The 226,655-nt window shown below is 61.6% G+C and carries 225 protein-coding genes and 3 tRNA genes (1 of these 228 only partly in view); 67 read left to right on the forward strand and 161 right to left on the reverse strand.

Annotation, left to right across the window (positions count from 1 at the left end; genetic code table 11):
* Positions 1-383: 383 nt before the first annotated feature.
* Positions 384-1,685, forward strand: coding sequence for a hemolysin family protein (locus AB8B02_RS13205; RefSeq protein ID WP_120292132.1), 1,302 nt, complete (start codon positions 384-386; stop codon positions 1,683-1,685).
* Positions 1,686-1,715: 30 nt separating this feature from the next.
* Here the strand turns inward: AB8B02_RS13205 and AB8B02_RS13210 are convergent, their stop codons facing one another.
* Positions 1,716-3,176, reverse strand: coding sequence for an MmgE/PrpD family protein (locus AB8B02_RS13210; protein ID WP_439064136.1), 1,461 nt, complete (start codon positions 3,174-3,176; stop codon positions 1,716-1,718).
* A gap of 142 nt (positions 3,177-3,318) precedes the next feature.
* Positions 3,319-4,797, reverse strand: coding sequence for an MmgE/PrpD family protein (locus tag AB8B02_RS13215; protein WP_439064137.1), 1,479 nt, complete (start codon positions 4,795-4,797; stop codon positions 3,319-3,321).
* Positions 4,798-5,221: 424 nt separating this feature from the next.
* Between AB8B02_RS13215 and AB8B02_RS13220 the strand changes: the two genes are divergently transcribed.
* Positions 5,222-6,190: an amidohydrolase family protein gene (locus AB8B02_RS13220; protein ID WP_439064138.1), complete on the forward strand. Its 969-nt coding sequence runs from the start codon at positions 5,222-5,224 to the stop codon at positions 6,188-6,190.
* A 175-nt stretch (positions 6,191-6,365) separates the two neighbouring features.
* Here the strand turns inward: AB8B02_RS13220 and arsC are convergent, their stop codons facing one another.
* The 17 genes from arsC to rpoZ all read right to left on the reverse strand — a co-directional run bounded on the left by arsC (position 6,366) and on the right by rpoZ (position 21,937).
* Entirely contained in the window at positions 6,366-6,713 is a 348-nt protein-coding gene (gene arsC / locus AB8B02_RS13225) for an arsenate reductase (glutaredoxin) (protein ID WP_439064139.1), read from the reverse strand.
* 11 nt (positions 6,714-6,724) lie between these two features.
* Entirely contained in the window at positions 6,725-8,983 is a 2,259-nt protein-coding gene (gene parC, locus AB8B02_RS13230) for a DNA topoisomerase IV subunit A (RefSeq protein WP_439064140.1), read from the reverse strand.
* Between the two features lie 181 nt (positions 8,984-9,164).
* Positions 9,165-9,419: a copper-binding protein gene (locus AB8B02_RS13235; RefSeq protein WP_244528470.1), complete on the reverse strand. Its 255-nt coding sequence runs from the start codon at positions 9,417-9,419 to the stop codon at positions 9,165-9,167.
* Positions 9,420-9,507: 88 nt separating this feature from the next.
* On the reverse strand, positions 9,508-9,969 hold the full coding sequence (locus AB8B02_RS13240) for a cupredoxin domain-containing protein (RefSeq protein WP_439064141.1): 462 nt from the start codon (positions 9,967-9,969) through the stop codon (positions 9,508-9,510).
* Between the two features lie 52 nt (positions 9,970-10,021).
* Positions 10,022-11,407, reverse strand: coding sequence for a multicopper oxidase family protein (locus AB8B02_RS13245; RefSeq protein WP_439064142.1), 1,386 nt, complete (start codon positions 11,405-11,407; stop codon positions 10,022-10,024).
* A gap of 13 nt (positions 11,408-11,420) precedes the next feature.
* Positions 11,421-12,881, reverse strand: a complete 1,461-nt coding sequence (locus AB8B02_RS13250) for a TolC family protein (RefSeq protein ID WP_439064143.1) — start codon at positions 12,879-12,881, stop codon at positions 11,421-11,423.
* Between the two features lie 9 nt (positions 12,882-12,890).
* On the reverse strand, positions 12,891-13,184 hold the full coding sequence (locus tag AB8B02_RS13255; protein WP_439064144.1) for a hypothetical protein: 294 nt from the start codon (positions 13,182-13,184) through the stop codon (positions 12,891-12,893).
* A gap of 77 nt (positions 13,185-13,261) precedes the next feature.
* Positions 13,262-13,750: a hypothetical protein gene (locus AB8B02_RS13260; protein ID WP_439061703.1), complete on the reverse strand. Its 489-nt coding sequence runs from the start codon at positions 13,748-13,750 to the stop codon at positions 13,262-13,264.
* Positions 13,751-13,831: 81 nt separating this feature from the next.
* Positions 13,832-14,581, reverse strand: a complete 750-nt coding sequence (gene recO / locus AB8B02_RS13265; RefSeq protein ID WP_089263820.1) for a DNA repair protein RecO — start codon at positions 14,579-14,581, stop codon at positions 13,832-13,834.
* A 44-nt stretch (positions 14,582-14,625) separates the two neighbouring features.
* The gene (locus AB8B02_RS13270) at positions 14,626-15,018 is read right to left on the reverse strand and encodes a hypothetical protein (RefSeq protein ID WP_089263819.1); all 393 of its coding nucleotides are present in this window, start codon (positions 15,016-15,018) and stop codon (positions 14,626-14,628) included.
* Between the two features lie 33 nt (positions 15,019-15,051).
* Positions 15,052-16,005: a GTPase Era gene (era, locus tag AB8B02_RS13275; protein WP_184517685.1), complete on the reverse strand. Its 954-nt coding sequence runs from the start codon at positions 16,003-16,005 to the stop codon at positions 15,052-15,054.
* The gene (rnc, locus tag AB8B02_RS13280; RefSeq protein ID WP_089263817.1) at positions 15,995-16,816 is read right to left on the reverse strand and encodes a ribonuclease III; all 822 of its coding nucleotides are present in this window, start codon (positions 16,814-16,816) and stop codon (positions 15,995-15,997) included. The genes era and rnc overlap by 11 nt, the downstream gene beginning before the upstream one ends.
* A complete protein-coding gene (gene lepB, locus AB8B02_RS13285) occupies positions 16,813-17,571 on the reverse strand; it encodes a signal peptidase I (RefSeq protein WP_089264616.1) in 759 nt (252 codons plus the stop codon). Before lepB ends, rnc begins: the two co-directional genes overlap by 4 nt.
* A gap of 285 nt (positions 17,572-17,856) precedes the next feature.
* Positions 17,857-18,276: a holo-ACP synthase gene (gene acpS, locus AB8B02_RS13290; protein ID WP_175368494.1), complete on the reverse strand. Its 420-nt coding sequence runs from the start codon at positions 18,274-18,276 to the stop codon at positions 17,857-17,859.
* A complete protein-coding gene (locus tag AB8B02_RS13295; RefSeq protein WP_439064145.1) occupies positions 18,273-19,037 on the reverse strand; it encodes a pyridoxine 5'-phosphate synthase in 765 nt (254 codons plus the stop codon). The genes acpS and AB8B02_RS13295 overlap by 4 nt, the downstream gene beginning before the upstream one ends.
* Before the next feature lie 32 nt (positions 19,038-19,069).
* A complete protein-coding gene (locus AB8B02_RS13300; RefSeq protein ID WP_093761398.1) occupies positions 19,070-21,391 on the reverse strand; it encodes a RelA/SpoT family protein in 2,322 nt (773 codons plus the stop codon).
* A gap of 153 nt (positions 21,392-21,544) precedes the next feature.
* The gene (rpoZ, locus tag AB8B02_RS13305; protein WP_068732476.1) at positions 21,545-21,937 is read right to left on the reverse strand and encodes a DNA-directed RNA polymerase subunit omega; all 393 of its coding nucleotides are present in this window, start codon (positions 21,935-21,937) and stop codon (positions 21,545-21,547) included.
* 369 nt (positions 21,938-22,306) lie between these two features.
* On the opposite strand from rpoZ, the gene AB8B02_RS13310 reads away from it, so the two are divergent.
* Both AB8B02_RS13310 and AB8B02_RS13315 read left to right on the forward strand, forming a co-directional pair.
* Positions 22,307-22,933 (forward strand): LabA-like NYN domain-containing protein, encoded by a 627-nt coding sequence (locus AB8B02_RS13310; RefSeq protein ID WP_068732474.1) that lies wholly within the window; start codon positions 22,307-22,309, stop codon positions 22,931-22,933.
* Positions 22,914-23,624, forward strand: a complete 711-nt coding sequence (locus tag AB8B02_RS13315; protein ID WP_120292105.1) for a uracil-DNA glycosylase — start codon at positions 22,914-22,916, stop codon at positions 23,622-23,624. Before AB8B02_RS13310 ends, AB8B02_RS13315 begins: the two co-directional genes overlap by 20 nt.
* A 53-nt stretch (positions 23,625-23,677) precedes the next feature.
* Here AB8B02_RS13315 and AB8B02_RS13320 read toward each other — a convergent pair whose 3' ends face one another.
* From AB8B02_RS13320 to dapA, 4 genes are all read right to left on the reverse strand, one after another.
* Positions 23,678-24,253, reverse strand: coding sequence for a peroxiredoxin (locus tag AB8B02_RS13320; protein WP_120292103.1), 576 nt, complete (start codon positions 24,251-24,253; stop codon positions 23,678-23,680).
* Between the two features lie 38 nt (positions 24,254-24,291).
* Entirely contained in the window at positions 24,292-24,765 is a 474-nt protein-coding gene (smpB, locus tag AB8B02_RS13325) for an SsrA-binding protein SmpB (RefSeq protein ID WP_068732465.1), read from the reverse strand.
* A gap of 65 nt (positions 24,766-24,830) precedes the next feature.
* Positions 24,831-25,247, reverse strand: a complete 417-nt coding sequence (gene mscL, locus AB8B02_RS13330; RefSeq protein ID WP_089263809.1) for a large conductance mechanosensitive channel protein MscL — start codon at positions 25,245-25,247, stop codon at positions 24,831-24,833.
* A 99-nt stretch (positions 25,248-25,346) separates the two neighbouring features.
* Positions 25,347-26,240 carry a 4-hydroxy-tetrahydrodipicolinate synthase gene (gene dapA, locus AB8B02_RS13335; RefSeq protein WP_120292101.1) on the reverse strand — a complete coding sequence of 298 codons (894 nt, stop codon included), beginning with the start codon at positions 26,238-26,240 and terminating at the stop codon, positions 25,347-25,349.
* A 336-nt stretch (positions 26,241-26,576) separates the two neighbouring features.
* On the opposite strand from dapA, the gene AB8B02_RS13340 reads away from it, so the two are divergent.
* Positions 26,577-28,736: a lytic transglycosylase domain-containing protein gene (locus AB8B02_RS13340; protein WP_439064642.1), complete on the forward strand. Its 2,160-nt coding sequence runs from the start codon at positions 26,577-26,579 to the stop codon at positions 28,734-28,736.
* A 173-nt stretch (positions 28,737-28,909) separates the two neighbouring features.
* Here the strand turns inward: AB8B02_RS13340 and AB8B02_RS13345 are convergent, their stop codons facing one another.
* Positions 28,910-30,442, reverse strand: a complete 1,533-nt coding sequence (locus AB8B02_RS13345) for a porin (RefSeq protein ID WP_439064146.1) — start codon at positions 30,440-30,442, stop codon at positions 28,910-28,912.
* A gap of 672 nt (positions 30,443-31,114) precedes the next feature.
* On the opposite strand from AB8B02_RS13345, the gene AB8B02_RS13350 reads away from it, so the two are divergent.
* Positions 31,115-31,205: transfer RNA gene (locus AB8B02_RS13350), tRNA-Ser, on the forward strand.
* Between the two features lie 1,013 nt (positions 31,206-32,218).
* Here AB8B02_RS13350 and AB8B02_RS13355 read toward each other — a convergent pair.
* The 8 genes from AB8B02_RS13355 to AB8B02_RS13390 form a co-directional block, all read right to left on the reverse strand.
* On the reverse strand, positions 32,219-32,962 hold the full coding sequence (locus AB8B02_RS13355) for an SDR family NAD(P)-dependent oxidoreductase (protein WP_439064147.1): 744 nt from the start codon (positions 32,960-32,962) through the stop codon (positions 32,219-32,221).
* Positions 32,963-33,032: 70 nt separating this feature from the next.
* Positions 33,033-33,818, reverse strand: a complete 786-nt coding sequence (locus AB8B02_RS13360; RefSeq protein WP_439064148.1) for an SDR family NAD(P)-dependent oxidoreductase — start codon at positions 33,816-33,818, stop codon at positions 33,033-33,035.
* Between the two features lie 62 nt (positions 33,819-33,880).
* Positions 33,881-34,594 carry an ABC transporter ATP-binding protein gene (locus AB8B02_RS13365; RefSeq protein ID WP_439064149.1) on the reverse strand — a complete coding sequence of 238 codons (714 nt, stop codon included), beginning with the start codon at positions 34,592-34,594 and terminating at the stop codon, positions 33,881-33,883.
* Complete coding sequence (locus tag AB8B02_RS13370; RefSeq protein ID WP_439064150.1) at positions 34,594-35,361, reverse strand: ABC transporter ATP-binding protein; 768 nt, start codon at positions 35,359-35,361, stop codon at positions 34,594-34,596. Before AB8B02_RS13370 ends, AB8B02_RS13365 begins: the two co-directional genes overlap by 1 nt.
* A complete protein-coding gene (locus tag AB8B02_RS13375; RefSeq protein WP_439064151.1) occupies positions 35,361-36,365 on the reverse strand; it encodes a branched-chain amino acid ABC transporter permease in 1,005 nt (334 codons plus the stop codon). Before AB8B02_RS13375 ends, AB8B02_RS13370 begins: the two co-directional genes overlap by 1 nt.
* The gene (locus AB8B02_RS13380; protein ID WP_439064152.1) at positions 36,362-37,267 is read right to left on the reverse strand and encodes a branched-chain amino acid ABC transporter permease; all 906 of its coding nucleotides are present in this window, start codon (positions 37,265-37,267) and stop codon (positions 36,362-36,364) included. The genes AB8B02_RS13375 and AB8B02_RS13380 overlap by 4 nt, the downstream gene beginning before the upstream one ends.
* Before the next feature lie 147 nt (positions 37,268-37,414).
* A complete protein-coding gene (locus AB8B02_RS13385) occupies positions 37,415-38,677 on the reverse strand; it encodes an ABC transporter substrate-binding protein (RefSeq protein WP_439064153.1) in 1,263 nt (420 codons plus the stop codon).
* Positions 38,678-38,944: 267 nt separating this feature from the next.
* Complete coding sequence (locus tag AB8B02_RS13390; protein WP_439064154.1) at positions 38,945-40,585, reverse strand: flavin-containing monooxygenase; 1,641 nt, start codon at positions 40,583-40,585, stop codon at positions 38,945-38,947.
* Positions 40,586-40,718: 133 nt separating this feature from the next.
* Between AB8B02_RS13390 and AB8B02_RS13395 the strand changes: the two genes are divergently transcribed.
* Positions 40,719-41,636, forward strand: coding sequence for a LysR family transcriptional regulator (locus AB8B02_RS13395; protein WP_089263791.1), 918 nt, complete (start codon positions 40,719-40,721; stop codon positions 41,634-41,636).
* 204 nt (positions 41,637-41,840) lie between these two features.
* Here the strand turns inward: AB8B02_RS13395 and AB8B02_RS13400 are convergent, their stop codons facing one another.
* Positions 41,841-42,803: a Bug family tripartite tricarboxylate transporter substrate binding protein gene (locus tag AB8B02_RS13400; protein ID WP_439064155.1), complete on the reverse strand. Its 963-nt coding sequence runs from the start codon at positions 42,801-42,803 to the stop codon at positions 41,841-41,843.
* A gap of 141 nt (positions 42,804-42,944) precedes the next feature.
* Here AB8B02_RS13400 and AB8B02_RS13405 point away from each other — a divergent pair, with 141 nt between their 5' ends.
* From AB8B02_RS13405 to AB8B02_RS13415, 3 genes are all read left to right on the forward strand, one after another.
* Complete coding sequence (locus tag AB8B02_RS13405; protein ID WP_439064156.1) at positions 42,945-43,922, forward strand: LysR substrate-binding domain-containing protein; 978 nt, start codon at positions 42,945-42,947, stop codon at positions 43,920-43,922.
* A 101-nt stretch (positions 43,923-44,023) separates the two neighbouring features.
* Positions 44,024-45,190, forward strand: coding sequence for a CaiB/BaiF CoA transferase family protein (locus AB8B02_RS13410; protein WP_439064157.1), 1,167 nt, complete (start codon positions 44,024-44,026; stop codon positions 45,188-45,190).
* The gene (locus tag AB8B02_RS13415; protein WP_439064158.1) at positions 45,187-46,110 is read left to right on the forward strand and encodes an HpcH/HpaI aldolase/citrate lyase family protein; all 924 of its coding nucleotides are present in this window, start codon (positions 45,187-45,189) and stop codon (positions 46,108-46,110) included. The genes AB8B02_RS13410 and AB8B02_RS13415 overlap by 4 nt, the downstream gene beginning before the upstream one ends.
* A 174-nt stretch (positions 46,111-46,284) precedes the next feature.
* Here AB8B02_RS13415 and AB8B02_RS13420 read toward each other — a convergent pair whose 3' ends face one another.
* Positions 46,285-46,593 carry a hypothetical protein gene (locus AB8B02_RS13420; RefSeq protein ID WP_439064159.1) on the reverse strand — a complete coding sequence of 103 codons (309 nt, stop codon included), beginning with the start codon at positions 46,591-46,593 and terminating at the stop codon, positions 46,285-46,287.
* A gap of 151 nt (positions 46,594-46,744) precedes the next feature.
* Here AB8B02_RS13420 and AB8B02_RS13425 point away from each other — a divergent pair, with 151 nt between their 5' ends.
* Positions 46,745-47,137 carry an AprI/Inh family metalloprotease inhibitor gene (locus AB8B02_RS13425; protein ID WP_439064160.1) on the forward strand — a complete coding sequence of 131 codons (393 nt, stop codon included), beginning with the start codon at positions 46,745-46,747 and terminating at the stop codon, positions 47,135-47,137.
* 155 nt (positions 47,138-47,292) lie between these two features.
* Here AB8B02_RS13425 and AB8B02_RS13430 read toward each other — a convergent pair whose 3' ends face one another.
* The 9 genes from AB8B02_RS13430 to AB8B02_RS13470 all read right to left on the reverse strand — a co-directional run bounded on the left by AB8B02_RS13430 (position 47,293) and on the right by AB8B02_RS13470 (position 56,933).
* Positions 47,293-47,562 carry a hypothetical protein gene (locus AB8B02_RS13430; protein WP_068732448.1) on the reverse strand — a complete coding sequence of 90 codons (270 nt, stop codon included), beginning with the start codon at positions 47,560-47,562 and terminating at the stop codon, positions 47,293-47,295.
* 1,392 nt (positions 47,563-48,954) lie between these two features.
* Positions 48,955-50,439 carry an Asp-tRNA(Asn)/Glu-tRNA(Gln) amidotransferase subunit GatB gene (gene gatB, locus AB8B02_RS13435; protein ID WP_439064161.1) on the reverse strand — a complete coding sequence of 495 codons (1,485 nt, stop codon included), beginning with the start codon at positions 50,437-50,439 and terminating at the stop codon, positions 48,955-48,957.
* 87 nt (positions 50,440-50,526) lie between these two features.
* Positions 50,527-51,915: a patatin-like phospholipase family protein gene (locus AB8B02_RS13440; protein WP_439064162.1), complete on the reverse strand. Its 1,389-nt coding sequence runs from the start codon at positions 51,913-51,915 to the stop codon at positions 50,527-50,529.
* A gap of 201 nt (positions 51,916-52,116) precedes the next feature.
* Positions 52,117-53,214 carry a sensor histidine kinase gene (locus AB8B02_RS13445; RefSeq protein ID WP_439064163.1) on the reverse strand — a complete coding sequence of 366 codons (1,098 nt, stop codon included), beginning with the start codon at positions 53,212-53,214 and terminating at the stop codon, positions 52,117-52,119.
* A gap of 147 nt (positions 53,215-53,361) precedes the next feature.
* Positions 53,362-54,840, reverse strand: a complete 1,479-nt coding sequence (gatA, locus tag AB8B02_RS13450; RefSeq protein ID WP_439064164.1) for an Asp-tRNA(Asn)/Glu-tRNA(Gln) amidotransferase subunit GatA — start codon at positions 54,838-54,840, stop codon at positions 53,362-53,364.
* On the reverse strand, positions 54,841-55,074 hold the full coding sequence (locus tag AB8B02_RS13455; RefSeq protein WP_439058739.1) for a hypothetical protein: 234 nt from the start codon (positions 55,072-55,074) through the stop codon (positions 54,841-54,843). It lies immediately after the preceding gene.
* Between the two features lie 31 nt (positions 55,075-55,105).
* Positions 55,106-55,393: an Asp-tRNA(Asn)/Glu-tRNA(Gln) amidotransferase subunit GatC gene (gene gatC / locus AB8B02_RS13460; RefSeq protein WP_093761362.1), complete on the reverse strand. Its 288-nt coding sequence runs from the start codon at positions 55,391-55,393 to the stop codon at positions 55,106-55,108.
* A 90-nt stretch (positions 55,394-55,483) separates the two neighbouring features.
* On the reverse strand, positions 55,484-56,560 hold the full coding sequence (locus AB8B02_RS13465) for an NAD(P)H-dependent flavin oxidoreductase (protein WP_439064165.1): 1,077 nt from the start codon (positions 56,558-56,560) through the stop codon (positions 55,484-55,486).
* 148 nt (positions 56,561-56,708) lie between these two features.
* Positions 56,709-56,933, reverse strand: coding sequence for a hypothetical protein (locus AB8B02_RS13470; protein ID WP_093761358.1), 225 nt, complete (start codon positions 56,931-56,933; stop codon positions 56,709-56,711).
* 80 nt (positions 56,934-57,013) lie between these two features.
* Here AB8B02_RS13470 and AB8B02_RS13475 point away from each other — a divergent pair, with 80 nt between their 5' ends.
* From AB8B02_RS13475 to AB8B02_RS13485, 3 genes are read left to right on the forward strand one after another with little or no spacing between them, the layout of a single operon-like run.
* Positions 57,014-57,571, forward strand: a complete 558-nt coding sequence (locus AB8B02_RS13475; RefSeq protein WP_439064166.1) for a GNAT family N-acetyltransferase — start codon at positions 57,014-57,016, stop codon at positions 57,569-57,571.
* A gap of 47 nt (positions 57,572-57,618) precedes the next feature.
* Positions 57,619-58,110 carry a Holliday junction resolvase RuvX gene (ruvX, locus tag AB8B02_RS13480; RefSeq protein WP_089263773.1) on the forward strand — a complete coding sequence of 164 codons (492 nt, stop codon included), beginning with the start codon at positions 57,619-57,621 and terminating at the stop codon, positions 58,108-58,110.
* 4 nt (positions 58,111-58,114) lie between these two features.
* Entirely contained in the window at positions 58,115-59,041 is a 927-nt protein-coding gene (locus AB8B02_RS13485; protein WP_439064167.1) for an AEC family transporter, read from the forward strand.
* A gap of 62 nt (positions 59,042-59,103) precedes the next feature.
* Here AB8B02_RS13485 and AB8B02_RS13490 read toward each other — a convergent pair whose 3' ends face one another.
* The 3 genes from AB8B02_RS13490 to AB8B02_RS13500 form a co-directional block, all read right to left on the reverse strand.
* Entirely contained in the window at positions 59,104-59,898 is a 795-nt protein-coding gene (locus tag AB8B02_RS13490) for a lysostaphin resistance A-like protein (RefSeq protein WP_439064168.1), read from the reverse strand.
* Positions 59,895-61,541, reverse strand: a complete 1,647-nt coding sequence (locus AB8B02_RS13495; protein WP_439064169.1) for an acyl-CoA dehydrogenase family protein — start codon at positions 61,539-61,541, stop codon at positions 59,895-59,897. The genes AB8B02_RS13490 and AB8B02_RS13495 overlap by 4 nt, the downstream gene beginning before the upstream one ends.
* A gap of 67 nt (positions 61,542-61,608) precedes the next feature.
* Positions 61,609-62,352, reverse strand: coding sequence for a M15 family metallopeptidase (locus AB8B02_RS13500; RefSeq protein ID WP_439062669.1), 744 nt, complete (start codon positions 62,350-62,352; stop codon positions 61,609-61,611).
* A 331-nt stretch (positions 62,353-62,683) separates the two neighbouring features.
* Between AB8B02_RS13500 and AB8B02_RS13505 the strand changes: the two genes are divergently transcribed.
* The 7 genes from AB8B02_RS13505 to AB8B02_RS13535 all read left to right on the forward strand — a co-directional run bounded on the left by AB8B02_RS13505 (position 62,684) and on the right by AB8B02_RS13535 (position 69,609).
* Complete coding sequence (locus tag AB8B02_RS13505; protein WP_120292071.1) at positions 62,684-63,241, forward strand: TetR/AcrR family transcriptional regulator; 558 nt, start codon at positions 62,684-62,686, stop codon at positions 63,239-63,241.
* A gap of 100 nt (positions 63,242-63,341) precedes the next feature.
* Positions 63,342-64,481, forward strand: coding sequence for an MFS transporter (locus tag AB8B02_RS13510; RefSeq protein WP_120292069.1), 1,140 nt, complete (start codon positions 63,342-63,344; stop codon positions 64,479-64,481).
* 226 nt (positions 64,482-64,707) lie between these two features.
* Entirely contained in the window at positions 64,708-65,661 is a 954-nt protein-coding gene (locus tag AB8B02_RS13515) for an aspartate carbamoyltransferase catalytic subunit (RefSeq protein ID WP_089263769.1), read from the forward strand.
* A 4-nt stretch (positions 65,662-65,665) separates the two neighbouring features.
* Positions 65,666-66,967, forward strand: coding sequence for a dihydroorotase (locus AB8B02_RS13520; protein ID WP_320444539.1), 1,302 nt, complete (start codon positions 65,666-65,668; stop codon positions 66,965-66,967).
* Between the two features lie 58 nt (positions 66,968-67,025).
* A complete protein-coding gene (gene plsY, locus AB8B02_RS13525) occupies positions 67,026-67,616 on the forward strand; it encodes a glycerol-3-phosphate 1-O-acyltransferase PlsY (protein WP_120292067.1) in 591 nt (196 codons plus the stop codon).
* A gap of 213 nt (positions 67,617-67,829) precedes the next feature.
* The gene (locus tag AB8B02_RS13530; RefSeq protein ID WP_120292065.1) at positions 67,830-68,261 is read left to right on the forward strand and encodes a MerR family transcriptional regulator; all 432 of its coding nucleotides are present in this window, start codon (positions 67,830-67,832) and stop codon (positions 68,259-68,261) included.
* A 151-nt stretch (positions 68,262-68,412) separates the two neighbouring features.
* On the forward strand, positions 68,413-69,609 hold the full coding sequence (locus AB8B02_RS13535) for a carboxymuconolactone decarboxylase family protein (RefSeq protein WP_158596846.1): 1,197 nt from the start codon (positions 68,413-68,415) through the stop codon (positions 69,607-69,609).
* Between the two features lie 28 nt (positions 69,610-69,637).
* Here AB8B02_RS13535 and AB8B02_RS13540 read toward each other — a convergent pair whose 3' ends face one another.
* Positions 69,638-70,102, reverse strand: coding sequence for a hypothetical protein (locus AB8B02_RS13540; protein WP_081421847.1), 465 nt, complete (start codon positions 70,100-70,102; stop codon positions 69,638-69,640).
* Positions 70,103-70,210: 108 nt separating this feature from the next.
* Here AB8B02_RS13540 and dprA point away from each other — a divergent pair, with 108 nt between their 5' ends.
* Positions 70,211-71,329, forward strand: a complete 1,119-nt coding sequence (gene dprA, locus AB8B02_RS13545) for a DNA-processing protein DprA (protein ID WP_439064170.1) — start codon at positions 70,211-70,213, stop codon at positions 71,327-71,329.
* Positions 71,330-71,333: 4 nt separating this feature from the next.
* On the opposite strand, the gene AB8B02_RS13550 is transcribed toward dprA, so the two are convergent.
* Positions 71,334-71,714 carry a winged helix-turn-helix transcriptional regulator gene (locus AB8B02_RS13550; RefSeq protein WP_439064171.1) on the reverse strand — a complete coding sequence of 127 codons (381 nt, stop codon included), beginning with the start codon at positions 71,712-71,714 and terminating at the stop codon, positions 71,334-71,336.
* A gap of 97 nt (positions 71,715-71,811) precedes the next feature.
* Between AB8B02_RS13550 and AB8B02_RS13555 the strand changes: the two genes are divergently transcribed.
* Positions 71,812-72,420: an FMN-dependent NADH-azoreductase gene (locus AB8B02_RS13555; RefSeq protein ID WP_120292059.1), complete on the forward strand. Its 609-nt coding sequence runs from the start codon at positions 71,812-71,814 to the stop codon at positions 72,418-72,420.
* Positions 72,421-72,491: 71 nt separating this feature from the next.
* Here the strand turns inward: AB8B02_RS13555 and AB8B02_RS13560 are convergent, their stop codons facing one another.
* The gene (locus tag AB8B02_RS13560) at positions 72,492-72,647 is read right to left on the reverse strand and encodes a hypothetical protein (protein WP_170849816.1); all 156 of its coding nucleotides are present in this window, start codon (positions 72,645-72,647) and stop codon (positions 72,492-72,494) included.
* Between the two features lie 150 nt (positions 72,648-72,797).
* The gene (locus tag AB8B02_RS13565) at positions 72,798-73,571 is read right to left on the reverse strand and encodes a glucose 1-dehydrogenase (protein ID WP_089263762.1); all 774 of its coding nucleotides are present in this window, start codon (positions 73,569-73,571) and stop codon (positions 72,798-72,800) included.
* A gap of 126 nt (positions 73,572-73,697) precedes the next feature.
* Between AB8B02_RS13565 and AB8B02_RS13570 the strand changes: the two genes are divergently transcribed.
* Entirely contained in the window at positions 73,698-74,147 is a 450-nt protein-coding gene (locus tag AB8B02_RS13570; RefSeq protein ID WP_439058756.1) for a winged helix-turn-helix transcriptional regulator, read from the forward strand.
* Here the strand turns inward: AB8B02_RS13570 and AB8B02_RS13575 are convergent.
* The gene (locus AB8B02_RS13575) at positions 74,136-74,339 is read right to left on the reverse strand and encodes a hypothetical protein (protein WP_439064172.1); all 204 of its coding nucleotides are present in this window, start codon (positions 74,337-74,339) and stop codon (positions 74,136-74,138) included. The genes AB8B02_RS13570 and AB8B02_RS13575 overlap by 12 nt on opposite strands.
* A 232-nt stretch (positions 74,340-74,571) precedes the next feature.
* Here AB8B02_RS13575 and topA point away from each other — a divergent pair, with 232 nt between their 5' ends.
* The 5 genes from topA to AB8B02_RS13600 all read left to right on the forward strand — a co-directional run bounded on the left by topA (position 74,572) and on the right by AB8B02_RS13600 (position 81,288).
* Positions 74,572-77,316 (forward strand): type I DNA topoisomerase, encoded by a 2,745-nt coding sequence (gene topA, locus AB8B02_RS13580; RefSeq protein ID WP_089263759.1) that lies wholly within the window; start codon positions 74,572-74,574, stop codon positions 77,314-77,316.
* A gap of 11 nt (positions 77,317-77,327) precedes the next feature.
* On the forward strand, positions 77,328-79,724 hold the full coding sequence (gene rnr, locus AB8B02_RS13585) for a ribonuclease R (RefSeq protein WP_439064173.1): 2,397 nt from the start codon (positions 77,328-77,330) through the stop codon (positions 79,722-79,724).
* Between the two features lie 4 nt (positions 79,725-79,728).
* Positions 79,729-80,151 (forward strand): DUF983 domain-containing protein, encoded by a 423-nt coding sequence (locus AB8B02_RS13590; RefSeq protein ID WP_089263757.1) that lies wholly within the window; start codon positions 79,729-79,731, stop codon positions 80,149-80,151.
* A gap of 54 nt (positions 80,152-80,205) precedes the next feature.
* Positions 80,206-80,943, forward strand: a complete 738-nt coding sequence (locus AB8B02_RS13595) for an NUDIX hydrolase (protein ID WP_184517759.1) — start codon at positions 80,206-80,208, stop codon at positions 80,941-80,943.
* A gap of 117 nt (positions 80,944-81,060) precedes the next feature.
* On the forward strand, positions 81,061-81,288 hold the full coding sequence (locus AB8B02_RS13600; RefSeq protein WP_092144352.1) for a hypothetical protein: 228 nt from the start codon (positions 81,061-81,063) through the stop codon (positions 81,286-81,288).
* Between the two features lie 51 nt (positions 81,289-81,339).
* Here AB8B02_RS13600 and AB8B02_RS13605 read toward each other — a convergent pair whose 3' ends face one another.
* Positions 81,340-82,077, reverse strand: coding sequence for an SDR family oxidoreductase (locus AB8B02_RS13605; protein ID WP_089264610.1), 738 nt, complete (start codon positions 82,075-82,077; stop codon positions 81,340-81,342).
* A 117-nt stretch (positions 82,078-82,194) separates the two neighbouring features.
* Between AB8B02_RS13605 and AB8B02_RS13610 the strand changes: the two genes are divergently transcribed.
* From AB8B02_RS13610 to AB8B02_RS13625, 4 genes are all read left to right on the forward strand, one after another.
* Positions 82,195-83,109: a LysR substrate-binding domain-containing protein gene (locus AB8B02_RS13610; RefSeq protein WP_439064174.1), complete on the forward strand. Its 915-nt coding sequence runs from the start codon at positions 82,195-82,197 to the stop codon at positions 83,107-83,109.
* Between the two features lie 211 nt (positions 83,110-83,320).
* On the forward strand, positions 83,321-84,646 hold the full coding sequence (locus AB8B02_RS13615) for an LLM class flavin-dependent oxidoreductase (protein ID WP_439064643.1): 1,326 nt from the start codon (positions 83,321-83,323) through the stop codon (positions 84,644-84,646).
* A 126-nt stretch (positions 84,647-84,772) separates the two neighbouring features.
* A complete protein-coding gene (gene rpmG / locus AB8B02_RS13620) occupies positions 84,773-84,940 on the forward strand; it encodes a 50S ribosomal protein L33 (protein WP_068732385.1) in 168 nt (55 codons plus the stop codon).
* 262 nt (positions 84,941-85,202) lie between these two features.
* Positions 85,203-85,976, forward strand: a complete 774-nt coding sequence (locus AB8B02_RS13625; protein ID WP_439064175.1) for a hypothetical protein — start codon at positions 85,203-85,205, stop codon at positions 85,974-85,976.
* Positions 85,977-85,983: 7 nt separating this feature from the next.
* Here AB8B02_RS13625 and AB8B02_RS13630 read toward each other — a convergent pair whose 3' ends face one another.
* Both AB8B02_RS13630 and AB8B02_RS13635 read right to left on the reverse strand, forming a co-directional pair.
* Positions 85,984-87,357 (reverse strand): PleD family two-component system response regulator, encoded by a 1,374-nt coding sequence (locus AB8B02_RS13630; RefSeq protein ID WP_089263751.1) that lies wholly within the window; start codon positions 87,355-87,357, stop codon positions 85,984-85,986.
* Positions 87,358-87,367: 10 nt separating this feature from the next.
* Complete coding sequence (locus AB8B02_RS13635) at positions 87,368-87,733, reverse strand: response regulator (protein ID WP_068732379.1); 366 nt, start codon at positions 87,731-87,733, stop codon at positions 87,368-87,370.
* A gap of 221 nt (positions 87,734-87,954) precedes the next feature.
* Here AB8B02_RS13635 and AB8B02_RS13640 point away from each other — a divergent pair, with 221 nt between their 5' ends.
* The 5 genes from AB8B02_RS13640 (at position 87,955) to AB8B02_RS13660 (ending at position 95,022) form a co-directional block, all read left to right on the forward strand.
* A complete protein-coding gene (locus tag AB8B02_RS13640) occupies positions 87,955-88,248 on the forward strand; it encodes a DUF3572 domain-containing protein (protein WP_089263750.1) in 294 nt (97 codons plus the stop codon).
* Complete coding sequence (locus tag AB8B02_RS13645; RefSeq protein WP_439064176.1) at positions 88,245-89,540, forward strand: DNA polymerase IV; 1,296 nt, start codon at positions 88,245-88,247, stop codon at positions 89,538-89,540. Before AB8B02_RS13640 ends, AB8B02_RS13645 begins: the two co-directional genes overlap by 4 nt.
* Before the next feature lie 519 nt (positions 89,541-90,059).
* Positions 90,060-90,467, forward strand: coding sequence for a FixH family protein (locus AB8B02_RS13650; protein ID WP_439064177.1), 408 nt, complete (start codon positions 90,060-90,062; stop codon positions 90,465-90,467).
* Positions 90,464-91,870: an efflux RND transporter periplasmic adaptor subunit gene (locus tag AB8B02_RS13655; RefSeq protein WP_439064178.1), complete on the forward strand. Its 1,407-nt coding sequence runs from the start codon at positions 90,464-90,466 to the stop codon at positions 91,868-91,870. Before AB8B02_RS13650 ends, AB8B02_RS13655 begins: the two co-directional genes overlap by 4 nt.
* Positions 91,867-95,022 (forward strand): efflux RND transporter permease subunit, encoded by a 3,156-nt coding sequence (locus AB8B02_RS13660; RefSeq protein ID WP_439064179.1) that lies wholly within the window; start codon positions 91,867-91,869, stop codon positions 95,020-95,022. Before AB8B02_RS13655 ends, AB8B02_RS13660 begins: the two co-directional genes overlap by 4 nt.
* Positions 95,023-95,050: 28 nt before the next feature.
* Here AB8B02_RS13660 and AB8B02_RS13665 read toward each other — a convergent pair whose 3' ends face one another.
* Entirely contained in the window at positions 95,051-96,097 is a 1,047-nt protein-coding gene (locus AB8B02_RS13665) for a peptidase M29 (protein WP_439064180.1), read from the reverse strand.
* A 140-nt stretch (positions 96,098-96,237) separates the two neighbouring features.
* On the opposite strand from AB8B02_RS13665, the gene AB8B02_RS13670 reads away from it, so the two are divergent.
* A complete protein-coding gene (locus tag AB8B02_RS13670; RefSeq protein ID WP_439064181.1) occupies positions 96,238-97,239 on the forward strand; it encodes a flavin reductase in 1,002 nt (333 codons plus the stop codon).
* A 201-nt stretch (positions 97,240-97,440) separates the two neighbouring features.
* Here AB8B02_RS13670 and AB8B02_RS13675 read toward each other — a convergent pair whose 3' ends face one another.
* Positions 97,441-98,427, reverse strand: a complete 987-nt coding sequence (locus tag AB8B02_RS13675) for an ABC transporter substrate-binding protein (RefSeq protein ID WP_120292027.1) — start codon at positions 98,425-98,427, stop codon at positions 97,441-97,443.
* A gap of 174 nt (positions 98,428-98,601) precedes the next feature.
* On the opposite strand from AB8B02_RS13675, the gene AB8B02_RS13680 reads away from it, so the two are divergent.
* Positions 98,602-99,981: a malonyl-CoA decarboxylase gene (locus tag AB8B02_RS13680; protein WP_439064182.1), complete on the forward strand. Its 1,380-nt coding sequence runs from the start codon at positions 98,602-98,604 to the stop codon at positions 99,979-99,981.
* Between the two features lie 175 nt (positions 99,982-100,156).
* Here the strand turns inward: AB8B02_RS13680 and AB8B02_RS13685 are convergent, their stop codons facing one another.
* A complete protein-coding gene (locus AB8B02_RS13685) occupies positions 100,157-101,032 on the reverse strand; it encodes a cell envelope integrity EipB family protein (protein ID WP_439064183.1) in 876 nt (291 codons plus the stop codon).
* Between the two features lie 251 nt (positions 101,033-101,283).
* Here AB8B02_RS13685 and AB8B02_RS13690 point away from each other — a divergent pair, with 251 nt between their 5' ends.
* From AB8B02_RS13690 to AB8B02_RS13705, 4 genes are all read left to right on the forward strand, one after another.
* A complete protein-coding gene (locus tag AB8B02_RS13690) occupies positions 101,284-101,751 on the forward strand; it encodes a RidA family protein (RefSeq protein WP_120292021.1) in 468 nt (155 codons plus the stop codon).
* A gap of 78 nt (positions 101,752-101,829) precedes the next feature.
* Positions 101,830-102,576: a glycerophosphodiester phosphodiesterase gene (locus AB8B02_RS13695; protein WP_439064184.1), complete on the forward strand. Its 747-nt coding sequence runs from the start codon at positions 101,830-101,832 to the stop codon at positions 102,574-102,576.
* Positions 102,577-102,678: 102 nt separating this feature from the next.
* Complete coding sequence (locus tag AB8B02_RS13700) at positions 102,679-103,914, forward strand: GNAT family N-acetyltransferase (protein ID WP_439064185.1); 1,236 nt, start codon at positions 102,679-102,681, stop codon at positions 103,912-103,914.
* A gap of 71 nt (positions 103,915-103,985) precedes the next feature.
* Positions 103,986-104,417 (forward strand): HIT family protein, encoded by a 432-nt coding sequence (locus AB8B02_RS13705; protein WP_320444560.1) that lies wholly within the window; start codon positions 103,986-103,988, stop codon positions 104,415-104,417.
* Positions 104,418-104,461: 44 nt separating this feature from the next.
* Here AB8B02_RS13705 and tsaA read toward each other — a convergent pair whose 3' ends face one another.
* The 5 genes from tsaA to AB8B02_RS13730 form a co-directional block, all read right to left on the reverse strand.
* Complete coding sequence (gene tsaA / locus AB8B02_RS13710; RefSeq protein WP_092144388.1) at positions 104,462-104,953, reverse strand: tRNA (N6-threonylcarbamoyladenosine(37)-N6)-methyltransferase TrmO; 492 nt, start codon at positions 104,951-104,953, stop codon at positions 104,462-104,464.
* 26 nt (positions 104,954-104,979) lie between these two features.
* Positions 104,980-105,966, reverse strand: coding sequence for a Bug family tripartite tricarboxylate transporter substrate binding protein (locus AB8B02_RS13715; RefSeq protein ID WP_439064186.1), 987 nt, complete (start codon positions 105,964-105,966; stop codon positions 104,980-104,982).
* A 90-nt stretch (positions 105,967-106,056) separates the two neighbouring features.
* A complete protein-coding gene (locus tag AB8B02_RS13720; protein ID WP_439064187.1) occupies positions 106,057-106,401 on the reverse strand; it encodes an AzlD domain-containing protein in 345 nt (114 codons plus the stop codon).
* Positions 106,398-107,132, reverse strand: coding sequence for an AzlC family ABC transporter permease (locus tag AB8B02_RS13725; RefSeq protein ID WP_439064188.1), 735 nt, complete (start codon positions 107,130-107,132; stop codon positions 106,398-106,400). The genes AB8B02_RS13720 and AB8B02_RS13725 overlap by 4 nt, the downstream gene beginning before the upstream one ends.
* Before the next feature lie 91 nt (positions 107,133-107,223).
* Positions 107,224-108,195 carry a transglycosylase SLT domain-containing protein gene (locus AB8B02_RS13730; protein WP_439064189.1) on the reverse strand — a complete coding sequence of 324 codons (972 nt, stop codon included), beginning with the start codon at positions 108,193-108,195 and terminating at the stop codon, positions 107,224-107,226.
* 90 nt (positions 108,196-108,285) lie between these two features.
* On the opposite strand from AB8B02_RS13730, the gene AB8B02_RS13735 reads away from it, so the two are divergent.
* Together AB8B02_RS13735 and AB8B02_RS13740 are read left to right on the forward strand one after the other, a co-directional pair.
* Entirely contained in the window at positions 108,286-109,221 is a 936-nt protein-coding gene (locus tag AB8B02_RS13735; protein ID WP_231080319.1) for a glycine/sarcosine/betaine reductase selenoprotein B family protein, read from the forward strand.
* A gap of 145 nt (positions 109,222-109,366) precedes the next feature.
* Positions 109,367-109,717 carry a PilZ domain-containing protein gene (locus tag AB8B02_RS13740; protein WP_068734400.1) on the forward strand — a complete coding sequence of 117 codons (351 nt, stop codon included), beginning with the start codon at positions 109,367-109,369 and terminating at the stop codon, positions 109,715-109,717.
* Between the two features lie 213 nt (positions 109,718-109,930).
* Here AB8B02_RS13740 and clpA read toward each other — a convergent pair whose 3' ends face one another.
* Together clpA and clpS are read right to left on the reverse strand one after the other, a co-directional pair.
* Positions 109,931-112,330: an ATP-dependent Clp protease ATP-binding subunit ClpA gene (clpA, locus tag AB8B02_RS13745; protein ID WP_089263729.1), complete on the reverse strand. Its 2,400-nt coding sequence runs from the start codon at positions 112,328-112,330 to the stop codon at positions 109,931-109,933.
* Between the two features lie 252 nt (positions 112,331-112,582).
* On the reverse strand, positions 112,583-112,915 hold the full coding sequence (gene clpS, locus AB8B02_RS13750; protein WP_068734422.1) for an ATP-dependent Clp protease adapter ClpS: 333 nt from the start codon (positions 112,913-112,915) through the stop codon (positions 112,583-112,585).
* Between the two features lie 523 nt (positions 112,916-113,438).
* On the opposite strand from clpS, the gene AB8B02_RS13755 reads away from it, so the two are divergent.
* Complete coding sequence (locus AB8B02_RS13755) at positions 113,439-114,785, forward strand: pilus assembly protein TadG-related protein (protein ID WP_439064190.1); 1,347 nt, start codon at positions 113,439-113,441, stop codon at positions 114,783-114,785.
* 70 nt (positions 114,786-114,855) lie between these two features.
* Here AB8B02_RS13755 and AB8B02_RS13760 read toward each other — a convergent pair whose 3' ends face one another.
* Positions 114,856-115,191, reverse strand: coding sequence for a phasin family protein (locus tag AB8B02_RS13760; protein WP_439064191.1), 336 nt, complete (start codon positions 115,189-115,191; stop codon positions 114,856-114,858).
* Positions 115,192-115,589: 398 nt separating this feature from the next.
* On the opposite strand from AB8B02_RS13760, the gene AB8B02_RS13765 reads away from it, so the two are divergent.
* The gene (locus AB8B02_RS13765) at positions 115,590-117,413 is read left to right on the forward strand and encodes a serine hydrolase (protein WP_439064192.1); all 1,824 of its coding nucleotides are present in this window, start codon (positions 115,590-115,592) and stop codon (positions 117,411-117,413) included.
* A 217-nt stretch (positions 117,414-117,630) separates the two neighbouring features.
* Here the strand turns inward: AB8B02_RS13765 and AB8B02_RS13770 are convergent, their stop codons facing one another.
* The 4 genes from AB8B02_RS13770 to AB8B02_RS13785 all read right to left on the reverse strand — a co-directional run bounded on the left by AB8B02_RS13770 (position 117,631) and on the right by AB8B02_RS13785 (position 121,396).
* Positions 117,631-118,356, reverse strand: coding sequence for a DnaJ domain-containing protein (locus AB8B02_RS13770; protein WP_439064193.1), 726 nt, complete (start codon positions 118,354-118,356; stop codon positions 117,631-117,633).
* 51 nt (positions 118,357-118,407) lie between these two features.
* On the reverse strand, positions 118,408-119,130 hold the full coding sequence (locus tag AB8B02_RS13775; RefSeq protein ID WP_439064194.1) for a VWA domain-containing protein: 723 nt from the start codon (positions 119,128-119,130) through the stop codon (positions 118,408-118,410).
* 70 nt (positions 119,131-119,200) lie between these two features.
* Positions 119,201-120,076, reverse strand: a complete 876-nt coding sequence (locus tag AB8B02_RS13780; protein ID WP_093761275.1) for an alpha/beta fold hydrolase — start codon at positions 120,074-120,076, stop codon at positions 119,201-119,203.
* A gap of 396 nt (positions 120,077-120,472) precedes the next feature.
* Positions 120,473-121,396 carry a division plane positioning ATPase MipZ gene (locus tag AB8B02_RS13785; RefSeq protein ID WP_089263721.1) on the reverse strand — a complete coding sequence of 308 codons (924 nt, stop codon included), beginning with the start codon at positions 121,394-121,396 and terminating at the stop codon, positions 120,473-120,475.
* A gap of 234 nt (positions 121,397-121,630) precedes the next feature.
* On the opposite strand from AB8B02_RS13785, the gene panC reads away from it, so the two are divergent.
* Positions 121,631-122,482, forward strand: coding sequence for a pantoate--beta-alanine ligase (panC, locus tag AB8B02_RS13790; RefSeq protein WP_093761271.1), 852 nt, complete (start codon positions 121,631-121,633; stop codon positions 122,480-122,482).
* 881 nt (positions 122,483-123,363) lie between these two features.
* On the opposite strand, the gene AB8B02_RS13795 is transcribed toward panC, so the two are convergent.
* The 3 genes from AB8B02_RS13795 to AB8B02_RS13805 all read right to left on the reverse strand — a co-directional run bounded on the left by AB8B02_RS13795 (position 123,364) and on the right by AB8B02_RS13805 (position 129,008).
* On the reverse strand, positions 123,364-126,852 hold the full coding sequence (locus AB8B02_RS13795; protein WP_439064195.1) for an indolepyruvate ferredoxin oxidoreductase family protein: 3,489 nt from the start codon (positions 126,850-126,852) through the stop codon (positions 123,364-123,366).
* Between the two features lie 300 nt (positions 126,853-127,152).
* On the reverse strand, positions 127,153-127,518 hold the full coding sequence (locus tag AB8B02_RS13800) for a response regulator (RefSeq protein ID WP_068731403.1): 366 nt from the start codon (positions 127,516-127,518) through the stop codon (positions 127,153-127,155).
* A gap of 2 nt (positions 127,519-127,520) precedes the next feature.
* Complete coding sequence (locus AB8B02_RS13805) at positions 127,521-129,008, reverse strand: ATPase domain-containing protein (protein WP_120291987.1); 1,488 nt, start codon at positions 129,006-129,008, stop codon at positions 127,521-127,523.
* Positions 129,009-129,218: 210 nt separating this feature from the next.
* On the opposite strand from AB8B02_RS13805, the gene AB8B02_RS13810 reads away from it, so the two are divergent.
* On the forward strand, positions 129,219-129,470 hold the full coding sequence (locus AB8B02_RS13810; RefSeq protein WP_184517809.1) for a hypothetical protein: 252 nt from the start codon (positions 129,219-129,221) through the stop codon (positions 129,468-129,470).
* Here AB8B02_RS13810 and AB8B02_RS13815 read toward each other — a convergent pair.
* On the reverse strand, positions 129,467-130,255 hold the full coding sequence (locus tag AB8B02_RS13815) for a formyltransferase family protein (protein ID WP_439064196.1): 789 nt from the start codon (positions 130,253-130,255) through the stop codon (positions 129,467-129,469). The two genes, AB8B02_RS13810 and AB8B02_RS13815, sit on opposite strands and share 4 nt — an antisense overlap.
* Positions 130,256-130,350: 95 nt before the next feature.
* On the opposite strand from AB8B02_RS13815, the gene AB8B02_RS13820 reads away from it, so the two are divergent.
* Positions 130,351-130,812: a hypothetical protein gene (locus AB8B02_RS13820; RefSeq protein WP_439064197.1), complete on the forward strand. Its 462-nt coding sequence runs from the start codon at positions 130,351-130,353 to the stop codon at positions 130,810-130,812.
* A 60-nt stretch (positions 130,813-130,872) separates the two neighbouring features.
* Here AB8B02_RS13820 and AB8B02_RS13825 read toward each other — a convergent pair whose 3' ends face one another.
* The gene (locus tag AB8B02_RS13825) at positions 130,873-131,181 is read right to left on the reverse strand and encodes an NIPSNAP family protein (RefSeq protein ID WP_309945212.1); all 309 of its coding nucleotides are present in this window, start codon (positions 131,179-131,181) and stop codon (positions 130,873-130,875) included.
* Positions 131,182-131,251: 70 nt separating this feature from the next.
* Here AB8B02_RS13825 and AB8B02_RS13830 point away from each other — a divergent pair, with 70 nt between their 5' ends.
* The 4 genes from AB8B02_RS13830 (at position 131,252) to AB8B02_RS13845 (ending at position 134,860) form a co-directional block, all read left to right on the forward strand.
* Entirely contained in the window at positions 131,252-131,965 is a 714-nt protein-coding gene (locus tag AB8B02_RS13830) for an ArsR/SmtB family transcription factor (protein WP_439058814.1), read from the forward strand.
* Between the two features lie 73 nt (positions 131,966-132,038).
* Positions 132,039-133,046 (forward strand): alpha/beta fold hydrolase, encoded by a 1,008-nt coding sequence (locus tag AB8B02_RS13835; RefSeq protein WP_439064198.1) that lies wholly within the window; start codon positions 132,039-132,041, stop codon positions 133,044-133,046.
* A gap of 188 nt (positions 133,047-133,234) precedes the next feature.
* Complete coding sequence (locus AB8B02_RS13840; RefSeq protein WP_320444581.1) at positions 133,235-133,495, forward strand: GCG_CRPN prefix-to-repeats domain-containing protein; 261 nt, start codon at positions 133,235-133,237, stop codon at positions 133,493-133,495.
* A 120-nt stretch (positions 133,496-133,615) separates the two neighbouring features.
* Complete coding sequence (locus AB8B02_RS13845; RefSeq protein WP_439064199.1) at positions 133,616-134,860, forward strand: glycerophosphodiester phosphodiesterase family protein; 1,245 nt, start codon at positions 133,616-133,618, stop codon at positions 134,858-134,860.
* A 9-nt stretch (positions 134,861-134,869) separates the two neighbouring features.
* On the opposite strand, the gene AB8B02_RS13850 is transcribed toward AB8B02_RS13845, so the two are convergent.
* A complete protein-coding gene (locus AB8B02_RS13850; protein WP_439064200.1) occupies positions 134,870-135,502 on the reverse strand; it encodes a trimeric intracellular cation channel family protein in 633 nt (210 codons plus the stop codon).
* Between the two features lie 122 nt (positions 135,503-135,624).
* On the opposite strand from AB8B02_RS13850, the gene AB8B02_RS13855 reads away from it, so the two are divergent.
* Positions 135,625-135,894, forward strand: a complete 270-nt coding sequence (locus AB8B02_RS13855) for a hypothetical protein (protein ID WP_139212566.1) — start codon at positions 135,625-135,627, stop codon at positions 135,892-135,894.
* A 23-nt stretch (positions 135,895-135,917) separates the two neighbouring features.
* Here the strand turns inward: AB8B02_RS13855 and AB8B02_RS13860 are convergent, their stop codons facing one another.
* The 5 genes from AB8B02_RS13860 to AB8B02_RS13880 all read right to left on the reverse strand — a co-directional run bounded on the left by AB8B02_RS13860 (position 135,918) and on the right by AB8B02_RS13880 (position 139,593).
* On the reverse strand, positions 135,918-136,229 hold the full coding sequence (locus AB8B02_RS13860) for a twin-arginine translocation (Tat) (RefSeq protein WP_439064201.1): 312 nt from the start codon (positions 136,227-136,229) through the stop codon (positions 135,918-135,920).
* 99 nt (positions 136,230-136,328) lie between these two features.
* Positions 136,329-136,976 carry an alpha/beta hydrolase gene (locus AB8B02_RS13865; RefSeq protein WP_439064202.1) on the reverse strand — a complete coding sequence of 216 codons (648 nt, stop codon included), beginning with the start codon at positions 136,974-136,976 and terminating at the stop codon, positions 136,329-136,331.
* Positions 136,977-137,114: 138 nt separating this feature from the next.
* Positions 137,115-137,462 (reverse strand): hypothetical protein, encoded by a 348-nt coding sequence (locus AB8B02_RS13870; protein WP_439064203.1) that lies wholly within the window; start codon positions 137,460-137,462, stop codon positions 137,115-137,117.
* A 101-nt stretch (positions 137,463-137,563) separates the two neighbouring features.
* Entirely contained in the window at positions 137,564-138,064 is a 501-nt protein-coding gene (locus AB8B02_RS13875) for a hypothetical protein (RefSeq protein ID WP_439064204.1), read from the reverse strand.
* Entirely contained in the window at positions 138,061-139,593 is a 1,533-nt protein-coding gene (locus AB8B02_RS13880) for an acyl-CoA carboxylase subunit beta (protein WP_309945196.1), read from the reverse strand. Before AB8B02_RS13880 ends, AB8B02_RS13875 begins: the two co-directional genes overlap by 4 nt.
* A gap of 178 nt (positions 139,594-139,771) precedes the next feature.
* Here AB8B02_RS13880 and AB8B02_RS13885 point away from each other — a divergent pair, with 178 nt between their 5' ends.
* Complete coding sequence (locus AB8B02_RS13885; RefSeq protein WP_093761539.1) at positions 139,772-140,230, forward strand: DUF4260 domain-containing protein; 459 nt, start codon at positions 139,772-139,774, stop codon at positions 140,228-140,230.
* A gap of 9 nt (positions 140,231-140,239) precedes the next feature.
* Here the strand turns inward: AB8B02_RS13885 and AB8B02_RS13890 are convergent, their stop codons facing one another.
* The 12 genes from AB8B02_RS13890 to AB8B02_RS13945 all read right to left on the reverse strand — a co-directional run bounded on the left by AB8B02_RS13890 (position 140,240) and on the right by AB8B02_RS13945 (position 151,551).
* A complete protein-coding gene (locus AB8B02_RS13890; RefSeq protein WP_231080301.1) occupies positions 140,240-140,911 on the reverse strand; it encodes a carboxymuconolactone decarboxylase family protein in 672 nt (223 codons plus the stop codon).
* A 112-nt stretch (positions 140,912-141,023) separates the two neighbouring features.
* Positions 141,024-142,253, reverse strand: a complete 1,230-nt coding sequence (locus AB8B02_RS13895) for an HlyD family secretion protein (protein WP_439064205.1) — start codon at positions 142,251-142,253, stop codon at positions 141,024-141,026.
* Entirely contained in the window at positions 142,246-142,695 is a 450-nt protein-coding gene (locus tag AB8B02_RS13900) for a hypothetical protein (RefSeq protein ID WP_320444588.1), read from the reverse strand. Before AB8B02_RS13900 ends, AB8B02_RS13895 begins: the two co-directional genes overlap by 8 nt.
* Before the next feature lie 238 nt (positions 142,696-142,933).
* On the reverse strand, positions 142,934-143,200 hold the full coding sequence (locus AB8B02_RS13905; RefSeq protein ID WP_093761235.1) for an EscU/YscU/HrcU family type III secretion system export apparatus switch protein: 267 nt from the start codon (positions 143,198-143,200) through the stop codon (positions 142,934-142,936).
* A complete protein-coding gene (gene fliK, locus AB8B02_RS13910; RefSeq protein WP_439064206.1) occupies positions 143,197-144,921 on the reverse strand; it encodes a flagellar hook-length control protein FliK in 1,725 nt (574 codons plus the stop codon). Before fliK ends, AB8B02_RS13905 begins: the two co-directional genes overlap by 4 nt.
* 57 nt (positions 144,922-144,978) lie before the next feature.
* On the reverse strand, positions 144,979-145,770 hold the full coding sequence (locus tag AB8B02_RS13915) for an ATP12 family chaperone protein (protein ID WP_439064207.1): 792 nt from the start codon (positions 145,768-145,770) through the stop codon (positions 144,979-144,981).
* A 75-nt stretch (positions 145,771-145,845) separates the two neighbouring features.
* On the reverse strand, positions 145,846-146,169 hold the full coding sequence (locus AB8B02_RS13920; protein ID WP_439064208.1) for a hypothetical protein: 324 nt from the start codon (positions 146,167-146,169) through the stop codon (positions 145,846-145,848).
* Positions 146,170-146,198: 29 nt separating this feature from the next.
* Positions 146,199-146,831 carry a 5,6-dimethylbenzimidazole synthase gene (gene bluB, locus AB8B02_RS13925; protein ID WP_439064644.1) on the reverse strand — a complete coding sequence of 211 codons (633 nt, stop codon included), beginning with the start codon at positions 146,829-146,831 and terminating at the stop codon, positions 146,199-146,201.
* A gap of 52 nt (positions 146,832-146,883) precedes the next feature.
* Positions 146,884-148,344, reverse strand: a complete 1,461-nt coding sequence (locus AB8B02_RS13930; protein ID WP_439064209.1) for an RluA family pseudouridine synthase — start codon at positions 148,342-148,344, stop codon at positions 146,884-146,886.
* Positions 148,341-149,672 (reverse strand): replication-associated recombination protein A, encoded by a 1,332-nt coding sequence (locus AB8B02_RS13935; protein WP_439064210.1) that lies wholly within the window; start codon positions 149,670-149,672, stop codon positions 148,341-148,343. The genes AB8B02_RS13930 and AB8B02_RS13935 overlap by 4 nt, the downstream gene beginning before the upstream one ends.
* Entirely contained in the window at positions 149,669-151,081 is a 1,413-nt protein-coding gene (locus AB8B02_RS13940) for a DegQ family serine endoprotease (protein ID WP_120292498.1), read from the reverse strand. Before AB8B02_RS13940 ends, AB8B02_RS13935 begins: the two co-directional genes overlap by 4 nt.
* A gap of 65 nt (positions 151,082-151,146) precedes the next feature.
* Positions 151,147-151,551 (reverse strand): winged helix-turn-helix transcriptional regulator, encoded by a 405-nt coding sequence (locus AB8B02_RS13945; RefSeq protein ID WP_439064211.1) that lies wholly within the window; start codon positions 151,549-151,551, stop codon positions 151,147-151,149.
* 119 nt (positions 151,552-151,670) lie between these two features.
* Between AB8B02_RS13945 and AB8B02_RS13950 the strand changes: the two genes are divergently transcribed.
* Positions 151,671-152,684 (forward strand): zinc-binding alcohol dehydrogenase family protein, encoded by a 1,014-nt coding sequence (locus tag AB8B02_RS13950; RefSeq protein WP_439064212.1) that lies wholly within the window; start codon positions 151,671-151,673, stop codon positions 152,682-152,684.
* A 365-nt stretch (positions 152,685-153,049) separates the two neighbouring features.
* Positions 153,050-154,495 carry a porin gene (locus AB8B02_RS13955; protein WP_439064213.1) on the forward strand — a complete coding sequence of 482 codons (1,446 nt, stop codon included), beginning with the start codon at positions 153,050-153,052 and terminating at the stop codon, positions 154,493-154,495.
* A gap of 94 nt (positions 154,496-154,589) precedes the next feature.
* Here the strand turns inward: AB8B02_RS13955 and AB8B02_RS13960 are convergent, their stop codons facing one another.
* The 33 genes from AB8B02_RS13960 to AB8B02_RS14120 form a co-directional block, all read right to left on the reverse strand.
* Positions 154,590-155,384 (reverse strand): SDR family NAD(P)-dependent oxidoreductase, encoded by a 795-nt coding sequence (locus AB8B02_RS13960; RefSeq protein WP_175368421.1) that lies wholly within the window; start codon positions 155,382-155,384, stop codon positions 154,590-154,592.
* 136 nt (positions 155,385-155,520) lie between these two features.
* Positions 155,521-155,934, reverse strand: a complete 414-nt coding sequence (gene rplQ, locus AB8B02_RS13965; RefSeq protein WP_089268182.1) for a 50S ribosomal protein L17 — start codon at positions 155,932-155,934, stop codon at positions 155,521-155,523.
* Positions 155,935-156,056: 122 nt separating this feature from the next.
* Entirely contained in the window at positions 156,057-157,088 is a 1,032-nt protein-coding gene (locus AB8B02_RS13970) for a DNA-directed RNA polymerase subunit alpha (protein WP_089268181.1), read from the reverse strand.
* Positions 157,089-157,187: 99 nt separating this feature from the next.
* Entirely contained in the window at positions 157,188-157,577 is a 390-nt protein-coding gene (gene rpsK, locus AB8B02_RS13975) for a 30S ribosomal protein S11 (RefSeq protein ID WP_068731453.1), read from the reverse strand.
* Between the two features lie 108 nt (positions 157,578-157,685).
* Positions 157,686-158,054, reverse strand: a complete 369-nt coding sequence (rpsM, locus tag AB8B02_RS13980; protein WP_439064214.1) for a 30S ribosomal protein S13 — start codon at positions 158,052-158,054, stop codon at positions 157,686-157,688.
* A 179-nt stretch (positions 158,055-158,233) separates the two neighbouring features.
* A complete protein-coding gene (locus tag AB8B02_RS13985; RefSeq protein ID WP_439064215.1) occupies positions 158,234-159,163 on the reverse strand; it encodes an adenylate kinase in 930 nt (309 codons plus the stop codon).
* A complete protein-coding gene (secY, locus tag AB8B02_RS13990; RefSeq protein ID WP_089268179.1) occupies positions 159,160-160,491 on the reverse strand; it encodes a preprotein translocase subunit SecY in 1,332 nt (443 codons plus the stop codon). Before secY ends, AB8B02_RS13985 begins: the two co-directional genes overlap by 4 nt.
* A gap of 150 nt (positions 160,492-160,641) precedes the next feature.
* Positions 160,642-161,127 carry a 50S ribosomal protein L15 gene (gene rplO / locus AB8B02_RS13995; RefSeq protein WP_068731461.1) on the reverse strand — a complete coding sequence of 162 codons (486 nt, stop codon included), beginning with the start codon at positions 161,125-161,127 and terminating at the stop codon, positions 160,642-160,644.
* A 115-nt stretch (positions 161,128-161,242) separates the two neighbouring features.
* Positions 161,243-161,437 carry a 50S ribosomal protein L30 gene (gene rpmD, locus AB8B02_RS14000; protein WP_068731463.1) on the reverse strand — a complete coding sequence of 65 codons (195 nt, stop codon included), beginning with the start codon at positions 161,435-161,437 and terminating at the stop codon, positions 161,243-161,245.
* Between the two features lie 80 nt (positions 161,438-161,517).
* A complete protein-coding gene (gene rpsE, locus AB8B02_RS14005) occupies positions 161,518-162,090 on the reverse strand; it encodes a 30S ribosomal protein S5 (RefSeq protein WP_068731465.1) in 573 nt (190 codons plus the stop codon).
* Between the two features lie 87 nt (positions 162,091-162,177).
* Positions 162,178-162,540 (reverse strand): 50S ribosomal protein L18, encoded by a 363-nt coding sequence (rplR, locus tag AB8B02_RS14010; protein WP_068731467.1) that lies wholly within the window; start codon positions 162,538-162,540, stop codon positions 162,178-162,180.
* 11 nt (positions 162,541-162,551) lie between these two features.
* Positions 162,552-163,085 (reverse strand): 50S ribosomal protein L6, encoded by a 534-nt coding sequence (gene rplF, locus AB8B02_RS14015; RefSeq protein WP_089268177.1) that lies wholly within the window; start codon positions 163,083-163,085, stop codon positions 162,552-162,554.
* 13 nt (positions 163,086-163,098) lie between these two features.
* Positions 163,099-163,497: a 30S ribosomal protein S8 gene (rpsH, locus tag AB8B02_RS14020; protein WP_089268176.1), complete on the reverse strand. Its 399-nt coding sequence runs from the start codon at positions 163,495-163,497 to the stop codon at positions 163,099-163,101.
* A gap of 12 nt (positions 163,498-163,509) precedes the next feature.
* Positions 163,510-163,815 carry a 30S ribosomal protein S14 gene (gene rpsN / locus AB8B02_RS14025; protein WP_089268175.1) on the reverse strand — a complete coding sequence of 102 codons (306 nt, stop codon included), beginning with the start codon at positions 163,813-163,815 and terminating at the stop codon, positions 163,510-163,512.
* Between the two features lie 43 nt (positions 163,816-163,858).
* Complete coding sequence (gene rplE / locus AB8B02_RS14030; protein WP_089268174.1) at positions 163,859-164,419, reverse strand: 50S ribosomal protein L5; 561 nt, start codon at positions 164,417-164,419, stop codon at positions 163,859-163,861.
* A complete protein-coding gene (rplX, locus tag AB8B02_RS14035; RefSeq protein WP_068731477.1) occupies positions 164,412-164,726 on the reverse strand; it encodes a 50S ribosomal protein L24 in 315 nt (104 codons plus the stop codon). The genes rplE and rplX overlap by 8 nt, the downstream gene beginning before the upstream one ends.
* Positions 164,726-165,094, reverse strand: a complete 369-nt coding sequence (gene rplN, locus AB8B02_RS14040; protein ID WP_068731479.1) for a 50S ribosomal protein L14 — start codon at positions 165,092-165,094, stop codon at positions 164,726-164,728. Before rplN ends, rplX begins: the two co-directional genes overlap by 1 nt.
* Positions 165,095-165,135: 41 nt before the next feature.
* Positions 165,136-165,384, reverse strand: a complete 249-nt coding sequence (gene rpsQ, locus AB8B02_RS14045; protein WP_089268173.1) for a 30S ribosomal protein S17 — start codon at positions 165,382-165,384, stop codon at positions 165,136-165,138.
* Positions 165,385-165,394: 10 nt separating this feature from the next.
* Positions 165,395-165,604 carry a 50S ribosomal protein L29 gene (gene rpmC, locus AB8B02_RS14050; protein ID WP_089268172.1) on the reverse strand — a complete coding sequence of 70 codons (210 nt, stop codon included), beginning with the start codon at positions 165,602-165,604 and terminating at the stop codon, positions 165,395-165,397.
* Between the two features lie 4 nt (positions 165,605-165,608).
* Complete coding sequence (rplP, locus tag AB8B02_RS14055) at positions 165,609-166,022, reverse strand: 50S ribosomal protein L16 (protein ID WP_089268171.1); 414 nt, start codon at positions 166,020-166,022, stop codon at positions 165,609-165,611.
* A gap of 32 nt (positions 166,023-166,054) precedes the next feature.
* The gene (gene rpsC / locus AB8B02_RS14060) at positions 166,055-166,753 is read right to left on the reverse strand and encodes a 30S ribosomal protein S3 (protein ID WP_068731624.1); all 699 of its coding nucleotides are present in this window, start codon (positions 166,751-166,753) and stop codon (positions 166,055-166,057) included.
* Positions 166,754-166,772: 19 nt separating this feature from the next.
* A complete protein-coding gene (rplV, locus tag AB8B02_RS14065; RefSeq protein ID WP_068731486.1) occupies positions 166,773-167,159 on the reverse strand; it encodes a 50S ribosomal protein L22 in 387 nt (128 codons plus the stop codon).
* A gap of 10 nt (positions 167,160-167,169) precedes the next feature.
* A complete protein-coding gene (gene rpsS / locus AB8B02_RS14070) occupies positions 167,170-167,448 on the reverse strand; it encodes a 30S ribosomal protein S19 (RefSeq protein ID WP_089268170.1) in 279 nt (92 codons plus the stop codon).
* Between the two features lie 12 nt (positions 167,449-167,460).
* Positions 167,461-168,294 (reverse strand): 50S ribosomal protein L2, encoded by an 834-nt coding sequence (gene rplB, locus AB8B02_RS14075; RefSeq protein ID WP_068731490.1) that lies wholly within the window; start codon positions 168,292-168,294, stop codon positions 167,461-167,463.
* Between the two features lie 12 nt (positions 168,295-168,306).
* On the reverse strand, positions 168,307-168,606 hold the full coding sequence (locus AB8B02_RS14080; RefSeq protein WP_068731492.1) for a 50S ribosomal protein L23: 300 nt from the start codon (positions 168,604-168,606) through the stop codon (positions 168,307-168,309).
* Positions 168,603-169,223 (reverse strand): 50S ribosomal protein L4, encoded by a 621-nt coding sequence (gene rplD, locus AB8B02_RS14085; RefSeq protein ID WP_120291944.1) that lies wholly within the window; start codon positions 169,221-169,223, stop codon positions 168,603-168,605. Before rplD ends, AB8B02_RS14080 begins: the two co-directional genes overlap by 4 nt.
* 1 nt (position 169,224) lies before the next feature.
* Positions 169,225-169,950: a 50S ribosomal protein L3 gene (gene rplC / locus AB8B02_RS14090; RefSeq protein ID WP_068731496.1), complete on the reverse strand. Its 726-nt coding sequence runs from the start codon at positions 169,948-169,950 to the stop codon at positions 169,225-169,227.
* Between the two features lie 51 nt (positions 169,951-170,001).
* Entirely contained in the window at positions 170,002-170,310 is a 309-nt protein-coding gene (rpsJ, locus tag AB8B02_RS14095) for a 30S ribosomal protein S10 (protein ID WP_013166261.1), read from the reverse strand.
* 83 nt (positions 170,311-170,393) lie between these two features.
* Complete coding sequence (tuf, locus tag AB8B02_RS14100; RefSeq protein WP_184517871.1) at positions 170,394-171,584, reverse strand: elongation factor Tu; 1,191 nt, start codon at positions 171,582-171,584, stop codon at positions 170,394-170,396.
* Positions 171,585-171,623: 39 nt separating this feature from the next.
* Positions 171,624-173,696, reverse strand: coding sequence for an elongation factor G (fusA, locus tag AB8B02_RS14105; protein WP_089268268.1), 2,073 nt, complete (start codon positions 173,694-173,696; stop codon positions 171,624-171,626).
* A 31-nt stretch (positions 173,697-173,727) separates the two neighbouring features.
* The gene (gene rpsG / locus AB8B02_RS14110; RefSeq protein ID WP_068731502.1) at positions 173,728-174,198 is read right to left on the reverse strand and encodes a 30S ribosomal protein S7; all 471 of its coding nucleotides are present in this window, start codon (positions 174,196-174,198) and stop codon (positions 173,728-173,730) included.
* A gap of 15 nt (positions 174,199-174,213) precedes the next feature.
* A complete protein-coding gene (gene rpsL / locus AB8B02_RS14115; protein ID WP_068731626.1) occupies positions 174,214-174,585 on the reverse strand; it encodes a 30S ribosomal protein S12 in 372 nt (123 codons plus the stop codon).
* A gap of 736 nt (positions 174,586-175,321) precedes the next feature.
* The gene (locus tag AB8B02_RS14120; protein WP_439064216.1) at positions 175,322-175,720 is read right to left on the reverse strand and encodes a RidA family protein; all 399 of its coding nucleotides are present in this window, start codon (positions 175,718-175,720) and stop codon (positions 175,322-175,324) included.
* 110 nt (positions 175,721-175,830) lie between these two features.
* Here AB8B02_RS14120 and AB8B02_RS14125 point away from each other — a divergent pair, with 110 nt between their 5' ends.
* Complete coding sequence (locus AB8B02_RS14125) at positions 175,831-176,427, forward strand: TetR/AcrR family transcriptional regulator (RefSeq protein WP_439064217.1); 597 nt, start codon at positions 175,831-175,833, stop codon at positions 176,425-176,427.
* A gap of 25 nt (positions 176,428-176,452) precedes the next feature.
* Here AB8B02_RS14125 and AB8B02_RS14130 read toward each other — a convergent pair whose 3' ends face one another.
* The 7 genes from AB8B02_RS14130 to rplJ all read right to left on the reverse strand — a co-directional run bounded on the left by AB8B02_RS14130 (position 176,453) and on the right by rplJ (position 191,310).
* Positions 176,453-178,483: an ABC transporter ATP-binding protein gene (locus tag AB8B02_RS14130; RefSeq protein ID WP_089268284.1), complete on the reverse strand. Its 2,031-nt coding sequence runs from the start codon at positions 178,481-178,483 to the stop codon at positions 176,453-176,455.
* Positions 178,484-178,608: 125 nt separating this feature from the next.
* The gene (locus AB8B02_RS14135; RefSeq protein WP_175365589.1) at positions 178,609-180,663 is read right to left on the reverse strand and encodes an FAD-dependent oxidoreductase; all 2,055 of its coding nucleotides are present in this window, start codon (positions 180,661-180,663) and stop codon (positions 178,609-178,611) included.
* 267 nt (positions 180,664-180,930) lie between these two features.
* Positions 180,931-181,392: a GNAT family N-acetyltransferase gene (locus tag AB8B02_RS14140; protein WP_439064218.1), complete on the reverse strand. Its 462-nt coding sequence runs from the start codon at positions 181,390-181,392 to the stop codon at positions 180,931-180,933.
* Between the two features lie 95 nt (positions 181,393-181,487).
* Positions 181,488-185,687, reverse strand: a complete 4,200-nt coding sequence (rpoC, locus tag AB8B02_RS14145; protein WP_093762211.1) for a DNA-directed RNA polymerase subunit beta' — start codon at positions 185,685-185,687, stop codon at positions 181,488-181,490.
* Positions 185,688-185,812: 125 nt separating this feature from the next.
* A complete protein-coding gene (gene rpoB, locus AB8B02_RS14150; protein ID WP_120286934.1) occupies positions 185,813-189,928 on the reverse strand; it encodes a DNA-directed RNA polymerase subunit beta in 4,116 nt (1,371 codons plus the stop codon).
* A gap of 431 nt (positions 189,929-190,359) precedes the next feature.
* Positions 190,360-190,737 (reverse strand): 50S ribosomal protein L7/L12, encoded by a 378-nt coding sequence (gene rplL, locus AB8B02_RS14155; RefSeq protein ID WP_089268274.1) that lies wholly within the window; start codon positions 190,735-190,737, stop codon positions 190,360-190,362.
* 54 nt (positions 190,738-190,791) lie between these two features.
* A complete protein-coding gene (gene rplJ, locus AB8B02_RS14160) occupies positions 190,792-191,310 on the reverse strand; it encodes a 50S ribosomal protein L10 (RefSeq protein WP_089268275.1) in 519 nt (172 codons plus the stop codon).
* A gap of 784 nt (positions 191,311-192,094) precedes the next feature.
* Here rplJ and AB8B02_RS14165 point away from each other — a divergent pair.
* Positions 192,095-193,096 carry a hypothetical protein gene (locus tag AB8B02_RS14165; protein ID WP_141137218.1) on the forward strand — a complete coding sequence of 334 codons (1,002 nt, stop codon included), beginning with the start codon at positions 192,095-192,097 and terminating at the stop codon, positions 193,094-193,096.
* A gap of 58 nt (positions 193,097-193,154) precedes the next feature.
* On the opposite strand, the gene AB8B02_RS14170 is transcribed toward AB8B02_RS14165, so the two are convergent.
* The 11 genes from AB8B02_RS14170 to AB8B02_RS14220 all read right to left on the reverse strand — a co-directional run bounded on the left by AB8B02_RS14170 (position 193,155) and on the right by AB8B02_RS14220 (position 203,465).
* Positions 193,155-193,796: an Isoquinoline 1-oxidoreductase subunit gene (locus tag AB8B02_RS14170; RefSeq protein WP_068731517.1), complete on the reverse strand. Its 642-nt coding sequence runs from the start codon at positions 193,794-193,796 to the stop codon at positions 193,155-193,157.
* Positions 193,793-195,958, reverse strand: coding sequence for a molybdopterin cofactor-binding domain-containing protein (locus tag AB8B02_RS14175; protein WP_439064219.1), 2,166 nt, complete (start codon positions 195,956-195,958; stop codon positions 193,793-193,795). Before AB8B02_RS14175 ends, AB8B02_RS14170 begins: the two co-directional genes overlap by 4 nt.
* Positions 195,959-195,961: 3 nt before the next feature.
* A complete protein-coding gene (locus AB8B02_RS14180; protein ID WP_439064220.1) occupies positions 195,962-196,426 on the reverse strand; it encodes a (2Fe-2S)-binding protein in 465 nt (154 codons plus the stop codon).
* 184 nt (positions 196,427-196,610) lie between these two features.
* Positions 196,611-197,357: a type I methionyl aminopeptidase gene (map, locus tag AB8B02_RS14185; RefSeq protein WP_439064221.1), complete on the reverse strand. Its 747-nt coding sequence runs from the start codon at positions 197,355-197,357 to the stop codon at positions 196,611-196,613.
* A 53-nt stretch (positions 197,358-197,410) separates the two neighbouring features.
* Positions 197,411-197,938, reverse strand: a complete 528-nt coding sequence (locus tag AB8B02_RS14190) for a hypothetical protein (RefSeq protein WP_439064222.1) — start codon at positions 197,936-197,938, stop codon at positions 197,411-197,413.
* A gap of 73 nt (positions 197,939-198,011) precedes the next feature.
* Entirely contained in the window at positions 198,012-198,959 is a 948-nt protein-coding gene (locus AB8B02_RS14195; protein ID WP_439064223.1) for a 2-hydroxyacid dehydrogenase, read from the reverse strand.
* Positions 198,960-199,070: 111 nt separating this feature from the next.
* A complete protein-coding gene (gene rplA, locus AB8B02_RS14200) occupies positions 199,071-199,763 on the reverse strand; it encodes a 50S ribosomal protein L1 (protein WP_089268281.1) in 693 nt (230 codons plus the stop codon).
* A gap of 6 nt (positions 199,764-199,769) precedes the next feature.
* Complete coding sequence (gene rplK / locus AB8B02_RS14205; RefSeq protein WP_068731528.1) at positions 199,770-200,198, reverse strand: 50S ribosomal protein L11; 429 nt, start codon at positions 200,196-200,198, stop codon at positions 199,770-199,772.
* A gap of 128 nt (positions 200,199-200,326) precedes the next feature.
* A complete protein-coding gene (gene nusG / locus AB8B02_RS14210) occupies positions 200,327-200,857 on the reverse strand; it encodes a transcription termination/antitermination protein NusG (protein ID WP_068731530.1) in 531 nt (176 codons plus the stop codon).
* A 12-nt stretch (positions 200,858-200,869) separates the two neighbouring features.
* Positions 200,870-201,061, reverse strand: a complete 192-nt coding sequence (secE, locus tag AB8B02_RS14215; RefSeq protein ID WP_068731532.1) for a preprotein translocase subunit SecE — start codon at positions 201,059-201,061, stop codon at positions 200,870-200,872.
* A gap of 247 nt (positions 201,062-201,308) precedes the next feature.
* On the reverse strand, positions 201,309-203,465 hold the full coding sequence (locus AB8B02_RS14220; RefSeq protein WP_439064224.1) for a hypothetical protein: 2,157 nt from the start codon (positions 203,463-203,465) through the stop codon (positions 201,309-201,311).
* Positions 203,466-203,789: 324 nt separating this feature from the next.
* Here AB8B02_RS14220 and AB8B02_RS14225 point away from each other — a divergent pair, with 324 nt between their 5' ends.
* A complete protein-coding gene (locus tag AB8B02_RS14225; RefSeq protein ID WP_439064225.1) occupies positions 203,790-204,941 on the forward strand; it encodes a GGDEF domain-containing protein in 1,152 nt (383 codons plus the stop codon).
* A 70-nt stretch (positions 204,942-205,011) separates the two neighbouring features.
* Here the strand turns inward: AB8B02_RS14225 and AB8B02_RS14230 are convergent.
* A tRNA-Trp gene (locus tag AB8B02_RS14230) sits at positions 205,012-205,087 on the reverse strand.
* 382 nt (positions 205,088-205,469) lie between these two features.
* Complete coding sequence (tuf, locus tag AB8B02_RS14235; RefSeq protein WP_184517871.1) at positions 205,470-206,660, reverse strand: elongation factor Tu; 1,191 nt, start codon at positions 206,658-206,660, stop codon at positions 205,470-205,472.
* Positions 206,661-206,834: 174 nt separating this feature from the next.
* Between tuf (AB8B02_RS14235) and AB8B02_RS14240 the strand changes: the two genes are divergently transcribed.
* Entirely contained in the window at positions 206,835-208,058 is a 1,224-nt protein-coding gene (locus tag AB8B02_RS14240; protein WP_439064226.1) for a serine hydrolase domain-containing protein, read from the forward strand.
* Between the two features lie 157 nt (positions 208,059-208,215).
* Here AB8B02_RS14240 and AB8B02_RS14245 read toward each other — a convergent pair whose 3' ends face one another.
* On the reverse strand, positions 208,216-208,983 hold the full coding sequence (locus AB8B02_RS14245; protein ID WP_439064227.1) for an SDR family NAD(P)-dependent oxidoreductase: 768 nt from the start codon (positions 208,981-208,983) through the stop codon (positions 208,216-208,218).
* A gap of 143 nt (positions 208,984-209,126) precedes the next feature.
* Positions 209,127-209,864, reverse strand: a complete 738-nt coding sequence (locus AB8B02_RS14250) for a histidine phosphatase family protein (protein WP_120293136.1) — start codon at positions 209,862-209,864, stop codon at positions 209,127-209,129.
* Between the two features lie 135 nt (positions 209,865-209,999).
* Between AB8B02_RS14250 and AB8B02_RS14255 the strand changes: the two genes are divergently transcribed.
* On the forward strand, positions 210,000-210,785 hold the full coding sequence (locus AB8B02_RS14255) for an SDR family NAD(P)-dependent oxidoreductase (RefSeq protein ID WP_120293134.1): 786 nt from the start codon (positions 210,000-210,002) through the stop codon (positions 210,783-210,785).
* A 32-nt stretch (positions 210,786-210,817) separates the two neighbouring features.
* On the opposite strand, the gene AB8B02_RS14260 is transcribed toward AB8B02_RS14255, so the two are convergent.
* The 4 genes from AB8B02_RS14260 to AB8B02_RS14275 form a co-directional block, all read right to left on the reverse strand.
* Positions 210,818-211,780, reverse strand: a complete 963-nt coding sequence (locus AB8B02_RS14260) for a DMT family transporter (protein ID WP_439064228.1) — start codon at positions 211,778-211,780, stop codon at positions 210,818-210,820.
* A 111-nt stretch (positions 211,781-211,891) separates the two neighbouring features.
* The gene (locus AB8B02_RS14265) at positions 211,892-212,803 is read right to left on the reverse strand and encodes a DMT family transporter (protein WP_320444609.1); all 912 of its coding nucleotides are present in this window, start codon (positions 212,801-212,803) and stop codon (positions 211,892-211,894) included.
* Positions 212,804-212,922: 119 nt separating this feature from the next.
* Entirely contained in the window at positions 212,923-213,984 is a 1,062-nt protein-coding gene (locus AB8B02_RS14270) for a phosphotransferase family protein (RefSeq protein WP_116661769.1), read from the reverse strand.
* A gap of 22 nt (positions 213,985-214,006) precedes the next feature.
* A complete protein-coding gene (locus tag AB8B02_RS14275; RefSeq protein ID WP_068731553.1) occupies positions 214,007-215,242 on the reverse strand; it encodes an acyl-CoA dehydrogenase family protein in 1,236 nt (411 codons plus the stop codon).
* A 269-nt stretch (positions 215,243-215,511) separates the two neighbouring features.
* Between AB8B02_RS14275 and AB8B02_RS14280 the strand changes: the two genes are divergently transcribed.
* Both AB8B02_RS14280 and AB8B02_RS14285 read left to right on the forward strand, forming a co-directional pair.
* Positions 215,512-216,183, forward strand: a complete 672-nt coding sequence (locus tag AB8B02_RS14280; RefSeq protein ID WP_089265633.1) for a TetR/AcrR family transcriptional regulator — start codon at positions 215,512-215,514, stop codon at positions 216,181-216,183.
* Between the two features lie 85 nt (positions 216,184-216,268).
* Positions 216,269-216,997 (forward strand): YkgJ family cysteine cluster protein, encoded by a 729-nt coding sequence (locus tag AB8B02_RS14285; protein ID WP_439064229.1) that lies wholly within the window; start codon positions 216,269-216,271, stop codon positions 216,995-216,997.
* A gap of 117 nt (positions 216,998-217,114) precedes the next feature.
* Here the strand turns inward: AB8B02_RS14285 and AB8B02_RS14290 are convergent, their stop codons facing one another.
* Positions 217,115-217,348, reverse strand: coding sequence for a hypothetical protein (locus AB8B02_RS14290; RefSeq protein ID WP_175368029.1), 234 nt, complete (start codon positions 217,346-217,348; stop codon positions 217,115-217,117).
* Positions 217,349-217,544: 196 nt separating this feature from the next.
* On the opposite strand from AB8B02_RS14290, the gene AB8B02_RS14295 reads away from it, so the two are divergent.
* Positions 217,545-218,159 (forward strand): hypothetical protein, encoded by a 615-nt coding sequence (locus tag AB8B02_RS14295; protein WP_439064230.1) that lies wholly within the window; start codon positions 217,545-217,547, stop codon positions 218,157-218,159.
* 28 nt (positions 218,160-218,187) lie between these two features.
* Here the strand turns inward: AB8B02_RS14295 and AB8B02_RS14300 are convergent, their stop codons facing one another.
* The 9 genes from AB8B02_RS14300 to AB8B02_RS14340 form a co-directional block, all read right to left on the reverse strand.
* Positions 218,188-218,355 carry a hypothetical protein gene (locus AB8B02_RS14300; protein WP_439064231.1) on the reverse strand — a complete coding sequence of 56 codons (168 nt, stop codon included), beginning with the start codon at positions 218,353-218,355 and terminating at the stop codon, positions 218,188-218,190.
* Positions 218,356-218,865: 510 nt separating this feature from the next.
* Positions 218,866-219,993, reverse strand: a complete 1,128-nt coding sequence (locus AB8B02_RS14305) for a serine hydrolase domain-containing protein (protein WP_439064232.1) — start codon at positions 219,991-219,993, stop codon at positions 218,866-218,868.
* 152 nt (positions 219,994-220,145) lie between these two features.
* Positions 220,146-221,120 (reverse strand): hypothetical protein, encoded by a 975-nt coding sequence (locus AB8B02_RS14310; protein WP_439064233.1) that lies wholly within the window; start codon positions 221,118-221,120, stop codon positions 220,146-220,148.
* Between the two features lie 298 nt (positions 221,121-221,418).
* Complete coding sequence (locus AB8B02_RS14315) at positions 221,419-222,183, reverse strand: FRG domain-containing protein (protein WP_439064234.1); 765 nt, start codon at positions 222,181-222,183, stop codon at positions 221,419-221,421.
* A gap of 167 nt (positions 222,184-222,350) precedes the next feature.
* Positions 222,351-222,424: transfer RNA gene (locus AB8B02_RS14320), tRNA-Gly, on the reverse strand.
* 901 nt (positions 222,425-223,325) lie between these two features.
* Positions 223,326-224,120, reverse strand: coding sequence for a MetQ/NlpA family ABC transporter substrate-binding protein (locus tag AB8B02_RS14325; RefSeq protein WP_439064235.1), 795 nt, complete (start codon positions 224,118-224,120; stop codon positions 223,326-223,328).
* A gap of 46 nt (positions 224,121-224,166) precedes the next feature.
* Positions 224,167-224,832: a methionine ABC transporter permease gene (locus AB8B02_RS14330; protein ID WP_068732062.1), complete on the reverse strand. Its 666-nt coding sequence runs from the start codon at positions 224,830-224,832 to the stop codon at positions 224,167-224,169.
* Positions 224,822-225,943 (reverse strand): methionine ABC transporter ATP-binding protein, encoded by a 1,122-nt coding sequence (locus AB8B02_RS14335; protein ID WP_439064236.1) that lies wholly within the window; start codon positions 225,941-225,943, stop codon positions 224,822-224,824. The genes AB8B02_RS14330 and AB8B02_RS14335 overlap by 11 nt, the downstream gene beginning before the upstream one ends.
* 207 nt (positions 225,944-226,150) lie before the next feature.
* Positions 226,151-226,655 carry the 3' portion of an aliphatic sulfonate ABC transporter substrate-binding protein gene (locus AB8B02_RS14340; protein WP_439064237.1) on the reverse strand. 458 nt of this gene lie beyond the right edge of the window, so the window shows 505 of its 963 coding nt (coding positions 459-963); its start codon lies off the right edge, out of view; its stop codon occupies positions 226,151-226,153.

A 226,655-nucleotide genomic window follows, 5' to 3' on the forward strand; every position in this document is an offset into this window, starting at 1 on the left:
ACGCAAAGGCATTTCCAACGTCATATAATCGCGACAAACTGATTGAATGTTTCAAAACCAGACCCCCGCCACGACACGCGATATGGCGGTCATCATGCGCTATATCAATTCGACATCAAGCGAAATAATTGATGCCCGAATAGGCTGCTATCCTGCGGCCATTGTCTTGCCACATCCACGCGACGCCTCGCGTCATACCGACGTTATAATAACGTCCTGCTGCGGGACGTGCGCCTGCGCAAGGCGTCGGTTCGGGGGGAGCGACCTATGGGCGCACCGAGGAATTCAACCCGCCCGGCGGAGTGTCGCAACGCCACTTGCCACCATGGCGCGAGATAAGCGGATCGACTATAATACCTGCCCATCATCCAAAAGGATTGAGCGTGTTATCTCTCGAACTCGGGATCGTTGCGGTCCTGATCGTCGTCAACGGCCTGCTCGCAATGTCTGAGCTGGCGATCGTATCCTCCCGCCCTGCCCGCCTCGCCGCCTTGGTTGAAAAAGGTGTGACAGGCTCTCGCCGCGCTCTGGCGCTGGCCTCCGATCCCGGCAAGTTCCTCTCCACCGTGCAGATCGGCATCACGCTGATCGGCGTATTGTCGGGCGCCTTCTCCGGTGCGACGCTGGGCCAGCGTCTCACGATATTGTTGCTTGACCTTGGCGTATCGAAAGGCCTCGCCGATACGCTCGGCGTCGGCATCGTCGTATCGGTCATTACTTACGCTTCGCTGATCATCGGCGAACTCGTGCCGAAGCAGATTGCGCTGCGCGATCCCGAAGCGGTGGCCGTGCGCGTTGCGCCGGCCATGGTGCTGCTCGCAAAAATCTCGCTGCCGCTGGTATGGCTACTTGACCGCTCCGGCAAGGCGATCCTGTTTCTCCTTGGGCAGCGCGGTGAAGCCGAGGAGAAGGTCAGCGAAGACGAAATCCGCACGCTCGTGACTGAAGCGGAAACCGCCGGCGTATTGGAGCCCGGCGAAAAGGAAATGATCGCAGGCGTGATGCGCCTCGGCGACCTGCCCGTCGGCGCCGTGATGACACCACGCCATGAAGTGGCGATGATCGATCTTGCCGATCCCATCGAGACCATCCAGGCCGAACTCGCGGGCAGCTCGCATTCGCGCTTTGCGGTGTTCGATGGCGACGGCGATTCCGCCATCGGCATCGTTCAGGCCAAGGATCTGCTCGATGTGTATTTGAGCGGCAAGACGCCGGACATCCGCGCGCTGGTGCGCGAGGCTCCGGTCATTCCCGACACGGTGGACGCGCGCGACGTGGTGGCGATCCTGCGTGACTCGCCATTCCATATCGGCCTCGTGCATGACGAATACGGCGTGTTCCAGGGGGTGGTGACATCGGCGGATATTCTGGAGTCGATCGTCGGCGCCTTTCACACCGAGGAAGGCCCGGCCGAGGTCGCCTTCCACAAACGCGAGGACGGCTCCTACCTCATCTCCGGCTGGATGCCTGCGGTGGAGTTCGCCGCCCTGCTCGGCATCGACCTGCCCGCGCAGTCGCGCCCCTATCAGACCTTTGCAGGATTTCTGTTGCAGGAGTTCGGCAAGATTCCCGAGGTCGGCGACGAGATCGTCTCGCATGCCTGGCGGTTCGAGGTCATGGACCTCGACGGCCGTCGCATCGACAAGGTATTGGCGAGCCGCGTCAAGGAAGAAGCGCTAGGGTAAATTCACCCCAGCGCTCCATGTATCGGGACATCAGGCCGTAAAGAGCGGCCGCAGCGAGCGGATATCCTTGACCTTCTCCAGATTGTTGATCTGATCGATCAGCTTCTTCGCCTTTTCGGCCCCGAGAACCGGCGCGATCAAGTCACGGGTCTTCGCACTGACTGCTTCGGTACTCAGCGGATTCTCCTTGGTGCCGGGCGGGAACTTGGTGAAGTGCTCCACCTTCTTGCCATCCATCATCTCCACTTCGACGATGGCGCCGCGCGGCGCGGCAGGGTCCATCAGAGCCTTGTCGCCGACCACGGTTACCTTGGCGCGTTGCTCAAGGATCTTGGAATCCTTCATCAGTGCCTGGTCATGGCTGTCCACGAACGACACGGCACCCTTGACGAGCGCGACCGCCACCAGATGCGGGCAGTTGACGTCGGGCATCGCGCTGGTGCCGACGATCCCCGTCGCATCGGTCGGAATCTTGACAAGGATGCTCTTCACATTGCCCGGCGTCAGGCCGTTCTGCTTGCGCAGGGTTAGTATGGCGTCGAGCGGCGACTGGATCGGATAGCCGACGGAGAATGTCTTGATCGCCGTTTCAGTGACGTAGAAGCGGCTGCCGAGACCGGCGAGCATCTCTTCCGGCTTCGGATCCGTGGACAGCGCAATGAACAGGTTATGCGTGCCATCGAGGACGTCATGAACGCCGGTCAAATCGGCCTGAACCATGGTCACGGCGGTCAGGCCGTTGCGGGCGCCCATGCCCGCGAAGTCGAAAGCCTTCTCGACGTGATCCTCGTCCTTCACCCAGCTCCACAGACCAGCCACCTGTTGCGAGGAATAGGAGATCGCATAACGCATGCCCTTCTCGTCCAGCCGGGCCAGCGACGCCGCTGCACCAAGAGAACCGAAGGTGGAGCTGGTCCCCTCCGCACTGCGGTGCGAACCACGGACGAGATCCGGTCCAAGCGCCATCAGCAGCCGGCAAGTGAGATCATATCCGAGCGTCACGGCCCGAATGAATTCGATGCCCGACCGGCCACCTTCCTTTTCCGCCATCGCCAGCGCGGACGGCACGACAGCGCTTCCCGGATGCGCCTTGGTGACCGGCTCGAAATCATCGGTCTCGTCCGCATGCGCGCACATGGCATTGGCCAGCGCGGCGTTGACGGCGGTAGTGCGGAAACTGGATCCGATCACCGACGCCTGCTGTTCGCCGCCGAGCCCGCGAACATATTTCAGGGCCATCTCGCCCGGATGCATCCGCGCACCGGAGACCATCGCGCCGAACGTATCGAGGATGCGGTGTTTGCATTCCGTCATCACCACATCAGGAAGCGCCTTGTCGCGCGCCGAGACCATGTAGCGCGCAAGACGCCCGGTGACATCCGCATCCGCTGCTGCAGCCTTGCGAATGATGGACGGCGAAAGCGTTAATGCGGCGAGAGCACTGGCAGACTGGAGAACGCGACGGCGTGAAGGCGTACGACGCTGGGACATGTCATCCTTTAAGGAGTGTTGGCCGCAAGGCTCCCTGGAGGGATGCGGCGAGGTTTCTGCTCACAATACTGACGGCGTGACGATTGACGTACGTTCAGGCCACCTCGCGAAGGCCTCAATGCCTCATCGCGGGCAACGGCTGTCAGGCAGTGGATCGCGCGCCTGCCCTTGCAATATCTCCGGCGCTCGCCAAGCCCTCCACCTTCCAGCACAGCTCCATCACCTTTGCCGCCTGCTTGTGCGGCAGGATTCCTTCAGCGAGATCCTTGAACTTGCGTTCGAGATCGGCATCGCTCATGGGCTTCTCGAGGCTGCCGATGGCGTGCTCGATCCGCTTCTTGAGCACGCGCCCGTCATTCAACTCGACGGACATCTCGACCTGTTCCGGCTTGATCGATTGATCGACAGTCGGAACGACTTTGCCGCGCAATTCGATCGTCTTCGCGTCGCGCACCGCCCCATCGCTGAACTGCTTCTCGCCACCGGCGCCTTCGATAAAGGCGATGGCAACCGCATGGTAGACGCTGAATTTTCCTTCGAGCCCCTCCCTGGGGGTCTTCTTCCCGGTAAGCTCGAGCACCAGCGGATGAACGTTCACGTCGACCTGCTTGATCACATCCGGCGTCAGCTTGTTCTCATTCCTGAGTTGGATCGCCGCGTCGATCAGCGGATGCAGGACGATGCCGCAGGCAAACGGCTTGTAGGTGTTGAGCGCTGACTCGTAACGCTTGCCGAGCCCCTCGGTGACCTCGGCATAGTCCTGCTTGGTGCTGATGGCATTGGCCCAGCCGCGCTTGGCCTCGATCATGCCATCGGAGCTGGTGTAATTCTTTGACGCAAGGATAGCGGCAAAGATGCCGTTGCTGGCAGCACGGCCAGGATTGAAGCTCTTGTTCATCGAACCGAAGGACTCCCGCAGGCCGACAGGCTGCGAGGCCGCGAGCCCCAGCGCCCAGATCATCTGCTGTTCGTTAAGACCGAGCAGCTTGCCAGCCGCGGCGGCCGAGCCAAATACGCCGGCGGTGCCGGTGATGTGCCAGCCGACGTCATAGTGGTCCGGATAAACAGCATTGCCGATCCGGCATTCGGTCTCGATACCGAGCACCAGCGCATTGAGGAAATCCTTGCCGGACACCGGCTTCATTTCCGCAATCGCCAGAATCGCAGATGCGACTGGACCAGCCGGATGAATGATCGTCTTCAGATGGGTGTCGTCATAATCGAAGATGTGACTCGAGACACCATTGATGAAAGCGGCGTTCATGATGTCGAAGCGTTCGTTGCGCCCGAACAGCGAGGCCTTCGCCGGACCGGAGAATGGCGCCAGCGCCGACGCCGCGATGTCCACCGTCTGATGATGCGAACCGCCAATGGCGACACCGACCCAGTTCAACAGCGTGCGCACGCCTTCCTTACGGACACTTGCCGGAAGGTCATCGTATTTGGCGTTGACGATGTAGTGCGCGAGAATCTGCGTCACATGCGGCGGAGCAACCGATGCGACTTTCTTCGGCGCCTCACTGGCAGCTGGCTCCGCAGCCAAGGCACCACGCCCCGCTGCAGCCAGAGCCGGGAGCGCAGCAGCTGCCTGCAAGATGGTCCTGCGATTGGTATACGCCATGGGATTTCCTCCGAACTATCATTCTTCGCGCGATCGACGCGCCGCTTCGTCGGGCTGCGGCGATACGCCTATTACAATTAGATAGCAAGCTGTTCGAATTCAGGCGACCTTACGGATTTGCAATATATGCACGAGATAGCGCTATTATCCCGAATTTCTCATTTGTTTCATAAATTCACCCCCACTAGTTTTTATGCGGTCTGTTTCCGTTGCACGTCATGCGCGCTCTGGATTCCAACAAATAGCTTTCAGGGTGAAACGCTGCAGAGATTCATCATCCGGCCATGAGCGCTGCTCGCATTCCCGCAGAGACATATGTCGTTTCGACAGCCAACAAATTTGCAGGTGCCGCTCTACGGCGACACATACACCGATGATTCACGTCTGGTGCATGCCACAGCGCATGCAGACGCAAGGAGATTAAATGCACCGACGTGACGTTCTGGCCGCGATGGCATCACTTGGCCTCACAAATGTGATTGGAAGCCGAATAGCGCAGGCTGCCGACGAACCCGCAATCCCGGCCATTGCAGGCCCCGATCTCAATACAATTCCTCCAAAATTCCGCGCGCCCGCCGGAAGCGTCGATACGCATACACACATCTTTGGCCCTGCCGCGGTGTATCCTTTCTCGCCCAAGCGCCCCTACTCGCCGCCTGATGCTCCGCTTGAGATGTTTCGCAAGCTGCATGAAGCGATCGGCGTCGAACGCGCCGTCATCGTTAATGCGACCGTCCATGGGTTTGACAACCGCGTGGTGATCGACGCGATCGCGCAGAGCGGCGGCAGGTACAGGGGCGTCGCCAATGTGAACAACAGCATGTCGGAAGCCGATCTCATGGCGCTCGACACAGGCGGCATCCGCGCCTGCCGCTTCGCCTTCCTCAAACGACTTGGCGGCGTCGGCGACATGAAGGTCTTCCGTACGCTGGTCGACCGCGTCGCCGCCATCGGCTGGCATGTGGACATTTATCTCGAAGCCGGCACAGTCCGTGAGTTCGTGCCGATCCTGAAAGCGCTCCCGGTGACTTACGTGATCGATCACATGGGGACGATCAGCGCCGCCAAGGGCCTCGACGATCCCGAATTCAAGGCACTGCTCGATCTGCAGGCCAGCGACGATAAGTGCTGGATGAAAATTACAGGTCTCGAACGCGCCTCGGCTGGCGCAGCGCCATTCCATGACTCCGTGCCGTTCGCGAAGCAGTTGATCGACAATGCGCCGGACCGCGTGTTGTGGGGCACCGACTGGCCGCATCCGAATGTCAAGATCATGCCCAATGACGGCACGCTGGTGGATCTGATCCCGCTTTACGCGCCGGATCCTGCGGTTCAACGCAAACTGCTGGTGACCAACCCAGAGAAGCTGTTCAAGTTCGCGCCGGTGACGTAGTTGCCGCGGCCCATCTGGCGCCGAGATCTGCAGCCCTCATGGTGAGGAGCGCGCCTTTTGCACTCGTCTCGAACCATGGGCTCGTTGACACCAACTTTGCCGCCATCCTTCGAGACGCCGCACAAGAGCGCGGCTCCTCAGGATGAGGCCGTCGTTTGATCGGCGAGTTGGACCCCTAGAGCAGCTCCAGCACCACATCTGCCGGCCGGCACAATCGCGTGCCCTTCGACGTCTCGACGATGGGTCGGTTCATCAGGATCGGATGCGCGATGATCGCGTCGATCAGTGCGTCATCGCCGAGCGAGGGATCAGCAAGCCCAAGCTCGCCATAGACACTTTCCTTCTCACGTAACAGCGCCCGAACGCCTCCGCCCATGGCGCCGATGAGCGCGACCAGCCGGGCGCGATCCGGCGGCATCTTGAGATAGTCGATCACCACCGGCTCAATCCCACTCTGTCGGATCATCGCGAGCGTATTGCGCGATGTCCCGCAGGAGGGATGGTGGAAGATGGTGACCGTCATAACGCGCGAGGTTACTCGATCACCCGGCCGAACTTGTTCGACTTCGGCAGCCCGGCCGCGAGACGGCCGGCGTCCGCACGGTTGCCGCGCCAGTCGGCCAATTCTTTCCAGGTCAGACGATGTTCGCGGTCCGACGAATCCTTCCAGGTCAGGCCTTCCTTGGCCACGAAAGTGGCGACATCCGACAGGCCTGCGCTGGTGTACTTCTGCAAACGCACGCCGCGGCCACGCGCCATCTCCGGCACCTGATCGAGCGGGAAGATCACCATCTTGTGGTTGGTGCCGATAACCGCGACCTGATCGCTGCCTTCGCCGACCACCGTCAGCGCCCGCGCCTCGTTCGGCATCTCGACATTCAGCACCTGCTTGCCCTTACGGGTGGTGCCGACGCAGTCGTCCTCATTGACGAGGAAGCCTTGGCCGTCATGGCTGGCGATCAGGAACTTGCGGCCGCCCTTGTGTACGAACATCGAAACGATGGCGGCATCGCCTTCCATGTCGATGAATAGGCGGATCGGCTCGCCATGGCCACGACCGCCCGGCAGCTTCGACACGTCGAGCGAATAGAACCGTCCATTGGTGGCCAGCAGCATCAGCTTCGAGGTGGTCTCGGCAAAGAACGCCTTGTCGAGCTTGTCGTCGGTCTTGAACGTCAGATTGGAGAGATCTGCGACCTGGCCCTTCAGCGTGCGGACCCAGCCCTTCTCGGAAATCACGACCGTGACGGGCTCGCGCTCGACCAGCGACTCTTCGAGGGCAGCGAGATCGTGCTCCGGCGCGTCGGCAAACACCGTGCGGCGCTTGCCGAGCGGCGTCTTCGGCCCGAAGATGTCGCGCACCTTGCGGACCTGCTCGCCGACCTTGGCCCACTGCTCGGTTTCGGACTTCAGGATCGCGTTGATGCCCTTGAGCTCCGCGCGGAGCTCCTTGTCTTCTTTCCTGATCTCGAACTCTTCGAGCTTGCGCAAGCTGCGCAGCCGCATGTTCAGGATCGACTCGGCCTGCAATTCGGTGAGGCTGAACGCCTTCATCAAAGCCGGCTTCGGCTCATCCTCGGTGCGGATGATCCGGATGACTTCATCGATATTGAGATAGGCGATCAGGTAACCGCCGAGCACTTCCAGCCGATGTTCGATCTGGTTCTTGCGGAAGTTGGAGCGGCGCAGCAGCACGTCACGCAGATGATCGAGCCATTCGCGCAGACATTCGGCGAGACCGAGCACCTTGGGGATGCGGCCCTTGACCAGCACGTTGAGGTTCAGCGGAATCTTGCTTTCGAGCTCGGTGAGCTTGAACAGCGACTCCATCACCAGACCGGCATCGACATTGCGCGTCTTCGGCTCGATGACGACGCGGATGTCTTCGGCGGACTCGTCGCGGATGTCACCGATCAGCGGCAGCTTCTTGTCGTTCAAGAGCTCGGCGATCTTCTCGATCAGCCGCGACTTCTGCACCAGCCATGGAATCTCGGTGACGACGACATTCCAGGCGCCGCGGGCGCCCTCTTCTACATGCCACTTGGCGCGAGTGCGGAACGAACCGCGCCCGGTCATATAGGCCTCGGCGATGCTTTCCTTGGAATCGACGATGATGCCGCCGGTCGGGAAGTCCGGCCCCTTCACCCAGCGCATCAGCGATTTCGATTTGGCGTCGGGCTTGTCGATCAGATGCAGCGCGGCGTCGCAGAGTTCGGCGACATTGTGCGGCGGGATCGAGGTGGCCATGCCGACCGCGATGCCCTGCGCGCCATTGGCCAACAGGTTCGGGAAACCGCCCGGCAGCACGGCCGGCTCCTTGGTCTGGCCGTCGTAGTTCGGGCGCAGCTCGACCGCGTCTTCGTCGATCCCCTCGAGCAGCAACCGCGCGACATCGGTCATGCGCGCTTCGGTGTAACGATAGGCCGCCGCGCTATCGCCGTCGATATTGCCGAAATTGCCCTGGCCGTCGACCAGCGGATAGCGTGACGAGAAGTCCTGCGCGAGGCGCACCAACGCGTCATAGATCGACTGGTCGCCATGCGGATGGAACGAGCCCATCACGTCGCCGACGATCTTGGCGGATTTCTTGAACGGCGTACCCGGGTCGAGCCGCAGCAGGCGCATGCCATAGAGGATGCGGCGGTGAACCGGCTTCAAGCCGTCCCGCGCATCCGGCAGCGCCCGATGCATGATCGTTGACAGCGCATAAGCGAGATAGCGCTCCTCGAGCGCGTCCCGCAGTTGCACTTCGTGAATTTCAGCCGGCTCCGGCGGAATCAGTCTTTTTCCCATGGCGAGGGGTTAGCGCCTCCCGGCGAATCGGGCAAGAAATGAATCACGCGCCACCGATCAAGTTCCATCGATATCGGGGCGCCCTCGCCCCGGGGAGAGGCCGCCCACGTCATTTCGTCAGCCATTAGGCGATGGGATAGATGGCGGTTCCAGGCTCAGCCTAGACGCCATCTTCCCGCGGCTATTTGGATTTCTGGATGGAGGTCACGACGATCTGACCATCGACGCGACCGGCATCGAACTTCACCTTGTCGCCCACCTTGACCGATTTCAGCATCGCCGGGTCTTTCACGCGAAACACCATGGTCATGCCCTCGTCCATATCGAGGCTCTTGATCGGACCGTGCTTCAGAGTGATCTTGCCTGCCGCTTCATCGATCTTCTTCACTTCTCCGCGCACCGCAGCATCCTGCGCGTAACCCGCGACGCAGAACATTGAGAGCGCAACAAACGCGACAAGCGCGACAGATCCATTGGTCTTCATAGTGCAGTCCTTTGCGTGAACTTGAGCTGTTTGCATCGCGCTATTTCACGATGACCTTGCCGGTCATCCCCAATTCACGATGCGTCGGGATCAGGCATGAATATTCGAACGTCCCTGCCTTCGAGAACTTCCACAGGACTTCCCCGGACTTTTTGGCGGCAAGACGCAGGCCATTGGGCTCGTCATGCTCCATGTCGGGATTTTTCTTCATCGCTTCGCCATGCTTCAGATTTTCTGCCGTGGTCGCCAGCAGGAACTCATGTGCTTCGGTCCCCACGTTACGTATGACGAAGCGAATCTGCTCGCCGCGCTTCACCTCAATGACCGCAGGCGAATAATCCATCTCGTTCATGCTGACGACGATCTCGCGCGCCGGCTTCTTGGGATCGCCGGGTTCGCCAGCCGAATATCCTCCATGCTTGTCGTGGGCCACAGCAGCAGCCGCGTAAGCCATCGCGGCCAGTATGACGCCGCGACCAATGTATTTTCGAGTCTCGTTCATTTCAGTTTTCCGTGTTGATTGTTGTCTGCGATGACGATGTGCAGTCCTGGCCCTACATTCCCTTCATTTTCATACCCTTCTTCATGTCCATCGGCTTCGATCCCTGGCCTTTGATGGTTTTGTCCTTCACGCTCGTCTGTCGTGGCGCTTCGCTCTGCGGCGCCTCGATCTCATAGGCCACCGTACCCTTCGGGAAATCGTAAGGACCCGGATCGCGGTAATCGTCGCGCGCGAGTCCGTCCCGCACCTTCATGATGCTGAACATGCCGCCCATCTCGATCGGACCGAACTGACCTGATCCCGTCATCATCGGCAGAGTGTTGTCAGGCATCGGCATCTCCATCTCGCCCATGGCACCGCCGGTGGATCCCATCACCATCGCGTCCGGCGCCAGCTTGCCGACTGCCTTCGCCAGATCCTTTTTGGAGACGCCGATCAGGTTTCTGACGTCGTGACCCATCGCATTCATGGTGTGATGCGACTTGTGGCAGTGGAACGCCCAATCGCCGGGATTGTCGGCGACAAAATCGAATGCGCGGATCGCACCCACCGGCACGTCAGTGGTGACTTCCGGCCATTGCGCGCTGTCAGGCACCCATCCTCCATCGGTACAGCTGACCGCAAACTTGTGCCCATGCAGATGGATCGGATGGTTGGTCATCGTGAGATTGCCCACCCGTATCCGCACACGGTCGCCGAGACGCACCGGCAACGGATCGATGCCGGGAAAGACGCGACTGTTCCACGCCCACATATTGAAGTCGGTCATCTCGTTGACCTTCGGCAGATAGGTGCCGGGATCGATGAGATAGCTGCTCATGATGAAGACGAAATCGCGATCGGCGGGCCGGAAGCTGTTGTCGCGGGGATGCACGACCATCATCCCCATCATGCCCATCGCCATCTGGACCATCTCGTCCGAATGCGGGTGGTACATGAACGTGCCGCTGTGCTTCATCTCGAATTCGTAGACGAAGGTCTTGCCGGGCTTGATGTGCGGCTGGCTCAGCCCGCCGACGCCATCCATGCCACTTGGCAGGATCACACCGTGCCAATGCACGGTGGTGTGCTCCGGCAGTTTGTTGGTAACGAAGATGCGAACCTTGTCGCCTTCGACAGTTTCGATCGTCGGCCCCGGCGACTGGCCGTTGTAGCCCCAGAGATATGCTTTCATGCCGTCCGCGAATTCGCGCTCGACGGGCTCGGCGACCAGATGGAATTCCTTCCAGTCGCCATTCATACGCCACGGCAATGTCCAGCCGTTGAGCGTAACCACCGGATTGTAGTCGGGCCCGCTCGGCGGATGCAGCGGTGGCTGCATCGTTACTTTGTCCATCATGGGCGCTTCGGGAATACTCGCCGCCTGGGCGCGGCCGGTCACCGCAGCCGCACTGGCAAGCACCGTGGCTGTGCCGAGAAAGTTTCGCCGGGACAACATGGTTTTCTCCATTTCAGTGCCCTCCTCCACTGGACGCCTGCGCGGCCGGCGCGGATCTTGTTTCGGATGATGGTTCGCTGCGGCCGCCGCCATTGATCGCGGTCTGCAGTTCCGACTGCGCGAGCCAGAAATTGCGTTTGGCTTCAATGGCTGCGCGCAAAGCTGCGATGCGTTGGCGGGCCTCGGTCAACAGCGCGAATACATCGACCTGCATGCTGCTGAAGCGCAATTGCATCTCGTCCGAGATGATCTTGCGCAGCGGCAACACCTCGCGCTGGTAGTGACCGGCGATATCGTAGGTCGAGCGATACACCCTGAAGGCATAGCGCGCTTCGGAGCGGATATTCACGGCCTTCTCGATCAACAGGTTGAAGGCCTGGTTATAGGTCTCCGCCGCCTGTCGGACGCGCACTTCACCGCCGTCAAAGATCGGAATCTGAAATTGCACGTCGAAGCCGCGTTCGCGGAACGGCGTCCCCTCCGGATCACGCGTCTTACGGTCGATGCCGGCGACGTCGAGCAACGTCACGAACCGACTTGCTTCGGTGAGGTTCAGCGACTTGGCGAGAGCGGCGAGTTCAATGCGGGCGATCTGCAGGTCAATGCGGTGTGCAACGGCATCGACCTCGATGCGCGGCAACGACAGCGGCTGACGCGGCAGCACCGGCAACTTCTGGGGCAATCTGATGTCGGTGTCCCAGAGTCCGAGCAGACGGATCAAACGCTCGCGCGAACTCGTGGCCTCCTGACGGAGCGTTGCGAGATCGGCGGTCGTCTCCGCGTAGAATACCTGCTCGCGGGCTTGGTCGAGCTTGTTCAGCGATCCGGTCTCGCCCAGCTTCTGTGCGAGTTGCGCCGTGGTTTCCGCCGTCGACTTGGCATCCGTCAGCAGGCCGACAAGTTCGTTGGCAGCGACGGCGCGGTAGTAGGCGCGTCTGACGTCAGCGGCCAGCCGCAGCGTCTCCTCCGCAGCGCGCAATTGCGCCTTCTGGAATCGCTGACGGGCGATCTCGGAGCGGAACGGCAGTGTCGCCAGCGCGAGAATATCGCCGACGACCTGTCGCTCGATTTCCAACGCACCGTTGCCGGAAATGCGCGAGATCGAGAATGTCGGATTAGGCGGCAGGCTGTCGCCGACGAGATCCGTTTCCGCAAGCGCCAATTCATTATACGCAGCCTGCAGGCCGCGATTGCTGAGCAATGCGATCTGCACCGAGCTGTCGACTGTCAATGCCCGCCGCAGCAGGGCTTTGACGGTTGCATCGGCACGTTGTGCGTCATCCGGCGTCCGGATCGCAATCACGTCCTTGTTGATGGTCTCGCTTGCGACCCCGGCGACGACGCCCATACCGCCATCAGGCGAGAACGATGCACATCCCGCCAGCAACAGCGTCGATAGCAGCGTAATGCCGGCTGCAGACCTTGAACCGAACTGGCGCGCATGCGTGCGCGACTTGTGATGCTTGTTGAACATGACGTGCCCCTACCGGCCAGATTTCGGCACAGGAGCGACACGGTCGTTCTGCTCGCGCCATGACGACGGGGCAACCGGCCGAAGGCTGCTGTAAGGAGCCACGGTGGAGCGATAGCCGACACCAGCGACCTTGGTGCCGGGATCTGCCGGGTCGGCGCCAGCCAACGATGCGGTCACTGGCATGCAGCCACCGAGCGCCATACTGGCAGCGGTCATCGCTGCGAGGATTCCAAATCTGATATCGAATAGCTTCCCGACCACCGAACAAACGGCGGCGAGCTTCGCCCCAAGCTGCGCAAGCATGTTATTTTCCTGAAATGACGATGGATCACAGGTGCGCGTGCCCTTAACGGGCGCGGCACCGCGTCGATACGATCAGATCAGGAAATGGGAGGGCGGTAGAGCCGGGCGGGCGCACTGTCGGTGACCGCGCGATAGCCTTCGGTGACACGAAGAACCGTCGGCACCGAAGGGGTCACGATGTCAGTCAGCGGTGCCGGCAGTGCGGAAATACACATCAGGCCGCAGCATGGACCGTTCGGCGAATGCGGCACTTTGTGCGAACCGGAGGCATCGTCGATCGCCGTCAATGCGTGGTCGCCATCAGCATGTGCGGCTGCAGAGTGTGCGGCTGATGAGTGCGCGACAGAATGATCGTGCGCGTGACCATCCCCATGCATGTGCGCAGACGCGCTGCTATTAACATGAACCATGCCGGCCATATGACTTTCGCCAGTCAGGCACGGCGCGACCGGGTGCTGTCCCGGCAAGGCAAAGGAGATTGTCGGCGCCAGCACGCACAACAGATATGCCAGGGCGACGAACCACCCTGCTCTTAGTCGCTGCACTCTGGTCAGACGAACCAGCATCTGGATGCGATATCTTCCTATCAACCCGTCAATGAACGGAACATAGACGCGAATCCGGCATTCGCCAATGTCGAACTTGCCTCAGGACGATGAGATTCGCGCGAGGTGCCGCGTCACCGCGTTGATGAACCCTTCGCGGGCGTCGGAATGGCCCTGCCCGCGCGGTTCCAGCACGTTGCGGAGCAGAAAGCGGCCGGTCAGGTCGAAGCCGTCCTGCAGGTCGCGGTCGGAGATGCTGTTTTGGCCGTCTTCACTCTCGCGCAGGAATGACGGCAGCCGCATCAGCCGGTCGCGATACGGTTCACCCGCGGTCCGGGACACTGCGTTGCCAGATTTGGGTGACACGTAAATCAGGTCAGAGGTCACGCCGGTGGCGGCGCAATTCTCCAGATCGAGGCCGAAGCCGAGTTCGGTCAGCATCGCCAGCTCAAACCGGATCACATGGAGCGCGGCTTCGCCGACATCATCGAAGTCATCCAGGATGCGCTCCAGCGTCTCGTAGATGTCTTCATGCGGATCGCGCTCCGGCAGCAACCGCGCCAGCGAGGCGAGATGGGTGATGCCGTAGACCGCATGGGACGAACCCAGCAGCGTCGCAGCACGCATCAACGTGCCTTCCATCAGGTAATAGCCGAGCTGTTCGTCCAGCCGCGCCCGCCATATCGCCTGCACGCTATTGCCGGGTTGCAGCAGCGGTCGCATCTTTGACCCCGCACCACCGCGCACCAGGCCGAGATGACGACCATGGCTACGCGTCAGCAATTCGACGATGGCACTGGATTCGCCATGCCGCCGCACGCCCAGGATGATGCCTTCATCGGTCCATTCCATGGGGGCAGTTTACAGGAATTCGGCAGCCGCCGCAGTAAATGCGATCAGGCCTTGAACCAGGTTTTCGCGTCGCCAGTGAAAGCGCAATACAGTCCGAGCCCGGTCAGGATGCATGACACGATCTCGATCGCACTGTCGAACTGCAGTCCGTACAGGCCAAGCACCTGAAACAGAGACAATACCGAGAAGGCCAGCGACACCACCAGCACCCAGCGCGGCCAGCCCTTGCGGCGATAGGCGGCGAGCCACACGAGCCAGACGAAGAACAACAGCATGCAAGCGGCGACCAGATTCGCCGCCATGATGGTGCTCTCGGACATCGCAAGGTCAGGCGTGCGGTCCTGGAACGCGATCGACAGCGCGTCGAGGATCAGCGACATGTAGAGCAGGACTTCGAAATAGAAGACGTTCTTCGGAAGGTTGGCGGGAGCGGTCATCTTGTCGGCTGCACTTCCATCATCGCTCCTCGATCACTCGTGAGGAAATTCGAGGCCCATTTCGCGATAACGATTGGGATCGTCGCCCCAGTTCTCGCGCACCTTCACGAACAGGAATAGATGCACGGGCGCGCCCACGATCTCGGTCAGCTCCCTGCGCGAGTCCGCACCGATCTGCTTGATCGTCGCACCGCCCTTGCCGAGCACGATCTTGCGCTGGCTTTCGCGCTCGACGAAAATCGTCTGCTCGATCCGTACCGACTTGTCCTTGCGCTCGGTCCAGCTATCGGTCTCCACCGTCGACTGGTACGGCAGTTCCTGATGCAACTGACGAAAGATCTTCTCGCGGGTGATTTCCGCCGCGAGATGCCGCATCGGCGCATCCGACATCTGGTCTTCGGGATAATGATACGGGCCGGCGGGAACGTCGGCTGCGAGCCTGCGGCGCAGGTCGTCGACGCCGTCACCGGTCATCGCCGAGATCATGAAGGTCTCTTCGAACTTCAACCGCTCATTGGCCATCTGCGCCAGCTTCAGCAGCTTTTCCTTGGAGACGATGTCGACCTTGTTGATCACGAGGATCTTCGGGTGATTGACGCTCGCAAGCTGCGCGAAGATCGCCTCGGCTTCCTCGTTGATGCCCGCTTTGGCATCAAGCAGCACGCAAACGACGTCGGCATCATGCGCACCGCTCCATGCCGTCTTGACCATCGCCCGATCGAGGCGCCGCTTCGGCAGGAAGATGCCGGGCGTATCGACCAGAATGATCTGAGCGTGGTTCTCGATCACGATGCCGCGGATCAGCGCGCGGGTGGTCTGCACCTTGCGCGAGACGATGGTGACCTTGGAGCCGACCAGCGCATTGACCAGCGTCGACTTGCCGACATTGGGCGCACCGATCAGCGCGACAAAGCCGCAGCGGGTTTCAACGGGTGTCCCTTCGGACTCATGGTCTGGTTCAGCATCGCTCACGACATTATCCTTCATTGCCGCCACTGCTGACGCCTTCACGCGCAATCATCGCCTGCGCCGCGGCTTTCTCGGCGGCGCGCTTGCTGCCACCCTCGCCTTCGGCCGGCGCAAACCCCTTCACATCCACCTCGATCTTGAAATGCGGATCGTGGTGCGGACCGGAGCGTTCGACCTCCCGATAGGCCGGTGTCGGCAGACCGCGGCCCTGGGCCCATTCCTGCAGCACCGTCTTGGGATCGCGCAACGGACGCACCGGCTTGCGCATGCGCTCGGTCCAGTTGCGCTGCACGAAGCTTTCCGCAGCCGGATAGCCGCCATCGAGGAAGATCGCGCCGATCACGGCTTCGCAGATATCGCCGAGGACCGACTTGCGCAACCGCTGACCGGCGCCGGCGCCGACCGTGCCTAGCTTGATACCCTCGAGGAGACCCAACAGCCGTGCGACGTCGGCGCATGCTTCCTTGCGGACGAGGTCGGCGAGCCGCTTCGACAACTCGCCTTCATCCGCATTCGGGAAAGCGCGAAACAACATGTCGGAGACCACGAGGCCGAGTACGTGGTCGCCGAGAAACTCAAGACGCTGGTAGCTCTCGGTCCGGCTGCGCTGCGACTTCAGGGCCGACACATGGGTGAAGGCTGTCGCCAGCAGCAGAGGATCCTTGAAGCTGTGGCCGATGCGCGTTTCGATCTCGGCTGCGGCGACCTTCGCCGCTGCGCGTGCCTTCTTCTTGCGGGCAGCAGCCGTCTCCGGCGTAGCCTCGGTCGTCGAGCTAACTTCGTCGGTCTTCGGCGCGGTCTCGATGGGATTGTTGGAGTCGTCGGTCATCGCACGATAGAGAAAATTCGATTCCAGCGTACGGCGGTCGGCCAGCGCCAGATCTGCCAAGCATGTTCGCCTTCGGCGATCGAGAAGAAGATCATTTGCGCGCGACCGACTAGATTCTCGAACGGCACATAGCCGACGGCCGACAGCACCCGGCTGTCCGTCGAATTGTCGCGGTTGTCGCCCATCATGAAGAAGTTGCCGGGCGGCACGGTGTAGACATTGGTGTTGTCGTAGAAACCGTTGTCGACGCAATCGAGCGTCTCATAGGTGACGTTATTGGGCAGCGTTTCCTTCCAGCGCTTGACGCGCGCCGTTGCGTCGGAACCGCACGGATCTTCGCCGACGAAGTCGCTCATACGCTCGCGCTGCACGGGCTTCTCGTTGATGTAGAGCAGCCCCTCTTTCATCTGGACGCGGTCACCGGGCAGACCGATCACGCGCTTGATGTAGTCGGTGGAGTCGTCCTTCGGCAGACGGAACACCACGACGTCACCGCGTGACGGCTCGGAACCGAAGACGCGGCCGGAGAAGATATTCGGCGACAGCGGGATCGAATAGTGGCTGTAGCCGTAGGAATATTTCGAGACGAAGAGGTAATCGCCGACCAGAAGCGTGGCCTTCATCGAGCCCGACGGGATATTGAAGGGCTGGAACAGGAAGGTCCGGATCACCAGCGCGATCAGCAGTGCGTTGATGACAACACGGATGGTCTCGCCGACGCCGCTTTCAGTCTTGGTCCCGGATGTCACACTCATCGCTTTCCCGATTCCCGCAGCGTCGCCGCGCGGCTGGCAGCGCATTTTGGGGCAAGGCGGCGTCGCGCCTCGCACGAAAAATGCATTAGATTCATATAATTACGGCAAAGTCCTGCAAATGCCATGAGCGGCGTCAGCGAGAATTGGCGTCGGTTCGGTGTCCTCGCAGGTTTAAACGGTTGTTGGTAACGGTGCAATGAACCGCCCCGAAAAGCCGCTATTTCCCGCCAGTTTGACGTGCCGGCTTGTGATCGCACCGCTTCAGGTGCGGCTCCCGGCCAGCCCTCAGGGCTTGGGCGACGGGACGGCCGAAATTATGACGAAAGCCTGCGCCAGCGGCCAATCGTCCGTGATCGACAGATCGATCTGGGCATCATGCCCCGGCGGTATCAGGGCCTGCAGCCGCACCAGCGCACCGCCGGTGAGCTTCATGGAGGGCTTCCCCCCGGGTAGGTTGACGACGCCCATATCCCGCCACCAGACCCCCTGGCGGATGCCGGTGCCCAGCGCCTTGGACATGGCCTCCTTGGCAGCGAAACGCTTGGCATATGTCGCCACCACCATCCTCTCGCTCTTCACGCGGCGCTGTGCCCGCGCCCGTTCGGCCTCGGTGAAGATGCGATCGAGAAAGCGGTCGCCATGGCGTTCGATCACCTTGGCGACGCGCGTAATGTCGATCAGATCGGAACCGATGCCGATGATCATGAGGCGCTCTTGGACTGCATCCGCCCGCGATCCATCGCCGCGCGCATCAGACGCACCGTATCGGACAGACCGATGAACAGTGCCTCGCCAATCATATAGTAGCCGATGTTCAGCTCCATGATTTCGGGCAGCGCTGAGATCGTCTCGGCGGTGGCATAGTCGAGACCATGGCCGGCATGTACTTCCAGGCCTGCGGATTTCGCCAGCCTCGCGCCGGCGGCAATGCGCTGCCATTCATGAGCGGCCTTCGCGGTATCGCCATCGGTGATCGCGTCGCACCAGGCGCCCGTGTGGAGTTCGATCACGGGGGCCTTTAGTTTAGCGGCCATTTCGATCTGCTTGGGATCTGCCGCTATGAACAGCGACACCCGTATGCCGGCTTCAGTGAAGCGCGCGATCGACGGCTCCAGCGATTCACGCTGGCCGACCACGTCGAGGCCGCCCTCGGTCGTCAATTCTTCGCGCCGCTCCGGCACCAGACAGACGGCATGAGGCTTCACCGCCAGCGCGATCCGCACCATGTCAGGCGTCGCCGCCATTTCGAAATTCAGCGGCTTGGAGATCTCCGCCTTCAGTCGTTCCATATCGGCGTCACGGATGTGGCGACGATCCTCCCGCAGATGCGCGGTGATGCCGTCGGCACCGGCCGAAATGGCTTCCAGCGCAGCACGAACGGGATCCGGGTGCTTGCCGCCCCGCGCGTTGCGCAGGGTCGCGACGTGATCGATGTTGACGCCGAGGCGCAGCGAGGATGAGGACATGACGAAATTCCAGAAAACCTTAAGGGAAGACGCTACCCATTGACCCGCTCGACCTTGGCGACAACGGCCTTGGCGCGCAACTGATTGATGATCGCGCTGAGATGCTTGAGGTCGTAGACCCCGAGATCGATGGTCTGTTCGGTGAAATCGGGCGAGCGGCGGTGCATGCTGATATTGTCGATATTGCCGTCATGGTCGGCGATGACCTGAGCGATCTGCGCCAGGCTGCCGGGCTCGTTGACATTCTGCAGGAACAGCCGCGCCGGAAAACGCTGCGGCGAGGATTCATCGATATCCCAGCGCACGTCGACCCAGCGCTCCGGCTCTTCCTCGAAGTCTTTCAACGCCGGTGACTGGATCGGATAGATCGTGATGCCCTCGCCCGGCGTAACGATGCCGACGATGCGGTCGCCCGGCACGGCGCCACCGTTCGGAGCGAATTTAATTGGCAGATCGGAATCGACGCCACCGATCGAGATGATCGAGGTGAAGCGTGCCGCGCCATCCGGCGTTCTGACCTTGTCCGCCGTCGACTTCTTGTTGTTGGCCGAAAAGCGGCCGATGCGCTCTTCCTTGTAGTCGGGATACATCGCACGCGCGACGTCCGCGGCGCGCAATTCGCCGCGGCCGACCGAGGCCATCACGTCGTCGATAGACGTGCGCGCCAGACGCGGCAGCGCGCCCTTCAACTGGTCGTCCGAATATTCCATCTTGGCGCGCACGAACAGGCGCTCGACGATCCGGCGGCCAAGGCTGGCATATTGATCACGGACCGCCGTTCGCGTCGCACGGCGAATGGCGGCGCGCGCTTTGCCAGTGACCGCCAGGCCTTCCCATGCGGATGGCGGCGCCTGCTGTGCGGCCGAAGTCAGCACCTCGACTTCGTCGCCATTCTGCAATTCGGACGACAGCGGCGCGAATTTGCCGTTGATCTTGCAACCCACCGCACTGTTGCCGACGTCGGTATGCACGGCATAAGCGAAGTCGACGACATTGGCATTGCGCGGCAGCGCGATCAGCTTGCCCTTCGGGGTGAAGCAGAACACCTGGTCGTGGAACAGTTCGAGCTTGGTATGCTCGAGGAATTCTTCCGGATTGGTGCTCTCCGAGAGAATGCCGATGGTATGGCGCAGCCACGAGAACGCGTTGGATTCGCGCTTGAGCATTTCGGTCGGCGAGCCAATGCCATCCTTGTAGAACGCATGCGCCGCGATGCCGTATTCGGCGATGCTGTTCATGTCCTCGGTGCGGATCTGCAGTTCGACGCGCTGGTTGCCGGGGCCGATCACCGTGGTGTGGATCGAGCGATAGTCGTTCTGCTTCGGCGTCGAGATGTAATCCTTGAAGCGGCCCGGCACCACCGGCCAGGTCGTGTGCACCACGCCGAGTGCGCGGTAGCACGCCTCCATGTCCTGCAGCACGACGCGGAAGCCGTAAATGTCCGACAGCTGCTCGAACCCCACCGACTTGCGCTTCATCTTGGTCCAGATCGAAAACGGCTTCTTGCGTCGGCCGGTGACGCGCGCCGTGATGCCGTTCTTCTCCAGCTTCGTGGAGAGATGACTCTCGATCATGTCGATGAGGTTGCGATTGCGTTCGGTCAGTGAGTCCAGGCGCTGCATCACCACCAGATAGGCGTCGGGATCGAGCACCTTGAACGACAGTTCCTCAAGCTCCTCGCGCATCGCCTGCATACCCATGCGTCCGGCGAGCGGCGCATAGATGTCGAGGGTCTCCTCGGCGATGCGGCGGCGCGAGGCTGGCGGCATGAACTCCATCGTCCGCATATTGTGCAGACGGTCGGCGAGCTTGATCAGCAGGACCCGGACGTCGTCGGCGATCGCCAGCAGCAGCTTGCGCAGGTTCTCCGCCTGCTTGGCTTCGCGCGACACCAGTTCGAGCCGCTTCAGCTTGGTCAGGCCCTCGACCAGCGCGCCGATTTCGGCGCCGAACAGCTTGTCGATTTCGGTCCGGGTGGCCTCAGTATCCTCGATCGTGTCGTGCAGCAGCGCCGCCACGATGGTGGCGTCGTCGAGCTTGAGGTCGGTGAGGATCGCTGCCACTTCCAGCGGGTGGGAGAAATACGGGTCGCCGGAGGCCCGTGTCTGCTCGCCATGGGCGACCATGGCATAGACATAGGCGCGGTTGAGCAGATCCTCATCGGTGTTCGGGTTATAGGCCCGGACGCGGTCCACCAGATCGTATTGCCGCATCATCCGGACACGGGACGTCCGCGGCACCTTGGCCGGAATTGGCGTCTCTGCAGACAGCGCTTCAGGCGAAACTGGCGAGACCGCGGCGACCGTGTCGTTCGCAGCCTGCATCTGCCGTTTATTACGGCGCGAAGTCGCCATCCTAGCCTCGTTCGATCCGGTCAGCAGCGACCTGGATTCTTCGTCTCAAGTTTGCCCCGAAACGGACTGCAAAAGCAAAGGCCCGGACGCATGTCCGGGCCTTTGTGATGACTGATAATCAAAACGGTTAAGCAAAAGACCGTGTGTATCGCTTTACTCGTCTTCTTCGGGCTGCTCTTCCGGCGGAGCGAGGCCTTCGAGACCCTTGAGGAGCTCTTCTTCGGTCATGCGCTCGACAGCCACTTCGGTATCGTCGGCATCGACGCTGGCGCCGGCGGAGCCGATCAGCGGAATCGTATCCGGCTCTGGCTCGTCCACTTCCACGAACTTCTGCAGCGAATGGACCAGTTCCTCACGGAGATCTTCCGGGGAAATGGTCTGATCAGCGATTTCGCGCAGCGAAACAACGGGATTCTTGTCGTTGTCGCGATCAATCGTAAGTTGTGAACCGGACGAGATCATTCGTGCCCGGTGTGCTGCCAGCAACACCAGGTCGAACCGGTTGTCGACCTTATCGATGCAATCTTCGACGGTTACGCGCGCCATAAAATGTCGCTCCGTTTGTTGTGGGACCGAATATGATGATTAAGTCCCGTAGGTATAGGGGCTTTGCAGCATTCGCAAGGACCAATTTGGAATTGCGTCCTTCTTGGCTTGGTTTTCTGCCGCACTATGGTACCCTCAAAAAGACCGCAGAAGCGGTGGCACCATCTGGCCAGAAGCGGATATCTCGACACCAAAAGGCTTCATTGCAAGGGAAGATGGATCGGCATATTCGGGCAGTTCCAGACCAGCTGATTGCGTGGCGTCAATAAAGCCGATCCGACGAAGAGCGGACGACAAATGTGATTCAAATGCGCAACGACGAAGTCGCGCCAAAAACGCTAACAACAACAAACCACATGAGAAAACTTGATGTCCCTCACATCTAACAAGATCGCACTCTTCATCGACGGCGCCAACCTGTACGCCACCGCCAAGACCCTCGGCTTCGACATCGACTACAAGCGCCTCCTCAAGGAATTTCAGAGCCGCGGGACCCTCGTCCGGGCCTTCTATTACACCGCGATTATCGAGGATCAGGAATACTCGTCGATTCGCCCGCTGATCGATTGGCTCGATTACAACGGGTATACGGTGGTAACCAAGGCCACCAAGGAATTCATCGATGCGTCCGGCCGACGCAAGGTGAAGGGCAATATGGACATCGAGCTCGCCGTCGATGCCATGGAACTGGCCGAACATGTCGACCAGATCGTGCTGTTCTCGGGCGACGGCGACTTCCGCTCCCTGGTCGAAGCCGTGCAGCGCCGCGGCGTCCGCGTCACCGTGGTGTCCACCATCTCGAGCCAGCCCCCCATGATCGCCGACGAGTTGCGCCGGCAGGCAGACGTGTTTACCGATCTCATGGAACTGCAGAGCAAGCTTGGCCGCGATCCGGCAGAGCGCCCTGCTCCGCGCGAGCCGCGTCACCAGACGCCGCAATTCCTGCAGCGCGCGACCACCATGGCGCCACGAGGCGATGAAGATTTCGAAGACTAAGACGCAACTCAGCAGACAACAGCCGGCGGTGGTCGCAACCGCGATTTCCGCTGGCACTTCCACCGATCCCGGGCGCGATTGTCCCCTGTGCCCCCGCCTCGTCGAGTACCGGCTGGAGGTGCGCGAGCGCGACCCCGACGGCTACAACGGACCCGTGCCGTCGTTCGGCATGTCCGATGCTGCCCTCCTGATCGTGGGCCTCGCCCCCGGCGTGCAGGGCGCCAATCGTACCGGGCGTCCCTTTACCGGCGACTATGCCGGCGATCTGCTCTACGAGACCTTGCTCGATTTCGGCTTTGCCTCCGGCACCTATGAAGCACGCCCTGATGACGGGCTAATGCTGCAGGATTGCCGGATCACCAATGCCGTGCGCTGCGTACCACCACAGAACAAGCCGCTGCCCGTCGAGATCACCACCTGCCGGCCGTTTCTGATTGCCACGATGGACACCATGCCGCGATTGCGCGCTATCGTGCTGCTGGGCCGCGTCGCCCACGACACGATGCTGAGGACGCTCGGCATTCGCGCCGTGACAGCGCCCTTTGCGCACGGCGCCGTTCACGATGTCGGCCGCTTCAAGCTCTACGACAGCTATCACTGCTCGCGCTACAACACGAACACGCGCGTACTGACGCCCGAGATGTTCCGTGCGGTGTTTGCGCGGGTAAAGGCGGATCTGAGTGATGCCTAACCTGTAGCCCGGACGAGCGAAGCGCTATCCGGGCTAGGACCGCGACAACGCGATCAAACCGGGTTCGCCTTCATCCATTCCAGCACATCGCCCGCGTTCCGGTCCGGTGGAAACACCGGATAGAACACATGGGTGATCTTGCCGTCGTCGATGATCATGGCCATGCGCTTGATCATCGTGAGATCGGCAACCTCCATAGTCGGCAGGCTGAGTGCGTCACTCAGCTCAAGGTGCTTGTCGGACAACACCGGAAACGGCAGATGCAGCCGCCCGGCCATTTCGGTCTGATATTCGTTGCTCTGCGTCGACAGGCCAAACACATGCTTGGCGCCAGCGGCCTTCAGCTCCGCGAACAGATCCCGGAACGAACAGGTTTGCGGCGTGCAGCCACGCGCGCCCGGAATCATGTCCCAGTCATCGACCAGCCCAATTTTACCGGGCTCGCCTGTACGCGGATAGCCGAACACCACGGTGCGGCCGGTGAGTTCGGACAGCGTGACCGCCGTATCGTTCGTTGCGCGCAGGCTGACCGGAGGGATCGTCATGCCGGTCAGATGATTGGCGGCACCGTCGTCTTCCGGCGCCGGAATCTTGCTCCAGTCGACTTCGAGCAGGTTGCCTTGCGTCATCTCATCCTCTTGTTTGAAAGAATGGGCGACGCCCAGCCTTATCCCCGCGCGCGTAACAGACGGCCCTTCTCGCGGCCCCAGTCACGGTCCTTCTCGCTCGCGCGCTTGTCGTGGAGCTGCTTGCCCTTTGCCAGCGCGAGCTGCAGCTTAACGCGGCCGCGTTCGTTGAAGTACATCTTCAACGGCACAAGGGTCATGCCCTGGCGTTCTACCGCACCCATCAGCTTGTTGATCTGCTTGCGATGCAGCAGCAGCTTCCGCGGCCGCTTCGGCTCGTGGTTGAAGCGGTTGGCCTGCAGATATTCAGGGATGTTGCAGTTGATCAGCCAGATCTCACCGTCCTTCGGATCGGCGTAGGATTCCGCAATGGTGCTCTTGCCGTTGCGGATCGACTTCACCTCGGTCCCGGTCAAGGCGATGCCCGCCTCGACCGTATCCTCGACGGCGTAGTTGAACCGCGCCTTGCGGTTCTCGGCGATCACCTTGATCGGGCGTTCGTTCTTTTCGGCCATCGTTCAATACTTTCAGCATGCTGACCGAATATAGGTGCGGCGAATGCCCGACCCAAGCCTTGGGCTCAGGCCTTCTTGAGCAGGTCGCGGATCTCGGTCAGCAGTTCTTCTTCACGGGTCGGCTTCGGCGGTTCAACCGGCTTGGCGGCATCATTGCGCTTCAGCTGGTTCATGAAGCGGATCACCAAGAACAGGACAAAGGCGACAATGATGAAGTTCAGCGTCAGGGTCAGGAAGCTGCCCCAGGCGAGCACGGCGCCCTGCTTCTTGGCGTCGGCCAGATTGGTTGCCGTAACGGATTTCGAGAGACCCGTGAAGTAATTCGAGAAATCGAGACCGCCGGTGATCGCACCGATGATCGGCATGATGACATCGGCCACCATCGACGAGACGATGGCACCAAAGGCTGCGCCGATGATCACGCCGACGGCGAGATCGACCACATTGCCCTTCATCGCGAAATCGCGAAATTCCTTCAGCATCTGCAATTCCTTTTTGTTTTCAACGAACGACGCGTACGCGCTTACAAACAAGGAGAGATGACGCAGCCAAGTCACTCAACATCTGGTTGATGCAGATGCCTAGTTGATAAGGCCCGCGAAGACCATGGCATCGCGGATCACCTTGCCGGTGGGCGGCGTCACCGTCATCAGCGGCAGACGTACTTCTTCCTTGATGCGGCCCAACAGTGCGAGGCCGTGCTTGGCGCCGGCAAGGCCCGGCTCCTTGAAGATCGTGTCATGCAGCGGCGTCAGGCGATCCTGGACCTTGAGCGCCCCGGCATAGTCGCCCTTGAGCACCAGCGACATCAGTTCGGCACAGAGCTTCGGCGCAACATTCGCCGTCACCGAAATGCAGCCATGGCCACCCGCCGCCATATAGGCCAGCGCAGTCATGTCTTCGCCGGACATCTGGATGAAATCCGGCCCCATGGCATGGCGCTGCTGCGACACGCGCGCGAGATTGGCAGTGGCATCCTTGACGCCGGCGATGTTCTTCAATTCGAACAGCCGGGTCATGGTCTCGACGGACATGTCCACCACCGAACGCGGCGGAATGTTATAGATCAGGATCGGAATGCCGATCGCGTCGTTCACCGCCTTGAAGTGCTGATACATGCCCTCTTGCGTGGGCTTGTTGTAATACGGCGTCACCACCAGCACCGCATCCGCACCGGCCTTCTCGGCGTGCTTCGCCAAAGCTACCGCTTCCTTGGTGGAGTTGGACCCGGCGCCAGCGATCACCGGCACACGGCCCTTGGCTTCGTCAATGCACCATTCGACGACCTTGTAGTGCTCTTCGTGGCTCAGCGTCGGGCTCTCGCCCGTGGTGCCGACCGGAACGAGGCCGTTGCTGCCCTCGGCGATCTGCCAGCTGACGAGCGCACGAAAGCCTGCCTCGTCCAGCGCGCCATCTTTGAACGGCGTGACCAGCGCGGTGTAAGACCCCCGGAAATTCGTCTTGGTGGCTGCCATGGTCTGCTCCGAACGCGATGCGGCTTTAGCCGTCTGCTTGAACCGATTGATTGAACAGCAAGTCTTATCGAGTCTATGGCTGCGGCGAAAGACCGCCCGAAGCGGTTTCAGCGCGGTTTACCGGCTGTTTGGCCGTGATTTCGCCGCCGTAGCCGGGCAGAGAGGAGCAAGCGGTTACAGAAATTGACGATTTGGTCACCGTTTCAATCAAATACATCATGGGAATGCGTGCGATTGCCTGATTCGCCGCGAGGGAATGCCGTGAAGCACCTGTTCCTCACCACGACTGCGCGGCGGACGGCCTTGCAACGGACAGCCTTGGGCTCCGGTCTGGCGCTGGCGGTCGGAGTATCGGTGCTGGCCGTCGAGGCCTGGGCGGCCACCAAAGTTCCATTGCCGAAAGCGCGCCCCATTGCGCGTAGCGCCGCACAGGCCGCCACGGCCGTGGCGGCCCCGGCGAAGCCGCTCGCGCCAGATGCTGCGAGCCCGGCTCCGGTAATCCAGCCCGCCACACGCCAGCATGCGGCGATTCCCCCTGCTGCCAAGAAGCCAGTCGCCCGCGCCGCGGTGGCGGCAACAACATCCACCCCACAGGCGGATGCCGAAACGCTCGAAAGCGTCATCGAGCTGATCCGCAAGCGCAAGGGTTCGGAAGCCGCGCAGGTCGTGCAAACGATTGGCGATCCGGTGGCGCGCAAGCTCGGCGAATGGATCTATCTGCGCAGCGATGACAATGGCGCTTCGGTCGAGCGCTACCGCGCTTTCGTCGCCGCCAATCCGAGCTGGCCATCGCAGACCTTCCTGCGACGCCGCATCGAAGCGGCGCTGTGGGACGACAAGCGCGACGACTCCGCGATCCAGTCTTATTTCGAGAGCGAGAAGCCGATTTCCGCCAAGGGCAAATTCGCTCTGGCCAAGTCGCTCCTCGCGCGCGGCGACCGCGCCGGCGCGGAGCGGCTGATCCGTGATGCATGGCGCAGCGATCCGTTATCGGGCGATACCGAGAACATGGCCATCGACATGTTCGGTCCGCTGATCACACCCGGCGATCACAAGGCGCGCATGGACATGCTGCTCTATGGCAGCGATTCAGATGCCGCGCTGCGCTCTGCCAAACGCCTCGGCGGCGCGCAGATGGCTCTGGCCCGGGCGCGCATCGGCGTCACCAAGAAGGCATCGAACGCCAACGCGCTGCTCGCTGCAGTGCCGTCCGAGCTGCATAGCGACCCCGGCTACATCTTCAGCCACATTCAGCAGCTGCGCCGCGAGGAGAAATTCGGCGAAGCAGCGCGGCTGATGATTGCAGCGCCGCGCGAACCGCAGCGCCTGCACAATCTCGACGAATGGTGGATCGAGCGACGTCTCACGGCGCGCAAGTTACTCGACGTCGGCGAACATCGCTCGGCCTATCTCGTGGCACGCGATGCTGCCCTGCCCGCGCGCGACATCTACAAGACCGAGCAGGAGTTCACTGCCGGCTGGATCGCGCTCCGCTTCCTGAAAGATCCCGCAACCGCCGCACAGCACTTCGCACGTATCGGCGTCGGCAGCGTCAATCCGACAGCTCTCGCCCGCGCCGGTTACTGGCAGGGCCGTGCTGCAGAAGCCGCAGGCCGCAGCCAGGAAGCGCGCGCCGCCTACACGCGCGCAGCAGAGCAATCCACCAGCTATTACGGCCAGCTCGCGCGCGCCAAGCTTGGCCTGCAGCAGCTTGATATCAGCGGTGCATTGACCGCCCGCGCGCGTGGGCTCGATCGACTGGAAATCGTTCGCGCGGTGCAACTGCTCTACGCCATCGACGAGCGCGAAGTCGCCATCCCGATCTTCGCCGATGTCGGCGAGAACGGCGATCCGGAAGCCGTGCTCGGCCTTGCCGAGCTCGCGCAACAGAACAAGGATGCCCGCGGCACATTGCTGGTCGGCAAGGCGGCCCTCAATCGCGGCCTGCCCTTCGATCACTATGCCTATCCGACGACGGGCATTCCGAGCTACCGCCCGATCGGGCCCGAGGTCGAGTCTGCCGTGGTCTATGCGATCGCACGGCAGGAAAGCGCCTTCAACCCGGCCGTCGTGTCACCGGCCCAAGCCTATGGTCTGATGCAGGTGACGCCGAGCGCGGCGCAATACGTCACCAAGCGGCACGGCGGCACCTATGACCTTGCGCGCCTCAAGGGCGATTCGGTCTACAACGCCACGCTGGGCGCCGCCGAACTCGGTGGCCTCCTTGAGGACTATCGCGGCTCCTACATCATGACCTTCGCCGGCTACAACGCCGGGCGCGGTAGCGTGCGCAAATGGATCGAACGCTACGGTGATCCACGTGACCCCAAGGTCGATCCGGTCGACTGGGTCGAGTCGATTCCGTTCTCGGAAACGCGCAACTACGTCCAGCGCATCATGGAGAACCTGCAGGTCTATCGCGCCCGCTTCGGCGGTGGCTCACGGCTGCAGATCGAGGCCGACCTGCATCGCGGTGCCAGCAGCAGCGTCGAGTAGCATCAACCAGGACAGTGCGAATACGTCGAATGGGGTAGACCGCAGACGCGTAAGCGTCGAGCGAAACCCATCCTACGCCTTGGCACAGCGATCGATCACGCAAGCAAAAACCCCCGGCAGTTTCCTGCCGGGGGTCTTTGTTTCAGATAGCGATTGCCGTGAGGCAGTCGATATTAGAACGAGCGCAGGATCTGAACCGAACCGTTGTAGAGGTTCTGGTTCTGGAGCGCGTAGCCGCCGACCGGGGTCGGCTTGCCAGTCACAGCACCGGTCCAGGCGCCACCGAGGTTCTGCTCCAGACGGGAGTAGGTAAATTCGGCCGACAGGGTCAGGTTCTTGACCGGGGTCCAGGCGGTACGGGTACCGATCTGGGCGATAGCGAAGTCGAAGTTGCCGGTCGAACCAACAAGCGTGCCACCATTGTTCGCACGGGTACCGAGCGGGTTGGTCGGGCTGAAGGCAGCGGCGAGCAGCGCGTTGCCTTCATTGCCGTACGAGATGCTGCTGTAGCTGCCGAACAGCGACGTACGCCATGCCGGGTTCCAGTAGTGCTCGTAGAAGGCTGCGACCGCCCAAGCGTTGCTCTGAACGATATTGCCGCCGTTGGTGTAGACGCCGTCAAGCACGTAGCCGAAGGCCAGCGAGTTGCCCGAAGCCGCGGCAAAACGGCCGCCGCCCGAGGTGTCGGTGGTACCGCCGGTGAAGGCATACTTGGCCGCGCCCTTGGCGTAGACTGCTTCAATCTTCAGGCTGTCGCCCGCGCCGGTCGGCAGGTTCTTGAACTCGACAGCGCCGTTGACAGCGAAGCCGTAGGAGTCGTCGGCGTGGCCGAGCGACTCGTTACCGGCAGCGCCAGCAGCGGTGGTGTAGAAGGTCGGGGTGATGGTGTGCATGGCAGCACCGAAGTGCAGCGTGCCCCAGGCCTGATCGAGGCGCAGGTTGCCGACCACGTCCGGAATGTGGTTGCCACCGTAGGAGTTGCCGACGAAGGAGTTCGACGACACGCCGTAGACACCAGCCGAGGCAGCGTTCGAGCCGAACGGAGCGAGGATCAGAGCGGTGTTGTTGTAGACACCGGCGTTGCGATAGGGCGAGGCGTTCTCGAGCGAGATCGTGCCCGACACGCCGTTACCGAACGAAGCGGTGTAGGCGATCTGCGGGATACCGGTGGTGTTGTTCGAACCGGCGAGGAAGCCCGACGAGATGTACGGCTTCGCGAGCGCCCACTGCGGGTCGAACTGCGAGACGGCCTTACCAAAGGTGAAGCCGGCGAACTGGATGAAAGCGTAGTCGACTTCGGTGAAGCCGCCAGCGATCGATTCACGGTTCTGCGAGAAGTCGAACTGGATGTTTGCGTAGGTACGAACGACGCCGTATTCGGTGGCGGTGCGCGTATCGGTGGTCAGGTTGATACGTTCACGGGTGATGAAGTAGTCCTTCGTGAACACGCCGGCACCGCCAGCGCCACCCTGCCAGAACGGGGTGTCATAGGCGTTCGCGTTGAACGAGGTGTCCAAACGGATCGCGCCGCCGATCTTGATGCAGGTATCGGTGCCCGGGATGTAGTAGAAACCCGCGCCGTAGAGGGAGCAGATCTTCACGTATTCGACCGCTTTGGCCTTGACGGGAAGATCGGCTGCCTGAGCTCCGCCAACGGCGAGCAGAGCTGCCGTCGAGCCGAGAATAAGGCCCTTAATCGTCTTCATGTAAACCTCCAAGTTGCTTTAGGGAAGGTTCTGCAACGGGGTGGAGGCCACCCTGAAGACAAGTCCCCTTAATCCCTGACAACCCGCAAACGCTCCGAATCGCAAACCCCGTCGCACGAGCGTGCCGACGAGATTCAGGACGAACCACCTTACGGGACGACCTCGGGATGCCCCCCTCCGTCGCACCGAGACCATCTCCTAAGGTCTCTCGCTCCGCAACAATGGAACGCCTCAAAGCGGCCTCCATTCGGCCGTTTCCCGGGCTGTGTTGCTTAAATCACACGGACTCGTGAATGCGCATTCCTGGCAAGCAATTGTTTCAACATCAGAATTTCCAGCGCCGCATTTCAGGGCACCGACCCATCCCATAACGAGCAGAAACACATTCTTACTCGCATTCGATGTGTCTGGCTGGCTTTCCTAGTCCCTCGGCCGAATCGTCTCACATCTGCCGGAGCGATAAATTCCGGCAAGTGCGGAACGGCGGATGGCCGTCGATAAACAGCCCCGGGGGCCTATTTCCCGGCGGCAAATGCACGACAAGCGGAGGCAGCATCTGAAGATTATAGAGACACAGCTACATCGGACGTGTCCGATTTCTGCGAACATGCGCTACAGACTGCGATCTGGCGCTTGCGGCTCGCGACGGTGTCGGGCATATGCAGCAATGATGGAGCTGTGGCCGAGTGGCTGAAGGCACCGCTTTGCTAAAGCGGCATACCTCTCAAGGGTATCGAGGGTTCGAATCCCTCCGGCTCCGCCATCCTTTTTCCTACGATATTGTTTTCATTGGCGTTTCAACTTCTACCCACATGTCGACCCACAACCCGCCGCCCTTGTTCGGAGCTGAGGATCGCATGAACGTTTTTTTCTCGGACATTTCGGGATTCAAAGATTTCAGCCGCTGCTGAGGACGCTCTGACACCCTCGATCACTCCATCAGTCGCGCCGAACAATTTGCCGCTTCCCCAAAGTCGCCCCGAGTGGCCTGCCTGGCGTCCGGGATGCCGACTTCGTGGTGCTTGTGTTGAACGAGCGTCACGGCGATGCCTCCCCCTGAGGCGCGGCGCCACAACAAACCGCTATTCGTCTTCGTGCAAACCAATGTAACTCCCGACAAAAAAGCACCCCGCACTGATCAGAGAAGCGCAAGGTTGGACGTCGGGAAGATGCACTGGAGGCTTCACGACGCCAGACGAACTTCGCAAAGCAATCACCCGCGCGGTCAACCGCTGGCAACTCTCGGAAACATCCGGCATCGTTGATGTGCCCGAGATGGTGAAACGAGCGACCAGTCAGATTCCGAAGACCGGGCGCAGCGGCTATAGCAGAGAGCAAATGCTTCATCCGAGCAAAATCGAGAAGCCGGAGTTAGTCGAAACGCTCGATAGTCTATGCGGGAGATGGGCGCTTGAGAATTCGCTCCGGACTGACGCTCGCTGTGACCTTGGAGTTGGAGAGTGTGGTCAGGAAGCCAGTCAAATATGTGAACGCTACCGCGCTCGATTGGCGGTCGTCAGATTGGCTAACCCGTCAAAGAAATTCGCAGCGACGTCCGCTGTCGTTGATGGCCGCTTTGCGCCATGAGCTGACATAGACCTTGCAAGCGAATAAGTGATATCCCTTTGTCTCGCAAGCCGACGGATCGGCGGATGTGACCGCACATATTGCGGCGAAAACAATGCGTGCCGCCTATCTTCTCGGTGGCACGCCTTATCGTGGGTGGCGCAGCGCGCAGATCCGCCGCGTCCTGTAGACGATCAGCGCCCGCAGCAGTCAATGGAAGTGGGTCGCCCCGTTGATATCGAAAATCGCACCGGAGGCGTAACCACTGCCAGCGCCGCATAAGAACACCGCGGTGGCGGCGATCTCTTCCGGCTTGGCCATGCGCTTCAACGGATAGAGCGACGTGTCATAGCCTTTGCCCTCGGTCATCGCGGTCTCTACCGGCCCCGGCGCAATGCCGTTCACGAGGACGTTGCGCGGTGCGGCCTTGCTCGCCAGCCAGCGCACGAAGGAATGGATGCCGCCTTTGGCAAAGGCATAATGCGGCCCGGTGCGCAGACCGCCCATCCAGCCGGCGACCGATCCGCACAGCACGATGCGGCCTTCGCCCGCCTCCATCATGCCGGGCAGGAAGGCGCGGGTCAGATTGATCGGTCCCTTCACATTGGCGCGAATGACGCGATCAAGCGACTCTTCCCAGTCCTCGGCCATCCAGTCGTCATGCGGTGCGATCGCCGCCGTATCGATCAGTCCATAGACCGGTCCAGTCTGCCTCGCGAGAGCCGTCACGTCGGCCCGCGAGCCGGTGTCGAGGCCGTAAATTTCAGAGCGGTCCGCAACCTCGGCACCGACGCGTTCGCGGATACGATCCTTGCCTGCGATATCGACCAGCACAAGCGTCGCGCCTTGCTGTGCGCATAGCTTCGCCGTAGCGCTGCCGATGCCGCCGGCCGCGCCCGCGATCACAATGCGCTGTCCGGTGAGATCGAATGGGGATTTTTCAGAAGACGTCATGACGATAATTCCCGTTTGTGATGCCACACCTCTGCAAACCCACGCAGTGTACGGGTTGACGTAACGGCGATCAGCGCGCCGGCGGCACGCCGCCATAGGTCGTCAGATGCGAACTCGCGAGCCACCCAGCATCAATCGGAAGATTGATCCCGGTAACCGCCGACGCGTCGTCGGACAGCAGAAACGCGACGCCGCGTCCGATTTCTTCCGGATCGACCATGCGTCCCAGCGCGGAGCCTTCGATCAGCAGTTTCGGATCTCGCGTCCCACGTTCGATGTTGGCGAGCACCGGTGGGGTTCCCACATAGCCCGGCGACACCGCATTGACCCGCACACCCGAACGGCCCCAATCGGCCGCGAGGCACGCCGCCATATGAACCGCCGCAGCCTTCGAGGGCGCATAGGCATGCAGTGGCGCAGTGCGCGACGCGGTGACCGAACCGGTGATCACGATACCACCGCGGCCGCGCGTGACCATCCGCTTGCCGGCCGCGAGGCAGGACACGTAGACGCCGCGCAGATTTGCGGCGATCACTTTGTCGAATTCGGCGAGCGGCAGGTTCTCCGCGCGGCCGCCCGACTGGATCACGCCGGCATTGGCGAACAGCGCCTCGACCGGCCCCAGCCGCGCCTCGATATCCGTGAAAGCCGCTTCGGTCGCGTGTTCATCAGTCACGTCGAACGGCACTGAATCGGCGCCGATCTTCGCTGCAGATTCCTGATTGGCCTTCGCATTGATATCTGAAATGACAACGCGCCATCCGCGCTCGATTAAGATACCAGCTGTGGCCAGACCGATTCCGCTTGCTCCGCCCGTCACCACGGCGATGCGGCCGCGCCCTTCATCTCGTTTCATCGTTGCACTCCCGTTGTCCGTTTCTTGTTGCACGCAGCAAAGCTGCGCGGATGGCGACGGTGCTAGACCGCAAGATAGCGTTGCTTGATGTCCTCGTTGTGCCGGAGTTCGTCGATGGTCGCGCGATAGACGATCTGGCCCTTGTCGATCACCGTGGCATGGGTCGCGATACCCAGGCAGAAATGCATGTTCTGCTCGGCCAGCAGAATTGTGACGCCCATGCCGCGCAGCGTCTTGATAAGTTCGCCGATGGCCTGGACGATGATCGGCGCGAGGCCCTCACTGGGCTCGTCGAGCAACAACACATCGGGATTGCCCATCAGCGTGCGCGCGATGGTCAGCATCTGCTGCTCGCCACCCGACAGCCGGCCGGCCAGGCGGTCCTTCATCGAGGCGAGGATCGGAAACACTTCATAGATGCGCTCGCGATTCCAGTGATGGTCGCCGCGCGGCCCCTTCTTGGCGGCGACGATGAGATTGTCATCGACCGTATGGTCGGGGAACACCTGCCGGTTCTCCGGAACGTAGCCGATCCCCGCGCGCGCGATCCTGTAGGACGGCCGACCAGCCAGCCCCTGCCCTGCGAGCGCAACCTTGCCGCGGCGTGGCGGCGCGAGGCCGGCGATCATTTTGAACGTGGTCGACTTGCCGGCGCCGTTACGGCCGAGCAGCGCCATGGTTTGCCCCTGCTCGACCGCGAGATCGACGCCGAACAGGATCTGGCTGGCACCATAATAGACGTCGGCCGCTTCGACATGAAGGAACGGGTCGGCCATCATGCCTCTCCCACCGCTGCGGAGAGATGATGATCGGCGCCAAGATAGGCGTCGATGACATCCTGATTGCGCCGGATCTCGTCGGCCGTGCCCTGCGCGAGCACGGCGCCGTATTTCAGGACGTGGATCTTCTGGGCGATCTTGAACACGATATCCATGTCATGCTCGATGAAGAGCACCGTCATCTTCTTGACCTGCCACAGATGTTGCACCTTGCCGATCATGCGCCAGCGCTCATCCGGACCCATGCCCGCCGTCGGCTCGTCGAGCAGCAGCACCTTGGGCTCCATGGCGAGCGCAAGACCGATATCGAGCAGCTTTTGGTCGCCATGCGAAAGATTGCGCGAGAGCGTTCCGGCCTTGTCCGCGATCCCGAGCAGTTCGATGATCTCGTCGGTCCGTGCCCTGGCTTCCGCGACGGGAAACCGCCGCAGGAAGGTCCATGACTTGCGCAAGTGAGAGATCACCGTCGCCATGATCGCCTCGGTGACAGTCAGGCTGGGAAAGATCTCGGCGACCTGAAAAGCCCGCGTCATGCCAAGACGTACGACCTCAAGGCTCGATTTGCCGACGATATCCTGCCCGTCGAAAATGATCTTGCCGGAGTTCGGCCGGAACGCCCCCGAGATCAGGTTGAAGAAGGTGGTCTTGCCCGCGCCGTTCGGTCCGATGATCGCCGTGAGCGAGCCATCGGGAAAATCGATCGAGACGTTGCGCGTGGCGTGAACACCGCCGAAGCGCTTGTCGAGGTTCTGCACCGAGAGCATCAGGCGATCCTCTCCTTGACGAAGGCCGCCTCTTTGGCGGGAGCCGACCTGGCCTCTTTGCGTCGCTGCAGAAATTCGACGACGTAATCGGCGATGCCCTGCCGCAGGCCCAGCACGATGGCCAGAATAGCGATGCCCAGCACAAGGCCGTGATATTCGGTGTAGATGGATACGAAATGCTCGAGCAGGCGCAGCAGGATGGCGCCGATGATCGGCCCGACGAAGAGCTGCGAGCCGCCGAGCATGATCATGAAGATGGCCTCGCCCGACGTCGTCCAAAAACCGAATTCCGGATAGGCGCCGGAGACGAACAGCGACAGCAGGATGCCGGCCACGCTGGCCATCGCACCGGCGAGGATGAACACGCCGAGCTTCATGCGAACGATATCGACGCCGAGGTAATTGGCCCGGTTCGGATTGTCACGGATCAGGCGCAGCGTATAGCCGAACGGCGACTGCCATACCTGACGCATGATCAGGATACAGACGACGAAGATGCAAGCCGAGAAGATATAAAGCGACACACCGCTGCTGAGATCGATGCCGAAGAACGGGGGCCGCGGAATGCCGCCGCGCAACCCCTGATCGCCGCCGGTCAGGCTGACCCAGGTCAGGATGATTGAGTGGATGAACATCTGGAACGCCAGCGTGATGAAGGAGAAATAGATTTCCTTCAGGCGCACGCAGATCGCGCCGATCACCAGAGCAAGTACCGACGTACCGAGCACCGTGATGAGAATTGCGATTGGTATCGACACGCGGCCGGACTGCATCAGCAGACCGAACATATAGGCGCCGGATACGAAGAAGGCAGCGTGTCCGAACGAGACCAGCCCCGTGAGCCCCACGAGGAGATTCAGCGACATCGCCAGCAGCCCATAGGCCATCACATAGATGAGGAAGTCGCGCAGCGACGGCTTGGTGAAGATGAACGGTGCGACAATCAAAACGATCAGCACGGCAGCCGCAAAGAGCAGATCGCGCAGGAACCCCGCTTTCATCATCGCGCGATCTCCCGGCCGAGCAGACCGCTGGGCTTGACGATCAGAACGACGGCCATCATGCCGAACATGATCCCGTCAACGAAGAGCGGAAAGCCGATCGCTCCGAAGGCCCGCGTGAAGCCGATGAGCAACGCTGCGATCAGCGCGCCGACGATCGATCCCATCCCGCCGATCACGGTGACGATGAAGCTTTCGATCAGGATCGATAGACCCATACCCGGCGTCAATGTGCGTGTCGGCGCCGCGAGGGAGCCGGCGATACCCGCCAGCATGCTGCCGACGCCAAACACGGCCGCGTAGAGCAGCGTCGTGTTGATCCCGAGTGCGCCGACCATCTGCGGATTGATGGCGAGGGCGCGAATGATCTTGCCGATCCGGGTCTTCTCGATTGCGAGCCAGAGCATCGCGCCGATCGACAGGCTCGCGACGATCATGAAGACATAATAGGCCGGAACGAAGCCGCCGGCGAATTCAAGCGGCGGAAGCGCGAACACGTCGGGCATGCCCATCATCTTGTACTCCGGGCCGGCGATGATCTTCACCAGATCGTCGAAGATCAGGATGATGGCGTAGCAAACCAGCAACTGCATCAGGATGTCCTTGCCATACACCTTGCTGATGATGAACCGCTCAAAGATGACCCCGATCAGGCCTGCCCCGAGCGCGCCGGCCAGGAACGCCAGTAAAAAGCTCTGCGTCGCCTGATAGGTGAAGAAGGCGATATAGGCGCCAGCCATATAGAACGCGCCATGGGCGAAATTGATGACGCCGAGCACGCCGAAGATCAGCGACAGGCCGGACGCCACCATGAACAGCAGCATGCCGATGATGAGCGCCGTCGATATCTGCGTCACGGCGCAGGCTGACGATGACAGGCAGGAGGCAAGGGCTTCGAGGTTCACAGCGCAGTCCTTTGATGGTCTGACCTTCGATGGTCTGAACGAGCCTGTTCCGGCCGCCGCGAACGGCAGGCCGGATGTGCGACGGAGCCGCCGAGCCCGTCGCAATGCGACGGGCCGCGTCATCTAGCGACGACGCCCGCAGACAGCTCAGGCGTAACCCTTTTCTTTCTTCCACTCCTTCTCGAGCTCGACGATCTTCGACCATTCCGTATCGACGTAATCGACCACCCAGGGTGACTTGCTGACCGTCTTGCCCCATGCGACGGGGTAATTGATGATCGTATGATCGCTGTCACGCATGGTGATGCCGGCACCGCCAAACGGCTTCTTCACCGTCATGCCGGAGATTTCCTTGGCCAGCGCAGAACTGTCGGTATTGCCGTTCGTGCGACGCAGCGCCTCGATAATGAATTGCGACGCCGCGTAGTTCTGCCACGCCCAGTTGGTCGGCTCGTGCGGCACCACCTTGACATAGGCATCGCAGAAGGCGGTGTTCTCGGGTGAACTCGGAAATCCGTTGTTGTACCGATAGGCCGTGTTGAGTCCCTGCGGCAGGTTCTTGATTGCCGTCAGGATCGGCGGATCGCCAAGACCACCGGAGAAATAGGCGGTGTTCTGGAACAGGCGATACAGGTTCGACTGCTCGATAAACGCGACGAGATCGCCGCCCCACAGCGCCGAATAGACCGCCTGCGGCTTCACCTGCATCAGCTTGGTGATGCTCTCGGTGTAATCGGGCGCAAACAGTTTCGGCCAGAGCTGATCGACCACTTCGATCGACGGCTCGAACACCTTGGCGTATTGCAGAAATTCCGCGGTGTTGTCGCGGCCATAGGCGTAGTCGGGCGAACAGGTCGCCCACTTCTTGAGCCCCTTCTCCTTGGCAATCTTCGCTGCGTAGCTACCACCTGCGACGGCATCATGGATGCCCTGTCGGGCGCATCTGAACACATTCTTGCTGAACTGCTTGGGGTCTGCCGTCAGCGACGAGGTTTCGCTGCAGGTATGGAGGCAAAGAATGCCGAGATCGCGCACGACCTCATGCACCGCGAAGCTGCCCGACGACGCCTCGCCATCGATGATGATATCGCAACCGTCGTTGTTGATGAGATCGCGCGTGACCTTTGCGGCTTCATCGGGACGACCTTTGGAATCGCGGTCGACCACTTCGAATTTGCGGCCGTTGATGCCACCGGCTTCATTGATCTGATTGAAAGCGAGCTGGACTGCAAACCGGCTGGACGTGCCGAGGATCGCCACGCGCCCCGACAGGATCGTCGGCAGGCCGATCTTGATCACCTTCGCCTGCGCTCCGGCGACATGCGGCGCGCCGAATGCGGCAAGGCCTACCATGGCGCCAGCGCCCTTGAGGACGCGTCGGCGTGAAATGCCCTTGGTCGTCTTGGTCATTGAACCCTCCCTGATTTTGATGTCCGGCTTTGCCGGTACAGATTTTATTATTTCCAGATCAGCGTCGTCTTCCCGTCGCTTGCTCTCCTCACTAGGTTCTCTCGTCGATCAGCGCACTCCGAAGATCGTGCCGCAGGAACGGCGCGCTGTCCAACGGACTTTCCGAATACCTCGCGCAAATTCGCGGCAGCGAAGGTTAGGGACCGATGCTGCGGCGTCGACGCCTGTTGCCCGCGGAGCCCGCTTGGACATCCGCGGCATGTGCCGTTAGCTCAGCGCGAAACCGCGATAACCGCTTTGTGCGACGTCGTCACAGATCGAGGTGTAGCGCGCAAGTCCGCCGGCATAGGGCATGAAGACGCGCGGCTTGCCCGGCACATTGGCGCCGAGATACCAGGACGAGCTGGCCATCGGCAGCAGCGTCGCGTCCGCAGCTTCGTTGACATGCGCGACCCACTTTTCGGTCGAGTCGGTCCTGGCCTCAATCCGCTTGAGACCCTTCGCGCGCATGTCGCGAATACAATTGGTGATCCAGTCCACATGCTGCTCGATGGCAATCGGCATGTTGCATAGCACCGACGGGCTACCAGGACCGGTAATGGTGAACAGATTCGGGAATTTCGGCGACTGCAGGCCGAGGTAAGTGCGCGGGCCGGCCGCCCAGGCATCCTTCAGCTTCGTACCCTGGCTGCCACTGATGTTCAGATTGACGAGCGGCCCAGTCAGGGCGTCGAAGCCCGTCGCGAACACGATGATGTCGAGCTCGTACTCCTGCTTCGTTGTCCGGATACCTTTCGCCGTGACCTCGACGATCGGCTCTGCCTTGAGATCGACCAGCAGCACATTGTCCCGGTTGAATGTTTCGAAATAGCCACTGTCGATCGGCGGGCGCTTGGTCGCAAAGCCATGATCGCGCGGCGTCAACATCTCTGCGACCGCCGGATTCTTGACGACGGTCTTGATCTTGTCGCGGAGGAAGTCTGAGGCCGTGAGGTTTGCCTCGACGTTCTGCAGGACATCGGAAAACGATGCACGGAAGCGCAATCCGCCGCGCTCCCACGCCTTTTCATAGATCTCCTGCCGCTCCGCATCGGACACCGACAGCGCGGAACGCGTCGAGATCGTGAACGGATGTCCGTTGGTGCCGGCGCGCGCAAGACGCCAGATCTCGTCGTAATTGTCCCTTGTATGCTTGATGTCGTTCGCCGTCACCGGGCCGTTGCGCGCCGGAATGCTGTAATTTGCCGTACGCTGGAAAACCGTGAGATGTCTTGCCTGCTCGGCAATGACAGGTGCGGTCTGAATCCCGGTCGATCCGGTTCCGATCTGGCCCACACGCTTGCCGCTGAAATCGACGCCCTCATGCGGCCACAGGCCGGTATGGTACCATTGGCCCTTGAAGCTATCGAGGCCCTTGATATCAGGCACATTGGCTGTCGAGAGACACCCCACTGCCGTAATCAGGAATGGCGCGGAGAAGAACTGTCCGTTCTTCGTCTGCACCGTCCAGAGATTGGCATCGTCATCGAACGCGGCCGCGGTGACCTCGGTGTTCAGCCGGATATCGCGCTTGAGATCGAGCTTGTCGGCGACGAAATTCAGGTATTTCCGGATTTCAGGATGTTCGGGATAGCGCTCACTCCAGCTCCACTCCTGCTCGATCTCCTTGTTAAAGGAGTAGCAATAGTAATAGCTCTCGGAATCGCAGCGCGCGCCCGGATAGCGGTTCCAGAACCAGGTCCCGCCGATGCCATCGCCCTTTTCAAGCACAACGACGTCGAGGCCGAGTTCGTCCCGTAATTTGTGCAACTGGTAGAGGCCTGAAAATCCGGCGCCGATAATGATCGCGTCACAGGCATGGCTCGATTGTTCGTTCACTGCAAAAGCAGTGCTCTCCTTGCTCGCCAACGGTCGTCTCCCCGTTCGTTTATGAGCGGCTTCGCATGGCCGCGCTATTGCCTCGAAGGCTAGAGATTTGCCGGATGGCTTTCCATACTCTATCGTTCAAACCTGATGTGAATTTCCGTCACAAGAGAAAAACGTGAACCGCTACACAGAGATGCAGGTTTTCGTCAGGGCCGCGGAAGACGGCAGCTTCTCTGCAGCGGCCCGAAACCTTGCCATCACGCCGTCCGCAGTCAGCAAGCTGATTGCGCGGATGGAAGAACGGTTGGGCGCGCTGTTATTCCGCCGTGCGCACCGCAACATCGTCATGACTCCGGAGGGAGAGGTCTTCTATCGGGCGGCGCTTGCAGCCATCGAAGCCGTCGAGGCCGCTGACGCGACGATCTTCAGCGGCAAGCTCGGTCGCGAAACCCTGCGCATTCGCTCGATGCCGATCTTCGGACAGGTCATCCTCGCCAAGAAGCTCCCGGAGTTCTGCCGGCAGCATCCCGACCTTCAGGTCGAACTTCAGCTGCGGATCGATCCCGGGCCGCTACTCGACGAGGGAACCGACGTTGCGATTCATGTTGGGCACCTCAATGACTCCTCGCTCGTGGCCACGCGATTTACGAGCACGCGATGGATCATTTGTGCGTCGCCGAGCTATCTGGCCGAGTACGGCACGCCGTCACATCCCAACGAGTTGGCGGACCACGCCTGTCTCAATTTTCATTCGTCCATTGCCGCCAGCACATGGACCGTTCGCGGTGCCGATGGCTTGTCCACACCGCTCGCCGTCAAGAGCCGTGTACGCTCGAACCAGGCTTCGATCCTTATCGAGTTCGCGCGCGCTGGCCTCGGCATCGTGCGATTGGTCGAAGTCCAAATCGCCGACGATCTCGCCCAAGGCCGCTTGGTCGAGCTCTTTCCGGAACATCAGTGCCCGGAGGAACATCCCATCTATGCGGTGTATCAGAGCCGCCGACTGGTAAGTAACCGTGTCAGGGTCTTCTTGGACTTCCTCAAGACGAAACTACCCGATCCGCCGCCTTGGCGGTATTGGCGGGACCAATAGACGTCCGCTTTGCGCCACAAGCGGCCTGTCCAACTCAAAATAACTTAATGCCTAAGCGTGACGTTAAGTTGCTCGCGGGCGAGCATCTGGGCTCAACGGCGCCAATCAGATCCAGCCCATGCAAAGACACTTAACCTCGAGATAGTCATCGATCCGGCCTAGCCGCGCAGCGATCTCGCGAGAGATAAATTCATCTCGCGCGTGTCAGGGTTCGAGCTTCGCTTCCTTCACGATGATCGACCAGCGGTCGACCTCCGAGTTGATGAGTTGCTGCAAGGCCGTGCGGCCTTGCGCAGATGGCGCCTGCGCCGCCAGTTCGGCGAAGCGCGCCTTAACGTCTTCATTCTCGAGCGACTTGGCGAGCGCCGCTTCCAATCTGGCGATCACTTCGGGCGGCGTGCCGGCAGGGGCCGCCAGCGCATTCCACACTTGCAGATCGAATTTCGGCAGATTGCTTTCGACGAAAGTCGGCACGTCGGGCGCCTGCACCAGTCGCTGCGGCCCGGTGACGCCGATGGCCCGCACCAGCCCGTTTTGATGCGCCGGAATCATCGTGACGGTTTGGTCGATCACCGCCTCGATATTGCCAGCGATCAAATCCTGGATGGCAGGCCCCGAGCCACGATAGGGCACCAGCATCGCATTGGTCTGCGTCAGATAGAGCAACATCGCTGCGGCGAGCTGCGCGGTCGAACCCGCCCCGGATTGCCCGAAGGTGATGCGGTTGTTCGGCACCTTGAGGCGCTCGACCAGTTGGCTCAGATTCTCGATGCCGCTCTTTTTGCTGACCGAAAGCATCATCGGGACATTCGCGAACACGCCGATGCCGGTCAGGTCCTTGCGCGGATCGAAGCCCAGATTCGGATACAGTGGCACGATCGCCGCCATCGAGCCCATATTACCGAAATTGAGCGTGTAGCCATCGGGTTTGGCCCGAACCACGCGCTGGGTGCCGATCGTGCCGCCGGCACCACCGACATTCTCGACGATCACCGTCTGTTTGAGTTCGGCGCCGAGTGCCTTGGCGAGAATGCGAGCCAGCACGTCCGTGGTGCCACCGGCCGCATAGGGCACGACTAGCGTGATTGGGCGGTCCGGATAGCTGTCCGCCCGTGCAGACGTAAGCGAAGGTGCGATCCAGAGCAGTGCAATAAACAGAAGGCGCACGTGGACCCTCCCCTTGATATTTGCCGATGGGCGCTTGGCGCGCCTTTGTTGTCCTTCTGGCATACTCGCCGGGCTCCGTCCCATAGGCTGTTGCTCTGAGGGGTATAAGATCGGGCACCGGCCCCATCGCCGCCGCTGGTAATGGCCAGCGAAGTGCGGTTCGGTGTAAGCAAACGAGCTTGCCCGCATCTTCACTGGATCGATGCCTTGGAACTGAGACAGCTTCGCTACTTCGTCAACGTGGTCGACATGGGCAGCCTGTCGAAGGCCGCGGTGCTGCTCGCGGTGTCGCAGCCCTCGCTGAGCCAGCAGATCGCCGCGATGGAGCACGACCTAGGCGTGCCGCTTCTGCTGCGTAGCGCGACGGGCGTGAAGCCGACCGATGCCGGCGCCAAACTGTATCGTCATGCCCGCATCGTGTTGCGGCAGATGCAGGAGCTCGCGGCCGACATTGCTGACGAGGGCAGCGGCGCCGTCGGACCCGTGGCCGTCGGCCTTCCCACCAGCATCGCCTCGGTGCTCGCCGTGCCGCTGGTAGAGCGCCTGCGGCACGACCACCCCGGCGTGAAGCTCCAGCTCTTCGAGAGCTTCAGCGGCTATCTCAACGAGTTGCTGGCCAATGGCCGCCTTGACATGGCCATTCTGTTTCGCAGCTCCGACGCGCCGGGCATGACCGTCAGGCCGCTGTTTACCGAGCAATTGTCCGTATTCGGCGCCCCCGGCATAGGCGATCCCGAAGCGACGACCTGCGATCTCGCATCCCTGGCCGATGTCCCGATGGTCCTTCCGGACAGAACCAACGGGCTGCGCCTTCTCGTCGAGCAAGCGTTCTCGGAAGCCGGCGTGCCGCTGAATGTGATGTCCGACATCGACTCCCTGCCGGTTATGATGAAACTCGTGCGCAACGGCACCGCCGCGACGATCAACTCCTCCGGGGTCGCCCGGGTCGCAGAAACACCCATCCTGTCGAGACGACTGGTGAACCCCGCCATCAATCGCACCGTGAGTCTCTGCCTGCCGACCGGCATCCCGCAGACCGCAGCCGCGCTGGCCGCGGAGGAGACGATCCGCACGCTGGCGCGCGAGCACGCGGCGGTCTGGGACAAGGCCACTGACTGACCCGCCATTGGTTCAGCCTATACCGGCGATGGCAAACCAGTATGCCCCTGCGCGCATCGCTGCGGTTAAGAGTGCGCGGAGCAAAATTGTCGGGACAGCAGATGGACCAAGAAAAGCGCGCCTTGCCCCTGTCGGGCGTCACCGTGGTATCGCTCGAACAGGCGATTGCTGCACCCTTGGCCAGCCGACATCTGGCGGATTGGGGCGCCCGCGTTATCAAGATCGAGCGGCCGGGACGCGGCGATTTCTGCAGGGATTACGACTTCGTCCTGAACGGCATGTCGAGCCAGTTTGTCTGGACCAACCGGTCGAAGGAAAGCCTGACGCTCGACATCAAGCAGCCGCAGGACCGCGACGCGCTGGAAAGCCTGCTCGCCGGCGCCGACGTCTTTCTGCAGAACCTGGCGCCGGGAGCGGCGCAGCGGCTCGGGCTGGATGCCAAGGCGCTGGTTGAGCGCTTTCCCCGCCTGATCGCTTGCGACATCTCCGGCTACGGATCGGGCGGACCGTATAGCGACAAAAAGGCCTATGACCTGCTGGTGCAATGCGAGACCGGCCTGCTCTCGATCAACGGTTCGGAAGACCATCCCGCCAAGGGCGCCATCGCCATCGCGGATATCGCCACCGGCATGTATGTGCTGAACGGCGTTCTGATGGCGCTCTATGCGCGCGAACGCACCGGCCGCGGCACCGCCTTCGAGGTGTCGCTGTTCGATGCGATGACCGAATGGATGAGCTATCCCTCGCTCTATACAGCGGGCGCCGGAAAGCCGCTGAAACGGACCGGCATGCGCCACGCCACGATCGCGCCCTACGGTCCGTTTCGCGCCGGCGACGGCAAGACGGTGTTTTTCGGAATCCAGAACGAACGCGAATGGCTTTCGCTCTGCACGAACGTACTGGATGACGCCGATCTCGCCATCGATCCGCGATTCGTGACTAATCCGGATCGCATGACCAACCGCGACGAGCTCGAACGTCTGATCGAAAGCCGCATTGCCGGCGCCACCAGCGACCAGTTGCTGGCCCAGTTGGAGCAGGCCTCGATCGCCAATGCGCGCCTCAACAGCGTCGAGGAATTTCTCGATCACCCGCAACTGCATAGCCGTCATCGCGTCGTCAATGTCGGTACGCCGAATGGCGCTGTCACCAGCTATCTCCCGGCCATCACGATCCCCGGCCTGACGCCGCAGATGGGTCCGGTCCCCGCGGTCGGGCAGCACACCGACGCGATCCTCTCTGAACTCCGAGAACGAGCCCGCTTATGACCGCCCCTCGACTGACGCGGACCTATCTTGCCGTGCCGGCGCATCGCGAACGCATGGTCGAGCGCGCCGCGGGATCTACGGCGGACGCCGTGTTTCTCGATCTCGAAGACGCTGTCCCCGTCGGCGAAAAGAACGCCGCCTTGCGGACGGCGATCGATGCCATCACGCGGCTGGACTGGGGGCAGAAGACCGTCACGGTTCGCATCAATGCGATCGACAGCCCGTCCATCGCGGAGGAAGTCGAAAAACTGTCCGGCCTCGCAAGGCTGGACGCCGTCTTGCTGCCGAAAGCGGAACGCGTGGCCGATGTGATCGGCATCGGCCAGCGGCTGTCGCAGCATCGCGGCGACCGAAACCATCCGCTGGAGCTTGAGCTCCTGATCGAAACCGCGCTCGGCGTGGTCAATGTCGATCCCCTCGCCGCTGCGCATGCGACGGTCGCCGCGCTGCATTTCGGTGTCGGCGATTTCAGCGCCTCGATCGGCGCGCGCAGCGACGAGATCGGATTGTCCCCCCGCGACTACAGGCACGTCGCCTCCTCAGCGGAGGAGCACCGGGAAACAGCGCTCGACCTCTTCGCCTATCCGATGATGCGGATTCTGATCGCGGCGCGCGCCTTCCAGCTGAGGGCGATCGACGGGCCTTTTGGCGCATTCCGGGACAACCAAGGCACGCTCGGCTCCGCGGTCAAGGCGGCAAGCATGGGCTATGACGGCAAGCAGGTGATCCATCCCGACCAGATCGAGCCAACGCGCTCCGCATTCGTCCCGTCAGCCAGCGACATCACTTCGGCGAAACGTGTCATCGAAGCGATGCGTGCCGCCGAACGGGACGGGCATGGCGCCGTGACACTGGACGGCCGGATGCTCGATCTCGCCAATGTGAGAATGGCCGAGCGCATCCTTCGCTTTGCGTCATAAAGGACTGGGCCCGGTTCACTCGCGCTTGCTTCTCGCAAACACGCGTTGCCGCATCGTCGGATGGCTTGCAACAGCTCGTTGAGGACGAGAACTGACAGCGGTGCTGTCACGTGCACACCCTCCCCGGACGACGCTCGCGGTCGCCGCCGAGTCGTCACGTCCTGGATGACGGATCTACCAGGTCTGGTTCCGCGAATTGTCTCCAACGCCGTAACCGTAGCCGGGATAGGACTGCGATACCCCGCCGGGCGCCCCAACATAGCTACCATAGGCATCACGCGGAGATGTGCGCCTCACCTGCCGGTTCTTGCGTGCCGCACTGATATCGGTGGATGTGACAACAGCGGGCGCGCTGATCGATTGCAGATATGCGGGCGCCGATGCAGCAACTGCAGGCTGGGCTGCGCCAACGGCAATAACCACCAGACTCGCAAGGCCGCTGGCGCGGATGATCGATGGGAGCGTGAGTTTCTTCGTCGACATGGCATTGTCCTTTTTGTTGCGCGGCCTCTCGGCCTCGTTGCAAGCGACGAGACAGACATTGGGGCGCACATGCCCGTTACAACCGTGATGCTCGTAACAAGGCCGTGACGTGGCTACGGTACAGTTGGAAACATGCGAGGGAGTGCGCGATATGAAATGGGGCGCCGTGATTGCCGTCGCGATGACGATCTCATCTGCCGCCTCGGGGCAGACCCTCAAGCTGATGGATCTCAAGGAGGTCGATCCGGCGCTGCTCAGGGATATCTACGGGACCAGGGAACTCCAGGACACCAAGGGCAGGAAACGCTGCCGCGTGGTTTTGAAGAGCGGAAGCACCATCGGCGGCTCACAGATCGACGTGGCCAAGGACTGCGCCAGGACTTTCCCCGTCATGGACGAGATCGCGGCGTGGCGGCTCTATGAGGGATGGACGATCGGCTTTGCCGACGCGACCCGCAAACTGCGCATCCGGTTCTCGACGCCGGACAACCGCTATGTGGCGGAGCCGGAGACCGACGGCATCTTCACCATCGTCAAGAAGTAGCGGCTCATCACCCTGCTCGGGTCAATCTCGGCCAACGACCTGACCCGATCATTGCGGCTCGCATCTCTTGCGGCTCACGCCGCAATTCGAGCGAGACCCACGCTGCCCCGGCGGGCATCGCGCCTGCCGAACCACCGCGAAAACACGTAGTCGGATCAGTGAACCGTCGACAGCCAGGCGCGGGCATCGCGCTGCGCGGCTGCGATCTCGACATCCGACATCATCTCGGCTACTTCGCGGCGCATCGGGATGGCATCGACCCGGCCCTTGAGGGCAGCGAGGTTGAACCACTTGTGCGCGGCGACGAGGTCAACGATCCCCGAACGGCCCGACGCCCAGTACAGACCGCGCTCGAACAGCACGTCCTGGATGGCGGTCTCTGCGATCGGCATCGCAGCTTCAAAATCGATCTGCCCCTGAAACATCGGTCATTCCTTTTTTTGCTTTTGCCGCCCCAACCGAGCGCGGCTCCTGTCCGTTATTTGATGCAATCCCAACCGCCGTTTGCCGGCTTGTTGGGATCAATATGACCGATCAAATTTGAAGAGCAGTTTAAGTATCGGGATGAACGAAATCTGAAGAGCCGAAGCCGAAACCGGCTCATACGCCGCCAAAAACCCAGCATTTATGCGGGTTTTCTGCATTTTGGCGGAATTCGGTTTACCCTGCTGTTTGGGGATGCCGTAACCATCTCGGCAGCGTCGGCGACCAGGGATATTAAAAGGGCCTGCTCCGCACATGCGACGACGCCAACGCGAGAGACGTCACAGCGAGCAGATCAAAAGCTATTCGGGATCGGGACATTCAAAGCGCCGGGGATGAACCGCACCGGCAAAAACGAGGGCGTCGGCAACACGTCAGGATCATATCTCATGTGGCCGGAGCCACCGATGAAACTGCGGACCAATGATCCGCACCGAATAAAGAACGCCAATCACGGGATGACCGGCTTCTTTGCCGGACCGGCTCGCGGGAAGAGCAAGCCCTGCCCCAGTGACGGTCCAGCCGTTTGACCTGATGTCTCGCCGACACCCTCTTTCGTCGACCAGAGCTGCGATCAATATCCGCTTCGAGAAGCAAATTGTCGTCAAGGCTCTCGTGACGTCGCCGGCGTTGCCACCGGCGTCGATCGTGGCAGAAGAAGTTACTTCTTCTTGGCGACCTTCTTGGTCTTCTTCGCGGTCTTCTTCACAGCGCTCTTCGCTGCCTTCTTGACGGTCTTCTTGACTGCCTTCTTCGTAGCTTTCTTGGCCATGTTGCCCTCCATAAAGAGATGACTTGATCGCTGCGTGCACTCGGGAATCGAAATGCACTTCATCCCGAATACACCAACGATTTCAAAAGAACAGTCTCTCGCTTAAGGAAGTGTTGATGAGCGCAACGCGCCACTTCCCCCACGGGCTCAGTCACAACTTGAAATCCGGCATGCGGGGTGGCGCGAGAAACGCCCGGAAACGCGGCGTCCACAAATGTCAAGATTGCAGAAAGTGCTTATTTTTCCGTACGCCCGCAATTCGTACTATCAAACAACTACACAAACTTCTGTCGCCCCCAAGCGTGAGTCGGGGCACTGAAAACAGGTGCCGCGGACTCTGAGTCGGTATTTTTGGCAATGAAAATATTTTTCGGGAAAACGCGTTCGCGACTTATCGGTGCTGGCCACAACCGCACTTTCTGTCGACTGACGGCACGCCGATTCGCGATCTAATTCCGCGCGCGCGACCGTTCATCGCCTACGTTACGACGCGCCAACGCGGTTCGCTGAAACGAAAACGGCGCCGCTCGAGGCGGCGCCGCGGTCATCGAAAGGGTAATTGTCAGATCCCGAGTTTGCTCTTGAGGAGGTCGTTGACGACCTGCGGATTGGCTTTGCCGCCCGAGGACTTCATCACCTGGCCGACGAACCAGCCCATCAGAGCCGGCTTGGCCTGCGCCTGTGCGACCTTGTCGGGATTGGCTGCGATGATGTCGTCGACCACCTTCTCAATGGCGCCGGTGTCCGTCACCTGCTTCATGCCGCGCTCTTCGACCAGCGCGCGCGGATCGCCGCCTTCCGTCCAGACGATCTCGAACAGATCCTTGGCGATCTTGCCGGAGATCACGCCTGCGCCGATCAGGTCGATGATGGCGGCCATCTGTGCCGCCGACACCGGTGACGACGCGATGTCCTGGCCTTCCTTGTTGAGGCGCCCGAACAGTTCGTTGATCACCCAGTTGGCGGCCAGCTTGCCGTCGCGCACTTTGTCGGCGAGCCCGGCGAGCGTTGCCTCGAAGAACTCCGCGCTCTCGCGCTCGGCCACCAGCACGGCAGCGTCATAGGCTGACAGGCCGAACGCGCCGATGAAACGCGCCTTCTTCTCGTCCGGCAGTTCCGGCAACTCGGCCTTCAACGCTGCGACATAGGCCTCGCTGAATTCCAGCGGCAGCAGATCGGGATCCGGGAAATAGCGGTAGTCATGCGCCTCTTCCTTGGAGCGCATCGAGCGGGTCTCGCCCTTGTTGGGGTCGTAGAGCCGCGTCTCCTGCTCGATCGACCCGCCATCCTCGAGGATGCCGATCTGGCGGCGCGCCTCGTAGTCGATGGCCTGGCCGATGAAGCGGATCGAATTGACGTTCTTGATCTCGCAGCGGGTTCCCAGGGGATCACCGGGCTTGCGGACCGAGACGTTGCAGTCGGCGCGCAGGTTGCCCTTCTCCATGTCGCCGTCGCAGGTGCCGAGATAGCGCAGGATGGTGCGCAGCTTCGACACATAGGCCTGGGCCTGCTCGCTGGAGCGCATGTCTGGCTTGGAGACGATCTCCATCAGCGCGACGCCCGAGCGGTTGAGATCGACCGAGGTACTGGACGGATTGCGGTCGTGCACCAGCTTGCCGGCATCCTGTTCGAGATGCAGGCGCTCGATGCCGACGGTGGCGGTCTCGCCATCGGCCAATTCGATCGTGACCTCGCCCTCGCCGACGATCGGCGACTTGTACTGGCTGATCTGATAGCCCTGCGGCAGGTCCGGATAAAAATAATTCTTGCGGTCGAAGGTCGAGCGCCGGTTGATCTGTGCGTTCAGGCCAAGCCCGGTGCGCACCGCCTGCTTGACGCATTCCTCGTTGATGACCGGCAGCATGCCCGGCATGGCCGCATCGACCAGCGACACATGGCTGTTCGGCGCGCCGCCGAACTCCGTGGACGAGCCGGAGAACAGTTTGGCGTGAGAATTGACCTGGGCGTGGATCTCCAGACCGATGACCATTTCCCAGTCGCCGGTGGCGCCCTTGATGAGCTTCGAAGGTTTGACAGGTGCGTTCATGGAGCGGTTTCTACCGCGACCGCGGGCGCGGGAAAACCCCCAGCGAGGCTTTCCAGCTTCGCTTCTAGGGCATTTGCCCCTATCCGATCAGATGCCCGAAGCGAACGCCCTGAACACGGAGCTGGCACGCAACGTCTCGCGACCGGCGAGGATCAAGTCATCGACCTGCCCCTGCGGCAGCTGGAAGCGCGTCGGAACGGCTTCGAGCACTGCGGCCCGCGCCGGATCTAGCTGATCGAAGCCGAGCCGGCCGACGAAGAGCTGCAAATCGGTACAGCGCCAGCCGGGCCGCGCGCCATAGCGGGCACGCTCTGCCGCCGACAAGCCGCAGCGCCACTTGATCAGCGACGATTGCCAGTCCTTCATGGTTCGGTCGAATGCGGTGTAGCTGGAGCCGATGCTGGCATCCATAGTGGTGTCCACCGCAGCCTTGATCAGATCGACGCCTTCAGGCCCTTCCACCGTATTGATCCAGTTGCCGGAGAGACCGACTTTGGAATCCACCACCATAAATATGCCGCGACGAAGCCGGACCGCCTGCTGCGGTGTCATCGGGCCGTAGGGTGTCTCGGAGGATTCGCGCACGATGGTCAGCGCAGAGACGCCGTAATTGTCGACCAGCCCGCCATCCATCAGCTTGATGTAGGGCACCGCGCCGTCGCGATAACGCATCACTGCCTTGGAATAGGCACTCAACATCGGCGACGCATTGCGGTTCGCGGCTGCGCGCGCGACCCAAGGCGGCAGCGGCTCGTTGCATGTGCCGGGGAAGGCCTGCACCACGGCCGGCGCAAAGGCGAGCGGCACCGCTGCCGACGCAGCCACTGCGCCCGACAGCGGATACTTGCTGAGATCACTGCAGATCGCGGCGAAGGCCGTGTTGTCGAACACGAAGGGCACGCGGTTATAGATGTCCGAGGCGTTGATCCAGACCCGTGGCGAACCGCTATTTCGCAGGCTGCCAAAAGTCGCATTGTGGAACAGGTTGGCGTCGAGCCAACTGGTGAAGCCCTTGGAGTCATTGATGCCGCCGCCCAAGGCACGGCCGATAGTACCTAGCGACAACTGCGTCGTCAGTCCGGCCTCGGCATTCTGCAGCAGGAAGCGCTCGCGGAAATCAGACAGCGCCGCGCGCTTCTTCAATCCGTAATAGGCCGCCGTGACCGAACCGCCGGAAACGCCGGACAGAAAATCGATGCGCTCCAGCATGGTGTCGGATGCACCGCGCATGCGGATGCTGCCCAGTTCTTCCAGGACACCGAACGAAAACGCCGCAGCGCGCGTGCCACCGCCTGAGAACGACAAACCGATCAGCAGGTCGTCCTGCTCGGCAGCATCCTTGAAAACGGCGTCGAGATTGGGATCGAGGGAGGCGCCGGCCAGCGGCACGTTGGCGGGAAGGTTGTAGACCGACGTACAGCCCAGCAGCAGCGCACAGGTCGTGACCACGACACCGATCGAACGCAACGCACTCATCACTTCTCTACCGATCCCACAAGACGGCCGCACCAAACGGCACGGACCGTGTCCGGACGGTCCCCAATCCGGAATCTCAATCAGATATTACCGTAAAGCGTTGCAATTCGATGCAAACTGACGATCCGGCACCAATCGCGCCAGCAACGTGGCTAATGAATGGTGAAAAAAGGTGCGCGCCAAATGGCGCAGCACCAATCCTCAGTTCAGCTGCGTGCCTGGCGCGGCATCAAATACCAGCGTGAACCAGCTGCCCTGCCCGCGAATGCTCTCGGCGTTGAACTTCACGTTCGGCGCATTCTCTTTGAGCGTCTGCAGGATCAGCGCGCCGAGCTTGCGCGGCGACGGCCAGTCCTGGCCTTCGCCGAGGCCAACGCCGTCATCGGCGACAACCACCGTGACGTGGCCGCCTTCCAGCTTGCAGATCAGTTTGATCTGACCACCGGCACGGCCGACGAAGGCGTATTTCAGCGCATTGGTCAGCATCTCGTTGACCAGCAGTCCCGCCGGCATCGCGATATTGATCGACATCGGGCAATAGCCAACCTGCAGATCGAGCGTGATATCCGCCGTCGCGCTCGCAGCCATCACGGCATTGGCGATGTCCGACAGATACTGGCCAAGATCGATCTCGGGCGTCGCATTCTCGTCGGACAGCGTCCGGTACAGTACTGTCAGCGCATCGATCCGGCTCGCCAGCCGGCCGAGCGCAACAGCCTCGCCTTCTACTGCCGAGCGGGCTTCGAGCCGCACCAGCGCCGTGATGAGCTGCAGATTGTTCTTCACCCGATGCTGCAGCTCGCGCATCAGCATGTCGCGGTCGCGTATCTGGTTCTCGAATTGCTCGATCTGCGCACGCTCGCGGCCGCCGACATCGACCAGCGCGGCGATCCGGAAATTTTCGACGCCGTCGTCACTCTCGATCACCGAGGCATAGGCCTGCACGATCACCAGCCGATCGACCGGCACCGACGGACGGAAAACACCGATGAAATCCTCGCCGTCGCGGATCGCTTCGCCCAGCGTCTGGCTCTGGTTGTCTTCGTTGAGAAAGCCGTCGAGACAGGTCCAGCTCTGGCCTTCGACATCGGCCGGCGCCATTGTCATCAATTGCTCGAAGGCCTTGTTGATATAGACAACCTGCTGATCGCTGCCCAACCCGCGCGAGATGGCGAGCGCAACGGGAACATGATCCAGCAGATGCTTGTAGCGATCATTCTCGATCGCCTGCGCAAGCTTCGGGGAACCCAGAATCTGATCGACCTGTTGGGAAGGCGGAAGCCCGTCGTCGGTGCTCATGCACGGTCCATGCTCATAGGCAAACCATGGCCAAGTGCACCGCAAAACGCAATGTCAAACGCGCAACACCCTAAAGCGTTCTCAAGCGAAATGGCTGCTGGCTCGCGTCAAGAAAGCGCGCCACACAAGACCTCCAGACAGATGACGTCAGGCCCACCACTTCGTTGGCGTGAAACGCCCCGATGCCTGCTCAATGGTTTCGCCGAGCGAGAACAGCGTTTCCTCGTCGAATGGACGCCCGATCAGCTGCAGCCCGAGCGGCAATCCCTGCGCGTCCTTGCCGGCGGGAACCGCGATGCCCGGCAGGCCGGCCATGTTCACCGTCACCGTGAAGATGTCGTTGAGATACATCTCGATCGGATCGGCGCCGCCCTTCTCACCAATGCCGAAGGCGGCCGACGGTGTCGCCGGCGTCAGGATCGCATGGATGCCCTTGGCGAAGCATTCTTCGAAGTCGCGCTTGATCAGCGTGCGGACTTTTTGCGCGCGGAGATAGTAAGCGTCGTAATAGCCAGCCGAGAGGACATAGGTTCCGATCATGACGCGGCGGCGCACTTCCGCGCCAAAACCTTCGGCGCGGGTATTTTCATACATGTCGCTGATGCTGCGGCCGGGTACGCGCAGGCCGTAACGCACGCCGTCATAGCGCGCGAGGTTCGACGAGGCTTCGGCGGGCGCCACGATGTAATAGGCCGGCAGCGCGTATTTGGTGTGCGGCAGCGACACGTCGACGAGTTCGGCACCGGCGGCCTTGAGCTGCGCAGCGCCTTCCGACCAGAGCTTCTCGATCTCGGCCGGCATGCCGTCGATGCGATACTCCTTGGGAATGCCGATCTTCATGCCCTTGACGGACTTGCCGATCGCCGCCTCGTAATCCGGCACGTCGCGATCGACCGAGGTGGAATCCTTGGGATCGTAGCCGGCCATCGAGCGCATCAGGATCGCGGTATCGCGCACGGTGCGCGCAATCGGCCCGGCCTGGTCGAGCGACGATGCGAAAGCGACGGTGCCCCAGCGCGAGCAGCGGCCATAGGTCGGCTTCATGCCGACGATGCCGGCGAAGGCCGCGGGCTGGCGGATCGAACCGCCGGTGTCGGTCGCGGTGGCACCGAGGCACAGACCTGCAGCGACCGCCGATGCCGAACCGCCGGACGAGCCACCGGGCACCAGATTGACGTCGGAGCCGTCGCGCCGCCACGGATTGATCACCGGACCGAAGAACGAAGTCTCGTTCGCCGAGCCCATGGCGAATTCGTCGTTATTGAGCTTGCCGAGCATCACGGCACCGTCACGCCATAGCTGTGCGGTCACGGTCGACTCGTAAGGCGGCACGAAATTGCCAAGTATCTTCGAACATGCGGTTGTGCGCACGCCCTTGGTCGCGAACAGATCCTTGATGCCGAGCGGGACGCCGCCGAGCCAGCCGCCCTCGCCCTTGGCGAGTTTCGCGTCGGCCGCCTGCGCCATGGCGCGCGCCTGATCCGGCGTCTCCAGCACATAGGCGTTTAGCACGCGTGCGGCTTCCATCGCCTTGAGATGCGCATCGGTCAGTTCGACTGACGTGAAGGATTTGGTCGCAAGGCCGTCACGCGCCTCGGCGAGTGTCAGCGACGTCAGATCTGTCATCTATTTATTGACCGGGCTGCAAAAGAAGGGAGAGAGCGTCTTGTCGTTTTCAGGTGCATCTTTTTTGAAAGAGCTGCGGCGGAGCTTGTCGTCAGCCTCCTGTGCGGCCTGAACCTTGTCGAGGATGGCATCCATGGCCGCGTCGACGTTCTTGACCTTCCCCTGACGCTCCATCTCGTCGAGGTAGTCCATATAGAGCTGATAGGACTTTTCATCGTCGCAAAGCAGGCACATGGCGGTTTCCGTTCGAACGGTTCTTGCTCGATTACTCGACGACTTTCGGCACCAGGAAGAAATGATCTTCGGACTCCGGCGCATTCGCCGTCACCGCGTCGACGATCTCGCCGTCATTGACGACATCGGCGCGCTTCTTCATTTCCATGGGCATCACCGAGGTCATCGGCTCAACGCCGTCGACATTCACTTCCTGCAACTGCTCGACAAAGGCCAGCATCGCGTTCAGCTCGCCCTGCAGATGGGGAACTTCAGCGTCTGTGACCGCGATCCGCGCGAGATGCGCGATACGGCGAACGGTGGCAGCATCGACGGACATTATATAGGGCCTCAGGCAAAATCTGCCCGCCGTATAGCAGACGGAGGTTTCGCGCCGCAACCGGCGGACGCCTCCGCCTTGTTTGACGCCCTAGCCCCGCAATTCGGCCATCCGCGCCAATGCCGCCGCCGCCAGCGACCGCGTCAGCTCTGCCGCAGGCCGTTCGCTGCCCATTCCGACCGACTGTCCGGCCCAGAGATTGGTAAAATCGGCCCGACCGAGCTTCTCGGCGGCGGCTTTCAGCGGCCCCAGCGCGGTCGCCGAATGCGGGAATGCCGGCGCATCGGGCGAGACCGGCCCGACCTCGCGCATCACGCGATTGATGACGCCGCGGGCGGGTCGCCCGGTCATGACATTGGTAATGACGGTGGAGGCATCCGACGCCCCGGCCAGGGCTGCACGACCCGGCCCGCTGACCTTCGATTCCGGCGTACGCAGATAGGCGGTGCCGATCTGCACACCGGCTGCGCCGAGCGCAAAGGCTGCGGCAATGCCGCGCCCATCGGCGATACCGCCGGCCGCGATCACCGGCACCTTCACCGCATCCACCACCTGCGGCAACAGCGCGAACAGGCCGGGCTGCGTGGCGATATCCTCGGTCAGGAACATGCCGCGATGACCGCCGGCCTCCGCCCCCTGCGCAATGACCGCGTCGACGCCGCGCTCTTCGAGCCAGACGGCTTCCTTGACGATGGTCGCAGAGGCGATGACCCGACAGCCGGCTGCCTTGATGCGCTTCAAGAGCGCCGGGTCCGGCAGGCCGAAGTGAAAGCTGACCACTTCGGGCTTCAGCTCTTCCACCAGCGCGCACATCGCCTCATCGAACGGCGCGCGGTTGGCCGCATTGATGTCTGCATTCGGATCGAGCCCGAGTTCGGCGTAATAGGACGACAGCCGCTTGCGCCAGTTGGCCTCGCGTGCCGGATCGGCGTCCACCGCCGTATGGCAGAAGTAATTCATGTTGACCGGCGCGGAGACGCGCTGGCGCACGATATTGATCTGCTCACGGGCTTTCTCCGGCGAGATCATTGCGCACGGCAACGAGGCCAGCGCGCCGCCCTCCGCTGCGCCGATCATGATGTCGGCATCCTGCACACCTGCCATTGGCGCCTGCACGATGGGAAATTCGGTGCCGAATAAGTCGATCAGTCGGCGGTCGGGCCACATGGGGGATCTCCGGATTCTTGCGACAATCTTGCGGCAATGCCTCTGAATCCAGCGGCAAAGCAGTGACGATCTTGAGACAAACGTGAGGAAATGGCACGCGCATCATTGCCGAGCCTTGCTCAGGCTAACACGGCCGCACCCGCGTGAGCTATGCGGTTGCGCGGGGGATGAGCATCCACTTGCGCAGCGCCACGCCGGCCCAGATTGCCTCCACCAGCCCGAACGGCCAGGCGCCCTGCAGGAAGCCATAGAGCGATCCGAGCCCGCAGGCGCCGGCAAAGGCCAGCGTGAACCACGGACTGCGTGCCTCCAGCGCGTAGCAGACCAGCATAGCGCTGACGGCGAACAGTCCAAACAGGCTGAGCGGATCCATGGAGGGCTCGTGACTTGCAGGCGAGGAAGCGAAGGCGATATCACATTGCCGCAGATCGCTCCCGATGTGAAACGCGACCGATGACCGCTGCCATTCCCGAACTCACCACGCCCAGGCTGATCCTGCGCCCACTCGTGCTGGCGGACTCCGATGCCGTGCAAAAGCTTTTCCCGCGAATAGAGGTGGTGCGTTTCCTGGCCAGCCGCGTGCCATGGCCCTACCCGGCTGACGGCGCCTGCACTTTCCTGCGCGATGTCGTGCTGCCAGGCATGGAGCGCGGCACCGAATGGCACTGGTCGATCCGCCTGAAGAGCGCACCGGAGCAACTGATCGGCATGATCAATGTCAGGAACAGCGGCGACGAAAACCGCGGCTTCTGGCTCGATCCCGCCTGGCAAGGACAAGGGCTGATGACCGAGGCCAGCGATGCCGTGACCGATTACTGGTTCGACACCCTGCAGCGGCCCGTCCTGCGCGTCATCAAGGCCATCGCCAACACGGCTTCACGCCGGATTTCGGAAACCTCCGGCATGCGCGTGATCGCCACCGAGGATCGCGACTACGTCTCCGGCCGTTGGCCCTCGGAAATCTGGGAAATGACCGCCGAGGAATGGCGCAGCCGCCGTCCGCCCCGATAATTGCGGCGCAGCGTTTGATCTGATGGCTCCGCATGTTATGCGGGACCATGCCTGCAGTCATCCTTCCCCTCGTCGAAGCCGCCGCACATCTTCCGGCCCGCGGTGCGCTGATCGGTCTCGATCTCGGCACCAAGACCATTGGTGTCGCGGTGTCCGATCCCGATCGCCGTCTCGCCACCGGCATTGAGACTGTCGAGCGAACTGCCTTCAAGGCGGATGCCGCACGCCTCATCAAGCTTGCCGCTGAGCGAAATATCTGCGGCTTCGTCCTTGGTCTTCCCATCAATATGGACGGCAGCGAGGGACCGCGCGCGCAATCGACACGCGCCTTCGCCCGCAACTTCTCGAAACTGACCGAACTGCCGATCGCCTTCTGGGACGAGCGGCTCTCCACATCTGCGGTCGAGCGCGAACTGATTGCCAATGATGTCAGCCGCGCCAAACGCGCCAAAGTCATCGACGAACATGCCGCGATCTTCATTCTTCAGGGTGCGCTAGATCGCCTCGCCGCCTTGCTGCGCACGCCGGATATTCGCTGACCCCATGCTGACGGTATTTGCCGCTCTCGTCCCGGTCTTCCTGCTCATCGTGCTCGGCTACGCGCTGCGGCGCCTGCTACTGAAACAGAACATCGAATGGGTCGGGCTGGAACAGCTCGTCTATTACGTGCTGTTCCCCGCCCTGCTCATCGACACGCTGGCGCGGGCCAATCTGGCGTCGGTGCCGATCGCAGGTGTCGGCGGTGCCTTGTTGCTCTCCGTCATCCTGATGTCCGCGCTATGTCTGGCGCTGCGTCCGTTGCTGGCGCGGGCCATCGGCCTCGATGGGCCGGCATTTACGTCACTGTTTCAGGGCGCCACGCGTTGGCAGACCTTCGTGGCACTATCGGTCGCCGGCAATCTGTGGGGCGATCTCGGCATCACGCTGGCCTCCGTCGCCATGGTGGCGATGATCCCGCTGCTGAATATTCTGGCGGTCTGGGTGCTGGCGCATTACGCCTCACCGCAGCGGATGGCGTGGCCGGCGCTGCTGCTGACCATCGCCAGGAACCCGCTGATCTGGGCCTGCGTGATCGGCCTCGCGATCAACCTGGCCGGATTGCCCGTGCCGCGCCCCGCGCACGAATTCCTCGATGCGCTCGGGCGCTGCTCTCTGGCGATGGGTCTGCTGATCGTCGGCGCCGGTCTTCAGCTCGAAGGCCTGCACAGACCCGGCATGGCTGCAGCACTGACAGTCGTCTTGAAACTCGCCGTGATGCCACTGATTGCCATGGGCCTTGGCATCGCCTTCGGCCTGTCCGGCACCAACCTTGCGGTGGTCGTCTGCTGCGCGTCGGTGCCGTCGGCATCGAACGGCTATATTCTGGCGCGGCAGATGGGCGGCGACGCGCCCCTCCTGGCGCAGATCCTGACCATTCAGACCACGCTGGCGGTCCTGACCATGCCCATCTTCATTGCACTGGCGGAATAGGTTTTTCTTTTTTTGAGCATGATCTTGCCCGAAAACCGGTTCCTACTTTTCGGGATCATGCTCTAGGGCGATATCACACCGTTCGCGATGAGCAGCGTCTGAACAGTCGCCGCCAGATTGTTGAGGCCATGCAGAAAGATCGTCAGCCATGTCGAGTGGCTGCGATAGCGCATATAGCCGAACAGCAGGCCGATGGTGAAAATCTCGACGAAGAAGAACCAATCGTATTGCAGATGCATCGCCGTCCAGACCAGCGATGACGCTACGATGGCGCCGAACGGCCGCAAAAACGATTCCGACCAGCCGCGATAGAGGAAGCCGCGCGCGAAGAACTCTTCGGTCATCGGCGCGCCGACGCAGAACGCGATGATCAGCAGCCATAGCGCGCCGTCGGCGCGGGCCGACTTCAACACTTCCAGCATGAAAGTCGGCGCGGAGTCGCGACCCATGCCTTTTGCGACCAGCTCCCAGGCGCCGACCAGCGCGATCAGCGCCACCGTGCCAATGACATAGTTTTTCCAGGACGTGCCGCGTAGCCCCAGATAGTCCGCAAAGGATTGCCGCGCCATGCGCGTCGCCAGCCACAGCGCCAGGCACACTGCCGGAAGCCCCATGAGAACCGACGCGGCGATGGTCGTACCGCTGCTCATCGCCTTGATCAGCAGCGTCGCATCGAGTGGCGCATCCTTGATCAGCAGATAATAGGCAACGACGGTCAACTGACCGACGAACATCGCTGCAAAAGCGAACAGTCCCCAGAGGCTCGTACCCCAGAATTTCCAGACCCGCGGCGGCTTCGTCGCGGGTGGCAGATCCGAGGGTGCGACGGGAGCGATCGGCGTCTCCAGTGCACTCACTGCGGCAACGCCCGCTCGAGCAGTCCCCGGCCCTGAGCTTCGGTCAATTCAGCGGTGCCGTAGATCGCGTTGCGCGCACCATCGAGGCGTGTCCGCGCAAACAGTTCAGCATGGGGCGGATGCACCATGTTCAGTGCGGCGCAGGCCGCTAGCAATGCCAGCGATTCCACCGCCTGCCGCGCAACACGCTCGCTGTCGGGCCGCAGCAAGGTGCGGATGATGAAGGCAGCGGCTTCGGCCGCGCCGGGCAGTCCGCGCGTCTCCAGCATCAGCTCCTGCAGCACCGCGGTCGATGCGTCGCCTTCGCGCGACAGCGCCCGCAGCACATCGAGGCACATCACATTGCCGGAGCCTTCCCAGATCGCATTGACCGGCGCCTCACGATAGTGCCGCGCCAGAATGCCCTCCTCGACATAGCCGTTGCCGCCCATGCATTCCATCGCCTCATAGAGGAAGCCCGGCGCCGATTTGCAGACCCAGTACTTCACCACCGGCGTCAGGAAGCGCATATAGGCGGCCTCGGACGTATCCTCCGGCGCCAGATCGAAGGCGCGACACAGCCGCATCACCAGCGCCGTTGAGGCCTCGACATGCAGGGCCATGTCGGCGAGCACACTTTGCATCATCGGCTGATCGGCGAGGTGTTTCTGGAACACGCTGCGATGCCTTGCGTGATGCAGCGCATGGACCAGACCCGAGCGCATCAAACCGGCGGATGCTGTGGCGCAATCCTGCCGCGTCAGCTGCACCATCTGGATGATGGTGCGGATGCCCTTGCCCTCGTCGCCGACGCGCAGTGCATAGGCATCGTTGAACTCGACTTCCGACGACGCATTGGAGCGATTGCCGAGCTTGTCCTTCAGGCGCTGGAAGTTCAGCGCGTTGAGCGAGCCGTCGGGCCGGAATCGCGGCATGAAGAAACAGCTGAGGCCATCTTCGGCTTGCGCGAGTACCAGAAACGCGTCGCACATCGGTGCCGACATGAACCATTTGTGGCCGCTGATCCGATACGCATCGCCGTCGCGCACGGCGCGCGTCATGTTGCTGCGCACGTCCGTGCCGCCCTGCCGCTCGGTCATCCCCATGCCCAGCGTCATGCCGCGCTTGGCCGACCAAGGCGCAAAACTCGGATCGTAATCGCGGCTGGCGATGACCGGCATCACCTGCGCCAGCACATCCGGCTGCATCGCCAGCGCGCCGACGGCAGCGCGTGTCATGGTGATCGGGCATAGATGTCCGGTTTCGACCTGCGCCGCCATGTAAAATTTTGCGGCGCGCGCCACTTCGGACGCGCCGCGTGCGGACTTGCCGTCACGCGTCCATGTCGAATTGTGAATTCCCGCTGCAACGCTCTGTGCCATCAGCTCGTGATAGGCTGGATGAAACTCAATCTCGTCGCGCCGGTTACCGCGTGCATCAAAAGTCCGCAGCTTCGGCGTATTCTCGTTGGCCAGCCGCGCGCGCTGTGCCATCTCGGCCGATCCCCAGAGCTGACCGAATTCGGCGTGGTCGACATAGGCGAACGAGCCCTCATTCATCGCGACCGCTTCCACGAGCGGCCGGTCCAGCTCGAACAGATTGACGTCCTCGAAGGGAGGCGACTGGTTAAGCACCGCATGAATGGCAGAGGTGGCGTCGGTCATGAATCAGTTCCGGCTGGAGGCGGTATTGCGAATCATTTTACGCCGGATCGGCCGGGATTTCACGGGGCTATCTTGCCTGCCGCGCAATCGGGAAATCGTAGGCGCGCGCGCCTATGCCCGGCAGCGAGAAGTGCCACCATTCCTTGGAATAATTCACAAAGCCCTGCCTGCCCATCGCAGTTACCAGGAGATCCCGCCAGCGCCGCTGCGCGGGTGAAATCGCGCGCGATCCGGTATGCGCCTTGGCATCGGAGCAATCGTAACCCGTGCCCATGTCGACGCTGCCCTCGGGCGCGCGCTGTGCTTCCGGCGCGATGCAGCTTGCATAGGCCTTGTTCGGATCGAATGCCGGCGACGCAGGCGCACGCAGATCGACCAGCGTCAGATCGAGCGCCGCACCGGTGGAGTGGCCTGAGCGCTCGGCGATGTAGCCGAGCCTGAACAGATCCACCTTGCTGAAGGATGGATTGTAACGCTTCTGCGCCGGTGTCTCGTTGCCATCGCGCGCCCACGCCACCATGTCGCGCGACGCCCGCACCGGCCGATAGCAATCCAGCATTTTCAGCGACAGGTTTTGCGCCATCAACTCACGCTGCACATTCTGCAGCGCGAGGCCGACCGGGCGCTTCACCACGCATTCCGCGCTATCATAGCCACTGAGCTTGCGGCCGACAAAATTGTTGACGTCGGCATAGCGGATGTCCTGCCGGATCGAGGGATCGATATCGCGCAGGAACACGAAATCATCGGGCAGCGTCTGTGATTGCGCGGGCGTAACGCCAAGCATGATCGCGGAAAGGCCCCACATCATCGCAACGGATCGTTTGAGACAATTGATCATCAGGGCTTCCGCCATCCAATCGGGGCGACTTGATGCAAAGGCGGCTGGGGCGAACGCGCCGATAAGTCGGGTCAAGTGGTTCGAGCTGACGGACCCGCCGCCAATGATTGACCGAACAGGGCGCCCCCCGCGTCAGGAGACAGTCGTATCGGCGTGCTGACCGTTTGGAAAGGACCGAAAGCTTGGCGCTTTACCTGCTCAAAGCCCTTGATTTGGAAACGTTCATTTTCTATAAAGAGTGATGTCGAACGCCGTACCATCATCCGCTTCCCGAGGCCCCGGCCGACCGCGTGAGTTCGACGTGGACGAAGCTCTCGATAAAGCCGTTCGGGTGTTTTGTGAGCGTGGCTATCACGCCACGTCGATCGGCGATCTGACAGATGCAATGGAACTGACCCAAGGCAGCATCTACAAGGCGTTCAAAGACAAGCGCGCGGTTTTTATTGCCGCCTTCGATCGGAACAAGGCGGTTCGCAATGAAAAGCTAGCTCGCGCCATCAAAAATGGCGCAACGGGACTGGAGCGTATTCGTAATGCCCTGGCCTTCTACGTCGAATCGTCACACGGCGCGGAGGGGTTGCAGGGATGCCTTGTCGTCGGGAGCGCAACGGAACTTGCGATCTTCGACAAGGAAGTCGCCGAGCGTGTCACGGCATCCTTCAAGCGGAATGAGGCCATGATGGCCGAGTTGATTCAACAAGGGCAGGTTGACGGCTCCATTCCCACCGGGATCGACAGCAAGGCAACCGCCCGGCTGATGCTCTGCCTGCTTCAAGGCATGAGGGTCATCGGGAAGACCGGGCGAACCCGCGCGGAGATGGCAGCCGTAGTGGAGGTTGCCATGCGCACGCTCACCTGATTTTTTTTGCCAAATTAGAAAACGAATGTTTCCTATTGTGAGGACGACCGTGACCACCATCACCGACCACCTGCCCGACAGGCGGATTGTTTCCACTGGAATGACTTTCCTCCTCGCCGCCGCCTGCGGGCTTATCGCGGCCAATGTTTATTATGCCCAGCCACTGGCCGGGCCGATCAGTGCCGCGCTCGGCCTCTCGCCGCAGGCGACGGGACTTATCGTCACCTTGACGCAGATCGGATACGGGGCGGGTCTGCTGCTGATCGTGCCGCTCGGCGATCTCATCGAGAACCGTCGTCTCACCCTCATTATGCTTGGCGTCGCCACCCTAGGGCTGCTGGGCGCGGCACTGTCACCTCACGCACTTCCGTTCCTGATCGCAGCCCTCTTCATCGGCCTCGGGTCGGTCGCGGTGCAGGTTCTCGTTCCCTATGCAGCTCATATGGCTCCTGAAGCGAGCCGGGGCCGCGTTGTCGGCAACGTCATGAGCGGGTTGATGCTTGGCATCATGCTGGCCCGCCCGGTGTCCAGTTTCATCGCTGAATTGTCGTCATGGCACGCCGTGTTCTTCCTTTCGGCGGGTGCGATGATTGTCCTCGCATTGGTTCTCAGCCACGCGCTGCCACGGCGTATGCCGACGTCGAAACTTCGTTACGGAGAACTGCTGGCCTCGATGGGGCATCTGGCGGTGACGACGCCGATCCTGCAAAGGCGTGCGCTCTATCACGCCTGCCTGTTCGGTGCGTTCAGTCTGTTCTGGACCACGACGCCGCTGTTGCTCGCGGGGCCGGAATTCCACCTGTCGCAAGGCGGGATCGCGCTTTTCGCGCTGGCGGGTGTTGCCGGTGCTGTCGCCGCCCCGATCGCGGGCCGGATTGCCGATCGCGGATGGAGTCGCCCTGCGACCGCTGTCGCCATGCTTGCGGTGGCCGGTGCTTTCCTGATGACGCACATCGCGCCTGAAGGTTCGATGCTGGCCCTCGGTCTCCTCGTCGCAGCAGCGATCCTCCTCGATTTCGGCGTCTCGGCTAATCTGACTCTCGGGCAGCGCGCGATCTTCTCACTTAGTGCGGAATTCCGCAGCCGTCTCAACGGGCTCTACATGGCGACGTTTTTTGTCGGCGGGGCGGTTGGCTCGGCGGCAGGCGGATGGGCCTACGCGCAGGGAGGATGGACACTCGCCTCATGGGTCGGTTTCGCGTTCCCCGTCGTGGCGGTCGTGTACTTCGTAACGGAATAGAACGATGCCGAGACTGCCCAGCCGCTGTCAGCTCTTTGGACGCGGCTTGTCGGCCTCGGCGTCGCCCCTCGCTGAAGGTGGTCCCAAAACGGTACGCCGTGGAGAGGATACCCGGCATTCGTCGGGCATGACGGCAAGAATGTGGTCGGACTGACCGGGGGATAACCGAAAAGCGGGCGAATCGCGCTTGCTCCGCTTTTCAACTCTGCCTATAGCTTTCGTTTTAATGACCCAAGCCACGAAATCCTCTTTCGTCCTCGGACACCGGCATTTGCTGGGCATCGAGGGCCTTTCCGCCGCGGATATCACCGGCCTCCTCGACCTGTCCGAGGAATATGTCGAGCTGAACCGCCAGGTCGACAAAAAGCGCTCCTCGCTGCGCGGTCGTACCCAGATCAATCTGTTTTTTGAGAATTCGACGCGCACCCAGTCGTCGTTCGAACTGGCCGGCAAGCGGCTCGGCGCCGACGTCATGAACATGTCGGTGTCATCGTCCTCGATCAAAAAGGGCGAGACGCTGATCGACACCGCGATGACGCTGAACGCGATGCATCCGGACATTCTGGTGATGCGCCATCACGCTTCCGGCGCGGTCGAACTGCTGGCCCGCAAGGTCGACGGCTCCGTCATCAATGCCGGCGACGGCGCCCATGAACATCCGACGCAAGCCCTGCTCGACGCATTGACCATCCGTCGCAACAAGGGCCGCCTCGAAGGTCTCGTGATCGCGATCTGCGGCGACGTGCTGCATTCGCGGGTCGCGCGTTCCAACATTCTCTTGCTCAACACCATGGGCGCACGCGTCCGTGTGGTCGCGCCCTCCACGCTGCTGCCGCCGGGCATCGAGCGCATGGGTGTCGAGGTCGCGCGCGATATGCGCGAGGGCCTCAACGGCGCCGACATCGTGATGATGCTGCGGCTGCAGCGCGAGCGCATGAACGGCTCCTTCGTGCCGTCCTCTGCCGAATACTTCCAATATTTCGGCCTCGACCAGAAGAAGCTCGCTTATGCCAAGCCCGATGCGCTGGTGATGCATCCCGGCCCGATGAACCGCGGCGTCGAGATCGACTCCCTCGTCGCGGACGGCGCGCAATCGCTGATCCGCGAACAGGTCGAGATGGGCGTAGCGGTCCGCATGGCCGTGCTCGAAGCGCTCGCGCGCAACCTCCCGAACGCGTGACGCCATGCTGACAGATCGCCGCCCTATCCTCCTCGCCAATGCGCACCTGATCGATCCGTCATGTGACCTCGACGGTATCGGGGATGTGCTGATCGCCGACGGCATGATCCGCGACGCCCGCCGCGGCATTGGCGCGGCCGGCGTGCCCGAAGGCACCGACATCATCAATTGCGCCGGCAAGGTCGTGGCCCCCGGCCTCGTCGACATGCGCGCCTTCGTCGGCGAGCCCGGCGCCAGCCACCGCGAGACTTTCGCCTCTGCCAGCCGTGCAGCCGCAGCCGGCGGCATCACCACCATCATCTGCCAGCCGGATACGTCGCCGACCATCGACAATTCCGCCACGGTCGATTTCGTGCTGCGGCGCGCCCGCGACACCGCCATTGTCAACATCCATCCGATGGCCGCCCTGACCAAGGGCCTCGAAGGCCATGAGATGACCGAGATCGGGCTGCTGAAAGCGGCCGGCGCCGTCGCTTTCACAGATGCCGACAAGAGCATCACCAACGCGCAGATCATGCGCCGCGCCCTGACCTATGCGCGCGATTTCGACGCGCTGATCGTGCATTACACCGAGGATCCCGACCTCGTCGGCGAAGGCGTGATGAATGAAGGCGAGCGCGCGTCACGCCTCGGCCTGATGGGCATTCCGAATGCCGCCGAAGCCATCATGCTGGAGCGCGACATGCGTCTCGTCGCCCTCACCGGCGGGCGCTACCATGCGGCCTCACTGACCTGCATCGAATCCATCGAGATCCTGAAGCGCGCCCGCGACGCCGGCTTGCGTGTCAGCGCCTCCGCGTCGATCAATCACCTGACGTTGAACGAAAACGACATCGGGCCCTATCGCTCCTATCTCAAATTGTCGCCGCCGCTCCGCACCGAAGAGAACCGCCGCGCGCTGGTCGAGGCCGTCGCGTCAGGATTGATCGACGTCATCATGTCCGACCACAATCCGCAGGATGTCGAGACCAAGCGGCTGCCATTCGCCGAAGCCGCGCCGGGTGCCATCGGCCTCGAAACAATGCTGTCGGCGGGATTGCGGCTGATCCACAATGGCGAGCTCACCTTCACCCAGTTGATCCGTGCGATGTCGACACGCCCGGCCGAACTGCTCGGCCTGCCGGGCGGCACACTGCGCCCCGGCGCTGTCGCCGACATCATTGTCATTGACGCCGATGTACCGTGGGTGCTGGATCCCGCGGATCTGAAATCGCAATGCAAGAATACACCATTCGACGAAGCCCGCTTCACGGGGCGCGTCGCACGCACTATTGTCGGCGGACGCACCGTTTACGAGCACGTCTGACGCGATAAGCGCGTCTGCGAACACGAAAGTGCGAAGCGCGTCTTAGAATAGAGGTCCGATGATCGTTCTCTACATATTCGCTGCCGCGCTCGGTTATTTCCTCGGCTCGGTTCCTTTCGGACTGGTGCTGACCAAGCTCGCCGGCACGCAGGACATCCGCACCATCGGCTCGGGCAATATCGGCGCCACCAATGTGCTGCGCACCGGCCGCAAAGGCCTCGCCGCGGCGACGCTGCTGCTCGATGCCCTCAAGGGCACCGTCGCCGTGATCATCGCCGGCAGCGTCGGTGGTCCAATCCCGGCCATGATCGCCGGTCTCTTCGCGTTCCTGGGCCACCTCTTCCCGGTCTGGCTCGGCTTCAAGGGCGGCAAGGGTGTCGCCGTCTATATCGGCATCATGTTCGGCCTGTACTGGCCTGCCGCCATCGTGTTCTGCCTTGCCTGGCTCGCCTGCGCCTTCACCTCGCGCTACTCGTCATTCTCCGCGCTGACCGCCAGCGCCATCACGCCGATCTTCCTGTGGTGGGCCAAGGCGCCACAGCTCGCCGTGCTGGCCACCGTGCTGACGCTGCTGCTGTGGTTCATGCACCGCGAGAACATCAAGCGACTGCTGAACGGCACCGAAGGCAAGATCGGCGCGAAAAATTGAGTCAGGCTGCCTATGTTCGTGATCGCGAACGGTCGATATCCTTCACCACCGTGCTGCCTGCACGGCCTGATCCCGATCCGGCATCACCGCTTTTGATGCCGATAACTGCATGCGAATGCCGCTTCGTCAGCTCCGAGCGAAGAAGTATTTGCTGTTGACTTAGAGCGCACTCTAACCTGTAGCAAGGTCAGCGTCGTGACGAGAAGACAGAACATGAAAATCGGAGAACTCGCTAAGCGCGCCGGCTTGTCAGCACACACGATCCGCTATTACGAGCGGATCGGGCTGCTTCCTGGCGCACCGCGCAACGCCTCCCGTCAACGCGAATATGACGCTTCCATCTTGGTGTGGATTGCCTTTCTCGGACGCCTCAGGACGACCGGGATGCCGATCCGCGACATGCTGCGATACGCTCAGCTGCGCGAGCGAGGTTCGCAAACCACGGAAGACCGCCGGCTCATCCTCGAGCAACATCGGACCAACGTCCGTGCTCGTCTGGCCGAACTTCATGACTGCCTTGCCGTCCTCGACACCAAAATCGCCGGCTATTCCGGCCTGAACACGGTGGAGAAGGACAATGACGCTGCCACGGATCACCAGACACGGCACATCCGCGAAACGCTCGCGCGCGCCCTTAAAGATTGAGATCGCCCCGCAGGAGAACGCGGACGCCCCCGCCAGCGAGGACAGTCCGCCGGACAAAATTGCCTCCCGCCGCAACTTTCTCACAGCGCTCGGCGCAGCGGGGGCTTCGTTGGCCGTTCGCGCGCAAGAAGCCAATGCAGGAACAACAGCAATGGGCAATGAGCGATTCGCACGCGGCCTCGACATACTGCGCAAGGTCGGCGGCGAGAATTTCGACGGCCCCGTCAACAGCCTGGCGGAAGTATCTGCGGATCTCGCGCGCTTCACTGTTGAGTATCCGTATGGCGACGTGCTGTCTCGCCCCGGGCTCGCGCTTCCGCTGCGACAACTTTGTACGGCGGCAATGCTGCTCGCCGATGGGAGTGCCCAGCCGCAACTGAAGTATCATATGGCGGGCTATCTCAATGTCGGCGGCGAGCCGCGCGTCCTCATCGAACTGATGTTCGTCTCCGTCGCCTTGCTCGGTTTTCCTCCGACCATCAATGCGGTCGGACTGTTGCGCAGCATTTTCGCCGAACGAAAGCTCGCTTTTGTGCCGGTCGAGCCCGCCACGGACGATGGAACCGGACGTGCGCAGAACGGCAGCGAAGCTGCAAGCCGCCTCACCGGCGGCGACATGCAGGCATATTTCGGCGAGTTTGAAAAAGCCTCGCCCGATCTGGCGCGGCTCTCGGTCGAGTTCGCTTTCGGCGAAGCACTTTCCCGACAGGGTCTGGATTTCAAGGCCAAGGCGCTTGTGATCGTCGCCATGCTGGCGGCGGGTGGCAATCATGCAGCTGCCCTTCGCCAGCACATCCAAGGCGCACTAGCCCTAGGCATAACGCGAGACGAAGTGGTCGAACTTTTGATGCAGGTTAGCGTCTATCGCGGCTTTCCGTGCGCCTTGAATGCCTTTGCGGTTGCCAAGGAAGCCTTTGGCGACACCGCCGCAAGCCAGCCAATATCGTTCCGCCCGGCCAATGCCGAAACCCGGCAGATGCGATTGGAGCGCGGACGCGCGGCGCTCGGAAAGACCTCGGGCGCATCCGGAGATGCCGTAGTCCGAAGCTTTGACGATATCGCCCCTGACCTCGGGCGAATGATTGTCGAACACTCCTATGGCGAGATCTTTTCGCGCACGGGGATTGACGCTAGGACGCGAGAGCTAACCGCCTGCGCAGCCCTCGCCGCCGTCGGATCGAAGACCGCCGAGACACCGCTTCGCGTGCACATCAATGCCGCCCTGAATGTGGGAGCCAGCCGAGACGAAATTCTGGAGACATTGCTCAACCTAGCACCCTATAGCGGCTATCCTGCCGTCCAACAGGCGGTCCGGATCGCGGCTGAGGAATTCGGCAAACGAAGCTAGCCGCGGCCAACCCGGCGTCAGTGTCAGTTTAAAACACCCGCGCGCCCTGCTTCGCGTCGAGATCGAACTCCCAGATCTCGACACCGCGGCTGATCAGGTGACCGTTGTTCTTGATATAGTGCGAGATCAGACTCACCTTCGAATGCGGGTGAAGATGTTTGAGCACGAACAGAATCTTCCGATAGTCGCGCGGCGCCGCACCGAACAGCAGCATGGCTTCGTTCATGCCGCGGATCTTGGCGCTCGGCCGATTGCCGGACACTGTCCAGGTGTAGGACTTGCATTCGACCAGGATGCGCGGACTGGCGCTGCCGAGATCGAAGCGCTTGTTCTTCTGCAGCCGGTGACCGACGGGTACGACGAAATTGCGCGCAAGCTGCACGCCCTCGGAATGAAAGAAGATCTGCGCCGCTTCCTCGAACTCACGCCCAACGGCGGCGTTGCTCGATGCGCCGATCCGCTGGAAGTTGTTCACGTCCCAAAGCATTGCCATCACTGAACACAAGCCATCAGGGCTCACCCCTACTCTCGCACCTTAAGTGCGAATGTCAATTGAATGCATCCTTAAGTTGATAGACACTCTCCACCGGGGGAGCATGGCTTGGACAGCATCTCACAGGGCAGCACACAGCTCACGGACGCCCAGCGGCTAGACTGGTTGCGGCTGATCCGCAGCGACAATGTGGGGCCGCGCACCTTCCGGTCACTGATCAACCATTTCGGCAGCGCACGCGCCGCGCTGGAGCGACTGCCCGATCTGGCGCGCCGCGGCGGCGCTGCCCGCGCCGGCCGGATCTGCAGCGCCGACGACGCACAGCGTGAACTCGACCTCGGACGCAAGATGGATGTCGCGCTTGTCGCGCCCGGTGAGCCCGGCTACCCGCCGCGATTGGCGGGGATCGACGATGCACCGCCGCTGCTCGGCATCCGCGGCAAAGTGGACGCGCTGATGCGGCCGATGATCGCCATCGTCGGCTCGCGCAATGCGTCCGGCGCAGGACTGAAGTTCGCCGAGAGACTGGCGCGCGATCTCGGCGACGCAGGCTTCGTGATCGTGTCGGGCCTCGCACGTGGCATCGATCAGGCCGCGCATCGCGCCAGCACCACCAGCGGGACGGTCGCTGTGCTGGCTGGCGGTCATGACAAAATCTATCCGCCCGAACACGAGGGCCTGCTGTTCGCCCTGCTGGACAACGGCGGCGCGATTTCCGAGATGCCGCTCGGCCATGTCCCACGTGCTCGCGATTTCCCGCGTCGCAATCGCCTGATCTCGGGTGCAGCGCTCGGCGTCGTCGTGATCGAAGCGGCGCATCGCTCGGGCTCGCTGATCACCGCGCGGATGGCCGCCGAACAGGGCCGCGAAGTGTTTGCCGTGCCGGGCTCGCCGCTCGATCCCCGCGCCGCCGGCACCAACGACCTCATCAAGCAAGGCGCAGCGCTGGTGACCGAAGCGGCCGACGTGATCAATGCCGTCGCGCCGATCATGGAGCGGCCGATCGAATTGCCGAGCCGTGAACCTGATGATGTCACGTCATTCGATGAACCAGACAGCAGCGACCGCGCACGCGTGATCGCATTGCTCGGTCCAAGCCCGGTCGGCATCGACGATCTTATTCGCCTTGCCGGTACATCGGCTGCCACCGTACGCATCGTGCTGCTGGAGCTCGAGCTTGCCGGACGGCTGGAGCGTCATGGCGGAGGGTTGGTGTCGATGATCTGAGGACTCAGTCCTGCGAATTGCGCCCGTCGAATTTTTTTCGTGCGGTGTCGATATCGGGCAGATGTTGCTGCGCCCATGCGCCGAGCTTTATGACCGGATCGCTCAGGCCTCGGCCGAGATCCGTAAGTTCATAGTCCACGCGCGGAGGCACGGTCGGAAACACGGTACGCGTCACCAGACCGTCGCGTTCGAGCCCGCGCAGCGTGAGGGTCAGCATCCGCTGCGAGATGCCGCCGACCATCCGTTTCAACTCGTTGAAGCGCCGTGGACCCTCGCCGAGCAGCATGATCACCAGGACGCTCCACTTGTCGCCGACCCGCGCCAGCACCGAGGCAACGCCGCGACAATCGCTCTCCTGATGCGGAATCGCCGGCAAAGCAGGCACCTTTTTGTGCTCGGGTTTCAAAATTGTGCCTTCTTGTGCAGTTTCGGCCAGTCACTCATGTAGCGTCAGTTACAAACCTATACCATGAGGTGACCACATGAAACTGCTCCATATCGATTCCAGCGTTCTCGGCCCCCACTCCGTCAGCCGGCAGGTTTCCGCCGCCATTACCGACCGGCTGGCCAAGGCCAATCCCGGCCTTGAGACCACCTATCGCGATCTCACCACCACGCCGCTGGCGCATCTGTCCGGCTCCCATCTCGCCGTCGCACAGGGCGCAGCGCCCGATGCGGCGCTTCAGCCCGATCTCGCCGCCGGTAGTGCCGTGCTGGAGGAGTTTCTTGCTGCCGATATCGTGGTGATCGGCGCACCAATGTACAACTTCACCATTCCGAGCCAGCTCAAGGCGTGGATTGATCGCATCCTCGTCGCCGGCAAGACATTCAAATACGGCGACAAGGGTGCCGAAGGCCTCGCGGGCAGCAAGCGCGTCATCGTCGCCATTTCACGCGGCGGCTTCTACGGCGCGGACATGCCAACGGCTGCCGGCGAACATCTCGAAACCTATCTGCGCTGGGTGTTCGGCTTCATCGGCGTCACCAATCTCGAATTCATCGCCGCCGACGGCATCATGATGGGACCGGAGCTACGCGAGAAAGCCGTTGCCGGTGCCTTGCAGGCAGCGACAGATCTGCACGCGGCGTAAGCCAAGACTGCCATAGCGAGCTTGAACCGGCCCGCCGGTTCAAGCGGTTTTGCTCGTCGGGAAGCGAGACCTCAGAACCACTCACCCGGCACATATTTATCGAGCAACAAAACGCTCAACGAGATCAACAGGCCGATTGCGCTAAACAGTGCGACCGTAGCGAGTGGGTGACTTTCGGTACGTGCAGAAATGACCGCAGGTTCGGAGATGCGCGCGACTTTGGTCATGTGGCCTCCTGTGCGTCGCTCCAGCCCGCTTCAAATGTCTGACCGGCAGCCACAATGGTTCAGCGCATCCAAACATTACCTTCAAGAGATACCGACGTACCTCGAACGCGTACGAGAGACGCCGGCACTCTTGTACTGTTTGATCAGCGATCAGCCACGAAACGCCGGCGCGCCGGCTGGCGACGACGTGACGCCGCCATCGACAAAGATCTCCGCCCCCTGCACGTTTGATGAATCGTCCGATGCCAGAAACAGCACCGTCTTGGCGACTTCTTCGGGCTTGCCGAAACGCCCGAGCGGAATGGTCTGCGAAATCCTGGCCTCCAGCGCTACCTTGGCTTCCGGCGTCGGCGCGGTGCGATCCCAGATCGGTGTCGTCGTGCCACCGGGCGAGACCACGTTTACGCGGATATTGCGCGGCGACAGCTCGGACGCCATTACGCGCGCCATGGCGCGCACGCCGGCCTTGCTCGCCGCATAGGCTGCATAGCCGGGATTTCCGAGCACGGAGATCACCGAACCGTTGAGAATGATCGACGCGCCGTCATTGAGATGCGCGGCTGCCGCCTGCACGGTGAAGAACACGGCGGTGATGTTGGTCTTCAAAACGGACTCGAATACATCGAGCGCAGTACCGCCCACCGGCGTGTGTGCGCTGATGCCTGCATTCGCGAACACGATGTCGAGCTTGCCGAATTTCTCGACAGCTTTGGCAACGGCATTCTCGGTGGCAGCGATGTCAGTCGCGTCAGCCACGATGCCGATCGCATTCGGGCCGAGTTCGGCCACCGCCGCGTCGAGCCTCGCCTTGTCGCGGCCGGTGATGGCCACTTTGGCGCCCTCAGCGACGAAGAGCTTCGCCGTGGTCAGTCCGATACCGCTATTGCCGCCCGTGATGAGCGCCGTCTTGTTCGCCAAACGCATGGTGATCTCCTGATGATCAAGTGGTTGCTTTTTAAAACCACATTGCCATTTAGGGCGGATGGTTTCATAATGCAACCACATGTCCGCTAATCACTGCATTTCTTTTTCCCGCCGCTGGAAAGTCGCATGGCCAAACGCACCAGTCTCAAGGACTCCACCTGCCCGGTCGCCCGCTCCATGGAGGTGATCGGCGACTGCTGGACGATGATGATCATCCGCGACGCCATGCTGGGCGCGCGGCGCTTCGGCGAATTCCAGAAGAGTCTCGGACTGGCGAAGAACATTCTCGCCGTCAGGCTGAAAGCCCTCGTGGAGGACGGCATCCTGAAACTGGAGCCGGCAGCCGACGGCAGCGCCTATCAGGACTATGTGCTGACCCCGAAAGGCCAGGCGGTTCATCCAATCATGGTGGCGCTGCGCCAGTGGGGCGAGGATTATGCGTTCAACCCCGGCGAACCGACGACCATCATGGTCGATCGCAAGAGTGGCAAGCAGATCAAAAAGCTGGAACTGCATGCGGCCGACGGCAGGCTGCTCAGCTATGGCGACACCACGATTGTGCCCTCAACTGCCTGAGGGCTTGCGCAGTCCATGCCGCAGGATCTCCTCGGTTTCGAGATGCGCCATATCGAGCAAGTAAGCGAGCATGTCGTGGCGATGGCGGCGCGCCATCCGCGACAGATCGCGGACCGCACTCTTTATATAAAGAGCCGCCTCCTCGGGCCCGCCATCGCCCTGCGGCTGATCGTCCGGAATGGGCGGTGTCATAGGCATTCCCTACCCGCGCAGTCCGGGCGAAATCAGCACCAAAGAAGCATCAAATCATACTCCTAATGGTTGCATTTTACAACCCCTGGTAAGTGACTGGGAACCAACAGACGCGGCCATCAACAACTCACGATTTGACACGGGACCCCTTCGCACCCATGTTCGCCGCGAAACGGCTGGCGCGACTCTCGCAGACCCAAGCCGGATTCCCCCTGTAAGTTATTGGAATCACATGAATCTCGTCATTGTCGAGTCGCCTTCAAAGGCCAAGACGATCAACAAGTATCTGGGCAAGGACTATGAGGTCCTGGCGTCGTTCGGCCATGTCCGCGACCTTCCCGCCAAGAACGGATCGGTCGATCCCGACGCCAATTTCCAGATGATCTGGGAGATCGACCCCAAGGCCGCCAGCCGACTGAACGACATCGCCAAGGCGGTCAAAGGCGCCGACAAGCTCATTCTCGCGACCGACCCTGATCGCGAAGGTGAGGCCATCTCCTGGCACGTGCTCGAAGTCCTCAAGCAGAAGCGCGCGCTGAAAGACCAGAAGATCGAGCGCGTGGTGTTCAACGCGATCACCAAGCAGGCCGTCACCGACGCGATGAAGAACCCGCGCGAGATCGATGGCGCACTGGTCGACGCCTATATGGCGCGCCGTGCACTCGATTATCTGGTGGGCTTTACGCTTTCTCCTGTGCTGTGGCGCAAGCTGCCCGGCGCCCGCTCCGCGGGCCGCGTGCAATCGGTCGCGCTGCGCCTGGTCTGCGACCGCGAGCAGGAAATCGAGAAGTTCATCCCGCGCGAATACTGGTCGCTGGTGACCACGCTGGCGACGCCGCGCGGCGAGAGTTTCGAAGCCCGCCTGGTCGGCGCTGACGGCAAGAAGATCCAGCGTCTTGATATCGGCACCGGTGCGGAAGCCGAAGACTTCAAGAAGGCCATCGAAGCCGCCAACTTCACGGTCTCCACCGTCGATGCAAAACCAGCACGCCGCAATCCGCAGGCGCCGTTCACGACCTCCACGCTGCAGCAGGAAGCCAGCCGCAAGCTCGGCTTCGCGCCGGCGCACACCATGCGCATCGCGCAGCGTCTGTATGAAGGCATCGACATCGGCGGCGAAACCACCGGTCTCATCACCTATATGCGAACCGACGGCGTGCAGATCGACCCCTCCGCCATCACGCAGGCCCGCTCTGTCATCGGCGAAGACTACGGCAAGCAATATGTGCCGGACGCCGCGCGGCAATATACGAGCAAGGCCAAGAACGCGCAGGAAGCGCACGAAGCGATCCGTCCGACCGATATGTCGCGTCGCCCGGCGAGCCTGCGCGGCCGTCTCGATAGCGATCAGTCGCGGCTTTATGAATTGATCTGGATGCGCACCATCGCCAGCCAGATGGAATCAGCCGAGATGGAGCGCACCACCGTCGATATCGCTGCCAAGGCAGGATCGCGCCTGCTCGAACTGCGCGCCACCGGTCAGGTCGTGAAGTTCGATGGTTTCCTTGCCGTCTATCAGGAAGGCAAGGACGACGACGCCGAGGATGAAGATTCACGCCGCCTGCCCGCCATGAGCGAAGGTGAAGCGCTAAAGAAAGAGAACCTCGCGGTCACCCAGCATTTCACCGAACCGCCACCGCGCTTCTCGGAAGCCTCGCTGGTCAAGCGCATGGAAGAGCTCGGCATCGGCCGTCCCTCGACCTATGCATCGATCCTGCAGGTGCTGAAGGATCGCGGTTACGTTCGTCTCGAAAAGAAGCGCCTCTATGGCGAGGACAAGGGCCGCGTCGTCGTCGCCTTCCTCGAAAACTTCTTCGCCAAATATGTGGAATACGATTTCACCGCGGCGCTGGAAGAGAACCTCGATAGAATCTCCAACAACGAGATTTCCTGGCAGCAGGTGCTCAAGGATTTCTGGACCGACTTCATCGGCGCCGTGAACGAGATCAAGGATCTGCGCGTCGCGCAGGTGCTGGATGCGCTCGATGAAATGCTCGGCCCGCACATCTACGCCCCGCGCGAGGATGGCGGCGATCCGCGCCAGTGCCCGACCTGCGGCACCGGCCGCCTCAACCTCAAGGCCGGCAAGTTCGGCGCCTTCGTCGGCTGCACGAATTATCCGGAATGCCGCTACACGCGTCCGCTCGCCGCCGATAGCGGCGCCAACGCCGATCGCGTGCTCGGCCCCGATCCGGTGTCAGGTCTCGAAGTCGCGGTGAAGGCCGGACGCTTCGGGCCCTATATCCAGCTTGGCGACGCCAAGGATTACGAAGAAGGCGAGAAGCCGAAGCGCGCCGGCATTCCGAAGAACACGTCGCCCAGCGATGTCGAACTCGATCTGGCACTCAAGCTCCTGTCGCTGCCGCGCGAGATCGGCAAGCACCCGGAGACCGGCGAGCCGATCACCGCGGGCCTCGGACGTTTCGGACCGTTCGTGAAGCATGAGAAAACCTATGCCAGCCTCGAGGCCGGCGACGAGGTGTTCGACATCGGCCTCAACCGCGCGGTCACGCTGATCGCCGAGAAGATCGCCAAGGGGCCATCAGGCCGCCGCTTCGGCGCCGATCCCGGCAAGCCGCTCGGCGACCATCCGACCCTCGGCGGCGTCGCCGTGAAGGGTGGGCGTTACGGCGCCTATGTCACCGCGGGCGGCGTCAATGCGACGATCCCGAGCGACAAGACGCAGGAGACGATCACGCTCGAAGAGGCGATCGCGCTGATCGACGAGCGCGTGGCCAAGGGCGGCATCAAGCCGAAGCGCGGCGCCAAGAAAGCACCGGCGAAGAAGGCTGTCGCCAAGAAGGCCGACGCGGCCGAGAAGAAGCCGGCGGCCAAGAAGGCCGTTGCGAAGAAAGCCGCGGCAAAGCCAAAGGCTGAAACGGCTGCCGCCAGCAAGGCGCGCGCGCCGGTGAAGGCGAAGACATCGCCTGCGAAGAAGAAGGCCGCGAAAACGGTCGCGAAGAAAAGCGCTGGCTAGAACGGATAATTGTGAACAAGAAACGTGACAGCAGCTTTCCAACCAGGGATGCCATCGTCGCGTTCGTTCGCGCGTATCCCGGCAAGATCGGCACCCGCGAGATCGCGCGTGAATTCGGACTGAAGAACGCCGCCCGTGTCGAGCTCAAGCGCATGCTGCGCGAGCTCGCCGACGAAGGCGCCATCGCCAAGAAAGGCCGCAGCTTGCGGGAGCCCGCAGCGCTGCCGCCGACAGTGCTGGTCGACATCACCTCCAGGGATGCCGATGGCGAGTTGATCGCCACGCCTGTCGAATGGGACGAGGCAGACGGCGTCGTACCAAAAATTCGCATTCATACGCCGCGCCGTCCCCTGCCCGGCACCGCCGCCGGTGTCGGTGACCGCGCATTGTTGCGTATCGAGAAGATCGAGAACGATGGCGAGTTAGCCAGCTATCAGGGCCGCGTCGTGCGGGTGCTCGAAGGTGCCCGCACGCGCCTGCTCGGCATCTATCGCGCGCTGCCGAATGGCGGCGGACGATTGATCCCGGTCGACAAGAAGCAGGCCGGGCGCGAACTCAACATCGCCGCGTCAGACGCTAACGGCGCCGAGGACGGCGATCTCGTCAGCGTCGATCTCATTCGTACCCGTGGCTATGGCCTCGGCTCCGGCAAGGTCAAGGAACGGCTCGGTTCGCTCTCCTCCGAGAAAGCGGTCAGCCTGATCGCGATCCATTCCCACGATATCCCGCAAGCGTTCTCCCGCGATGCGCTGAAGGAAGCGGAAGCGGCGCAGCCTGCGACATTGCAAGGACGCGAAGACTGGCGCGACGTGCCGCTGGTCACCATCGATCCGCCGGACGCCAAGGATCATGACGACGCCGTTTACGCGGAGCTCGATTCCGATCCGAACAATACAGGCGGATACATTGTCAGCGTCGCGATCGCCGATGTCGCTTTCTATGTGCGCCCCGGCTCTGCGCTGGATCGCGATGCGCTGATCCGCGGCAACTCCGTCTACTTCCCCGATCGCGTCGTACCGATGCTGCCGGAGCGCATCTCCAACGACCTGTGTTCGCTGGTGCCGGGCGAACCGCGCGGCGCCCTCGCCGTACGCATGGTGATCGGTGTCGATGGCCGCAAGAAGTCGCACACGTTCCATCGCATCCTGATGCGCTCGGCGGCCAAGCTGAATTACGCACAGGCGCAAGCCGCCATCGATGGCCATCCCGACGATACTACCGGCCCCCTGCTCGAACCGATCCTGAAGCCGCTCTATGCGGCCTATGCGCAGGTAAAGCTCGCGCGCGACGAACGCGAACCGCTGGATCTAGACATCCCCGAGCGAAAAATCCTGCTGAAGAAGGACGGCACCGTCGATCGCGTCATCGTACCGGAGCGGCTCGACGCGCATAAGCTCATCGAAGAGTTCATGATCCTGGCCAACGTCGCCGCAGCCGAAACGCTTGAAAAGAAGGCTCTGCCGCTTATCTATCGGGTACATGATGAGCCTTCGGTGGAGAAGGTTCACAACCTGCAGGAATTCCTCAAGACCCTCGACATGCCGTTCGCCAAAGCGGGCGCATTGCGGCCATCGGTCTTCAACCGGGTGCTGTCACAGGTCAAAGGTCAGGATTCCGAACCGCTGGTGAATGAAGTGGTTTTGCGCTCGCAAGCCCAAGCGGAATATGCCGCCGAGAATTACGGACATTTCGGTCTGAACCTGCGCCGCTACGCGCATTTTACCTCACCTATCAGGCGATACGCAGATCTGATCGTGCATCGCGCATTGATCCGTGCGCTCGGGCTCGGCGAAGGCGCGCTACCCGAGACCGAAACGGTGGAAACGCTGAGCGAAATCTCGGCGCAGATTTCGGCCACCGAACGCCGGGCCATGAAGGCCGAGCGCGAGACCTCCGACCGGCTGATTGCGCATTTTCTGGCCGACAAGATCGGCGCCACCTTCCGGGGCCGGATCTCCGGCGTCACGAGGGCTGGACTCTTTGTCCGATTGACCGAGACCGGAGCCGATGGCCTGATCCCGATCCGCACGTTGGGCACCGAATACTTCAACTATGACGAAGCTCGCCACGCCCTCGTCGGTACACGCAGTGGTGCCATGCACCGGTTGGGCGACGTCGTCGATGTCCGTCTGGTCGAGGCAGCCCCCGTTGCAGGTGCCTTGCGGTTCGAAATGCTCTCCGAGGGCAATACCGCCCCACGGAACCGCCGACGCGAACATGCCCGCAGCAATGACGCTGCAGACCGGCCGCGTCATCCGGGTGCCAAGCCTTCTGGTGCGACGAAGTTCAAATCGTCGAAGAAGCTCAAGGCGCCCAAGAAAGCCAAACCCGGTCGCAATGCCCGGCAGGCTGCCAAAGCTGACAAGGCTCGCGCCGGTGGTAACCCCGGCAAGCCGAAAAAGGGGTAACGTCATGATGACATTGACCACACCGAAGATCTGGAGCGCGACGCTGGATTCCTCCGCCAAACGCAATGTGTGGACCGCGATGAAGCGCGGCTTCGCCTGTCGCTGCCCGAACTGCGGCGAAGGCAAGATGTTTCGCGCCTTCCTCAAAACCGCCGATCACTGCGATAAGTGCGGACAGGATTTCTCTGCACACCGCGCCGATGATCTTCCCGCCTATCTCGTGATCGTCATCGTCGGTCACATCGTCGTACCGATCGCATTGTGGATCGAGACCAACTATTCGCCATCGGTCGCGCTGCAACTTGCGATCTACCTGCCGATCACACTGATCGCGTCGCTGTTGTTGTTGCAGCCGGTCAAGGGCGCCGTGGTTGGATTGCAGTGGGCATTCCGCATGCATGGATTTGGCGACGGCCCGGCTGACTGATACGTTCTCCGTCCCCTTGAACAGCACGTAATAAGAAGAATTTCAGGAGACGGAATGAGCGACGCAGTCGAGATCGGCAAAGAAGCCGACCACCATCCCTATAAGCGTCCGCGCGACGCAGCGACCCTGATGCTGGTCGATCGCTCCGGCCCGATTCCGAAAGTGCTTGTCGGCAAGCGTCACGACAAGGTCGTGTTCATGCCCGGCAAGTTCGTCTTCCCCGGCGGCAGCGTCGACACGACCGACAACAAGATTCCGGTGGCTGCACCTTTGCCGCCGGAGCTTGAAGCCAACCTGATGAAAGGCAGCCCGAAGACGCCGCCGTCGCGCGCGCGTTCGCTTGCCGTTGCTGCGATCCGCGAAGCCTGCGAAGAAACCGGCCTCTGCCTCGGCCGCAAGGTTGATGGCGCGACCAGGAAGCTCCCCGGCGTATGGGAGGCTTTTAGCGATGCAGGTCTCCTGCCCGATCCCTCGGGCCTGTTCCTGATTGCGCGCGCCATCACACCACCCGGCCGTATCAAGCGCTTCGATACGCGTTTCTTCACAGCAGATGCATCGTCGATCGCGCATCGCGTCGAGGGCGTCGTGCATGCCGATGCCGAACTGGTGGAACTGGTCTGGGTCGAACTCGGCTCCGCACATCTCGCCGACGCGCACGCAATGACGAAGAACGTGCTCAATCAATTGCAGCAGCGTCTCGCCACCGGCCCGCTCCGTCACGACGCGCCGCTGCCCTTCTTCCATTGGTACAGCGGCAAGATGCAACTCGACATGCTGCCCAGCGAAAGCTGAGTTAATCAAGTAAGAGGTCTCGCTTTTCGATCTATTCTAATTCTAACTGTTTCCGTAGTGGGATAACTGGTGAGGCACGGTAAGCTACCGTTGTCTTGCTCACAGGAATTCCCAGTTATGGGACAGATGAATTGGACGCCGCAGGTCGAGTCTTCGACATTTACGCGCGCGTCACTGGAATATCGTCGCAAGGCGTCGGCACTCAGCCAGCGCGCCAGCGTGGAAGCTGACCCACGTAAAATTCGTGCATTGCTACAACTCGCCATCTCGTGGATTCAGGTTGCTGAAAACGAAGAGCTGATGGCGAGCGAGTATCGCGCCAGCGCACACATGCACAGTTTCTGACACGAGAAGACGCCGCATACGCGGCGCCTTCCTGCTCTGCCAAGCCCATCGTCAGATCTGAGCGAGACCACCGTCGACGAACAATTCTGCGCCGGCGACGAAGCTGGAGTCATCCGATGCCAGGAACAGAACCGCCTTCGCGACTTCGTCCGCGGTACCGAGACGGCCGAGCGGCACGATGGTCTTGAGGTAGCCCTTCACATCGTCATTGGCGAAGACGTCGAGGCCGGGGGTCTGGATCGGTCCGGGGCTGACGACATTCACGCGAATTTTGCGCGCCTTGAGGTCCGAGGTCCAGCTGCGCGCGAACGAGCGGATCGCTGCCTTGGTGGCGTTGTAGACGCTGAAGGACTCCATGCCCTTCGATCCCGACACCGAGCCGGTGAGAACCACCGAGGCGCCGTCGGAGAGCAGCGGCAGTGCCTGCTGCACCGTGAACAGGACGCCCTTCACATTGATGTCGAACATCTTGTCATAGACGTCTTCGGTGATCTGGCCGAACGCGCTCAATTCATAGCCGCCGGCATTGGCGAACAGCACGTCGATCTTGCCCTTGGCAGCCTTCACCGTATCGAACAGATGCGCGAGATCGGCGAGCTTGGCCGCGTCCGCCTGCACGCCGACGGCCTTCGGTCCGAGCTGCTTCACGGCGGCATCGAGTTCGGCCTGGCGGCGGCCGGTGATGAACACGGTGGCACCTTCGTCGATAAAGCGCTGCGCGGCGGCCAGACCGATGCCGGCGCTGCCACCGGTGACGACTGCGATTTTGCCTTCGAGTTTGCGGGTCATGATGCTCTCCATTTGATCTGGGGCGGCGCCATCGCCGTCCGACATGGAGAACATCGTCCATTCGCTCACTAGCGGTTATGGGCTTGTTCGGATATTATTTATCCGTATTCTGAATGAATGACCGATACCGTCGCCCTTTTCCAGGCTTTCATCCGTGTCGTCGAAGCGGGCTCATTCACCCGTGTGGCTGAGGAGCAGAATTCCAGCCAGCCGACCGTCAGCCGCCAAGTGGCAACGCTGGAAGACCATCTCGGCACCCGATTGTTCACCCGCACCACGCGCAAGCTGACGCTCACCGATGACGGCCGCAGCTTCTACGAGCGCGCCAAACTGGCGCTGGAAGCCGTTGCCGAGGCCGAGGGCGCGGTGGGACGCCGCCGGGCCAGACCATCAGGCACGTTGCAACTGGCCCTCCCGGTGGTGTTCGGACGGCTGCGAGTGATCCCGCATCTGAAGGGCTTTTTGGCGCGCTACCCCGAGGTCAGTGTCGACCTCGTGATGAATGACGGCTTCAGCGATCTGGTCGAGGATGGCATCGATCTCGCGATCCGCTCCGGCGTCGTGACCGACCCGAACCTGATCGCCCGGAAGATCGGCGTGACACGCCGCATCCTGGTGGCGTCGCCGTCCTATCTGCGCGGCAAGACACTGCCTGCGCATCCGAACGATCTCATCGGGCATGATTGCATCCCCTATACGCGCTTCACGGGCGGCGTGACCTGGCGCTTCGAAAGTCCGGACGGCCCGATCGCCATCGAAGCCACGGGACCGGTGCGCACGCAGAGTTCGGAAGGCATTCGCGAAGCCGTGATGTCCGGCCTTGGCATCGGCTTCGTGCCGATCTGGCATTTCAGGGATGAGATCGAGACCGGCCGTCTCATAGTGTTGCTCGAAGCCTTCGAACCGAAACCGGTGCCGATCAGCGCGGTCTATCCCTCGCGCCGCTTCGTGCCGCAGAAGACCCGCGCCATGATCGACTACCTGGAAACGCAATTTGCGATGGACCCGACGCTGAATCCGAAGCGGGTGTGAGCTCCGTCCTCATGGTGAGGAGGCGCTACTTCAGCGCCGTCTCGAACCATGAGCGCCGGCCTCCATCCTTCGAGACGCGGCGAAGACGCCGCTCCTCAGGATGAGGTTCTGCAGATAATCCACAAATCGCAATAATCTTCTCGTGAGCAGCATCTACCTGCGCGCGCTGGCGTCCCTATCTGTTCCCGACCAGCATCACGGGGAATTCCAGATGGCGAAGCGTCAGTTGAAGCTCGGGGCCTTCATGCGCCCGATCAGCATCCACACCGGCGCATGGCGCTATCCCGGCGCTCAGCCTGACGCCAACTTCAACTTTCCCTTCCTCAAACAGATGATCCGCAAGCTCGAGGCCGGCAAGTTCGACGCCTTCTTCATGGCCGATCATCTTGCCGTGCTGAATATGCCGGTCGAGGCGCTGAAGCGCAGCCACACGGTGACATCGTTCGAGCCGTTCACGCTGCTGTCAGCGCTGGCCGCCGTCACCGACAATATCGGCCTCGTCGCCACCGGCTCCACCACCTTTGACGCGCCCTATCACGTCGCCCGCCGCTTCGCCTCGCTGGACCATATCTCGGGCGGCCGCGCCGGCTGGAATATCGTCACCACATCCAATCCCGACGCAGCGCTGAACTTCGGCCTTGATGATCACATGGAGCATGCCGAGCGCTACAAGCGCGCGCGTGAATTCTATGACGTGGTCACCGGCCTGTGGGATTCCTTCGCTGATGACGCCTTCATCCGCGACGTCGAGAGCGGCATCTTCATGGACCCCGACAAGATGCATGTGCTCGATCACAAGGGCCCACATCTCTCGGTGCGCGGCCCACTGAACATCGCCAGGCCCGTGCAGGGCTGGCCGGTGATCGTGCAGGCCGGCGCATCCGAAGACGGTAAGCAGCTTGCCGCCGAAACCGCAGAAGCCGTGTTCACCGGCGGCGGCGCCATCGGCGATGCGCAGAAGCTCTATGCGGACATCAAGGGCCGCATGGAGAAGCTCGGCCGCAATCGCGATCATCTCAAGATCCTGCCCGGCGCCTTCGTGGTGGTCGGCGACAGCGTCGAGGAAGCTAAAGAGAAACGCGCGCTGCTCGACAGCAAGGTGCATTACGCCAATGCCATCGCCTCGCTTTCGATCAATCTCGGCACCGATGCTTCCGGCTTCGATCCCGATGGCCCACTGCCCGAGATCCCGGAGACCAATGCCAGCAAGAGCGGCCGCGAGCGCGTCATCGCCCTCGCCCGGCGCGAGAACCTGACCGTGCGCCAGCTTGCCCAGCGCCTCGGCGGCTATGGCGGCTCCGCCTTCGTGGGCACGCCCCAGACCATCGCCGACGAGATGCAGGAATGGCTGGAAACCGAGGCCTCAGATGGCTTCAACATCATGTTCCCCTATCTGCCGGAGGGGCTGAACGACTTCGTCGACCGGGTGATCCCGGAACTCCAGAAGCGCGGGATTTTCCGCACGGAGTATGAAGGCCGGACGCTCCGCGAGAATTTGGGGCTACCGCGGCCCAAAAACCGCTTCTTTCCGGGTTAAGACCCGCAAATCCCCGGATTTACCGCCCCAGAAAACCTTGACTTTGGGGCGTTCGGGGCTAGGTTGCGCCCCAACACGGCCAGTTCTCTGGCTGTCACCCGATTCCCGACATTCAGAGGTTCTGCCATGGCCAAAGCGGTCACCATCAAGGTCAAGCTCGTTTCCACCGCGGACACCGGCTTCTACTACACCGCCAAGAAGAATTCGCGCACCATGACCGACAAGATGGTCAAGAAGAAGTACGATCCGGTCGCGCGCAAGCACGTCGAATTCAAGGAAGCCAAGATCAAGTAAGCGCTGATTACAGCTGCTGACGGATTTTGAACGGGGCCCTTATCGGGCCCCGTTTTCTTTTGACCTCTCCCGCGCAACGCGCGGGGCGAGGTTAAGTAAGAAGCCGAGCTCAATCGTTTCAATTTTAGCGATGCGTGCAGTATCGTGTTTACCCTGCCACAACTATGGCGGGCATGAAGCCTGCGATTGAAACGGTATTCACGTCATTTCGTGCGACAAGTCGGTATCATTCGACGCAATTGATTTGCATCGGGAGCGACCCTTGTCTTTTCGCGACACAGACACGACGGCTGGCCAGCTCACCTCCGCCGTGTCCATGGCAGGCATCGCCGTCCGCTACGCATTCTATTTCTTCGGAATGATCGTTTTCGGGATCATCGCCCTCGCCTTGATCTGGCAGTGGCACAACCGAACCCGGATCATCGATGACAAGCCCGCTTTCAGGATTGCAGACGGGAGTATCGCCAGACTTCCCGTGAGCACCGACATCGTTTCGCGCGCATCGAAGGCGCGGATCGACATCCTGCGCTATGGTACGCTGCAAAATCGCACGACGGACTTGGCGCTGGCGATCACATTCCCGAGCCGTGGCAGCGGAATGACGTCGCCGGGCATGGGTGTGCTGAGCAACGGCTTGCTCACTGATCTCAATTTCCGGACGCTCGCCGGGCATTTCGATCTCGAGACGCGCTACGGTCCCTACCATGCCGTTGAAATGCGCATCGAGGCCGATGGTCGCTGGAAACAGTGCCTAGCCTTCAGCTCACGCTTCGACACGAACGTGGTATTTGTCGCCGGCTGGACCTGCGATGCGACGGGCACCAAGCCCGGCGCCGATGCCCTTGCCTGCGCACTCGACAAGCTGGTGATCGACAAGGAATTGCCGACCAAGGAAGCCGACGCCTATCTGCGGGAACGCATGACACGGCCGGCGTTCTGTTCGTCCCGGCAGGTCTCACAGACCTTCGATACGGGATCGCGCCCGATCTCGCCGCCGTCCCGATGGTCGCAGCCGTCAGCGCGAACGCGGCTCTGATAGTAACTCAGGCGGCCGCAGCAACCACGCGGTTGCGGCCGTCGTGCTTGGCGCGGTACAGCGCCACGTCGGCACGCTTGAGCACGTCGGCGACGGGCTCGCCCTTCTTCTCCAGCGTCGACAACCCGATCGAGATCGTGACCTCGATACGCTTGTTGCCCTTGTCGATGGAGAACGGTTCGCCGGCGATCGAACGACGCAGACGTTCGGCGACCATGCTGGCCACATGCATGTCGGTTTCCGGCATGACGATGACGAATTCCTCGCCGCCGTAGCGACAGGCCAGATCGATGCCGCGGATTGACTTGCGAATGCGCACGGCGAATTCGCGCAGCACGTCGTCACCGCAATCATGGCCATGATTGTCATTGATCGACTTGAAGAAGTCGATGTCGAGCATCATCAGCGCCAGCGGCTTGCCGCGGGTGGCCGCCTGCTCTGCCAGCGTTTCCAGATGGCTTTCCATGTAGCGGCGGTTGTGCAGTCCGGTCAGACCGTCTGTGATCGCGGCTTCGATGGAGTGCTGCACATTGTCGCGCAGATGATCGGTGTAACGGCGGCGACGGACCTGCGTCCGCGCACGCGCCAGCAGCTCGTTCTTGTCCACCGGACGCATCAGGTAGTCGTTGACGCCGATCTCGAGACCGCGCAGCAGCCGCGGATTGTTATCGGCATCAGCAATCGCGAGAATCGGAATCTGCCGCGTGCGCTCCAGCGAACGCGCCTGGCTGCACAGCCGCAATCCGTCGTAATTCTCGAGGCTCAGCGAGACAATGAGCAGGTCGTAATTGCCCTCGGCGGCATGAAACAGCGCCTCGGTCGGATTGGGTTCGACATCGACGGTGTGTTCGGCCGACAGGACCGGCGCCAGCCGCTCATAGGATGACGGACGGTCGTCGACCAGCAGGATGCGTCCGCCCACACCCAGATCAGACACGGCGCTGCGCTCGGGCGCCTGTACGCCGATTTCCAGCGAGGTGATGGCGCGCATGCGCAACTCATCGGTCATCATCTTCAAACGCGTCAGCGAGCGTACGCGCGCCACCAGCACGGCATCGGCGACGGGCTTGGTGAGGAAGTCATCGGCGCCGGCTTCGAGGCCGCGCACGCGATCCGACGGCGAATCCAGCGCGGTGACCATGACCACCGGAATGAAATGCGTCTTCGGATTGGCTTTCAGGCGACGGCAGACTTCGAAGCCGTCCATGTCGGGCATCATGACGTCGAGCAGGATCAGGTCGCATTCGGAACGCGCGCAGACTTCCAGCGCCTGTGCGCCGTTGGAGGCGGTGATGACGTCGAAATACTCCGCCGAGAGACGGGCTTCCAGAAGTTTCACGTTGGCGGGGATGTCATCGACGACAAGAATACGCGCTGACATAGGGAACTCCCTAACCGATGAACCGACGCACGGTTTCGATAAATTTTCCGACCGAAATGGGCTTTGATAAATAGGCTTCGCAGCCGCCTTCGCGGATACGTTCTTCGTCGCCCTTCATGGCGAAGGCTGTGACGGCGACGACGGGGATCATGCTGATCGCAGGATCCTTCTTGATCCAGCCGGTCACTTCGAGACCGGAGACCTGCGGTAGCTGAATATCCATGAGGATGAGATCGGGGCGGAGCGAGCGGACAAGATCGAGCGCTTCATAGCCATTGCTCGTGCCGACTGTCTGATAGCCATGGGCTTCCAGCAGGTCACGGAAGAGCTTCATGTTGAGCTCGTTGTCCTCCACGATCAGGACGGTTTTTGCCATCCCGCCCTCCAATCCAGAACCCGAGCGTTCTTGTTTCGCGGAGCATGATTGCCCTGCGTCACCGGCCAATGTGATGTTCGAAGCGAACTTCCAAATTCACTTCGGCCACCCGCCGAAGTGCCCGTGTACCGCGCGTATCCCTGCAACTGGAATCGCCCCGGTGACTCGGGCATGATGACTTAAAATAGAGACGATAAGTTACGGAAAGGCAAACACGCGTGATGAAAAAACCCCAGCGCCACCCCAGCGAAGTTGCTGAAATCGTTGCGATTCAGGCGCTGTCCTTCGTTGCCGGGGAACCTGAGCGGCTGGGCCTGTTCCTGTCCGAGAGTGGAATCGGTCCGGAGACTCTCCGCTCGGCTGCCAAGGATCCACAGTTCCTCGTCAGCGTGCTCGATTTCGTGCTGCGCGACGACGAGACCGTGAAGGCGTTTTCGGCGTCGTCGCAACTGGATCCCACCACCATCGCCGCCGCGCGGCAGGCGCTCGATCCCCGCGGGCAGGACTTTACGTGAGCCCCTCTCCGGCAGAGCTGAGCGGACCGCGCTGCTTCTGCCGGGATTGCCTTGTCGATCTGGATGCACGCGTCAAGCGCTGCACGTCATGCGGGTCGCCGCGCCTGGTGCGACACCACGCGCTGCCGTCGCTGACGCTGGCGCATATCGACTGCGATGCGTTCTACGCCACCGTCGAGAAGCGCGACAATCCCGACATCGTCGATCGGCCTGTTATCATCGGCGGCGGCAAGCGCGGCGTGGTGTCCGCCGCCTGCTACATCGCGCGCACCTATGGCGTGCGCTCGGCGATGCCCATGTTCAAGGCGCTCGATCTCTGCCCCGACGCCGTCGTGGTGCGGCCCGACATGGCGAAATATGTCCGCGTCGGCCGTGAGGTCCGCCATGCCATGCAGGCGCTGACGCCGCTGGTCGAACCATTGTCGATCGACGAAGCCTTTCTCGATCTCTCAGGCACGCAGCGCGTCCACGGCATGATCCCCGCCAAGGTGCTGGCGAAATTCGCCGCCGACATCGAGCGCACTGTCGGCATCACCGTTTCGGTCGGCCTGTCGGTGAACAAGTTTCTCGCCAAGATCGCCAGCGATCTCGACAAGCCACGCGGCTTCGCCACGCTCGATCAGGACGACGCTGTGGCCATGCTCGCCGACAGGCCCGTCAGCTTCATCTTCGGCGTTGGCCCCGCGACGGCCGAGAAGCTCTCGCAGCGTGGCTTCCGCAAGATCAGCGATATCCAGAAGGCCGACGAGACCGACCTGATGAAACAGTTCGGTGGCGAAGGCCGCAGGCTGTGGCGCCTCGCCCGCGGCATCGACGATCGCCTCGTCGTCGCCGATCGCGGCGCCAAAACGATTTCCAACGAGACGACGTTCAACGAGGACATCCGCGACTACGCCACGCTGGAAAAGATTCTGTGGCGACTGTCGGAGAAGGTTTCATCGCGTCTCAAGAGCAGCGAATTGTCCGGTACCACGGTCACGCTGAAACTCAAGACCGCGGATTTCCGCCAGCGCACCCGCTCGCAGTCGATCCAGTCGCCGACGCAGATGGCCGCGCGCATCTTCGATATCAGCCGCGAGATGCTGGCAAAGGAAATCGACGGCACCGCCTTTCGCCTGATCGGCACTGGTGTCAGCGCGCTCAAGCCCGGCGCGGAAGCCGGCGACGACAACATGCTCGACCGCCGCTCATCGCATGCCGAGCGCGCGATGGATGATCTCAGAAAGAAGTTCGGCAGCGCCGCGGTGATCCGCGGCATCGCCTATGACGGGCCGGAGAAGCCAAGGACATAATCCCCATAGGGATTGCGAACTTGTGATGTGCCCGGGCTTCCCACGCTGTGGTGGCCGTGAGATGGTCGAATATGGATCTTCGTCGGCTCCTGAAACTCTTTCTAGCGATTGTTGTGACCATCGGCCTGTCGGTGGCGCCGGTGGTGACTCCGGCGGCTGCCAACGGGCCGTCGGCCACGATGACCGATATGTCGGCGATGTCTGGAGACATGCCCTGCTGCCCATCCGAACAGAAGAGTAAGGATTGCCAGGACTGTCCACTTCTCGCGATTTGTGTGTTGAAGACCGCCCAGGCGGGGCCTTCCCTGGCGCCACCCATGACGGTTCGCCACGCCGTCCGAACCTACCACTCGGTGCTGAATGACGCGCTGACTGATGGCGTCAACCGCCCCCCTCCAGACCACCCTCCTCGCACTTCGATCTGAGCGGCGCTGAGCGCCGTCGCTGCCGCTTGCCTCCTGGCGCGCGGATAACGCATGCCGTTCGCGGCACATCAGATTCAATCGAGGATACCAAACCATGAAGAGGTCTAACTCCCCGCGCGCCTTCCGGGCCGCGTTGATCGCTGTCGCTTTGGGCGGCGCAAGCACGGCTGCACTGGCTGACATCAAGGACTACACGTTCGAGCTCGTCGATCAGTCCGTTCAGGCCGGCCCCGACAAGATCATCACCGTCCGCTTGATGAACACCAAGACCGGCAAGCCCGTGCCGGATGCCGTTATTTTTGCAACCCGTCTCGACATGGCTCCTGACGGCATGCAGGAGATGGCCACCAAGGTCACGCCAGTATCGGGGGCCGAGCCCGGCACCTACAAGTTCAAGGCCACTTTCGGAATGGCCGGTCGCTGGCAGCTTTCTCTCGGCGCCAAGGTGCAGGGAGAAACCGGCTCCGTCGAGAACAAGCTCGTCATCACGGCGCAGAAATGAACCGCGCCGTTTTAGCTGGTACCGCCGCCGCGTTCATCGCGGCGGCCGGAGGCGGATTCATCGTCGCGCAGCGGCCGTTGACGCGCAACGTTGTCGCCGTGACTGCCGCTTCCGCACAAGAAATCCAGGCGCCGATCTACTATCAGGATCCGGACGGGAAGCCCGCATACTCGTCGACGCCGAAGAAAACGCCGGACGGCCGCAACTACCGTGCTGTCCCGGCGGACGCCGACGTGAGCTTCGACGACGCCGTGGCCGAACCAATGCCGGGTCCGAGTTCCGCGGCTACGGAGCACAAGATCAAGTATTACCGCAATCCGATGGGACTTCCTGACACGTCGCTGACGCCGAAGAAGGACTCCATGGGGATGGATTACATCCCGGTGTTCGACGGCGACGATTCCGACGATGGATCAGTCAAGCTCTCTCCGGGCAAGATACAGCGCACGGGCGTGAAGTCCGAGCCAGCCACCAGGCGCGTGATCCGGACGACGATCCGCGCACCCGGCACGATCCAGCTCGACGAGCGACGCATCTCCGTGATCTCGATGCGCGCGGAAAGCTGGGTGCAAAAGGTTGCCGATGTCACCACCGGCACAAAGGTCCGCAGCGGGCAGCCTTTGATGGATATCTACAGCCCCGCAATCTCGTCCGCTGCGGCGGAATACGTCGCGACCATCACATCGAAGACGACGGGCGGCGATGGACTGTATGGGCGCGGGTCGCGTCAACGGATCATGAATCTCGACGTTCCGGACACGGTGATTGCCGAAATCGAGAAGAGCCGCATCGTCCCGATCTCCATCGCGTGGGCCGCACCGCGGGACGGCATCGTTCTCGAGCGCAACGCCATCGAAGGGATGCGGGCGCAACCCGGCGACATCCTCTTTCGTATCGCCGACACGTCGCTCGTCTGGGCGATGGTCGATGTCGCGGAGCGCGATCTTGGAACCATTGCCGTCGGACAGCCGGTGAACGTCCGGACGCGTAGCCTCTCCGGCAAGCAGTTTGCAGGCAAGATCAACGTCATCTACCCGCAGGTCAATCGCGAGACCCGGACGACACGCGTCCGTATCGAACTCGCGAACGCCGATCTCGCTCTGCTACCGGACATGTATATCGACGCTTCGATCGAGACCGGCAGTGCGGATCCGATCGTGTCCGTCCCGGAGAGCGCTGTGATCGATACCGGCACCCGGCAATCGGTGTTCATCGACAAAGGACAGGGCCGCTTCGAACCGCGCGGCGTCGAACTCGGCCGTCGCGGCGGCGGCTATGTCGAACTCCGCGAGGGAGTCGCAGACGGCGAACCGGTCGTCATTTCGGCCAATTTCCTGATCGATGCAGAAAGCAACTTGAAGGCCGCGTTGAAGGGCTTCTCCGACGCGAGGAGCCCACAATGATCGCCCGCATCATCGCATGGTCGGCGCGCAATCTGCTGCTGGTGTTGTTCGGCACAGGGTTCGCCGCAGCCGCAGGCATCTACGCGCTGGCGCATCTGCCGCTCGACGCCATCCCCGATCTCTCCGACACGCAGGTCATCGTCTATACCGAATACCCAGGCCAGGCGCCGCAGGTGATCGAGGATCAGGTCACCTATCCGTTGACGACGGCAATGCTCACAGTGCCGAAGTCGAAAGTGGTGCGCGGGTTCTCGTTCTTCGGCGTGTCGTTCGTCTATGTCATCTTCGAAGACGGGACCGACATCTACTGGGCCCGGTCGCGCGTTCTCGAATTCCTGAACGGAGCCACGTCCCGCCTGCCCGCCGGCGTCACGCCGACGATGGGCCCCGATGCCACCGGCGTCGGCTGGGTCTACCAATACGCGATCATGTCCAAGGAATTGAACCTTGCCGACACACGGGCGATCCAGGACTGGAATCTGAAGTTTGCGCTCGCCAAAGCCGAAGGCGTCGCTGAAGTCGCCAGCGTCGGTGGCTTCGTCAAGCAATATAACGTCGTGCTCGATCCGCTTCGGATGCGCGACCTCGGCATCACCATGCAGAAGATGCGCGACGCTATTCGCGCCAGCAACGCCGATGTCGGCGGTCGCACGGTGGAGCTGTCCGAATTCGAATATGTCATCCGCGGCAAGGGCTATCTGAAGTCGATCAACGACCTCGGCAATGTCGTGCTCAAGACCAACAACGGCACGCCCGTCCTGCTGCGCGACGTCGCGCGCGTCGAACTGGGCCCCGACGAGCGGCGCGGCATCACCGAACTCAATGGTGAAGGCGAAGTCGCCAGCGGCATCGTGCTGCAGCGTTTCGGCGTCAATGCGCTCGACGTCATCGAGAACGTCAAGAAGCGCTTCAAGGAGATCGCCAGCAGTCTGCCGAATTCCGTCGAAATCGTTCCGGTTTACGACCGCTCGAACCTGATCAACGCCGCCATCGCCACGCTCAAGCACACGTTGCTGGAGGAAAGCGTTGTCGTCGCACTCGTCTGCATTTTGTTCTTGCTGCATGTTCGCAGTGCGCTGGTCGCGATCCTGATGCTGCCGGTCGGCGTGCTGATGGCGTTCGGCGCCATGAAGCTACTCGGTCTTGGCTCCAACATCATGAGTCTCGGCGGCATCGCGATCGCCATAGGCGCCATGGTCGATGCCGCCATCGTCATGATCGAGAACGCCCACAAACATCTCGAACGCGCGGATCCCGGCAAGTCGCGCGTCGAGGTCCTGATCGAGGCAGCCTCCGAAGTCGGCCCGGCACTGTTCTTCAGCCTGTTGATCATCACCGTGTCGTTCATGCCGATCTTCACGCTGGAATCCCAGGAAGGACGGCTGTTCAGTCCTCTGGCGTTCACCAAGACGTTTTCGATGGCAGCCGCCGCCATCCTGTCGGTGACGCTGGTCCCGGCCCTGATGATCATCTTCGTTCGCGGCCGGATCGTTCCGGAACACAAGAATCCGATCAACCGCTTTCTGATCTGGGTCTACCGGCCTGTCATCACCGTTGTGATGCGCGCGAAGACTCTGGTCGTCCTGCTCGCAGTCGCCGTTCTCGCGGCGAGCGTCTGGCCGGCTCGTCAGCTCGGGACCGAGTTCATGCCCAGTCTGAACGAGGGCACGCTCATGTATATGCCGACGACGCTGCCGGGCATCTCCGTCACCAAGGCCGGAGAACTGCTGCAGATGCAGGACAGGATCATTCGGTCTTTTCCGGAGGTGGCTTCGGTCTATGGCAAAGCGGGGCGCGCTGCCACGGCGACCGATCCGGCGCCCTCCGAAATGTTCGAGACAATCATTAACCTCAAGCCGAAGGAAGAGTGGCGATCCGGTCTCACGGTCGATGGACTGATCGCCGAGATGGACAAGGCGCTGCAGTTTCCGGGCGTGTCGAATGCCTGGACCATGCCGATCAAGGCCCGCATCGACATGCTGTCGACAGGCATCCGCACGCCCATCGGCGTGAAGGTGATCGGCACCGACCTCGTCGAGATCGATCGGCTTGCCAGGCAGATCGAGCAGGTGCTCAAGGCGGTGCCGGGCACATCGTCGGCCTATGCCGAGCGCGGCATCGGCGGCTACTACCTCGATGTGACACCGGATCGAGAGGCATTGGCGCGCTACGGCATCATGATCCAGGACGTCCAGGACGTGATCGGAACCGCGCTCGGCGGCCAGACGGTAACGACGACCGTGGAAGGCCGGCAACGCTTCACTGTCAACATGCGGTACCCCCGCGACCTCAGAGACAGCCCGCAGGCCATCGCCAGCGACGTGCTGGTGCCGATGCCCGGAGGTGGCGCGGTCCCGCTCGGCGAAGTGGCCAGGATTACGCTGGCGAGAGGGCCGACGTCGATCCGGACGGAGAACGGACAGTTGGCCACCTACATCTATGTCGACATCCGCGACCGCGACCTCGGCGGCTACGTGGCCGACGCACAGCGCGCGGTCCAGGCGAGCATTCAATTTCCGCCTGGCTACTACGTGATGTGGAGCGGCCAGTACGAATATCTCGAACGTGCGACGGCGCGCCTGAAGATCGTCGTGCCGGTGACGCTGTTGATCATCTTCCTGCTGCTTTACCTGAACTTCCGGTCGATCACCGAAACGATGATCGTCATGCTGTCGCTGCCGTTCGCGCTGGTCGGCGGCCTGTGGCTGATGTGGTGGCTCGACTTCAACCTGTCGGTTGCAGTCGTCGTCGGCTTCATTGCGCTGGCCGGCGTTGCCGCCGAGACCGGCGTGGTGATGCTGATCTACTTGAATCAGGCATTGACCGCGATCCAGGCGCGACGGGACATTGAAGGACGATCTCTGACGCGCAACGACCTGTACGACGCCATCATGGAGGGAGCTGTCGAACGCGTCCGCCCCAAGATGATGACGGTGGTCGCCATCATGGCGGGCCTGCTGCCGATCATGTGGAGCACCGGCACGGGCTCGGAAATCATGCAGCGCATCGCGGTGCCGATGATCGGCGGCATGATCTCGTCGACACTGCTAACCCTGATCGTGATCCCCGCGATCTATGCAATTGTTAAGGGCTATCGGCTGCCTCAGGCCGGCTTGATCTCGGCAGAAGAGATCGTGCCCGTGACCAGATAGCCCGGAGCTTGGAGGGACGTGTTCGGACTCAGCCGAACACGTCCTGCACGACGCCGTCCTTGATCACATCCACGCCGTCGAGCGTGATCGTGGTCTTGAAGATCGGCAGATCGAAATGCCCCGCGGTGTAACGGCCCGCGAATTCATTGGCACCGGTCGAGAACAGGAAGTTGCCGGCCACCGCGCGGATTTCCGTGCCGTTGGTATCGCGCTGGTCATACATCTGCAGCGCCTCGTAACGCGCATTGGGATTCATGCCCCAGCCCACATGCGACACGGCATAGGCTTCGCGGTCGCCCCACGCCGCGAGATAGCGCTTCATCATCTCGGCGTCAGCGCCCTCGCCCGTCAGCTCGGTGAGATAGTCGTCCTTGAACAGCATCCGCACCGGCGACGTCAGATAGCGCTTGAAGGTCAGGTTGATATCGCCTGCATCCATCACCACCGTGCCATTGATGGTCTTGCTCTTCGGGAAGCTCACCACGATGCCGCCCGGCCAATGTGCCAGCGTGCCCGGCTTGTCGGTCCAGCCCCAGACGCCGACGGTGGCTGCGCCTTCCATGTTGACGTCCAGATCGGTGCCCGCCTTCGAGGTCACCTTCATGTGCTTCGTGCCGCGCAGCATCTTCGCCGCCGCGCGCACGCGCTTTTCGAGCGCCGAGTCCGGCACCATGCGCTCAAGCGCTTCCGGATGCTCGTTGGAAATCACGAGAATGCGCGCGCCGGCCTTCAGGATCTCCGGTGTTTCCTTGGCATGCATCAGGCCTTCGATGGTGCAGTCGACCACGAAGCCGGCCTGCTGCAGCGCTGATACAACCGGCCCGAGTTGCTGGATCGCTTCGGACGCGCCGGTGGAGCGGATCGGCACGACCTGCTTGTTGCGCGGCGTCGGCACCACGACGTGGAACGGCCGCGCGCCCATGCGGAGCAATGCCAATTCGGCAATGTGCACATTCAGCGCGCGCGATTGCGTCTCGGAGAGGATGGCGGCAGTGTCGCCGGGCTTGACCGCGCAGCGTTCGAAGATCTCGCAGAATGCGTCGATCCATTTCGCCTCGATGCGATCCGCCAGCATGCCGTTTCTCCGTGTTTTAAAGCGATTATGGTTGGATGATAGGCGCGGTCATGTTATATGAAAAGGAATATTTTTAATCTTGAAGGACAATCCGGCGCTGTATTTTGGGCAGTCGCTGATGTTGCGGAGCGGCGAATTCCATGGCGTTTGACAAGACGGCGCAGGACAAGGTCGCGGACGACAAGCTCGTGGACAAGGCGCAAGCGGTCAACCCCGCCACCTTCCGTCAGGCGCTGGGCCAGTTTCCGACCGGCGTCACCGTGGTCACCGCCACCAATGGCGACCATCCCGTCGGCATGACCGCGAACTCCTTCTCGTCGGTCTCGCTCGATCCGCCGCTGGTGCTGTGGAGCGTCGCGAAATCTTCACCGAGCCACGATCCCTTCGTCGAGGCTGATGCCTTCGCCATTCACTTTCTCGGCGCCGATCATGGCGAGCTCGCGATGCGTTTCGGCCGCCGCGGCTCCGACAAGTTTGCTGATATCGCCCATGCGCCGGGCATCAGCGGTGCACCGCTGATCGAGGGCCTCGCGCCGATCTTCGAATGCAAGACCTGGGCGCGCTATCCCGGCGGCGACCATACGATCCTGGTCGGTGAAGTCGTGCACTTCGTCGAGCGCAATCACGACCCCCTCGTCTTCCACTCCGGACAACTCCGCCGCATCGACAAGGCACAGCCACGTGCGCCGGCTCTGGCCAGCAACAGTTTTGCGCGCAGCTACCTGTCCTATCTCCTGGCGCGCGCCAGCTTCAACGTGTCCAGCTCGTTTCACGCGCGGCTGAAGGAATGGGAGCTCACGGTGCCGGAATGGCGCGTATTGGCCTGCCTCGCCGATGTCGAGGGCCTGTCGGTCGGCGAGCTCGCCGCAATGGCGCTGATGAAGCAGCCGGGCCTGACGAAAGTGCTCGACCGCATGGAGCGTGACGATCTCTTGAAGCGCAAGAGCACCTCGAACGATCGGCGCCGCGTCACGCTCTACCTGACCGCAAAGGGTCGCGCACGCGTCAAGCCGGTGCAGAAGGCGGCGCTCGAACATGAGACAGAGCTGCTGAGCCGCTTCAGCGACGACGAGCGCGCGACCATCAAATACACGCTGGATCTCCTGATCGACAGCGGCATGTCGGACGCGACGAGCGAATAGCAACAATCACTGCTTGTCTCCTCCGTCATTGCGAGGAGCCCTTGCGACGAAGCAATCCAGTCTCTCTTCAAATAAAGAACTGGATTGCCGCGTCGCTTCGCTCCTCGCAATGACGGCGGAAAGGCTCGAGCAAACGAAAATGCCCGGCGCAAGGCCGGGCATGACGGAGAGAGTGTCATTGTTTGTAAGTGAGCGACGCCGTTACTTGATCGGCGCGACGACCTTGCCCTTCAGCTCGGAGACGTCGAGCTTCTTCGGCAGCATTCCGGATTCGACATAGGTGTCGAGCATCTTCTGGATCGCGTCGAAATTCGGCGCAGCACCCGGATCCCTGGCGAAATCATTGTCCTTCAGCAGATAGGTTTCCAGCACCGGGATCGGCGCCTTCATCACTTCATTGACGACCTTCAGCGTTTCATCGCGGTTGGCCAGCGCCTTCTGCATGCCGAGCGTCAGATCGCGCACATACATTTTGGCCAGTTCCGGATTCTTTTCGATGAAGTCGGCGCGGCAGGCTTCGAGAATATGCACGATGCCATCCTGCTGCTGCGACAGCGAGAACAGCTTGCGGGTGCCGCCCTTGGCTTCCATGCGCGCCGCAAACGGCTGGTTCATCACGGCGGAGTCGACACGGCCCGAACGCAGTGCTTCTTCCGAGAGCGCGAAGCCGACTTCAACCAGCTTGACGTCCTTGGCCGGATCGAGACCGGCCTGCTTCAGCAGGATCGCCATCGGGCCATAGATGCCGGAGCCGAGCGTATTGATCGACATCGTCTTCCCCTTGAGGTCGGCGATGGTCTTGATCGGCGAGTCGTCCTTCACCGCCCAATAGACCGAAAAGCTGCCCGGCTTTTCGAACACGTGCTGCGCAACGATCGAAGCCTTGAGGTTGCCGCTCTGCACGCCCTGCGCCAGTGCCAGCACCGATTGCGTCGCGCAATCCAGCGCGCCGGCCGCGAGTGCCTGCGTCATCGGCGCGGTGCCCTGAAACTGCACCCACTCGATATTGTATTTCTTGCCGAGATCCGCGAATTCCTGCGGACGCTTCATCATCCAGTATTTGGATTCTTCGGCCGGGATGGTCCAGCCAACCTTGATGGTTTGTTGGGCAAATGCCGAGCCACTGCTCAGCAACGCTCCGAGTGCCAGAGCCGCCACAACGCCACGCTTCGATGCGATCCGCTTCATCCTGAACTCCTCTGTTTTCAGCGATCCGGCCGCAGTCAGAAACGAATGCAATTCTCTTGCCGAAGCGCTCCCCACTCACAATTGTTTCATGCTTCAAATGATCGCGCAATATGCCTCGCTATGGGCTATATTGAAGCAGACTGGTTGAACTGCCAGCCCGGGAATTGATTCACCATGAGCAATGACTCCTTCTTCTCCGACCTCCTCGCATCCATCTCGGAACGCGGACGCACTCTGCTGCGGCTCGGTCCCGCATCTGTCGATCCCAAACAGAACGCATCGGATTTGATCGAACTCTGTACGGAGCTGTTGTCAGGACGCGGCGAAGCGTCCGGCACGGTCCTCGCGCGCGGCGTGCTCGATCGCTACAAGAGTCTCGACGAGGCCGGCCGCCTCACCTTCTTCGAAAACCTCGCACAGAATTACGGTCCCGATCGTGACAAGCTTGAAAAGGCCATAGCGGCATGGCGCGCCAAGCCGACCGGCGACATCTCCGGCGAATTGCATTTTGCATCCGAGCCGCAGCGGCAGGAACTGTTTCGCCGGCTAAACCGCGCCCCGAACGCGACCAGCGAACTCGTGAAGATGCGTGAAGATCTTCTCGATCTGAAGAATGGTAACAAAGACCTCAACGCCGTCGATCGCGACGTCGTTCATCTCTTGGCATCGTGGTTCAACAGGGGATTTCTGGTGCTGCGCAAGATCGACTGGTCCACGCCCGCCAATGTGCTCGAAAAAGTCATCAAATATGAAGCGGTGCATGAGATCCACGACTGGGACGATCTGCGCCGCCGCATCGATCCCGTGGATCGCCGCTGCTACGCGTTCTTCCACCCTGCCCTTGTCGATGAACCGCTGATCTTCGTCGAGGTTGCGCTCACCGAAACCATTCCGGGCGCCATCGCCCCGCTGCTCGCGGTCGATCGCCAGCCGGTGCCGATCGAGCGCGCGCGCACCGCGGTGTTCTATTCGATCTCCAACTGCCAACGCGGTCTCGGCGGCATTTCGTTCGGCAACTTCCTGATCAAGCAGGTGGTCGAGGAACTGCGCCGCGAATTGCCGAAGCTCGACACTTTCGTGACGCTGTCGCCGGTGCCGGGTTTCATGAAGTGGCTCAAGAAGGCCGATGACCTCAACCTGTCCAATGAGGATCAGGCGCTGGTCGACATGCTCGCCGATCCGCTATGGGTCAACGACACGGCACTGACTGCGCAGCTCAAGCCCGTGATGGAACAGCTCGCCGCGCATTACTTCCTGAGAGCCAAGAGCCCACGCGGCGGTCCGATCGATTCCGTTGCCCGCTTCCATCTCGGCAACGGCGCACGGCTCGAGCGCATCGACTGGCTCGGCGACACCTCAGCCAAGGGCCTGCGCGAGTCCGCCGGTCTGATGGTGAACTATCTGTATCATCTCGACGATATCGAGAAGAACCACGAAGCCTATGCCGACCATTACGAGATCGCGGCATCGAGCGCGGTGAAGAAGCTGCTGAAGAGTGAAAGCGGCGGTGGCCTGCGTTTGCTGGACAGCATGCGGTTGTCGCGGGCGGAGTGAGATAGGCTTTTAGGTTTATGGCTGTCGTCCCCGCGAAGGCGGGGACCCATAGACTCCGAATTCAAATCGGAGCGCTATGGTTTCGACCACGTTTCAATTTTTAGAAGTAGTGGTTATGGATCCCCGCCTACGCGGGGATGACAATTGAGAGAACCGAGCAAAAAGCTCATACTCCTCACTTACAAGGCTTGCTGTCCTTCACATTGAACTTGCTCATGGCGCCGCCGATGACGAAGTCATTGTAGTCCAGCATCAGCGACCGCGAGACGCCGTTCTCATAGAGTTCGAACGACATCGCATAGACCGGCGTCTGCTCGCCGCCGTCGGACGATTTGGCCGATTTGTCGTAATAGCTGACGGTGACCGGCCAGCGCGTCAGCTTCTTCATCCCGTCATCGCCCGTCGAAGGATCGGGTTCGCTGACCTTGCGGTCGCCGGGGATCGCCTGCCCTATCACCGTGAGCGTGCTGTAGACCTTCTCGCCTGTATCCGACCCGTCGTAGACATTCAGTTCCAGCACCGACTTGCCTTCGCGTGCGGCAGCAATGATGCGATGGATCTGCTCGGTCGGAAACACCGTGGAGCCCTCCAGCGTGAAGGTCTTCGCCACCGGCTGCTTGAGCTTGACGGTGACGTGATCGCCCTGGCGTTCCGCCATGCCGTCGACGGCGCTGGCATCACCGTCATTCATCCGGGTGTCGATCTTGAACCGATAACTCTTGCCGTCGCCGGCTTCCCAGCTGGTGGAGCGCAGATCGCTCAGCGTGGTCTTGTCCTCGCCGCTGTTGAGCTCCGAAACCTGACGGAAATCCGACGTGTAGCCTTCGCAGGCACTGCCGGTAAAATTATAGAGGATGCGGCCGCTGGCGCTGTTGACGCTGGCATTGCCGCGCGACTTCAACAGCTTCAGCTCATACAGCGCCTGATGCGCCACGAACGGCGTGCCCGCAGCAGGCGGAGCCGCGAATGCCGACACCGGCGCCGCAAAGGCCGCCATGGTCAGTGCCAGCGAGGCAGCCTGGAATCGCGAAACGGAGGAAATGCGGCGCATGGGTTTTCCCTGGATTCTGGAACTACAACAATAGAGAGCGTCCTATTGCGTCGCAACTACGGCCGCGCCGGATTCGCACTGCGCAAATGCCACATTCTGCAGCAAATCTTGCCAGAACCGCACTATTGCGGGGCGGCCCGGCGTCGCCGGATCGTCACTTGCGCGGCGACGCGGTATGGGTGAAACAGACGGTGCCTGAACCCTTTGGGGAGTTTTGTTCGGGCACTTCATCAATCATTTGGGGAATCATAATGGCAGGCACTGTCGAGCAGAAACTTGCGGATCTGGGGGTCAAGCTTCACGAGCCCATCAGCCCCGTGGCGAATTATGTCGGCTTCGTCCGCACGGGCAATCTGCTGTTCGTCTCCGGTCAGATCTGCAAGGACGCGAACGGCCAGCTGATCGCCAAGGGCAAGCTCGGCGCCAGCGTGACCATCGAACAGGGCGTCAATGCCGCCCGCGTTTGCGCGATCAACCTGCTCGCTCAGGTCAAGGCTGCCCTCGGCGATCTCGACAAGGTTGCACGCGTCGTCCGCCTCGGCGGCTTCGTCAATTCGACGCCGGATTTCATCGACGCACCGACCGTCATCAACGGCGCCTCGGATCTGATGGTCGCAGCCTTCGGCGACAAGGGCCGTCACTCCCGCGCCGCTGTCGGCGTCGCTTCGCTCCCCGCCGATTGCGCGGTCGAGGTCGACGCGGTGTTTGAAGTCATCTAGCTTTTCGTTTTGACGCGTTTTCTTCACGCGAACCAGTATCCACTTCGCTTGAAAACGCTCTGATGCAGGACAATCCCGATGCGCGCACCTGACTGGCTCATCGCCCGGCCGGTCGCGCATCGTGGCCTGCACGACCCTGCCCGCGGCATTGTCGAGAACATGCCCGGCGCCATGCACGCCGCCATATCAGGCAATTTCAGCATCGAGACCGATGTGCAGCTCACCGCCGACGGCGAGGCGATGGTGCATCATGACGATGAACTCGGCCGCCTGACCGAGGGCTCCGGCCCCTTGCGCGCGAAGACCTCCACCGAACTCAAGAAAATTGCCTTCAAGGACACGCCGGAGCGCATGATGACGCTCGGCGATCTGCTCGCTCTGATCGATGGCCGCGTCGGGCTCGTGATCGAGATCAAGAGCCATTTCGACGGCGACCGCAAACTGGTCGCCCGCGTCGCCGAGATTCTCAAAACCTATCGCGGGCCGGTTGCCTGGATGTCGTTCGATCCCGATCAGGTTCTCGCGATGCGCGAGATCGCCCCCGAGATCCCGCGCGGCATCACCGCCCAGCGCACCTATGACGACGGCGAGTGGCTGACGTTGACGCAGGCCCAGCGCGACGGCATGCGCCATCTCCGCCATGCCTTCCGCACCCGGCCGCATTTTGTCTCCTACTGGGTCAAGGAACTGCCGGCCCTGGCGCCCTGGATCGCCCGCAACCTGTTCGGCTGCGCGCTCCTGACCTGGACCGTGCGCACGCCGGAACAGCGCGCCATCACCGCCCGCTATGCCGACCAGATGACCTTCGAGGGCTTCGTGCCGTAAACTGAAGGCGTTGCGGCCGGGTCTTGAAGTGTCCGGCGCGATGCACAATCTTAGGAGCGGTCGCCGCGACGGTTGATCGCATATGACCGGTTCAAGTGATTGATGACGTCATCGGAAATTACGCTCGAAGCAGTGGCGTCCATCAGCCAGATTCCGGCCACGGACTGGGATGCCTGTGCCACCGGCCATGCCGATCTCGGTGGCATTGAGAGCCTCGATACGCTGGCCCCCGCGGCCAACGGTTGCGCCTCGAAAGCCAATTACAACCCGTTCGTGTCCCATGCCTTTTTCACGGCCGTCGAGAAGTCGAATTCGGCCTGCGCCCGCACCGGCTGGGGACCGCGCCATCTGATCGCCAAGAGTGATGGCCGCATCGTCGGTGTCGTGCCCTGTTATCTGAAATCGCACTCGCAGGGCGAATACGTGTTCGACCGCGGCTGGGCCGATGCCTATGAGCGCGCCGGCGGGCAATATTACCCCAAGCTTCAGGCCTCGGTTCCGTTCACCCCCGCCACCGGTCCGCGCCTGCTGATCCGCGACGGCGTCGATGTGGAACGCGTCGGCGCGGCGCTGGCCGGCGGCCTCGTCGGTCTCTGCGAGGCCACCGATGCATCGTCCGTCCATATCACTTTCGCGCGCGAGAGCGAATGGCAATTTCTCGCCGCACGCGGCTTCCTGCAGCGGACAGACCAGCAGTTTCATTTCCGCAATGATGGCTACAGCACCTTCGACGATTTCCTGGCAACGCTGAATTCGCGCCATCGCAAGGCGATAAAGCGCGAGCGCCGCGATGCGCTGGCCAATGGCATCACCATCCATCCCCTCACCGGCAGCGAGATCACCGAGGATGCCTGGGACGCGTTCTTCGCCTTCTACATGGAGACCGGCTCGCGCAAATGGGGACGCCCCTATCTGACCCGCGAATTTTATACGCTGATCGCCGAGAGCATGAGCAATGACGTCGCGCTGATCATGGCCAGGCGCGATGGCAAGTGGATCGCCGGCGCCATCAACTTCATCGGCTCGGATACGCTGTTCGGCCGCCACTGGGGCGCCATCGAGCATCACCCGTTTCTGCATTTCGAGGTCTGCTACTATCAGGCCATCGACTTCGCGATCCGCCGCGGGTTGAAGACCGTCGAGGCCGGCGCGCAAGGCGAACACAAGATCGCACGGGGCTATCTGCCGCAAACCACCTATTCGGCGCATTACATCGCCGATCGCGGACTGCGTCAGGCCGTCGGTGAATATCTTCAGCGCGAGCGCGAATATGTCGCGGAGGCCGTCCGCGAATTGACCGAGGCCGGCCCGTTCAGGAAGGGCGACGAGCAGGATTAAGTTGTCTTGACCGGCTCCCCTCTGGCGGCGACAGTCGCCCAAACTTGCGCCGAAATTCTCCGGAGGATTCCATGACCGCGTATGACCCGAACAACATCTTCGCCAAGATCCTGCGCGGCGAATTCCCCTGCTACAAGGTCTATGAGAACGACCACGTGCTGGCGTTCCTCGACATCATGCCGCGCTCCCCCGGCCATACGCTGGTGATCCCCAAGGCGCCCGCGCGCAACATCTTCGACATCACTCCGGACGACTACGCCCATGTGATCCGCGCCGCCCACAAGATCGCCGCTGCCTGCAAACAGGCCTTCAAGGCCGACGGCATGACCGTCGCGCAATATTCGGAAGCGGCCGGCGGCCAGGTGGTGTTTCACCTGCACATGCATGTGATGCCGCGCCACGACAATGTCGGCCTGCTGCCGCCGGCATCGCGCAAGGAAGACCCGAAGGTGCTGGAAGACAACGCGACGAAACTGATCGCGGCATTGGCGGCGATTGGATAGATCGTCGCCTGTCTTACCTCGCCCCGCTTGCGGGGAGAGGGCAACTACTCCGTCTGAAAGTCCCCCGGCTGCGGCGGCGCCAGCGGTGTGAACTCGCAGCGGTCGGGTTTCACGTCCAGCAGCGGCGTCTCGTCCAGACAATCCAGCCCCCGCACGAGCACGGTCGATCCCTCAATCCCCACCAGCTTCACCATGGATGTGCCCAGCGGATTGGGCCGCACCGGTGTGCGCAGTGAGAAGATGCCGCGCGCATTGCCGTCGTTTTTCGGACTCTGCAGCACCAGGTCACGGCGCGACAGATGCAGCCAGTAGATCACCTCAAGATGCTTGTAGAGGTCGAGGTCTTTCAGCCCCGGCACCCACGGCTCGAAGATCTCGAGCCTGCACACCGGGCCGTCATGGCGGCCCTGCCGCGGCGTCTCCAGCCGCGACGTCCAGGGCGTGCGGATGCGCCCGATATAGACGAGGCCCGCATGGTTCGGCTTCGGTGCATCGACGGCGAGTTCGCCGGCGCGGATTTCACTTTCACGAACCATTGGTCACCGTTCTTGCATCCAGTCGATCAATCCAGCGAGATGTTCTGCGCCTTGATCACCTTCGACCACCGGGCCCGGTCTTCGTCAACGAATTCGTTGATCTCCTTGACCGTCTTCGGTCGCAGTACGGGGAAGCCGATCTTTTCCAGCGAGGCACGGAATGTATTGTCGTTCAGGGCGCGGTCCATGCTGGCCATCACGGTCTTGACGACATCGTCCGGCAGTTTCGACGATCCCGCCAGACCGAACCAGACGCCAACCTGATAGTCGGGATATCCGCTCTCGATGACGGTGGGCACGTCAGGCAGATCCGGGCTGCGCTCTTTCGAACTGACACCGAGCGGCCGCAGCAACCCCGCCTTCACGGGCGGCAGCGCCGTTGAGAGCGTATCGAACATCACCTGGATATTGCCGGAGAGGAGATCGGTCAGCGCCGGCCCTGCGCCCTTGTAGGGCACATGGGTCATCTCGACGCCGGCGATCTGCTTGAACATCTCGCCAGCCAGGTGAATCGTGCCACCGGTGCCGGCCGAGCCGAAATTCAGCTTGCCCGGATTGGCCTTCGCGTAGGCCACGAATTCCTTCACCGTCTTGGCCGGCACGGACGGATGCACTTCCATCACGACGGGCAGATCGGTCACCACCGTCAGCATCCGCAGATCTTTCTGCGGATCGTAGGACAGCTTTTTGTAGAGCAGCGGATTGAGCACCATGATGGACGCGGCCGTGACAAACAGCGTGTAGCCATCGGGCTCTGCACGCGTCACCATTTCGGCGGCGATGGCGCCCTGCGCGCCCGGCTTGTTCTCGACGATCGTCGTCTGCTTGAGATCGCGGCCGAGATAATCCGCAACCAGCCGCGCGAGCACATCGGTCGGCCCGCCGGCTGCATAAGGCACCACGAGCTTGATCGTGCGCGTCGGATATTCCGCCGCACGGGCGAGCGGCGCGGCAAAACCCAGCGCAGCGATAACGATGCCGGTTATCAAGGCAGAACTTGCGCGCAATCTCATATCGGCTCCCAACCCCTATTTTTAAGTTGAGCGGAGACTATCGCGTTCACGCGGTCATACAAGGCCGCTACAGCCTGACGCTGTCGTCTATCAACCGAGGATGTATTTGCCGGTGACCATTACAAGCTCCCCGCATGCGACGCCGAGAAAGATCGAGCGCCGGAAAGCGACGAAGACGACGAGGCCGACAGCGACCGCGCCATAGCGCAACGGCGGCGGAACGCTCGCGAGTGCACCGGGCGGCACGACCAGGATTTGCGCGATGACGCCGGCGAGGATCGCGGTGGCCACCGCCCTCACCCAGATCAGTATCTCGGACTCTTCGTCGACACCGCCGCCGAGCCACAGGCCGAGCATGCGCCAGACCTCATTGGGGAGGAAACCCGCCAGCAGCAGCACAAGGAGCGCGTGCCAGTCGCCGATGAAGTCGCTCATCGCCGCCTCCAGCGATGCACGCCATAGGCGATCGTCCCGGCCGAGACGCCGGAGATCAGAATATCGACGCCGGTGTTGAAGAGCGACACGAGAGGAAACAGCGCGAGACCGAGCACGAGCGCCACGACATCGGCGAGCTGTTTGCAGTTGCGCGCCGTCGATAGCAGAAATGCCAGCGGCGTCAGCAACAGGATCGCCGCGCCGAACAGCGGCGGCAGGTTGGCCGCGAGGTGATAGCCGATGAAGGTCGCGGTCAGCGAAGACAACACGAGTCCGAGGCCGAGACCGTTGACGAAGGCGATGCGTCGCTCGCGTGGGACCAGCGGCATCAGCCGGAAGCATTCCACCCACAGCGTCACTGCGATGAAATGCGACGGCAAGATCAGTTGCCGCTTTTTGGTCTCCGGCATGCGCAGCATCGGCAGCACCGACACCACCATTGGAAACAGACGGATCGCACTTACGGTCACCGCGAGCGCCGCCTGGATCACCGTGGCGCCGGAGCCGAGCGCGACGAGAAGAATAATCTGTGCGGGACCGGCCCAGACGAACAATGTGCTGGCCAGCGCCCAGAACAGGCTGAAATGCGTGTCATGGGCCAGCGCGCCGATGCCGATATAGGTCGCAAACAAGACCAGCGTCAGGATGGTCGTGGTGATCGACCGCATGCCGTAAAGGAAGGCCGCCGTACTGCCCTGCCATCTCGGTGAATCCAGTGCAGGAAGCGACACGTGTGTTTGTTTCTTCTTGGTTGATCCGGCCTGTCATAGGCTGCCGAAAGCCGCCGGCGTCAAGAGGCGCCAATGCATGGGGTGCCAGCAGTCACGCTCTGCCGTTGCGCAGCACCAGACAGCCTTGCCCGGCCCGGCGGATCTTGCCGCAGAGATCGTTGGCCTCGTCGCGCGTGTCGGTCCCGATCCTCACCTGATAGAACGTTCGGGTGCCGCGGCTTCTGAACAGCGAACTCAGCAGGTTGGGATCGCGTTCGCCGACCACCGTGCGCAAGCGCAACATCACACGCGCGTAGGACATCAGAGCACGGTCACGATTGAAGCCTGCCGCCAGTTGCACGCCCCATGGCCGTGCTTCGCCGAGCTTCACGCGCGCTTCCAGTTGCGTGACGAAGGGATTGGGCGCGCGCTGCAGCAGCGCCATCAATTCACGGCAGCTCGACGTCGCGGCACGCGGCGGCGTCTTGCCGTTGCGGCCCACAGCCTGCCAGTCCTCGACCGTCGCTCCCGTAATGGCGGAGACATAATTGCGGGTCTCGCCGGGCATGTATCCCTTGCCGTCGAGCCAGTCCTGCACGCGGCGTGGTCCTGCATTATAGGCCGCAGCCGCGAGGCCGAGATTGCCGAACTGGTTACGCAGCTCGCTGAGAAATTCCGCCGATTTCGGCAGCGCCTGCACCGGATCGAACGGATCGAGCAGCCGCCGTTCATTGGCCGTGCCCGGCATGAATTGTGCGATGCCCTGCGCGCGCTGGCCATTGCGCGTCACGGGACCCACGGCATCGGGCTGAAACCGGCTCTCCTGCCAGATCACACGGGCAAAGAATTCCAGCGGCAGGTCGTTGGCCCGCGCTGCGGACTCGATCATCAGACACATCGACTCGCGTGCGTCACTGTCACGTGCCAGATTTGGCTTCGACGGCGCCGCCATCGGCATCATCCGGTCCGCGCCGGGCTTCGCCAATTCGCTGACCGGCAGCTCTTCGGCGCGCACGCCCGCGACCGGCGCAAGCAACAGCGCCGCGAGGCAAATTATCCGGCCGATGATGCTTCCGAACGCCATGCCTGATCCCGCGCGGATTCCCCGCGCCTTGACAGCGGGACCCCAGCAGCTAGCTATGAATGAAAGACGGCAAAAGCGGGAGTGCAAACAATGGCCGAGACGCGCGACGACACATCCGGCTTTGCCAGCGACGACGATGTTCCAATCCAGTATATGGCCCGCACCCGCGCCTATTATCAGGCGATCGGCTATGACGTTCCCTATCGCTGGGCCCACCACGTCGACGCGCCGTTCCAGCCGCTGAAGAAGCCGCTGGCGCAGTCGCGCGTCGCCATCGTCACCACCGCAGCCCCCTTCGATCCCGCCAAGGGCGATCAGGGTCCGGGCGCGCTCTATAACGGCGGCGCCAAGTTCTATCAGGTCTATGACGGCGATACGTCGGTCGATCATGACCTCCGCATCTCGCACATCGCCTATGATCGCGTGCACACGAGGGCAGACGACAGCGGCACCTGGTTTCCGCTGCCCGCGCTGCGCGCACTCGCCGCATCCGGCCGCATCGGCAGTGTCGCGCCGCGCTTCTATGGCGCGCCGACCAATCGCAGCCATCGCGTGACCCTTGAGACCGACGCGCCGGAGATCGTCAAGCGCGCCAAAGCCGATGGTGTCGATGTCGCCGTCCTGGTGCCGAATTGCCCGGTCTGCCACCAGACCATCAGTCTCGTCGCCCGCGAGCTGGAGGCCAATGGCATTGCCACCGTGGTAACGGGCTGCGCCAAGGACATTGTCGAACACGCTGCCGTGCCCCGTTTTCTGTTCAGCGACTTCCCCCTGGGCAATTCCGCCGGCAAGCCGCATGACAAGGCCTCGCAGGCGCAAACCCTGGAATTGGCGCTGCGCCTGCTGGAATCCGCCGTGGGTCCGCAGACCACCCTGCAGTCGCCGCAGCGCTGGGCCAGGGACGCGGTCTGGAAGCGCGACTACAACAATGTTGCCCTGCTCAGCGCCGAGGAACTGGCGCGCCGCCGGGCCGAATTCGACAAGCAGAAGGACATTGCCCGGGGATTGCGCGAGACGGCGGCCTGAGCCCGTCCTGAGGCCGATCACCCCGTCTTTCGGCGATCGCCCTTAACTTTGGTTTACGTTAAATCCGCTCAATCCGCGCGAGAGCCTTCCCCGCCGGATGGAACTGCGTACAGTCCCCGCCTGTAACCTCAGGGGGCCTCAGGACATGGACGAGCGGCGCAAGAACGTCAGAGACAAGGTGATCTACGGTGCCGTCGCGTCCAAGGACCAGAAGGCCAAGGAATGTGTCGTGCGCGACATTTCCGAAGACGGCGCCCGCATCGAATTTGGAAGCGGCGCGCGACTACCAAAGGATGAGCTGACGCTCAACATCGCGCGAAAGGGCCGTTCGTTCCTCGCCAGGATCGTCTGGTGGCGCGACAACATCGTCGGCGTCGCCTTCACCGATCCGCCGGTGGAGAGCAAGGAAAGCTCCGACATCGAAGAGCGGTTGCGCAAGAGCGAGAAGAAAAAGCGCGAATTGCAAAAGCAGATTCAGAAACTGCTGGGGCAGTAAGGCGTTTGGCCAAATAACAAAACCGCAAACTCAGCCCTCATCCTGAGGAGCGCGCTTGCGCGCGTCTCGAAGGATGGGTGCATATGCATTCATGGTTCGAGACGGCGCCGAAGAGGCGCCTCCTCACCATGAGGACAGAGAGCGTATCCCCCAAAACAAAAACGGCCGGTGATCTCTCACCGGCCGTTTTCATGTGTTCAAACGGGCGAGAGCTTACGCCTTCTCCAGCGGCCCCTTGGCTGAACCCGAACCCTTGCCCGACTTCGGCTTCTTCGCCGCGCCGCGCTTCGCCGGCAGCTTCTCCGGCTTCGGCGTCACGGGACCGTCGACGAATTCGAAGCCGATGCTTTCCTGCTCGACACCGAGCACCGCCTCGTCCTTCTTCAGGATGACGCGGACATGGCCGCCATTCTTGAGCTTGCCGAACAGCAGTTCGTCGGCCAGCGGCTTCTTGATGTGCTCCTGGATCACGCGGCCCATCGGGCGCGCACCCATCTGCTCGTCATAGCCGTGCTGGATCAGCCAGGCCTTGGCGGGATCGGACAGTTCGATGGTGACGTCGCGGTCTGCAAGCTGGGCTTCCAGCTGCAGCACGAACTTCTCCACCACCATGCCGATCACATCCGAATTCAGATGTGCGAAGGACACGACCGCATCGAGACGGTTGCGGAATTCCGGCGCGAACTGCCGGTTGATCGCCTCCTGATCCTCGCCTTCCCGCTTGCCGCGGGTGAAGCCGAAGGCCGCACGTGCCATGTCGGCGGCGCCGGCATTGGTTGTCATGATCAGGATCACGTTGCGGAACGAGACCTGCTTGCCGTTATGGTCGGTCAGCCGGCCGTGATCCATCACCTGCAGCAGCACATTGTACAGATCCGGATGCGCCTTCTCGATTTCGTCGAGCAGCACCACGCAATGCGGATGCTGGTCCACGCCATCGGTGAGCAGACCACCCTGATCGAAGCCGACATAGCCGGGAGGCGCGCCGATCAGGCGCGACACGGTGTGCCGCTCCATATATTCGGACATGTCGAACCGAATGAGCTCGACACCCAGCGACGACGCCAGCTGCTTCGCCACTTCGGTCTTGCCGACGCCGGTGGGGCCCGAGAACAGGTAGCTGCCAATCGGCTTCTCCGGCTCGCGCAAGCCGGCACGCGCCAGCTTGATCGATGCCGCCAAGGCTTCGATCGCCTTGTCCTGGCCGAACACCACGCGCTTCAAAGTCGACTCAAGATGCCGCAGCACCTCGGCATCGTCCTTCGACACGCTCTTGGGCGGGATCCGCGCCATGGTCGCGATCGTGGTCTCGATTTCCTTGATGCCGATTGTCTTCTTGCGCTTGCTCTCGGCCACCAGCATCTGCGCCGCACCCGACTCGTCGATCACGTCGATCGCCTTGTCCGGCAGCTTGCGGTCGTGGATGTAGCGCGACGACAGCTGCACCGCAGCCTCGATGGCCTCGTTGGTGTATTTGAGCTTGTGGTAATCCTCGAAATACGGCTTGAGCCCCTTCAGGATCGAGATCGCGTCTTCAACGGTGGGTTCGTTGACGTCGATCTTCTGGAACCGGCGCACCAGAGCACGGTCCTTCTCGAAGTGCTGGCGATATTCCTTGTAGGTGGTCGAGCCCATGCAGCGGATCGCACCCGAAGCCAGCGCAGGCTTGAGTAGATTCGAGGCATCCATCGCGCCGCCCGAGGTGGCGCCGGCGCCGATCACCGTGTGGATTTCGTCGATGAACAGGATCGCATTCGGATGCGCCTCAAGTTCCTTGAGCACCTGCTTCAGGCGTTCCTCGAAGTCACCGCGATAGCGCGTGCCGGCCAGCAAGGTACCCATATCCAGCGAGAACACGGTGGCCGCCGACAGCACTTCCGGCACATCACTGTCCACGATGCGCTTGGCCAGACCTTCGGCGATCGCTGTCTTGCCGACGCCGGCTTCGCCGACGAACAGCGGATTGTTCTTCTGACGGCGGCACAGGACCTGGATCGCACGGTTGATCTCGGCCGTGCGCCCGATCACCGGATCGATCTTGCCGTCACGCGCCTTCTTGTTGAGATTGACGCAATAGGTATCGAGCGCCTCACCCTTCTTCTTGGCGTCGTCGCCGTTTTTGGTCTCGGTCTCCTCGTCAACGCCGCGCACCGGCCGCGCCTCGGAAACGCCCGGCCGCTTGGCAATACCGTGGCTGATGTAATTCACCGCGTCGTAACGCGTCATGTCCTGCTCCTGCAGGAAATACGCGGCATGGCTTTCGCGCTCTGCGAAGATCGCGATCAGCACATTGGCGCCGGTCACTTCTTCGCGACCCGACGACTGCACATGAATGACGGCGCGCTGGATCACGCGCTGGAAACCGGCGGTCGGCTTGGCGTCATCTGCACCATCCGTCACCAGGTTTTCGAATTCGGTTTCGAGATAATTGACAAGGCTTCCGCGCAGCTTGTCGAGATCGACGCTGCACGCCCGCATCACTGCCGCTGCGTCGCTGTCATCCACCAGCGACAGCAGGAGATGCTCCAGCGTCGCATATTGGTGGTGCCGCTCGTTCGCAATCGAGAGCGCCCGATGCAGCGATTGTTCAAGGCTTTGAGAAAAAGTTGGCATTCCGCGTCCTCGTTGGCCCCCACCATCATGATCGTCGTTGCCGGGTCAGGCAACAAGAACCTTTCTCACATATAGTGATGTCTGATCGTGGTGAAAGGCTGGTTCCCGCTGCTTGTTGTGACGCGTCCGCAGAGCACGTCTGTTCATTCCAGCGCATTGTCACATGCGCTGTTGACGCAGCCGAACGACCGCGTTCGACTCACATCAGTTCAATGCAAGACCTGTTCCCAGTTTCCGGGAATTCACGCGAGGCTACTTCTTTTCCATCACGCATTGCAAAGGGTGCTGGTGCTTGCGCGCAAAATCCATCACCTGCGTCACTTTGGTTTCGGCGATCTCATAGGTGAAAACGCCGCATTCCCCGATCCCGTGATGATGAACGTGGAGCATGATCTGCGTCGCCGCCTCGGCGTCCTTCTGGAAGAACTTTTCCAGCACATGGACGACGAATTCCATCGGCGTGTAATCGTCGTTGAGGATCAGCACGCGATAGAGGTTGGGACGCTTGGTCTTGGGTTTGACCTTAGTGATGACCGAGGTGGCCGGTCCACCGGGCGCATTGGACCGGTTGTCGTCCTCTGCCATGCCACGCGGCCGCCGGCGGCGATCGTCGAGGGCGCCGGCCACAGGCATCAGGATGCCGTCAGGCATGAATTTCGAAGGTTTCTGGAACATAGCGCCTGTATAAAAGTCCCTAGCCGATATTGGCCAGCCCCGAATTGACAGCGTCCCCAGCCACGACGTGCTGCCGGACGCCTCGGGCACAGAGGCGCGCCGGGTCGCCGCATGGGTGCGACGCTGTCCGTTACAGGACCGATGGAGCCAATATGGGTTCCTGTGGCCGTTCTCGCAAGCACACTGCAAGCACCTGGAATGGCTCGCCGCGCACCCCGCCTGATGGCCTCCGGTTCGGTCAGGGTTAACCGATCGTGCTCGATTTGACCGGATCCGCCAACCAGCCATTTAACCGTCGTTCACGATAATACCGGACGCTGGCGCAGCGGCACACCAATAGTCGGCCTTTTACCTATTTTCTGAGGACACCTTTACCACCTGTTTAGCCGCAGCCGCCGACATGACCGCCAGAAACCTACCATTGGCGGTGACAATGTTTATTCAGTCCGTGTCGAGCCAGGCAAAGCGCCTCGCATCCCGATTTGCGCGCCACGACGGCGGCAATATCGCGATGACCTTCGCCGTCGCTCTGGTGCCCCTGCTCGGCTTCGTGGGCGCCGCCGTCGACTACTCCCGGGCCAACGCTGCCCGCTCGGCGATGCAGGCGGCGCTCGACTCTGCAGCCCTGATGGTTTCGAAGGACCTGTCCGCCAATCCGACGATGTCGGCGACCGATGTCACCAACAAGGCGACCGCCTATTTCAACGCGCTGTACACCAACACGAATGCCGGCCCGATCACGGTGACGGCGAGCTACACGACCAACACCAAGGACGGCTCCACGGTCACGGTCAACGGCTCCGGTGCCGTCGTAACCGATTTCATGAAGATGGTCGGCCTCCCGCAACTAGGGATCAGCAGCGGCTCGACCACGACCTGGGGCTCGACGCGCATGCGCGTCGCCATGGCGCTCGATGTCACCGGCTCGATGGGTCTGGGGAGCGGAAAATTGGAGGCGATGCAGAAGGCTGCCAAAAATCTGATCGATACACTGAGCGCCAACTCGCGCATGACGGAGGACCTCTATATTTCGATCATCCCGTTTGCGCAGATGGTCAATGTCGGCGCGTCGAACAAGAACGCGACCTGGCTCAAATGGGATGACTGGGACGCCGCCAATGGAAACTGGGTTTCAAAAAACGGCAATTGGAGCTGGCAACCGGCGAGCCATAACGGCTGGAATGGCTGTGTCACTGACCGTGATCAGCCTTACGACACCACCAACGAAGCCCCGACAGGCACGGCACGCTATCCAGCCAACCAGTACAATGCATGCCCCTCAGCCATTCTTGGGATGACAACGGCCTATGGCGCCACCAATGTTAAGACACTGAAAGACAAGATCGATGCCCTGTCGGCGAATGGCGGCACGAACCAGCCGATCGGCATGGCCTGGGCCTGGCGCACCTTGCAGATCGGTAGCGATCCATTCCCGGCGCCGGCCAAGGACTCCAATTACAAATACACGGATGCTATCATCTTGCTATCGGACGGCGACAATACCAAGAACAGATGGGACGGTGACGGCCAGCATTCGTCACCGGCAGTTGATGCGCGCCAGAAGCTACTCTGCGACAACATCAAGGCCGAGCTTGTCGATGGCAAGCGAAAGACCGCAATCTACACCATCCAGGTCAACACTGACGGCGGCCCGGATTTCGCGGTTCTCAAATACTGCGCCGATTCCGGCAATTTCTTTGCAACAACGACGGCAAGCGGCATCGCTACCGCCTTCACCGCCATCGGCAACTCGCTGAACAAGCTCCGCGTCGCCAAGTAAGACCGAGCGCGCCTTCAAACAAAAACGCCCGGCCATCAGGCCGGGCGTTTTGCTTTGAAAACCGGATCGCTTAGCGCGCCGGGGTCATCTTGGCGACGAAGCCTTCGAACGGCTTGTACGCCTGCTTGGCGAGATCGACATAGAGTTCGCTGATCTTGTGCGATTCAGCCAAGAAAGACTCATAGGCCGACTTGGCGTATTCGGTCTGCACTTCGAGCACCTTGTCGAGCGACTGCACGCCGGACAGTTTGGTCACGAAGGCATTGCCGTCCTCGAACGACTTCTTGGTGTAGTCGCCAACCGCGACAGCGATAGCCTGTGCACCGTTCTGAAGCGTGGCCGCCGATGCGACTGCACTCTCGAACTGCTCCTTGCCGTACTGCTGGATGTCTTCGACCTTGATCACTGCAAATCCTTTCCCGGATTGAACGGGTCAGCCGCGGCCGGGTGGACCCCGGTCTGATCTGACCCGCCCATCTATCGTGCGGTGCACAATGACGTCAAGAATCCTGTGCGATGCACAATTTTTACCATTGGCAATAAATGCACGGGTAACTGGCAAGGGTTGCTTAACCTTTTGGAAACTCGCCGGACCTACCCTGATTTCTTGCATTGGTGCGTTGGGGCCAAAAAGCCCAAAAACTGCATGAGTACATACTCTTAGCCAGAATGGCCGCGTATGCTTCTGCCATCCCGCCGAGAGAACCGCTCAGGCTGACGCTTAAAACTGAGACACATCCCCGGTTGTTGGGCATAATTTAGCCTCACGATCCGGGGAATGAGACTGATCTGACGGGGAAGTCCATGCTTCGCACAACGTTTGCTTCGTCGCGCACCTTGCGGGTGTGCGCTCTTGGGCTGGCAACTCTCAGCATCGCGGTCATCTTTACGGCTGACAGCGCGGATGCCCGCCGGCGACATAAATCGCGAAGCCACGTCGCGCGCGTCTCAAGCTACAATCCCGCGTTCTCGTCGATCATCGTCGATGGCAATTCCGGTGCGGTTCTCTCGTCCAACAATCCCGACGGTTCGCGCCATCCGGCGTCGCTGACCAAGATCATGACGCTGTACATGCTGTTCGAGAAGCTGGAAGCCGGCAAGCTCACGCTGGACAGCGAAATGGACGTCTCGCAGCACGCCTCCGTGCAGGCTCCGACCAAACTGGGCCTGCGCCCTGGTCAGACACTGCGCGTCGAGGACGCGATCAAGGCCCTGGTGACCCGCTCCGCCAACGACGCCGCCGTTGTCATCGCCGAAGCCATTGCCGGCGACGAAGACGATTTCGCCAAGCTGATGACCAAGAAGGCCCGCGCGCTCGGCATGAGCCGCACGGTGTATCGCAATGCCTCCGGCCTCCCTGATGATGCGCAGGTGACCACCGCGCGCGACCAGTCGGTGCTCGGCCGCGCTATCCAGGATCGCTTCCCGCGTTACTACCGCTACTTTGCCACCGCCTCCTTCAATTATCGCGGCCGCAACATCCGCAACCACAACCGCCTGATCGGCAGTGTCGAAGGCGTCGACGGCATCAAGACCGGCTACACCCGCGCCTCCGGCTTCAACCTCGTCTCGTCGATGAAGCGCGGCAACCGCCATCTGGTCGGCGTCGTACTCGGCGGCCGCAGCGGCGGCGCCCGTGACGCCGCCATGCGCAACCTGCTTGCCGAGAACTTGGACAAGGGCGCCACCCGCCGCACCGTGGCCGCGATCACCGAGCGTAATCCGTCCGAATCCGCAACCGAGGTCGCCGAAGCCGAGGCCCAGGCGCGTCCGATCGAAACCAAACAGGTCAACGGCGCCATTCAGGTGGCTGCTGCAACGCCGGTCGCCGCTGAACCGCTCTCCGAGCCTCCGGCTCGTCCCGCCACGCCAGCGGCGCGCCCGTCCGTCTTCGCCGCCGCCACCGCAGCACTGCCCCCGGCAGCGCCGATGCCGCAGGCCCGCAAGCCCGAGCCTGGCCCGCTGAATTCAGGTGTCATCCAGTCCGAGCCCATCTCGACCATTCCGGGCTCGTCAGAGCCGATGAAGCCGGTTCGGGTCCGCACCGTCCAGGTCAAGTCCGGTCAGTACAAGTTGGCCTCCGCCGGTGGCGAGCAGCCCGCCCCTCCCGCCGCCACCAATGCCATCACGGCGCGCCCGGAAACCACCGCCCGCTCGCCCGAGACCACCAATTCGCTCTATGTCCGCTCGGAGATGCCGCGCCAGCCGGCAGGCTTCGGAACCGGCAATGGACTTCTCGGTGTTCTTCCAGCCTCTGGCGCCGCTCAGGGCGGCACCCAGATGGCCTATGCCGACCCTGCCCCGCGCAACGTGCCAGCCCCTCAGGCTCCCGCTCCGCAGACGGTACAACAGGGCGGTGCCATCAAACCCGCCGCGATCCACACCGGCTGGATCATTCAGGTCGGCGCGCTGGAGAGCGAGAGCGAAGCACGGATCCGCCTTGACGCCGCGCGTGAACAGGCCCGTGGCCTGCTCGGCAAGGCCGACCCGTTCACTGAAGCCGTCGTCGGCAAGGGCGACAGGAAACTCTACCGTGCCCGCTTCGCCGGCCTTGACCGCGAAAAAGCCGAAGCCGTCTGCAAGACGCTGAAGCGTTCCGAGATCTCCTGCATCACCATCAAGAACTGATCGACTGATACCGTCGGATACGCAAATGGCCGGGACATTGTCCCGGCCATTTTACTTTTGGTCACCATAAATCCCCGTGGCGACAACTTCTCGTCAAGACTTAGCCAGTACAAAATACAGACGGGGATTGATCGACCATGCCGGACAACGGCGGGCGATGGGGCGTTCTCAGAGAAACGGAAGCTGCTCGCAGTTGTAGCGTAAAAGCGTGCTGGAGTTAGCTGCGATGCGTGCGAAGCATAGTGTCCTTGGCCTCGTTGACACGGGCCGCCAGGTACGTCGAGCCCCCCTGGTCGGGATGCAGTTTCTTCATGAGGGATCGGTGCGCGCGGCTGATCTCGTCGCGGGTCGCACCCGGCTTCACGCCAAGGATCTGATAAGCCTCCTCTTCCGTCATTTTACTGCCCGACGCCGCGCGGTCGTGCCGCCCTGCCGTATCGCCCTGCGCGTTCTGACGCCAGGCGGGAAACCGGCGGTCAAGATAACTTTCAAGTAGCGCCACGCTCTCCGCGTCGAAGCCGGCCATCATCGCCGCCAGTTGCGGCAGGTCGAATGCATCGAGCGACTGCCCGGCATAGGGGCCGGCGACAATCCGTCCGCTGAGCTGGCCACTGTCATGATCGAGGGTCATGTCGAGAAACGCCGAGCGGACCTGCGAGGTCTGGCCGGACGATTTGGTCCCGCCCCCGAACATGCCGCCGATATTGCTGAAGCCCGCAGTGCCGAACGGCGCCCAGCCCAACAGGCCCGCCCCGAAGATTCCCAACGGGATCGCCACCGCCAGTTCACCCTTGATGCCGGTAAAGGCCGCAACGGCCAGCGCCAGCACGCCGCCAGCCAGCTTGATGCCGCGCGCCAGCAGCGCCGGGTTGGCCGAGCGGAACATCTGCAGCAGCATGTAGAGTACGAAGACGGCGAGCGCGCCAGCGATCAAAGTAGGCATGAGGGATAGATAGTCGGTTGCCGCGATCCGCGAAACGGTTTTGCAGACCGTTTATCGCATCTGGCCGAGCAGCTTTGCCGCACCCGGCGCCGACGACGCCAGCCGTGTCAGTGCCTCCCGTCCGCCCGCGGCATAGGCGGCTACCGCGCGCAGCAATTCGCGGAGCTGCGCAGCGGCTCCCGGATCGAACCGGCACCAGGCGCCCCCGGTCAGCCGGGCAATCTCGCGAAAGGCCTGTTCGGCCGCCGGGTCATGCCCTTCCTGGAACATGAAGACCGGCACTTTCAGCAGGCCGAGCTCGCCGGCTCGCGCACAGAGCTCGTCAACGGACTCCTCCATGGCGTCGCCCACGAACACCAGCGCGCGTACGCCGGAGGCCACCGCCTCGCGCCGCGTCTCCGACAGCACCTTGCCGATCTGGGTCTGACCGCCCTGGCAAGCGATCTTGCCCATCAGCCGCGCCAGTTGTGCGGTGTCCGAAATCCAGCCGGTCGCGCGGCACTCGCTGAGACCACGGAAATAGACAAGACGGATATCGAGACTGCCGATCGACGCCGCCTCGCGAAACATGTCGGCCTGCAGCGTGCAGGCCATATCCCAGGTCGGCTGCCGGCTCATGGTGGCATCGAGTGCAAACACCAGCCGCCCGCGCCCGCCCGCTGCATGCGGCGCCATGGCTTTCGCCTTCGCTACAAATGCTGCGATGTCGGCCGATGCCGACGGCTGGGCCAGCGTATCGGTCTTGGACGTGGGGATCGTGGGATCGCTGGCCATTTGAACTCGCGCTTGCTGCAAGCTTCCTGTGGCGAGCATAGGCCGCGCGGTCAACCGCGCAGCAAAGGACTCAGTTCACGCTCGGCGTATACTGCGCGATCTTGTTCGGGTCAGCCGCATTGCTCTGCTGCGCAGGCTGCTCGATGATCTTCGGCTTGCCCGTGACCGGCGACAGCTTGCTGTCGTCGTCAAGGAACTTGTCGAGCAGCCCCTGAATCTTGGTCTTCAAGGTTTCCGGACCGCGATCGCTCATGTCGGTGTGCTGCGCGCCGGTGTTGACGACCGTGATACCGGCCTTCTCGCAGATCTCGTCATCCGGCACGACACCGGGATCCGGCTTGAACACCGTATCGTGCGAACGGAACGACAGGATCTTGAATTTGCCATCGGTCATGAACGGCACGCGCAGATTATCCAGCGTCACGACCTTCTTGACGTCATCAGGGAATTCCTTGGCGTAGAACATCGAGATGTCGCCGCCGTTGGAATGACCGACCAGCGTCAGATGATCGTAGTCGGAGTTCGGCTGAATCTTCTTCAGCTCTTTCACCGCGTATTTGATGTTCTGAACGCCGCGCTCATAGACCGGCAGACGGCCGACATAGAGCTCGCCGACCTTGGTCACGAGCGGAGCGTCGGTATCGAGATCGTGCTGGATGCTGACGGCCATATAGCCACGCGCCGCAAACACGTTTGCCAGGAACGAGTATTCGGTGAACTTGACTGTGTTACCGTGATTGAGAACCGCGACCGGCAGAGTGATCATGCCGGCATTGGCCTGCATTTCCTTGTCGCGGCGAACGGCGATGTCGACCTGCACAGGACGATTACGCGACGCGTCGAAGAACGTCAGCGTCTCATGCCGAATAGCCCACTTCGACGCGGTGAAGTACGCGGCGGTGGTCAGCACGCAAACCGAAAGCAGAATGAGAAGTCCGCGTTTCATGTTCGTCCCTGATCGGCCAGCTAGAGAGAGGTCTCAGCCGGCTACAGCACTTATGGGCCGGAATGGCCTCAAGCGGCTGCTTCAACAGCATATATGTCACAGCCCGGTGACAGAAAGGCTAAATATTGTGAATTCCGAGCCATGTTATTGTGCGCCGCACCCGTTTCTTGTGCAGTTGCTAAAGAAATCCACGGTCGAATTGAGCGATTTTGAACAAGTTTCGCAAGGGATCGGAATTTCAAAAACGTCCTGTTTTCAACGACAAATCAACTGTCGAACGGGTGACTCGTTCCCCGGTAAAAGAAAATGATACCTGTGGTATCAGCGTGAAGTTGAGTGCGGGATCGTTCATAGCCTGCCGAACGCGCAGCGCTGGCTTTGCACAGTGAACGCGACTCAGTTGCCAAGGATGTCGTGAACGTCGAGCGGCTTGTCGACCTGGGCAAACCACTCGGCGCGGTTGGCGGCGCGGCGGCGGCCACGCTCATCGAGCGGCAGCTTCAACTTGCGCAGCAGTTCGATGACTTCCTCGCGCGCCGTGACATGGCCCATGCTCGGGCGACGCCCGAGCGTGGCTTCGTTGAGATCGTCGAGCGCCGTCAGGCCACGCGGGAAGAACTCACGATACATCACGCGCTCGGCGAGACCGTCGATGGCGCGGAAACCGAGCTGCAGCGAGAGTTGATCGAGGACGCCGGCGACCAGCATCTTGTTGCGCGAGCCGAGCACCGAGAGCCGGTTGCGCACCACGATCCAGTCGGTGGTCGAGCCATCGTGCTGGCGGCGTTTGCGCCGCGCCTCACGCGCCATCTTCGAATAGTGGCTCTCGCCGGTCACCTTGTAGCTTGTAGCATCGACGGCGCCGAGCACGTCGAAGTCGAGAAAGCTGTCATTGATCGGCGTCACCAGCGTATCGGCCATCGAATGCGCCAGACGCATCAGATAAGTATCGCTGCCAGGCGTGTCGATGACGATGAAATGGTGGGTACGTTCCACCGCGCTTACCGCGGTCATGAACTGATCGAGTTCGAAGGCTTCGTTGTCGGCGATCTGCATCGTCTCGCCGAGCTTGACGCAGCTATGGGTCGGCACTTCCAGCGCAAGTCCGGCGCTCTGCGCCCAGGCTGCGCGGTTGGCGATATAGCGCGTGAAGCTCTGCTGGCGACTGTCGAGATCGATGGTGGCGACGCGCTGACCGGCCTTCAGCAGCGCCACGGCAATATGAAGCGCAGTGGTCGATTTGCCCGACCCGCCCTTCTCATTGCCGAGCACGATCACATGCGCCGTGCCGGACTGGCCCTGGGTGGTTTGCATCAACATCGCGCGATCCTTCGATCATCTTCAAATCGCGAGGCGTGGCAAGGGTCAAGCTAAATACAGGGGCATCCTGCTCTGCAGGCGATCAGCCGCCCTTAATCATGAATCCCGGCGGCCGGTTGCGGCATCAGGACACCCGGCAGCCTGGTATCGTGAGGCTTGGGTGATCCCGCGAGCTTTGATAAGCAGGGCGCGCACGCCCTCACCCGCCGCAGCCAGCAACAAGAACGAGCCGCAATGCCCCGCACCCCGATCGTCGCCCGCACCCTGCCCGCCCTCCGCAAGGCGCTCGACGGCCTGCGCGCGCGCAAGGCGACCATCGGCCTGGTGCCGACCATGGGCGCACTGCATGACGGTCACGTCTCGCTGGTGCGCCTCGCCCAGCGCCGCACCAGCAAGGTCGTGGTGTCGATTTTCGTCAATCCAACGCAATTCGCGCCGACCGAGGACTTCGGCTCCTATCCGCGCACCTGGAAAAGCGACGTCGCCAAACTCACCGAAGCCGGCGTCGACCTGATCTGGAATCCCGACGCCAAGGTGATGTATCCGGAAGGCTTCGCAACGAAGATCACGACCGGAGGCCCGGCCACCGCCGACCTCGAAGATCGCTTCCGCCCGCATTTCTTCGGCGGCGTCGCCACTGTCGTCGGCAAGCTGTTCACGCAGGTGCGACCGGACATGGCGTTCTTCGGCGAGAAGGACTACCAGCAGCTCAAGGTCGTGACGCGCATGGCGCGGGATCTCGATCTCGGCGTCAAGGTGACCGGCGCAACCACGGTGCGCGAGCGCGACGGTCTCGCGATGTCGTCGCGCAACGTCTATCTCTCGCCGGAAGACCGCGCCACGGCGCCGGTGCTGTATCGCGCGATGAAGGAAACCGCGAAGCGCCTGAAGGCAGGCGATAGTTTCGAGACCGCCATGGCGGGCGGCGCCGCGACGATCACGGCGGCAGGCTTCGCACTCGACTACTTCGAGGCGCGCCATGCGGAGTCACTGGCGCCGGTCAGTTCGATGAAAGACGGCCCGGTGCGACTGCTGGTGGCCGCGAGGATCGGCAAGACGCGGCTGATCGACAATATCGGGGTGTGAGGCTTTCGTCCTGACTCGTCATTCCGGGGCGCACGAAAGCGGCGAAGCCGCTGAAGTGCGAACCCGGAATCCCAGAGTGTTTTGCACTGACTAGAGACTCCCATGCCGAGATTCCGGGTTCGCGTCCGGCAAGTGCCGGCCGCGCCCTCAGGCAAACCAATTGGTTTGCCGGGGAATGACAGTGTAGGGCGGCAAGACAGCACCCAAACATTTTTTCCTATCTCCCGTTGACAACATCCCCACCAGGTTTATATTCCCCTTCGTCCTGCCCCACCGAGAGGGGCGATCGCGATCGTCACGTTCGCGGGGTGGGATGCGGTGGACGCCGGAGATGCGGCGTTACGCGGTTCACGGGGGACGTCTGTCTTCGGGCAGGACGGATCTGCGCCAGCACTGCCACTGGCAAGGAGACGGCCGACCTTGAGATGGAAAGAGCCCTGGACAGTGTGACGGACGACCAAATCGAAACGCGTCCGGCCAAGAGCTTGAGGCTACCCTGTCCCTCCGCCCTGGGACACTAATTTTGGTGATGGGGCCGTTCGCCAAGGCAGATGTGCAGGCAACCGAAAAAACACCGCAGGCGGAACGTCGGGCAATCGCTCGGCGCCTCCGAAAGTCCTGATGCACACTACTCTGCGGAAGACCGCATTCGCATCAGGCCCAAGGGTGCAACGGGCACCCGGCGTTCCGCACGCCCTCTCACCAGGGGGCAGGAATGCGAGACACGACGGCGCCCCCGCGCCGCAAATAATGGGGGCGATGACGCATGTCTGAAGGGTAGTGGCTGTTTGAAATTCAAATCCGCGATGACGCGCAGGCGTCAAAGGTGTCCCTCCCCCACTGCGCGGCTTCGCCGCTTGGGGGAGGGAAAAGCAAGAGCCCTACTCCGCTGCGATCTGGCGCGGCGCCGGCGGCGGATTGACGAGGTCCTTGGCGAGTTCGGCGTAACGCACCTTCGCGGCCTGCACCGAGGCTTCCTTCACCGGGCCGTAGCCACGAATGCTGTCCGGCAACGAGAGGAGCTGCACGGCCGTATCCACCGTGAGCGGCGACAGCAGGTTCAACACCGTCGCGACGTCCTTCTCGTACCCCGCAATCAGATCGCGCTCCAGTCTGCGGTCGGCGCTGTAGCCGAACACATCCAGCGGCGTGCCGCGCAAGGTGCGCAGCTTCGCCAGAATGCGAAACAGCGGCAGCATCCAGGCGCCGAAGGCGCGCTTCTTCGGGCGGCCCGACGCATCGGTGCCGGGCAGCATCGGCGGTGCGAGGTTAAAGCTGATCTTGACGTCCCCCTCAAACTGATCGCGCAACTGCTTCTCGAACTTGCCATCGGTATAGAGCCGCGCGACTTCGTATTCGTCCTTGTAGGCGAGCAGCTTGGCATAGTTGATCGCCACCGCGCGCGGCAGTTCATCGTCATAGCCACCACGCATGGCGGCCTCACGGACCAGATCGACCATCGCCTGGTAGCGCTCGGCGAGCTTGCTGTTCTGATAGTCCGTCAGCAATCCGCTGCGATGAGCGACGATCTCGTCGAGGCTCATCTCATCCAGCGTCTTTGGCGCGATGGTCTCATCGGCGCCCTTGAGCATATTGGCGAGCCGTGCCGGATCGGCGGCGGCAAGACGGCCAAGCTGGAACGCCAGCATGTTCATCTTGATCGAGACGCCATTGAGTTCGATGGCCTGTTCGATGGACGCCGCCTGCAACGGCAGCAGCCCCTGCTGATAGGCAAAGCCCATCATCATCATGTTGGTGGCGATGGAATCGCCAAGCAGCGCTTCGGCCGCCTTGGTGAAGTCGAGGAATGTCGATTCCTTGCGCAGCGACATTTCCAGCACGTTGTTGACCTTGCGGGACTGGAAATTGAAATCGCGGTTGCGCACGAAATCCGCGATCGGAATGAGATGGGTGTTGACGATACCATAGGTGCGCGAGCTCTCGCAGAGCGAGATCGTGTCCTTGGCAATGGCCACCACTTCATCGGCCGCGATCAGGACATCCGCTGTGCCGGTGACGATGCGCGAACAGGTGACGTCGCCGGTGTCGTTGGCGAGACGCACATGGCTGAGCACCGCGCCACCCTTCTGCGCGAGGCCGGACATGTCGAGGATCATCGAGGCTTTGCCCTCGATATGCGCAGCCATGCCGAGCAGCGCGCCGATGGTCAGCACGCCGGTGCCGCCGACGCCGCCGACGGCGACATTATAGGGCTTGTCGAGGGTCGGCCGCGTGGCCGGCTCCGGCAATGCACCGATGGCGCCAAGTTCGACGGGCGCCTTGCGCTTCAGCTTGCCGCCATCGACCGTGACGAAGGACGGGCAAAAGCCCTTGAGGCACGAATAGTCCTTGTTGCAGGACGACTGATTGATGGTGCGCTTGCGACCCAATGCGGTCTCCAGCGGCTCCACCGAAATGCAGTTCGACTGCACCGAGCAATCGCCGCAGCCTTCGCAGACTGCCGGGTTGATGAGCACGCGGCGCTGCGGGTCTTCCAGAATGCCCTTCTTGCGGCGGCGACGCTTCTCGGCAGCGCAGGTCTGCACGAACACGATGGCCGAGCAGCCCGGCACGTCGCGTAGCGTCTTCATCACGTTGTCGAGTTCGTCGCGATGCGCCAGCTTCACGCCCGGCGCAATGGTGCTGGCGGGATAGGCATCGGGATTCTCGGACACGAGATAGATGTCGCGGATGCCCTCGCTGTGGAGCTGGAACGTGATCTTCTGCGGCGACAGGTCACCGTCATGGTGCTGACCACCGGTCATCGCCACCGCATCGTTGTAGAGTATCTTGTAGGTGATGTTGGCCTTGGAGGCGATCGACTGGCGGATCGCCAGCGAACCGGAATGGAAGTATGTGCCGTCGCCGAGATTGGCGAAGATATGCTTCTCTTTGGTGAACGGCGCGATGCCGGTCCACGGCACGCCCTCACCGCCCATATGGGTGAAGGTCTCGGTGGAGCGATCCATCCACAGCGACATGAAGTGGCAGCCAATGCCGGCCAGCGCACGCGAGCCCTCCGGAACCTTGGTCGAGGTATTGTGCGGGCAGCCCGAACAGAAATACGGCGTGCGCGTGATCGGCACGACGTTCTGGACCTGCGAGGCCTCGCGGCCGTGAAACCAGTCGGCCTTGGCACGCAGCAGTGCGGCGATCTCGGGGTCTATCTCCATCGCCAGCAGGCGATCCACCAGCGAGGTCGCGACCTTGGCGACGCTCAGTTCTTCGGCGAATGGCAGGAAGCGATGATCGTGGGAATCCATCTTGCCGACGATGCGTGGCCGCACATCGTCGCGCCAGTTGAACAGCTCCTGCTTGACCTGGTTTTCGACGATCTCGCGGCGCTCCTCGACGATGAAGATTTCATCGAGACCTACCGCGAACTTGCGCACGCCTTCCGGCTCCAGCGGCCACGGCATGCCGATCTTGTACAGCCGCAGACCAATCTTCGCGGCCACCTCTTCGGTAATGCCGAGCTCGCGCAGTGCCTGGCGCACGTCCTCATAGCTCTTGCCGGAGGCCATGATGCCGAAGCGCGCATTTGGCGAGTCCATGGTGACACGGTTGATGTTGTTGGCGCGGGCAAAGGCAATCGCCGCGAAGCCCTTGTAGTCCTGCAAGCGGCGATCCTGCACATAGCGGTCGTCCGGCCAGCGCAGGTTCAGACCATCCGGCGGTAGTTCGAAATCGGTGGGAATATTGAACGGCGTCATCTCGTCATTGAGGTTGATCTCCGCCGTGGTCTCCACGGTTTCGGTGATCACCTTCATGCCAACCCAGCAGCCGGAATAGCGCGACATCGCGATACCGAGCAGACCCATCTCGATCATCTCGTGGATGCTCGAAGGATAAAGATAAGGCATCAGCGCCGATATGAAGGCATGGTCGGACTGATGCGGAACGGTCGAGGACTTGGCGCCGTGGTCGTCGCCGGCGAGACAGAGGACGCCACCGAATTTCGCGGAGCCGGCGGCATTGCCGTGGCGGAAGACATCGCCGCAGCGATCGACGCCGGGGCCCTTGCCGTACCAGATGCCGACCACGCCATCATATTCGGCGCCGGGCGAGAGATTGAGCTGCTGGGTGCCCCAGATCGCGGTGGCTGCGAGATCTTCGTTGACGCCGGGCTGGAATTTGACGCCGTATTGATCGAGATGTTTCCGCGCGGCCACGAGCTGCTGGTCGTAACCGCCGAGCGGCGAGCCGCGATAGCCGGTCACAAAGGCTGCGGTGTTCAGACCCGCCGCGCGGTCCCTGCGGACCTGCGCCATCGGCAGTCGCACCAGCGCCTGAATGCCGGTCAGGAAGATGTGGCCAGAGCCCTGGGTGTATTTCTGATCGAGACTGATCGCGCCTTGATTAATTCCCATTCCCACCCTCGTCACTGCGGCCTCTGAGCTGTCGCCCGGGGCTATCGCCCCGGACTGCACCGTCCGGCCTGCTCGCGCCTATTATCTGGGGTCGTTCGACTCCCTTAGAAACAGTCTATGTTGGATTTTGAACGGGGCGCACCACAATTCTGGGCAATGGAGCCCCGCGTCCAAAGAACGCAATTTCGTGATGAATGCGGCCGGTAGACTTGTCACGTTGTGTCGCCGCAAAGGCCTTTGGCGCAAGGACGTAACGGCTTCACGCTGCAGTGCGATGCAGCACAAACTGCCAAAGGAGGCTCAGGCCTCGCCCGGGAATATCTCGCTGATGATCTTCATCAGATCGGCCTCGCGAAACGGCTTGCGCAGATAGGCGCGAAAACGCCCTGCCCGGTCGCGTACGACATGCTCCAGCAACGAGGTCATGACGACCACCGGAATTCCGCTCAGCCGCTCGTCCTGCCCCATCGCTGCGATCAGGCCGGCGCCGTCGAGGAACGGCATCATGAAATCGGTAAGCACCAGATCGGGCGTGTCCCGATGCAGAATGTCGAGCGCCTCACGGCCGTTGCCGGCTACGAGGACATTGAAGGCATATTCGCTCAACAGGACTTCGAGCCAGTCGGCGATCGCCCATTCGTCCTCGACAATCAGGACAGTTCGCACCGCTATTCTCCAGTCAACTTAAGATCCGTCGATGGAGTTGGTGCAGGTCCCTGACTAGAAATGTCCCTGAGGATGCGCTCCGCGCTCTGGAAATCGGCATCGAGAACGATGCCGCCGTCGAGAATTTCAAAGCGGCGCATGCGCATATCGGTCCGGCGGTCACGCGATTTCAGAATGGTCATCAGACGATGGTTTTCCGAGCGCAGGGCTGCGAGATGCAGCGCGATGATGTTCTCGGCAACCGCGGAGAGACCCGTCTGGTTAACGCCCTTGAGCGGCTGCCCGGGTGTCATGCCAGCGTGGTCCGTTTCTGCGGTTGCCAGCGTGGTAACACCGAGTGCGCGCAACTCGTTGCACAGCGCCGACAAAAAAGAGCCGATGCGCTCCTTTTCGTCGGTGAGCTTCGAGAAGCCTTCGATGCCATCGATCACCAGACGGCGCACGCCGTTCTGCCTGATGGTCGAGAGCAGCTCGGTTGCGACCTCGTCGAGCACCGCTTCTGTCTGCGGGCGCCACATCAGCGTGACCTTGTCGGCCCGCGATTTCAGCGGCAGCTTGAGGCTGTCGGCCTTGATCCGCAGCGCCATCGGATTCTCGTGAAACCCGAACAGCATCGCCGGTTCATTGGCGGGACCGCCGGTCAGGAACTGAAGACCGGCCGTGGTTTTGCCCGACCCGGAAGGCCCGAGCACCACTGTCACCGAATGCGTATCGACGCCGCCGCCGAGCATCTTGTCCACGCCGCCAATGCCGACGGACACCATGGGACCGTCGGCGCTGTCCCAGACGCTGGGTGTCTCCAGCAGCGCCTCGATACGCGGATAGATGGCGTGTCCATTCTCGGTGATGCGATAGGAGTGCTTGCCGCCCATGAACCAGGTGCCACGCAGCTTGTGGACCTGAAGTGACCGCTCGGCGCGGCGGCCATGCAGTGCCGACTGCAGCTCGATGAGACCGTCCACCATCGTATGCTCAGGCGGATGCGCATCGGCATCGAAGGCGCTGGTCAGAAGGAACATGGTGCAGTTGCTGAAGGCGGCCTGGGTCTGCAATTCGTGGATGAACTTCTTCAGCTCAAGCTCGGAGCGCGCCTTTTCGTGCACGGTGATGAGACCATCGAGCACGAGGATGCTGGCCTTGCGCGTGCGAACCTCGCGGCGGACCACGTCCAGCAGTCCGCGCAGCCCGTCGTCTTCCAGCGTCTTGAAGGCGCCGACATAGGACATGCGGTCGGGAATTGCTGCTTCATCGAAGAAGGTCATCCGCCGCATGTGTCCGATCATGCGGGCGTGGCTCTCGGCAAGCAGCGTGATGTAAAGCGCGTTCCGCCCCTGCGCGGCCTGCGCGAAACAGATCTGGTTGCCCAGAATCGTCTTTCCGGCGCCCGGGGCGCCCTGAATGATGTAGATGCCGCCGTCGAAAACGCCCCCGCCCAGGATCGCATCGAGACCCGGTACGCCGGTTGCAAACCGGCCGTTATCGCCACTCATTCCGAAACTGCCCCTAACGTGTCACCTATACCGGTGAGATGTTGAAACGTGTCGGGGAGCGATGGGTTCCAAAGCTTTTTCAGAAATATTTCGAAACGCTGCCTCTCAGCAAGGCAGCATCCCGCTAATAGCGCACCCGAAACGGAACATCGGCCTTTACGGGCCATTGCTGTCCGGTCACCCTGACAACATCAGGCATGGAGGACGGAAATGGATCAGAAGCTGAATACCTGGACGTCGCAGCCTGAACTCGCCGGCAGCGATATGGCGTCGACGAATGACGGTTCTTATCATCCGGATTGCGGCGAAGAGCATGATCACAAGCCGACCAAGGCCATCATCGGCGTGGGACTACTCGTGGTGCTGAGTTTCCTGCTCTATGAATTCAACGGCAAGGTGTCCAAGACGCACACGTCAGCGACCCCGCCCGCGCAGCACCAGAGCTTCGCGGCTAACCGCTAGGCTTCGACAGCTTCGTCCGCAATAGCGCTTTCAGTGTCGGGCACGACGACCCGAAACTGGAAGCCGTGCAGACCGATCGTCGGTACGATGCCGAAATGGTCGGTGCCGAAGACTTTGACCCGATGCTGCAATTCGTCTTTCTGGATGCTTACCGGGATATCGCAGATCTGCTCATAGGCCTTACGCGTGTGACGCGTGCTGTCCCAGCGCAGCGCCCGCTCGATGAGCGGCACCGGCTGTGTGGCCAGGACGCGTGCCATCCGCCAGAAAGTCTGGACCAGCTTCGTATAGGCAATCTCTTCCAGACCCGCGACACTGATGTCCGCCGGAATTGGGAACGCCTCGACATCCACGATCGGTCCGGCATCGACACGTGCAATCATGCGATGGACAGTGCAGCCGAAGTCGGTCGCATGATCGTAGAGCGCAAAATGTGCCGGGGCCCAGCCGGGATATTGCGGCGGACCGGGATGGAAATTGTAGGCGCCAAAGCCAAGCTGATCGAGCACCGCACCGGGGACTATGACGCCAGTGGTGAACGAAATCATCCGCGCTCGGCGCAGCCAGTCGGGCTCGATCGCCGCCAGATCTTCAGCAGTGAAAACAGGAAGCACCGTGAGGGCCGGATTGTGACCACGGAGCAGGGTTGTAAAGACCGAGTGCTCAGCAGGACCCGTCAGGAGGATAATCGTATCGAACATTCGGGCTGCCACGCGCTTCTGCGAATCAATAATCGCCTCAGCGTCGCAGCCAGGCCTTAACATCTGATGAGCAGCCCCGATCACGCTGCATTGCCACATAGGATGAGGCTCTGGAATGGCACAATCTCTGGAACATGCACCTCATCTGACGATTGTCTTGCCGCACAGGAGGACACGACATGGCGAACATTCCCAATCCCAATGATCCGTATCGTCCAAATCCCGCTGATGACATCCGCAATCCTGCGCGGCTCGACAATGAGCTGCAGGCCGATCCTGAACTCGCGGAAGGGCCAGCGAGCGGCAGCCGCATGGCTATTTATGCACTTGGCATTGTTGTCTTGCTCGGCGCCGTATTCTACGGCCTGAACAATACATCGATGAATCCGGGCGACGCGACGAAGACCGCATCCCAATCCGCCCCGGCGACGCAGGACAGCACGCCAAAGGCGCCGGCGCCAACCAACAACGTCGCGGATTCCTATTCGAAGCCGCCAGTGGCTCCCGGCGTACGTGACGTGACGCCCACCAACAACCAGCCCGGCGTCACCACCGGTGCGGCACCGGCACGGCCGCAGGCTCCGCAATCGGCTCCGACCGGCACCGAGATTGACAGCACGAAGGGCGGCGCGCCGAAGTAACGGCGCGACCGGGCAGATAAGGCTGCGGGCATCGATGCCCGCGGCCTTGTTGCGCATGGACTATACGGTCACCTGACGCAGGAACGTGCGTTCCTCCGCGAGGATGAACTGGTGCTCTTCGGCCGACGCGAAATTCGCAACGCCTTCCTCATCGCTCCGCAGTCTGGCGCGATAGGCTTCATAGGCCGCGAGACTTGGGAACGAGATCAGGCCGAATGCGACGTTGTTCGTTCCTTCATGGGGCATCCAATAGCCCTGCAGATCGCCACCGCATTTGGGAATAATCGTCAGCCAGCGCTTGGCATAGGCCTCGAACAATGTGCGTTTGAACGGATCGATCTGATAGCGAATGAAGACAGTGATCGTCATGACAGCTCCCTCTGCAGATGCCTGGATATAGCCGCTTGATCGACTGTGATACTTCGATTAGCGTCGAAGTATGAAAGCAGGTCCGGACATCGCCATGGTCGCCGCACTTGTTGGCGACCCTGCACGCGCCAATATGCTGACGGCACTCATGACAGGCCGTGCGTTGACTGCGAGCGAGCTCGCCCAGGAAGCCGGGATTACGGCGCCGACCGCGAGCTCACACCTCTCCAAGCTCGAAGCCGGTGGCCTGATCGAGCCGGAAAAACAAGGGCGCCATCGCTATTATCGCCTCACCGGTCCCGATGTCGCCGGAGTGCTGGAAGGTCTGGCCGGCCTGGCAGCCCGCGCCGGCCATCTTCGCGTTCGCACCGGGCCGAAAGAACCCGCATTGCGCCGCGCACGGATTTGCTACGATCATCTCGCCGGCGATCTCGGCGTGCAGATGCTCGACAGTATGCGGGCACAGAAGCTGATCCGGCAGACCGAGCGGGTCATCGAACTCACGACCCAGGGCAGCAGGTTCGTTGCTGAAGAATTGAGGATCGATCCGACGACGCTGGCGCATCCGCGCCGGCCGGTCTGCAAGGCCTGCCTCGACTGGAGCGAGCGCCGCCACCATCTGGCCGGGACACTTGGCGCCGCCATCATGATCTCATTTACTGCCATGAAATGGGCGGCCAGAGACCCCTCGCCCGGCAGCCGCGTGGTGCATTTCACCCGCAGCGGCGAGAAGCGCTTCGAGGCATTGTTCGGCACCACCGGCGACGCCATCCGGAAAACGTGAAGACGCCGGCTTACCTTCGCCGCAATGCAGCCCGAAACCGCGCCGGACCTTCTTTCTCCCGGAGCTTTTCCTAATGAACCGCCTGCTGCTCGCCGCGCTGATTGCAACCCTGCCTTTCACCTCATCGCAGGCGGCCGAGCCTCCTGCGGCACGCGAGCCCTATGGCATCGGCCTCGAAGGCTTCCCCTATCCCTACCGCGTCAACATGCTGCCGCTGGTCAATGACGGCGAACAGCTGCGCATGGCCTATATGGACGTGCCATCGACCAAGCCCAATGGTCGAACCGTCATACTGCTGCATGGCCGCAATTTCCCTTCGAGCTACTGGGCGCCGGTGATCGGCACGTTGAACGAAGCCGGCTACCGCGTCGTGGTCCCCGATCAGATCGGCTTCGGCAAATCGTCGAAGCCATCAGGCGATCTGCATTTTGACAACCTTGCCCGCAACACTGTTGCGCTGATGGATCACCTCGGGATCGCGAAATTCGACATCGTCGCGCATTCCCTGGGCGGCATGTTGAGCGTGCGCATTGCCCGCGCTTATCCCGATCGTATCGATCACCTGCTGCTCGCGGCGCCGATCGGGCTTGAGGACTATCGGCTCTATGTGCCACCGACACCAACCGAGAAGATCTTGGAGAACGAAGACAAGCTGACGGCGGAAGGTTACCGCAAACAGCTCGAGGTGAACTATTCGCTGAAGATGCAGCCCGACCAGGTAACGCCCTTTATCGACGCGCGTTTCAACATCAAGGGGTCGCCGGAATATCCGCGCTGGCTGCGCGCCTTCGTCAGTTCGGCGCAGATGATCTATCGCGAACCCGTGGTCCACGAAATTCCGCTGATCGCGCTGCCGACCCTGTTCATCATGGGCGCCGACGATCATAACGCACCGGGCAAGCCGAATGCGCCGGAGGCGCTACGGTCGAAGATGGGGCAGAACGCCGATCTGGCCAAGGCGCTGGCGGCGAAGATGCCGAACGCGAAGGCCGAGGTGCTGCCGGACGCGGGCCATATCGTGTTTCTCGATGCACCGGCCAAATTCAACGAATTGATGCTGGGCTTCCTCGCGGCGAAGTAGCAACTGCCGCGCCCTGCTACGCGCATATCCCGAAACATTCATGCTGTATTCAGATCGAATCGGCTTAATCGTGCTGTGCAGCGTTGATCCCCAGCAATTTTCTTGCCCCGTAAGAGTCCTGCAGCGGGTGATGCGATGCCATCATTATTCTCTGCGCCGCATCGCGGCACCATCGAGGGAGAACACGAATGAAGACGATCTTTGCTGCGGCTCTGTTCGCCGTCAGCGTCGGAGGCCTTGGTGCCGCCAATGCAATGCCACTGGCGCCGCTCAGCGCAGTCGAGACGGCTGGCGTAATCCAGGTCGCTCAGGGCTGCGGCCCCGGCTATGCCCGCGGTCCCTATGGCGGTTGCCGCCCGATGTTCCGCGGCCCGCCGCCGCGCGGCCCGGGTTACTGCCCCCCCGGCTTCTTCCGCAATCCCTACGGCCGCTGCATCCGCCGCTGGTGATCGCTGCACAATCCTGACGACGAAAACCCCGCCACTGGCGGGGTTTTCTGTTGCCCACGCGCCGGTTACAGCCGTCACACGAAGATGACAGAATGGCACTTCGCTATTCTGGAGATCGTCATGTCGCGCACCTTGCGTCGTCTCATACTGGCCGGGCTGCTCGGCCTCTCATCGCTGACGACCGGCCGCGCCGACACCATCGCACTGCCCGAGCCGCAGCTCGGTCCGCGGCCATTCTATCTCGTCGACAAGATGAAAGACGGCCCGCTAAAGGCAAAGCTGAGCACCTGTACCGGGCCGTTTCGCAAGAGCGATTTTTCCATCGCCCATCGCGGCGCGCCGCTGCAATTCCCCGAGCACAGCCGCGAGTCCTATCTGGCCGCCGCACGCATGGGTGCCGGCGTAATCGAATGCGACGTGACCTTCACCAAGGACCGCCAGTTGGTCTGCCGTCATTCGCAATGCGACCTGCACACGACAACGAACATCCTGTCGGTGCCGTCGCTTGCAGCGAAGTGCACACAACCCTTCAGCCCCGCCGATCTCGCCACCGGCAAGAAGGCATCAGCGAAATGCTGTACCAGCGACATCACGCTGGCGGAGTTCAGGACGCTGACGGCGAAGATGGATGCCGCCAACACCTCTGCCACGACCGTCGCGGATTATCAGAACGGCACGCCGCGCTGGCGCACCGACCTTTATGCGAGCTCGGGCACGTTGATGACCCACGCGGAGAGCATCGCGCTGATCAAGAGCCTCGGCGCCAAATTCACGCCGGAGCTGAAGGCGCCGGAGGTGCCGATGCCGTTCGACGGCGATTATAGTCCGGAGAAGTACGCGACCCAGATGCTCGACGAGTATCGCGCCGCCGGCATTCCGCCTGGCGACGTATTTGCCCAGAGCTTCGATCTCAACGACATCAAGTTCTGGATCCGCACCGCGCCGGACTTCGGCGCGCAGGCAGTCTATCTCGACGGCCGCTATGAAACACCGGGTTTTGATCACATGCGACAAGAGACGTGGAAACCGTCGATGCCGGAGCTGAAAGCCACCGGCGTGAAGATCCTCGCGCCTCCGATCTACATGCTGCTGACGCTCGATGGCAGCGGTCAGATCGTGCCCTCCCCTTATGCCAAAGCAGCGCGCGATGCCGGGCTCGATCTGATCACATGGTCGCTGGAGCGCGACGGGCCGCTCGCAAACGGCGGCGGTTTCTTCCATCGCTCGATCAAACCCGCCATCGATCGCGAGGGCGACACGCTGACGGTGCTGGACGTGCTGGCGAGAGACGTCGGCGTGCGCGGTGTGTTTTCCGATTGGCCGGCGACGACCACGTTCTATGCGAGCTGCATGCGGCTGCGCTGACGCAGCACGCTATTTGGCGTCGCTGTCATAGACGAATTTCGGCATCTCCAGCTTCAGCCGGATTGCCAGCAGGCGGAATACTAAACCGGTCGCGGCGGCGACCAGCGTCACGAGATCGGGACTGAATCCGTATTTGATGCCGCCGATATACAGAAGCCCCGTGACGATCGACACGCTGGCATAGAGTTCGGCGCGAAACAGCAGGGGCACGTCGTTGCACAGCACGTCGCGGAGCACGCCGCCGACGCAGCCGGTGATCATCCCGGCCACGACCACGATCAGCAGCGGCTGATCCATGGCGAGGGCGATGTTGCAGCCCATGATGGTGAAAACCACAAGACCGATGGCATCGAGCACCAGAAACAGCGCGTGAAAGCGATGCACCACGCGCGCAAGCCCGATGGTCAGCAGCGCCGCGCCGCCGGTCAGCAACAGCAGATAAGGGCTTTTCACCCACCACAGCGGATAGTGCCCGAGCAGCATGTCGCGCACCGAGCCGCCGCCGAGCGCCGTGATGCAGCCGAGCATGGCAACGCCAAGCCAGTCCATCTTGCGCCGCCCGGCCGCCAGCGCAGCCGTCATCGCCTCGGCAACGAGCGCGATCATGGCGAGCGGAAACAGCAGGGCTTCGGTATGGGGCATGGGACTCGTCGGTAGCGGATGACGGCGACCTGTAACACAAATCCGTGCATGCGGTGACCGGCGGCGGACAAATCCCCGCCATCTTCCTGAGCCTCCATCACAACCTCACAGCAGGAGGTGTCATGACCCGTCTGTTTCTCACCCTCCCCATTCTACTCATGGCTGGCGCGGCCATGGCGGAGGACGCGCGGCTGTCGATGCCCTATTACGGCAGCGCCACCATGAATGCCGATGACAGCCTGGTGCTGCATTTCACCCGCACGGTGGACGGCAAGCCGGCTGACGGCTCGCAGACCTTTGCCCCCGGCGATCGCAGCTATGACAACGTGCGTCGCCACCTGAGCGGCATTGAACCCGGCCAGACCAAACCGCTGACGCCCTGGAGAGACTGAGCGTCAGCACAAACGGGCTTGCCCTACCAGTACCGGCGGCGCCAGTACCGACGACGGACCCGATAACGGCGACGCCAGCCCCAATGCCGGCGGCGATAACCCCAGAAACGACGCCGACGCCAGCCGCGGCGACGCCACTGGACTTGCTCAGGCTGGAGACGATCGACGTCGTCCTGCGACGCCACCGCGGCTTGAGGTTCTGTGTCCGGTTTGTAGTTATCGAGCGGATTGGCCGGCAGCAGCGGCGCGGCCTGAGCCTGCGTGATGGCCTGAGCGGCCAGGCCGACGCCCGCAGCAAAGCCGAAGGCGATCTTCAGAAAATGACGGCGTTCCATCGCGATCCCTCCTGATATCCGTGAGGGCATCAGGATCGGACCAGCGGCATGAATGGAAACTGAATGCGCGTGGGAACTCGCACATTCGACATCTCGCCGTTATCGAAAGCCCGCGGCCAGTCCGACGACCTGACCATCGAGGCCGTTGAAACCATGATATCCCCGCGCCTCGCAGGGATCGCCTTCGTTGCGTCCGCCGCTCAGCCACGCCACGCGAGCGCGCCCGGCCGACCATTTCACGAATGGATCGACGCCCGCCGGCGCAGTGAATTTGCAGCCGTCGTTGCGATGATGGATGACCAGCGTGCGCGGCAGCGCCGACGGCGAGCCGATGATCGACATGACATTGCTGCCGCCACCCGACTCCGCACTGAGAAAGCCCGAGGTCAGCACCAGTGCATCCGGCCGCGCACCGCGCGCAATGCCTTCGGCGGCACGTTGCGTCCCGCGGCTGGTCGCCACCACCGTGACTGGGCGCTTGATCGCGGCCATGTATTGCACCGCACTCTGCAGATCGACTGACGCGTCGACCACCAGCACCGCCAGACCCCGCGCCGCATAGGCGCTGCGGGTGCGGACCAACTGATTGCCCTTCAGCCCGTTGATCTCGCCATGTTCGCCCGGATTGATCGCCCCGCTGCCGCCGGGCATCAAGATCACGCTGGCGCGCGGCGACGCAGGCTTGATGAGCACGGCGCGTGAGCCGCCGACGGTCACGGTTTCGTCGGCGCGGGCGGTCGTGGTCATAAGACAAACTAGTGCGGCAGCGACAAGGACAATCCTGGTATGGGCGTTCATCGTGCGCATCCTCGCAAATCTCCGGCCTGAAATGCATGCTGTCACAAGCAGTTGATACTGCTGCGCCAATCCAGCCTACGAGTTAAGCTACTTAAAATTCACTTGTGGCCAATACGTCTTGAACTCGGGGAAAAATGGATCACCATCCGAGCGCTCATTTAACATCATCACAATCGACAGCATCATGTTCAACCCCTTTGATAGATTTTCATGAAGTGTCGATTTATTCGCTAGCTGATCGTCGCCTTTGTAGATCGCATTCTCCGGTCCAGCCCAAAGAATTCCGTATTCGAATACGCGCAGCAGGATGAGATGGATGGTGAATTTTGACATCGGTGAGATAACCCCCATCGCGTTCTTTGCGATGTTGGAATCCTCCTTCTGCGAATCCATAAAAGTAGAGAAAGAAGCTCCAAAACTCGGATGCGCAGACATGCCCATTAAATCAATGTAATTCTGTCGTACGCTGTGAAAAGCAACGGCGGGCTCCTCAGCCCCATTAAAGAACCATAGCCAGCGCGTTTTGACGAGCTTTCCTATCCTACCTCTTGCACAATGCTCATGCCAAACTCCGACGCTCGATCATTGTCTTTCGTCTGCGCAAACTCGCCTGCTAACTCAGGATGGCTGCTAATAAGGTGCATCACATCGATAGCTTCAATCAAAGAACGAGTAACCACATTCGATTGAACGAAAAATCCCCCAACAATCAACTCACGCACACACAGAATGTCTTGGAGAGCGCGGCCCCCAAGCGTCATCAAACACAAGAGTCGCTTATCTGCCGGTTCAACGAGCCTCTCGCGATATGTTGCCCAAACAGCGAGCCAGAATGCTGCAGCTTCATCAAACAGTGCAACCCAAAGCTCTAGATCTGAAGGAATATCGTTCAAAGTTTTTCGGTATTCTTTAACGATCAAGCGCAGCTCCTCTCCCGGAGAGCTTTGATTCGCGCGACGTACTCCTTTCTGGCGATAGACCTTGCGGATGCGCTTTCGCATCTCCTTCAGGTAGATATCGTGGGCAGATTTGCTCACAACGGCATGTTGTCGTGCTTCTTCATCGGCACTTCCAGATGCTTGTCCTTCAGCATCGCCAGTGCCCGCGCGATCCGCTTGCGGGTGGAGTGCGGCATGATCACGTCGTCGATATAGCCGCGCTCGGCCGCGACGAAGGGCGACAGGAAGCGGTCTTCATATTCCTTGGTGCGCGCGGCGATCTTGTCGGCGTCGCCGATGTCCTGGCGGAAGATGATCTCCACCGCGCCCTTGGCACCCATCACGGCGATCTGCGCCGTTGGCCAAGCATAGTTCATGTCGGCGCCGATTTCCTTCGAGGCCATCACGTCGAACGCGCCGCCATAGGCCTTGCGGGTGATCACGGTCACCAGGGGGACGGTGCACTGGCTGTAGGCGAACAGCAGCTTGGCGCCGTGCTTGATGAGGCCGCCATATTCCTGCGCGGTGCCCGGCAGGAACCCCGGCACGTCGACGAAGGTGACGATCGGAATGTTGAAGGCGTCGCAGAAGCGCACGAAGCGCGCCGCCTTGCGCGAGGCGTCACTGTCGAGCACGCCGGCCAGCACCATCGGCTGGTTGGCGACGAAGCCCACGGTCTTGCCGGCGATGCGGCCAAAACCTGTGACGATGTTCTTGGCGAAGGTTTCCGCGATCTCGAAGAAGTCGCCCTCGTCCACGACCTTGAGGATCAGTTCCTTCATGTCATAGGGCTTGTTCGGATTGTCGGGGATCAGCGTATCGAGCGAGAGATCCGTGCGTTCGATATCGTCGAAGCTCGGCCATTCCGGCACGCCTTCGGTGTTGTTGGCCGGCAGGAAGTCGATCAGCCGGCGCATCTGCAACAGCGTCTCGACGTCGTTCTCGAAGGCGCCGTCGGCGATCGAGGACTTCGTCGCATGCACGCTGGCGCCGCCGAGTTCTTCTGCGGTGACGACCTCGTTGGTCACGGTCTTCACCACGTCGGGCCCGGTGACGAACATGTAGCTGGTGTTCTTCACCATGAAGATGAAGTCGGTCATGGCCGGCGAATAGACGTCACCGCCGGCACAAGGTCCCATGATGACCGAGATCTGCGGGATCACGCCCGAGGCCTGCACGTTGCGGCGGAACACGTAGGAATAGCCCGCGAGGGCCGCGACGCCCTCCTGGATGCGCGCGCCGCCGGCGTCATAGAGGCCGATGATCGGCGCCCGCGCCTTCATCGCCATGTCCTGCAGCTTGGTGATCTTGAGCGCGTGGGTTTCGGACAGCGAGCCGCCGAACACGGTGAAATCCTTGGCGAAGACGAAGGTCTTGCGGCCGTTGACGGTGCCCCAGCCGGTGACGACGCCGTCACCGGGAATCTTGGACTTTTCCATGCCAAATTCCACGGAGCGGTGTTCGACGAACATGTCGAATTCCTCGAACGATCCCTTGTCGAGCAACAGCTCGATGCGCTCGCGGGCGGTCAGCTTGCCCTTGCTGTGCTGCGACTCGATGCGCGTCTCGCCGCCGCCCAGTTTGGCGCCTGCACGACGCGCTTCAAGGGTGTCCAGGATGTCTTTCATGTGCTCCAGCCCGTCAATGTCACGTGTTATCGCCCGCGGCAGCCGCAGGGTTTGGGCGAGGTTCTAGCATGGGGTTTTCGGCGGTGGAAACGCCCGTCAGGAAGGGTTGAATCCCCCAAAATCGCATGGCGCCGGCGACGATCCTGCCTATATCGGGTCAGACAAGGGAGAGCGCCGGATGACCAATATCGTGATCAATGAAAATAGTGGCGCAGCCACGGGTGGCGTGCGTGACCTGCTGCGCTGGGAAGGCGTGGCGCTGTTTGTCGGAATGACGCTGTTCTACTGGATCTCGGGCGCGCCCTGGCAGATCTATGCCCTGTTTTTCTTCGTCCCGGACCTCAGCATGCTGGCCTATCTGGCGGGCCCGCGGATCGGCGCGGGCGTCTATAATCTGGTGCATGCGACCATCGCGCCGCTGCTGCTCGCGCTGGCCGGTATCGCCACCGCCGAGCCGATCGCCGGTTCGATCGCACTGGTCTGGTTCGCCCATATCGGCTTCGATCGCGCGCTCGGCTACGGCCTCAAATACGACGCCGGTTTCCGCTTCACCCATCTCGGCCGCATCGGCAAGGATGCGACCGCACCGGCCACGGCGGAAAACCCGACAACCGGCAACCCGATCAAGGCTGCCTGACGCGCGGCCTCACGGCTCGCCGGGCTTGAACGGCGCCTCCTTGCCGGGCGGTGTGCTCTCCTCTGCCATCGCCAGTAACATCGCCACCATCACATAATTGCCGGCCACGGCCGTGAGATCGACGATCTGCTGATCGTTGAAGATCTTCTTGGCGCGCGCATAGGTCGCGTCGGAGACTTTGTGCGTGCCCGTCAGCTCGGTGACGAAGTCATACACCGTCGCCTCGTCTTCAGCCATGTTCGCCGGCCGCTTGTTGGCCTTGAGATCGGCGATGATATCGGGCGACAGCCCCGCCTTCTGCGCTAGCGGCGCATGCGCGAACCACTCGACCTGCGATCGCCATTGCCGGCCGATGATGATGATCGCGAATTCGTTGAGCTTGACCGGAACGGACGTGTCCCAGCGCAGATACGCGAACAGATCGAACAGCTTTTGCCCGAGCACCGGGCTGCGCATCATCGGATTATAGGGACCGGCGAGCCCCACGCTTGAGACCTTCATCACCTGCTCGCCGAGCGGCTTCTGCCTGGCGTCGAGCTGATCCATGGTGAGCTGCGGAAACCGCGGCTCCTTGCTGGTGGCAGGCTGCGCAAACATCGTGGCGGCGAACCAGCCGCTGGCTGCGGCGAGCGCGAGCGACGACAGTCCGATGGACGACATCCAGAGCGATGGTGATTTCATGATTTCCTCCGTGAGCTTTTTTCTTGTTCACGAAGGCTAGTTCAACGGGCATGACAGCGCCAGTTCCGGAGCGTCCCAGAACGATCGCCTCGCCCCGCAGAACGCGCGGAGCTCAGTGACCGCTCATCACCAGCGTCTTGACAGGAAGCAACAACGCCTGGATCCGCAGCAACATCGCGTGGACGACCCCAACGGCATCGACGGCATGAAGCGCCAGCCACTTGAAAGAACCGATCCCCTTCGCGGCGATGGCGTCATGATTGCTGGTATAGGCATTGACGATACAACTGCTGCCGGGCGTCACGCCGTCGAGACCGCCCTGATAGATTGGCTCCAGGAATGTGAGGATGGTGCCCGGTGCGCGGACTTGCTGCGCTTCCACCAACTGCTCACCGCCGCGAAACTGACCGGCCGCGATATAGTTCTGGACGCCGGTCACCACCATCGGGATGACGGTCCACGGCTTCGAAATACAGGTCGCCTCGGCAACCATGCCCACCTTCATCACCTGCGCTTCGATCTGCCCAAATCCTGCAGAGAGCACGCGGCCCGCATTCTCCGGAATGAGAATGCCCGCCGATCGCATGACGGGATTGACGACATCGCCAACGCGAAGCGTGAACTGCTCGACGCGCCCGTCCACGCCTGCGCGAATGAACGTCTTGTCGAGATCGACTTGCGCCTCCGCGAGTGCCGCCTGCGCGCTGGCCTTCTCCGCCGGCAGCAGCGCGGAGATACGCGTCATCGCGGATTGTCGCGCGGCCATGGCCGCATCAAGCGCCCCCTGACGGCCGGTCAGCAGCACCTCGAGTTTTTCGATGTCGCGTTGCGGCACCATGCCGGGATTGCGCTTCTGCAACTCACGTTTGGTATCGAGTTCGTCCGAGGTCTGCTGATAGGAACCCTTGGCCTCCTGCGCCTGCCCTTCGGCCTTCAGAATATCGGCCTGCGCCGCCAGCATGGCGGCATCGACCTCGGCAATCTTGCGCCGCGCGGTCTCCATCGACGCTTCCTGCTTGGCGTTATCGAGCCGGAAGATCACGTCGCCTTTCCTGACCGGCGCGCTGAACTGAACGTGCACCTCCGCCACCCGGCCATTGACCTCGGGCAGGATCGGCACGGTCCGATAGAACAAGGTCGCGCTTGTCGTCGACGGATGAAAATAGAAGATGACGGTGATCAGAGCGACGGTCAGCATGACGCAGGCCGTGATTCCCCATCTGAGTTCGAACCACACCGAATAGAACGTGATCTCCCGCCCCAGGCGCTTGCCTTGTGCGTAGCGGCGATAGAGATAGTCCGGAAAAACCGTCAGCAGCGAGCAGAGGAGAAGTTCAAGCATGACCGTGCCCTCCGGCTTCGCCGGGACGGCTCGAAGTTTCTGCCGTGACAGGGAGCGGTGGTGGTTCACCGGACAGCTCGGTGGTTTCGCTGGTAGCATCGCCGTCGGCAATCTTTCGCACCGATCCTGCGATACTGCGCAATGGCGTGCTGAAATCCGGCAAATCGATCATCGCCAGCAACAGCCCGATTATCCAGAACAGATGGTTGTGGGTGAACAACGCGATCAAACCCAACACGGCCACGATTTCAAACTGCAGCTTCTGCGATTTGTGCGCCATGCGCTCCGGCATGCTGTGCAGGCGCAGATACAGATTGCCGACCATCATGATGGAGCCGATCAGAACGATTCCGACCACAACCATGAGCGTGTCAGTCTCGCCGGGAGCGGTAATGAAGCCAGGCAGATGATGCGGAGCGTTCGGATGCAGCGTCTCACTCACGTGATCCCCCATTCCAACAGCGTCAGGCGAGCACTAGCCTCTCCCGGGTTTCATAGTTGCACAAAGCTGGAACTTGGCAAGCATGAGCTTGTGCGCGATAGGAAATGCGCTGCAACAAATCTACATTCATAACGGGCGGACTGCGGGTTGATAGCTCGCGGATGCGAGATCACCAGCCTCGAAAGGTCGCTGCAGAACAGCTCAACGATCTGACATGTATCGCAGTCAAATGACGAGGCTAGTGCGCGCGGCCCGACAGCCTGAGCACGAAGACCAGCACTTCCGCGACAGCCTTGTAGAGCTCGGCTGGAATCTCATCACCGATTTCGACATTCGAGAGTGCGCCGGCGAGTACCTCATTTTCCTCGATGGGAATGTCGTGGGCCTTGGCGACCTCGATGATCTTCTCACCGATCGCGCCCTTGCCTTTCGCGGTGACAACAGGCGCGCCGGTCTTGTCGTAATGCAGCGCGACAGCCAGCGATCTTTTGGGCTGCACGATCATAGCGCGCGATCCAGAAAATGCCCCGCCGATGCCGGCGCGGGCTGCATCGGTGCGCCCTCGCGGACCACGATATCCCCGGGCTGCAGATTGGCGCGGATCAGCGCCTGATTGAGCTGCGCCGTACCGGCCTGCAACTGCAGCGCCGTCGCCGGACGCTCGGCCCACATCCGCACCGACGTCTTGTCGCCGGTCAGCGAGACCAGCGCATGGACCGGGCCAGCGGGCTCGACATCGAGTGAGAAGCGCGCACGCCAGACCTGCTTGGCCGCTTCAGCCTCACTACCATTGCCGCCATCACGCGAAATTTCGAATTGCGCCATGGCCGTGCCGGCCGGCACCGCAAACGGAATTTCAAAACTCCAGCGCGGCGATGCCTGATCGAGCCGCGGCGCTGCAAGACCATCCGCACGATCCGGCAAGGATGCCACCTGCAGCAGGGTCTGGCGCGCCAGCGCCGCATCGGTATCCGCGAGCAGATGATGCACGGTGGTGCCCAGCGGCACATTTGTCGGGAGCGTCGGCAGTGCCATCGCCTGCGCCGTCGGCAGCCCGCCGCGCAATGGCGGCGGCGGAAGGGTGTTGCGCGCGATGTTCGTTTCGGCACCCGGCTGGCCCGCTGGCGCCTTCGCGGCGGGCAGCAGATCCATCATCATGCTGTCGTCGAACACCAGCGATGCTGCGCTTCCCATGCCCTTCGGAGCCGTCTGCAGCGCTTCCCTAAGCAGGTTGAGCGCTGCGCCATTGGTCGCCAAGCGTGCAGCCGCTTCGGGAGCTTTTGCCACGCCCGGTGCGGCTTGAGCCGGGACATCGAGCACGTGCTCGTCTGCGGCGAGAAGTCCAGCCTGCTGCAGCGGATCGTTCTTGATGCCGGTCTTGGGCAGCATGACCACTGTCGCTGCAGCGGCTTGCGCCTGCTGTGCAGCGACCTGCGCCGCGACACTGGGAAGCGCGTTTGCCAATGCCGATGCTGGCTGCTCCGGTGTCGCTGCATTCGCCGTCGCTGGCGTCGTGCTCTGGGTCGGACTCGCTGTGGCGAGCGTCGTCGCCAACGCCTGACGCAGCACGATCAATGCTGCTTTCATGTCGGGCAGCCCGCCTTGCGGCAGCGATCCCTTGGCGAGCGATGATTCCAGAAACAGGCCGGAATTCTGGAATGCCGATTTGACTTCCTCGCCGGTGAGCTGGCTGTCGAGCGGCGGGCGTTGCGCCAGTACCTGCGCGACAGCCTGCTGCAACTGCTGCGGCAGCCCCTTCAACGAAGTGGCGACACCGAGATTGGCAAATAGCGTCGCAAGGCTCGCCTGCTGCGTCACGGCGCTTTGCGTGGCGGTGGAGACCGCCTGTGCTTCCAGCGATGTCAGCTGGATCTTGGAGGTCGCGATGGCATTGGCGAGATTGATCGGCAGGTCTGGCGCGAGGGTCACGTCGCCGGAGGACGTACCGCCCGCCTGCCCCGCACCTGTATTCTGCGGTGTGACGATGGCAAGCTGGACATTGCCGTTGTCGGTCTTCGACACTGCGAATTGCAGCACCTGCCCGGCCTGCAACGGCACCTGCGATTGCACGTCGATCGTGCTGTGCCCGATGGCGATACGGACCTGATTGTCTGGCGAGACCGAGAGCACGCGGCCGGCAATCACGCTGCCGGGCTGAAACGCGACTTCGCTCGCCACGCCCTGCGCGGAGACAACCGGTAAGATCGAGTTGACGGGAGTCGGCATGGTGAGCGGCACCGGACAATGGTGCAGCTACGCTAGTTAACGGTCGTTAACTTCCGATTAACCCGCTGACGGCGTGACCGCCTTCAGCACCAGCACGGCAGCCTTGAAATCCACTTGTCGCGCTGCGCGCCGCGCAGCGACTTCCTCGTCGAGGCCCCACTTCTCGATATTCCAGTCCTCGTCGACAAAGGCGGCTGTCCAGACCTGATCGGCATTCAGATGGCCATGGAGCAGCGCCAGCGCGAGCAGCGCCGAGCCGGTGATCGTCGTCACCAGATGCAGCGGGGCGATCGCCCATGGATCGCTCGGCAGCGCCGCGCGGGCAGATGCGACGGCCTGTTCGGGCTGGCTGACATGCACGATGCCCTCAGCCAGGATGAAATGCGCGCCGAGATCATCGGCAGCCCAGAACAAGACAGGGTCCCATGCCGCAGCCTCGCGCGCGATAAGCGCCTCGGGATAGCCGGCGCGATAGAACAGCAGATCCGTGCTGAAGTATTTTGCGATATCGTCAGCCACTGCCTGGGTCTGCGCCTCATCGCGGATCGCATCGATCACGCTATTGGCAAGGCGCGTCACCGGCATGCTCGTGGGGTCGATGACATCCTGCTGCGCATCCCATTCCGCAATCATGACCTCGGCAATGGCTGATGTAGGAACGACCAGCGGATGGCGCGACGGCGTGCGTACGGTCTTGTCGTCGAGCATGATGGCAAAGCCATCCGGCGTCTCGCTCAGCCCAACGGTCTTGTAGAAGCGCTTGCGCTGCGGACCTCGCGTCGACCGTCGCACCGCCTCTTGCGGATCGAGCTGCGACTGGCCGTACACTTCGTCAAACAATTCACGCATCGATGGTCTCAATTCCTGTTCGCAGCCGTCAATTTACGCGACAGACGGGCGCCACGCGAGACCAAATCGCTCGTGTCAGCGATTGGCACAGGCCCGCGAATAGGTCGCACGATCATTCGGGCCGAGACCCGCAGCGGCCCCGTCCTGAAGGCAGTCGGTGATGCGATCACTGAAGGAGCGCCGCGCCTGCGGCACACTCTGTTGTCGTGGCAGATCGCCGAGTTGCGGCACGACAGGTACTTCTATCCGCGGCGGTGGCGGTGCGGGCGGCAGTGGCGTGATCAAAGCCGGGTTGCCGGGCACTCCGATAACCTGCGCGACCGCAGGCGCAGCAGAGAGCGCCGCCGCAACGGCGACCAACACAGCGAATGGGATGGAGCGATGTCTCATTGGTCTCATGTTGTCACGATCCCGCATCACATCAAGTGTCAGCGCCGGACAATGTGATCCGCTGCCGCATGACGGCGTTCCCATCCGGCGCGCTCGAGTTCCGGCCGATCGTCGTCGATCTCCGGATAACCGATGCAGAAATAGCCAATCAACCGCCAGTCACGAGGTATATCGAGTGTCACGGCAATCGCAGCAGGATCGAGGATCGAGACCCAGCCCATGCCGATGCCTTCAGCGCGCGCGGCGAGCCACATGGTTGCGATCGCCGTCACCACCGAATAGTCCGCCATCTCCGGCATGGTGCGGCGGCCAAGGCCGTGGCCAACATCCGTCGCGTGGTCTGCAAATACCGCGAGGTGGCATGGCGCTTCGCGCAGACCGGCGAGCTTGAGCGTCGCATAGCTCTGCGCGAGTTCGCCGGTATAGGCGCTCAACGCCTCGGCATTGCAGGCGCTGAAATTCTCCAACACCGCCGGACGACGTGACGCATCGTCGACGATGACAAAGCGCCATGGCTGGCTCAGGCCCACCGAAGGCGCGAGGCACGCGGTATCGAGCAGGCGATCGAGAAAGCCCGCAGGCAGTGGATCGGACTTGAAGCGCCTGATATCGCGGCGCCACACAAACAGATCATGCAGACGCGCGCGAAACGCGGCGTCGAAATCGGGCACGTCGGCGGTTGCCGACGTCGCGCACGGGATGTTGTCGGAGCCCGACAACGCCCTACTCTTCCGGTGCGTTCTCGATCGGATCGAACCGGTCGTGTTCGAGACCGAGCAAGTTCCACGATTGCAGCATATGCGGCGGCAGCGGCGCCGTCGCGTCGATCACGCCGCCACGCGGATGCGGGATCACAATGCGGCGCGCCAGCAGATGCAAACGCTTCTGAATGCCGCCCGGCAACTGCCAGTTCTCGATGTTGAAATATTTCGGGTCGCCGACGATCGCGTGGCCGATATGCGCCATATGCGCGCGCAACTGATGCGTACGCCCCGTCACCGGCTTCAGCGACACCCAGGCGAGTTTCTGCGCCGAGGTCTCCACCACGGCGTAATAGGTCACCGCGTGGCTTGCGCCCTCGTCGCCATGCTTGGCGACGCGCATGATGGTGTCTTCCTCGTTCTCTTCCTTGGCCAGATAGGTCGAGATGCGTCCCTGCTTGGGCTTCGGTACGCCGGCAACCAGCGCCCAATAGATTTTTCGCGCAGAGCGTTCGCGGAACGCGCCGGTGAGTTTGGTGGCGGCGAAGCGCGTTTTGGCGATCAACAGGCAGCCCGACGTTTCACGGTCGAGACGGTGCACCAGGCGCGGCTTCTGTCCCTTGGCGTCGCGCATCACCTCCAGCATCATGTCGACGTGACGCGTCATGCCCGAACCGCCCTGCACGGCAAGACCAGCCGGCTTGTTCAACACCATGACGTCGGCGTCCTCGTAGATCGTCATCTCCTTGAGCGCCTGCAGAGTTTTGTTGGCAGCCTCCGAGAGTTCACCGACGACCTTCGGCGCATCGAGCTTCAGCGGCGGAATGCGGACGGTCTGTCCTTCTTCCAGCCGGTCCTTGCTGTCAGCGCGCTTGCCGTTCACGCGCAGCTCGCCTTTGCGGACGATGCGCTGGATATGGGAGAATGACAGGCCGGGAAAATGCGCTTCGAGAAAGCGATCGACGCGCATGCCATTCTCATCAGGCGTAACAATGACGTTCTGCACGGCGGTGGGCAGCGGCGCCGGCGCAACTTCCGGCTTCGCCGGTTCTTCATCGAGATAAGGCGCGGGCATCCGCGGCTCACGCAGCGGCGCGTTACCATAACGCGGCGCGGCCTTGCCGCCCGGACGCGAACCGGAAGGACGCGCGCTTGGTGGACGCTTGCCGGCCGGACGCTCGGAGCGCTGCGGCGCATCGAAGCGCTCGGCTCGTTCGGCACGCTGAGGGCGTTCGGATCGCTCGGCACGTTCCGGCCGCTCGGCCCACTCAGAGCGTTCACCGGCACGCGCACGCGGCGGACGTGCACTCATCGGGCGATCGCTGCTCACGCGGCCGGCCTTGCCGAATGACGGCCGCTCGCCCTTCGACGCGGCGGCTTTGGAGGCAGCGCCCTTCGGCGCGGCGCCCTTGCCACGCGGCGCCTTGCTACGCTCACCACCGGGACCACGCTTGGCGAGAGGCTTCTTGTCGCGACGGCTCATGATTGTCTCTCGTTCCTCAGTCTGGTCCAGTAATCTAGCCGCTTGCGAATCTCGCGTTCGAACCCGCGCTCGGGCGGATCATAGAAGGTCTGCCGCCCCAAGGCTTCCGGGAAATAGTCTTGCCCGGAGAAACCTTCTGGCGTGTCGTGGTCGTATTGGTACCCGTCGCCATAGCCTTCGGACTTCATGAGCTTGGTCGGCGAGTTCAGGATGTGCTTCGGTGGCAGCAGCGAACCGCCTTCTTTCGCTGTCCGCATCGCGGCCTTGTAGGCCATATAGGCGGCATTCGATTTCGGCGCGGTGGCGATATAGATCACGGCCTGCGCAATGGCGAGTTCGCCTTCGGGATGGCCGAGAAAATCATAGGCATCCTTGGCGGCATTGCAGATCACCAGCGCCTGCGGATCGGCAAGACCGATGTCCTCCACGGCCATCCGCACCACGCGGCGCGCCAGGAACAGCGGGTCCTCGCCGGCGTCTAACATCCGGCACAGGTAATACAGCGCTGCGTCGGGATCGCTGCCGCGCACCGACTTATGCAGTGCCGAGATCAGATTGTAGTGGCCATCGGCCGACTTGTCGTAGATCGGCGCACGGCGTTGCAGGATGTCCTGCAACTGCGCGGCATTGAAGATCTCATTGGTCCGCGCGGCGCGCCAGACCTCCTCGACCAGCGTCAGTGCAGCGCGGCCATCGCCATCGGCCATCCGCACCAGCACGGCGCGCGCCTCGGCATCGAGCGGCAATGCACGGCCTTCGACCTTCTCCGCATGCACGAACAGTTTCTCGATGGCGGCCGCATCCAGCGACTGGAACACCAGCACGCGCGCGCGCGACAGCAAAGCGGCGTTGAGTTCGAATGACGGGTTCTCGGTGGTGGCGCCGACCAGCACTACGGTGCCGTCTTCCATCACAGGCAAGAACGAGTCCTGCTGCGCCTTATTGAAGCGGTGCACCTCGTCGACGAACAGCAGCGTGCCCTTGCCCATCTCGCGGCGCGCGCGCGCAGCTTCAAACACTTTCTTCAGATCGGCGACGCCAGAGAACACCGCAGATATCTGCTCGAATTGAAGCTCCGTTGCGTCCGCAAGCAGCCGCGCAACGGTGGTCTTGCCGGTGCCTGGCGGTCCCCAGAATACCAGCGAACCCAGCGTGCGCGTTTCCAGCATGCGCGTCAGCGCACCATCAGGACCGAGAATGTGATCCTGCCCGACCACATCGGACAGCACACGCGGCCGCAGCCGCTCCGGCAACGGGCGCGGCGCGTCCTGCTCCAGCCCGGCTGCGGCAAACAGGTTTGCGGACAGAGTGGGTTGTTTCGGGCTCATCCGCCGAGTGTAACGTTGATCTGCTGACCGCCGCGCACCACCACGATGCGCCACAGCCGCGCACCCTCGCGCGTCACCTTGTCGAGATCGCTGGTCTTGCCGATCTTGGTGCCGTTGACCGCGATGATGAGATCGCCCTTCTGGAAGCCGACGCCAGCCGCTGTGGCCGTATCGGTCAGCTCTGTAATGACGACGCCTTCGGTGCTGGAATCCAGCCGCAACTCGTCGGCAACGGCCGGCGAGATATTGGCGACCTTGGCGCCCTGGAATGGCGAACGCGCCGTCAGCGTGATCTCGTCACGGCCCGTGTCAGGGGCCGCCTCGAGCGCAACGGTCAGCTTCACCGGCTTGCCGCTGCGTTGTGCATCGAGCTGCGCAGTGCCGCCGAGCGGCCGCGTCGCGAAGCGATACTCGAATGCATTCGGATCCTCGATGGCCTGGCCATCGATGGCAGTCACGAGATCGGAGACCTTGAGACCGGCCTTTGCAGCCGGGCTGTTCGCGGTGACATTGACGACCAGCGCACCCGAAGGCGTCTTCAGGCCGAGCGTCTCGGCGATCTCAGGCGTGATGTTCTGCAGCCGCGCGCCGAGCCACGGACGCTTCACGGCCTTGCCACCGCTCTTGGCGGAGGCAACGACGACGCGCACCATATTCGCCGGGATCGCAAAGCCGATGCCCTGCGAGCCGCCGGAGCGCGAGAAGATCGCGGTGTTCACGCCGACCAGCTTGCCGGTCATGTCGACCAGCGCGCCGCCGGAATTGCCGGGATTGATCGCAGCATCGGTCTGGATGAAGAACTGATAGTCGGTGATGCCGACCTGGGTGCGCGCAAGCGCCGACACGATACCGTGGGTCACGGTCTGGCCAACGCCGAACGGATTGCCGATGGCGAGGACAACGTCACCGACCAGCAAGTCATCCGAGTTCGAGAAATCCAGCGTCGGGAATTTCTCCTTGCTGTCCTTGATGCGCAGCACCGCCAGATCAGTGCGGCTGTCCTTGAGCACGATCTCGGCCTCGAACTCGCGCTTGTCCGCCAGCGACACCTTCACTTGGTCGGCGCCTTCGATGACGTGGTTGTTCGTAACGACGAGGCCCGATGCGTCGACCATCACACCCGAACCGAGCGAACGCTGCATCTGCTCCGGCTGCATGCCCTGGCCGCCGAAGAAGCGGCGGAACACCGGATCGTCCAGCAGCGGATTGCGGTTCTGCACCGTCTTGGCTGCATAGACATTCACCACGGCCGGCTGCACCCGCTGCACGATCGGCGCGTAGGACAGCTTCATTTCCGTCGGCGATGTCGGGACCCGGCGATCTTGTGCAACAGCCGGCGCGAGTGCGGACGACAGGACAATGGCGCACAGAGCGGAAGCGGTCGCAGCGTTGCGGAAAAATGGGATCATCGGGGCCTCTTTGAGGAAATCGCGGCGAATATAGGCTGCTGAGCGGGGCAATAGAAGGGCGGGAACTAGCTTGCGTCCGCCGGCACATCCTTCTCCACCGGCGCTTTTTTGCGCGGCTGGGGCGCTACGGCCGCGACCGACTTCTGACGCATCTTGTGCGCATCACCCCACGCCTTGAGGGCATCGATGACCGGGCGCAATCCGAGCCCGGTTTCCGACAGTGCATATTCGACCCGCGGCGGGACCTCGGCATAGACCGTCCGGACGATCAGCCCATCCTCCTCGAGCGCGCGCAGCTGTTTGGTCAGCATACGTTGGGTGATCCGTGGCATCAGCTTGCGCAGTTCGCCGAAACGCAGCCGCCCCTGCTGCAGATGATACAGGATCACGCCCTTCCATTTGCCGTCGATCAGATCGAGCGTCACCTCGACCGGACAGCCCGGCCCATTGCCGAAATCACGCCGTTTCATCGCAAATACCCAATAGTATCCATTCGGTGACTATATCCCTGAAATGACAGTACTTGCAATTATTGTCGCCTCGGGACACCTCTTCGGGACATTCCCGCCAGGAGCATGGAGCGCACCCAATGAAGGCAGTCGGCTACACCAAATCCCTCCCGATCGACGCCGCTGACGCGCTGGTCGATTTCGAGGCTCCGAAGCCCGAACCGACCGGTCGCGACATCCGCGTATCGGTGAAGGCGATCTCGGCCAATCCCGTCGATTTCAAGGTGCGCAAGCGCGCGGCGCCGCCGACCGGCGAAACCAAGATCCTCGGCTATGACGCTGCCGGCGTCGTCGATGCTGTCGGCCCCGATGTGACGATGTTCAAGCCGGGCGACGAGGTGTTCTATGCCGGCTCGATCCAGCGCCAGGGCACCAATGCAGAGTTCCATCTGGTCGATGAGCGCATTGTCGGCCGCAAGCCCTCCTCGCTCTCCTTCGCACAGTCTGCGGCGTTGCCGCTTACCGCGATCACCGCCTGGGAACTGCTTTTCGATCGACTCGGCGTTGCACCCGGCAAGAGCCTCGATCCGCGCACGCTGCTGATCATGGGCGGTGCCGGCGGCGTCGGCTCGATCCTCATCCAGCTCGCACGCCGCCTCACCGGCCTCACGGTAGTGGCAACGGCATCGCGACCCGAGACGATCAAGTGGTGCCAGGATCTCGGCGCACATGCGGTGATCGATCACAGTAAGCCGCTGAAGGAGCAGATCGACGCATTGAAACTGCCGCCGGTCTCACTCGTCGCCAGCCTCACGGGGACGGAACAGCACTACAAGGCGCTTGCCGACCTGATCGCACCGCAGGGCAAGTTGGGGCTGATCGACGATCCCGTTGAGTTCAACATGTCCGCGTTCAAAGGCAAGGCCGTCTCGGTGCACTGGGAATCCATGTTCACGCGATCGTCATTCCAGACGCCCGACATGATCGCGCAGCATTACCTCCTCAACGACGTCGCGGACCTCATCGACAAGGGCGTGCTGCGCACGACGCTCGACAAGACCTTCGGCACCATCAACGCCGCGAATCTCAAGCGCGCGCATGCGCTGCTCGAATCCGGCAAGTCGCACGGCAAGATCGTGCTTGAAGGCTGGTGATCACGAAACTGCTACCTACAAAATTCCCGCCTGGAGACACCTACGATAACAGAGCGCATCCATGGATGCGCTCTTCTCGCATAATAGCTAATTAAGATAGCTAATTATCTAAATCGCTTGTGATCGAAAAGCGACACAGCGGTGTCGTTCACCACAATGCGATGCGGGTTTTACAGAACTGTCGCAAAGCTTGCCTAGGTTGCCCGCGAGCTCAACGGTAGCTCGCTTGTTAAATGAGAACGGCCCCTGGCGAGAGCCTCCGGACATTCTCTTTCGCAAGATCACAAACACAGATCCATACGCGTCCATCACCTGCGGAGCAATTCGCGGGGCGTGTCGGATTTTGTCTTCTACAGGGGTACTCCATGTCTTTCACGACACACAAAATCCTGGGCACGCTCGGCGTGATCGGCGCGCTGGCCGCAGGCCCGGCGCATGCGCAGTCATCGAATGATGAGATCGCCGTATTGAAAGCGCAGCTCCGCGCGCTGGAAAAGAAGCTCGATAACGTTCAGAAGCAGGCCAACACGACGCAAAAGCAGACGGAAACGGTCAAGCAGAACTTCGCGAATGCCAACGCTGCCATGCACAAAAAGGCTGTGCCCTTCATCAACGCGAACCTGACGATGCCCGGCAACCGTCCGACCTTCTGCACCGACGACGGTCTGAACTGCATCGCCATCACCGGCCGTCTGCACCTCGACACTGCCGCCTATTCGTTCTCGCCGAAGTCCGCCGGCACCAGCCCGCAGAGCGTGAATGACGGCATCAATGCCCGTCGCGCACGTCTCGGCCTGATCGGCACCTTCAACAAGAATTGGGAATACGGCGTGATTGTCGATGCCGGCGGTACCACCGATGGCGACGTCACGCTCAACAACGCCTATGTCGCCTATAAGGGCGTCAAAGGCCTGTTGATCCAAGGCGGTTACATCGACGTCCCCTATACGCTGGACGAAGCGACCAGCTCGAACAACATCATGTTCATGGAACGCGCAGCTTCGCAGGTTCTCGCGACCAGCCTCGCGGCAGGCGACAACCGCGCCGCGTTCGGTGGTCAGGTATTCGGCGATCAATACTGGGTCGGCGCCTACGTGACCGGTCCGACGACCGGCCTCAACGTCAATCACAGCCAGCCGCAGCCGCTCGGCGCAACTTTCCGTGCGGTCGGCCTGCCGATCAACAACGAAGTTGGCACCGTGCTGGTCGGCTTCGATGCGCTGTATCTCGCCCAGCCCGGTGGTGTGACCAACAATACGCTCGGCATGTCCGATCGCATCGAAGTTCGCGTCGATCCGGCGACCAACGCATTGCTCAACACCGGCACCATGAACTTCGTGAATAATGCCCGTGTGCTGAGCGGTGAAGCCGCCGTCAAGTTCGGCAGCTTCATGGCGTCGGGCGAATACTTCGACTACAACATCCAGCGCAGCAACGGTCTGTCCGACCTGAGCTTCAATGGCGGTTACGGCCAGGCCAGCTACGTCATCACCGGCGAACAGCACAAGTACAACACATCGGCCGGTGCCTTCGGCGGCATCAACCCGGCCCGTCCAGTCAACTTCGCGACCGGCGATCTCGGCGCATGGGAACTCGCGGTGCGCTACAGCTACGCCAGCCTGAATGACGGTGTCATTTGCGGCGGTGAACTGAAGAACACCACGGTCGGCGTGAACTGGTATGTGAACCAGAACATGCGCTTCATGTTCAACTGGATCCACGGCACCGTCGACAAGTTCGCCGTCAACAGCAACGTGAACACCGGTGCCGACTATGACGCGTTCGCGATGCGCACTCAGGTGGCCTTCTAAGCGCACGCATCGTCTCCGCGGTCTCGCGGCATGACGTCCTCAACGAATAAAGGCGGCGCTTCGGCGCCGCCTTTTATCTTTGCGGGGCGTAGGCTTATGCGATGGTCTGGACGATCCCGCCTTCCGCGCGCAACGCTGCGCCGTTGGTGACCGATGCCTCCTTCGACGAGACATAGACGACCATGTTCGCGATCTCCTCGACGGTCGCAAAACGCTGGATCAGCGACGTCGAACGGTGCTGCTTGACGAAGTTGGAAGCAGCCTCTTCGACCGATTGCCCATTCTGTTTGGCGAGATCCTTGACGAAGGTCTCCACGCCTTCCGACATGGTCGGTCCGGGCAGCACGGAATTGACCGTCACAGCCGTGCCCTTGGTGAGCTCCGCGAGGCCACGCGAGATCGCGAGCTGCGCTGTCTTCGTCATGCCGTAGTGGATCATCTCGCCGGGAATGTTCAGTCCGGATTCCGATGAGATGAAAACGATACGGCCCCAGTTGCGCTTCAGCATACTCTGCATGTAGGCGCGCGACAGACGGATGCCCGACATCACATTGACCTCGAAGAAGCGCGTCCAGTCCTCGTCGGGAATGTCGAAGAAACCCTTGGGCTCGAAGATGCCGGCATTGTTGATGAGGATATCGACCTCGGGGAGTGCCGAGGCGAGCGCGTTGCAGCCCTCCGCTGTCGACACGTCCGCAGCGACGCCTGTCACCTTGGCCCCGGGCACGGCCTTGGTGATCGCGGCGATTGCCGCGTCCACCTTGCCCTGACTGCGGCCATTCACAACAACCTGAGCGCCAGTGGCGGCCAGGCCCTTGGCAATGGCGTGACCAATGCCCGAGGTCGAGCCCGTCACGAGTGCCGTCTTGCCCGTCAGATCGATCTTCATATGCGTACTCCCGTTTGAATGACGGAGCTGATATCGGAACGCGGATTGAAAGATGCAACTGCATCCAAAAGACGAAAGCACAACAAAAAAGCGGCGCACAAGGCGCCGCTTTCCCTAAATTCTGATGTGAAGTGGCTTACGCCGCTTCGGACGCGCCCTGCACCGGACCCGAATCCTTGCCCTTGGCGTCTTCGTCGCGATCGACGAATTCGATCAGCGCCATCGGGGCGTTGTCGCCGTAGCGGAAGCCGGCCTTGATGATGCGGGTGTAGCCACCCTGACGATCAGCGTAGCGCTTGGCCAGCACGTCGAACAGCTTGCGAACCTGATCCTGATCCTTCATCTCGCTGATAGCCTGGCGACGCATGTGGAGGCCGCCCTTCTTGCCAAGGGTGACGAGCTTCTCCACGATCGGGCGGAGCTCCTTGGCCTTCGGAAGCGTGGTGATGATCTGCTCGTGCTTGATCAGCGACGCGCACATGTTGGCGAACATCGCCTTGCGATGTTCTGCGGTGCGGTTGAGCTTGCGATGAACCTTGCCGTGACGCATTGGAATATTCCTTATATTTCAGTTTGCCGCGACGGTTCGTCGGACATCATGTTGCAGGTGGGCTGCCTGCGTTCGCCCATAACGACATGGCCGGGACAACCCGGCCACGCCGCTCGTGATGCTCAGTAGTGATCTTCGAAGCGCTTGGCCAACTCGTCGATATTTTCCGGCGGCCAACCGGGCACTTCCATGCCGAGGTGCAGACCCATCTGGGCGAGCACTTCCTTGATTTCGTTCAGCGACTTGCGGCCGAAGTTCGGAGTGCGGAGCATTTCTGCTTCCGACTTCTGAACGAGGTCGCCGATGTAAACGATGTTGTCGTTCTTCAGGCAGTTTGCCGAACGCACCGAGAGCTCGAGTTCGTCGACCTTCTTGAGGAAAGCCGGGTTGAAAGCGAGATCCGGGATGACTTCCTGAGCAACTTCCTTGCGGGGCTCTTCGAAGTTCACGAACACGTTGAGCTGGTCCTGCAGGATGCGCGCGGCATAAGCGACCGCGTCATCCGGCGTCAACGCGCCGTTGGTCTCGATCGTCATCGTCAGCTTGTCGTAATCGAGGATCTGGCCCTCACGGGTGTTCTCGACCTTGTACGACACCTTGCGAACCGGCGAGTACAGGCTGTCGATCGGGATCAGGCCGATCGGCGCGTCTTCCGGACGGTTATGCTCGGCAGCGACGTAGCCCTTGCCGCCGGCAACGGTGAATTCCATGCGGATCTCGGCGCCCTCGTCGAGGGTGCAGATCTGCAGGTCGGGATTGAGAACGGTCACATCGCCGACAGTCTGAATGTCGCCGGCGGTCACGACGCCCGGGCCCTGCTTCTTCACGACCATGCGCTTCGGGCCTTCGCCCAGCATCTTGATCGAGATGTCCTTCACGTTCAGCACGATGTCGGTGACGTCTTCACGCACGCCGGCAATCGAGGAGAATTCATGCAGCACGCCGTCGATGTGCACCGACTGCACGGCAGCGCCCTGCAGCGAGGACAGCAGGATGCGGCGGAGTGCGTTACCGAGGGTCTGACCGAAACCGCGCTCGAGCGGTTCGGCAACCAGGGTCGCAAAACGGGTAGGATCGCTGCCAGGGGTTACCTGCAGCTTGTTCGGCCGGATAAGTTCTTGCCAATTTTTCTGGATCGTCACTGTGTCACCCATGCCATCAAACTCACTGGCGTTGGAGATCGCGGATCAGTCCGCGTAAGTCGCATCGCAAAAGCGATCGCGGGCAGCCGAGCCACCCGCGATCAAAAAGTATCAAACGCGCCGACGCTTGCGCGGGCGGCAACCGTTGTGCGGGATCGAGGTCACGTCGCGGATCGAGGTGACCGTGAAGCCCGCGGCCTGCAGAGCGCGGAGAGCCGATTCACGACCCGAACCCGGACCGCCGACTTCGACTTCCAGCGTGCGCATGCCGTGTTCCTGCGCCTTCTTCGACACGTCTTCAGCAGCAACCTGCGCTGCATACGGGGTCGACTTACGCGAGCCCTTGAAGCCCATCGTACCAGCCGACGACCAGGCAATCGTGTTACCCTGCGCGTCGGTGATGGTGATGGTCGTGTTGTTGAACGACGAATTCACGTGCGCGATGCCCGATGCAATGTTCTTGCGCTCGCGGCGACGAATACGTCCGGCTTCCTTTGCCATCTCTAACCTTTCTGAGGATCTCAACGCCGCCGTAATGCCAGCGGCTACACCAAAAAATAATTGCAGAAGCGGATGATCATCCGCTTCCGCAAACTCGTATTCGAAAGTTTACTTCTTCTTGCCGGCGATCGACTTGGCCGGACCCTTGCGGGTGCGCGCATTGGTATGCGTGCGCTGGCCACGAACCGGCAGACCGCGACGATGACGCAGGCCGCGATAGCAGCCGAGGTCCATCAGACGCTTGATGTTCATGCCCGTCTCGCGACGAAGATCGCCCTCGACCAGATAGTCGCGGTCGATGACTTCGCGGATCTGCAGAACTTCCGCGTCGCTGAGCTGATTGACGCGGCGTTCAGGAGCGATCTTCACCTTCTCGATGATATCGGCGGCGTTCTTCTGGCCGATGCCATGAATGTACTGCAGCGCGATCAGCACGCGCTTGTTGGTCGGGATGTTTACACCGGCGATACGGGCCACAACTTCTCTCCTGTCACCAGTCCATCACGAACCGGCATTATCATCATTTGTCGGGCGGGTATTCACAAACGCGAACACGACGCCCGTCCCCTGGATTTCAGTGGGGCCCGGCATCGTTGGAATCTTCCGACTGGATGAGGGCCTTATTAAAGTATTCGACTTCGTTTCGTCAACCTGCTCTAGCGTTTGACGCGCTTTTTGCCGGCTTTCTTGGCCACTTTACCGGCCTTCTTGGCCGGCTTTTTGGCCGACTTGCTGGTTTTGGCCTTCGAAGCCGATTTTACAGCCTTTTTGGCCGCTTTTACCGCCTTTTTGACCGTTTTCTTGACAGTCTTCTTCACGACCTTCTTGGCCGCCTTTGCCTTCTTGGCGACCTTTACCGGCGCCTTCTTGGCCTTCTTGACTGCCTTCGCAGCTTTTTTGGCCGATTTGGCCGCTTTCTTGGCCGGAGCAGATCCACGCTTGGCGGCAGCAGCCTTCTTGGCGGGCTTGCGGGCCGGCTTCTTCGCCGCCTCATCGGCGGCGAGAATCGCTGCCAGCACGCGGTTGATCTCAGCCGTCACCTCTTCGATGGTCATCATGCCATCGATGGTCACCAGCTTCCGCTTCTCCGAATAATAATGCACCAGCGGCTCGGTCGAGGTGCGGTAGCTCGCCAAACGCTTCGACAGCACTTCCGGCGTATCATCGATGCGCACGGTCTCGCCGCGCTCCATCATCTGCGCGACACGGGCTTCGACACGCTGCAACAGCGCGCTCTCATTGACGCGGAGCTCAACGGCAGCATCGAGATGAAGCCCCTTGGACTTCAGCAGTGCATCCAGCGCTTCAGCCTGCGGCACGGTACGCGGGAAGCCGTCGAGGATGAAGCCGTTGGCGGCATCCGGCAGCTCGATGCGATCCGAGATGATCCCGATCACAATATCATCGGGCACCAGGCCGCCAGCGGCCATGATGTCCTTGGCCCTGAGGCCAACTTCGGTCTCGGCAGCCACGGCAGCACGCAGCATGTCACCGGTGGACAGCTGAACGATGTTGTGACGTTCGACAAGACGATGTGCCTGAGTTCCCTTGCCCGCCCCCGGCGGCCCGAGAAGAATCAACCTCATTTGCGCCGGCCCCTCAGCTTCGACTTGCGGATCAAACCTTCATACTGGTGCGCCAGCAGATAGCCCTGCACCTGCGCCACAGTGTCCATGGTGACACTGACCACGATCAGCAGCGACGTGCCGCCGAAGTAGAACGGCACCGAGGCGTAGGAAATCAGGATCTCGGGGATCAAGCAGACCACGGCGAGATAGGCAGCGCCGAGTACAGTGATGCGCGAGAGCACATAGTCGATGTATTCTGCGGTCCGCTCACCCGGGCGAATGCCCGGGATGAAGCCGCCGTGCTTCTTCAGATTGTCGGCAGTCTCGGTCGGGTTGAACACGATCGCCGTGTAGAAGAACGCGAAGAACACGATCAATGACACATACATGATCAGGAACAGCGGACGACCATGGCTGAGCTGCGTGGTCAGCCACTGGAACCATTCCGGCCCCTTGCCTGCGTTGAAGCTCGCGATGGTCGCTGGCAGCAACAGCAGCGATGACGCGAAGATCGGCGGGATCACGCCCGAGGTGTTGAGCTTCAGCGGCAGATGCGAGGACTGGCCCTCGAACATCTTGTTGCCGACCTGGCGCTTCGGATACTGGATCAGCAGGCGGCGCTGGGCGCGCTCCATGAACACGATGAAGGCGATCACGACCACAGCCATCACGATGACGACCAGGATCAGACCGGTCGACAGTGCGCCCTGACGACCCAGTTCGAGCATATTGGCGATCGCCGACGGAAGCTCGGCCACGATGCCGGCAAGAATGATCAGCGAGATGCCATTGCCGATGCCGCGCGAGGTGATCTGCTCACCCAGCCACATCAAGAACATCGTGCCGCCGGTCAGCGTGACCGAGGTCGAGATCAGGAAGAACATGCCGGGTTCGCTGACGACATTGCCTGCGCCCTGCAGACCCGCCGCAATGGCATAGGACTGGAACGCGGCGAGGATGACAGTCAGGTAACGTGTGTACTGGTTCAGCGTCTTGCGGCCCGCCTCACCCTCTTTCTTGAGAGCTTCGAGCTGGGGTGACACGGTGGTCAGCAGCTGAATGATAATCGATGCCGAAATATACGGCATGATGTTCAGCGCAAAAATCGCCATGCGGTTGATGCCGCCGCCCGCGAACATGTTGAACATGCCGAGGATGCCGCCGGCCTGCTGCTTGAACACCTGTTCCCACGCGGCCGGATCGATGCCGGGCAGCGGAATATAGGTGCCGAGCCGATAAACAAGCAGCGCACCCAGTGTGAACCAGATGCGCTTCTTCAGTTCATCGGCCTTGCCGAGGGCCGAAAAGTTGAGGTTTGCTGCTAATTGCTCTGCTGCAGAGACCATGTTTGGCTTTCTCCCGCGCCCCTTTCGCCATCATGCCCCGAAAGAGCGGGGCATGCAGCGGAGGCCGGACATTATTTGGTGCTCGGCATTGATAAAATCTACTGCCACATCACGCAAGGCCGCCCACAGACGCAGGCGATGCCGCAGATGTTACGCAGCTTCGCCGTCGGCCTTCTTCGGCGCGATGATCTTCACCGAACCGCCGGCCTTCTCGATGGCTTCGATCGCCGTCTTGGTGGCGCCGTGCACTTCGATGTTGATCTTGGCCTTAATCTCGCCACGACCGAGAACACGCACACCAGCCTTCGAGCGGCGCAGAACGCCAGCCTTCACCAGCGATTCAGCGTTGATCACGGCCTTGATGTCGATGGTCTTCGCATCGATCGCGTCCTGGAGACGGTCCAGGTTGATCTCGGCGTAATCGAGACGGAAGATGTTGTTGAAGCCGCGCTTCGGCAGACGACGATGCAACGGCATCTGGCCGCCCTCGAAGCCCTTGATACGGACGCCCGAACGTGCGGTCTGGCCCTTGCCGCCGCGGCCCGCGGTCTTGCCCTTGCCGGAGCCGATGCCACGGCCGACGCGCATACGCTTCTTACGGGAGCCGGCGTTATCGGCGATATCGCTGAGCTTCATCGTTCTTTTCCCTGTTTCGCCCTGTCTTCCCGAGGCTTACCGGCAGATCCGGACCTCGAAGGTCAACAGTGTCATCCCTGCGGCAACCTGGCGGCCGCAGTGAGACGACGTGAACTTACTTATCCTCGACCACGCGGACGAGGTGCTGCACTTTGGTGATCATGCCGCGAACTTCAGGAGTGTCCTGCAATTCGCTGACGCGACCGATCTTGTTGAGCTTGAGGCCGATCAGCGTAGAACGCTGCGAGTGGTGCCGGCGAATTGCGCTGGCGACCTGCTCGACCTTGATCATCTTTGCGGCCTTGGCCATCGTGATAACTCCAAAAAGTCTTTTTAGAGGGCATGATCCTTATCGGAAAAGTGGAGATCCACTTTTCCGAATCATGCCTGTTATTCGGCAACCAGCTCGGCGTCACCGCCAACGCGGCGCGACTGCAGGGTGGACACCTTGATGTTGCGGCGAGCAGCAACCGAACGCGGCGAATCCTGATGCTTCAGCGCGTCGAAAGTGGCGCGAACCATGTTGTAGGGATTCGACGAACCGATCGACTTGGCCACCACGTCCTGGATACCCAGCGTTTCGAACACAGCGCGCATCGGACCGCCGGCGATGATGCCGGTACCAGCTGGAGCGGCACGCAGATACACGCGACCCGCGCCATGACGGCCAGCGATGTCGTGATGCAGCGTGCGACCTTCGCGCAGAGCGACGCGCGTCAGGTTGCGCTTGGCCGACTCGGTTGCCTTGCGGATTGCTTCCGGAACTTCACGGGCCTTACCGTGACCGAACCCGACCCTGCCCTTCTGATCGCCAATGACGACCAGAGCTGCAAAGCCGAAGCGCTTGCCGCCCTTGACGACCTTCGCCACACGATTGATGTGGACGAGCTTGTCGACGAACTCACTATCACGCTCTTCCCGGGGGCCCCGGTCGCGTCCGCCGCGTTCGCGTTCACCTGCCATGGTGTTTTCCAATCCTTGCGAAGCTTTCGCTTCTAACCCTGTGTCCGTTCAAATCTGCAACTTGCAAATCAACGAAAGTGAAATCGCTTAGAAGCTGAGCCCGCCTTCGCGAGCTGCATCTGCCAGCGCCTTGACGCGGCCGTGGTACAGATACTGACCACGGTCGAACACCACTTCCTTGACGCCATTCTTGACCGCGCGCTCTGCCAGCAGCTTGCCGACAGCCTGCGCCGCATCGACGTCCGCACCGGTCTTGCCGGTTTCGCGCATCGCCTTCTCCAGCGACGACGCGGAAGCGAGCGTCTCGCCCTTCAGGTCGTCGATGACCTGCGCGTAGATGTGCTTCGACGAGCGGAAGATCGACAGGCGCGGACGGCCATTGGCAGTCCGGCGGAGCGAGAGCCGCACGCGTTGCTTGCGCCGGGCATTCGTAATCTTGAGTTTCGACATGACCGGCTCCGTTACTTCTTCTTGCCTTCCTTGCGGAAGATAAACTCGTCGGAATAACGTACGCCCTTGCCCTTATAGGGCTCCGGCGGACGATAGCTGCGGATCTCCGCTGCTACCTGACCGACGCGCTGCGAGTCGTTGCCGGCGACGTTGATCTCGGTCGGCTTCGGCACCGTGATGGTGATGCCTTCCGGGATCGCGTAGACGACATCGTGGCTGTAACCGAGCGCCAGCTGCAGGTTCTTGCCCTGCAGGGCCGCACGATAACCGACGCCGGTGATCTCGAGCTTCTTCTCGAAACCCTTGGTAACGCCTTCGAGCAGATTCGCGATCTGCGCGCGAGCGGTACCGTACAGTGCACGGGCGCGGTTGGTTTCGACGCGAGGAGCAACCTTGATTGCGCCCTCTTCCATCTTCACCACCACGTCGTCGTGCACGACGAACTGAAGAGCGCCCTTGGGGCCCTTCATCTTGACGGTCTGGCCTTCGACGGACGCGGTAACTCCCGCGGTCACCGCCACTGGCTTCTTGCCAACTCGTGACATGACTGATCCTTCCTCAGAACACCGTGAAGAGAACTTCACCGCCCACATTCGCGTCGCGCGCGTCGTGGTCGGCCATAATTCCCTTGGGCGTCGACAAAACGGAGATACCGAGGCCGTTCTTCACGCGCGGCAGGTTCTTCACCGAGACGTAAACGCGACGTCCTGGCTTCGAAACACGCTCGATTTCGCGGATGACCGGTTCGCCATCGAAATACTTGAGTTCGATCTCGAGCTCGGAGCGGCCCGACGAATGCTCGACGCTGGCGAAGCCACGGATGTAGCCTTCGTTCTTCAGCACTTCGAGCACGTTGGCGCGCATCTTGGAGCCCGGGGTCGAAACCTTGGACTTGGTACGCATCTGCGCATTGCGGATACGGGTGATGAGATCGCTGATTGGATCGTGGGTCGACATGTTCCGCCCCCCTTACCAGCTGGACTTCACGAGCCCGGGAACCAGGCCCTTCGAGCCCAATTCACGCAGCGCGATACGGCTGAGCTTGTTGATACGATAGACCGAATGCGGACGACCGGTGATTTCGCAACGGTTCATGATCCGAACGGGCGATGAATTGCGCGGAAGCTCGGCGAGCTTCAGCGTTGCGGCGAACCGCTCTTCCATCGGCTTGGTCTTGTCGGCGATGATGGCCTTGAGACGCGCGCGCTTCGGCGCAGCGTTCGCGGACATCTTCTTCCGACGGTTGTTCTTCTCGATCGAACTCTTCTTTGCCATGCTTGGCTCCTGGGTTACCGCGTTTGAGAAGCTTTTCAGCTACTCACTGCCGGAACGGGAAATTGAAAGCGGTCAACAAAGCGCGGGCCTCGTCGTCGGTGCGCGCAGTGGTGCACACCGTGATGTCCATGCCCAGCGGCGTATCCCCGGCCTTGTCGAAATCGATTTCCGGGAAAATGATGTGCTCTTTGAGACCGAGCGAGTAGTTGCCACGGCCGTCGAAGCTCTTGGCGTTCAGGCCACGGAAATCTCGCACGCGCGGCAGAGCGACGTTCACCAGACGATCGATGAACTCGTACATCTTCGTCTTGCGGAGAGTCACCTTGGCGCCGATCGGCTGGTTTTCACGCAGCTTGAAGGTCGCGATAGCAACGCGCGAATAGGTCACGATGGCCTTCTGACCGGCGATCAGCGACAGGTCGCCGGCAGCGGTTTCGGCCTTCTTGCGGTCGTTCACAGCTTCGCCAACGCCCATGTTCAGGACGATCTTGTCGAGGCGCGGAACCTGCATGACGTTTTCGTAGCCGAACTGTTCAGTCAGCTTGGCACGAATGGACTTATCATATTCGACGCGCAGGCGCGGAATGTAGACGGTCTCAGACATCGATCTCTGCTCCCGAACGCTTGGCGATACGCACCTTGGTGCCATCAGCCTGGATCTTGAAACCAACGCGAGTCGGCTTGCCGTCCTTGCCGACGATCGCGATGTTGGACAGTTGGATCGGCGCCTCTTTCGAGATGATGCCGCCTTCCTGTGCCTGGGTCTGCTTCTGGTGACGCTTGACCAGGTTGACGCCGCGAACCAGCGCCTTGCCCTCGGTCGGGCGCACTTCAAACACTTCGCCGGTACGGCCCTTGTCGCGACCGTTCAGCACGATGACCTTGTCACCCTTGCGAATTTTGGCAGCCATTACAGCACCTCCGGCGCAAGCGAGATGATCTTCATGTGGTTCTTGGCGCGCAGCTCACGCGGCACGGGCCCGAAGATACGGGTACCGATCGGCTCGGACTGATTGTTGATCAGCACGGCAGCGTTGCGATCGAAGCGGATGACAGAGCCATCCGGGCGGCGAATGTCCTTGCGGACGCGCACGACGACCGCCTTCATGACGTCGCCCTTCTTCACCTTCCCACGTGGGATGGCTTCCTTGATCGATACGACAATTACGTCGCCAACGGATGCATAACGGCGCTTGGATCCACCAATCACCTTAATGCACATGACACGGCGTGCGCCTGAATTATCGGCCACGTCGAGGTTGGTCTGCATCTGAATCATTGATGCACCTCGTCCTCTGTTTATGCGCTAATGCGCGATTTTTAGGCAGTCTTCTTCTGTTCGCCCCGGACAACCGTCCAGTGCTTCAGCTTCGACATCGGCTTGCTCTCTTCGATCCACACCATGTCGCCCGGCTTGAACTCGTTGTTCTCGTCGTGGGCATGGTAATTTTTCGAACGGCGAATGGTCTTCTTGTAGATCGGGTGCGTAAAGCGACGGTCAACGCGAACAACAACCGTCTTGGCTTGCTTGTCGCTGACGACCACGCCCTGCAGAGTACGTTTCGGCATGTTCGGCCCCTTACTTCGACTTACCGTCGCGCTTCTGCGCGGCGATGGTCTTGATTCGTGCAATATCACGACGCGCCTCACGAAGGCGAGAGGTGTTTTCCAGCTGCCCGGTGGCGCGCTGGAAGCGCAGGTTGAAACGCTCCTTCTTCAGATTGAGGACGGCGTCGTCCATCTGATCGGGGCTCATTGCGCGGATATCGCTGGTTTTCATTTCGGCCATGGCTCTACTCCGCAATGCGCGTAACGAAACGCGTCTTGATCGGCAGCTTGGCGGCAGCGAGGGTCATCGCTTCCTTGGCAATCTGCGTGGTGACACCGTCGATCTCGAAGATCACTCGGCCTGGCTTGACGCGCGCAACCCACAGTTCCGGGGTACCCTTGCCGGAGCCCATTCGGACTTCAGCGGGCTTCTTCGAAACCGGAAGATCCGGGAACACCCGGATCCAGACGCGGCCGGCACGCTTCATGTGACGGGTCAGCGCGCGACGGGCAGCTTCGATCTGACGCGCGGTCAGACGCTCCGGCGCCATTGCCTTCAGGCCGAACTGACCGAAAGCCAGCGTGGCGCCCGAAGTCGCAACGCCGTGGATCCGGCCCTTATGCGCCTTCCGGAACTTGGTCTTCTTTGGTTGCATCATGGCTTACGCCCTCAAACCTTCTAATTAAACGCTCAAGCAGCGTCGCGACGCGGCCGGGAATTGTCACCCTCGGCCATGCGCTTGTCCTGAGCCATCGGATCGTGCTCGAGGATTTCGCCCTTAAAGATCCAGACCTTGACGCCGCAGGTGCCGAACGTCGTGAACGCGGTGGCTACGCCGTAATCGATATCCGCACGCAGCGTGTGAAGCGGCACGCGACCTTCGCGATACCATTCCATACGCGCGATTTCCGCACCGCCCAGACGACCCGAGCAGTTGATACGAATGCCTTCGGCGCCGAGACGCATGGCCGACTGCACTGCCCGCTTCATCGCACGACGGAACGCAACGCGGCGCTCGAGCTGCTGCGCGATCGACTCGGCGACCAGGGTCGCATCGAGCTCCGGCTTGCGGATTTCGACGATGTTGATCACCACGTCCGACGAGGTGATATCGGCAACCTTCTTGCGAAGCTTGTCGATGTCGGCGCCCTTCTTGCCGATGACAACACCCGGACGAGCCGACTGAATGGTCACGCGGCACTTCTTGTGCGGGCGCTCGATGATGATCTTGGCGACGGCCGCCTGCTTGAGCTCCTTGTGCAGGATCTCGCGGATCTTGACGTCTTCGTGCAACAACTTGCCGTATTCGTTCTTGCCGGCATACCAACGTGAATCCCACGTACGGTTGATGCCAAGACGCAGACCGATTGGATTGATCTTCTGACCCATCTTATTCTCCTGCGCCTGCTTACGCTGCTGCTTCTGCTTCGACCTGACGAACGACAATCGTCAGCTGCGCAAACGGTTTAAAGATACGGCCCGAACGGCCACGGCCGCGCGGACTGAAACGCTTCATCACGATGCCCTTGCCGACATGCGCCTCGGAGACGATCAGCGCGTCAACGTCGAGGTCATGGTTGTTCTCGGCATTGGCGATCGCCGATTCCAGGCACTTCTTCACGTCGACCGCGATCCGCTTGCGCGAGAACTGCAGGTCGGCGAGTGCAGCCGAGGCCTTGCGGCCGCGAATCATCTGCGCAACCAGGTTCAGCTTCTGCGGGCTCACGCGCAACATGCGGGCGATCGCCTTGGCCTCGTTATCCGGGAGGCTCCGTTCGCGCTTTGGCTTGCTCATGACTTAGTCCTCAGCCCTTCTTGGCTTTCTTGTCGCCGGCGTGGCCATGGAAGGTTCGGGTCGGCGAGAACTCGCCGAACTTGTGACCAACCATTTCCTCGTTCACAGCGACAGGTACATGCTTCTGGCCGTTGTAAACGCCGAAGGTGAGACCCACGAACTGCGGCAAGATCGTCGAGCGACGGCTCCAGATCTTGATCACATCATGACGACCAGACGAACGAGCGGCATCTGCCTTCTTGAGCAGCGAACCCTCGACGAACGGGCCTTTCCAGACTGAACGAACCATGTCCGGCGATCCTTACTTCTTCCGCTTGTGGCGGCTGATGAGAATGAACTTGTTGGTCGACTTGTTCGACCGGGTCTTCTTGCCCTTGGTCGGCTTGCCCCAGGGCGTAACCGGGTGACGACCACCCGAGGTACGACCTTCACCACCACCGTGCGGATGGTCGATCGGGTTCATGACGACGCCGCGGTTATGCGGACGCCAGCCGAGCCAGCGGGTACGACCGGCCTTGCCGATCGAGATGTTCATGTGATCCGGGTTCGACACAGCGCCGATGGTGGCGGTGCAACGACCGTGAACCAGGCGCTGTTCGCCCGAGTTCAGACGGATGATCACGTAATCATGGTCACGACCGACGAGCTGGGCGTAGGTGCCGGCGGAACGAGCGATCTGGCCGCCCTTCCCGATCTTCATCTCGACGTTGTGGATGATCGTACCGATCGGCATGTTGCCGAGCGGCATGACATTGCCCGGCTTCACGTCGACATAGCTGCCGGCGATGACGGTATCGCCAACGGCCAGACGCTGCGGCGCCAGGATATAAGCCTGCTCGCCATCGGTATACTTGATCAGCGCGATGAACGCGGTGCGGTTCGGATCGTATTCCAGACGCTCGACCACGGCCGGAACGTCGACCTTGGAACGCTTGAAGTCGACGATACGATAGGACTTCTTGTGGCCACCGCCACGGAAGCGCACCGTGATGCGACCGGTGTTGTTACGACCGCCAGCCGAGTGCTTGCCTTCGGTCAGAGCCTTGACAGGCTTGCCCTTGTACAGCGCGGAACGATCCACCATGACCAGCTGACGCTGGCCGGGTGTCGTTGGGTTGAATGTCTTAAGTGCCATCGTTGATCGCCCTTACAGTCCGGTCGTAACGTCGATGCGGTGGCCCTCTTCGAGGGTCACGATCGCACGCTTGACGTTCGACTGTGAACCGAGGTTGCCACGGAAGATCTTCGTCTTGCCCTTGCGAACCAGCGTGTTCACGCTCTTTACCTTGACGTCGAACAGCTTTTCGACGGCTTCCTTGATCTGCGGCTTGGTGGCCTTGCCGTCGACCTTGAAAACAACCTTGTTGAATTCAGAAGCGACAGTGGCCTTTTCCGTCACCACAGGGGCGACGATCACGTCGTAATGGCGCGGGTCGATATTCTTCATTTGAAGCGCGCCTCCAACGCATCAAGCGCCGCCTTGGTCAGAACCAGCTTCTGACGACGCAGAATGTCATAGACGTTGATGCCCTGGATCGGCAGCACGTCGATGTTCGGAATGTTACGGGCCGCCTGAGCGAAACCGACATGAACCTCGGCGCCATCGATGATCAGCGCATTGGTCAGGCCGAGACCCGAGAAGTGACCGAGCAGAGCCTTGGTCTTGGCGGCTTCCAGGTTGGCGTTCTCGATCACGATCAAGCCGCCGTCCTTGGCCTTCGCCGACAGAGCATGCTTCAGCGCGAGTGCACGGACCTTCTTCGGCAGATCGAACGCATGGGAGCGAACGACCGGACCGAAGGCACGACCGCCGCCGCGGAACTGCGGAACGCGAGCCGAACCGTGACGAGCACCGCCGGTGCCCTTCTGCTTGTACATCTTCTTGCCGGTGCGCCAGATTTCGGCGCGACCCTTGGCCTTGTGGTTGCCCGACTGGCGCTTTGCGAGCTGCCAGTTGACGCAACGCTGGATGATATCGGCGCGCGGATCGAGACCGAAGATGGCATCCGACAGCTCGATCGAGCCGGCGTCCTTGCCCTCAAGCGTGGTGACGTTCAGTTTCATCTCACGCTCCTTCCTGCTCGGCCGCAGGTGCTTCAACGGTCGCACCCTCTCCTGCCAGCTTGAACTTGCCGGGCTTCGGCGCGTCCTTCGGCAGAGCCTTCTTCACCGCATCGCGAACCGAAATCCAGCCACCCTTGGAGCCGGGAACGGCACCTTCGACGAGGATCAGGCCGCGCTCGACATCAAGCTGCACGACGCGCAGGTTGAGCGTGGTGATACGATCGACACCCATGTGACCGGGCATCTTCTTGTTCTTGAAGGTCTTGCCGGGATCCTGACGACCACCGGTCGAACCGATCGAACGATGCGAAACCGACACACCGTGCGTGGCGCGAAGACCGCCGAAATTCCAGCGCTTCATACCACCGGCGAAGCCCTTACCGACCGAGGTGCCGGTGACATCGACGAACTGGCCAACCACGAAGTGGTCTGCCTGAATCTCGGCGCCGACCGGGATCAGCGCGTCTTCCGACACGCGGAATTCCGCGACCTTCCGCTTGGGTTCAACCTTGGCGACCGCGAACTGGCCGCGTTCAGCCTTGGGCAAATACACGGTCTTGCGCGAGCCCGATCCGAGCTGCAGCGCGACGTAACCGTTCTTCTCGCTGGTGAGGTGGCCAACCACCTGGCAGTTACCCAGCTTGAGCACGGTCACAGGGATATGTTCACCGGCGTCTGTGAAGACCCGGGTCATCCCGACCTTTTGTGCGATCACTCCGGAGCGCATCGGCGTGCTTCCTGTTCTTTCTGTCCGTTTGACCGGACGGGACCTAAATACTTAGAGCTTGATCTCGACGTCGACACCGGCGGCCAGGTCGAGCTTCATCAAAGCATCGACTGTCTGCGGGGTCGGATCGACGATATCGAGAAGACGCTTATGAGTGCGCATCTCGAACTGCTCGCGGCTCTTCTTGTCGACGTGCGGCGAACGGTTGACCGTGAACTTCTCGATGCGCGTCGGCAGCGGGATGGGTCCACGGACCTGTGCACCCGTGCGCTTCGCGGTGCTTACGATCTCACGGGTCGATGCATCGAGGATACGATGATCGAACGCCTTGAGACGAATGCGGATATTCTGGCCGTTCATTGCCGTGTCTTTCTTTGAAAGCGAATGGTTGTTGCGAGTAGCGAGTAGCGAGACCCGCTACTCACGACTTCCTGTTCGCGTCCTTACTCGATGATGCTAGCGACGACGCCTGCACCGACGGTGCGGCCGCCTTCACGGATGGCGAAGCGCAGCTTTTCTTCCATCGCGATCGGCACGATCAGGTGCACTTCCATGGCGATGTTGTCGCCCGGCATCACCATTTCGGTGCCTTCCGGCAGATGCACCACACCGGTCACGTCGGTGGTGCGGAAGTAGAACTGCGGACGGTAGTTGGTGAAGAACGGCGTGTGACGGCCACCCTCTTCCTTGGTGAGGATGTAAGCCTCGGCCTTGAACTTGGTGTGCGGCTTCACCGAACCCGGCTTGCACAGCACCTGGCCGCGCTCGACGTCTTCACGCTTGGTGCCGCGCAGCAGCGCGCCGATGTTGTCGCCGGCCTGGCCCTGATCGAGCAGCTTGCGGAACATTTCAACGCCGGTGCAGATCGTCTTCTGCGTGGCGCGGATGCCGACGATTTCGATTTCCTCGCCGACCTTGACGATGCCGCGCTCGACGCGGCCGGTCACGACCGTACCACGGCCCGAGATCGAGAACACGTCTTCCACTGGCATCAGGAACGGCTGGTCAACCGGACGCTCCGGCTGCGGGATGTAGCTGTCGACATTCTTCATCAGTTCGAGAATGGCGTCGTGACCGAGCTTCTGGTCCGAGTTTTCGAGAGCGGCCAGCGCCGAACCCTTGATGATCGGAATGTCATCGCCCGGGAAGTCGTACTTCGAGAGCAGTTCGCGGACTTCCATTTCCACGAGCTCGAGCAGTTCCGGATCATCGACCATGTCGCACTTGTTCAGGAACACGACCAGCGCGGGCACGCCGACCTGGCGGGCGAGCAGGATGTGCTCGCGGGTCTGCGGCATCGGGCCGTCAGCGGCCGACACGACCAGGATGCCACCGTCCATCTGCGCGGCGCCGGTGATCATGTTCTTCACATAGTCGGCGTGGCCGGGGCAGTCGACGTGGGCGTAGTGCCGGTTGGCGGTCTCGTATTCGACGTGCGCGGTCGAAATGGTGATGCCGCGGGCCTTTTCCTCGGGCGCCTTGTCGATCTGGTCGTAAGCGGTGAACGTGGCACCGCCCGTCTCTGCCAGCACCTTCGTGATCGCCGCCGTCAGCGACGTCTTGCCGTGGTCAACGTGACCGATCGTACCAATATTGCAGTGCGGCTTGTTACGTTCAAATTTTGCTTTGGCCATGACTCTCTCCGTTTAGTCGTCAACTGTCGCTAACGACAATCAGGCAAACTTCTTCTGGACTTCTGCCGACACATTGGCCGGCGCTTCCGCGTAGTGATCGAATGACATCGAGAACGTTGCACGACCCTGGCTCATCGAGCGCAGCGTGTTCACGTAACCGAACATGTTCATGAGCGGCACCATCGCGTTGATGACGTTGGCGTTGCCGCGCATGTCCTGACCCTGGATCTGACCGCGCCGCGAGTTCAAGTCGCCGATGACCGAACCGGTGTAGTCTTCCGGGGTCACGCATTCGACCTTCATGATCGGCTCGAGCAGAACGGACTTGCCCTTCTGCAGCGCGTCGCGGAGTGCCGCGCGCGAAGCAATTTCGAAGGCCAGTGCCGACGAGTCGACGTCGTGATAGGCGCCGTCAACCAGCTGGACATGAACGTCGACCACGGGGAAGCCCGCGACCACGCCCGAGGTCATGACGCTGTTGAGACCCTTTTCGACGCCGGGGATGTATTCCTTCGGAACCGAACCACCGACGACCTTGGATTCGAACACGAAGCCCGAACCCGGCTCGCCCGGCTCGACCACGAACTTGACGCGGGCGAACTGGCCGGTACCACCGGTCTGCTTCTTGTGGGTATAGTCGACTTCAGCGCGCTTCGTGATCTTCTCACGGAACGCCACCTGCGGTGCGCCGATATTCGCGTCGACCTTGTAGGTACGGCGCAGAATGTCGACCTTGATGTCGAGATGGAGTTCGCCCATGCCCTTCAGGATGGTCTGGCCGGACTCGTGGTCGGTCGACACGCGGAACGACGGATCTTCTGCAGCGAGCTTCGCCAGAGCGACGCCCAGCTTTTCCTGGTCGGCCTTGGACTTCGGCTCGATCGCGATTTCGATCACCGGCTCCGGGAATTCCATGCGCTCGAGAATGACCTGCTTGTCCGGATCGCAAAGCGTGTCACCGGTGCGGGCTTCCTTGAGGCCAGCCAGAGCGACGATGTCGCCGGCAAAGGCTTCCTTGATGTCTTCACGGTTGTTCGCATGCATCAGCAGCATGCGGCCGATACGTTCTTTCTTCTCACGGGTCGAGTTCACGACACCGGTGCCGCTCTGCAGAACACCCGAATAGATGCGGCAGAACGTGATGGTGCCGACGAACGGATCGTCCATGATCTTGAATGCGAGCAGAGCCAACGGCTCCTTGTCGTCCGCCTTGCGGAGGATCTCGTTGCCGTCTTCGTCCGTACCCTTGATGGCAGGAACGTCAACCGGCGACGGCAGATAATCGACAACCGCGTCGAGCAAAGGCTGCACGCCCTTGTTCTTGAAGGCCGAGCCGCAGAGAACCGGGTAGAACGCGCCAGTCAGCACGGCCTTACGGATCAGACGCTTGAGGGTCGCCTCGTCCGGCTCGGTGCCGTCGAGGTAAGCAGTCATCGCCTCATCGTCGAGTTCGACGGCGGCTTCGAGCAGCTTCTCGCGATATTCCTTGGCCTTCTCGACCAGGTCAGCCGGAATGTCGACGGTCTCGTACTTCGCGCCGAGGGCCTCGTTGTTCCAGATATAGGCCTTCATGATCACGAGATCGACCATGCCGACGAAGTCGTTCTCAGCGCCGATCGGCAGCTGGATCGCAACGGGCTTCGCGCCGAGACGGTCGATGATGTCCTGCAGGCACTTGTAGAAGTCAGCGCCGGTCTTATCCATCTTGTTCGCGAAAACGATCCGCGGAACCTTGTACTTGTCGCCCTGACGCCAGACGGTTTCGGTCTGCGGCTCGACGCCCTGGTTGGAGTCGAGAACGCACACGGCGCCGTCGAGCACGCGCAGCGAACGCTCGACTTCAATCGTGAAGTCGACGTGGCCGGGGGTGTCGATGATGTTCAGGCGATGGCCATTCCAGAATGCAGTGGTGGCAGCGGACGTGATGGTGATGCCACGCTCCTGCTCCTGCTCCATCCAATCCATCGTCGCGGCACCTTCGTGCACTTCGCCGATTTTGTGGCTCTTGCCGGTGTAATAGAGGATGCGCTCGGTCGTTGTCGTCTTACCGGCATCGATATGCGCCATGATACCGAAGTTACGGTAGTCCTCAATGGCATGTACGCGAGGCATGGGATGTTCCTTAAATTCCGGAGTTTCGCCGTTACCAGCGATAGTGCGAGAATGCGCGATTGGCTTCCGCCATCTTGTGCACGTCTTCCCGCTTCTTCACGGCGTTACCACGGTTGTTCGACGCATCGAGCAGCTCAGCCGAGAGACGCTCGGTCATGGTCTTCTCGTTTCGAGCGCGCGCAGCGGTGATCAGCCAGCGAATGCCCAGCGCCTGGCGCCGAATGCTGCGGACTTCAACCGGCACCTGATAGGTGGCGCCACCGACGCGACGCGAACGAACTTCGATCGTCGGCATCACATTTTCCAGAGCCTGCTCGAACACGCCGAGCGGACCCTGCTTGGTCTTCGCTTCGATCATTTCGAAAGCACCGTAAACGATGGTTTCGGCGGCAGACTTCTTGCCGTCATACATGATCGAATTCATGAACTTGGTGACGATGACGTTCCCGAACTTCGGATCCGGGTTAACTTCACGCTTTTCAGCAGAATGGCGACGAGACATCGATCAGACCCCGGCTTACTTCGGACGCTTCGCGCCGTACTTCGAACGACGCTGCTTACGGTTCTTGACGCCCTGGGTATCCAGCACGCCGCGGAGGATGTGGTAACGAACGCCGGGCAAATCCTTGACGCGACCGCCGCGGATCATGACCACGGAGTGCTCCTGAAGGTTATGACCTTCACCCGGAATGTAACCGATGACTTCGAAGCCATTGGTCAGACGCACCTTGGCAACCTTACGAAGCGCCGAGTTCGGCTTCTTCGGAGTCGTCGTGTAGACGCGCGTGCAAACGCCGCGCTTCTGCGGCGACTGCTGCAGCGCAGGAACCTTCTTGCGCGACTTCTGAATTGCGCGCGGAGTAGCGATCAGCTGGTTGATCGTCGGCATGTCAGCCTTCACCCTTTAGTTCGCTCGAAGCCGTAACGGCTTCCTCAAAATCACTCGGAGCAACCTGCCCCACGGTTCGCATCACGTGAAAAGCTTCACGCAAAACGAAATCACGCCAACCATTCATTGCTGAACGGAAAGCGCTTAACGCCACAGAGGACCGCGATCATGACCGCCAGACTTATGTCTTCAGGTCTGCACCGAGGTCATGCATTCGAATTTAATCTCAGGAGAGAAGTCTCTCAGGAGACAAACGTCGTTTTGGCATTGCCTTGATATAGCGACAGCGTTTGAGCTTCTTGGTCGAGGTTGGTGCCCAATCAGCTCCGAAAAGCCCACCGGGTGATCCGTTCCGACACTGGCGAAGCTCACCGCCTGTCGTTGAATGGCCGGGTTGTATCCGCAGGGGATACCCAAGTCAACAACAAAGCGCGATGAAAGAAACGCTTCTCGCACTGCATCTTCTAGCATGTGGATCATGACAGAACATACGCGATTTCGACGCCCGCCATGTCATCCACGAAAGAATCCGCGACTCGGATTCGTTGCAGTTTGATGAAAGAGAATCGCCTGGGTTGCGGATTTTTTGCGCCCTGCCCCGCCGACTCGCATCCGATGCAAACCGTACCGCGTCCCGAATCGACACACCGGGCCAGCATCGATCAGCAGCAAATATTACCAGGGGCCGAATGGAGAGGGACACAGCCCACCCCACCCGACACTCGCGACCAGCCAATCAGGCGGATACAGGGATGCGTGCGATAACCTTGATCTCGAAATCGAAGCCCGCCAGCCAGTTGACCCCGACCGCGGTCCAATTCGGGTAAGGCGGCTCGCCAATCACGGCCAATCGGACGGCATTGACCGCCGCGAACTGGGTGGCCGGGTCGGTGTGGAAGGTGGTGACGTCAACCACGTCGTCGAACGTGCAACCTGCCGCCTTCAGCACGGCCGCGAGGTTATCGAATGCCAGCTGGACCTGCTTTTCAAAAACCGGCTCCGGTGAGCCATCTTCCCGGCTGCCGACCTGGCCGGAGACAAACAAGAGATCGCCCGAGCGTATCGCCGCCGAATACCGGTTAATCTCGTAAAGCGGCTGCCGGCCGGCCGGGAAAATCGCGTCGCGTTTGGTCATGGTGTCAGTCCTGTTCAAAGATTATATACGCTCCGTATGTCAGAATATTCAGGCATACGCCTCGTATGTCAATACGCATACAGCGCGTATGTTACTTTGCAGAGATGACAGTGGTCGCGAGACGGCGTGCAGAAATGGTGGAGGAAACCCGGGCCAAGCTCATCCGGGCGGCCCGGACGGCTTTCGCCGCCAAAGGCTATGCGGCCGCGTCGATGGACGATCTGACCGCCGAAGCCGGCCTGACGCGCGGCGCGCTCTATCACAACTTCGGCGACAAGAAGGGTTTGCTGCAGGCCGTCATCGATCAGATCGACGCGGAAATGTTGGCACGGATGCGCGCTGCCCGCGGCCAGGCGGACACCGCATGGGACGGGTTTCTCAACGAGGGCGTCGCCTATATCGAAATGTCCCTCGAGCCGGAGATCCAGCGCATCATGCTGCTGGATGGCCCCGCCGTGCTCGGCGATCCCTCGCAATGGCCGAACCAAACTGCCTGTCTGCGCACAACAACACAGGCGATTCAACGGCTGATCGACGATGGAACGGTCAAGCCTGTCGATGCCGAAGCGGCGGCCCGTCTGATCAATGGCGCGGCGCTCAACGCCGCCCTCTGGATCGCTGCCGCCGACGATCGCCGCGCGGTCCTTGCGAAAGCTGTCGAGGCTTTCCGCCAGCTCGCGGCGGGCTTGCTGCGAACGGCGGGATGACCGCCTCACACATCTTCAGATGCGCTCACTCGTCGTCGTCATCCTCGTCATCATCATCGTCGCTGGCAGATGACCTGTGCCGCTGGTCGTCCCAGAGCTGGCGATAGGTACCGTTCAGCGCCAGCAGCTCCTTGTGCGAGCCGCGCTCGATCGCCTTGCCGCCATTGATGACGATGATTTCGTCCATATCCACCACGGCGGCCAGCCGGTGCGTCGACGAAATCAGGGTGCGGCCCTTGGCGAGTTTGAACAGCGTCTTGTTGAGCGCCGCCTCGGTTGTCTGGTCGAGGGCGGATGTCGCCTCATCCAGCAGGAGCACCGACGGATTGCGGACGACGGCCCGCGCGATCGCAATGCGCTGGCGTTGGCCGCCGGATAGCGTATCGCCGCGCTCGCCGACCTGGGTGTCGTATTTGTCCGGAAGGCTCATGATGTAGCGATGGATCTCGGCCTTGCGCGCCGCCTGCTCGACTTCCTCGTCGGTGGCGCCTTCCTTGCCGAGCCGGATGTTCTCGCGGATCGACATGTTGAACAGCATGTTCTCCTGGAACACCACGGCCATGTGTCCGCGCAGGGACTCGCGCGTGATCTTGCGGATATCGACGCCGTCAATGGTCACCCTGCCCTCGTCCGGCATATAGAGCCGCAGGATCAGGTTCAGCAACGTGCTCTTGCCGGAACCGGATGGGCCGACAATGGCGACGGTCTTGCCGACATTGATCTTGAGGCTGAGATTGTCGAGCACCGGCTGCTGGCTGTTCTCATACTTGAACGAGACGCGATCGAACGTGATGTCGTTGACGATGCGCGGCAGCTCCGGTGAGCCGGGCTTGTCGGCGCCGCGTGTCGGCTCGTCGAGCATCTCCTCCATGTGCCGCACGGCCGCCGCTGCCTGGATCGACACCGGGATGAAATGCATGACGTGGGCGATGTTGTAGGACACCTCCCAGAACGCGCTTTCGAAGGTGACGAAGGTACCGACCGTGATCTGGCCCTTGGTGGCGAGATAGGCGCCGATCGCCAGCACCACCAAATGCAGCAGCAACACCGAGACGGTGACCGAGCGCTCGACCATGGTCGACAGGAAGGTCGCCGCCGCGATCCTGTCGCGCGTTTCGTTGTTGCGTAGCCGGAACCAGCCCATGGTACGCCGCTGCAGGCTGAAGGCCTTGATCACCGCCTGTGCCGCGATGTTTTCCTGCACCATGCCGAGCACGGACGCTTCGCTGAGCTTCTGGTCGTAATTGGCCTGCACGGCCTTCGGCGTCAGGATGCGCGGGCCGATCAGTGTGATCGGGAAAATCAATAGCGCGACGGCGGCAAGCTGCCAGTTCAGATACAGCATCAGTCCGATGCCGGCGATCAGTTCGAGGAACGGCAGCAATGCGCTGTTGGCGAAACTCTTGATGGCCGTCTCGAAAGACGACAGATCGATCGAGAAGCGAGACAGGATCTCGCCGCGCTTGGTGCGGGCGAAATAGGCCGACGGCAGATCCTGCACGTGATCGAACAGACGCGAGCGGACGTCCGTGATGATCGAGGCTGCCAGTTTGGCGTCCCAGCGCTCGTACCAGATCGCAACGATCGACGTGACAATGCCGGCGACGGCCAGCACCGACAGGATCTTGAACAGCGCGTCGAAGTCTTCCTCGCCGAGCGCGTCGTCGATCAGATATTTGAGGCTGAGCGGCATGATGACGTTGAACAGCGTCTCGACCAGAACGCCGAAGCCAACGAAGCCAAGCAACTTGCGGTACTTGCCGAGCAACGGCCGCGTGAAACGATAGACCGTCCCGAAGGCGCCGGCGGCCTCGCGCGCGGTGAAGACGACCAGTTCCTCGTCATCATCGTCATCGAGCTCGTCGTCTTCATCCTCGTCGTCATCATCGACGGCAGGCTTGGCTTTTGCCGTCTTCTCGACAGCCGGCGGTTTCGTGCTGGGAACCGAAGCGGCGGCAGCGCCAACCGGGAGCGCAAACTTGTCATCGAGCGGCGTGGCCGGCTCGGCCGCGTTCTTGTCGTCAGATGGAGGCTTTGGAGGTGGCTTCGACGCCATGGAACGAACCGTTGCTGCACGGTCCTTCGACCGCAAGAATCAATGAAGCGGCCCGGACAGCCACGGCAATGATCCTATGCGATCAGAATGTCCTCGGCAAAGCAACCGAAGGCGGATGCCAAAGATCAATCCTCGGCATCGACCTTGTCGAAGAACGAGTAGCGCAGGCTGTCCGCGTCGGCATACCAGTGGCCCGGTCCCTTGCCGGCGGCCAGTGTGGCTTCCCACACCGCCTCGGTGCAGTCGCGGCGATGCATCGACAGGTCGAAGCCGTTGCCGAAGAACAGTTCCGACCATTCCCACCAGGTGCCGAGCTTCTTGACGCCGCGCAGCAGGTCATAGCGATCGATCACCGCCGGCGCCATGTCGGACGTGACCGAGCCGAACACGAGGCCGGTCTTCACGACGCGGTTGAGCTCCTGCACGGCCGTCACCACCTGCTTGTCGCTCACGTGACACAGGCTGGTCTCGAACACGAAATCGAACTGCCCGGCCTTGAAGGGCAGATCGGTGATCGAGCCGAGCTTGTTGAACTTCTGCAGCGCCTTTGGCGTCCTGGCGTGGATCGCCTTGTTGTTCTCGACACCCCAGGCGTCGATCCCCCTGGCACGCAACGCGCCGACCAGTTCGCCTGATGCCGAGCCGGCGACCAGCAGCTTGTAGCCCTTGGCGCGGCCCCAGACGATCTTGATGAGATTTGTCAGATAGGCCGGGTCGGTAAACTGGCTCCAGACCTCGCTGTAGGGACCGACGCCGCGATAATTCTGGAAATAGTCGCGATCGATCTTGTCGGAGATCGTCGTACCATTCTGACCCTGCGCGCGGCGCAGGCGCATCATCTCGGTGAGGATGATGTCGGTGGCCGCATCCGAGGAGTCGAGCAGACCGTTCAGCGTCGAGTCGAACAGATAGTCGCCGACCACAACGAGGCCCGGATGATCCTTCGGCTCCGGCCGGTGATTGGTCATGACGTCGCGCACCGGCATGCCGCCGGGGATCGCATTGACCGACGACAGCCAGCGATGGATCTTGCCTTCCAGCAGATGCTCGCGCGCATCGCCAAACGAGACCGGCAACGACTTCAGCGCGGCATCGATCAACTCATCGTCTGTGAGGTTGGCAAAGGCCAGCGCGTCGGAGCCTGGCACCAGCCAGTTCAGCACGCCGTGCTTGCCTACATCGTGGCGGGCGCCCTCGTTATAGACACAGCAGCCGCCAAAGGCTTCCGACATGAACCAGGCGCCGGGAATCTGCTCGCCCCAGAACGGCGTGTCGAACAGCAGCGAGATCCGGAGATAATGCGCCGGGCGGTCAAAGTAAGCGACGTGCTTGACCATCGACTTGCGCAGCTGCTCGCCGTCCCAGCGCATGGTCGCCAGCCATGAATGCGGCAGGCACATCACCACGAGATCGAAGTCGCGGGTGTCCGGCCCCTTGCCATTCATCATGTCGAGCTGATAGCGGCCCTGCTCGGTCTTGCCGACCTTGAGCACACGGTGATTGAGCCGGATGTCGGCATCGACTTCCGACTGCAGGCAGGAAATCAGCTGCTCGTTGCCGTTCTGGATCGAATAGAGGCCGATATAGCCATCGACATCCATCACGAAGTTCTTCAGCGCATTGAGGCCGTTGGTGTTGTGCGTCTCGGTCGCGATGTCGGAGCGCGCCATCACCTTCAGGAAGCGCTTGGCAATGGGATCGCTGACTTCCTTATCAAGCAGCTCCTCGGCATTTATCCATGCCCATGGGTGTTCGTTGTCGTGCGAACCGACGCCTTCGTAATATTCGATCGGCGACACCATGCTCGCGCACTTCTTGCGGAAGGCTTCAATGGCGGCTGCGGTCTTGGCGCCGTATTTCTTGCGCATGCCCGGCACGTCGTTGAGCAGCTCGCCGTCCAGCTGCACCTGCTCGGCATCCATCGGAATGGTCTGCAGGCCGAAATGCTGGATCAGCTCGCGCAGCGGATCCGGCCCGGTCATCGAGTAATCGTAGATTTCCGCAACGCCAGCTTCGTACATGGCTGGCGCTGTATCGAACTTGCGCGTGAGAATCTTGCCGCCGACGCGGTCGGACGCCTCGTAGATGGTGACACGACAGAGATCGCCGAGCTTCTTCTTGAGATACCAGGCGCTCATCAGGCCGCCTGGACCACCACCAACAATTGCTAGATCAAGCATAGGTTTCTTTCACGCGTCGTGTTTGCCGGCGGCAATATCCGGCAACGGTCGATGTAACGTATTCCCAGCCAAAGCGGAATCCGCTGACGCTGCAAGGCTGGCCCGTCGACCCCGTCGACTCGCGCTAACCCCCTCCAAGTGAAAACATTTTTCAGCTGAAGGAAAGATGAACAAAAGCATGTAGTGCGCCGCAACACACGTCAGACGCGAAAAAGGCCGGCTTTCGCCGGCCTTTTCCATGGCATTGATGTGATCTGCAGTGGCAGGTCAGTTGGTCGGCGACAAGACACGCTCCATGACGATGGTCCGCTCCTCACCGTGATAGGCCTCGCGAACGGCCGTGAAGCCCAGTCTCGCGTAAAAAGCCTCTGCGGTGACCGTCGCCGGAACCGTCAGAATCGCAAGCTGTCGTTCGCGGGCGACCCTCTCGATCCGCTGCACCAGCAAACGGCCGATGCCGCGCCCTTGCACGTCCGGCAAGACGAACATGGTCCGCAGGGTCTGCCCATCCAGGCTCGCCGTGCCGACAACACGATTGTCCATCTCGGCAACGAACACATCGCGCTGATCGATCAATCGTTCGACAGCCGCCGAGCTGAAACTGAGTTCAAAGCGCGCGATGATATCGGGCGTGTAATCCTTCGCATTGGTTTCGCGCAGCGCGCGGATGATGACGCGGCTGATACCTGCTGCATCGCCGGCTTGAGCCGGCCGAATATCGCATGTCATCTGACCGCTCTCCGTTACCAACCGAATGAACAGATCAAAACGAGAAAGGGCCAGCTTGCGCCGGCCCTTTCGTTTCTTAAGTCTGCCCGGTCCGATTACTCGGCCGACGGCAGCATCAGCGGTTCTTCTGCCGGAGCCGACGGCACGATCGCCGCCTGCTTCTCGCGCTCGTCGAGGATCATCTTGTCGCGCTTCATTGCGACTTCGCGGATCTTCGCCATCGAGGCGCCGGTACCGGCCGGGATCAGACGGCCGACAATGACGTTTTCCTTGAGGCCTTCGAGCGGGTCCACCTTGCCGTTGACGGCAGCTTCGGTGAGCACGCGCGTGGTCTCCTGGAACGACGCTGCCGAGAAGAACGAACGGGTCTGCAAGCTGGCCTTGGTGATGCCCAGCAGCACAGGGTTTCCGGTCGCGATCTTCTTGCCTTCTTCCTTCGCCTTCAGATTCAGCGCGTCGAACTCGATCTTGTCTATCTGCTCGCCCGAGATCATGTCGGTCTCGCCCTGATCGGTAATCTCGACCTTCTGCAGCATCTGACGGACAATCACTTCGATGTGCTTGTCGTTGATGAGCACGCCCTGCAACCGGTAAACTTCCTGGATTTCGTTGACCAGATAGGCAGCGAGTTCCTCGATGCCCTTGATCGCCAGAATGTCGTGCGGCGCCGGATTGCCTTCGACGATGTAATCGCCCTTTTCGACGATGTCGCCGTCCTGCAGATGGATCTGCTTGCCCTTCGGAATGAGGTACTCGCGGGTCTCCTCGTTCTTGTCGAGCGGCTCGATCGAGATGCGACGCTTGTTCTTGTAGTCGCGTCCAAAGCGGATGGTGCCGCCGATTTCCGCGATGATCGCCGCGTCCTTCGGCTTGCGCGCCTCGAACAGTTCGGCCACCCGCGGCAGACCGCCGGTGATGTCACGCGTCTTCGCGCTTTCCATCGAGACACGGGCAAGAATGTCACCCGAGGTCACCTTGGCATCGACGTCGACCGACAGAATGGCGTCGGGCGATAGCATGTAACGGGCGTCGCCGCCACGTGCGAGCTTGAGGACCTTGCCGTCCTTGCCCTTGATGACGATAGCCGGACGCAAGTCCGCACCGCCACGCGACGAACGCCAGTCGGTAACGACGCGCTTGGCGATACCGGTCGACTCGTCGAGCGTTTCCGTAATCGACTGGCCGTCGATCAGGTCCTCAAACCCGATCGTGCCGTCGACTTCGGTCAGCAGCGGACGGGAATACGGATCCCATTCCGCAATACGCTGGCCACGCTTGATCATGTCGCCGTTGGCGACGTGAACGCGAGCACCGTACTGGATACGGTACGTCGCACGCTCGGTGCCATCGGCGTCAGAGATGGCGATGACCATGTTGCGCACCATTGCAACCATGTGGCCTTCGCCGTTCTTGGCGATGTTCTCGTTCTTGATCGTGATCTTGCCGTCGAAGTTCGACTCGATCACCGACTGCTCGTTGAGCTGCGCCGCGCCGCCGATGTGGAACGTACGCATCGTCAGCTGCGTGCCGGGCTCGCCGATCGACTGCGCCGCGATGACGCCGACGGCCTCACCGTGGTTGACGGGCGTGCCGCGGGCCAGATCGCGGCCGTAGCAGGTGCCACAGATGCCGTTGACCAGTTCGCAAGTGAGAGCCGAACGGATCTTCACTTCCTGGATGCCGGCCTGCTGGAGAAGATCGACGTCCTTCTCTTCCATCAGCGTGTTGCGCTTGATCAGCACCTTGTTGGTCGCGGGATCGCGAATGTCTTCGCAGGCCGAACGACCGAGGATACGCGACGCCAGCGATGCGACCACCGAGCCGGAGTCGATGATGGCGCGCATCTTGATGCCGAGATTGGTGCCGCAATCGGTCTGCGTGATGATGCAGTCCTGCGCCACGTCGACGAGACGGCGGGTCAGATAGCCCGAGTTCGCGGTCTTCAACGCGGTGTCCGCGAGGCCCTTACGAGCGCCGTGGGTCGAGTTGAAGTATTCGAGAACCGACAGACCTTCCTTGAAGTTCGAGATGATCGGCGTTTCGATGATCTCGCCCGACGGCTTGGCCATCAGGCCGCGCATACCACCGAGCTGACGCATCTGGGCCGGCGAACCACGGGCACCGGAATGCGCCATCATGTAGATCGAGTTGATCTGGGCTTCTTCACCAGCCGCATTCCTCTTCACCGAGGAGATCTCTTTCATCATCTCCTTGGCGACTTCTTCACCCGCCTTCGACCAGGCGTCGACGACCTTGTTGTACTTCTCACCGTGGGTGATCAGACCGTCATTGTACTGCTGTTCGAAGTCCTTCGCGAACGCACGGGTGGCGTCGACGATCTTCCACTTCGAACCCGGCACGACCATGTCGTCCTTGCCGAACGAGATGCCCGCCTTGAACGCGTTGTAGAAGCCGAGCGCCATGATGCGATCGCAGAAGATCACGGTCTCTTTCTGACCGCAGTGACGGTAGACCTGATCGATGACGCCCGAGATTTCCTTCTTGGTCATCAGCTTGTTGATGACGTCAAAGGGCATCTTCGGCGACTTCGGCAGAACCTGACCGAGCATCGCACGACCGGCAGTGGTTTCCACCATGCGCGTGACCGGCTTGCCGTCCGCATCGAGACCGGACCAGCTGTATTTGATCTTGGTGTGGAGGTGGATGACCTTTGCATGCAGCGCATGCTCGATCTCCGCCATCTCACGATACAGCTTGTTTTCGCCCGGGAGACCCGCACGCATGGTCGACAGGTAGTACAGACCCAGCACGATGTCCTGCGACGGCACGATGATCGGCTGACCGTTCGCCGGATGCAGGATGTTGTTGGTCGACATCATCAGGACGCGTGCTTCCAGCTGCGCTTCAAGCGACAGCGGAACGTGCACGGCCATCTGGTCGCCGTCGAAGTCGGCGTTGAAGGCCGAGCAGACCAGCGGATGCAGCTGGATCGCCTTGCCTTCGATGAGCACCGGCTCGAACGCCTGGATGCCCAGACGATGCAGCGTCGGCGCGCGGTTCAGCAGCACGGGATGTTCGCGAATGACCTCGTCGAGGATGTCCCAGACCTCGGGACGTTCTTTTTCAACGAGCTTCTTCGCCTGCTTCACCGTGGTGGACAGACCTTTGGCGTCGAGACGCGAATAGATGAACGGCTTGAACAGTTCGAGCGCCATCTTCTTCGGCAGGCCGCACTGATGCAGACGCAGTTCCGGACCGACGACGATGACCGAACGGCCCGAATAGTCGACGCGCTTGCCGAGCAGGTTCTGACGGAAACGACCCTGCTTGCCCTTCAGCATGTCAGCCAGCGACTTCAGCGGACGCTTGTTGGCGCCGGTGATGACACGGCCACGGCGGCCGTTATCGAACAGTGCGTCGACGGCCTCCTGCAGCATGCGCTTTTCGTTGCGGATGATGATGTCCGGCGCGCGGAGCTCCATCAGACGCTTCAAGCGGTTGTTACGGTTGATGACGCGGCGATACAGATCGTTCAGATCCGACGTCGCGAAGCGGCCGCCATCCAGCGGCACCAGCGGACGCAGATCCGGCGGGATCACCGGCACCACCGTGAGGATCATCCACTCCGGCTTGTTACCGGAATAGCGGAAGGCCTCGACGATCTTCAGGCGCTTGGCGAGCTTCTTGTGCTTGATGTCGGATTCGGTCTCCTTCATCTCGACGCGCAGCTGCTCGTCGAGCTTCTCGAGCTCCAGACCCTTCAACAGTTCACGGATCGCCTCGGCACCGATCATCGCGGTGAACGAGTCCTGGCCGTATTCGTCCTGCGCCTTCAGATATTCTTCTTCAGACAGCAGCTGACGGTCCTTGAGCGCGGTGAGACCCGGCTCGAGAACGACGTAGTATTCGAAATACAGGATGCGCTCGAGATCCTTGAGCGTCATGTCCAGCAACTGGCCGATGCGCGACGGCAGCGACTTCAGGAACCAGATGTGCGCAACCGGAGCGGCTAGTTCGATGTGGCCCATGCGCTCGCGTCTGACGCGCGACAGGGTCACTTCGACCGAGCACTTCTCGCAGATGATGCCCTTGTACTTCATGCGCTTGTACTTGCCGCACAAGCACTCGTAATCCTTGATGGGCCCGAAGATGCGGGCGCAGAACAGGCCGTCGCGCTCGGGCTTGAAGGTACGGTAATTGATGGTTTCCGGCTTCTTGATCTCGCCGTAGGACCACGACAGAATCTTCTCCGGGGACGCAATCGAGATCCGGATCTGGTCGAAGACCTGAGCCGGAGTCGTCGGATTGAAGAGATTCATAATTTCTTGGTTCATCGTCTTCTCCTCGCGTGCCGATCGCCATCAGCAGCAAATTCGAAATTCTTTAGAGCCACACACCCTGCCCCACGTCCCGGCTGGGTGCGGACGCCCGGCCATCAGGCCGGGCGTAACGCTTGTTCTTACTCGGCAGCTTCAGAGGTCGGCCCCGGCAGCTTGGAATTGTGCAGATCGACGTTGAGGCCGAGCGAGCGCATTTCCTTGACCAGCACGTTGAACGATTCCGGAATACCGGCCTCGAACGTGTCGTCGCCGCGCACGATCGCCTCGTAGACCTTGGTACGGCCCGCGACGTCGTCCGACTTCACCGTCAGCATTTCCTGGAGCGTGTACGCCGCGCCATAAGCCTCGAGCGCCCACACTTCCATTTCACCGAAGCGCTGACCGCCGAACTGCGCCTTACCACCCAGCGGCTGCTGCGTGACGAGCGAGTATGGACCGATCGAACGCGCGTGGATCTTGTCGTCCACGAGATGGTGAAGCTTGAGCATGTAGATGTAGCCCACAGTCACCTTGCGATCGAACTGGTCGCCGGTCCGGCCGTCATAGACGGTGGACTGACCGGACGCGTCGAAGCCAGCCATCTTCAACATCTCTTCGATGTCGGCTTCCTTCGCACCGTCGAACACCGGCGTCGCAATCGGCACGCCGGGCTTCAGGTTACGCGCCAGTTCAAGCAGCTCGGTGTCGTTCAGCGACTTGATGACTTCGTCTTCGCCGTAAACCTTCTTCAGGGTGTCGCGCAGCGGCTTCAGATCCTGCTTCTGGTAATAGGCGTCGATAGTCTGACCGATCTTCTTGCCCATGCCTGCGCAGGCCCAGCCAAGATGCGTCTCCAAGATCTGACCGACGTTCATGCGCGACGGCACGCCGAGCGGGTTCAGCACGATGTCCGCATGCGTACCGTCTTCAAGGAACGGCATGTCTTCGATCGGAACGATCTTCGACACCACGCCCTTGTTGCCGTGACGTCCGGCCATCTTGTCGCCGGGCTGAATCTTGCGCTTCACCGCGACGAAGACCTTGACCATCTTCATCACGCCTGGCGGCAGTTCGTCGCCACGCTGCAGCTTCTCGACCTTGTCGAGGAAGCGCTGTTCAAGGCCCTTCTTCGACTCGTCGTACTGCTTCCGCATCGCTTCGATTTCGGTCATCAGCTTGTCGTTCGCGGTGGCGAACATCCACCACTGCGACCGCGGATTTTCGTCGAGCACGGCGCGCGTGATCTTGCCGTCCTTCTTGAAGCCCTTCGGACCGGCGATGCCGACCTTGTTCTCCAGAAGATCAGCCAGACGGCCGTAGACGTTACGATCCAGGATGGCCTGTTCGTCGTCACGGTCCTTGGCAAGACGTTCGATTTCTTCTCGCTCGATCGCCAGAGCACGTTCGTCCTTGTCGACGCCGTGCCGGTTGAACACGCGGACTTCGACGATCGTGCCCTGCACGCCCGGAGGCACGCGGAGCGAGGTGTCGCGAACGTCCGACGCCTTCTCACCGAAGATGGCGCGCAGAAGCTTTTCTTCCGGCGTCATCGGGCTTTCGCCCTTCGGCGTGATCTTGCCGACCAGGATGTCGCCGGCGCGGACTTCAGCGCCGATATAGACGATGCCGGCTTCGTCGAGGTTCTTCAGCGCTTCTTCCGACACGTTCGGAATGTCGCGGGTGATTTCCTCAGGGCCGAGCTTGGTGTCGCGGGCCATGACTTCGAATTCCTCGATGTGGATCGAGGTGAAGACGTCTTCCTTCACGATCCGCTCCGAGAGGAGGATCGAGTCTTCGAAGTTGTAGCCATTCCACGGCATGAACGCGACGAGCACGTTACGGCCGAGTGCGAGTTCACCGAGATCGGTCGACGGACCGTCGGCAATGATGTCGCCCTTGCGAATGACGTCGCCAACCTTCACCAGCGGACGCTGGTTGATACAGGTCGACTGGTTCGAACGCTGGTACTTCATCAGACGATAGATATCGACGCCCGACTTGGTCGGATCGAGATCTTCGGTCGCGCGGATAACCACGCGGGTTGCGTCGATCTGGTCGATGACACCCGAACGGCGGGCAGCGATCGCAGCACCGGAGTCGCGGGCCACGACGGCTTCCATGCCGGTACCGACGAACGGCGCTTCGGCGCGCACCAGAGGCACGGCCTGACGCTGCATGTTCGAGCCCATCAGCGCGCGGTTGGCGTCGTCGTTCTCGAGGAACGGGATCAGCGCCGCAGCGACCGAAACGAGCTGCTTCGGCGACACGTCCATGTAGTCGACCTTGTCGGCCGGCAGCGGCAACACGTCGCCGGCATGACGGCAGATGATCATGTCTTCGGTGAACTTGCCCTTGGCGTCGAGCGACACGTTCGCCTGCGCGACCGAGTAGCGGCCCTCTTCCATCGCGCTGAGGTACACGACCTCATCGGTGACGCGACCGTCCTTGACCTTGCGGTAAGGGGTCTCGACGAAACCGTACTTGTTGACGCGCGCGAAGGTGGCGAGCGAGTTGATCAGACCGATGTTCGGGCCTTCCGGCGTCTCAATCGGACAGATACGGCCATAGTGGGTCGGATGCACGTCGCGGACTTCGAAGCCGGCGCGCTCGCGGGTCAGACCACCGGGGCCAAGCGCCGAAAGACGACGCTTGTGGGTGATTTCCGAGAGCGGGTTGGTCTGGTCCATGAACTGCGACAGCTGCGACGAACCGAAGAACTCGCGCACCGCGGCAGCCGCAGGCTTCGCGTTGATCAGGTCCTGCGGCATCACGGTGTCGATGTCGACGGACGACATACGTTCCTTGATGGCGCGCTCCATGCGCAGCAGGCCGACGCGATACTGATTTTCCATCAGCTCGCCGACCGAACGCACACGGCGGTTGCCGAGATGGTCGATGTCGTCGATTTCGCCCTTGCCGTCGCGCAGATCCACCAGCGTCTTGATGACGGCGAGGATGTCTTCCTTGCGCAGCGTGCGATGAGTGTCCGGCGCGTCGAGTTCGAGGCGCATGTTCATCTTCACGCGGCCCACGGCCGAGAGGTCGTAGCGCTCCGAGTCGAAGAACAGCGACTGGAACATGTTCTGCGCGGATTCGAGCGTCGGCGGCTCGCCCGGACGCATCACGCGATAGATGTCGAACAGCGCGTCTTCACGCGTCAGGTTCTTGTCTGCCGAGAGCGTGTTGCGGATATAGGCACCGATATTGACATGGTCGATGTCGAGCAGCGGGAGTTCCTTGTAGCCCTCCTCGTTCAGCGCCTTCAGCGACTTCTCGGTGATTTCCTCGCCGGCTTCGGCGTAGATTTCACCGGTCTTCACGTTGACGAGGTCCTCGGCGAGATAGTTGCCGACCAACTCTTCGTCGGTCAGACGCAGCGCCTTGAGGCCCTTCTCGGCGAGCTGACGGGCAGCGCGCACGGTGAGCTTCTTGCCGGCTTCGAGCACGACCTTGCCGGTGTCGGCATCGATCAGGTCGTTGACGGTGGAGTAGCCGCGGAAACGGGTGGCGTCGAACGGAACGCGCCAGCCTTCCTTGATCTTCTTGAACTGGATCTTCTTGTAGAACGTCGAGAGGATTTCCTCGCCATCCAGACCCAGCGCGAACATCAGCGACGTCACCGGAATCTTGCGGCGACGGTCGATACGCGCGAACACGATGTCCTTGGCGTCGAACTCGATGTCGAGCCAGGAGCCGCGATACGGGATCACGCGGGCAGCGAACAGCAGCTTGCCCGACGAATGGGTCTTGCCCTTGTCGTGGTCGAAGAACACGCCCGGCGAACGATGCATCTGCGAGACGATGACGCGCTCGGTGCCGTTGACGACGAAGGTGCCGTTCATGGTCATGAGCGGGATATCGCCCATGTAGACGTCCTGCTCCTTGATGTCCTTGACGGACTTGGCGCCGGTTTCTTCATCGATATCGAACACGATCAGGCGCAGCGTCACCTTCAGCGGCGCAGCATAGGTCATGCCGCGCTGGCGGCACTCATCGACGTCATATTTCGGCGGCTCGAATTCGTAGCGCACGAATTCCAGCATCGAGGTGCCCGAGAAATCCGAGATCGGAAACACCGAACGGAAAACAGCCTGCAGACCTTCGTCGAGGCGACCGCCGGTCGGCTCATCGACCATCAGGAACTGGTCGTAGGACGCCTTCTGAACCTCGATGAGGTTCGGCATCTCTGCGACTTCTTTAATATGACCGAAGAACTTGCGAACGCGCTTGCGACCTGTGAACGTCTGCTGACCCATCGTGGCCTCTCATTGCGTCGCCCGAAAGGGGCGAACCTTCCAGAGCGCGACTGCCATCGCCTCCGGGTTGAATTTCCAAGAACGTTCCGAATTCGACACCCAATGTGAGGAACAAAATCCCTCTCCCGAGCATTTGAATCGCAGAACGCAAAACGACGTGCGCGATGCCCGACTGCATCTCGCCCGTCCAAACCGCCTAGCTACGGACCGAAAAGCCCGAAAATTGCCCATCTCCCAACGGCTTAACCGGAAACGTCGCCGTTTCCGCTGTCAGACCGTGTTTTTCGTGCTGCCGTCCCGATATGGGATGGCAATCATGGAGATTCGAGGGTGGTTCCCAGCGCATCCCCACACATTCCTGTGTAGTCCATCGGGTTCCGGCCCAGAGGGCGACCAAATGGCCGCCCCCCAGATGGAACCCATAAAGGGCCTTACTTGAGTTCGACCTTCGCGCCAGCCTTCTCGAGCTGACCCTTGATCTTCTCGGCTTCGTCCTTGGCAACGCCTTCCTTGACGGGCTTCGGAGCGCCTTCGACCAGGTCCTTGGCTTCCTTGAGGCCAAGACCCGTGATCGCACGGACTTCCTTGATGACTTCGATCTTCTTGTCGCCGGCCGAAGCCAGAACGACAGTGAACTCGGTCTTTTCTTCAGCAGCAGCAGCACCGCCGCCACCAGCAGCCGGACCAGCAACTGCAACAGCAGCAGCAGCCGAAACGCCCCACTTTTCTTCGAGCATCTTGGCGAGGTCGGCAGCTTCGAGCACGGTCAGGCTCGAGAGATCGTCAACGATTTTCTGTAGGTCAGCCATTGTCTATTTCCTTAAGCGTATTTGGTTCGAACCAGGGTTTGAATGCGAAGGGCGTCAGGCCGCTTCGCTCTTTGAGGCATAGGCCTGAACAACACGCGCGAGCTTCGCCGCGGGAGCTGTCGAGAGCTGAGCGATCTTGGTCGCCGGCGCCACAAGGAGGCCGAGGATCTTCGCGCGCAGTTCGTCGAGCGAGGGCAGCGCGGCCAAGGCCTTGACGCTGTCGACGTTCAGGACGGTTTTACCCATCGAGCCGCCAAGGATGACGAACTTCTCGTTCGCCTTGGCAAATTCGACGGCAACCTTCGGTGCAGCTACCGGATCGTCCGAAGTGGCGATCACAGTCGGGCCCTTCAACAGGGAACCGATGGCAGCAACATCCGTGCCTTCAAGAGCAATTTTGGCGAGACGGTTCTTCGAGACCTTCACCGAGGCGCCAGCCAGCTTCATCTGCGAACGCAGATTCTGCATCTGAGCAACGGTGAGGCCGGAATAATGGGCGACGACCGCAACGCTGGTGGTCTTGAAGACCCCGTTCAGCGCGTCGACCGCGTCCTTTTTAGCCGCTCTTTCCACAGCAAGCTCTCTCCGGTTGGCGGCCTCTATCGAGATAGGACCGCCGGGTTACACCCACCGTCCCACCTGAACCTGACCTCAAGACCCATGCTCGTTAAAACACATGGCCTAAAGACACGTCGGGCGAGACGATATGATAGCCTGCCCTCCCGAACCGTCCTGGCGAACCAGTATTGGCGCGGGGTGTCGAGGTTCGAACCAAATACGCGTCATGTCGCACAAAACGACATTGGCGAAATCCAGTCTTCACCCGTCTATGCTGGCTGCATCAAGTTTTACGATTAAGCCGTTGATGAAACTTGCGTTTATCTAAGGCGCCAGCAGTCTCGGACAGGATTCAGGATCATCGATAAGCCATCATCCGGCCTATTGGTGACCCCTGCCCGCCTTCCTCAAATCCGCGTCGCGCGTCCCATCCCCGTCGAGCGATCCGTATGGACGGCCTGAAAGGAAAAGTCTCCTGCGATGTGGGTTGTCGGAGTGCGAACACAGACGCGCCAGCTACCAGCCAGCACGCCCGGAAACGGTTGTTTAACGAGTCTTTTTCGTGTTGCCAAGCGCGAAATGCCGATGTGGCATCTTTTCTGCAGGGGGCCGTGATCGCCCCCCAGCCCCGCGCGCTGCATCCGGACAATTCTACACATTTTGGTAAGCCGCTGTCAGTCATCGCGTTGACCGAGCAGTAATCCCGCAATCGGATTAACTCGCGCGCAACCCGTGCTTGCCACCCTGTCCGAAAACAAGTGGCTGCGACCCTCTGCCGTCGCGCCTCATGGAGCGTCAGATGTCCGTTGTTCGCAGTTCCACCCGCGCATTTATGGCGGTAGTTGTTTTCCTTGGGCTGTTCCACGGCGTCATCCTGGTTCTCGGGCTCGCCACATTCCTTGCGGACCAGATGGAGCCGCCCTCCCCCGACCGGGCATTCCAAATATTCGTGTTGCAGGTCGGCACCGACGCAGCACTCATGGTGGCCGGCCACTGGTTGATGCGCTCGCTGCGCTACAGCACCCGCGCCGCATATGGATTGATGGGTGGTGCAGCAGCGGCTCTCGGCTACGGCATCGCGCTGTCGAACAACCTGCTGATCATGCCCCCGCTGGACGGCACGCGCCTGACCGCATCAGTGCTGCCAATTCTGGTCGGCATGGTCGCCGGTGTCATGTACGTGAAACTCGCTGGACGCGAGATGCGGGCCGTGCCGGCGGGTGAAACACCCGACGCGGCGACGGAAGCTCCCGCAACGCCGGCCGTCACTTTCGACGGCCCGGTCCAGGTCCGCACCTCACTCACCGCTGTCGCGATCGCGGCGGCTGTGCCTGCTGCGATTGTCGCCGTGGTCACCATCCCCTTCGTCACGTCGATATTCGGCCACTTCAGCGCCGACGGGAGTCACAGCTTCAACTGGAGCAAGCAGGTCAACGAAATGGCGTTCCCCGCCTATTTCTTCATGCTGACTTTGATGACGACGTCCTTGCCGTCTGCGATCGTCATCGCCATCACCCATGCCATAGCCCGCAGCACGCGACGCACCAGAGGCATTGACTATTCCGGGATTGGCGCAGCCGTCGCGGGTGCAGGCGCCGTGCTGGCGAGCCCATTCATCTCGCTCTGGCTGACCATCCCGATCACCGCCGTCGCCGGAGTGATGATGGGACTGGTCTATCGCTGGTTCGCCGGCATTGAGCCACTGTCGCTGCCGGAAGTTGTTCTAGCGACGGACCGCGCGACGCTGGTCGGTGCAGATGACCCATCACGTCGAACGCGCGCCGTGATCATGAATGGCTGAAGCGCAAACGCCGTGACGCGCCCGCGCTTCAGTTAGACGTTCATGCCAAGCGGAGCTGTCACCCCTTCGGGCAGGCCGCTCCGGCATCGGCCCAGGCCTTGATCAGTTCACCGAACTGCTTCTGGGTACCCGGCGCCGGGGTCCGGTTGCCACCGGGATGCCAGCCCCAGCCGACTAGTTCGTCTTCGGCCATGTGCTTCACAAGTGCGGCCATGTCCTTGCCGCCATTGCGCTCCTTGTCCTTGATCTGGGTGCAGATCTGGCCAAGCGTCTTGCCCTGCCAGGCCATCTCGATGGGCGCCAGCGCCCACTTCGGATTGCCGGGGACGTTGGCGGCATCGAAGTTGTTCTCGTGGTGACAGGTGGCACAAGCGAGACCACCGGCCGCGCCGACACCGCCCTCGCCGCGCACGACCAGCGGGATATGCGGCCGCATGCGGTCGGTCTGGGTCGGGCGTTCGGTGGCCGGATGGCAGTTCATGCAGCGCGGCGACTGGATGACCTTGCCGGCCTCCGTAAACAGCGCCACCGCACGCTCGTTCTTGTTCTTGATCTTGGCGAAGGCCGAGACCGACTGCAGCTTGGTCGGATTGCTGACCGCTGCATCGGCCTCCTGGAAGCTCGGCTCCGCGAATGCGAGGAGACCCGCCGCGAGACCGCCGGCGACCAGCGCCAACATCGAGTTCTTAAACAAGCTCATGCTGAGGCTCCTGGTACGATCGGCAACTGCCGCGGTCTTCCCACTCCGAGTTTCGCCAGCGCGTTGGCAACGGCAGGCCCGAGCGGAGGCACGCCCGGTTCGCCGACGCCCGATGGCTTCTCGGTCGATTTCACGATGACCACTTCGATCTCCGGCATCTCGTTGATGCGCAGCGAACGATAGGTGTCGAAATTGCCTGACACCGGCGCGCCGGCATCCAGCGTCTGTTCCGCATAGAGGATGTGACCGAGGCCGAAGCCGATGCCACCTTCCATCTGCGCGCGGATGATGTCGGGGTTCACGGCGACGCCGCAATCCACCGCGCACCACACCTTGTGCACCTTCGGACCATCGTCGGTCATGGACAGTTCGACGACCTGCGCGACGAAGGTGTTGAAGCTCTCGACCACCGCAACGCCGCGCGCGCGGCCTGCCGGCACCTTGTAGTTCTTCCAGTCGGCGAGTTCGGCGACGGCCTTGAGCGCGCCCGCATGGCGCGGCTTCTTGCTCAGCAACTCGAGCCGGCCTTCGATCGGATCCTTGCCGGCGGCCTCGAGCAGTTCATCGACAAAGGCTTCGACAACATAACCGGTGTGGGTGTGGCCCACCGAGCGCCACCACAACACGGGCACGCCGACATCAACCTGATGCATGTCGCAGCGGAAGTTCTCGACGTCGTACGGGATTTCGTTCGAGCCTTCATAGGACGTCGGGTCCAGGCCGTCCTTGAACATCATGGACTCGAAGAAGGAGCCCTTCATGATCGACTGCGAGACAATGGTGTCGCTCCACGCCTCGATCTTGCCGTCGCGCACCGCACCGCGCATGCGGTGGATGCAATACGGCCGATAATAGCCACCGCGCATATCGTCCTCGCGCGTCCACACCAGCTTGACCGGTTTGCCCGGTCCGATCGCTTTCGCGACTTCGGCGAGCTCGATGGCCTGATGCGTGCTCTGCTGGGCGCGGCGGCCGAAGCTGCCGCCAGCCAGAAGAACGTCGATCTTGACCTTCTCGATCGGCAGCCCGAGCACCTTGGAGATCGCCATATGGTCAGGCGTCGGAAACTGGCAGCCATAGCGCGCATAGGCGGTGTCGCCGTCCCATTTCAGATAGGCGTTGAGCGGCTCCATAGCGGCATGGGCCAGATACGGGAAGACGTATTCAACCTCGATCACGCGGCCACCTTTGGCCATCGACTCTTCGAACTTGCCCTCGGCCTTCACGAGTTTGCCGGCCGTCCTCGACAGCCCGCGGAATTGCTGCAGCAGTTCCGCACTGCCACGCTTCTCCGCCTTGCTGTCGTCCCAGGTGATCTTCAGCGCGTCGCGGCCCATCTTCGCGGGCCAGAAACCCTTGGCGTAGACAGCGACGCCATTCGACACCTGCTTGACGTCGACGACACCAGCCACGGCTTTCGCAGCCGTCGCATCGAAGGACGCGACCTTGCCGCCGAATTTCGGCGAACGCGCCACGACCACCGTGAGCATGTCCGGTTCGTTGATATCGAGCGTGTAGAAGGCCTTGCCATTGGTCTTGTCGGCGCTGTCGAGGCGTTTCACGACGCCTTCCTTGCCGATCAACCTGAACTGCGACGGATCCTTCAGTTTCGGATCAGTCGGCACCGGCATGGCCATCGCCTTGTCGGCGAATTCGCCGAAGCGACCTTCATGGCCAGACGCATGCTTGATCACACCGTTATCGACAGTGATCTCGCCTGCCGGCACCTGCCAAGCGTCGGCCGCAGCCGCAACCAGCATCTGGCGCGCGGCGGCGCCGACCTGTCGCATCTGGATGTAGGAATTGGCGATGGCCGTCGAGCCACCGGTGCCCTGCATGCCGAACGCCAGATTCTTGTAGAGCTGCGGATTCGACGGTGCATGATCGGCACGCATCTGCGCCCAGTCTGCGTCGAGTTCTTCGGCGACCAACGTCGCCATGCCGGTGAACGGCCCCTGCCCGAATTCGATGCCCTTGCACAGCACCGTGACGGTGCTGTCGGGCTTGATGATCAGGAAGGTGTTCGGCGCGATATTGACTGACGGCTTTGCCGCCGCCTGCGCGAACAACTTGTCGGCACGCGCAACGTAAGCGCCGAGCACGAGGCCAGCGCTGCCCTTGAGCAGCGTGCGACGGGAGAGGTTGGTGTCATGAACGGTCATGGCTCAACCCTCCAGAGATTTGGCGGCGCCACGAATGGCGGCGCGGATGCGGACATAGGTGGCGCAGCGGCAGATGTTGCCATTCATCGCCAGATCGATATCGTTGTCGGTGGGGGTCGGATTGACGCTGAGCAGCGCGGTGGCGCTCATCACCTGGCCGGATTGACAGTAGCCACATTGCGGCACGTCAAGCGCGACCCAGGCAGCCTGCACTGCCTTGGCTTCCTTGGAGTCGAGCCCTTCGATGGTGGTGATTTCGCTGGTGCCGATGGCCGAGACGGGCATTGAACACGAGCGGACGGTCTGGCCGTCCACATAGACCGTGCAAGCGCCGCATTGCGCGACCCCGCAGCCATATTTGGTGCCGGTGAGACCGGCCCCGTCCCGAATTGCCCAGAGCAGAGGTGTGTTGGGATCGACGTCGACCTGACGGGCCTGACCGTTGATCTTGAGGGTGAACGCAGCCATCGCTGATGTCCTATGTCGTCGAATGTACGCCTACATTCGAGTTGTTCTAAACAACCGACATCTACATCTGCATTGCGGAATAACCCATTCAATTATTTTTGTACCGGCCGGGAACGAAATCGTTTCAGCAGTATTTAAAGGCGTTTTTGACCTCGTTGCAGGATCGGACATAATTCTCGTAGCATCATGCAAGCGTCAAAATCACCGGTCCTCGGCTTGTCGCGACCAGCGTGTGCTCGAACTGCACCGTGGGTTGGTTGAACGGCGGACGCAGCGTCCAGCCGTCGTCCTGCTGATCCACCCAGTCGGCGCCGAGCGACAGGAACGGCTCGACAGTAAAGACCAGCCCCTCGGTGATCACACGTCTGTCTCGCGCCTCGTACCATGTCGGGATTTCGCCGGGCTCGTCGTGCAGCGATCGTCCGACACCGTGGCTCGCGAGATTGCGTACCAGGCTGTAACCATTGGTGCGGGCGAACTTCTCGATGGAGCGGCCAACTTCGTTCAAACGGCCGCCGGGCTTCACGGCCTTGATGCCGGCCCACATTGCGCGGCGCCCGTCGCGGCAGAGGCGCTCGATGTGCGGCTTTACCGGGGGAACGGCGAAGCTCGCGCCGGTGTCGCCGAAATAGCCGTCGAGCTCCGCCGACACGTCGATATTGATGAGATCACCAGCCTTCACCACGGTGTCGTCCGGAATACCATGCGCACAATCCGGTCCCACCGAAATGCAGGTCGCGCCGGGAAAGTCATAGGCGAGCTCGGGCGCTGAGCGCGCGCCTTCCTTCTCGAGCATGGCGCGGCCGAGGTCATCCAGCTCCCTTGTCGTCATGCCGGGCTCCAGCGCCTTGCCCATCGCGGCTAGCGTGCGTGCCGCTACGCTGCCGATGGCACGCAGCCTGTCGAGCTGGTCTTCGTTCTCGATGGTCATCGGGTCGTTTCCATTTTCAGAATGTCCTATGTGGCTTTCAATGCACGCCGACGCTAGCAATACGCTCTGACCACATAGAAGTCGGTCTTGAGAGAGCTTGTACTGATCTTGCACCCCTCAACTGCCAAAACTTGACGTGCAATCTCCGAACCGATGGCCTCCAGCGAGGGGGCATCGCCGTTGCCGGCATTTGCACTGAAATGAACGATGAACTTGTAAAAGTTGCGCGACTCCAAGCTGTGAAGGACTACAGGCCATTTTCGATTGCCCGGTACGAGCTCACTGAAACGAGTTGAATTCAGGTGGAGAAATAGCTGATCGGCCCAAATGTCTATCCGCGATCCGGCGGAAATAGAGACCATAACACTAGCAACGAATAAAAGACCGCAGGCGAGCCGCCCGACGCTCCATTGCCGACGCACCACAGCGGTAATCAAATCAAAGACAACTACTGCAAACACAACGACAACACAGGCAGTGATCGCCAAGCTTACATAAAAGACGTCGTACGGACGACGAAACGAAAGGTAGTTTTCAAAAAGCTTCATAAAGAAATAGAAGCCCGCGCCAACAAACAGCAACGATCCGCACGCGATCCGCCGGAGAACGTAAGCTCGACTTGACGACATTCCGTACCTTGCTGCCCGAGTGTGATTAAGCCACCTTATGCGGCAGCGCCTTCCCCGCATAAAACGCATCGAGATTGGCGATCACGCAGTCCTGCATGGCCACGTGTGAGTCGAGTGTGTGGCCGCCGATATGGGGGGTCAGGACGACGTTGGGGAATTCGGTCAGTGCATCCGGCGCATGCGGCTCCTTCTCGAACACGTCGAGGCCGGCGCCGGCGATCGTCTTGTCGGCCAGTGCTGCCGCCAGCGCGGCCTGATCGATCACCGAACCGCGCGAGATGTTCACGACGACGCCATTGGCGCCGAGCTTCTTCAGCATCGCGGCATCGATGATGCGGTTGGTATCGGTGCCTGCCCGCACCGCGATCATCAGCACGTCGCACCATTCGACCAGCGCTTCGAGGCTGGGCTCATAGCGATACGGCACATCATGCTTGCTGCGGCTGTGATAGGCGACGTCGCATTCGAACGCCGCGACGCGCGACGCGATCTTGCGGCCGATCTCGCCCATGCCATAAACGCCCACTCTGCGGCCAGGATTGCCGGGCTGCGGCGACATCAGCGGCGACGGCTTTGCCGACGACCAGCCACCCTCGCGCAGATACTGATCCGCAGGCAGCAAGCGCCGCGTCACCGCGAGCATCAGCGTGAGTGCCAGATCGGCGACCGAGGCCGCATTTGCGCCCGGGCTGTTGCCGACCACGATCTTGCGCTCGGCCGCGGCCTTGAAATCGACGCCGTCATAGCCGGTGCCGTAGCAGATGATCGCGCCGAGCGCCGGCATCATGTCCATCACGTCTGCCTTGAGCACCTGACCGCCAGCGGTGATCAGCGCGCGCACGTCTCTCAGTTGGTCAGCGGAAAAGGTCTGCAGCGGTGGCTTGCCTGCAGCGTCTAGAAGATCGAAGTGCTCGCCGATGCGCACCATCTGGGACTTCGGGAAACGCGAATAGATCAGAACCTTCTCGGCCATCGTGACGATCCTTTGGAGGCATTCCTGCCGGGTCTAAAGAGCGGAAGACAAAAGAAAGGGCGGAACCGGTTGCCCGATTCCGCCCTGGTTTCTTGCAAGCCTTGTTCCGGCTTAGCCGAGCACGGTGCCCGTCTCAACCTTGACGCCGGGGCCCATGGTCGAAGACACGGCAACGCGCTGCAGATAGGTGCCCTTGGCGCCAGCCGGCTTCGCCTTGGAGACGGCGTCGACCAGAGCCTTGATGTTTTCGACGAGCTTCTCTTCCGAGAAAGATGCCTTGCCGATACCAGCCTGCACGATGCCGGCCTTCTCGACGCGGAACTCGACCGAACCGCCCTTGGCACCCTTGACTGCGCCGGTGACGTCCATGGTCACGGTGCCGATCTTCGGGTTGGGCATCATGCCGCGCGGACCGAGCACCTTACCAAGGCGACCGACCAGCGGCATCATGTCGGGGGTTGCGATACAGCGATCGAAATCGATCTGACCGGCCTGGACCTTCTCGAACAGGTCTTCTGCACCGACGACGTCTGCACCGGCAGCCTTGGCTTCTTCAGCCTTCGGGCCACGGGCGAACACGCCGACGCGCAGGGTGCGGCCGGTGCCGTTCGGCAGAGTGACGACGCCACGGACCATCTGGTCGGCGTGACGCGGATCGACGCCGAGGTTCAGCGAAATTTCGATGGTCTCATCGAACTTCGACTTGGCGCGTTCCTTGACCATCTTGATGGCCTCGGCGACCGGATAGAGCTTCTCGCGGTCGATACCCTCACGGGCCTTCTTCAAACGTTTTCCAATTGCCATGACCGTTTACCCCGCGACCTCGACACCCATCGAACGGGCAGAGCCCTCAACCATCTTCATGGCCGATTCAATGGTGTCGCAATTCAGATCCTTCATCTTCGCTTCGGCGATCTCGCGCACCTGCGCTTTGGTCACCGCGCCGGCCTTGTCACGACCCGGCAGCTTGGAGCCGGAGGTGAGCTTGGCGGCCTTCTTGATGAAGAAGGACATCGGGGGGGTCTTGAGGGCGAAGGTGAACGAACGATCGGCGTAGATCGTGATCACCACCGGGATTGGGGTGTTCTTTTCTTCCTTCTGCGTCTGCGCGTTGAACGCTTTGCAGAATTCCATGATGTTCAAACCGCGCTGACCAAGCGCGGGACCGATCGGGGGCGAAGGGTTCGCCGCACCGGCCGGCACCTGAAGCTTCAGGTATCCGGTCACTTTCTTTGCCATGTGTCACTCCTGTTGTGCCGGTCATCGACCGGCTGTTTCAGGTTTCGTGGTTCGGTCGATAGCGGTTGGCAACCGCCCTCTTCCTCCCACGGCCTTAGAAACGCGAGGCGAACCTCGCGCTATTGCGATCAGACCTTTTCGACCTGACCGAATTCCAGTTCGACCGGCGTGGCGCGGCCGAAGATCGACACTGCGACCTTCACGCGCGAGCGTGCTTCGTCGATTTCCTCGACGACGCCTGAGAACGACGCGAACGGACCATCGGCCACCTTCACGTTCTCGCCGATCTCGAACGACACCGACGCCTTCGGGCGCTCCACGCCTTCCTGCACCTGGTGCAGAATGCGCATCGCTTCGGCTTCCGAAATCGGCATCGGCTTGTTTTCCGCGCCGAGAAAGCCCGTGACCTTCGGGGTGTTCTTGATCAGATGAAACGCTTCGTCGGTGAGCTGCATCTTCACCAGCACGTAGCCCGGGAAGAACTTGCGCTCGGCGTCCATCTTGCGACCGCGACGTATTTCGGTGACCTTCTCGACCGGAACCAGGATCTGTTCGAACAGGTCTTCCAGGCCACGCTGCTTGGCCTGTTCCTTGATCGACTCCATCACCTTCTTTTCGAAATTCGAATAGGCGTGAACGATGTACCAGCGCATGCTCATAATTCTGTTCCGTCAGTGCATCGTGAGCAAAAAGGCGACGAGGTAGCGGATGACCTGATCCGCCGCAAAAAAGAAGATCGACGACAGCGCCACCATGACGAAAACCATGATGGTCGTGATGGTCGTCTCGCGTCGCGAGGGCCACGTGACCTTGTTGGTCTCGGTGCGCACTTCCTGCAGGAATTTGAACGGGCTGAACGCCATCGTTATGTGATCCGCATCCGTCGTGAGACGATTGAATTGGTTTCAGAATCCGAACAGCCCTCTTGCGCCCAACCCTTTATTCAAGGATGAGCCGCCAAGCGGGCTCGTTCGTTCGGGGATTTGCCGCGTCGGATATCCGGTCACCGGGCCGACAGCGAGTGCAGCTTCCTACTTCGGACCGGACCAAAGGTCAAGGTATCCGGGCCGGACCGGCGGGAACCCTTCCCGCCACCGGATACCAGCTGGATCAGCGCCCGCCCACCCCCGGCGACGGTTTGCCGACCGCCGCACGGACGTGCCGGACGACGTGATCGGCGACGATGGCGTGGCCCTCCGCGGTCGGGTGCACCGCCCCGCTATACATGGCCGCATAGACCGGCTGCAGGATGTCGAACTGGGTAAAGCCCGTTGCATGCACGTTTGCGGTCAGAAACGCATCATTCGGGGTCCGGAACAGGCGCCAGCGGGACGCATAGGGCAGATAGGCCGCCGGGGAATACGGCGTAAACTCCTCCTTGCCGATCCAGCGTCGCGGCATCGCCATCGCCTCGCCGTCCGCCTGCGGCCGCTTCGGATCGCGCGCACAGAGCCCGCGTTTGGCAAATTCGCTCTGGTGATCGGTGATGAGCTGGAAGCCGGTTCCGGCGCCGGTGGCCAGCGCCGGGCAGCCCCCGCCCCGTCCGTTGGTGATGCAGGCGGTCCGGGCGAAGAAATCGTTCAGAAAGCTCACCGTCTCGGCCAGCCGTTCGCGCGACAGCACCAGCTTCTTGTGGACGTCGAGGCCGAGCGTCGGCTGCGCGCCGCACAAGGCTCCTGTCTCGTCGAACTGGATCGGCTCGTAAGCCGTCTGCAACACCTTCGCGGGCGCCACGCCAAAGCCGTCGCGCAAGGCATCGCGGAGCGCCACCATGCGCTCGTCGAGCTGCTCCATGTAAGCGCGCGAAACTTGCGGCGAGAACCGGATCTGCTTGCCGAGCAGGTTCGCGATCGGTGCCAGATCGCCCGCGGACTCGGTCATCGCATAGACCATCAGCGGCGAGAAGCCGACATCGTTGCCCCCGATCGAGAGCAGCAGTGTGTCGATCGGCCGCTTGCGCTCATTCGGCGCACACCAGGATTTTGTCACCGGCATATTGGCGACCTGCACGCTGCCGCTGGCATAGGTCGGCAGATTGTAGGTCGCACGCTGCGTGCGACCCGCGGGGCTTTTGCAGATCAGATCGGCAAGTTGATCGAGCTGCGAGCGCACCATCGCATTGCCGGCGCCCTCACGCGCCTTCTTCTCGAGGAACAGACCTTCGGTCACCTCCGAGCCGGTGCAGGCCAGACTGACCAGCGTGATCGACCGGTGCGGATTTTCCAAACTGAGTTGCAGCCCGACGCGAAACGGATAGCCGTATTGCGAGCGGTGGCAATCGGGACTGAGCCAGCGCGGATTGGCGGCATTGAACGCCTTGTCGAACTGCGCCGATGCGAGTGGGAAATAAAGCTCCTGCTCCTCGTCGGCGAGCTTGCGCCGCGGCAGATTTTTGTAGTCGAAACTTCCCACCGGTGCAGCGGGGGTCAGTTTCTGTAGCGACTTGGCGGTGCTGCGTGTCGCCATCTCCTCGCGCATCAGGGTTGGATCGTAGACCATCTCGCGCACAGCGCTGAATGTCACCGGAACGTCTGGATTGCTCTCGCCCGAGGCAAAGGAATCGCCGAGCGCCACGATGAACAGATCCTCAACGACGACCTGCGGGTCGTTCAACGTTCGACCGTCGGGCAATTTGACCTGGACCGATGCACCGGACAGATTGCGATCGACGGCATAAGGCAGGCGCGTGATCTTGAGCGGCGTCGCGCAGGACTGCGTTGTGGTCTCGGTCCTGCTGCCCGGCCGCCGCGGCGTCCAGCTCCAGACGCAATCATACGCGCCGGCTTCGGCAATGCGCTCGGGCGACAGCCGGATCAGCACAGTATGCGCATCCGGCAGTACGTAATCTTCCTTGGCCGTGCCCCACGAATAACGCCGGTCGCAACTCGCGAGATAGCGGCCCTGCCGGCTGTCGTAGCAGACGGCGTCGACGGTCTGCGACGCCCAGCCGAGACGCGAGCGATCGTAGCGCGCCCGCGCGGTGTCGGCGCAACTGGTCGGGCTGGTCATGTCGCGGCAATCGGGATCGTTCAGCCGCCGCTCGGTGCGCCACACCACATCGGCGGGCGGCAGCAGCAATTCATTGCGCGCAGCGGGATAGCCGCGCTCATACATCGCGAAGGATGCGGCATTCTTGAAGAAGCGAAATGGACTTTCCACCTGCCAGAGCAGATCGGCGGCATGAGCGCCATGACTCAATGACAAATGTCCAAAGGACGACACCAGCAACGTCGTGGCCCCCACGACGAACGTCACAAGTAATTTCATTCTCGACTTCCGGCTGAATTCCCAACGGGTGTGTCGCGCGCGCGGCAAGCCAGGTTCATCGCCGCGACCGCACGCCGCAGGGACGCAGCGCAACGCAAACGCGGGGAGCAGCACAATCGCGCATGATTGGCAAAGCCGATGTCGGACATGGCCATCCGCCTATTGAGCAAATTGCCCCGCGGATGGTCAGATTCCATTAACCCCGCGGCCAGACTAAAACGCGAGAAGCTACCCAGATACTCCAGTAAGTGGATGTATTAGCAGACCTAAATGCTTTGATCGGCAGATTGCTTGTTTGATCGGCAATGCGACGGGCATCAGCGAATGACCAGCATCACCACCCTGTCCGAGGGAACCGACGCCTCCACGAGGGACCTCCGCAAGGATTCGGCATTGCGGATCGCGCGGCGCCGGACCGCCTATATCGCGCAGGCGTCGAGCTATCTGATCGATGCTGCGATCCTGCTGCTCTACGCCATGATCGGCGTGACCACCGTGGCGACGGGGGTCGTGTATCTGGCCATCAGGCTCACTGTGGTCGGCATTGCTGCCTATCTCTCGGAGATCCAGGTCAACGACCGTTTCAAGGACCCCTACCTCACGGTCCCTCTCTCCATCGTCAGCATCATCGTCCAGATCGGCGCGATCTATCTCGTGCCGCAGATCGGCTTCTACTTCATCTCCATCATTTTCGTCGTGCTCGGCTTCGCTGCACTCCGCATGAGTGCGCGCCAGACCGGTATCGTCTGGTCCACTGCAACGCTGGGCCTCGCACTGCTTTTTCTGATGACCGACAAGCCGATCGGCATTCCCATGGCCACCGCGACCGAGCGCGCTCTGGCGCTGGCCTGTTTCGTCAGCGCGCTTGGCCGCTGTGCCAGCGCCGGCCTCTACGGCAGCTCGATGCGCGAACTGCTGTATCGTCGCAGCAACGACCTCGCGGCTGCCAATGCGCGGATCGAGGAACTGGCGCAACTCGACGAACTCACCGGCGCATTGAACCGGCGCTACATCATGAAGTGCCTGAACGACGAGATCGCCAAGGCCCAGCGCAACGCCACAACCTGCTGCATCGCGATCATCGATCTCGATCACTTCAAGAAGATCAATGATCACTTCGGACATCCGGTGGGCGATGAAGTGCTGCGCGCCTTCGCCATCTCGGTCTTTGCCAATATCCGCACCATCGACCGGTTCGGCCGTCAGGGCGGCGAGGAGTTTCTGCTGATCCTGCCGGACACCGATATTGATCTTGCGGTCCAGACGCTGGATCGATTGCGCAGCCTGATCACGGAACTGAACTGGTCAGCGATTGCGCAGGATCTGACTCTGACGATATCCGCCGGGATCAGCGCCATCAGGCCCAACGATACGCCGGAAGACATTTTGGCGCGCGCCGACCTTGCGCTCTACAGAGCCAAGGATACCGGCCGTGATCGCGTGGTGGCAGCGCCGCAGAAGCGGCAGTTCAGCTGACTGGGCAGCAGAAACCCCGCCTGAAAAGCACGCTCAGGTTAAAATATATCGATATTTCAAAGGCTTAAAATGGCAGGGGCGGTAGGGCTCGAACCTACGACAACCGGTTTTGGAGACCGGTACTCTACCAACTGAGCTACACCCCTACAGGAAAACGGCGCACCGTCATTTCCGCGCCGTTTGAAGCATATGCGACGCCTGATTTGCAAGAGGCGAAGCGAACACCACCCCTTAAACCCGATTATTTTGCGGCATCTGCCGGCAACCGTTTGGCTGGCATCGCGCATTCACGATTCAGGCCAGTACCGGGGGCGTTTTCAAAGACGCAACGTGTCGGCGGGTTGCCGCAGACCTTATCGAGATTTTTGAAACCGACGCATTTTTGGTCTGGCCCTCGATAGCCGGGACCGCCCTTGCACCCGCAGCCCTCACAAGCGGGGCGTTCGGGGCATGCCGCGTGGCCAACGGACATCGGCCACGCGGATAATACCGTGAATGCGAGCACAGAAACGAGCGCTCGCAGCTACATTACTCGATGATGCTAGCGACGACGCCTGCACCGACGGTGCGGCCGCCTTCACGGATGGCGAAGCGCAGCTTTTCTTCCATCGCGATCGGCACGATCAGGTGCACTTCCATGGCGATGTTGTCGCCCGGCATCACCATTTCGGTGCCTTCCGGCAGATGCACCACACCGGTCACGTCGGTGGTGCGGAAGTAGAACTGCGGACGGTAGTTGGTGAAGAACGGCGTGTGACGGCCACCCTCTTCCTTGGTGAGGATGTAAGCCTCGGCCTTGAACTTGGTGTGCGGCTTCACCGAACCCGGCTTGCACAGCACCTGGCCGCGCTCGACGTCTTCACGCTTGGTGCCGCGCAGCAGCGCGCCGATGTTGTCGCCGGCCTGGCCCTGATCGAGCAGCTTGCGGAACATTTCAACGCCGGTGCAGATCGTCTTCTGCGTGGCGCGGATGCCGACGATTTCGATTTCCTCGCCGACCTTGACGATGCCGCGCTCGACGCGGCCGGTCACGACCGTACCACGGCCCGAGATCGAGAACACGTCTTCCACTGGCATCAGGAACGGCTGGTCAACCGGACGCTCCGGCTGCGGGATGTAGCTGTCGACATTCTTCATCAGTTCGAGAATGGCGTCGTGACCGAGCTTCTGGTCCGAGTTTTCGAGAGCGGCCAGCGCCGAACCCTTGATGATCGGAATGTCATCGCCCGGGAAGTCGTACTTCGAGAGCAGTTCGCGGACTTCCATTTCCACGAGCTCGAGCAGTTCCGGATCATCGACCATGTCGCACTTGTTCAGGAACACGACCAGCGCGGGCACGCCGACCTGGCGCGCCAGCAGGATGTGCTCGCGGGTCTGCGGCATCGGGCCGTCGGCGGCCGACACGACCAGGATGCCACCGTCCATCTGCGCGGCGCCGGTGATCATGTTCTTCACATAGTCGGCGTGGCCGGGGCAGTCGACGTGGGCGTAGTGCCGGTTGGCGGTCTCGTATTCGACGTGCGCGGTCGAAATGGTGATGCCGCGGGCCTTTTCCTCGGGCGCCTTGTCGATCTGGTCGTAAGCGGTGAACGTGGCACCGCCCGTCTCTGCCAGCACCTTCGTGATCGCCGCCGTCAGCGACGTCTTGCCGTGGTCAACGTGACCGATCGTACCAATATTGCAGTGCGGCTTGTTACGTTCAAATTTTGCTTTGGCCATAGATCCACCTGTTAAGCCACGCCCGTGCGCAGCACCAAACCGGCGGCTGGTTACAAGGGAAAACGGCCCTGTTCAAGCCCGAACTTCTGGGCCAAGCTCGTCCAACCATGCCGGCGAGCCCCCTATGTAAGTCGGCAAATGACAAGATCAATCAAAGCACTATCGGGAGCCCCCATGAACGCCCAAACTGCCGCAAAACACGCCATTTCCCTCGAGACCCCCGAGCTGCCGCAGGCCCGGCCGGAAACGCTGGGATTGTCATCAAACCGTCTTCAAATCATGTCGGACGCGTTCAAGCGCGAGATCGACAAAGGCACCACGCCGGGCGTTACCATGCTGGTCTCCCGCCGCGGCCAGATCGGCTATTTCGAGGCCTTCGGCAAGCAGACCCCGGACGGCTCCGCGGCCATGACGCGCGACAGCCTGTTTCGCATCTTCTCGATGACCAAGCCGATCGTCTCGCTCGGCATCATGCAGCTGGTCGAGAACGGCCACATCCTGCTCAACGATCCGCTCGCCAAATACATCCCCGCATTCGCCGACACCAAGGTCGGCGTCGAGCGCAACGGCGCGCTCGAACTGGCGCTGCCGCTGCGCCCGATCACCATCCAGGACCTGCTGCGCCACACCTCGGGCATCTCCTATGAGATCACCGGCAACGGCATGGTGCAGCGGATGTACCAGAAGTCGAACCTGCGCAATCGCGACATCACCAATGAGGAGCACGCGACAATCGTCGCCGGCCTGCCGCTGATCTGCCAGCCCGGCAGCGAGTGGAATTACAGCCGCTCCACCGATATTCTCGGCCGCGTCATCGAAGTCGTGTCCGGGAAGTCGCTTAGCAACTATCTCACCGAGAATATTCTTGCACCGCTGCAGATGGCGGAGACCGGCTTCCACACCGCGGCATCCAACAAGGATCGCATCGCGCACCCCTTCCCCACCGATCCCTGGACCGGCGAGAAAGTCGCGCTGTTCGATCCGCTCGAGATTCCGAAGATGGAATCCGGCGGCGGCGGTCTGGTGTCAAAGACGATGGACTATGCGCGCTTCTGCCGGATGCTGCTGAACGGCGGCACGCTCGACGGCGTCAGAGTGATCGGCAGCCGCACACTGCACCTGATGGCGTCCAATCACCTCAACCCCAGCGTGAAGCTGGAAACACATCTCGTGCCGCCCGGCCATGGCTTCGGCCTCGGCTTCGCGGTGCGCACCGACGATGGGCTGGCACCTTACGCAGGATCAAAAGGGCAATTCTTCTGGAGCGGCGTCGCCGGCACGTTCTTCTGGATCGATCCGCAGGAAGAACTGTTCGCAGTGTTCATGTCGCAGGGGCCGGGGCAGCGGGAATATTTCAGGACGCTGATCCGGAGTTTGGTCTACGCCGCGGTGGAGTGACGACGAAGTCGTCATTCCGGGGCGCGGCCGGCGCAAGCCGGACGCGAACCCGGAATCCCGACATCGCCTGGCGCCGTCAGAGACTCCCATGCCGAGGTTCCGGGTACGCGGCCGCCGCCTTCGGCGCCGTCCACGCCCCGGAACGACGAGTTTGAAATCAACTAATCGTCGCGCCGCCGTCGATCACCATGGTCTGCCCGGTCATGAAATTCCCGGCTGCAGATCCCAGGAACACTGCAGCGCCTGCGATTTCATCGGGGATGCCGATGCGCAGCAGCGGCGAGCGTGCGGTGGAGGCCTTGAGGTTCTCCGGATTGTCCCACAGCGCCTTGGCAAAGTCAGTCTTGATGAGGCCCGGCGCAATGCAGTTCACACGCACATTGAACTTGCCGTATTCGCAGGCGAGATTGCGCGCGAGCTGCATGTCGGCGGCTTTCGAGATCGCATAGGCGCCCAGGATCGTCGAACCCTTCAACCCGCCGATCGACGACACGATGATCACCGAGCCGTCCTTGCGTTCGATCATGTCGGGCACGACCATGCTGGTCAGCCAGTTATTGGCGACGATGTTGTTGTCGAGAATCTTGCGGAACTGATCGTCGGAAATGCCGGCCAGCGGCCCGTAATACGGATTCGACGCAGCGTTACACACCAGCACGTCGATCTTGCCGAACGCCTTCTTGCTCTCGTCGACGAGGTTCTGCAGGTTCTCCTTGCTGGAGATGTTCGCGGCGATCGCCACCGCAGTCCCCTTGCCTGACTGTGCGTTGATCTCCGTCGCCACCTCGTCGCAGACATCCTGCTTACGCGACGAGATCACCACCTTGGCGCCGTGCTCCGCCATGCGCTCGGCAATGGCGCGGCCGATGCCACGCGTCGAGCCGGTAATGACGGCAACTTTTCCGGTCATGTCGAACAGGTTCATGTGTGTTTCTCCCTAGTTTTTTCTGTTTGAGTTTTCCTCCGTCATTGCGAGGAGCGAAGCGACGAAGCAATCCAGTCCTTCTTGTTGACGAAAAGAACTGGATTGCTTCGTCGCCAAGAGGCTCCTCGCAATGACGGCTATGACTAAGCCAGTTTCGTCGGCGTCACTTCCGGCCCCGCCGGCTGATGCATCGCTGCATGCGACGGATCGGCGATCCAGGGCTGCTGGTTGACCATCGGAATGCGCCAGCCGCTGTGGCCGTCGCTGGCGAGATGATCGAGCCGCGTCACCGAGCAATTGTCGATGGTGAAAGCGAGGCCACGATCCGGCTGATCGTTGAGCGCGAGGCCGATCGCCGCCTTGATCGTGCCGCCATGGGCGACCGCAATGATATCCTTGCCGGCGTGCTCGACATTGATGCGCTCGATGCCGCGGCGGACGCGATTGTAGAGATCCATGAAGCTTTCGCCATTCGGCGATGGCTCATCGATGGGCGCGAACCAGTAGCTGCCGACATTGATGGGACGGCTGGCGAAGAACGCGGCGCGGTTCATGCCCTGCCAGTCGCCGAGATGCTGTTCGGCGAAATCCGCTTCATGCGGCATCGCGTCGGGCTTCGGAAATCCCGCGGCCCAGATCGCACTCGCCGTCTGATGCGTGCGCTTGAGATTGCTGGCGACCCAGACGGCATTGCGTGGCAGGATCTTGCCGACCGCATCGAACACCACGCGGTCGCTGCAGTCGCAGTCCATGTCCTTCTGGCCGTAGATGTTGCCGCCGTCACTCCGCACCGGGGCGTGTCGCACCCACCACCACCGCGTCGCCGTCACACCTTGAGGGACTGTATGCTGCGCCACGAACGGTTTCTCTGCGTTGGACATCGTGACCACCCTTCAATACTGTTTCATCCGTCCTACGTCAGAGCGCGAAGCGCCTCAAGCATCTTCGCGGCTTGGCACGCATCATTGAATTCCATATGGCGGCACGCCGCACAAAAAACATACAGGGAGAGAGTTATGGGCCGCCTCGCAGGCAAATCCGTGATCATCACCGGCGCAGGCAGCGGCATCGGCCGCGCCGCAGCGCAATTGTTCTCGCTGGAAGGCGCGAAGCTCATCATCGTCGACCGCAGCGAGAGCGTGCATGAGACAGCCAAACTTGTGAGCGATGCCGGCGGCACCATTGAAGCGATCACGGCGGATGCCGGTTCCGAGAGCGATGTGAAAGCCTATGTCGAGAAGGCACTGTCAAAATACGGCAAGCTCGACGCGATCTGGGCCAATGCCGGCATATCAGGCGGCCTCGTGCCGCTGCTGGAGCAGACCGTCGAGCAATGGCAGGAGATCCTGCGCATCAATCTGATCGGGCCGTTCCTCGCAATCAAGCATTCCATGCCGCATATGGTGAAACAGGGGCACGGCTCCATCGTCCTCACCGCCTCTGTCGCAGGCCTGAAGTCCGGCGCCTCCGGCCATCCCTATGCGTCGAGCAAGGCCGGCGTCATCAGCCTGGTGCAGACCACGGCCTATTCGCTCTCCGGCACCGGCGTGCGCATCAATGCGGTGTGCCCCGGCCTGATCGAGACCGGCATGACCAAGCCGATCTTCGACAATGCCAAGGAGCGCGGCACGCAGGGCAAGATCGGCCAGCTCAATCCGCTGAAGCGCGCCGGCCAGCCGCATGAACTCGCGGCGATGGGATTGTTTCTGGCGAGCGACGAAGCGTCCTATGTGAATGGCCAGGCGATCCCGGTGGACGGCGGCCTCACGGCGTCGATGCCTTACGCGGGCAAACCGATCTAGCCGCGTCGCTATAGCGCGGCGTACTCGCCGCGCTATACGCCGTCAGGCGGAGCGTTCGACGAATTCGTCGCCAGCAAGCGGTCGCGCACGCGCTCGCGGTGGAATGTGTAGATGCCGGACAGCACGATCACGCTCGCGCCGAGCACCATCATGGCGTCGGGCACGTCACCGAAGACCAGATAGCCCAGCAGCATCGCGTAGAGCATCTGCGAATAACGCATCGGCGCGACCGACGAGACATCGCCGACGCGCAGCGCGAGGATGACGCACTGGAATCCGATCAGCGTCATCACTGCCGCCAGCGCCAGCAAAGCGAGCGAATGAAACGATAGCGCAGTCCAGTCCCCGTGCAGCAGCGTGAACACTGCCCCTGCCAGAGTCACCGCAACGGCGGTGAGAAAGGTGACGAACAGCGTGGGAATTTCGGCCGGGATGCGTTTGGTGACGAGATCGCGCGTGGCGTAGAACAACACGGACAGCAGCGCCACCAAAGTGAACTGGCTGAACCCGTCGGCGCCCGGCCGCACGATGATCAGCACGCCAATGAAGCCCGCGGCAATCGCCAGCCATCGCCGCCATCCCACCGGCTCGCCCAGGATCAGCACGGCGCCACAGGTCATCACCAGCGGCAGCGATTGAACGATGGCGGTCACATTGGCGAGCGGCAACGCGCTGACCGCGACCAGGAACAGCGCCGAGCCGCCGATCTCCCCGGAGATGCGCAGCGCCACTGACGGCACGAACAGCAGCCGCTGAGGCCGTAGCGCGCCCTGATGCACCGCCAGCGCACCGATCATGACGCTGGCGAACAGCCCGCGCAGCATCATTACCTCGCTGAAATGCATCTGCACGGTGAGGAACTTGGCAATGGCGTCGTTGACACTGAAGGTTGCCATGGAGACAGCCATCAGCAGGCTGCCGCGCAGATTGGGAGAGAGAGGCAAGACAATCCTGGGTGAGTTACGGTCAGAGCAGACAGGCTCCGAAAGGAGCAAGACTCAGGCCAAATGATTGCGCCTCATGTGCACGAAGACGGACGTGCGAGCCAGATGGCTCACGCGTCCCTGCCATTCACTGTGCGCCGGACTGATGGCCGGGCGCCAAGCCTACAACCCATCCGGCGGCATGCTCGGCGCACTGGCCGCCGGCAACCGGTTGCGAACACGCTCGCGATGGAACGCATAAAGACCGGACAGCACGATCACCGACGCGCCGAGAACCATCGGGCCGTCCGGCACATCGCCGAACACGAGGTAGCCAAGCAACATGGCCCACAGCAGTTGCGAGTACCGGAACGGCGCAACAGCGGAGATATCGCCGGCGCGCAACGCCAGGATCACACACTGATATCCAATCAGCACCAGCACAGCGGCGAGCGCCAGCAGGCCGAGCGACCGGTTCGAGGGTGGCGTCCAGCCGCCCAGCGGAACGAGCAGGATGGCGCCGACGATCGTCACGACGATCGTCGTCAAAAACGTGACGAACAGTGAAGGGATTTCGGTCGGAATGCGCTTGGTCGCGAGATCGCGCACGGTACAGAACGCGACCGACAACAGCGCCAGCAGCGAAAACTGGTTGAAGCCCTCGATGCCGGGCCGGACCACAATGAGAACGCCGACGAAGCCCGCAGCGATCGCCAGCCAGCGCCGCCAGCCCACCTGCTCACCGAAGATGAGTGCCGCACCGAGCGTGATCGCGAGTGGCAGCGATTGAAAGATCGACGATACGTTCGCAAGGGGCAGATGTGCGAGCGACGCCAGAAAAGTCACGGTGCCGCCGATCTCGCCGAATACGCGCAGCGCCACAGACGGGACGAACAGGATACGCAGCGGACGCAGGGCCTTCTGCTGGGTGGCGAGCGCGCCGATCAGCACGGCGGCGAACAGACCCCGCACCAGCATCACCTGACCGAAGTTCATGTGCAGCGTCAGGAATTTCGTGAGCGCGTCGTTGAGGCTGAAGCCGGCCATGGCCGTGGCCATCAGCACGCTGCCGCGAAGATTGGGAGAGAGAGACAAGTGCGTTTCCAGGTCGATCGACGCAGCAGCACTTGCTGCGGCCGGCCCTCTTAGCGGGGCATCTCTAAAGCGATCATGAAAGAGGCGCGATCCCCAATCGGTCGCGCCTCTTCAATCGTTTATTTCGCGCCGGCGAGCTGTGCGTATTTCCACGACGCCTGCGCCAGCGGAACGGTGCGCTTGGCGGATTCCATCGCCTTGGCCGACGACGCGGTGCCATCGCGAACACGGCCGGCAATGCCCTGCAGAATGCCGGTGAGCCGGAACAGGTTGTAGCAATAGTACCAGTTCAGATCCGGCACGGTCTTGCGGCCGGCCTTCTCGCAATAGATTTTCGCGGCTTCATCCATAGTCGGGATGTTGAGCGCCTTGAAATCGAGCCCGTCGAGGCCCGGCATGATCCACTGCATCAAAAGATAAGTGAAGTCGGCCATCGGATCGCCCAATGTCGACAGCTCCCAGTCGAGCACCGCCTGCACCTTCGGCTGCGTCGTATGGAACACCATGTTGTCGATGCGGTAGTCGCCATGCACCACCGACACCCGCTCCTGCTCCGGAACGGAGGTCGGCAGCCATTCGATCAGCCGTTCCATTTCCGGAATGAGCTGCGTCTCCGAGGCGCGGTACTGCTTGGTCCAGCGATCGACCTGACGGGAAAAGTAATTGCCGGGACGGCCGAAGTCGCCGAGCCCGATTTTTTCGGGATCGTAGCTGTGCAGTTGCGCCAGCGTCTCGATCTTCGCCGTGAAGATCGCGCGGCGATCTTCCTTCGGCACCGTCGGCAGCGCCGGATCCCAGAAGATCCGGCCGTCTTCCATCGACATGATGTAGAACGCCGAACCGATGACATTGTCATCGGTGCAGAGTGCGTAGGCCTTGGCGACCGGGAAGCCCTGCTTCCCAAGCGCCGCGATCACCTTGTATTCGCGATCGACGGCGTGCGCCGATGGCAGAAGCTTGCCGAACGGCTTGCGCCGCATCACGTAGGATTGCTTCGGCGTATTCAGCCGATAGGTCGGGTTGCTTTGTCCGCCCTTGAACTGCAGGACGGTCAACGGTCCCTCATAGCCTTCCACATGCTCGCGCATCCAGGCCTCGAGGCTCATCTCGTCGAAGCGATGCCGCTCCTCCACTGGCCTCGTGCCGTTATACTCGTCGTCGCGCTTCACACCATCGGTCACGTCAGTCTCCGCTTAGCGTTTCTTAGTGCTTCGACTCATTGGCATACTTGCGCAGTTCGAGCCGCGCAATGGCACGGTTGTGCACCTCGTCCGGACCGTCGGCGAGACGCATGGTGCGCATCGACGCATAGTCACGGGCGAGACCCGCATCGTCGGACACGCCAGCGGCGCCATAAGCCTGGATCGCGTTGTCGATGATCTTCAGCGCCATGTTGGGGCCGGAGACCTTGATCATCGCGATTTCGAGCTGGGCGGTCTTGTTGCCGACCTTGTCCATCATGTCGGCGGCCTTGAGGCAGAGCAGACGGTTCATCTCGATATCGGTGCGGGCTTCAGCAATGCGCTGCTCCCAGATCGAATATTCGATGATCTTCTTGCCGAAGGCGGTGCGCGACGACAGCCGGCGCACCATCTTCTCCAGCGCTTCCTCGGCCTTGCCGATGGTGCGCATGCAGTGATGGATACGGCCCGGACCGAGACGGCCCTGTGCGATCTCGAAGCCGCGGCCTTCGCCGAGCAGGATGTTGCTGGCAGGCACGCGGACATTGTCGAGCTTCACCCGCGCATGGCCGTGCGGTGCATCGTCGAAGCCGAACACCGGCAGCATCTTCTCGATTGTCACACCCTTGGCATCGCGCGGCACCAGGATCTGCGACTGCTGCTGATGCTTCGCTGCGCTCGGATCGGTCTTGCCCATCACGATCATCACGGCGCAGCGCGGATCGCCCATGCCCGAAGACCACCACTTGGTGCCGTTGATGACGTATTCGTCGCCGTCGCGCTTGATCGAGGTCTCGATATTGGTCGCGTCCGACGACGCGACATCCGGCTCGGTCATCAGGAAGGCGGAGCGGATCTCGCCGTTCATCAGCGGCTTCAGCCACTTCTGCTTATGCTCTTTCGAACCGTAGCGCATGAACACTTCCATATTGCCGGTGTCAGGCGCCGAGCAGTTGAACACTTCCGAAGCCCAGCCGATATGGCCCATCTGTTCGGCGAGCAGCGCATATTCCAGATTGCTCAGTCCCGCGCCGTGGAATTCGTCGTCTTCATGCGACGACGGCGGCATGAACATGTTCCACAGGCCTTCGGCCTTCGCCTTCTTCTTCAATTCCTCGACGATCGGGATCACCTTCCAGCGCTCGCCCGCTTCGTCCTGCTGACGATAGATCGGCACGGCGGGGCGGACATGCTTGGTCATGAAGGAGGACACGCGCTCGAGCCATTCGCGCTGGCGGTCCGACATATTGAAATCCATGGGGCGATCCTCGCGTTTTTTAGAATTGTTGGCGGCACTGTTGTCCCGTCGCTGGATCACCGCAAGAGCAAATTTGTCTCTGCTGATGCGGCACAGATCCGCGCGGGGGCGATGGCGTTGAGCAGATGCAATATGCCATCAGGCGCACATTGACATTTCCCGACGCTCAAACGATAGTTTCATACACGCGTTTGAAATGCAATGACCCCGATCCGCGCCGCTTGCATGGGGCCATGTTGCAAAAGGACCGTTTTGATCAGGACGATCGCATGGCAGCAGACCACACACGGACGGCGATCATCACCGCAGCCGAACGGCTCTATGCCGAACGCGGCTTTGCGGATGTGACCATGCGCGACATCGTGGCCGCAGCGGACGTCAATCTCGCGGCGGTGAATTATCATTTCGGCAGCAAGGACGAATTGATCGCCGAACTGTTCGTGACGCGCAGCCTCGCCACCAATCGCGAGCGCCTGCGCGAATTGAAGGCGGCGGAGGAAGCCGGCGACGGCCGCGCCGACATCCATGCGATCTTCGCCGCATTGGTCGGCCCGACGCTGCGCGGCTGCCTCGGTCCGGAGAAACAGCGCTCGGACGCCGCGCGCTTCATGATCCGCGCCTCGATCGAATCCGTGCCGCCGATCCGCAAGATCAAGAACCGCGAGGTCGATCACCTCAAGCGCTTCGCCGCGGCGATGCGCCGGTCCCTGCCCGATCAGGACCCGGCGGATATCTTCTGGGCGCTGCATTTTGCGCTGGCCATGGCGCACCAGACCATCCGCGACAGCGAACGCCTGACGCGCATGTCCGACGGCTTGTGTGATCTCAATGACGTGCAGGCGATCACCGACCGCGTGGTCGCGGTCGCGGTCATGGCGCTGACGGGGAAACCCGCCAAGGCCGCGCAGAAGGAACCGGCCAAGGCGAAAGCGCGCGCCTGAACGGTAAAGCCCGGTTCCCGCTTCAGATTGCTGGTGACGTCCCGCCGATTCGCGGCGTAGGACGGGAGCGGATCGGGACCCCAGCATGAGCGCACAGGACGCCATCGACTTCGTGTCGGACAATATCGCGGAAGTGGGCACGCTGATGCGCTCGCTGTCCGGCCGCTATGAAGGCATCTTCGGCAATCTGCGCGCCGCCTATGGCGTCGCCTTCGAACAGGCGGACAGCATCGCGGATGCCGCGCGCGACGCGACCGCCATTGCGGACGCCGCCACCGCAGCCATTCGCGACAACATCCCGAACCAGCCGGGCAATGCCTGCACCAGCGGCTGCGCCGCCTGCTGTCATCTCTATGTCCAGGTGCCGCCCGGCACCGCGACTGTGATGGCCAAACATATCGCTGCGCATTTCACGCCGGACGAACAGGCGGCACTCCGCACCCGCCTCGAAGTCGCCGCGACCGCCGCACGCGATGCCGCCGACGTCATGAAACTTCGCATGCGCTGCGCGCTGCTCGGATCGGACAATCGCTGCACGGTCTATGAGGTCCGCCCGCTGACCTGCCGCGCCTTCACCTCGCGCTCGGTGGCGCGCTGCCACGACGTGGTGTTCGGCGACGTGCCTGAGGGCACCGGCGTCGAACAGAACGCCGCGCATTTCCGCATTCACATGGAAGCGACCTTCGCGCTGGAACAGGCCGCGCGCAATCGCGGCCTGCCGGATGCGCAGAAGGGACTGGCACAGGCGCTGCTGGACGAGATGGGGACCAGCGATGGGCCTGCACCGGAAGCGAAGCGCCATGCCGGTTCGTGATGGCGAATGCGCGACCCCGCTCACGACCAACAGCCGACGTGATCGATGAGTATTTCCGTCCCTTCGTCGCGCGACTCTACGTTCATATCCAGGGGGTGACGCCCTCCCCGCCACCGGCTATCGGCGCCGCGATTTGCGTGAGTGCTGGACTGGCGCAGGCGCAGGCGGCTGCGACACGAGTGAGCCCGATTGGTTTGTGACGTAGCCGCGCGATTCCTGCAGCCGGCGCTGATAGCCCGGCGAGTTCATGAAGCTGCTGCCACCGCCTCGGGCAGATGCCGCGTCAGCGAGCGCGAGTTCAGCAACGGCAGCCAGGATGAGCAGCGCAGCTTTCTTTGACATGATGGTCATAGTTCGAACCTCTCCGACCTGAGCAAGCAGCGCAAGGCAAAATCGTTCCGACAATCACATGGCACATAGAACGAGGCTGCGAGAGCGCACCAGTGTTCCCGATCACCGCACCGTGATCCTCGCCCACGTAATCATCGCGATCCCCGAACGTAACTCTCGCGGCACCACGCCATAGCGTTACGTGAAAGGACGAAATATGAGAGCGTTTTCTGCTGTAATCACCGGGCTGGGCATTGCCCTGCTGAGTGCAGCCACCATTTCCGCCGCAAGCGCAGCCGAGACGGTTCGCGTGCGCGGCACGGTCGAGAGCGTCGACGGCGCGAAGCTGACGGTCAAAACCCGCGAGGGCAATTCGACCGCGATCAAGCTGAACGATAACTGGAAAGTCACCGGCGTCGCCAAGGCCTCGCTCAACGACATCAAGCCCGGCGACTTCGTCGGCATCGCCTCGCTGCCCAAGTCCCGCGGCGGCGACGGCGCCCTCGAGGTGCTGATCTTCCCGGCGGGCATGAAGGGCACCGGCGAAGGCAGCTATCCCTGGGATCTGAAGCCGAACAGCACGATGACCAACGCCACCGTCACCAACGCCGTCAAGGACGTGGAGGGCCGCAACGTCACGGTGACCTTCCACGGCAAGGAAAAGACCATCTCGGTCGCGGATGACACCACGGTCGTGACCTTTGCGGCTGCCGCGCAGGGCGACCTGAAGCCCGGCATGACGGTGTTCGTGCCGTCGCAGAAGGCGGACGACGGAACGCTCTCGACCGGCAACGTGGTCGCCGGCACCAATGGCGTCGTACCGCCGATGTAGTCCGCGCGAAGCGCATTGCGCCGAGGGATCAGTCGAGCGGTTTGTCGTCATCGGTCGGAGGCTCTGCCTCCGGCGAGCAGATGTCGCCGCCGCCGAACTGATCCTCCGGAGCGGGGTGATCTCCGGGAATCGTGAGCGGGTCCGGCTTTTCGCCCGGACCTTCCGGGCCCCGCTCCGCTGGCTTGCGAACATTCATACTGGTGCCTCCCTGTGCAAGCCAACGCGGCCCCGTGCAATCCGTTGCATGGGAGGCGACGTCTGCGTTCTGAATGGGAGCGTCCTAGATCCGCGCCGCGATCAGTTGCCGGATGCGCAGAAGGGACTGGCGCAGGCACTGCTGGACGAGATGACGGGTTGATACGGGCCCTGCTCGATGCCGGACGCAACGACTGGCCGGAGAGCTATTTACCGCGCATTAAGCATAAACTGCCATCCTCCCATCGAAGCTGCCGACATAGGTGCCTCAGATGATTTCGGAAGCACAAATTTTACGTTTGATTGCCCTGCCACTGGCAGGTTGCGCCTTCCTGATCGCCGTTTATCTCACGACCGGAATCGGCTTGAGATAAAGCGACGCGGAAGCCGAGCAGCGGCTCATCCGGAAGCGGAAGAATGCGCTATCCCGCAACGCCCCGCCTGCGTTGCCTCCCTTGCGCGGCACCGCCAAGGTGCGAGCTTTAAAGCTCCACGCCCGAACGGAAGCGTCCTAGCTCCGCGCCGCGATCAGTTGCCGGATGAACTCCGGCGCCTTCGCGCTGGGCAGCCACCGCGTCACCGCGATCATGTCAGCGTCGCGATCGATCCAGATCATGTTGCCACCAGCGCCGAGCGCATACACCGCCGTCTCCGGCGCGCTTTTGTTGGCATGCGGCCCGCGGTTCAGCCACCACAGGAAGCCGTAATTCGGCTGCTGTGACGACTGCGCCCACATCGCATCGACCCAGGCCTGCGACAGCAGCCGCTTTCCATTCCAGTCGCCGCCGCGCGCCATCAACAGGCCGAAGCGCGCATGATCCTCGGCGCCGATGAACATCCCGCCGCCCCAATGGCCGCCGCCCGGCACCGACTGCATCCGCCGTCCGTCGATCTCGACGAAGGAATTGTCATAGCCGACCCACTCCCAGTCCCTGGACGCGCCGATCGGATCCATGATGCGCGCACGCAGCACATCCGGCAGCGGGTGCTTGAACAGATTCAGCAGGCAAAGCGACAGCAGGTTCACGCGCACATCGTTATATTCGTAGAAGCTGCCCGGCGTTTGCAGCTCGCGCAGCTCGCCCTTGCGGCTGTTGTCGGCATTCGGCGCGACCAGACGGTTGTGATCGATCTGATCGGGCTTGCCGAACAGCTCGCCGCGCCATTCGCTGGTCTGCTCCAGCAGATGCCGCCAGGTAACCTTCGCGTTATACGCATCCGCAAACAGCGGACCGGGCACGCGCGTGCCCACGGGCTCGTCGATATCCCCGATCAGCCCGTCATCGACCGCCAGTCCCGTCAGCACGGCCAGATAGCTCTTGGCGATGGAGAAGGTCATATCCGCCCGCGCGATTTCGCCCCACGCCGCCAGCACGCGACCATTCTGCAGCACCATGCCCGCGGAGCCGCCGCGCTCACGCACGGGACCCAGCACCGCGCTCCATGGCCCGGTCTCATTCCAGTCCACATTCGGCGCGTAGCGGCCGTCATCGTAATAGAAGCCACGCGGCCACGGCGTTTCATTGGCCTGCGCAAATGCGACGGCAGCGGCGAGCTTGTCCGGCGCATAGCCGGCGGCGCGCGGATCGATTTTGTCCCAGGCGTTGCCGCTGGCCGGGAAATAACGTGACTCTGTCATGGGGATATCAAGCTCGCTTTGGATGACGCGCGGCTGTTATTGACCGGATGGGAAGCGGCGGCAACGTATCGCAACGCGAGTGACTTCTGGAAGAGTTGTTCGAAATGAAAACAACATCCGTAATTTGTCGTGTATTGCTTGTGTATCATCGTTCATAGAACGAGCTTTTGAGGTTTAGGTGGGATCGTCCCCAATTGCCCCCACATCATCCCCTGAAACTGAGGCAGATCCAAGTCGGGCACGTAGAAGGTGGTGACGTCGCAGTCCACCAACCCAACCTGAAAGTGCGAGTTGAACACGCTCGAAAGCATTCCGCCGCCATTGTAGAGTCGGTACGGGCCGAACCGAACACTGAACAAGACTATGTTGGCCGCGACCGCCGCAATACATGCCTGGAGTGTTGCGGCGGATAGACTTTCTAGGCCGTCATGCTTCGCAGTGTTATAGGCATCGTACCAAGCAAGACTTTTCGTCGGCTTCGCTGAGTCCCAGTCCAGAAATGGTCTGATCGGAGAGATTGTCCCGTGGCGTGGAAGGGACACTTCATACTCACTTAGATAGAGCACGTCCCTCAAACAAACGTAGTCTTTCGTGTTGAAACCTTGCCCAGCGGCCGTAATGCCTGCCTTGACCAAATAATAGCGCCATTGGGCTTCGACGGATGTGCAGGCGAGCAGCAATAGTTCGCGTGTCTTACTGCCAAACGCTTCGAGGGATTTGTCAGTTGGTTCGATGAACAAGAGAATCTCGTCGAGCCGCTGGAGCAATAACAACAGCTGTTGCTCGGCCAATCTCAATTCTGCTTCGCTCTGAGCCAGGCCGGATTTGACATCTACATCGAAGAATAGACCGGGGCGCCAGATTCCCTCGACGCATACACCGACATCGTTCTTGGTTGGCTGAACCTCTCTCGCACCGAACTTTCCCTCGACCCAGTACTGCAACGTGCCCGACGCGCGCTCAGCAATAGTCAGACCGGGCGATATGACCCAGAGTTGGTTATCAACGCCGTACATCTGAATGAAGTGGCCATCTTTCTCGTACGCATAACCGCGTGATTGACTCGCTGCGATCTTCTCCCAGTTTTTCACCGGACAACTCGTTCCTCGAAACGTCAATGCCTTCATGAGAAAAGCTCCTCCGCGATAGCATCTGTCGCCGCAGCGTGATCGTCGGGCAGAGAGGTCCCTAGTTGTCCAACGTCATTTGCAGCGTTGTACAGCCAACGAACATCTGCACGATCTCACGGCGTGTTTAATATCGCGATCATCTCATCACGACGAGCCTAGCAAACACAGCAGCACTCGACTCAAGAGTCGTGGCCCGATGTTCTGCGCCGAGGTGCGCCCTAGACATTGTCCCCTCATAAGAACATTTCCCCAACTTTATAATTCAGGACGTTACGCCTGAAATTGTTTCCCGCTTCTACATCCATAGGCCCGTGCGTGCACGCGCCGCCGTATCAGCCCCCACACCGTCGAGCCCCGGAAACAAATTTCTTCTATCAACACCAACTCCCGATAACCGCACAAAGAGTGCTCGTTTGATAGCTTGGGGGATGATTATCTTTGCAAACCCACGAACAGAACCACCTTTACCGGCCGGATTTCCAATCTTTCCGCCAATATTCTGTCGCTTATCCAATGAGACAAATGGCTGGTCATCTGGATCGTGAGGATGATAGGTGAAGACTGATCGCTGGGCAGGAATCCTCCGATCAATTGCCGGCGGCCGAAACGCAATCACTTGGTGTGGCCCCAAGCTCACAACGTCCTCTCGTCTATAACGAGCCTCGGGCAAGATCATAAAAACCGCTGCGTCGGTTGGGGTGTCCCATCGTTCAACGGCAAAGAAGGCCGCAACCAACGGGTCTTCACTCCAATCTAATAGTCTAGTTGGCACACCGAAATGCTGCGCTAAAGCGCGATCATTGGAGTAGTTTCTCTCTAAGGCAGGCAAATAGGGAAGCCCTTCTTGAAAAAAACGATCAATCAACTGAGCTTCGAGATAGTCGAAATTTTTCGCCACGCTGCCGACTGCGAGATTAGGATTCAGTCGATATAGATTTGGAACAAGTTGCCATGCGGCGTCGGCCTGCCCTCTGAAGAGGTGCCCCTGAAAAGCCGGCAATTGCTCGACTAAGGCAAAGAACGCAGCAAGAGACCCCGTCTGTAAAGTGTGCTCAATCATAACGGCTCCTTGCTTGGCGCCGTCATCGTTCTCATTATGTTCCAATGAAGTCAAGAGAACTGCAGCGTCGTCGTCGGAGCGACTTGCTGCAAATGCAGCCCCACAACCAGGCTACAAATACCCTCGGGTGGAATTCCAACTATTTGATTTGCATAGATAAAATGATGTGGAGCGGGTAGAGGGAATCGAACCCTCGTATTCAGCTTGGAAGGCTGCTGCTCTACCATTGAGCTATACCCGCATGCCGCGTCAGGTAACACGTTGCGCCAGGGGTCTCAACCTCTCAGCATGCGGCGTCCCCAGACCCGCCGATCCCCGATATCGGCCTCCCCGCTCCACCGCCGATCTGCGCGTCGCGAGAAAATGTTCCTATTTTGCTCTTGACGAATTCCGCGCAAGGATTATTATCCCCTCCGTCCTGCCCCACCGAGAGGGGCGATCGCGATCGTCACGTTCGCGGGGCTGGATGCGGTGGACGCCGGAGATGCGGCGTCACGCGGTTCACGGGTGACATCTGTCTTCGGGCAGGACGGATCTGCGCCAGCACTGCCACTGGCAAGGACACGGCCGACCTTGAGATGGAAAGACCCCTGGACAGTGTGACGGACGACCAAATCGAAACGCGTCCGGCTTAAGTGCTTGAGGCTACCCTGTCCCTCCGCCCTGGGACACTAATTTTGGTGATGGGGCCGTTCGCCAAGGCAGATGTGCAAGCAACCGAAAAAACACCGCAGGCGGAACGCCGGGCACTTCGCCCAGCGCGTCCGAAAGTCCTGATGCACTCTATAGATTGCGGAAGACCGCATCGCATCAGGCCCAAGGGTGCAACGGGCACCCGGCGTTCCGCACGCCCTCTCACAAGGGGGCGGGAATGCAAAAGACGACGGCGCCCCCGCGCCGCAAACAATGGGGGCGATGACGCATGTCTGAAGAGCAGTGGCTGTTTGAAATTCACATCTGCGATGGCGCACAGGCGCCGGAGGTATCCCTCCCCCAAGTGAAGCGCAGTGGGGAGGGTCGGCCGAGCGAAGCGGAGGCCGGGGTGGGGGTTGCCCCACGTGAGGGCGCCGCTTGTGGCGCCCCCACCCGACCGGCCAAGCGGCCGGCCACCCACCCCGCAAGGGGGAGGGAAAAGAAGGACCTTACCAGGTCGCGAGCACCGAGCCCTTGAACTTCTCGTCGATGAACGCCTTCACCTCGGGCGACTGATAGCTTTCCACCAGCGTCTTCACCCAGGGCTTGTCCTTGTCCACGGCACGCACGGCGATGATGTTGGCGTAAGGACCCTTCGGGTCCTCGCGCAGGATCGCGTCCTTCACCGGATCGAGACCGGCCTGCGTGGCGTAATTGGTGTTGATGCCGGCGACATCGACGTCAGGCAGCGTGCGCGGGAGCTGCGCGGCATCGACTTCGGTGATCTTCAGCTTCTTCGGATTGTCGGTGATGTCGAGCAGGGTCGGCTTGAAGCCGACGCCGTCCTTCAGCTTGATGATGCCCTTGTCGCGCAGCAGGATCAGCACGCGGCCGCCATTGGTCGGATCGTTCGGGATCGCCAGCGTGGCGCCTGACTTGACCTCGTCCCAGGTCTTCACCTTCTTGGAATAGATGCCCATCGGGAAGTTGATGGTGTTGCCCACAGCGACGATCTTGTATTTGCGGTCGGCCACCTGGTTGTCGAGATAGGGCTGATGCTGGAACGAATTGGCCTGCAGGTCGCCGGCTTCCAGCGCCGCATTCGGCACGACGTAATCGGAGAACTCGACGATCTGGATGTCGAGGCCCTTCTTGGCGGCGACGGCCTTGGCGGCTTCCAGCACCTGCGCATGCGGACCCGGGGTCACGCCGACCTTGATGGTCTCGGCTGACGCAGCACCGGTGAGCGCAGCGAAAGCGAGGATGGAGAGAAGATAGCGACGAAGAGACATTGTGTTTTCCATTGTGAGTAAACGAGTGTGAGCGGGCCCGCTGACGCGAGCGACCGTTTCAGGAATGTCGCGTGCGTTTGTCGAGGCGGCGCGAGATGAAGTCGCCAAGGCTCTGTACGCCCTGCACGAGGCAGATCAGCACGGCGACGACGGTCGCCATGACTTCCGGCATGAAGCGCTGATAGCCGTAGCGGATACCGAGATCGCCGAGCCCGCCGCCGCCGACGGCGCCGACCATGGCCGAATAACCAATCAGGCTGACGGTCGCGAGCGTCAGCGCCAGCGTCACCGCCGGCATCGCTTCCGGCAGCAGCACCTTCCAGACGATCTGCAACGGGCTGGCGCCAAAGGCACGCGCGGCTTCGACGAGGCCCTGATCGACTTCGCGGATGGCGCCTTCGATCACGCGCGCGATGAACGGCGTCGCGGCAATGGTCAGCGGCACCACGGCGGCGCTGGTGCCGATGGAGGTGCCGGCGATCAGGCGCGTCAGCGGCACGATGGCGACGACGAGAATGATGAACGGCGTCGAGCGCGTGGCATTGACGACGAGGCCAAGCAGCCGATTGACGTTCGGCGCCGGGAACAGCTCACCGGCGCGGCTCGTCGCCAGAAAGATGCCGAGCGGCAGGCCGGCCAGCGTGCCGAAAATGCCGGCCAGCGCCACCATGGTGAGCGTGTCCAGCGTCGACCACAGGATCATGTTGATCAGTTCAGGCGACATAGCCGAGATGCTCCACGGTGTTGCGGGTCGCGGTGAGATCGGCGATCAGCTTGGCCTGCAATTCCGGCTCGGCCGCGACGGAGGCGATCAGCGTGCCGAACGGATGATCGGCGACATATTCGATCTGGCCATGCATGATGTTGAAGTCCACGCCATAGGTACGCGTCAGCCGTGAGAGTACGGGCTCATCGGCATCGGCACCGGTGAAGGCGATACGGATCACGGCCTGACGGCCGGGCGCATAATCGGCCAGCAGCTTGTTTTGCAGCCATTCCGGCACATTGCCGCCGGTGACCTCGCCGACGAAACGCTTGGTGGTCGCATGGGTCGGCTTGGAGAAGATCTCGTAGGTGGTGCCCTGCTCGATGATCTGGCCGCCTTCCATGACGGCGACGCGCTGCGCGAGCTTCTTCACCACGGACATTTCGTGGGTGATGAAGAGGATCGTAAGATTGAGATCGGCATTGATCTGCTTGAGCAGCGCAATGATCTGCGCCGTGGTCTCGGGATCGAGCGCCGAGGTCGCCTCGTCCGACAGCAGCACTTTCGGTTTGGTGGCGAGCGCGCGTGCGATGCCGACGCGCTGCTTCTGGCCGCCGGACAGCTCGGCCGGATAGCGGTCGCGCTTGTCGGCGAGGCCGACCATGTCGAGCAACGGCTCGACGATGCCCGGGATCGCTTTGCGCGGCGTGCCGGCGATTTCCAGCGGCAGTGCGATATTGTCGAAGGCGGTGCGCGACGACAGCAGGTTGAAGTGCTGGAAGATCATGCCGATCGAGCGGCGCGCCTGGCGCAGCGCCTTCTCATCCAGCGATCCGATGTCGAGGCCGTCGACGGTGACATTGCCGTGGGTCGGCTGCTCAAGCCCGTTGATCAGGCGGATGAGCGTCGACTTGCCGGCGCCGCTCTTGCCGATCACGCCAACGATCGCGCCTTCGGGAACGACGAGGTCGATATTGTCGACCGCCTTCACCTCGGCGGAATCCTTCCGCGACGGGAAGATCTTGCTGACGCCATCGAAGGAGATGATGGCACGCCCTTGTTGGCCAGGATCTTGCGGATCGAGAACTGGCACGGGCGCTCCGGTCGGCTTGGACAGGGGAGCGTTCATTGAATGACGTTTCTGCGCAGTTGTGAAGCACGGGGCCGGCCTGCGTGTCGCGGGCGCCGTGGCTGCAACCTACTGATTTCGGGCATTATTTCAACCGCACTGCACAAATGAGGAAAATCCAGCGGTTTCAATGGCCTGCGGGAGTAAAAGAGTGCCGGGAGACGGCTGGTGACAGCGCTAATCGTCTCCCGGCGAGTTTTCGGGAGCTCAGGAGCCCGGAGTCCAGGTCCAGACGATGTCCTTCACATTGATCGCCTTGGGGATCAGGCCGAGCTTGTGGAAGCGATCCGCCGTTTCCTGCTGGGTGGCGATGATCCGGTCGTTGATCGGCACCACCGTGTAGTTCGACCGTTCGACGGCGCGCGTGGTGGCGGCCTTGTCGACACCGGTCGCCTCCTGCAGCCGCGTCGCAACCTCGGCGCGATTGGCTTCGGCCCACTTTCCTTCATCGGCAAAGGTCTTGTTGAACAGCGCGACGATGTCCGGATGCCTGGTGGTGAAATCCTTGTTGGCGAGGAAGAACGAAATGGAATCCTGCACGTCCTTGGAGAAGGCAATCACCCGCGCCTGTTTGCCCTCAGCGAGCGCCAGATACGGATCCCAGATCGACCACGCGTCGATATTGCCACCGGCGAATGCCGCCACCGCATCGGCGGGGCCGAGATAGACCGGCGTGATATCCGCATAGGTCAGTCCGGCCTTCTCCAGCGCG

This window comes from Tardiphaga sp. 862_B3_N4_1 (genome assembly GCF_051811085.1).
In the GTDB taxonomy this organism is placed as follows: domain Bacteria; phylum Pseudomonadota; class Alphaproteobacteria; order Rhizobiales; family Xanthobacteraceae; genus Tardiphaga; species Tardiphaga robiniae.

Coding starts and splice junctions, on each gene's coding strand:
- AB8B02_RS13210 (WP_439064136.1), bottom strand. CDS start 3,176: ATGTCCCAGCGTCGTACGCCTTCACGCCGTCGCGTTCTCCAGTCTGCC.
- AB8B02_RS13215 (WP_439064137.1), bottom strand. CDS start 4,797: ATGGCGTATACCAATCGCAGGACCATCTTGCAGGCAGCTGCTGCGCTC.
- AB8B02_RS13220 (WP_439064138.1), top strand. CDS start 5,222: ATGCACCGACGTGACGTTCTGGCCGCGATGGCATCACTTGGCCTCACA.
- arsC (WP_439064139.1), bottom strand. CDS start 6,713: ATGACGGTCACCATCTTCCACCATCCCTCCTGCGGGACATCGCGCAAT.
- parC (WP_439064140.1), bottom strand. CDS start 8,983: ATGGGAAAAAGACTGATTCCGCCGGAGCCGGCTGAAATTCACGAAGTG.
- AB8B02_RS13235 (WP_244528470.1), bottom strand. CDS start 9,419: ATGTTCTGCGTCGCGGGTTACGCGCAGGATGCTGCGGTGCGCGGAGAA.
- AB8B02_RS13240 (WP_439064141.1), bottom strand. CDS start 9,969: ATGAACGAGACTCGAAAATACATTGGTCGCGGCGTCATACTGGCCGCG.
- AB8B02_RS13245 (WP_439064142.1), bottom strand. CDS start 11,407: ATGTTGTCCCGGCGAAACTTTCTCGGCACAGCCACGGTGCTTGCCAGT.
- AB8B02_RS13250 (WP_439064143.1), bottom strand. CDS start 12,881: ATGTTCAACAAGCATCACAAGTCGCGCACGCATGCGCGCCAGTTCGGT.
- AB8B02_RS13255 (WP_439064144.1), bottom strand. CDS start 13,184: ATGCTTGCGCAGCTTGGGGCGAAGCTCGCCGCCGTTTGTTCGGTGGTC.
- AB8B02_RS13260 (WP_439061703.1), bottom strand. CDS start 13,750: ATGCTGGTTCGTCTGACCAGAGTGCAGCGACTAAGAGCAGGGTGGTTC.
- recO (WP_089263820.1), bottom strand. CDS start 14,581: ATGGAATGGACCGATGAAGGCATCATCCTGGGCGTGCGGCGGCATGGC.
- AB8B02_RS13270 (WP_089263819.1), bottom strand. CDS start 15,018: ATGACCGCTCCCGCCAACCTTCCGAAGAACGTCTTCTATTTCGAAGTC.
- era (WP_184517685.1), bottom strand. CDS start 16,005: ATGAAGGATAATGTCGTGAGCGATGCTGAACCAGACCATGAGTCCGAA.
- rnc (WP_089263817.1), bottom strand. CDS start 16,816: ATGACCGACGACTCCAACAATCCCATCGAGACCGCGCCGAAGACCGAC.
- lepB (WP_089264616.1), bottom strand. CDS start 17,571: ATGAGTGTGACATCCGGGACCAAGACTGAAAGCGGCGTCGGCGAGACC.
- acpS (WP_175368494.1), bottom strand. CDS start 18,276: ATGATCATCGGCATCGGTTCCGATCTGATCGACATTACGCGCGTCGCC.
- AB8B02_RS13295 (WP_439064145.1), bottom strand. CDS start 19,037: ATGTCCTCATCCTCGCTGCGCCTCGGCGTCAACATCGATCACGTCGCG.
- AB8B02_RS13300 (WP_093761398.1), bottom strand. CDS start 21,391: ATGGCGACTTCGCGCCGTAATAAACGGCAGATGCAGGCTGCGAACGAC.
- rpoZ (WP_068732476.1), bottom strand. CDS start 21,937: ATGGCGCGCGTAACCGTCGAAGATTGCATCGATAAGGTCGACAACCGG.
- AB8B02_RS13310 (WP_068732474.1), top strand. CDS start 22,307: ATGTCCCTCACATCTAACAAGATCGCACTCTTCATCGACGGCGCCAAC.
- AB8B02_RS13315 (WP_120292105.1), top strand. CDS start 22,914: ATGAAGATTTCGAAGACTAAGACGCAACTCAGCAGACAACAGCCGGCG.
- AB8B02_RS13320 (WP_120292103.1), bottom strand. CDS start 24,253: ATGACGCAAGGCAACCTGCTCGAAGTCGACTGGAGCAAGATTCCGGCG.
- smpB (WP_068732465.1), bottom strand. CDS start 24,765: ATGGCCGAAAAGAACGAACGCCCGATCAAGGTGATCGCCGAGAACCGC.
- mscL (WP_089263809.1), bottom strand. CDS start 25,247: ATGCTGAAGGAATTTCGCGATTTCGCGATGAAGGGCAATGTGGTCGAT.
- dapA (WP_120292101.1), bottom strand. CDS start 26,240: ATGGCAGCCACCAAGACGAATTTCCGGGGGTCTTACACCGCGCTGGTC.
- AB8B02_RS13345 (WP_439064146.1), bottom strand. CDS start 30,442: ATGAAGACGATTAAGGGCCTTATTCTCGGCTCGACGGCAGCTCTGCTC.
- AB8B02_RS13355 (WP_439064147.1), bottom strand. CDS start 32,962: ATGACGTCTTCTGAAAAATCCCCATTCGATCTCACCGGACAGCGCATT.
- AB8B02_RS13360 (WP_439064148.1), bottom strand. CDS start 33,818: ATGAAACGAGATGAAGGGCGCGGCCGCATCGCCGTGGTGACGGGCGGA.
- AB8B02_RS13365 (WP_439064149.1), bottom strand. CDS start 34,594: ATGGCCGACCCGTTCCTTCATGTCGAAGCGGCCGACGTCTATTATGGT.
- AB8B02_RS13370 (WP_439064150.1), bottom strand. CDS start 35,361: ATGCTCTCGGTGCAGAACCTCGACAAGCGCTTCGGCGGTGTTCACGCC.
- AB8B02_RS13375 (WP_439064151.1), bottom strand. CDS start 36,365: ATGATGAAAGCGGGGTTCCTGCGCGATCTGCTCTTTGCGGCTGCCGTG.
- AB8B02_RS13385 (WP_439064153.1), bottom strand. CDS start 38,677: ATGACCAAGACGACCAAGGGCATTTCACGCCGACGCGTCCTCAAGGGC.
- AB8B02_RS13405 (WP_439064156.1), top strand. CDS start 42,945: ATGGCCAGCGAAGTGCGGTTCGGTGTAAGCAAACGAGCTTGCCCGCAT.
- AB8B02_RS13410 (WP_439064157.1), top strand. CDS start 44,024: ATGGACCAAGAAAAGCGCGCCTTGCCCCTGTCGGGCGTCACCGTGGTA.
- AB8B02_RS13415 (WP_439064158.1), top strand. CDS start 45,187: ATGACCGCCCCTCGACTGACGCGGACCTATCTTGCCGTGCCGGCGCAT.
- AB8B02_RS13420 (WP_439064159.1), bottom strand. CDS start 46,593: ATGTCGACGAAGAAACTCACGCTCCCATCGATCATCCGCGCCAGCGGC.
- AB8B02_RS13425 (WP_439064160.1), top strand. CDS start 46,745: ATGAAATGGGGCGCCGTGATTGCCGTCGCGATGACGATCTCATCTGCC.
- AB8B02_RS13430 (WP_068732448.1), bottom strand. CDS start 47,562: ATGTTTCAGGGGCAGATCGATTTTGAAGCTGCGATGCCGATCGCAGAG.
- gatB (WP_439064161.1), bottom strand. CDS start 50,439: ATGAACGCACCTGTCAAACCTTCGAAGCTCATCAAGGGCGCCACCGGC.
- AB8B02_RS13440 (WP_439064162.1), bottom strand. CDS start 51,915: ATGAGTGCGTTGCGTTCGATCGGTGTCGTGGTCACGACCTGTGCGCTG.
- AB8B02_RS13445 (WP_439064163.1), bottom strand. CDS start 53,214: ATGAGCACCGACGACGGGCTTCCGCCTTCCCAACAGGTCGATCAGATT.
- gatA (WP_439064164.1), bottom strand. CDS start 54,840: ATGACAGATCTGACGTCGCTGACACTCGCCGAGGCGCGTGACGGCCTT.
- AB8B02_RS13455 (WP_439058739.1), bottom strand. CDS start 55,074: ATGTGCCTGCTTTGCGACGATGAAAAGTCCTATCAGCTCTATATGGAC.
- gatC (WP_093761362.1), bottom strand. CDS start 55,393: ATGTCCGTCGATGCTGCCACCGTTCGCCGTATCGCGCATCTCGCGCGG.
- AB8B02_RS13465 (WP_439064165.1), bottom strand. CDS start 56,560: ATGTGGCCCGACCGCCGACTGATCGACTTATTCGGCACCGAATTTCCC.
- AB8B02_RS13470 (WP_093761358.1), bottom strand. CDS start 56,933: ATGGATCCGCTCAGCCTGTTTGGACTGTTCGCCGTCAGCGCTATGCTG.
- AB8B02_RS13475 (WP_439064166.1), top strand. CDS start 57,014: ATGACCGCTGCCATTCCCGAACTCACCACGCCCAGGCTGATCCTGCGC.
- ruvX (WP_089263773.1), top strand. CDS start 57,619: ATGCCTGCAGTCATCCTTCCCCTCGTCGAAGCCGCCGCACATCTTCCG.
- AB8B02_RS13485 (WP_439064167.1), top strand. CDS start 58,115: ATGCTGACGGTATTTGCCGCTCTCGTCCCGGTCTTCCTGCTCATCGTG.
- AB8B02_RS13495 (WP_439064169.1), bottom strand. CDS start 61,541: ATGACCGACGCCACCTCTGCCATTCATGCGGTGCTTAACCAGTCGCCT.
- AB8B02_RS13500 (WP_439062669.1), bottom strand. CDS start 62,352: ATGATGTGGGGCCTTTCCGCGATCATGCTTGGCGTTACGCCCGCGCAA.
- AB8B02_RS13510 (WP_120292069.1), top strand. CDS start 63,342: ATGACTTTCCTCCTCGCCGCCGCCTGCGGGCTTATCGCGGCCAATGTT.
- AB8B02_RS13515 (WP_089263769.1), top strand. CDS start 64,708: ATGACCCAAGCCACGAAATCCTCTTTCGTCCTCGGACACCGGCATTTG.
- AB8B02_RS13520 (WP_320444539.1), top strand. CDS start 65,666: ATGCTGACAGATCGCCGCCCTATCCTCCTCGCCAATGCGCACCTGATC.
- plsY (WP_120292067.1), top strand. CDS start 67,026: ATGATCGTTCTCTACATATTCGCTGCCGCGCTCGGTTATTTCCTCGGC.
- AB8B02_RS13530 (WP_120292065.1), top strand. CDS start 67,830: ATGAAAATCGGAGAACTCGCTAAGCGCGCCGGCTTGTCAGCACACACG.
- AB8B02_RS13535 (WP_158596846.1), top strand. CDS start 68,413: ATGGGCAATGAGCGATTCGCACGCGGCCTCGACATACTGCGCAAGGTC.
- AB8B02_RS13540 (WP_081421847.1), bottom strand. CDS start 70,102: ATGGCAATGCTTTGGGACGTGAACAACTTCCAGCGGATCGGCGCATCG.
- AB8B02_RS13555 (WP_120292059.1), top strand. CDS start 71,812: ATGAAACTGCTCCATATCGATTCCAGCGTTCTCGGCCCCCACTCCGTC.
- AB8B02_RS13560 (WP_170849816.1), bottom strand. CDS start 72,647: ATGACCAAAGTCGCGCGCATCTCCGAACCTGCGGTCATTTCTGCACGT.
- AB8B02_RS13565 (WP_089263762.1), bottom strand. CDS start 73,571: ATGCGTTTGGCGAACAAGACGGCGCTCATCACGGGCGGCAATAGCGGT.
- AB8B02_RS13570 (WP_439058756.1), top strand. CDS start 73,698: ATGGCCAAACGCACCAGTCTCAAGGACTCCACCTGCCCGGTCGCCCGC.
- AB8B02_RS13575 (WP_439064172.1), bottom strand. CDS start 74,339: ATGACACCGCCCATTCCGGACGATCAGCCGCAGGGCGATGGCGGGCCC.
- topA (WP_089263759.1), top strand. CDS start 74,572: ATGAATCTCGTCATTGTCGAGTCGCCTTCAAAGGCCAAGACGATCAAC.
- AB8B02_RS13590 (WP_089263757.1), top strand. CDS start 79,729: ATGATGACATTGACCACACCGAAGATCTGGAGCGCGACGCTGGATTCC.
- AB8B02_RS13595 (WP_184517759.1), top strand. CDS start 80,206: ATGAGCGACGCAGTCGAGATCGGCAAAGAAGCCGACCACCATCCCTAT.
- AB8B02_RS13600 (WP_092144352.1), top strand. CDS start 81,061: ATGGGACAGATGAATTGGACGCCGCAGGTCGAGTCTTCGACATTTACG.
- AB8B02_RS13605 (WP_089264610.1), bottom strand. CDS start 82,077: ATGACCCGCAAACTCGAAGGCAAAATCGCAGTCGTCACCGGTGGCAGC.
- AB8B02_RS13610 (WP_439064174.1), top strand. CDS start 82,195: ATGACCGATACCGTCGCCCTTTTCCAGGCTTTCATCCGTGTCGTCGAA.
- AB8B02_RS13615 (WP_439064643.1), top strand. CDS start 83,321: ATGGCGAAGCGTCAGTTGAAGCTCGGGGCCTTCATGCGCCCGATCAGC.
- rpmG (WP_068732385.1), top strand. CDS start 84,773: ATGGCCAAAGCGGTCACCATCAAGGTCAAGCTCGTTTCCACCGCGGAC.
- AB8B02_RS13630 (WP_089263751.1), bottom strand. CDS start 87,357: ATGTCAGCGCGTATTCTTGTCGTCGATGACATCCCCGCCAACGTGAAA.
- AB8B02_RS13635 (WP_068732379.1), bottom strand. CDS start 87,733: ATGGCAAAAACCGTCCTGATCGTGGAGGACAACGAGCTCAACATGAAG.
- AB8B02_RS13640 (WP_089263750.1), top strand. CDS start 87,955: ATGAAAAAACCCCAGCGCCACCCCAGCGAAGTTGCTGAAATCGTTGCG.
- AB8B02_RS13650 (WP_439064177.1), top strand. CDS start 90,060: ATGAAGAGGTCTAACTCCCCGCGCGCCTTCCGGGCCGCGTTGATCGCT.
- AB8B02_RS13655 (WP_439064178.1), top strand. CDS start 90,464: ATGAACCGCGCCGTTTTAGCTGGTACCGCCGCCGCGTTCATCGCGGCG.
- AB8B02_RS13660 (WP_439064179.1), top strand. CDS start 91,867: ATGATCGCCCGCATCATCGCATGGTCGGCGCGCAATCTGCTGCTGGTG.
- AB8B02_RS13665 (WP_439064180.1), bottom strand. CDS start 96,097: ATGCTGGCGGATCGCATCGAGGCGAAATGGATCGACGCATTCTGCGAG.
- AB8B02_RS13670 (WP_439064181.1), top strand. CDS start 96,238: ATGGCGTTTGACAAGACGGCGCAGGACAAGGTCGCGGACGACAAGCTC.
- AB8B02_RS13675 (WP_120292027.1), bottom strand. CDS start 98,427: ATGAAGCGGATCGCATCGAAGCGTGGCGTTGTGGCGGCTCTGGCACTC.
- AB8B02_RS13680 (WP_439064182.1), top strand. CDS start 98,602: ATGAGCAATGACTCCTTCTTCTCCGACCTCCTCGCATCCATCTCGGAA.
- AB8B02_RS13685 (WP_439064183.1), bottom strand. CDS start 101,032: ATGCGCCGCATTTCCTCCGTTTCGCGATTCCAGGCTGCCTCGCTGGCA.
- AB8B02_RS13690 (WP_120292021.1), top strand. CDS start 101,284: ATGGCAGGCACTGTCGAGCAGAAACTTGCGGATCTGGGGGTCAAGCTT.
- AB8B02_RS13695 (WP_439064184.1), top strand. CDS start 101,830: ATGCGCGCACCTGACTGGCTCATCGCCCGGCCGGTCGCGCATCGTGGC.
- AB8B02_RS13700 (WP_439064185.1), top strand. CDS start 102,679: ATGACGTCATCGGAAATTACGCTCGAAGCAGTGGCGTCCATCAGCCAG.
- AB8B02_RS13705 (WP_320444560.1), top strand. CDS start 103,986: ATGACCGCGTATGACCCGAACAACATCTTCGCCAAGATCCTGCGCGGC.
- tsaA (WP_092144388.1), bottom strand. CDS start 104,953: ATGGTTCGTGAAAGTGAAATCCGCGCCGGCGAACTCGCCGTCGATGCA.
- AB8B02_RS13715 (WP_439064186.1), bottom strand. CDS start 105,966: ATGAGATTGCGCGCAAGTTCTGCCTTGATAACCGGCATCGTTATCGCT.
- AB8B02_RS13720 (WP_439064187.1), bottom strand. CDS start 106,401: ATGAGCGACTTCATCGGCGACTGGCACGCGCTCCTTGTGCTGCTGCTG.
- AB8B02_RS13730 (WP_439064189.1), bottom strand. CDS start 108,195: ATGGCGTTCGGAAGCATCATCGGCCGGATAATTTGCCTCGCGGCGCTG.
- AB8B02_RS13735 (WP_231080319.1), top strand. CDS start 108,286: ATGGCCGAGACGCGCGACGACACATCCGGCTTTGCCAGCGACGACGAT.
- AB8B02_RS13740 (WP_068734400.1), top strand. CDS start 109,367: ATGGACGAGCGGCGCAAGAACGTCAGAGACAAGGTGATCTACGGTGCC.
- clpA (WP_089263729.1), bottom strand. CDS start 112,330: ATGCCAACTTTTTCTCAAAGCCTTGAACAATCGCTGCATCGGGCGCTC.
- clpS (WP_068734422.1), bottom strand. CDS start 112,915: ATGGCAGAGGACGACAACCGGTCCAATGCGCCCGGTGGACCGGCCACC.
- AB8B02_RS13755 (WP_439064190.1), top strand. CDS start 113,439: ATGTTTATTCAGTCCGTGTCGAGCCAGGCAAAGCGCCTCGCATCCCGA.
- AB8B02_RS13765 (WP_439064192.1), top strand. CDS start 115,590: ATGCTTCGCACAACGTTTGCTTCGTCGCGCACCTTGCGGGTGTGCGCT.
- AB8B02_RS13770 (WP_439064193.1), bottom strand. CDS start 118,356: ATGCCTACTTTGATCGCTGGCGCGCTCGCCGTCTTCGTACTCTACATG.
- AB8B02_RS13775 (WP_439064194.1), bottom strand. CDS start 119,130: ATGGCCAGCGATCCCACGATCCCCACGTCCAAGACCGATACGCTGGCC.
- AB8B02_RS13780 (WP_093761275.1), bottom strand. CDS start 120,076: ATGAAACGCGGACTTCTCATTCTGCTTTCGGTTTGCGTGCTGACCACC.
- AB8B02_RS13785 (WP_089263721.1), bottom strand. CDS start 121,396: ATGTTGATGCAAACCACCCAGGGCCAGTCCGGCACGGCGCATGTGATC.
- panC (WP_093761271.1), top strand. CDS start 121,631: ATGCCCCGCACCCCGATCGTCGCCCGCACCCTGCCCGCCCTCCGCAAG.
- AB8B02_RS13795 (WP_439064195.1), bottom strand. CDS start 126,852: ATGGGAATTAATCAAGGCGCGATCAGTCTCGATCAGAAATACACCCAG.
- AB8B02_RS13805 (WP_120291987.1), bottom strand. CDS start 129,008: ATGAGTGGCGATAACGGCCGGTTTGCAACCGGCGTACCGGGTCTCGAT.
- AB8B02_RS13810 (WP_184517809.1), top strand. CDS start 129,219: ATGGATCAGAAGCTGAATACCTGGACGTCGCAGCCTGAACTCGCCGGC.
- AB8B02_RS13820 (WP_439064197.1), top strand. CDS start 130,351: ATGGCGAACATTCCCAATCCCAATGATCCGTATCGTCCAAATCCCGCT.
- AB8B02_RS13825 (WP_309945212.1), bottom strand. CDS start 131,181: ATGACGATCACTGTCTTCATTCGCTATCAGATCGATCCGTTCAAACGC.
- AB8B02_RS13830 (WP_439058814.1), top strand. CDS start 131,252: ATGAAAGCAGGTCCGGACATCGCCATGGTCGCCGCACTTGTTGGCGAC.
- AB8B02_RS13835 (WP_439064198.1), top strand. CDS start 132,039: ATGAACCGCCTGCTGCTCGCCGCGCTGATTGCAACCCTGCCTTTCACC.
- AB8B02_RS13840 (WP_320444581.1), top strand. CDS start 133,235: ATGAAGACGATCTTTGCTGCGGCTCTGTTCGCCGTCAGCGTCGGAGGC.
- AB8B02_RS13845 (WP_439064199.1), top strand. CDS start 133,616: ATGTCGCGCACCTTGCGTCGTCTCATACTGGCCGGGCTGCTCGGCCTC.
- AB8B02_RS13850 (WP_439064200.1), bottom strand. CDS start 135,502: ATGCCCCATACCGAAGCCCTGCTGTTTCCGCTCGCCATGATCGCGCTC.
- AB8B02_RS13855 (WP_139212566.1), top strand. CDS start 135,625: ATGACCCGTCTGTTTCTCACCCTCCCCATTCTACTCATGGCTGGCGCG.
- AB8B02_RS13860 (WP_439064201.1), bottom strand. CDS start 136,229: ATGGAACGCCGTCATTTTCTGAAGATCGCCTTCGGCTTTGCTGCGGGC.
- AB8B02_RS13865 (WP_439064202.1), bottom strand. CDS start 136,976: ATGACCACGACCGCCCGCGCCGACGAAACCGTGACCGTCGGCGGCTCA.
- AB8B02_RS13870 (WP_439064203.1), bottom strand. CDS start 137,462: ATGTCTGCGCATCCGAGTTTTGGAGCTTCTTTCTCTACTTTTATGGAT.
- AB8B02_RS13880 (WP_309945196.1), bottom strand. CDS start 139,593: ATGAAAGACATCCTGGACACCCTTGAAGCGCGTCGTGCAGGCGCCAAA.
- AB8B02_RS13885 (WP_093761539.1), top strand. CDS start 139,772: ATGACCAATATCGTGATCAATGAAAATAGTGGCGCAGCCACGGGTGGC.
- AB8B02_RS13890 (WP_231080301.1), bottom strand. CDS start 140,911: ATGAAATCACCATCGCTCTGGATGTCGTCCATCGGACTGTCGTCGCTC.
- AB8B02_RS13895 (WP_439064205.1), bottom strand. CDS start 142,253: ATGCTTGAACTTCTCCTCTGCTCGCTGCTGACGGTTTTTCCGGACTAT.
- AB8B02_RS13905 (WP_093761235.1), bottom strand. CDS start 143,200: ATGATCGTGCAGCCCAAAAGATCGCTGGCTGTCGCGCTGCATTACGAC.
- fliK (WP_439064206.1), bottom strand. CDS start 144,921: ATGCCGACTCCCGTCAACTCGATCTTACCGGTTGTCTCCGCGCAGGGC.
- AB8B02_RS13915 (WP_439064207.1), bottom strand. CDS start 145,770: ATGCGTGAATTGTTTGACGAAGTGTACGGCCAGTCGCAGCTCGATCCG.
- AB8B02_RS13920 (WP_439064208.1), bottom strand. CDS start 146,169: ATGAGACCAATGAGACATCGCTCCATCCCATTCGCTGTGTTGGTCGCC.
- AB8B02_RS13930 (WP_439064209.1), bottom strand. CDS start 148,344: ATGAGCCGTCGCGACAAGAAGCCTCTCGCCAAGCGTGGTCCCGGTGGT.
- AB8B02_RS13935 (WP_439064210.1), bottom strand. CDS start 149,672: ATGAGCCCGAAACAACCCACTCTGTCCGCAAACCTGTTTGCCGCAGCC.
- AB8B02_RS13940 (WP_120292498.1), bottom strand. CDS start 151,081: ATGATCCCATTTTTCCGCAACGCTGCGACCGCTTCCGCTCTGTGCGCC.
- AB8B02_RS13945 (WP_439064211.1), bottom strand. CDS start 151,551: ATGAAACGGCGTGATTTCGGCAATGGGCCGGGCTGTCCGGTCGAGGTG.
- AB8B02_RS13950 (WP_439064212.1), top strand. CDS start 151,671: ATGAAGGCAGTCGGCTACACCAAATCCCTCCCGATCGACGCCGCTGAC.
- AB8B02_RS13955 (WP_439064213.1), top strand. CDS start 153,050: ATGTCTTTCACGACACACAAAATCCTGGGCACGCTCGGCGTGATCGGC.
- AB8B02_RS13960 (WP_175368421.1), bottom strand. CDS start 155,384: ATGAAGATCGATCTGACGGGCAAGACGGCACTCGTGACGGGCTCGACC.
- rplQ (WP_089268182.1), bottom strand. CDS start 155,934: ATGCGTCACGGCAAGGTTCATCGCAAGCTCAACCGCACCGCAGAACAT.
- AB8B02_RS13970 (WP_089268181.1), bottom strand. CDS start 157,088: ATGGGTGACACAGTGACGATCCAGAAAAATTGGCAAGAACTTATCCGG.
- rpsK (WP_068731453.1), bottom strand. CDS start 157,577: ATGGCAAAGGAAGCCGGACGTATTCGTCGCCGCGAGCGCAAGAACATT.
- AB8B02_RS13985 (WP_439064215.1), bottom strand. CDS start 159,163: ATGAGGTTGATTCTTCTCGGGCCGCCGGGGGCGGGCAAGGGAACTCAG.
- secY (WP_089268179.1), bottom strand. CDS start 160,491: ATGGTCTCTGCAGCAGAGCAATTAGCAGCAAACCTCAACTTTTCGGCC.
- rplO (WP_068731461.1), bottom strand. CDS start 161,127: ATGAAGCTCAGCGATATCGCCGATAACGCCGGCTCCCGTAAGAAGCGT.
- rpmD (WP_068731463.1), bottom strand. CDS start 161,437: ATGGCCAAGGCCGCAAAGATGATCAAGGTCGAGCAGGTCGCCAGCGCA.
- rpsE (WP_068731465.1), bottom strand. CDS start 162,090: ATGGCAGGTGAACGCGAACGCGGCGGACGCGACCGGGGCCCCCGGGAA.
- rplR (WP_068731467.1), bottom strand. CDS start 162,540: ATGTCGAAACTCAAGATTACGAATGCCCGGCGCAAGCAACGCGTGCGG.
- rplF (WP_089268177.1), bottom strand. CDS start 163,085: ATGTCACGAGTTGGCAAGAAGCCAGTGGCGGTGACCGCGGGAGTTACC.
- rpsH (WP_089268176.1), bottom strand. CDS start 163,497: ATGTCGACCCACGATCCAATCAGCGATCTCATCACCCGTATCCGCAAT.
- rpsN (WP_089268175.1), bottom strand. CDS start 163,815: ATGGCAAAGAAGAGTTCGATCGAGAAGAACAACCGTCGGAAGAAGATG.
- rplE (WP_089268174.1), bottom strand. CDS start 164,419: ATGTCTGAGACCGTCTACATTCCGCGCCTGCGCGTCGAATATGATAAG.
- rplX (WP_068731477.1), bottom strand. CDS start 164,726: ATGGCTGCCAAAATTCGCAAGGGTGACAAGGTCATCGTGCTGAACGGT.
- rplN (WP_068731479.1), bottom strand. CDS start 165,094: ATGATTCAGATGCAGACCAACCTCGACGTGGCCGATAATTCAGGCGCA.
- rpsQ (WP_089268173.1), bottom strand. CDS start 165,384: ATGCCGAAACGTACTCTGCAGGGCGTGGTCGTCAGCGACAAGCAAGCC.
- rpmC (WP_089268172.1), bottom strand. CDS start 165,604: ATGGCCGAAATGAAAACCAGCGATATCCGCGCAATGAGCCCCGATCAG.
- rplP (WP_089268171.1), bottom strand. CDS start 166,022: ATGATGCAACCAAAGAAGACCAAGTTCCGGAAGGCGCATAAGGGCCGG.
- rpsC (WP_068731624.1), bottom strand. CDS start 166,753: ATGGGTCAGAAGATCAATCCAATCGGTCTGCGTCTTGGCATCAACCGT.
- rplV (WP_068731486.1), bottom strand. CDS start 167,159: ATGAGCAAGCCAAAGCGCGAACGGAGCCTCCCGGATAACGAGGCCAAG.
- rpsS (WP_089268170.1), bottom strand. CDS start 167,448: ATGGTTCGTTCAGTCTGGAAAGGCCCGTTCGTCGAGGGTTCGCTGCTC.
- rplB (WP_068731490.1), bottom strand. CDS start 168,294: ATGGCACTTAAGACATTCAACCCAACGACACCCGGCCAGCGTCAGCTG.
- AB8B02_RS14080 (WP_068731492.1), bottom strand. CDS start 168,606: ATGAAGAATATCGACCCGCGCCATTACGACGTGATCGTCGCCCCTGTG.
- rplD (WP_120291944.1), bottom strand. CDS start 169,223: ATGAAACTGAACGTCACCACGCTTGAGGGCAAGGACGCCGGCTCGATC.
- rplC (WP_068731496.1), bottom strand. CDS start 169,950: ATGCGCTCCGGAGTGATCGCACAAAAGGTCGGGATGACCCGGGTCTTC.
- rpsJ (WP_013166261.1), bottom strand. CDS start 170,310: ATGAACGGCCAGAATATCCGCATTCGTCTCAAGGCGTTCGATCATCGT.
- tuf (WP_184517871.1), bottom strand. CDS start 171,584: ATGGCCAAAGCAAAATTTGAACGTAACAAGCCGCACTGCAATATTGGT.
- fusA (WP_089268268.1), bottom strand. CDS start 173,696: ATGCCTCGCGTACATGCCATTGAGGACTACCGTAACTTCGGTATCATG.
- rpsG (WP_068731502.1), bottom strand. CDS start 174,198: ATGTCTCGTCGCCATTCTGCTGAAAAGCGTGAAGTTAACCCGGATCCG.
- rpsL (WP_068731626.1), bottom strand. CDS start 174,585: ATGCCGACGATCAACCAGCTGATCGCTACTCCGCGCGCAATTCAGAAG.
- AB8B02_RS14120 (WP_439064216.1), bottom strand. CDS start 175,720: ATGACCAAACGCGACGCGATTTTCCCGGCCGGCCGGCAGCCGCTTTAC.
- AB8B02_RS14130 (WP_089268284.1), bottom strand. CDS start 178,483: ATGGCGTCGAAGCCACCTCCAAAGCCTCCATCTGACGACAAGAACGCG.
- AB8B02_RS14135 (WP_175365589.1), bottom strand. CDS start 180,663: ATGCTTGATCTAGCAATTGTTGGTGGTGGTCCAGGCGGCCTGATGAGC.
- AB8B02_RS14140 (WP_439064218.1), bottom strand. CDS start 181,392: ATGACATGCGATATTCGGCCGGCTCAAGCCGGCGATGCAGCAGGTATC.
- rpoC (WP_093762211.1), bottom strand. CDS start 185,687: ATGAACCAAGAAATTATGAATCTCTTCAATCCGACGACTCCGGCTCAG.
- rpoB (WP_120286934.1), bottom strand. CDS start 189,928: ATGGGTCAGCAGACGTTCACAGGTCGCAAGCGCGTTCGCAAGTTCTTC.
- rplL (WP_089268274.1), bottom strand. CDS start 190,737: ATGGCTGACCTACAGAAAATCGTTGACGATCTCTCGAGCCTGACCGTG.
- AB8B02_RS14165 (WP_141137218.1), top strand. CDS start 192,095: ATGTCCGTTGTTCGCAGTTCCACCCGCGCATTTATGGCGGTAGTTGTT.
- AB8B02_RS14170 (WP_068731517.1), bottom strand. CDS start 193,796: ATGAGCTTGTTTAAGAACTCGATGTTGGCGCTGGTCGCCGGCGGTCTC.
- AB8B02_RS14175 (WP_439064219.1), bottom strand. CDS start 195,958: ATGACCGTTCATGACACCAACCTCTCCCGTCGCACGCTGCTCAAGGGC.
- AB8B02_RS14180 (WP_439064220.1), bottom strand. CDS start 196,426: ATGGCTGCGTTCACCCTCAAGATCAACGGTCAGGCCCGTCAGGTCGAC.
- map (WP_439064221.1), bottom strand. CDS start 197,357: ATGACCATCGAGAACGAAGACCAGCTCGACAGGCTGCGTGCCATCGGC.
- AB8B02_RS14195 (WP_439064223.1), bottom strand. CDS start 198,959: ATGGCCGAGAAGGTTCTGATCTATTCGCGTTTCCCGAAGTCCCAGATG.
- rplA (WP_089268281.1), bottom strand. CDS start 199,763: ATGGCAATTGGAAAACGTTTGAAGAAGGCCCGTGAGGGTATCGACCGC.
- rplK (WP_068731528.1), bottom strand. CDS start 200,198: ATGGCAAAGAAAGTGACCGGATACCTGAAGCTTCAGGTGCCGGCCGGT.
- nusG (WP_068731530.1), bottom strand. CDS start 200,857: ATGAGCATGCGCTGGTACATCGTTCACGCCTATTCGAATTTCGAAAAG.
- secE (WP_068731532.1), bottom strand. CDS start 201,061: ATGGCGTTCAGCCCGTTCAAATTCCTGCAGGAAGTGCGCACCGAGACC.
- AB8B02_RS14220 (WP_439064224.1), bottom strand. CDS start 203,465: ATGAAATTACTTGTGACGTTCGTCGTGGGGGCCACGACGTTGCTGGTG.
- AB8B02_RS14225 (WP_439064225.1), top strand. CDS start 203,790: ATGACCAGCATCACCACCCTGTCCGAGGGAACCGACGCCTCCACGAGG.
- tuf (WP_184517871.1), bottom strand. CDS start 206,660: ATGGCCAAAGCAAAATTTGAACGTAACAAGCCGCACTGCAATATTGGT.
- AB8B02_RS14240 (WP_439064226.1), top strand. CDS start 206,835: ATGAACGCCCAAACTGCCGCAAAACACGCCATTTCCCTCGAGACCCCC.
- AB8B02_RS14245 (WP_439064227.1), bottom strand. CDS start 208,983: ATGAACCTGTTCGACATGACCGGAAAAGTTGCCGTCATTACCGGCTCG.
- AB8B02_RS14250 (WP_120293136.1), bottom strand. CDS start 209,864: ATGTCCAACGCAGAGAAACCGTTCGTGGCGCAGCATACAGTCCCTCAA.
- AB8B02_RS14255 (WP_120293134.1), top strand. CDS start 210,000: ATGGGCCGCCTCGCAGGCAAATCCGTGATCATCACCGGCGCAGGCAGC.
- AB8B02_RS14275 (WP_068731553.1), bottom strand. CDS start 215,242: ATGGATTTCAATATGTCGGACCGCCAGCGCGAATGGCTCGAGCGCGTG.
- AB8B02_RS14280 (WP_089265633.1), top strand. CDS start 215,512: ATGGCAGCAGACCACACACGGACGGCGATCATCACCGCAGCCGAACGG.
- AB8B02_RS14285 (WP_439064229.1), top strand. CDS start 216,269: ATGAGCGCACAGGACGCCATCGACTTCGTGTCGGACAATATCGCGGAA.
- AB8B02_RS14290 (WP_175368029.1), bottom strand. CDS start 217,348: ATGACCATCATGTCAAAGAAAGCTGCGCTGCTCATCCTGGCTGCCGTT.
- AB8B02_RS14295 (WP_439064230.1), top strand. CDS start 217,545: ATGAGAGCGTTTTCTGCTGTAATCACCGGGCTGGGCATTGCCCTGCTG.
- AB8B02_RS14300 (WP_439064231.1), bottom strand. CDS start 218,355: ATGAATGTTCGCAAGCCAGCGGAGCGGGGCCCGGAAGGTCCGGGCGAA.
- AB8B02_RS14305 (WP_439064232.1), bottom strand. CDS start 219,993: ATGACAGAGTCACGTTATTTCCCGGCCAGCGGCAACGCCTGGGACAAA.
- AB8B02_RS14310 (WP_439064233.1), bottom strand. CDS start 221,120: ATGAAGGCATTGACGTTTCGAGGAACGAGTTGTCCGGTGAAAAACTGG.
- AB8B02_RS14315 (WP_439064234.1), bottom strand. CDS start 222,183: ATGATTGAGCACACTTTACAGACGGGGTCTCTTGCTGCGTTCTTTGCC.
- AB8B02_RS14325 (WP_439064235.1), bottom strand. CDS start 224,120: ATGGAAAACACAATGTCTCTTCGTCGCTATCTTCTCTCCATCCTCGCT.
- AB8B02_RS14330 (WP_068732062.1), bottom strand. CDS start 224,832: ATGTCGCCTGAACTGATCAACATGATCCTGTGGTCGACGCTGGACACG.
- AB8B02_RS14335 (WP_439064236.1), bottom strand. CDS start 225,943: ATGAACGCTCCCCTGTCCAAGCCGACCGGAGCGCCCGTGCCAGTTCTC.